At 63.6% G+C, this 190982-nt stretch carries 178 protein-coding genes and 1 riboswitch; of the genes, 90 read left to right on the forward strand and 88 right to left on the reverse strand.

What is annotated here, in order from left to right; genetic code table 11:
- The first annotated feature begins 128 nt into the window (after positions 1-128).
- Positions 129-3251: an efflux RND transporter permease subunit gene (locus AAF358_10415; GenBank protein MEM7705956.1), complete on the forward strand. Its 3123-nt coding sequence runs from the start codon at positions 129-131 to the stop codon at positions 3249-3251.
- A 143-nt stretch (positions 3252-3394) separates the two neighbouring features.
- Here AAF358_10415 and AAF358_10420 read toward each other — a convergent pair whose 3' ends face one another.
- Positions 3395-4534, reverse strand: coding sequence for a fatty acid desaturase (locus AAF358_10420; protein ID MEM7705957.1), 1140 nt, complete (start codon positions 4532-4534; stop codon positions 3395-3397).
- 199 nt (positions 4535-4733) lie between these two features.
- Between AAF358_10420 and AAF358_10425 the strand changes: the two genes are divergently transcribed.
- Positions 4734-6851 (forward strand): tetratricopeptide repeat protein, encoded by a 2118-nt coding sequence (locus AAF358_10425; protein MEM7705958.1) that lies wholly within the window; start codon positions 4734-4736, stop codon positions 6849-6851.
- Here AAF358_10425 and AAF358_10430 read toward each other — a convergent pair.
- From AAF358_10430 to AAF358_10465, 8 genes are read right to left on the reverse strand one after another with little or no spacing between them, the layout of a single operon-like run.
- Positions 6796-8013 (reverse strand): heme biosynthesis HemY N-terminal domain-containing protein, encoded by a 1218-nt coding sequence (locus AAF358_10430; GenBank protein MEM7705959.1) that lies wholly within the window; start codon positions 8011-8013, stop codon positions 6796-6798. The two genes, AAF358_10425 and AAF358_10430, sit on opposite strands and share 56 nt — an antisense overlap.
- Positions 8010-9512 (reverse strand): uroporphyrinogen-III C-methyltransferase, encoded by a 1503-nt coding sequence (locus AAF358_10435; GenBank protein ID MEM7705960.1) that lies wholly within the window; start codon positions 9510-9512, stop codon positions 8010-8012. Before AAF358_10435 ends, AAF358_10430 begins: the two co-directional genes overlap by 4 nt.
- A 51-nt stretch (positions 9513-9563) precedes the next feature.
- Positions 9564-10322, reverse strand: coding sequence for a uroporphyrinogen-III synthase (locus AAF358_10440; protein ID MEM7705961.1), 759 nt, complete (start codon positions 10320-10322; stop codon positions 9564-9566).
- Positions 10319-11398 (reverse strand): alanine racemase, encoded by a 1080-nt coding sequence (alr, locus tag AAF358_10445; GenBank protein ID MEM7705962.1) that lies wholly within the window; start codon positions 11396-11398, stop codon positions 10319-10321. The genes AAF358_10440 and alr overlap by 4 nt, the downstream gene beginning before the upstream one ends.
- On the reverse strand, positions 11395-12309 hold the full coding sequence (gene hemC, locus AAF358_10450) for a hydroxymethylbilane synthase (GenBank protein MEM7705963.1): 915 nt from the start codon (positions 12307-12309) through the stop codon (positions 11395-11397). Before hemC ends, alr begins: the two co-directional genes overlap by 4 nt.
- 49 nt (positions 12310-12358) lie before the next feature.
- Positions 12359-13078: a response regulator gene (locus AAF358_10455; protein ID MEM7705964.1), complete on the reverse strand. Its 720-nt coding sequence runs from the start codon at positions 13076-13078 to the stop codon at positions 12359-12361.
- Positions 13075-14136: a sensor histidine kinase gene (locus AAF358_10460; GenBank protein ID MEM7705965.1), complete on the reverse strand. Its 1062-nt coding sequence runs from the start codon at positions 14134-14136 to the stop codon at positions 13075-13077. The genes AAF358_10455 and AAF358_10460 overlap by 4 nt, the downstream gene beginning before the upstream one ends.
- A 2-nt stretch (positions 14137-14138) precedes the next feature.
- Entirely contained in the window at positions 14139-14807 is a 669-nt protein-coding gene (locus tag AAF358_10465) for an alpha/beta fold hydrolase (protein ID MEM7705966.1), read from the reverse strand.
- Between the two features lie 93 nt (positions 14808-14900).
- Between AAF358_10465 and AAF358_10470 the strand changes: the two genes are divergently transcribed.
- The 11 genes from AAF358_10470 to AAF358_10520 all read left to right on the forward strand — a co-directional run bounded on the left by AAF358_10470 (position 14901) and on the right by AAF358_10520 (position 22799).
- On the forward strand, positions 14901-15134 hold the full coding sequence (locus AAF358_10470) for a lipoprotein (protein ID MEM7705967.1): 234 nt from the start codon (positions 14901-14903) through the stop codon (positions 15132-15134).
- Positions 15134-15976, forward strand: a complete 843-nt coding sequence (gene dapF, locus AAF358_10475; GenBank protein MEM7705968.1) for a diaminopimelate epimerase — start codon at positions 15134-15136, stop codon at positions 15974-15976. Before AAF358_10470 ends, dapF begins: the two co-directional genes overlap by 1 nt.
- Positions 15977-15998: 22 nt before the next feature.
- Positions 15999-16679: a DUF484 family protein gene (locus tag AAF358_10480; protein MEM7705969.1), complete on the forward strand. Its 681-nt coding sequence runs from the start codon at positions 15999-16001 to the stop codon at positions 16677-16679.
- Positions 16679-17599, forward strand: coding sequence for a tyrosine recombinase XerC (gene xerC, locus AAF358_10485; GenBank protein ID MEM7705970.1), 921 nt, complete (start codon positions 16679-16681; stop codon positions 17597-17599). Before AAF358_10480 ends, xerC begins: the two co-directional genes overlap by 1 nt.
- 212 nt (positions 17600-17811) lie before the next feature.
- Entirely contained in the window at positions 17812-18348 is a 537-nt protein-coding gene (hslV, locus tag AAF358_10490; GenBank protein MEM7705971.1) for an ATP-dependent protease subunit HslV, read from the forward strand.
- Positions 18345-19682, forward strand: a complete 1338-nt coding sequence (gene hslU / locus AAF358_10495; GenBank protein MEM7705972.1) for an ATP-dependent protease ATPase subunit HslU — start codon at positions 18345-18347, stop codon at positions 19680-19682. Before hslV ends, hslU begins: the two co-directional genes overlap by 4 nt.
- A gap of 9 nt (positions 19683-19691) precedes the next feature.
- On the forward strand, positions 19692-20900 hold the full coding sequence (locus tag AAF358_10500; protein ID MEM7705973.1) for an acyl-CoA dehydrogenase: 1209 nt from the start codon (positions 19692-19694) through the stop codon (positions 20898-20900).
- Positions 20901-20903: 3 nt separating this feature from the next.
- The gene (locus AAF358_10505) at positions 20904-21173 is read left to right on the forward strand and encodes a DUF5062 family protein (GenBank protein ID MEM7705974.1); all 270 of its coding nucleotides are present in this window, start codon (positions 20904-20906) and stop codon (positions 21171-21173) included.
- Between the two features lie 104 nt (positions 21174-21277).
- On the forward strand, positions 21278-21961 hold the full coding sequence (locus AAF358_10510; protein ID MEM7705975.1) for a hypothetical protein: 684 nt from the start codon (positions 21278-21280) through the stop codon (positions 21959-21961).
- A 12-nt stretch (positions 21962-21973) separates the two neighbouring features.
- Positions 21974-22459, forward strand: coding sequence for a sigma-70 family RNA polymerase sigma factor (locus AAF358_10515; protein ID MEM7705976.1), 486 nt, complete (start codon positions 21974-21976; stop codon positions 22457-22459).
- Positions 22452-22799, forward strand: a complete 348-nt coding sequence (locus AAF358_10520; GenBank protein ID MEM7705977.1) for a hypothetical protein — start codon at positions 22452-22454, stop codon at positions 22797-22799. Before AAF358_10515 ends, AAF358_10520 begins: the two co-directional genes overlap by 8 nt.
- 286 nt (positions 22800-23085) lie before the next feature.
- On the opposite strand, the gene AAF358_10525 is transcribed toward AAF358_10520, so the two are convergent.
- The 3 genes from AAF358_10525 to AAF358_10535 all read right to left on the reverse strand — a co-directional run bounded on the left by AAF358_10525 (position 23086) and on the right by AAF358_10535 (position 26249).
- Positions 23086-23286 (reverse strand): hypothetical protein, encoded by a 201-nt coding sequence (locus tag AAF358_10525; protein ID MEM7705978.1) that lies wholly within the window; start codon positions 23284-23286, stop codon positions 23086-23088.
- Between the two features lie 260 nt (positions 23287-23546).
- A complete protein-coding gene (locus AAF358_10530) occupies positions 23547-24194 on the reverse strand; it encodes a potassium channel family protein (protein MEM7705979.1) in 648 nt (215 codons plus the stop codon).
- Positions 24195-24713: 519 nt separating this feature from the next.
- Complete coding sequence (locus AAF358_10535) at positions 24714-26249, reverse strand: phospholipase D family protein (protein ID MEM7705980.1); 1536 nt, start codon at positions 26247-26249, stop codon at positions 24714-24716.
- A gap of 123 nt (positions 26250-26372) precedes the next feature.
- Between AAF358_10535 and otsB the strand changes: the two genes are divergently transcribed.
- The 5 genes from otsB to AAF358_10560 all read left to right on the forward strand — a co-directional run bounded on the left by otsB (position 26373) and on the right by AAF358_10560 (position 32346).
- Positions 26373-27110: a trehalose-phosphatase gene (gene otsB, locus AAF358_10540; protein ID MEM7705981.1), complete on the forward strand. Its 738-nt coding sequence runs from the start codon at positions 26373-26375 to the stop codon at positions 27108-27110.
- Entirely contained in the window at positions 27107-28891 is a 1785-nt protein-coding gene (locus AAF358_10545) for a glycoside hydrolase family 15 protein (protein ID MEM7705982.1), read from the forward strand. The genes otsB and AAF358_10545 overlap by 4 nt, the downstream gene beginning before the upstream one ends.
- Before the next feature lies 1 nt (position 28892).
- A complete protein-coding gene (otsA, locus tag AAF358_10550) occupies positions 28893-30275 on the forward strand; it encodes an alpha,alpha-trehalose-phosphate synthase (UDP-forming) (GenBank protein MEM7705983.1) in 1383 nt (460 codons plus the stop codon).
- Between the two features lie 113 nt (positions 30276-30388).
- A complete protein-coding gene (locus AAF358_10555; protein ID MEM7705984.1) occupies positions 30389-31099 on the forward strand; it encodes an SDR family oxidoreductase in 711 nt (236 codons plus the stop codon).
- 59 nt (positions 31100-31158) lie between these two features.
- Positions 31159-32346 (forward strand): NAD(P)/FAD-dependent oxidoreductase, encoded by a 1188-nt coding sequence (locus tag AAF358_10560; GenBank protein MEM7705985.1) that lies wholly within the window; start codon positions 31159-31161, stop codon positions 32344-32346.
- 124 nt (positions 32347-32470) lie between these two features.
- Here the strand turns inward: AAF358_10560 and AAF358_10565 are convergent, their stop codons facing one another.
- Positions 32471-32677: a cold-shock protein gene (locus tag AAF358_10565; GenBank protein MEM7705986.1), complete on the reverse strand. Its 207-nt coding sequence runs from the start codon at positions 32675-32677 to the stop codon at positions 32471-32473.
- Positions 32678-32980: 303 nt separating this feature from the next.
- On the opposite strand from AAF358_10565, the gene AAF358_10570 reads away from it, so the two are divergent.
- Genes AAF358_10570 through ubiB form a run of 4 tightly spaced genes read left to right on the forward strand, consistent with a single transcriptional unit; the run spans position 32981 to position 36421 of the window.
- Positions 32981-33340 carry a DUF971 domain-containing protein gene (locus AAF358_10570; GenBank protein ID MEM7705987.1) on the forward strand — a complete coding sequence of 120 codons (360 nt, stop codon included), beginning with the start codon at positions 32981-32983 and terminating at the stop codon, positions 33338-33340.
- Positions 33341-33363: 23 nt separating this feature from the next.
- Complete coding sequence (gene ubiE / locus AAF358_10575) at positions 33364-34137, forward strand: bifunctional demethylmenaquinone methyltransferase/2-methoxy-6-polyprenyl-1,4-benzoquinol methylase UbiE (GenBank protein MEM7705988.1); 774 nt, start codon at positions 33364-33366, stop codon at positions 34135-34137.
- Positions 34134-34763 carry an SCP2 sterol-binding domain-containing protein gene (locus AAF358_10580; protein ID MEM7705989.1) on the forward strand — a complete coding sequence of 210 codons (630 nt, stop codon included), beginning with the start codon at positions 34134-34136 and terminating at the stop codon, positions 34761-34763. The genes ubiE and AAF358_10580 overlap by 4 nt, the downstream gene beginning before the upstream one ends.
- A gap of 2 nt (positions 34764-34765) precedes the next feature.
- Positions 34766-36421, forward strand: coding sequence for a ubiquinone biosynthesis regulatory protein kinase UbiB (gene ubiB, locus AAF358_10585; protein ID MEM7705990.1), 1656 nt, complete (start codon positions 34766-34768; stop codon positions 36419-36421).
- A 7-nt stretch (positions 36422-36428) separates the two neighbouring features.
- Here the strand turns inward: ubiB and AAF358_10590 are convergent, their stop codons facing one another.
- Positions 36429-36914 carry a hypothetical protein gene (locus AAF358_10590; GenBank protein ID MEM7705991.1) on the reverse strand — a complete coding sequence of 162 codons (486 nt, stop codon included), beginning with the start codon at positions 36912-36914 and terminating at the stop codon, positions 36429-36431.
- Positions 36911-37504 carry a carboxymuconolactone decarboxylase family protein gene (locus AAF358_10595; protein MEM7705992.1) on the reverse strand — a complete coding sequence of 198 codons (594 nt, stop codon included), beginning with the start codon at positions 37502-37504 and terminating at the stop codon, positions 36911-36913. The genes AAF358_10590 and AAF358_10595 overlap by 4 nt, the downstream gene beginning before the upstream one ends.
- A 93-nt stretch (positions 37505-37597) precedes the next feature.
- Between AAF358_10595 and AAF358_10600 the strand changes: the two genes are divergently transcribed.
- The 10 genes from AAF358_10600 to AAF358_10645 all read left to right on the forward strand — a co-directional run bounded on the left by AAF358_10600 (position 37598) and on the right by AAF358_10645 (position 46999).
- The gene (locus AAF358_10600) at positions 37598-38338 is read left to right on the forward strand and encodes a sulfotransferase family protein (protein ID MEM7705993.1); all 741 of its coding nucleotides are present in this window, start codon (positions 37598-37600) and stop codon (positions 38336-38338) included.
- Complete coding sequence (locus tag AAF358_10605) at positions 38335-39261, forward strand: aminotransferase class IV (protein MEM7705994.1); 927 nt, start codon at positions 38335-38337, stop codon at positions 39259-39261. The genes AAF358_10600 and AAF358_10605 overlap by 4 nt, the downstream gene beginning before the upstream one ends.
- Before the next feature lie 87 nt (positions 39262-39348).
- Positions 39349-39585, forward strand: a complete 237-nt coding sequence (locus tag AAF358_10610) for a hypothetical protein (protein MEM7705995.1) — start codon at positions 39349-39351, stop codon at positions 39583-39585.
- 8 nt (positions 39586-39593) lie between these two features.
- The gene (locus AAF358_10615; GenBank protein ID MEM7705996.1) at positions 39594-40199 is read left to right on the forward strand and encodes a DUF938 domain-containing protein; all 606 of its coding nucleotides are present in this window, start codon (positions 39594-39596) and stop codon (positions 40197-40199) included.
- Positions 40196-42484 carry a hypothetical protein gene (locus AAF358_10620; protein MEM7705997.1) on the forward strand — a complete coding sequence of 763 codons (2289 nt, stop codon included), beginning with the start codon at positions 40196-40198 and terminating at the stop codon, positions 42482-42484. Before AAF358_10615 ends, AAF358_10620 begins: the two co-directional genes overlap by 4 nt.
- 124 nt (positions 42485-42608) lie before the next feature.
- Positions 42609-43016: a hypothetical protein gene (locus tag AAF358_10625; GenBank protein ID MEM7705998.1), complete on the forward strand. Its 408-nt coding sequence runs from the start codon at positions 42609-42611 to the stop codon at positions 43014-43016.
- Positions 43013-44017: a hypothetical protein gene (locus AAF358_10630; GenBank protein ID MEM7705999.1), complete on the forward strand. Its 1005-nt coding sequence runs from the start codon at positions 43013-43015 to the stop codon at positions 44015-44017. Before AAF358_10625 ends, AAF358_10630 begins: the two co-directional genes overlap by 4 nt.
- Before the next feature lie 157 nt (positions 44018-44174).
- Complete coding sequence (locus AAF358_10635) at positions 44175-45653, forward strand: M12 family metallo-peptidase (GenBank protein MEM7706000.1); 1479 nt, start codon at positions 44175-44177, stop codon at positions 45651-45653.
- 72 nt (positions 45654-45725) lie between these two features.
- A complete protein-coding gene (locus AAF358_10640) occupies positions 45726-46211 on the forward strand; it encodes a GAF domain-containing protein (protein ID MEM7706001.1) in 486 nt (161 codons plus the stop codon).
- Between the two features lie 152 nt (positions 46212-46363).
- Complete coding sequence (locus tag AAF358_10645) at positions 46364-46999, forward strand: hypothetical protein (GenBank protein ID MEM7706002.1); 636 nt, start codon at positions 46364-46366, stop codon at positions 46997-46999.
- On the opposite strand, the gene AAF358_10650 is transcribed toward AAF358_10645, so the two are convergent.
- From AAF358_10650 to AAF358_10660, 3 genes are all read right to left on the reverse strand, one after another.
- A complete protein-coding gene (locus AAF358_10650; protein MEM7706003.1) occupies positions 46996-47505 on the reverse strand; it encodes a histidine phosphatase family protein in 510 nt (169 codons plus the stop codon). The two genes, AAF358_10645 and AAF358_10650, sit on opposite strands and share 4 nt — an antisense overlap.
- Before the next feature lie 21 nt (positions 47506-47526).
- On the reverse strand, positions 47527-51027 hold the full coding sequence (locus tag AAF358_10655; protein MEM7706004.1) for a hypothetical protein: 3501 nt from the start codon (positions 51025-51027) through the stop codon (positions 47527-47529).
- 88 nt (positions 51028-51115) lie between these two features.
- Positions 51116-52840, reverse strand: a complete 1725-nt coding sequence (locus AAF358_10660; protein ID MEM7706005.1) for a serine hydrolase domain-containing protein — start codon at positions 52838-52840, stop codon at positions 51116-51118.
- A 168-nt stretch (positions 52841-53008) separates the two neighbouring features.
- Here AAF358_10660 and AAF358_10665 point away from each other — a divergent pair, with 168 nt between their 5' ends.
- Together AAF358_10665 and AAF358_10670 are read left to right on the forward strand one after the other, a co-directional pair.
- The gene (locus AAF358_10665; GenBank protein MEM7706006.1) at positions 53009-54616 is read left to right on the forward strand and encodes a serine hydrolase; all 1608 of its coding nucleotides are present in this window, start codon (positions 53009-53011) and stop codon (positions 54614-54616) included.
- Positions 54617-54694: 78 nt separating this feature from the next.
- The gene (locus AAF358_10670; GenBank protein ID MEM7706007.1) at positions 54695-56104 is read left to right on the forward strand and encodes an endonuclease/exonuclease/phosphatase family protein; all 1410 of its coding nucleotides are present in this window, start codon (positions 54695-54697) and stop codon (positions 56102-56104) included.
- Here AAF358_10670 and AAF358_10675 read toward each other — a convergent pair.
- Positions 56098-57108, reverse strand: coding sequence for a pyridoxal-phosphate dependent enzyme (locus AAF358_10675; GenBank protein MEM7706008.1), 1011 nt, complete (start codon positions 57106-57108; stop codon positions 56098-56100). The genes AAF358_10670 and AAF358_10675 overlap by 7 nt on opposite strands.
- A gap of 135 nt (positions 57109-57243) precedes the next feature.
- On the opposite strand from AAF358_10675, the gene pepN reads away from it, so the two are divergent.
- Both pepN and AAF358_10685 read left to right on the forward strand, forming a co-directional pair.
- Positions 57244-59850, forward strand: a complete 2607-nt coding sequence (gene pepN, locus AAF358_10680; protein ID MEM7706009.1) for an aminopeptidase N — start codon at positions 57244-57246, stop codon at positions 59848-59850.
- On the forward strand, positions 59847-60305 hold the full coding sequence (locus tag AAF358_10685; protein MEM7706010.1) for a GNAT family N-acetyltransferase: 459 nt from the start codon (positions 59847-59849) through the stop codon (positions 60303-60305). Before pepN ends, AAF358_10685 begins: the two co-directional genes overlap by 4 nt.
- Positions 60306-60569: 264 nt before the next feature.
- On the opposite strand, the gene AAF358_10690 is transcribed toward AAF358_10685, so the two are convergent.
- The 11 genes from AAF358_10690 to AAF358_10740 all read right to left on the reverse strand — a co-directional run bounded on the left by AAF358_10690 (position 60570) and on the right by AAF358_10740 (position 70966).
- Positions 60570-62231: an H-type lectin domain-containing protein gene (locus tag AAF358_10690; GenBank protein ID MEM7706011.1), complete on the reverse strand. Its 1662-nt coding sequence runs from the start codon at positions 62229-62231 to the stop codon at positions 60570-60572.
- Entirely contained in the window at positions 62231-63925 is a 1695-nt protein-coding gene (gene ilvA, locus AAF358_10695) for a threonine ammonia-lyase, biosynthetic (GenBank protein ID MEM7706012.1), read from the reverse strand. Before ilvA ends, AAF358_10690 begins: the two co-directional genes overlap by 1 nt.
- Positions 63918-64979 (reverse strand): 3-isopropylmalate dehydrogenase, encoded by a 1062-nt coding sequence (leuB, locus tag AAF358_10700; GenBank protein MEM7706013.1) that lies wholly within the window; start codon positions 64977-64979, stop codon positions 63918-63920. Before leuB ends, ilvA begins: the two co-directional genes overlap by 8 nt.
- On the reverse strand, positions 64976-65548 hold the full coding sequence (gene leuD, locus AAF358_10705) for a 3-isopropylmalate dehydratase small subunit (protein ID MEM7706014.1): 573 nt from the start codon (positions 65546-65548) through the stop codon (positions 64976-64978). The genes leuB and leuD overlap by 4 nt, the downstream gene beginning before the upstream one ends.
- The gene (gene leuC, locus AAF358_10710) at positions 65548-66957 is read right to left on the reverse strand and encodes a 3-isopropylmalate dehydratase large subunit (protein ID MEM7706015.1); all 1410 of its coding nucleotides are present in this window, start codon (positions 66955-66957) and stop codon (positions 65548-65550) included. Before leuC ends, leuD begins: the two co-directional genes overlap by 1 nt.
- Complete coding sequence (locus tag AAF358_10715) at positions 66932-67903, reverse strand: branched-chain amino acid transaminase (protein MEM7706016.1); 972 nt, start codon at positions 67901-67903, stop codon at positions 66932-66934. The genes leuC and AAF358_10715 overlap by 26 nt, the downstream gene beginning before the upstream one ends.
- A 62-nt stretch (positions 67904-67965) precedes the next feature.
- On the reverse strand, positions 67966-69528 hold the full coding sequence (locus AAF358_10720; GenBank protein ID MEM7706017.1) for a 2-isopropylmalate synthase: 1563 nt from the start codon (positions 69526-69528) through the stop codon (positions 67966-67968).
- The gene (locus AAF358_10725; protein ID MEM7706018.1) at positions 69525-69791 is read right to left on the reverse strand and encodes a hypothetical protein; all 267 of its coding nucleotides are present in this window, start codon (positions 69789-69791) and stop codon (positions 69525-69527) included. Before AAF358_10725 ends, AAF358_10720 begins: the two co-directional genes overlap by 4 nt.
- Positions 69792-69885: 94 nt before the next feature.
- A complete protein-coding gene (locus AAF358_10730; GenBank protein ID MEM7706019.1) occupies positions 69886-70032 on the reverse strand; it encodes a hypothetical protein in 147 nt (48 codons plus the stop codon).
- A 73-nt stretch (positions 70033-70105) separates the two neighbouring features.
- On the reverse strand, positions 70106-70309 hold the full coding sequence (locus AAF358_10735) for a hypothetical protein (GenBank protein MEM7706020.1): 204 nt from the start codon (positions 70307-70309) through the stop codon (positions 70106-70108).
- Positions 70310-70966 (reverse strand): DUF4389 domain-containing protein, encoded by a 657-nt coding sequence (locus tag AAF358_10740; protein MEM7706021.1) that lies wholly within the window; start codon positions 70964-70966, stop codon positions 70310-70312.
- A gap of 109 nt (positions 70967-71075) precedes the next feature.
- Between AAF358_10740 and AAF358_10745 the strand changes: the two genes are divergently transcribed.
- Entirely contained in the window at positions 71076-72737 is a 1662-nt protein-coding gene (locus AAF358_10745) for a hypothetical protein (protein ID MEM7706022.1), read from the forward strand.
- 118 nt (positions 72738-72855) lie between these two features.
- Here the strand turns inward: AAF358_10745 and AAF358_10750 are convergent, their stop codons facing one another.
- Together AAF358_10750 and AAF358_10755 are read right to left on the reverse strand one after the other, a co-directional pair.
- Positions 72856-73029, reverse strand: coding sequence for a hypothetical protein (locus AAF358_10750; protein MEM7706023.1), 174 nt, complete (start codon positions 73027-73029; stop codon positions 72856-72858).
- A gap of 218 nt (positions 73030-73247) precedes the next feature.
- Positions 73248-74012: a M23 family metallopeptidase gene (locus AAF358_10755; protein MEM7706024.1), complete on the reverse strand. Its 765-nt coding sequence runs from the start codon at positions 74010-74012 to the stop codon at positions 73248-73250.
- 125 nt (positions 74013-74137) lie between these two features.
- Between AAF358_10755 and AAF358_10760 the strand changes: the two genes are divergently transcribed.
- Entirely contained in the window at positions 74138-76075 is a 1938-nt protein-coding gene (locus AAF358_10760; GenBank protein ID MEM7706025.1) for a UvrD-helicase domain-containing protein, read from the forward strand.
- Positions 76076-76246: 171 nt separating this feature from the next.
- Here the strand turns inward: AAF358_10760 and AAF358_10765 are convergent, their stop codons facing one another.
- A complete protein-coding gene (locus AAF358_10765) occupies positions 76247-78463 on the reverse strand; it encodes a patatin-like phospholipase family protein (GenBank protein ID MEM7706026.1) in 2217 nt (738 codons plus the stop codon).
- A gap of 142 nt (positions 78464-78605) precedes the next feature.
- On the opposite strand from AAF358_10765, the gene AAF358_10770 reads away from it, so the two are divergent.
- Genes AAF358_10770 through AAF358_10780 form a run of 3 tightly spaced genes read left to right on the forward strand, consistent with a single transcriptional unit; the run spans position 78606 to position 80162 of the window.
- Complete coding sequence (locus AAF358_10770) at positions 78606-79109, forward strand: sigma-70 family RNA polymerase sigma factor (GenBank protein ID MEM7706027.1); 504 nt, start codon at positions 78606-78608, stop codon at positions 79107-79109.
- Positions 79102-79635, forward strand: coding sequence for a hypothetical protein (locus AAF358_10775; protein MEM7706028.1), 534 nt, complete (start codon positions 79102-79104; stop codon positions 79633-79635). Before AAF358_10770 ends, AAF358_10775 begins: the two co-directional genes overlap by 8 nt.
- Entirely contained in the window at positions 79632-80162 is a 531-nt protein-coding gene (locus tag AAF358_10780) for a DUF4252 domain-containing protein (GenBank protein ID MEM7706029.1), read from the forward strand. The genes AAF358_10775 and AAF358_10780 overlap by 4 nt, the downstream gene beginning before the upstream one ends.
- 4 nt (positions 80163-80166) lie before the next feature.
- On the opposite strand, the gene AAF358_10785 is transcribed toward AAF358_10780, so the two are convergent.
- A complete protein-coding gene (locus AAF358_10785) occupies positions 80167-80358 on the reverse strand; it encodes a hypothetical protein (GenBank protein ID MEM7706030.1) in 192 nt (63 codons plus the stop codon).
- A 181-nt stretch (positions 80359-80539) separates the two neighbouring features.
- On the opposite strand from AAF358_10785, the gene hemL reads away from it, so the two are divergent.
- Together hemL and AAF358_10795 are read left to right on the forward strand one after the other, a co-directional pair.
- Positions 80540-81832: a glutamate-1-semialdehyde 2,1-aminomutase gene (gene hemL, locus AAF358_10790; protein MEM7706031.1), complete on the forward strand. Its 1293-nt coding sequence runs from the start codon at positions 80540-80542 to the stop codon at positions 81830-81832.
- Between the two features lie 275 nt (positions 81833-82107).
- The gene (locus AAF358_10795) at positions 82108-84021 is read left to right on the forward strand and encodes a VTT domain-containing protein (GenBank protein MEM7706032.1); all 1914 of its coding nucleotides are present in this window, start codon (positions 82108-82110) and stop codon (positions 84019-84021) included.
- Between the two features lie 54 nt (positions 84022-84075).
- On the opposite strand, the gene AAF358_10800 is transcribed toward AAF358_10795, so the two are convergent.
- Genes AAF358_10800 through AAF358_10810 form a run of 3 tightly spaced genes read right to left on the reverse strand, consistent with a single transcriptional unit; the run spans position 84076 to position 86551 of the window.
- Entirely contained in the window at positions 84076-84687 is a 612-nt protein-coding gene (locus tag AAF358_10800; GenBank protein MEM7706033.1) for an LON peptidase substrate-binding domain-containing protein, read from the reverse strand.
- 8 nt (positions 84688-84695) lie between these two features.
- The gene (gene mpl, locus AAF358_10805) at positions 84696-86048 is read right to left on the reverse strand and encodes a UDP-N-acetylmuramate:L-alanyl-gamma-D-glutamyl-meso-diaminopimelate ligase (protein MEM7706034.1); all 1353 of its coding nucleotides are present in this window, start codon (positions 86046-86048) and stop codon (positions 84696-84698) included.
- On the reverse strand, positions 86045-86551 hold the full coding sequence (locus AAF358_10810; GenBank protein MEM7706035.1) for a hypothetical protein: 507 nt from the start codon (positions 86549-86551) through the stop codon (positions 86045-86047). Before AAF358_10810 ends, mpl begins: the two co-directional genes overlap by 4 nt.
- A 125-nt stretch (positions 86552-86676) precedes the next feature.
- Between AAF358_10810 and AAF358_10815 the strand changes: the two genes are divergently transcribed.
- Positions 86677-86916, forward strand: a complete 240-nt coding sequence (locus tag AAF358_10815; protein MEM7706036.1) for a sulfurtransferase TusA family protein — start codon at positions 86677-86679, stop codon at positions 86914-86916.
- Positions 86917-86923: 7 nt separating this feature from the next.
- Here the strand turns inward: AAF358_10815 and AAF358_10820 are convergent, their stop codons facing one another.
- The gene (locus AAF358_10820) at positions 86924-87490 is read right to left on the reverse strand and encodes an adenylate kinase (protein MEM7706037.1); all 567 of its coding nucleotides are present in this window, start codon (positions 87488-87490) and stop codon (positions 86924-86926) included.
- Positions 87491-87570: 80 nt separating this feature from the next.
- Here AAF358_10820 and AAF358_10825 point away from each other — a divergent pair, with 80 nt between their 5' ends.
- On the forward strand, positions 87571-88830 hold the full coding sequence (locus AAF358_10825) for a 6-phosphofructokinase (protein MEM7706038.1): 1260 nt from the start codon (positions 87571-87573) through the stop codon (positions 88828-88830).
- A gap of 33 nt (positions 88831-88863) precedes the next feature.
- On the opposite strand, the gene AAF358_10830 is transcribed toward AAF358_10825, so the two are convergent.
- On the reverse strand, positions 88864-89889 hold the full coding sequence (locus AAF358_10830; GenBank protein MEM7706039.1) for a DUF2333 family protein: 1026 nt from the start codon (positions 89887-89889) through the stop codon (positions 88864-88866).
- Positions 89890-90035: 146 nt separating this feature from the next.
- Positions 90036-90533, reverse strand: coding sequence for a sigma-70 family RNA polymerase sigma factor (locus AAF358_10835; GenBank protein ID MEM7706040.1), 498 nt, complete (start codon positions 90531-90533; stop codon positions 90036-90038).
- 210 nt (positions 90534-90743) lie between these two features.
- On the opposite strand from AAF358_10835, the gene AAF358_10840 reads away from it, so the two are divergent.
- Both AAF358_10840 and AAF358_10845 read left to right on the forward strand, forming a co-directional pair.
- The gene (locus tag AAF358_10840) at positions 90744-91412 is read left to right on the forward strand and encodes a protein-L-isoaspartate O-methyltransferase (protein ID MEM7706041.1); all 669 of its coding nucleotides are present in this window, start codon (positions 90744-90746) and stop codon (positions 91410-91412) included.
- A gap of 66 nt (positions 91413-91478) precedes the next feature.
- On the forward strand, positions 91479-92798 hold the full coding sequence (locus AAF358_10845; protein ID MEM7706042.1) for a TolC family outer membrane protein: 1320 nt from the start codon (positions 91479-91481) through the stop codon (positions 92796-92798).
- A gap of 38 nt (positions 92799-92836) precedes the next feature.
- Here AAF358_10845 and waaA read toward each other — a convergent pair whose 3' ends face one another.
- On the reverse strand, positions 92837-94159 hold the full coding sequence (waaA, locus tag AAF358_10850) for a lipid IV(A) 3-deoxy-D-manno-octulosonic acid transferase (protein ID MEM7706043.1): 1323 nt from the start codon (positions 94157-94159) through the stop codon (positions 92837-92839).
- A 53-nt stretch (positions 94160-94212) separates the two neighbouring features.
- Between waaA and lpxL the strand changes: the two genes are divergently transcribed.
- A complete protein-coding gene (gene lpxL, locus AAF358_10855) occupies positions 94213-95112 on the forward strand; it encodes an LpxL/LpxP family Kdo(2)-lipid IV(A) lauroyl/palmitoleoyl acyltransferase (protein MEM7706044.1) in 900 nt (299 codons plus the stop codon).
- 50 nt (positions 95113-95162) lie between these two features.
- Here the strand turns inward: lpxL and radC are convergent, their stop codons facing one another.
- Complete coding sequence (radC, locus tag AAF358_10860; GenBank protein ID MEM7706045.1) at positions 95163-95825, reverse strand: DNA repair protein RadC; 663 nt, start codon at positions 95823-95825, stop codon at positions 95163-95165.
- Between the two features lie 132 nt (positions 95826-95957).
- Between radC and coaBC the strand changes: the two genes are divergently transcribed.
- The 3 genes from coaBC to AAF358_10875 are packed head-to-tail and all read left to right on the forward strand — an operon-like array spanning position 95958 to position 100110.
- On the forward strand, positions 95958-97190 hold the full coding sequence (gene coaBC, locus AAF358_10865) for a bifunctional phosphopantothenoylcysteine decarboxylase/phosphopantothenate--cysteine ligase CoaBC (protein ID MEM7706046.1): 1233 nt from the start codon (positions 95958-95960) through the stop codon (positions 97188-97190).
- Positions 97187-97654: a dUTP diphosphatase gene (gene dut / locus AAF358_10870; protein MEM7706047.1), complete on the forward strand. Its 468-nt coding sequence runs from the start codon at positions 97187-97189 to the stop codon at positions 97652-97654. The genes coaBC and dut overlap by 4 nt, the downstream gene beginning before the upstream one ends.
- 47 nt (positions 97655-97701) lie before the next feature.
- Positions 97702-100110, forward strand: coding sequence for a phosphomannomutase/phosphoglucomutase (locus AAF358_10875; protein MEM7706048.1), 2409 nt, complete (start codon positions 97702-97704; stop codon positions 100108-100110).
- An 89-nt stretch (positions 100111-100199) separates the two neighbouring features.
- On the opposite strand, the gene AAF358_10880 is transcribed toward AAF358_10875, so the two are convergent.
- The 5 genes from AAF358_10880 to AAF358_10900 form a co-directional block, all read right to left on the reverse strand.
- Positions 100200-100847: a DUF4124 domain-containing protein gene (locus AAF358_10880; protein MEM7706049.1), complete on the reverse strand. Its 648-nt coding sequence runs from the start codon at positions 100845-100847 to the stop codon at positions 100200-100202.
- A 197-nt stretch (positions 100848-101044) separates the two neighbouring features.
- Positions 101045-101704, reverse strand: a complete 660-nt coding sequence (pyrE, locus tag AAF358_10885) for an orotate phosphoribosyltransferase (GenBank protein ID MEM7706050.1) — start codon at positions 101702-101704, stop codon at positions 101045-101047.
- 176 nt (positions 101705-101880) lie between these two features.
- Positions 101881-103677, reverse strand: coding sequence for a flotillin domain-containing protein (locus tag AAF358_10890; protein ID MEM7706051.1), 1797 nt, complete (start codon positions 103675-103677; stop codon positions 101881-101883).
- 53 nt (positions 103678-103730) lie between these two features.
- Positions 103731-104390: a YqiJ family protein gene (locus AAF358_10895; GenBank protein MEM7706052.1), complete on the reverse strand. Its 660-nt coding sequence runs from the start codon at positions 104388-104390 to the stop codon at positions 103731-103733.
- Positions 104387-104899, reverse strand: a complete 513-nt coding sequence (locus AAF358_10900) for a hypothetical protein (GenBank protein ID MEM7706053.1) — start codon at positions 104897-104899, stop codon at positions 104387-104389. Before AAF358_10900 ends, AAF358_10895 begins: the two co-directional genes overlap by 4 nt.
- 127 nt (positions 104900-105026) lie before the next feature.
- Here AAF358_10900 and AAF358_10905 point away from each other — a divergent pair, with 127 nt between their 5' ends.
- A complete protein-coding gene (locus tag AAF358_10905) occupies positions 105027-105794 on the forward strand; it encodes an exodeoxyribonuclease III (protein ID MEM7706054.1) in 768 nt (255 codons plus the stop codon).
- Positions 105791-107122, forward strand: coding sequence for an MFS transporter (locus AAF358_10910; protein MEM7706055.1), 1332 nt, complete (start codon positions 105791-105793; stop codon positions 107120-107122). The genes AAF358_10905 and AAF358_10910 overlap by 4 nt, the downstream gene beginning before the upstream one ends.
- On the opposite strand, the gene AAF358_10915 is transcribed toward AAF358_10910, so the two are convergent.
- Both AAF358_10915 and AAF358_10920 read right to left on the reverse strand, forming a co-directional pair.
- Entirely contained in the window at positions 107098-108240 is a 1143-nt protein-coding gene (locus AAF358_10915) for an anhydro-N-acetylmuramic acid kinase (protein ID MEM7706056.1), read from the reverse strand. The genes AAF358_10910 and AAF358_10915 overlap by 25 nt on opposite strands.
- 42 nt (positions 108241-108282) lie before the next feature.
- On the reverse strand, positions 108283-109884 hold the full coding sequence (locus AAF358_10920; GenBank protein ID MEM7706057.1) for a peptidoglycan DD-metalloendopeptidase family protein: 1602 nt from the start codon (positions 109882-109884) through the stop codon (positions 108283-108285).
- A 217-nt stretch (positions 109885-110101) separates the two neighbouring features.
- Between AAF358_10920 and gcvPB the strand changes: the two genes are divergently transcribed.
- On the forward strand, positions 110102-111553 hold the full coding sequence (gene gcvPB, locus AAF358_10925; protein ID MEM7706058.1) for an aminomethyl-transferring glycine dehydrogenase subunit GcvPB: 1452 nt from the start codon (positions 110102-110104) through the stop codon (positions 111551-111553).
- Between the two features lie 11 nt (positions 111554-111564).
- Here the strand turns inward: gcvPB and AAF358_10930 are convergent, their stop codons facing one another.
- Both AAF358_10930 and AAF358_10935 read right to left on the reverse strand, forming a co-directional pair.
- Entirely contained in the window at positions 111565-114054 is a 2490-nt protein-coding gene (locus AAF358_10930) for an FtsX-like permease family protein (protein ID MEM7706059.1), read from the reverse strand.
- Positions 114051-114758: an ATP-binding cassette domain-containing protein gene (locus AAF358_10935; GenBank protein MEM7706060.1), complete on the reverse strand. Its 708-nt coding sequence runs from the start codon at positions 114756-114758 to the stop codon at positions 114051-114053. Before AAF358_10935 ends, AAF358_10930 begins: the two co-directional genes overlap by 4 nt.
- Here AAF358_10935 and AAF358_10940 point away from each other — a divergent pair.
- The 4 genes from AAF358_10940 to metB all read left to right on the forward strand — a co-directional run bounded on the left by AAF358_10940 (position 114739) and on the right by metB (position 119174).
- Positions 114739-115428 (forward strand): arylesterase, encoded by a 690-nt coding sequence (locus AAF358_10940; protein MEM7706061.1) that lies wholly within the window; start codon positions 114739-114741, stop codon positions 115426-115428. The genes AAF358_10935 and AAF358_10940 overlap by 20 nt on opposite strands.
- Before the next feature lie 131 nt (positions 115429-115559).
- Entirely contained in the window at positions 115560-116273 is a 714-nt protein-coding gene (locus tag AAF358_10945) for a response regulator transcription factor (protein ID MEM7706062.1), read from the forward strand.
- A 1-nt stretch (position 116274) separates the two neighbouring features.
- Positions 116275-117633 carry a HAMP domain-containing sensor histidine kinase gene (locus AAF358_10950; protein MEM7706063.1) on the forward strand — a complete coding sequence of 453 codons (1359 nt, stop codon included), beginning with the start codon at positions 116275-116277 and terminating at the stop codon, positions 117631-117633.
- A 64-nt stretch (positions 117634-117697) separates the two neighbouring features.
- A riboswitch (SAM riboswitch) is annotated at positions 117698-117810 on the forward strand.
- Positions 117811-117902: 92 nt separating this feature from the next.
- Positions 117903-119174 carry a cystathionine gamma-synthase gene (gene metB / locus AAF358_10955; GenBank protein MEM7706064.1) on the forward strand — a complete coding sequence of 424 codons (1272 nt, stop codon included), beginning with the start codon at positions 117903-117905 and terminating at the stop codon, positions 119172-119174.
- A gap of 66 nt (positions 119175-119240) precedes the next feature.
- Here metB and AAF358_10960 read toward each other — a convergent pair whose 3' ends face one another.
- The 5 genes from AAF358_10960 to AAF358_10980 form a co-directional block, all read right to left on the reverse strand.
- On the reverse strand, positions 119241-120524 hold the full coding sequence (locus AAF358_10960; protein MEM7706065.1) for a DUF1501 domain-containing protein: 1284 nt from the start codon (positions 120522-120524) through the stop codon (positions 119241-119243).
- Between the two features lie 11 nt (positions 120525-120535).
- Complete coding sequence (locus tag AAF358_10965; GenBank protein ID MEM7706066.1) at positions 120536-122518, reverse strand: DUF1800 family protein; 1983 nt, start codon at positions 122516-122518, stop codon at positions 120536-120538.
- A gap of 185 nt (positions 122519-122703) precedes the next feature.
- On the reverse strand, positions 122704-123996 hold the full coding sequence (locus tag AAF358_10970; GenBank protein ID MEM7706067.1) for a GTP-binding protein: 1293 nt from the start codon (positions 123994-123996) through the stop codon (positions 122704-122706).
- Positions 123989-125452, reverse strand: coding sequence for a GTPase (locus AAF358_10975; protein MEM7706068.1), 1464 nt, complete (start codon positions 125450-125452; stop codon positions 123989-123991). Before AAF358_10975 ends, AAF358_10970 begins: the two co-directional genes overlap by 8 nt.
- A gap of 115 nt (positions 125453-125567) precedes the next feature.
- Positions 125568-126926, reverse strand: a complete 1359-nt coding sequence (locus tag AAF358_10980) for an HD domain-containing phosphohydrolase (protein ID MEM7706069.1) — start codon at positions 126924-126926, stop codon at positions 125568-125570.
- Positions 126927-127251: 325 nt separating this feature from the next.
- Here AAF358_10980 and AAF358_10985 point away from each other — a divergent pair, with 325 nt between their 5' ends.
- The gene (locus AAF358_10985) at positions 127252-131649 is read left to right on the forward strand and encodes an ATP-binding protein (GenBank protein ID MEM7706070.1); all 4398 of its coding nucleotides are present in this window, start codon (positions 127252-127254) and stop codon (positions 131647-131649) included.
- Positions 131650-131670: 21 nt separating this feature from the next.
- On the opposite strand, the gene hemE is transcribed toward AAF358_10985, so the two are convergent.
- From hemE to AAF358_11010, 5 genes are all read right to left on the reverse strand, one after another.
- Complete coding sequence (gene hemE, locus AAF358_10990; GenBank protein ID MEM7706071.1) at positions 131671-132729, reverse strand: uroporphyrinogen decarboxylase; 1059 nt, start codon at positions 132727-132729, stop codon at positions 131671-131673.
- Between the two features lie 66 nt (positions 132730-132795).
- Positions 132796-134379, reverse strand: a complete 1584-nt coding sequence (locus AAF358_10995) for a hypothetical protein (GenBank protein MEM7706072.1) — start codon at positions 134377-134379, stop codon at positions 132796-132798.
- Between the two features lie 27 nt (positions 134380-134406).
- Positions 134407-134649 carry a WGR domain-containing protein gene (locus AAF358_11000; protein ID MEM7706073.1) on the reverse strand — a complete coding sequence of 81 codons (243 nt, stop codon included), beginning with the start codon at positions 134647-134649 and terminating at the stop codon, positions 134407-134409.
- A gap of 36 nt (positions 134650-134685) precedes the next feature.
- Positions 134686-135777 (reverse strand): 3-dehydroquinate synthase, encoded by a 1092-nt coding sequence (gene aroB / locus AAF358_11005; protein MEM7706074.1) that lies wholly within the window; start codon positions 135775-135777, stop codon positions 134686-134688.
- The gene (locus AAF358_11010) at positions 135767-136363 is read right to left on the reverse strand and encodes a shikimate kinase (GenBank protein MEM7706075.1); all 597 of its coding nucleotides are present in this window, start codon (positions 136361-136363) and stop codon (positions 135767-135769) included. The genes aroB and AAF358_11010 overlap by 11 nt, the downstream gene beginning before the upstream one ends.
- Before the next feature lie 47 nt (positions 136364-136410).
- Between AAF358_11010 and xrtH the strand changes: the two genes are divergently transcribed.
- The 6 genes from xrtH (at position 136411) to AAF358_11040 (ending at position 139986) form a co-directional block, all read left to right on the forward strand.
- Positions 136411-136935: an exosortase H gene (xrtH, locus tag AAF358_11015; GenBank protein ID MEM7706076.1), complete on the forward strand. Its 525-nt coding sequence runs from the start codon at positions 136411-136413 to the stop codon at positions 136933-136935.
- 26 nt (positions 136936-136961) lie between these two features.
- Positions 136962-137795 (forward strand): NAD-dependent epimerase/dehydratase family protein, encoded by an 834-nt coding sequence (locus tag AAF358_11020; GenBank protein ID MEM7706077.1) that lies wholly within the window; start codon positions 136962-136964, stop codon positions 137793-137795.
- Positions 137796-137867: 72 nt separating this feature from the next.
- On the forward strand, positions 137868-138458 hold the full coding sequence (gene pdxH, locus AAF358_11025; protein MEM7706078.1) for a pyridoxamine 5'-phosphate oxidase: 591 nt from the start codon (positions 137868-137870) through the stop codon (positions 138456-138458).
- Positions 138455-138871 carry a secondary thiamine-phosphate synthase enzyme YjbQ gene (locus AAF358_11030; GenBank protein ID MEM7706079.1) on the forward strand — a complete coding sequence of 139 codons (417 nt, stop codon included), beginning with the start codon at positions 138455-138457 and terminating at the stop codon, positions 138869-138871. Before pdxH ends, AAF358_11030 begins: the two co-directional genes overlap by 4 nt.
- The gene (trmH, locus tag AAF358_11035) at positions 138868-139530 is read left to right on the forward strand and encodes a tRNA (guanosine(18)-2'-O)-methyltransferase TrmH (protein ID MEM7706080.1); all 663 of its coding nucleotides are present in this window, start codon (positions 138868-138870) and stop codon (positions 139528-139530) included. The genes AAF358_11030 and trmH overlap by 4 nt, the downstream gene beginning before the upstream one ends.
- A 12-nt stretch (positions 139531-139542) precedes the next feature.
- Positions 139543-139986, forward strand: a complete 444-nt coding sequence (locus AAF358_11040) for a TerB family tellurite resistance protein (GenBank protein ID MEM7706081.1) — start codon at positions 139543-139545, stop codon at positions 139984-139986.
- 74 nt (positions 139987-140060) lie between these two features.
- Here AAF358_11040 and AAF358_11045 read toward each other — a convergent pair whose 3' ends face one another.
- The 9 genes from AAF358_11045 to cutA all read right to left on the reverse strand — a co-directional run bounded on the left by AAF358_11045 (position 140061) and on the right by cutA (position 148581).
- Positions 140061-140351: a helix-turn-helix domain-containing protein gene (locus AAF358_11045; protein MEM7706082.1), complete on the reverse strand. Its 291-nt coding sequence runs from the start codon at positions 140349-140351 to the stop codon at positions 140061-140063.
- Positions 140352-140601: 250 nt separating this feature from the next.
- Positions 140602-142011 carry a DUF3426 domain-containing protein gene (locus AAF358_11050; protein ID MEM7706083.1) on the reverse strand — a complete coding sequence of 470 codons (1410 nt, stop codon included), beginning with the start codon at positions 142009-142011 and terminating at the stop codon, positions 140602-140604.
- A 1-nt stretch (position 142012) separates the two neighbouring features.
- Positions 142013-142894, reverse strand: coding sequence for a 50S ribosomal protein L11 methyltransferase (gene prmA / locus AAF358_11055; protein MEM7706084.1), 882 nt, complete (start codon positions 142892-142894; stop codon positions 142013-142015).
- Between the two features lie 29 nt (positions 142895-142923).
- Entirely contained in the window at positions 142924-144279 is a 1356-nt protein-coding gene (gene accC, locus AAF358_11060) for an acetyl-CoA carboxylase biotin carboxylase subunit (protein ID MEM7706085.1), read from the reverse strand.
- Positions 144279-144743 (reverse strand): acetyl-CoA carboxylase biotin carboxyl carrier protein, encoded by a 465-nt coding sequence (accB, locus tag AAF358_11065; GenBank protein MEM7706086.1) that lies wholly within the window; start codon positions 144741-144743, stop codon positions 144279-144281. Before accB ends, accC begins: the two co-directional genes overlap by 1 nt.
- Positions 144744-144789: 46 nt before the next feature.
- Positions 144790-145245, reverse strand: a complete 456-nt coding sequence (gene aroQ / locus AAF358_11070) for a type II 3-dehydroquinate dehydratase (protein ID MEM7706087.1) — start codon at positions 145243-145245, stop codon at positions 144790-144792.
- Between the two features lie 133 nt (positions 145246-145378).
- The gene (locus AAF358_11075; protein ID MEM7706088.1) at positions 145379-145945 is read right to left on the reverse strand and encodes a TlpA disulfide reductase family protein; all 567 of its coding nucleotides are present in this window, start codon (positions 145943-145945) and stop codon (positions 145379-145381) included.
- 13 nt (positions 145946-145958) lie between these two features.
- Positions 145959-148229, reverse strand: coding sequence for a protein-disulfide reductase DsbD (gene dsbD / locus AAF358_11080; GenBank protein ID MEM7706089.1), 2271 nt, complete (start codon positions 148227-148229; stop codon positions 145959-145961).
- 16 nt (positions 148230-148245) lie between these two features.
- Positions 148246-148581, reverse strand: coding sequence for a divalent-cation tolerance protein CutA (gene cutA / locus AAF358_11085; GenBank protein ID MEM7706090.1), 336 nt, complete (start codon positions 148579-148581; stop codon positions 148246-148248).
- Between the two features lie 248 nt (positions 148582-148829).
- Here cutA and groES point away from each other — a divergent pair, with 248 nt between their 5' ends.
- Together groES and groL are read left to right on the forward strand one after the other, a co-directional pair.
- Positions 148830-149120, forward strand: a complete 291-nt coding sequence (gene groES, locus AAF358_11090; GenBank protein MEM7706091.1) for a co-chaperone GroES — start codon at positions 148830-148832, stop codon at positions 149118-149120.
- A 54-nt stretch (positions 149121-149174) separates the two neighbouring features.
- Positions 149175-150818, forward strand: coding sequence for a chaperonin GroEL (gene groL / locus AAF358_11095; GenBank protein ID MEM7706092.1), 1644 nt, complete (start codon positions 149175-149177; stop codon positions 150816-150818).
- 83 nt (positions 150819-150901) lie between these two features.
- Here groL and AAF358_11100 read toward each other — a convergent pair whose 3' ends face one another.
- Positions 150902-151363, reverse strand: a complete 462-nt coding sequence (locus AAF358_11100; GenBank protein MEM7706093.1) for a hypothetical protein — start codon at positions 151361-151363, stop codon at positions 150902-150904.
- A complete protein-coding gene (locus AAF358_11105; protein MEM7706094.1) occupies positions 151360-151836 on the reverse strand; it encodes a YiiD C-terminal domain-containing protein in 477 nt (158 codons plus the stop codon). Before AAF358_11105 ends, AAF358_11100 begins: the two co-directional genes overlap by 4 nt.
- 138 nt (positions 151837-151974) lie before the next feature.
- Here AAF358_11105 and AAF358_11110 point away from each other — a divergent pair, with 138 nt between their 5' ends.
- From AAF358_11110 to AAF358_11135, 6 genes are all read left to right on the forward strand, one after another.
- Positions 151975-152418, forward strand: coding sequence for a hypothetical protein (locus tag AAF358_11110; protein MEM7706095.1), 444 nt, complete (start codon positions 151975-151977; stop codon positions 152416-152418).
- A 93-nt stretch (positions 152419-152511) separates the two neighbouring features.
- On the forward strand, positions 152512-154287 hold the full coding sequence (locus AAF358_11115; GenBank protein ID MEM7706096.1) for a DUF885 domain-containing protein: 1776 nt from the start codon (positions 152512-152514) through the stop codon (positions 154285-154287).
- Positions 154284-154508, forward strand: coding sequence for a hypothetical protein (locus tag AAF358_11120; protein ID MEM7706097.1), 225 nt, complete (start codon positions 154284-154286; stop codon positions 154506-154508). The genes AAF358_11115 and AAF358_11120 overlap by 4 nt, the downstream gene beginning before the upstream one ends.
- A 19-nt stretch (positions 154509-154527) precedes the next feature.
- Positions 154528-157287: a bifunctional [glutamate--ammonia ligase]-adenylyl-L-tyrosine phosphorylase/[glutamate--ammonia-ligase] adenylyltransferase gene (glnE, locus tag AAF358_11125; protein ID MEM7706098.1), complete on the forward strand. Its 2760-nt coding sequence runs from the start codon at positions 154528-154530 to the stop codon at positions 157285-157287.
- 373 nt (positions 157288-157660) lie between these two features.
- Complete coding sequence (locus AAF358_11130; GenBank protein ID MEM7706099.1) at positions 157661-158005, forward strand: hypothetical protein; 345 nt, start codon at positions 157661-157663, stop codon at positions 158003-158005.
- A gap of 212 nt (positions 158006-158217) precedes the next feature.
- Entirely contained in the window at positions 158218-159165 is a 948-nt protein-coding gene (locus AAF358_11135; protein MEM7706100.1) for a hypothetical protein, read from the forward strand.
- A 28-nt stretch (positions 159166-159193) separates the two neighbouring features.
- Here the strand turns inward: AAF358_11135 and mnmD are convergent, their stop codons facing one another.
- The 3 genes from mnmD to AAF358_11150 are packed head-to-tail and all read right to left on the reverse strand — an operon-like array spanning position 159194 to position 164037.
- On the reverse strand, positions 159194-161071 hold the full coding sequence (mnmD, locus tag AAF358_11140) for a tRNA (5-methylaminomethyl-2-thiouridine)(34)-methyltransferase MnmD (protein MEM7706101.1): 1878 nt from the start codon (positions 161069-161071) through the stop codon (positions 159194-159196).
- Positions 161072-161104: 33 nt separating this feature from the next.
- On the reverse strand, positions 161105-162943 hold the full coding sequence (locus AAF358_11145; protein MEM7706102.1) for a hypothetical protein: 1839 nt from the start codon (positions 162941-162943) through the stop codon (positions 161105-161107).
- The gene (locus tag AAF358_11150; protein ID MEM7706103.1) at positions 162940-164037 is read right to left on the reverse strand and encodes a mitochondrial fission ELM1 family protein; all 1098 of its coding nucleotides are present in this window, start codon (positions 164035-164037) and stop codon (positions 162940-162942) included. Before AAF358_11150 ends, AAF358_11145 begins: the two co-directional genes overlap by 4 nt.
- A 77-nt stretch (positions 164038-164114) precedes the next feature.
- Here AAF358_11150 and AAF358_11155 point away from each other — a divergent pair, with 77 nt between their 5' ends.
- Positions 164115-164342, forward strand: a complete 228-nt coding sequence (locus AAF358_11155) for a zinc-finger domain-containing protein (GenBank protein ID MEM7706104.1) — start codon at positions 164115-164117, stop codon at positions 164340-164342.
- Positions 164343-164348: 6 nt separating this feature from the next.
- Positions 164349-165461, forward strand: a complete 1113-nt coding sequence (locus AAF358_11160) for a glycosyltransferase family 4 protein (GenBank protein MEM7706105.1) — start codon at positions 164349-164351, stop codon at positions 165459-165461.
- On the opposite strand, the gene AAF358_11165 is transcribed toward AAF358_11160, so the two are convergent.
- The gene (locus AAF358_11165) at positions 165428-166528 is read right to left on the reverse strand and encodes an SGNH/GDSL hydrolase family protein (protein MEM7706106.1); all 1101 of its coding nucleotides are present in this window, start codon (positions 166526-166528) and stop codon (positions 165428-165430) included. The genes AAF358_11160 and AAF358_11165 overlap by 34 nt on opposite strands.
- Before the next feature lie 155 nt (positions 166529-166683).
- Here AAF358_11165 and AAF358_11170 point away from each other — a divergent pair, with 155 nt between their 5' ends.
- Genes AAF358_11170 through AAF358_11180 form a run of 3 tightly spaced genes read left to right on the forward strand, consistent with a single transcriptional unit; the run spans position 166684 to position 169659 of the window.
- Positions 166684-167967, forward strand: coding sequence for an O-antigen ligase family protein (locus AAF358_11170; protein ID MEM7706107.1), 1284 nt, complete (start codon positions 166684-166686; stop codon positions 167965-167967).
- On the forward strand, positions 167960-168718 hold the full coding sequence (locus AAF358_11175) for a glycosyltransferase family 2 protein (GenBank protein MEM7706108.1): 759 nt from the start codon (positions 167960-167962) through the stop codon (positions 168716-168718). The genes AAF358_11170 and AAF358_11175 overlap by 8 nt, the downstream gene beginning before the upstream one ends.
- Positions 168719-168720: 2 nt before the next feature.
- Positions 168721-169659 carry a lipid A biosynthesis acyltransferase gene (locus AAF358_11180; protein MEM7706109.1) on the forward strand — a complete coding sequence of 313 codons (939 nt, stop codon included), beginning with the start codon at positions 168721-168723 and terminating at the stop codon, positions 169657-169659.
- A 45-nt stretch (positions 169660-169704) separates the two neighbouring features.
- Here the strand turns inward: AAF358_11180 and AAF358_11185 are convergent, their stop codons facing one another.
- On the reverse strand, positions 169705-171291 hold the full coding sequence (locus AAF358_11185; protein MEM7706110.1) for an NAD(P)/FAD-dependent oxidoreductase: 1587 nt from the start codon (positions 171289-171291) through the stop codon (positions 169705-169707).
- 109 nt (positions 171292-171400) lie between these two features.
- Between AAF358_11185 and mutM the strand changes: the two genes are divergently transcribed.
- From mutM to rpmG, 3 genes are all read left to right on the forward strand, one after another.
- Positions 171401-172216 (forward strand): bifunctional DNA-formamidopyrimidine glycosylase/DNA-(apurinic or apyrimidinic site) lyase, encoded by an 816-nt coding sequence (gene mutM, locus AAF358_11190; protein MEM7706111.1) that lies wholly within the window; start codon positions 171401-171403, stop codon positions 172214-172216.
- Positions 172217-172313: 97 nt separating this feature from the next.
- Positions 172314-172550, forward strand: coding sequence for a 50S ribosomal protein L28 (rpmB, locus tag AAF358_11195; GenBank protein MEM7706112.1), 237 nt, complete (start codon positions 172314-172316; stop codon positions 172548-172550).
- A gap of 12 nt (positions 172551-172562) precedes the next feature.
- Entirely contained in the window at positions 172563-172718 is a 156-nt protein-coding gene (rpmG, locus tag AAF358_11200; protein MEM7706113.1) for a 50S ribosomal protein L33, read from the forward strand.
- Between the two features lie 130 nt (positions 172719-172848).
- Here rpmG and AAF358_11205 read toward each other — a convergent pair whose 3' ends face one another.
- Complete coding sequence (locus tag AAF358_11205) at positions 172849-173481, reverse strand: thymidine kinase (GenBank protein MEM7706114.1); 633 nt, start codon at positions 173479-173481, stop codon at positions 172849-172851.
- Positions 173482-173615: 134 nt separating this feature from the next.
- On the opposite strand from AAF358_11205, the gene AAF358_11210 reads away from it, so the two are divergent.
- The 3 genes from AAF358_11210 (at position 173616) to AAF358_11220 (ending at position 177070) form a co-directional block, all read left to right on the forward strand.
- Positions 173616-175022: a cytochrome ubiquinol oxidase subunit I gene (locus AAF358_11210; GenBank protein ID MEM7706115.1), complete on the forward strand. Its 1407-nt coding sequence runs from the start codon at positions 173616-173618 to the stop codon at positions 175020-175022.
- Entirely contained in the window at positions 175019-176020 is a 1002-nt protein-coding gene (gene cydB / locus AAF358_11215) for a cytochrome d ubiquinol oxidase subunit II (protein ID MEM7706116.1), read from the forward strand. The genes AAF358_11210 and cydB overlap by 4 nt, the downstream gene beginning before the upstream one ends.
- 147 nt (positions 176021-176167) lie before the next feature.
- Positions 176168-177070: an aldo/keto reductase gene (locus AAF358_11220; GenBank protein ID MEM7706117.1), complete on the forward strand. Its 903-nt coding sequence runs from the start codon at positions 176168-176170 to the stop codon at positions 177068-177070.
- On the opposite strand, the gene purD is transcribed toward AAF358_11220, so the two are convergent.
- Both purD and purH read right to left on the reverse strand, forming a co-directional pair.
- Positions 177067-178344, reverse strand: a complete 1278-nt coding sequence (gene purD / locus AAF358_11225) for a phosphoribosylamine--glycine ligase (GenBank protein ID MEM7706118.1) — start codon at positions 178342-178344, stop codon at positions 177067-177069. The two genes, AAF358_11220 and purD, sit on opposite strands and share 4 nt — an antisense overlap.
- Positions 178344-179909 (reverse strand): bifunctional phosphoribosylaminoimidazolecarboxamide formyltransferase/IMP cyclohydrolase, encoded by a 1566-nt coding sequence (gene purH / locus AAF358_11230; protein ID MEM7706119.1) that lies wholly within the window; start codon positions 179907-179909, stop codon positions 178344-178346. The genes purD and purH overlap by 1 nt, the downstream gene beginning before the upstream one ends.
- Before the next feature lie 149 nt (positions 179910-180058).
- On the opposite strand from purH, the gene AAF358_11235 reads away from it, so the two are divergent.
- The 4 genes from AAF358_11235 to AAF358_11250 are packed head-to-tail and all read left to right on the forward strand — an operon-like array spanning position 180059 to position 182992.
- On the forward strand, positions 180059-181291 hold the full coding sequence (locus tag AAF358_11235; GenBank protein MEM7706120.1) for a molybdopterin molybdotransferase MoeA: 1233 nt from the start codon (positions 180059-180061) through the stop codon (positions 181289-181291).
- On the forward strand, positions 181285-182304 hold the full coding sequence (gene moaA / locus AAF358_11240) for a GTP 3',8-cyclase MoaA (GenBank protein ID MEM7706121.1): 1020 nt from the start codon (positions 181285-181287) through the stop codon (positions 182302-182304). The genes AAF358_11235 and moaA overlap by 7 nt, the downstream gene beginning before the upstream one ends.
- Before the next feature lie 2 nt (positions 182305-182306).
- Positions 182307-182546 carry a MoaD/ThiS family protein gene (locus tag AAF358_11245; protein ID MEM7706122.1) on the forward strand — a complete coding sequence of 80 codons (240 nt, stop codon included), beginning with the start codon at positions 182307-182309 and terminating at the stop codon, positions 182544-182546.
- A 2-nt stretch (positions 182547-182548) separates the two neighbouring features.
- Entirely contained in the window at positions 182549-182992 is a 444-nt protein-coding gene (locus tag AAF358_11250; GenBank protein MEM7706123.1) for a molybdenum cofactor biosynthesis protein MoaE, read from the forward strand.
- Positions 182993-183009: 17 nt separating this feature from the next.
- On the opposite strand, the gene AAF358_11255 is transcribed toward AAF358_11250, so the two are convergent.
- From AAF358_11255 to AAF358_11290, 8 genes are all read right to left on the reverse strand, one after another.
- Positions 183010-183585, reverse strand: a complete 576-nt coding sequence (locus tag AAF358_11255; protein MEM7706124.1) for a nucleotidyltransferase family protein — start codon at positions 183583-183585, stop codon at positions 183010-183012.
- Entirely contained in the window at positions 183575-184309 is a 735-nt protein-coding gene (locus tag AAF358_11260) for a HesA/MoeB/ThiF family protein (GenBank protein ID MEM7706125.1), read from the reverse strand. Before AAF358_11260 ends, AAF358_11255 begins: the two co-directional genes overlap by 11 nt.
- A complete protein-coding gene (locus AAF358_11265) occupies positions 184306-185289 on the reverse strand; it encodes an XdhC family protein (GenBank protein ID MEM7706126.1) in 984 nt (327 codons plus the stop codon). The genes AAF358_11260 and AAF358_11265 overlap by 4 nt, the downstream gene beginning before the upstream one ends.
- Positions 185286-185792, reverse strand: coding sequence for a cyclic pyranopterin monophosphate synthase MoaC (gene moaC, locus AAF358_11270; protein MEM7706127.1), 507 nt, complete (start codon positions 185790-185792; stop codon positions 185286-185288). Before moaC ends, AAF358_11265 begins: the two co-directional genes overlap by 4 nt.
- An 86-nt stretch (positions 185793-185878) precedes the next feature.
- On the reverse strand, positions 185879-186322 hold the full coding sequence (locus AAF358_11275) for a DUF4426 domain-containing protein (protein MEM7706128.1): 444 nt from the start codon (positions 186320-186322) through the stop codon (positions 185879-185881).
- A gap of 74 nt (positions 186323-186396) precedes the next feature.
- The gene (locus tag AAF358_11280; GenBank protein MEM7706129.1) at positions 186397-186966 is read right to left on the reverse strand and encodes a YggT family protein; all 570 of its coding nucleotides are present in this window, start codon (positions 186964-186966) and stop codon (positions 186397-186399) included.
- Between the two features lies 1 nt (position 186967).
- On the reverse strand, positions 186968-187795 hold the full coding sequence (gene proC / locus AAF358_11285) for a pyrroline-5-carboxylate reductase (protein MEM7706130.1): 828 nt from the start codon (positions 187793-187795) through the stop codon (positions 186968-186970).
- 115 nt (positions 187796-187910) lie between these two features.
- The gene (locus tag AAF358_11290) at positions 187911-188603 is read right to left on the reverse strand and encodes a YggS family pyridoxal phosphate-dependent enzyme (protein MEM7706131.1); all 693 of its coding nucleotides are present in this window, start codon (positions 188601-188603) and stop codon (positions 187911-187913) included.
- A gap of 102 nt (positions 188604-188705) precedes the next feature.
- Here AAF358_11290 and AAF358_11295 point away from each other — a divergent pair, with 102 nt between their 5' ends.
- The gene (locus tag AAF358_11295; protein MEM7706132.1) at positions 188706-189743 is read left to right on the forward strand and encodes a type IV pilus twitching motility protein PilT; all 1038 of its coding nucleotides are present in this window, start codon (positions 188706-188708) and stop codon (positions 189741-189743) included.
- A gap of 13 nt (positions 189744-189756) precedes the next feature.
- Positions 189757-190896, forward strand: a complete 1140-nt coding sequence (locus AAF358_11300) for a PilT/PilU family type 4a pilus ATPase (protein ID MEM7706133.1) — start codon at positions 189757-189759, stop codon at positions 190894-190896.
- Positions 190897-190982 lie beyond the last annotated feature (86 nt).

Raw genomic sequence — 190982 nt, forward strand, 5'->3', positions numbered from 1 at the left:
AGACACCGAGGGCGTCGAAAACTGGCGTCACGGAATAAAGGACCCCGTCATGGGGCTGGGCGTGGATGGCCCCCCCGCGGTTGGTGCCGCGGGCGCCACCACCTCCGGGTTCTAGGAGACGAAAGACCATGTGGTTATCCGATACCTCGGTCAAACGACCGGTGTTCGCCACCGTACTGTGCGCGCTGCTCCTGGCGTTCGGCGTCCTGTCATTCCAGCAGCTGCCGCTTCGGGAGTACCCCGACGTGGCGGCCCCGATCGTGTCTGTCTCGACGGGTTATCCCGGCGCCTCAGCAGAAGTGGTTGAAAAACGCGTCACCCAGCTGGTGGAAAGCGAGATCAGCGGCATCGAGGGCATCAAAGCGATCACCTCCCGCTCCCGCGATGAGTTCTCCAACATCAACATCGAGTTCGACCTGGGTCGGGGGATTGAAGACGCAACAAACGACGTGCGGGACCGCGTTTCGCGGATCCTTCGGCGGTTGCCCGACGACGTTGATCCGCCTCGGGTCGAGCGGCAAAACTCAGATGCTCGGCCGATCATGTATGTGACGATCAACAGCTCCGAATTTGGCCTGATGGAGCTGACCGACTACGTCGAACGCTACGTCATCGACCGGTTTTCCAGCATCGCTGGCGTTTCCCAGATCAATGTTAACGGCGGTGGACGGCCGTCGATGCGCATCTGGATCGACCGTCAGGCGCTGGCCGCGCGTGGACTGGCGGTCACCGACGTCGAGGAAGCGCTGCAGGCGGAAAACGTGGAGCTGCCGGCCGGGCGTATCGAAACCCGCGATCTGGAATTCACCGTTCGCATGGGTCGCAACTACGTAACGGCAGACGACTTTCGGCGGCTGGTGCTGGCGACTGGGGATGACGGGCACAACATCCGGCTGGGCGAGGTCGCCCGGGTAGAGGTGGGGCCGCGGGAACAGCGCCGCTTCTTCCGCACCAACGGCCAGGACGCCGTGGGGATGGGCATCATCAAGCAGTCCACCGCCAATACGGTCGAAGTGCTGACGGCGGTCACCGAGATGATGGGGCGGGTCGCCGACGACTTGCCGGACCACATGTCGATCGCACGGAGCCAGGACGATTCGGTCTTTATCCGCGCCGCCATTCGCGCGGTTTTTCTGACCATTGCGGCCACCGTCGGGTTGGTTGGACTGGTGATTCTGCTCTTCCTTGGGAACGTGCGGGCCACCCTGATCCCGGTGTTGACCATCCCGGTCTGTCTGATTGCGGCGTGCATTGCGCTGGCCGCGTTTGACCTGTCGGTCAATCTGATCACGCTGCTGGCGCTGGTGCTGTCCATTGGCCTGGTGGTGGATGACGCCATTGTGGTGCTCGAAAACGTGCATCGGCGTATCGACTCGGGCGAGCCGCCGCTGCTGGCGGCATTTCGCGGATCGCGCCAGGTGGGTTTTGCGGTGATTGCCACCACGGCCGTCCTGGTGGCCGTATTTCTTCCGATTATTTTTCTCGACGACAACATCGGGCGAATCTTTTCCGAGCTGGCGGTGACTATCTCCGCCGCGGTGATTTTCTCCAGCGTGCTGGCGCTGTCGCTGGTGCCGATGCTTTGTTCGAAAATGCTGAAGCCCACCAACGACGGCAATCCGCTGTCGCGCTGGGTGGACGCGCGCTTCGATCGGATGGCGGCGGGCTACCAGCGCGCCGTAGGGTTTGCGCTTCGCCAGTCCTGGGCCTTCGTGGCGGGTTTGCTGGGTGTCGGCGTTGGCCTGTTCTGGCTGTTCCAGACCGTGCCTCAGGAGTACGCGCCGCAGGAAGACCAGGGCATGTTTTACGTCCCGTTCAAGGCCCCGCAGGGCACCAGCATCGGCAAGATGGCTGGCTACATCCCGGAGCTGGAGGGGCCGATGCTGGAGCTGGTCGAGTCCGGCGACGTGCTCCGCGGAGTGACCATCATCCCCGGCTTCGGCGGGACCGCAGCCAATCAGGGTGTGCTGGCTGTGGGCATGCATGAGTTCGAGCCGGACAAGATGAGCACGCAGGAAGCGATGGGCGAGCTGATGGGTCAGTGGCGCAACATTGCCGACCTGCGGATGTTTACCTTTATGCGGTCCGGCTTGTCCCGCAGCGGCGGCGGCCAGCCGGTTCAGTTTGTCATCGGCGGCCCCAGTTACGACGAGCTCGCACGCTGGCGGGACCTTATGCTCGACGCCGTGGCGGAAAACCCGGGCTTCTCGCGGGTTAGCTCTGACCTTGAAGAGACTCAGCCCCAGCTGATGGTGCGGGTCGACAAGGATCGCGCCGCCGCTCTGGGCGTCAGCGTGCGCAACGTTGGGCGCACGCTGCAGGCGATGATGACCGAGCAGGCCGTCACCACGTACGTGGTCGACGGCGAAGAGTATGACGTGGTGATTCAGGCGGTGGCGTCGCAGCGCGCAACGCCGTCAGATCTATCCAACATTTATGTGCGGTCCGACACCTCCGGCGAGCTGGTGTCGCTGAATAACCTGATCCAGGTGGAAGCCGTGGGGGGTGCCAGCAACCTCAACCGCTACAACCGCATTCGAGCATTGACGCTCTCGGCGAGCCTCAAAGAGGGGTATGCCCTGGGCGAGGCGCTCGATTATCTGGTGGAGACGGTGCGGCGCGAGCTGCCCGCGGGTGCCCAGATCGACTACAAAGGCCAGTCGCTCGAATACAAGGAAGCCTCGGGAGCCATTTACTTTTCCCTGGGTATGGCGCTGCTGGTGGTGTTCCTGGTGCTTGCCGCTCAGTTTGAAAGCTTCAGTCAGCCGCTGGTGGTGATGATCACCGTGCCGCTGGCGATCATCGGGGGGCTGCTCGGGCTGCTCGCGTCTGGCCTGACCTTCAACATCTTTAGCCAGATCGGCATTATTCTGCTGGTGGGAATCGCCGCCAAGAACGGCATCCTAATCGTGGAATTTATCAACCAGCTTCGCGACAGCGGGCGCGACTTTGAGGAATCGATCCTCACCGCAGCGCGAATCAGGCTGCGCCCGGTGCTGATGACAACCGTGTCAACCACCATCGGCTCAGTTCCGCTGATCCTGGCCACCGGACCGGGTTCCGAAGGCCGGATTGTCCTGGGGGTTGTGATGTTTTCCGGCGTGGCGGTCGCCACCGTGTTTACGCTGTTTATGGTGCCAGTGTTTTACAAGCTGCTGTCCCGCGGCTCAACCTCGCCCGAGGCGCTGTCCAAAGAGCTGGATGGTCTGCGCGAGGAGATGCCCAACCTCACGGTTGATCGGGGCGCTTAAGGCGCTCCGTCTGCGCTGTAAACCTCATCGGGGGAGTGGTTGTGCGGCCGTTAGCCGGTCGGCTGATGCTCCGCAAGGTCTGGATTCGGCTGTGTGTGGGTGAGCCACCCGCCGGCTTGGCAGGTGGCCGGTAATGCAGTCGGTCAGGTGACCGGGATCGCCGCAACCATGTGCGAGATGCGCTTTCGCTGCATCTTCAGGCTGTACTCGAGCTCCCGCATCCGCGTACTGATAACGGTCTTGCTCCATCGCTCCTGAAGATCGGCTCGCTTCTTCTGAACGCGCTGCACCTGCAGCTCCTGCCAGGCTTTGACGGTTGCCAGAAACTGCTCGTATTCGGCGTCCAGCGTATCGCGGAACGAAGTTTCGCCGGACTCGATACGGCTCAGTCGGGCCTGCGCGCGTTCGAACTGAAGCTTCACCTTAGCGCGCAGGATTTGAATCTTGGGCGTGCGGCGAAAATTCTTTGCCAGGCCGAACCAGCTGCAGACGTTGATAAACCATTTGTTCAGGTCGATCTGCCACCAGCGTACGCCGTTGCGATAGTCGCCTTCGAACATGTGGTGGAAGTTGTGGTAACCCTCCCCGCAGGTCACGAGCGCGATGAGCCAGTTATCGCGGGCCGTGTTTTCTTCGGTGTAGGGCTGCTTGCCCCACATGTGGGCCAGCGAGTTGATCATGAAGGTCACCTGATGATTCAGCACCAGCCGGGCGAAGCCGGCCAGCAGCAGGCAGCCCCAGAGGTCGCCGGCCATCCAGCCGATCAGGGCGGGGACGCCCAGGTTGGCGGCCCAGGTCAGCAGCCAATAGTTGCGATGCTGCCACATGACAATCGGGTCGCGCTTCAGATCGGGCACCTTATCCAAGCCGATTCGCGCCGGTTCATAGTCGCGGATCATCCAGCCCATGTGGGCATACCAGAAGCCGCGTTTGATCGAGTGCGGGTCCTTTTCTTCCTCGTCGACATGGCGATGATGAACCCGATGCCGGGCCGACCACTGAAGGATGCTGTGCTGCAGGGCAAACGCGCCGCCGATGGCAAAAAACAGCCTTAGCAGCCAGTGAGCTTCATAGGTGCGGTGAGACCACAGCCGGTGATAGCCGGAGCCGATGGCGATGCCGCAGTAAACCCACAAGAGCAGGGCGCTGATCCAGGCGGTGGCGGAGAAGTCGTTGAACCATGCGTAGACGGGCACCGCGGTGACCGTTACCACCGTGGTTACGGCAAACATGATGGTGGTGGCCCACTCGATGGGCGCCGCTGTTGTTTCTGAAGAACTCACGATAGAAAAGCCTGAATAGTCAGCCGAAAACGACGGGTTATCATAGCATCGGAGATCGGCGGTTACGTGTTAAATCGTTACATCAGGTATCGTCAGGCCCGTCGATCTCTTGACCTGGGTCAGGATTTGCTTTGAACACCCGCCGTAGTCCCGCAAACTATTGATTAACATAATAATACCTGGCCAGGGTCAGCGTACGATGGCGCCTGAGGATGCGCTGGCGGCGGCGCTGCGCTGGCATCAGGCTGGGCAGACGGCCGCCGCTCGAGCGGCTTATGACGCCATTTTGGCGGCGTTTCCCGAGCAAACCGAGGTGCTGCGGCTTTCGGCGGTGCTGCACCTCCAGCGAGGTGAACCGGCCGCCGCCGCGCAGCAGCTGGCAGACGCCCTGCGGCTGCAGCCCCAGCTCTCCGGTGCGCCGGAGGTCGAGCTGAAGCTCTTGCTAGCGCGGGCTCTCCGTGACAGCGGTAACCTCGTCAGCGCGCTGCAAACGCTGAACGAAACGGCGAGTCGCTATCCGGAAACCGCTCAGGTGTATGAGCAGCTGGGCGCCACTCATCATCTGGCCGGTCGGCTCGACGAGGCGACAAGCGCGTATCGTCGCGCCGTTGCGTTGGAACCCGGCGCGGCGGCGCTGAACGCCAATCTGGCTGCCGTGCTGGCGCAGGCGGGGGACGCTGAGGGTTCTCTTAAACACGCGGATGCGGCGCTGACGCTGGATCCGAGCCTCGGCCCGGCCTACAAGGTAAGAGGCACTGCGCTGGCAACGCTCGGGCGCCCCGAGGAAGGGCGCGCGGCGCTGCAGCGCGCAGTGGAGCTGGCGCCTGAGCCGGACGGCTGGTACCAGCTCGGCGTGATTCTCGACGAGCTGGGGCAGTGGGACGATTCGCTGGCGGCCCAGGCCCAGGCGTTAAAACTTCAGCCAAATTTTGGGCCGGCGCTCAGCGAACATCTATTCCTGCAGCGGAGGCTCTGCCAATGGGCCGGGGCTGAGGCGCTGGCGTTGCGCTTCGAGGACGTCATGGATCAGGGTGCGCCTGGCCTCAAGCCGTTTTCGTACCTTTCTCAGGTGGATGATCCGCCGCGGCACGCGAGCTGCGCCAGGCTCTGGGCGGCCCAGATCCGAGAACGAGCGGCGTTTCTGCCGCGGCATTCACGGCCCGCTGAACCGCTGGCCTGGGACGGAACGCGGCCGCTTACGGTGGGCTACCTTTCTTCGGGATTTCATCGACACCCAACGGCCTGCCTGACGGCTGAGTACTTCGAACGTACCGATCGTCACCGGTTTCGACAGGTTGCGTTTTCGGTGGGGCCGGACGACGGCAGCGGTCTGCGTTGGCGAATCCGAGACGCGATGGACCGGTTTCACGATCTCAACGGACAGCCTCTGGCCCGGATTGGTGAGGCCATCGCCAGTGAACAGGTGGATATCTTGGTGGACCTGCGGGGCTATGGCGGTGGTGCGGTGACCGAGGTGCTCGCGACGCGCCCCGCGCCCCTGCAGGTGAACTGGCTGGCCTATCCGGGAACCATGGGCGCCGATTTCATGGACTATGTGGTGCTGGACCCGTTTGTGGCCACCGAGGAAGTCTTGGCTAACGTCGACGAGGCACCGGTGATTCTGCCGGGCAGCTACCAGCCGAGCGACAGCACACGCCGCTTCGAGGATCGCGTGCCGACCCGCGAAGCGTGCGGGCTGCCGGCGCAGGGAATGGTGTTTGTCAGCTTCAACAACTCGTATAAGTTCTCACCGACCATCTTCGGCGCATGGATGGCGATCCTCAGAGCGGTACCGGACAGCGTGCTGTGGCTGCTGGCGGGCAAAGCGGGCAGCAGCACCGACGCCAACCTGCGGCGCGAAGCGGTCCAGCAAGGTGTCGACCCCTCCCGGCTGGTGATGAGTCCCAAGCTACCGCATCTGGACTACCTGGCGCGGCTTTCGGTGGCTGATCTCTTTCTGGACACGTTGCCGTACAACGCCCACACCACGGCGTCCGATGCGCTGTGGGCCGGCTGTCCGGTGCTGACCTGCGCTGGGCGATCGTTTGCGGCCCGGGTCGCCGGCAGCCTGCTGACCAGCGCTGGGCTCAGCGAGCTTGTGGTAGAAAACCTGGAGGAGTATCAGCAGCTCGCGATCAGCCTGGGTATCAACCCTCAGCAGCTGGCAGCAGTGAAAACCCGGTGCGTGGCGGCCCGCGGCAGCCGGCTGTTCGACACCGCGCGCTTCTGTCGTGACCTGGAGCAGGGTTTTGTCGAGATGGCTAGCCGGGCGGCAGCTGGTCTGACGCCGGGGCCAATTGATCTCCGTCAGCGGTGAGCAGCGCCGGCCCGAGCGGCAGCGCAGATTTCTGGCTGGCCTGGCGGTAGCACGCTAGCGCGCCCTCGGTATCCCCCTGGTGGGCCTTGAGTTCCGCCAGCTCCGCCCAGGCGTCAGCGCTCGGGCTTAGGTTCACGCTGGTCTCCAGGTGCTCCTTCGCCTTGGCGTAACGCTCGCCCAAAACCAGCTGACGCCCCAGGTGACGGTGGAGGCCGGCGCTGTCCGGGTGTTTAGCCAGCCACTTTTCGAGCTGGGTCGTGAGCTTGGGATCCTCGCCGGCGGCGATCACAAAATGATCGAGCAGCTCGTCTGACCACTGTCGACCGAGCGCGGCCCGCAGATCTTTTTCCGCCATATCGGATGCACCCAGCGCCGCGGCGTTAGCCGCATAGGCTTTTAGGAACACCACCTCCTGACGCTGGCCGCGGCTGAGATTCTTCCACGAAGTGGTCAGAGCCGCTGAGTCCTGTGCGCCTTCCAGCGCCGCCAGCAGGGCCTTGTGTTCCAGCCGACTCTGCTGCTCGTCGTCGATGATCTTGGCCTTGGTCAGCGCCGGCGCGATCGCGGCCAGCTCGGTCCAGCGCTCCAGCTGCTCCAGGGCTCTCGCCTTGAGCTCCAGCACCCGCGGGCGGGTTTCTTTGGTTCGGCCGAGCTCGTTCAGCGTCGCCAGCGCTTCATCCGGGTGGTTGGCCGACAGCTGCAGGGACGCTCGGGTGATGAGGACCGAGTCGTGGGCCTTGCTGGACTGATCAGCGTGCTGGAGATATTCGTCGGCGCGTCCCTCGTGTCCGGTCCCGGCGGCCGCCTGGGCGGCGCCGATATAGCTCAGGGCCGACTGGTCGCCTTTGCGCGCCGCCTTGGACAGCGCCTTTTCGGCTTTCTGCCAGTTGCCTTCCGACAGCGCGAGCATGCCGATCTCCAGCTGGGCTGCGGCTCGTCGCTGGAAAAAGCCCCGCACGGCGTTGCCGGGCAGGTACCAAAGCCAGATTCCCAGGCGGATCAGGATATACAGCGAAGCCAGCGACGCGAGCAGCACAAACACGTTCATCTCAATCGCCCAGCCGTCGGCGCGGATCAGAACATACCCCCGCAGTAGCGGCAGGGCCCAAATGGCCAGTAGGGCCAGGCCCACCGCGAGCACCAGCGCCAGCATAATTTTCATCGGCCTTCCGCTCCGCCGGCGGGCGCTGACGCCGCGCGATCCGCCAAGTCTTCGGTGGCGCGGATGCTGCGCAGCTGTCGCAGGGCTCCGGAGATGTCAGGCAGTTCAGGGCTCAGCCGGGTTTCGGCGAGCCTGGCGAGCCTGGTCAGCGCGTCGGCCACCGGTTCAGCGTTGGTCTGGTAATACTCGGTGATCCAGTCACGGACCGCGGCCACCGAAGATTCAAAGAGTGCCTGCTCCCCTCGAGCGGCCGCAAGCTGCGCCACCTGGAGCTGGAGGCGAATGTTTTCCCGCAGCAACCGCTCTTCTTCCAGCGTCAGCAGCACGGTCGCGGTTTCCTTTTCTCGGTGCACCACCACAACGTTGGACAGAACCGACTTAAACCGAGCCCACCAGCCCTCTTCGGTCGTCTCCGGCACCAGCAGATTGGCGCCGCTGGCGTTGAGGCTGCGCCGTGCGTCCAGGGGCCATTCCGCCGAACTCCGGGCCAGTGCCAGCAGTTCGGTAGAGAGCGCCACCCGATCGGGCAGCTGAAGCTGACCCAAAGCCTGGCGGTGCTCAGCCAGGGCCTGCCGAACGGTGCTGTAAATCGGGTCGTCGACGCTGCTGAGCTGCTGGGCCGCCAGCGCCAGCGCGCGGCTGGCGCCGTCAGCGTCGCTAAAGAGACTCAGCCGTTCGGTGGCAGCCCGCAGCAGATATTCGGTTTCCGCCAGCGCGAGCTGGCTCGCCGCATCGCCGCGAGTATCAGCCAGGGCCCCCATGCTGGACTCCACGTGTCCGAGCCGCCTTTCAAACGCGCTAGCCGTGCGCCGGCTCGACTCCTCGATGCCGGCCAGGGTGGCATCGAGCCCCTCCCGGTCGGCCCGCAGCCGCTGATTCTGGCGTTTCACCTCGTCCAGATCCTGCTCCAGCGTGCTGCGCGCCTCGCCCAGACTCTTGCGGATCTCTGACAGGGCCGCATCGACCCGGCTTTCGAGCTCATCACCCTGGCCATCGAGGCGGGTGCCAAGCTGTCGTTCCTGGCTGGCCAGCTGGTTTTCCACCTGCTCGACGCGCGTGGTCAGTCGATTCTCGAGCTCCTGGCTACGCTGCGTGATCAGGCCGCTGTAATCCGGCAGCTCGGGCTGCTCCGTCGGTCCTGCCGCGGAGCGTCCCTCGTACCACTGGTAGCCTGACAGGCCAGCGGCCCCGAGGGCGAGTAGCAGCGCAAGCGAAGCCATGCCGCCGCCTTTCTTGACGACAACCGGCGCCGGTTCGGTGGCGACTTCCCGTGTCGGTTCGCTGTTTTCCTGGGATTCGGCCGCTGCCTCAGCGAGATGGTCAGGCTCGCGCATGGGCTCGGGCTCCGGTTCTGGTTCGAGCTCTCGTTCGAGCTCTGGCGGGAGTTCATCGGGCGCTGAGGCTTCGGCGGAGTCCGAAACCTGCGGCAGCTCCTGGGTGTCCTCGCCGGCGGGCGATGCTTCAGCGGCGTCGTCCGCTTGGGGTTTTTGATCGTCCATGGCGCGATTTTAGCGCAGTCTCGTCACTTCGCGCTTGCCACCGACCACGATTTAGAACGCGTTCCGTTCACGGATCAGGCGCGCGGCCTGGATGATGCTGGGCAAATCCGGGCTCTGGGCGGCGATCACTTCGGCGAACGGAAAGCGCGCCGCCGCCTCGGTGATTCGCGGGCTCAGGCTGATCAGATACTGGTCCTTCAGGGTGTCGCCGAAGAGCGCCAGCAGCCGCTTGAGAATCGCCACGCTGCTGCCGACGACCACAATCGGCGGCTTGGCTTGGGCCAGCGCCTTCGCGGCGTTCGGGTCCATCGGCGCCGGGGAGCGTCGATAGACGTAGACGTCGATCGCTTCAACGCCACGTCGGGCGAGCGTCTCGGCCAGAATCTTTCGCCCGCCTTTCGCGGCAAACAGAAAAACGCGCTGAGCCCCCGGGAACGCCGGATCGGCCAGCAGGGCGTCGGCACCAGCACCGTCAGCCGGTGAGTGAACCGTGCCGGCACCGGCCTCGACCAGCGCCCTCGCGGTTTGCGTCCCAACCGCCCACGAAACGGTGCGCGCCAGCCGATCGCCCATCGCCGGAAGCCTCAGCGCGTGTGTCAGCGCGGGCCTGCTGGAAAACACCGAGCAGTCGGTCGGTCTGACGTCGGTCAGCGCAGCCAGCTCGGCCGCGCCTGGCGTCGCCGAATCCAGCTGCAGCGCGGGCTGATGGATCACTTCCGCACCCAGCTCACGGAAGGCCTGGCACCATGGCTCAGCGAGTTCCGCCGGCCGGCCGAGCAGTAAGGTCAGCCGGTCCAGACTCCCCGTCACGTCAGGTACCGACGTCGGATGCGCGGCCCCAGTCGGGCCAGAAGCTCGTAGCTGATCGTGTCGGCTTCGCTGGCCAGCCGGTCCAGCGCTGTCGCGTCGGCAAACAGATCCACCCAGCGAGCGTCTTCGCGTTGGCGTGCCTCCAGGCCGCTCGCGTCCAGCGTCAGGTAGTCCATGCTCACCCGGCCTACCATGGGTAGCGCCGTACCGTCGAAGGTTGCGCTGCCTCGGTTACCCAGGCGCCGCGGAATTCCGTCGGCGTAGCCCAGCGCGACGGTCAGAAGATGGCAAGCGTCCTCCGCATGCCACGCTGCACCGTAGCCCACGGGTGAGCCGGCCGGAATCGATCGGTGCTGTAGAACCCGCGCGCGCAGCCGGATCGCAGACTTGAGCGTGACCCCGGGTCCTGGATTGCCTGCCGCCGGGTTGACGCCAAACAGACCGATGCCACAGCGGCTGAGGCTGGATCGCCCCGCGGCGCCGAGCTGGATGCCGGCGGTGTTGCCGAGACTCATCGACACGTCCGGGAACGCCGCGCGGAGCTCTGCGATGTGCTTGAGCTGCTGCGTATGGGCGGGTTTGTCGATTTCATCGGCGCAGGAAAAATGGGTAAGCAGCAGGTCCGGCGGGCGGTCTTCGCCAGCCAGCGCCTCCGCCTCCGCCTTTGCCATCCCCAAACGGTTCATGCCGCTGTCGACCTGCCAAACGGTTGGGCCACCACCGGCGGCCTGCCAGCGCTGGTGCTGCCGCGGGGAATTGAGCACGGGAATCAGGCCGGCCTCTTTCACGGCGGGTAAGTCGGTATCGCTGAGACCGTCCAGCAGCATGATCTCGGCGTCATGCATCTCCTGACGAAGCGCTAAGCCCTCGCGGGCGTCAGCCACAAAAAACACTCTGCAGCCTTCCTGACCGAGCGCCCGGGCAACCGAGGCGGCGCCGGCGCCGTAAGCGTCGGCTTTGATTACCGCGGCACAGCGACCGGGAGCTGCATGTTCCTTCAGCGCGCGGTAGTTATGTCGGATCGCCGCCAGATCCACCTCCAGCTCGCCCCGGGTGGTCAGCCCGGTCCCGCTCATCTGGCGGCGTCCAGGATCTCGTCAGCGCCGGCCTTGAGTAGACTCTGGGCCAGTGCGAGGCCCAGCCCCGCCGGATCGGTCATCGGGCCTAGAGTCGTTTCGCGAAGCAGTCGGCTGCCGTCAGCCGTGGCCACCAGACCGTCGAGGTGCAGCTCATCGCCGCTGGCGGTGGCGTTTGCGGCCATCGGCAGCTGACAGCTGCCGGCCAGCGCTTCGCTAAAGCTACGCTCGGCCGTGACCAGACGGTGAGTGGGTGCATGATGCAGGCGCCGCATCACCGCGATGCAGGCGTCGTCATCTTCCCGGCACTCGATCGCCACCACCCCCTGGCCTACTGCGGGAAGCGAGACCTCCACGTTGATCCGCTGGGTGATGCGGTCGGCCATAGCCAGCCGCTCAAGGCCGGCGGTCGCCAGCACAATGGCGTCGTAGTCACCGTCATCGAGTTTTCTGAGCCGGGTGTTCACGTTGCCCCGGAGGCTGCGCACCGTCAGATCGGACCGACGGTTGAGCAGCTGTGCCTGCCGCCGGAGGCTGGAGGTGCCGACCACCGCGCCGGCGGGCAATTCGTCGAGACTGGCGTAGCGTGGGCTGACCAGCGCATCTCTCGGGTCGTGCCGGTCCAGTACCGCAGCCAGCGTAAACCCGTCCGGCAGCTCGTAGGGCACATCCTTGAGCGAGTGCACCGCAAAATCGGCACGACCGTCCGCCATGGCCTGCTCCAGTTCCTTGAGAAACAGGCCTTTGCCGCCGATGGCCGCCAGCGGCTGATTGAGCTGCTGATCACCCTGGGTGGTCATCGGTACCAGTTCGACTTCCACATCCCCGCCGCTTTGTTCGAGCAGCGAGGCGACGTGTCGGGCCTGCCAGAGAGCCAGCGGGCTTTCCCGCGTTGCCAGTCGTAGTTTCACTACAGCTCCTTTCGATTACTTTGTGACCGGACTCGGTCCTTTGAAGACCCTAAAGCCCTTTGATGATTTTCCGCACCTGGGGGAGGTTGCGCCGGCTGACCTCGAGCCGTCGCTCGGTGCCGTGCAGCCGTACCACAATCTGGCCTTCGATCTTCTCCAGGCCGGCGACGGCGGTGAGCGCGACCAGGGCGTTGCGATGAACCCGCATGAAACGATCACCGAATTCATCCTCGAGCGCTTTGAGCGGCTCTTCGATCAGCACCTCACCACCCTGGTAAATCACAGAGACGTACTTGTGCTCCGCATGCAGGCAGATCACGTCGTCCAGCGCGATCAGCTCCAGATTGCCGCGTACCCGAGCACACAGATGGCTGCGGCGCTCCGCCAGGGGCGGGGTGTTGAGGTCTTCGGCCCTGACCTGGCGCGCTTTGGTCAGGGCTTCGGTCAGGCGGTCGGCCCGCACGGGCTTAACGAGGTAGTCGATGGCGTTGGCGTCGAACGCTTCCAGCGCGTGCTGGTCGTACGCGGTGCAAAAGATCAGTCGGGGCGGGGGCTCCAGCATCCGCAGATGATGGGCCGCCTCCAGACCGTCCATCACCGGCATCCGGATATCCATGAACACCAGCTCTGGTGGCGTTTCCCGGATCTTTTCGATGGCTTCACGGCCGTTGCCCGCGGTGGCCATGACTTCGACCCCCTCAGCTTCCTCGAGCAGTGAGGTCAGGCGCTCCCGGGCCAGGGGCTCATCGTCCACCACAATTACTTTCATGACGCGTCTCCCATCGGCACAGCCACCGTGACCCGGAAGCTGTCTGCGTTTTTTTCGATCGCCAGTGTAGCCTCACCGGCGTAGCGGTGCTCCAGTCGCTGCCGGATATTGTTCAGTGCTATCTGATTTCCCTCGGGGCTGCGGTCGGCCGCCGGCCCTCTCGGGTTGGTCACGCTCACCGACCAGCGCCTGCCGTCGCGACTACCGCTGATCGTGACCTCACCACCCTCGGGCAGCGGCTGGATCCCGTGATAGACGGCGTTTTCCACCAGCGGCTGAAGGATCAAGGAGGGGAGCGGCTCGCGCTGAGGCAATTCGTCGATCTGCCAGCTCACCCTTAGGCGATCGCCCAGGCGCAGCTGCTCGATCTCCATGTACCGCTGGCACAGCTTCAGCTCCTGGCCCAGCGTGCTGTCGTCAGCGGCGTCCGATAGTGCCGCGCGGAAAAGATCGCAGAGATTAAGGACGGCCTCCTCGGCAACCTGCGGGCGGCTGCGAATCAGGCTGGCGATGGTATTCATGCTGTTGAACAGGAAATGGGGTCGGATGCGAGCCTGAAGCGCTCGGATCTGGGCCTCCGACTGGGCCTGCACGCCCGCGCGCCACTGCTGCTGGATGTAGTAGTACCGCAGCGCTGCCGCCGCCACCAGCGCGGCGATCAGCACGTTGTTAACGGTGTACTGGCGGATCGCGGGCCCGCCGGTGGTGAGTCCGAAGCTGGCGAATCGATCAGCGCCAACCGCGCTGATGGTCGCCAGGGCCACCAGGGCCAGCACCAGCAGGTAGGCCAGGCTCAGCCCGGTGATCACGGAGCACCGGCCGAGCAGGCTCCGCAGCTTGCAGAGCGATACGGCGCACAGCAGCATGACCCACTGGCCGAAGAGGCTCGCGACCGCAAGCGCCCCCAGTGAATCGTTGGGTCGACCCGGCGCCAGCCACATGACCATCACCACCAGCTGTGCCAGCACCATGAGGCTGAACACCACCGTCGGGCGGCAAAAGTTGGGAAACCAGCGAGCGGCCGTTCGTTCGTTGCCGGACGCGATTGCCGGGCTCAAACTCAAGGGCGGTCCAGGCAGCTTTTCAGCCAGTCGCGCAGGTCGGCAATTTCCTGCGGATGCACGCCGTGGGCCACGGGATAGTCGTGCCAGCCGACCGAGTAGCCCCATTGGCGAAGCCTCGCGGCCGACATTTCGCCCAGGCCATAGGCAACCACCGGGTCGACTCGGCCGTGGCCCCAGAAAATGGGTGTGTTGGCGTTTTCGGTGCTGCGCTCGTCTTCGAGCTGCTCGGTCAGCGGCAGATAAGTCGATAGCGCGATGATGCCCGCTAGCGGTTTGACATAGGTCAGCCCGAGCATCAACGCTACCGCGCCACCCTGCGAGAAGCCCGCAAGCACAATGCGATCGCTGCGGATGCCTTTCTCGATCTGCTCATCGAGGATCGCCTGGACCTGGCCCGCTGACGCCCGAATGCCGCCCTCGTCGACCCGCGACTCCAGATCCAGTCCGAGAATGTCGTACCAGGCTCGCATCTGCATGCCGCCATTGATCGTGACCGGCTGAATGGGCGCGTGTGGAAAGATGTAACGCACGTCCGGCGCCTCCGCCCACTTCAGCTGCGGCACAACCGGTTCGAAATCATGTCCATCGGCGCCGAGGCCGTGGAGCCAGATGACGCAGCAGCTGGGTGCTGCGCCGGTTTCTAGGGTGACGGTTTCTAGTTTCATGATCACATTTTCCGGCATCACCCGGGATGGCGTCCAGCGTGGTGGCGTGAGGCTATAATGTGGGGTGCTCACCAAAGCTCGAGAACGGGTGCCATGACGCTTTTGCGGAACCACTTCAAACCCAGGGTCCAGACCTTCCAATCGAAAGCCCGGCTTGTCCTTAACACGACGCTGGCTGCCGTATTTCTTGCAGCACTGGCGGGCTGCGGCAACAAGGGTGAGCTGTTCCGTCCGGAGGCCAGCGACACCGAGGCCGAAGCTGCGCAGCAAAGCTCCGGCGACAGCGAAGACCTCGAGGATGGAAACGACGGAGACAGCTCGATCTAATGACGGCGCTATCGGATTTGCCATTCACCAAAATGCATGGTCTGGGCAACGACTTTGTGGTGCTGGATGGTCGGGAGGAGACGCTGTCGCTCGATCCGGCGCAGCTGAGGTGGTTGGCCGATCGCCGCATCGGGATCGGCTGCGACCAGGTGCTGGTGCTAGAGAAGTCGCCGGCGCCCGATGCCGCGCGCTATCGAATCTTTAATCCTGACGGTGGTGAGGTCGAACAGTGCGGCAATGGCGTGCGGTGCGTCGCGCGCTGGCTGTATGATCGCGGCGAGCTCGGCGAGCAAAGCTCGCTGCTCAGCGCCGCCGGCCGGATGCAGGTGACGATTCTCGGGTCCGGCCAGGTGACCGTCGGCATGGGTGTGCCCGCGACTGATCCGGCCCTGGTGCCGGTGATCAGCGATGAGCCGGGGCCTGAACATGAGCTGACGGTGGCCGGCGCCGCGCACCGTTTTGTGGTGCTCTCCATGGGCAACCCTCACGCTGTCCTGGAGGTACCCGACGTCGACTCTGCGCCGGTGCTGGAGCTCGGCCAGGCACTGCAACAGCACCCCGCCTTTCCTAGACAGATCAACGTCGGCTTTGTCCAGGTGCTGGACAGCAGCCGGGTGCGGCTGCGAGTGTTCGAACGCGGCGCCGGCGAGACTCAGGCCTGCGGCAGCGGCGCGTGCGCCGCGGCGGCGGCGATGATTTTGCGGGAACGGGTCACAAGCCCGGTAAAGGTCGAGCTGCCCGGCGGCGCGCTGGGGATCGAATGGTCCGGCCCCGGGGCACAGGTTATGATGACGGGGCCCGCTGAGTACGCGTTCAGCGGCAAGATCGATCTCCACAGCTGACGACAACAGGGGCGGCTTACGCATGGCCATAGACGACAGCCAGGTTGCGCAATACCTGGCCGACAACCCAGATTTTTTGACGCGCCATTCGGAGCTGCTTGAGGTGCTTACGGTGCCGCACGACACCAGCGGATCGTCGCTGATCGAACGGCAGGTCGCCATGCTTCAGCAGGAGATCAGGCAGCAGCGGGGTCTGCTGGAGGAATACCGGACGGTTGCGAGCGAAAACCAGCAGATCCTCGAGCGGATGCATCGGGTGCAGCTCGAGATGGTTCAGAGTGAGTCACTGCAGGAGCTGCTGGACCGGGTCAGCCAACGACTCAGCGAGCAGTTTGGCTGTCGCCAGGTTTCGCTGGTGTTGGTCGACGGTGAGGGGTTGCCGGACCATCCGGTGCTGCGGACGCCGCGGGATGAACAGGCCCGCGCCGAACTGGCGGCGCTGACCGCGATCAGCGAGCCGCTTTGCGGACGTTTGAACCGCCGCCGCCGGGAGCTGCTGTTTGGCGATGCGGCGCCCGAGGTTCAGTCGGCCGTCTGCACGCCGCTCGATACTCAGGTAGCCATGGGCGTACTCGCGCTGGGGAGCGACAGCGAGGATCAGTTTCACCCGGGTATGGGAACGCTGTTTCTTAGTCTGATGGCCCAGACGCTCGGGCACTGTCTGGCTCAGCAGATGCCCGAAGCGCTGCAGCAGCAGGCCTGATGGCCACGCCGGCAGACCCTGCCGACAATGCGATCAGCCGTCAGGCGGCGCAGTTTCTGCAGCATCTCACCGACGAGCGTCAACTGTCTCCGCGCACCTGTCAGGCGTACCAGCGCGACCTAACGCGCCTCGCCGCCTTTGCCGACAAGGCGGGCTACGAAGAACCGAGTGAACTCGGTCCGGAGGAGATTCGCCGCTTCGCCGCCGGCATGCGGCGTGAGGGGCTGTCCGGCCGCAGCATCGCTCGCACGCTGTCAGCGCTTCGCAGCTGGTTCGAGTGGCTCATCCGGGAAGATCAGCTGAGCCTCAATCCGGCGCGAGGGGTCCGCGCACCCAAAGCGGCCAAACGGCTCCCCCGATCGCTCGACCCCGACGAAATCGAGCGCCTGCTGAGCTTTCCCGGTGATGATCTCCTGGCGCTTCGTGACCGCGCGCTGCTCGAACTGTTTTATTCCTCCGGCCTGCGTCTGGCGGAACTCGCCGCCCTTCGTTGGTCCAGCTTCACCGCAGACCTGTCGACCGTCAAGGTCACCGGCAAAGGCCGGAAGCAGCGGGTGCTACCGGTGGGCAGCAAGGCCCGCGAGGCGCTGATACGTTGGCGCAATGCTCGCCCGGCGACGGCCACTGACGCCGTGTTTGTCAGCGCGCGGGGCGCTGCGCTCAGCCACCGTGCCATCCAGAGCCGGGTCGCCCTTCGGGCTCGTCAGATGGGGCTGTGGCAGCGCGTTCACCCGCACATGCTGAGGCATTCTTTTGCCTCCCATCTGCTTGAATCGAGCGGTCAGCTGCGGGCGATTCAGGAGCTTCTCGGTCACAGCGATATCAGCACCACGCAGGTGTATACGCACCTGGATTTCCAGCACCTGGCCAAGGTCTACGACGCCGCCCACCCGCGCGCCAGAAGTAAGCCCGAAGGTTAGCGTCGCGCAGGTCGCCGCGGCAGCCAGCCGGCGGCGGCGCGATGTTGAAGCCGCCGCTTTCGGCCCCATCTCTCTCGTGTCACTACATTTCTTCGGGGCTTACACCCCACCCGGTTGTCGTTCTCTTCCACGCTTGCGTTCTTTTCCGACGGTCTGGAAGGGCTCATGGCCCGGGCGGCGAGCCCATAAGTCGAGCGAGGCCAAAAATAACCATGAATACGCGAGGAACAACGATCTGTTCGGTTCGCCGCGGCAATCACGTCGTGATCGGCGGTGACGGCCAGGTCACGCTGGGCAATACGGTGATGAAAGCCAACGCCCGCAAAGTGCGGCGGCTTTACAAAGACCAGGTGCTGGCGGGCTTTGCCGGAGCGACCGCAGACGCCTTTACGCTGTTCGAACGCTTCGAGGGCAAGCTGGAGAAACACTCCGGGCATATGGTGCGCGCGGCGGTGGAGATGGCCAAAGACTGGCGCACCGACCGTATGCTGCGCCGGCTGGAGGCGCTGCTGGCCGTGGCGGACGAGAACACGTCGCTCATCATCAGCGGCACCGGGGACGTCATCGAACCGGAAGACGGCCTGATTGCGATCGGCTCCGGCGGACCGTTCGCGCAGGCTGCGTGCCGCGCTCTGCTGGACGAAACCGAGCTGGCGCCGCGGGAAATTGTCGAGAAAGGCCTGCATATTGCTGCCAACATCTGCATCTACACCAACACCAACCTCACCATCGAGGAGCTGCAGTCATGAGCGCCATGACGCCACGTGAAATTGTCCAGGAACTGGACAAACACATCATTGGCCAGAACGACGCCAAGCGGGCGGTGGCCATTGCGCTGCGCAACCGCTGGCGGCGCATGCAGGTGTCCAAAGACCTGCGCGAAGAAATCACGCCCAAGAACATCCTGATGATCGGCCCCACCGGCGTTGGCAAAACCGAAATTGCCCGACGCCTGGCCGCGCTGGCGGGTTCCCCGTTCGTGAAGGTTGAGGCCACCAAATTCACCGAGGTGGGCTACGTCGGTAAAGACGTCGAATCCATCATCCGCGAGCTCGCGGACGTGGCCTTCAACCTGACCCGGGAGCAGGCCATGGCGAGGGTCCAGAGTCGGGCGGAAGACGCGGCGGAAGACCGCATCCTGGACGCGCTGCTGCCCCGGCGTCAGACGATGGGATTTGCGAACTCACCGACCGAGCCGGTCGGCGACAACGAGACCCGCCAGAAGCTCCGCCGCAAGCTGCGCGACGGCGAGCTGGACGACCGGGAAATCGAGCTGGAGATCGCCGCCAACGTCGGGGTGGAGATCATGGCGCCGCCGGGCATGGAAGAGATGACCAGCCAGCTCAGCGATATGTTCAAAAACATCGGCAACATGCGTACCCAGAGCCGCAAGATGACGGTTAAGGCCGCCCGCCCGGTGCTGATCGAAGAAGAGGCCGGCAAGCTGATCAATCAGGACGAGATCAAGCAGCAGGCGCTCGAGGCGGCGCAGGAAAACGGCATCGTATTCATCGACGAGATGGACAAGGTCTGTAAGCGCTCCGAGTACGGTGACGGCGGCAGCATCTCCCGCGAGGGGGTGCAGCGCGACCTGCTGCCGCTGGTGGAAGGGTCTACCGTCACCACCAAGTACGGCATGCTGCGCACCGACCACATTTTGTTTATCGCCTCGGGCGCTTTTCATCTGGCGCGGCCATCGGATCTCATTCCGGAGCTGCAGGGCCGACTGCCGATTCGGGTAGAGCTGTCGGCTCTGGCGGCTGAGGACTTCGAACGGATTCTGACGGAGCCAGACGCGTCGCTGACGCAGCAGTATGAGGCGCTGCTTGAGACCGAAGGCGTGAATCTCAAGTTTGAGAAAAGTGGGGTCAAGCGGCTGGCTGAGGTGGCGTTCCAGGTCAACGAGCGGACCGAAAACATCGGTGCCCGAAGGCTGCACACCATCATGGAGCGGCTGCTGGACAAGATCTCGTTTGAGGCGCCCGACCGCAGCGGCGACACCTTTTCGGTCAATGCTGGCTACGTCGACGAGCACCTGACCGAGCTGGTCAAAGACGAAGACCTCAGCAGATACATATTGTAAAGTAGGCCCATGAGCGCAATTCCCAAAGACGTGGTCAGCCCACAGCAGGACCAGAAGTTTGACTGGCGCGACCCGCTCGCGCTGGCAGGCCAGCTGGATGAAGAAGAAAACCAGATCGCTGAGGCGGCGCGGCAGTACTGCCAGGCGCGGCTCCAGACTCGGGTCCTGGACGGTTTCCGTAACGAGACCTTCGACCGGGACATCATGACCGAGATGGGCGAGCTGGGGCTGCTCGGCGTCACCGTGGCGCCGGAATACGGCGGTTCGGGCATGAGTCACGTGGCGTACGGTCTGATCGCACGGGAAGTGGAGCGGGTCGACAGCGGCTATCGCTCCGCCATGTCGGTGCAGTCGTCGCTGGTCATGTATCCGATCGAAACGTTTGCCACCGAAGCGATCAAGCAGCGGTGGCTGCCGAAGCTGGCGACCGGCGAAGCGGTTGGGTGTTTTGGTCTCAGCGAGGCAGACGGCGGGTCCGACCCGGGCGCCATGCGCACCAATGCCAAAAAGGTTGACGGCGGCTATCTGCTGAACGGCAGCAAGATGTGGATCACCAACTCACCGATCGCCGACGTGGCGGTGGTGTGGGCCAAGCTGGACGGCAAGATCCGCGGCTTTGTCGTTGAGCGCGGCATGGACGGTTTCACCACGCCGAAGATCGAAGGCAAGGTGTCGCTGCGGGCGTCGGTCACCGGCGAAATTGCCCTCAACGACGTGCTGGTGCCGGAAGAAAATCTGTTTCCTGAAGTCACCGGTCTGCGCGGCCCCTTCTCCTGTCTGAACAAGGCGCGCTACGGCATCTCCTGGGGCGCCATGGGCGCGGCGGAGTTCTGCTGGCAGGCTGCCCGTGACTACGCCATGGACCGGATTGTGTTCGGCAAACCCATCGCTGCAACCCAGCTGGTGCAGAAGAAGCTGGCCGACATGCAGACCGAAATTGCGCTTGGCCTGCAGGGGGCGCTGCAGCTGGGTCGGCTGATCGACAGCGGCGCCTTTGTGCCCGAGGCGATCTCGCTGATGAAGCGCAACAACTGCGGCAAGGCCCTGGCCATCGCTCGAGAGGCTCGCGATATTCACGGTGGCAACGGCATCACCGACGAGTATCACGTGATTCGCCACATGGTGAACCTCGAAACGGTCAATACCTACGAAGGCACCCACGACGTGCACGCACTCATCCTGGGTCGCGCGCAAACGGGCATTCAGGCCTTTTCTTAGCCTTTGGCCAAGAAGCAAAAGCTCAAAAACGAAGCGGAACTGTTTAAGGCGGCCCTGGCCGCCGGCGTGAAATACGCTGAAGACCGCAAGGTTGTGGAGTTTGAGCCCGGCGACTCCATGGCCGACAAAGCCCTCTACGTCTACCGACTCCTGGTGCACGACAAGCTGCTCGCGCCGCTGCCGGAAACCCAGGTTTCCCAGAAAGCCATCCGCCACCGCCTCGCGCTGTGGCATGCGCGCAACCTCCCCAAAGACGACCCTCTGCTGAAGTAGCGGCCGCATCGCTGCGGTCCCGGTAGCGAGGAGATTTCCTTCGACAATGAAGAAAGCCGCCTGTGGTGGGTACTATCCAGCACAACCACACAGGAATTTCTATCATGTCTATTCGAACTGTTGTGCTGCTGGCAGCCGTGCTGCTCGTTGGCGGCTGCGAAGCTGAACAACCGATTTCCACCGACGGCGGTCAACCGCTGTCGGTGATCCAGACTTATGAGGTGGAGGCCGGTACGGCCCGCGAAATCGCCACGGTGCTGCAGGAGCTGATCCACGATTTGGACGCCCGGGCTCGGGCTCTTGGCGACAATCTGGTGGTGGTCAGCGCGCCGGCGTCGCTTCAGCAGGGTGTTAGCAGCCTGATTAAGGAGTTTGAGCGCACGCCAGAAGCCGCGCCGGTGCGGGTGAGGCTGCACTACTGGCTGGTCGGTGGAAAGGCCTCGGATCAAGTTCAGGTTCCCGATACGCTGGGCTCGATCGCGGACGCGTTGACCACGCTCACCGACGCTGCCGGTCCGCTGGCATTTCGGCGGATCGACTATCTACAGCAGGTGCTCGCCAGCGGTCGCGGTGCTGGGTCTGTGCACGGCGCCGTAATGAACGCCGAGAGTCGAGTTGCGGTGTCTGACGGCAACATCGGCGTCGATCTGAATCTGCGGAAAAAGCAGCATCACGTGGGTGCCTACGTCGAGCTGGCCGACGGTGAGACAGTGCTGCTGGCGCAGATGGGCGCAGACGGGGAGGAGGATGAGACCCTGCTGTTTGTGGTGCGCGCGGAAACCTTCTGAACGGACCTTCCGTTGCTCCGGCAAGAGGATCTCGAGGCGCTGTTTGTGAAGCGGGAACGCTCGCTGTTCAACATCGCCCTGCGCTGGACCTTCAACGAAGCCCAGGCTGACGAGCTGGTGCAGGAGGCGTTTCTACGGGTCTGGCAGCAGCGTCGTCGCGTGGTGCCGGAAACCGCCAACGCCTACCTGTACCAGACGCTCAATCGCCTGGCGATGAAACTCGCCCGACGGCGCACCGTATGGCGGCGGGTAAAGACGCTTCTCGGTTCTGGAGACGCCAGCCAGGATTGGCTTTTGCCCGCTGACCAGTACGACCGAATCGAGGTGCAAGAAGCGATTCAGGCGCTGCCGGACGGTCAACGTGCCGTGCTGCTTATGGCGGAGTTTTCTGGGCTGTCTCAGAAGGAAATTGGCCAGGCGCTCAACTTACCGACCGGCACGGTGGGGTCACGCCGCCACGCTGCGCTTGCAAAACTCAAGGAGTTGCTCGATGGATGACAGGTTCGGTCTGAAAAACGTCGCGCCGCCGCCCGGTGGGCTTTCTCGGCTACAGCGCCGGCTAAGCCGCGAAAACCGCGAGCCGGCCAGGCTTGGTTGGATTGGGGTCGCTGCCGCCACGCTGCTCGCCGTATCCCGGGTGCTTCAGCCGCCGGCTTCCGAGGTCCCCGCATGGGCCCGGGATCATCCCAGGCTGAGGATCACCGACGGCGTCCAGTCGTCGCTGACGCTCAAGCAGGGGTCAGCGAAGCGCCTGGCCGCGTCGTCCGGCGTGACGGTCTATCTGGTAGACGTGACCGAACCCCGAGAGCTTGCCTCTACGGCCGGACCACCGGACTAAGCGTGCGTCAGTGTTCCGGCGTATCCCTGCTGCGGGCGTCAGAAATGAGGTGACTGATGATTCGCCAACCGTCGGGCCGCTATTCGAAGAAGCTAGCGAACAGCAGAATCCTGCGTGGGGCCATTGGGTAATCTACGGGTTGCTCTAAGAACTGAACGCGCCTGCTAGACAGACACACTCACGGGATTTTTGCCACATGGCAAGCGGGGCGGAGTTCCTGGCGCCCGGTCGACAACCGATTCAGGCTGAGCAACGTCAACCGCGGTTCCGCCGGCGGCGCTGGGGCTCAGGGCGTTTGGGCTTCGAACCCATCCGACAGAATTTCTTCGGGCAGACATTCGACCTGAACCGCCGCCAGTTCGGTGTCATAGGTGATGGCGGTGTAGCGACAGATCTGCTGGCCGCAGCTGGCAATGCGGCTAAAGGGGTTGACGGTCAGGGCGGGACAGCTCGCTGTGAGCGTGCCGAAAAGAAAAATCACGGTCATGAATGTTGGCCTCAGACAACTTGAGGCAGTCTAGTCAGCGAACCTTAACTTGCCGTTAAGTCGCAGTTAACCGACAAGAAGCGATCCCGAGGATCATTTCCAGATCAGTTCGGCGCTACCCCATGCCACCAGCCAACGTGCTCTCGGAAATGGTGTCGCAAAGTGTGCGGCAATTCGGATCGGCAACGATCGCTTTTTCCTCGCGCCGCAGGGAATCCCTGCCGTCGAACTGAACCGATGGTTGGCTTTTCGGCTGAACGCTACGGACGTTTGCTCGCCAGATGCGTGGCCACCAGCATGGCTAGGAGCACGGCGAGGTACAGCTGACCGATGATCGCCTCAACCGCGGCCAGCATGCGCGCACCGCTGCTGACCGGCGTGATGTCGCCGTAACCCAGGGTCGTTAGGGTGACGAAGCTGAAGTAAAAGGCGTGGTCTACGGACGCGTTGGGCGCGAGACCGTCGATGGCGTCGGGCGCCATGGTCACCAGCGCCCGATAGAGCAGAGCGAACGCCAGTCCAATCGTGAGATAAATGTTGATACCGCCGTAGATCACGTCTTTGCTGATATGTCTCCGCCGCCCAAATACATCTCGCGCCAGGACAAGAGACACAACGGCGAAGCAAGCGGCTCCAGAGAGTTGGGTCAGGGCTGCCGGAAGTCCCGTCAGTTGGAACCACACACCCGCCAGCGTTATCACGGAAAGCGCCCCGACGCTCGCGACCTGAACCAGGCTGTGGCTGACGCTCCAGACGGCTGCCAATATGACGGCGGTGAAGAGCCCTGGCAGCAGTGATCCGAGCTGGACAAACTCGGAGATCAACGGGCCGATCAACAGCATCCCCGCTATCGTTAGCGTGAGGGCCTGATAGCCGCCCTCACCAGGCTGCAAGCGCTTCGCGCTCACGGGTACGATGTCGGCCTGTCGGCGACCCAATGTGCCGCGCGATCAGCAGCAGGCTGAGCAGGAAGCCCGCTGGGTGCGTACCCGCACGCCGCCGAAGAGCTCAGATTCTTGTCGGTGTATTGATTCATGTTCTACTCGTCCTGTGCTGCCGGCGTGCCCGCAGCGGCAGTGTACCTTTTGTGTCATTTTTCCGATTGCGGGATGTTAGGCCCACCGGCGCTATTCGAGACTTCGGCGAGGTCTGCAAGCCGCTTGCGGCCCCCGCCGGTGTAGACGAGGTGGTTATGAGGAGAGGAATCGTTGACCCGTCTTAGGCCTTACCCGACTCGCTAGCGATCAATTGCCGCAGCCGCGCTTTTCTTAGTGCTGTGCTCGGGGCCATCGGGGGCGGAGGACTACAGTCGCCAGAAAAGATAGCCACAGAGAAGGCTGAGCGCGACGGCTGGCTCCGGCAGATGAGCATGGCGTCGAGCGAACTGACACTCGGCATTTTTTGGGTCCTGCACAAACCTGTAGCTGCTAGAGCTGGTTCTCGATCGGCAGCAGAGAGAGGAAAAAGCTGCTGAGGCGGCGTCCAACGCCAGCTTCCGGCTCGCTGCCGCGATGCTCACTGTTCCAGCTCAACCGATCGCGCTCGTCCAGAGTCAGCCGCCAGCTCCGCTCGGCCGCAAGCTGTTCTTCAATGGCGTCCGCAAGCTGGCCGGCGAGCGCCGGACTCTCAATGATGAGAGCCATTTCCGTGTTCAGCGCCGCTGACCGGGGGTCGAGATTGAACGTCCCGACAAAGGCAGTCCGGCGGTCAAAGACCGCCACCTTGCTGTGGATACCCCAGGTGCCGGGTCTTTTTGGCTGGGAGGGCTTCAGCTCATAAAGCTCAAGGCCGTTGCGGAGCAGCGGCTTGCGGTATTTGCCGTAGCCCGAGTGGGCAATCGCATGGTTGTTGGAGGCGAGCGAGTTGGTTGAAATTGTGACCTTCGTGCCGCTTTCGACCAGCTGTCCGAGCCCCTCGACGCCCGCCTTACCGGGAATGAAATAGGCGGACTGAAGAATCACGCTGTCGCTGGTGTCCCGAATCAGATCGCGCAGGGCCGGCAGCACGTTGGACTGGTAGCGCTTCGGATTGTCCACCTTGCCCGGGTCATCGACCACCAGCCTGGCCGGCGCCCAGTGAAACAGCGGCAGCGACTCGGACAGAATTTCTCTCGGGTCATCTTCGGTGACGGCGGCAAAATAGCCCTGGCTGAGCAGATCCTCGTAGCTGGTGACGGCCCTGGACCCTGCCAGTGCGGCGACCGGGTAGGCCGAGGAGCTGTTCCAGTACGCGTCGAAGCTGGCCGACACCTCGGGGACAATGGGGCCCACCGCCACAACCTCGCTGTCAAAAAAGTTGAAGTCCTCATCCTGGTCAAAGTATTCGTCGCCGATATTGCGTCCGCCCAGAATGGCCATCTGATTGTCGACCGCAAAAATCTTGTTGTGCATGCGGCGGTTAATCTGCCCGAAGCGAAACGCCAGCTCGGTCAGCTGGCGAAGCGGCGCAAACCTTTTTCGGGTTTTCTTCGGATTGAAATAACGCACTTCGATGTTGGGGTGCGACGAAAATCGTGCTACCTCGATGTCGCGCCCGGCCTCAAAGATATCGTCGAGCAGGATGCGCACCCGGACGCCCCGGTCGGCCGCGCGTACCAGCTCGGCGGCGAGCTCCCGCCCGGCGCGGTCCCGGTTCCAGAGGTAATACTGGAGGTCGATCGACCGTTCAGCGACACGGCAGAGCTGGATCCGGGCGTCCAGTGCATTCCCACCGTCGAGCAGCAGCAGGAACCCGGACAGGCCGGGATGGGCCGACTGCTGGGGCGCCAGAATTTCAGCTAGCGGCGTGTCTTGTGTGTTCTCCGGGGCATAGCTGGCAGGCCGCTGTGATTCGTCGATTCGCAGCGACGCACAGCCGGTCAACAGCAGCGAAAGTAAGACCAGGGCCAGTGGCCAGGGGGCCCGGTGCTGGTGTCCTGGTGTGGGGTCGCCGAAGGCGTTGAAAGGACGCGTTGCGCTGATCACAGCGCGAGTGTCTCACGCCTATCGGCTGACCTGAAGGCAAGGCCGGCCAGGTTGGGGCCTAGCGAGGTCAAACGATCTTGTGCGCCGCGTCCGGCCGCCTGGCTTTTCCGGCATAATGCGCCAATGGTCCAGCCCCTGCGCGATACAGCGCTGTTTCTCGACGTTGACGGCACGCTGCTGGAAATCCAGGATCAGCCCGATGCGGTGATCAGCAACCCCTCATTGACCGACCTGCTGCTAGCTCTGGCGCAACGTCTCGGCGGCGCACTCGCCCTGGTGAGCGGCCGTCCTATCGACGAAATCGATCGGATTTTTGCACCGCAGGTTTTCTGCGCGGCCGGCGGACACGGCGTTCAGGTAAGGCTACCGGATGGATCGCTCGAAACCCATCCGACCCGTCTTCCGGCTTCGACCGTCCAGCTTCTGCAGGACGGGTTAAAGGGGCATTCCGGTACGTTCCTGGAGCGCAAAAGCCACGGGCTGGCGCTGCATTATCGCGCCAATCCGCAAGCCGGCGAGGCGGTTCGGCGACTCGCTGACGGGGCGCTGGAAGACCTGAGCCGGCGAGGTGAGCAATTTGAACTGCTGTCGGGCAAAATGGTGGTTGAGCTGGTTCCGCATGACGTCAATAAAGGAGGCGCCATCAATCGCCTGATGCAGCACCCCATTTTTGCCGGCAGAGCGCCGGTTTTTGTCGGTGACGACGTCACCGATGAGTATGGATTCAGCGCCGTGAACTCGCTGGGTGGTCAATCGCTCAAAGTCGGGCCGGCGGATACCCCTACAGCGGCGCGCGAACAGCTCGAAGACGTCGCGGCGGTGCACCGCTGGCTGAGCAGCCTGCTGGAGTCGGCCGCATGAGTCATCTGAAGGTTGGAGTCATCGGTAACTGCCAGATCGCCGCGCTGCTCGACGAGACCGGTGACATGGTCTGGTGCTGTATGCCACAGCTCGATGGTGACCCGGTGTTTTGCCGCTTGCTGCGATCCGACGAGCAGGGAGAGCTGCCGGGTTTCTTCCGCGTCGAGCTGATCGACTTCAGCCACAGCGAGCAGGATTACCTGAGCAACACGGCGATCCTGCGCACGACGCTTTACGACACCCACGGAAACGGTGTTGAGCTGACCGACTTCGCGCCCCGGTACGGCTATCTGGGCCGAACCTTTCGGCCGGTGATGCTGCTGCGCCGTTTGCGGCCGCTCGGCCGACCCCGCATCCGGGTGCAGCTTCGGCCGGCCACGAGTTACGGCGCTGCTGCCTGCAAAACCACTCACGGCAGCAACCACATTCGCTATGTGGGAGAGGACCAGGTTTTGCGGCTGACCACCGATCTGTCGCTGACCCACGTGCTGGAAGAAACCCCTTTTGTGCTCGATAAGGCCCAGCACATGGTGCTTGGCCCCGACGAGTCGATTCCGGAGTCCGCGGGCGATACGTTCCACAACCACTACCGGGGCACACGCGACTATTGGCAAACCTGGAGCCGCGGCCTGTCGATACCGTACGAGTGGCAGCAGGCGGTGATCCGCGCGGCGATCAGCCTCAAGCTGTGTACATTCGAGGATACGGGTGCGGTGATCGCGGCGATCACAACCTCGGTTCCGGAGGCGGCCGACAGCGGTCGCAACTGGGACTATCGATTCTGTTGGCTCCGTGACAGCTATTTTGTGGTGCAGGCGCTGAACCGGCTGGGCGCCACCGGCACGATGGAGAGCTACCTGCGCTACATCTTGAACGTGGTTGCCGAAGCGGGGGAAGAGGAGCTGAAGCCGCTGTACGGGATTCGCGGTCACTCCAACACGGACGAACGGATTGTCGAGTCGCTTGACGGCTATCGCGGCATGGGCCCGGTGCGCATCGGAAACCAGGCTTATGAGCAGGTTCAGCACGACGTTTACGGAGCTGCGGTACTTGCAGCGACGCAGTATTTTGTTGACAGCCGGCTGATTAATCCGGGCGGCGAAGAGGAGTTCCGGCGGCTCGAGGCGCTGGGACACTGGGCGGAAAAGAAGTTTGATCAGCCGGACGCAGGCCTCTGGGAGTACCGGGGGCGGCAGCGCGTTCATACCTTTTCCTCCATGATGTGCTGGGCCGCCTGCGACCGGCTGGCCAAGATCGCGAAGCACCTGCAGCTGCCCGATCGTGCCGCTCACTGGCGCCGGTCAGCCGACCACATCCATGACGTGATCCTGACCATGGCCTGGGATGAAAATCAGCAGGCTTTTACCGAAAGCTTTGGGCGCCCGGAGATGGACGCCAGTTTGCTCACGATGCACGATCTGGGATTCCTGGCGGCTGATGACCCGCGTTTTGTGAGCACCGTTGAGCGGATTGGCGAGACGCTCAAACAGGGCAAGCATCTGTTTCGCTATCGCGCGGCTGATGATTTTGGTGAGCCGGAAAACGCTTTCAATATCTGCACCTTCTGGTACATCGACGCGTTGGCGGCCATCGGGCGCCGGGATGAGGCGCGAGAGCTGTTTAAGAACATGCTGGCGTCGCGCAACCCGCTGGGCCTGCTGTCCGAAGATATCGACCCGGTTTCCAACGAACTCTGGGGCAACTTCCCCCAAACCTACAGCATGGCCGGGGTGATCAACGTCGCCGTGAGGCTGAGTAAACCCTGGGACGAGGCCTTGTGAGATGAGTCGACCCGGACGGCTGATCATCGTGTCCAATCGGGTCGCCAAGCCAAAGCGGCGCGGTGCGGCTGCCGGCGGTCTCGCGGTGGGCATCCTCGGCGCGCTCAAGGAAGCTGGCGGCATGTGGTTCGGCTGGAGCGGCAAACTCACCGACCGGGAAACCCGCGACCCGGTCATCAGCCGCAGCGGCAACATCGAGTACGCGACCGTTGATCTCAACGACCGCGACTACGAGCAGTACTACAACGGATTCTCCAACCGGGTGCTCTGGCCGGTCTGCCACTACCTGCTGTCGTTTGTGAAATATGAATCGGCCGACTTCGATGGCTACCGTCGGGTCAACACGGTGCTGGCCCGCAAGCTGGCGGCGCTGGTCCAGCCTGATGACGTGATCTGGGTGCACGACTATCACTTGATACCGCTGGCGGCGGAACTGCGCGCGGCCGGCATCAGCAACCCCATCGGGTTTTTTCTGCACGTGCCTTTTCCGAGCTACGAGGCGTTTCGAGCCGTACCCAACCACGAGTATCTGCTGCGCAGCCTGTGTGCCTACGACGTAGTGGGCTTCCAGACCCAGCGCGACCTGGCCTGCTTCCAGCAGTCGGTGACCCAGCCTGACATCGGCGGCGCGTTGCTGCCCAGCGGCGACATCGAGATCGGGGGCGGCCGACTCAAGGCCGACGTTTTTCCGATCGGCATCGACGTCGACGAACTGCAGGACCTCTCACTCGCTGCGCAGTCAATGAGCCAGGTCCGGAGCCTCGTGCGAAGCCTCGCCGGACGGGACCTGATGATCGGCGTCGACCGGCTGGATTACAGCAAGGCGCTGACCCAGCGCCTGCGGTCTTATGAGCGGCTGCTGGAAAAGTACCCCAACACCCAGTCCAACCTGACCTACCTGCAGATCGCTCCGCCGACTCGCACCGGAGTTCGGGCCTACGAAGAAATTCGGGCTGAGCTGGAGCAGGCTTCGGGCCGCATCAACGGCCGCTTCGCTGAAGCCGACTGGGTGCCGATCCGCTATCTGAACAAAGGCGTGGACCGCAAACGGCTGATGGGCTACTTCCGCAACGCGGCCATCGGCCTGGTGACGCCGATTCGTGACGGCATGAATCTGGTCGCGAAGGAGTACCTTGCGGCTCAGGACCCGGAAGATCCCGGCGTACTGGTGTTGTCAAGTCTGGCCGGGGCCGCCCAGGAGCTCCCCGAAGCGGTATTGATCAATCCATACGACCGCGATGCGGTGGCCGACGGCATAGGGACAGCGCTGAATATGTCGCTTGAGGAGCGCTGCGAACGGCATGACGTCATGCTGCGGACCCTGAGGCGCAATGACATCGTGGCCTGGCGATCACGTTTCGTTGAGGCGCTCCACGGTCGTTAGCGCCTCACCGGCTCCCAGGCCGGAAATCCGCCCCGTCCGGCGTCGGATCGCGCTAGACTTGGCGGATTGGCGGCCCGCAGGCCCACATCACATCTCAGGAGGCTGTTACACCCATGAAACGTATGATCATGATCTGGCTGATCGCGGCCACATGGCTGGGCGGGTATTGCCTGTCCGCTAACGCCGAAGACAACGCGGTGCTCGTGTTTGGCGCCACCGGCGGCACCGGACTGGCGACCGTAGAACGGCTGCGTGAGCGCGGTATTCCGGTGACGGCTTTTGTCCGGCCGACCTCCAATCGCGAGAAACTGACGCCGATGGGCGTTTCCTTTGCCGTCGGCGACGCGTTGTCTGCCGAGGACGTGGAAAAGGCGGTTGCGGACGGCAGCTTTATGGCGATCGTCAGCGCGATCGGGGGCCGACCCGACCAGCCTCGTCCAGATTTCACCGGCGTTCAAAACATGGTGGACGCGGCCAAGAAGCACGGCGTTAAACGAATGGTCCTGGTCAGCTCGATCGGCGCGGGGGATGACGCGCGGGAAAAACCGGCTCCGGACGCCGGCTTCTTCAAGACGATCCTGCACGAAAAAACGTTGGGTGAAGACTATCTGATCGCCAGCGGCATGGATTACACCATCATCCGGCCAGGCGGGCTTCGAAGCGAGCCGGCCACTGGTAACGGGCAGCTCAGCGAAGCACCGACGATGGGCATGATTCACCGCGAAGACGTTGGCGCCCTCATTGTGCAGACGCTGATGGACCCGGCCGCCAATGGCAAGGTTTATCACGCGATCGACCCAAACCTGAAGCGCGAGGAGCGCTAGGCTACCGGGAGACCAGGCGCCAACGCGCGGTCCGGGTGGCCCGGCTCTGAAGGGCGCGGATGCAGTCTTATGACGTAGTCGTTTTGGGGGGCGGCGCGGCTGGATTGATGTGTGCCGTCACCGCCGGCTGTCGCGGCCGCCGGGTGCTGGTGCTGGAGGGGTCTAACCGCATCGGCAAAAAGATTCTGATGTCCGGGGGCGGACGCTGCAACTTTACCAATCTCAATACCCGCCCGGCCCATTTTCTGTCGGCCAATCCACACTTCTGTAAATCGGCCCTGAGCCGCTACAGCCCGGAAGAGTTTGTTGACCTCGTGGAGGCCCATCAGATTGCTTACCATGAGAAAACGGCTGGCCAGCTTTTTTGCGACGAGAGCTCGAAGCAGATTGTGGCGATGCTCAAGGCTGAATGTGACGCCGCTGGCGTCCAGATCGAGACCCAAAGCGCTATTACCGACGTTACGTCGCAAGCGGACGGCTATCAGGTGAGCTGCCGACTTGGGGAGATTCGCTGTGAATCGCTGGTGGTTGCGACCGGAGGGCTTTCCATTCCGCGAATGGGCGCCAGTGATTTTGGGTTCAGGCTGGCGCGTCAGTTTGGTCTCAAAGTCCGGCCAACCCGGGCGGGCCTCGTCCCTTTTACGTTTTCCGGAAAGGTGGGCGAGATGGTGGCCCGGCTGTCGGGCGTTTCCATCGCCAGTTCGCTGTCCTGCGGCCCGGCGGTGTTCGACGAAAACCTGCTGTTTACGCACCGGGGGCTTAGCGGCCCGGCTGCGCTTCAGCTCTCCAGCTATTGGCGGGAAGGACAGCAGGTCTCGGTAAACCTGCTGCCGGACCTCGCACTGCCGGAGGTATTCTTGACGCGTAAGGGTGATGAGCCCAGGCAGCGCTTGCGAACGCTGCTCGGCCGCTGGCTGCCCAAAGCCCTGGTGAACGAGCTGCAGCGCGACTTCTGGCCAGCGCTCGCGGAGTCGCCGCTAGCTGAAATTGCCGACCAGAAGCTTCGAGAGCTTGCTCGAAGGCTCAGTGATTGGCAGCTGCTGCCCTCAGGTACCGAAGGCTACCGAACCGCGGAGGTGACCCTGGGCGGCGTGGATACCGATGAGCTGTCTTCCACCACGATGGAATGCCGGCACCACGCCGGTCTTTTTTTCATCGGTGAAGTGGTCGACGTCACCGGGCATCTCGGGGGATTCAACTTTCAGTGGGCCTGGGCATCAGCCGTCGCAGCGGGCCGGGTTGTTTAGCTAATGTGACAGGGCACTAAACGATTGGGCAGGCCAAAAAAAAAGCAGGGCCGATTGGCCCTGCTTTGCTTAAGCTCTTTCGAGCCGCCCATTACCGCTGCCATGAGGCAGCGGACGGACCGCATTAGATGACGGTGATGTTGTCCGCCTGCAGGCCCTTCTGGCCCTGAGTTACGGTGAACTGCACCTTCTGACCTTCGATCAGGGTGCGATGGCCGTCGCCATTGATCGCTTTGAAGTGGGCAAACACGTCAGGACCGGACTCCTGCTCGATGAAACCATAACCTTTAGCGTCGTTGAACCATTTAACGGTGCCGGTGGTAGTAGACATAAAACTTCCTATTTGGGATTAATCAATAACATGGCCGCCAAAGCGGCCGGAAAACGGCTGGATCTTTTGCTTTTACTTATGACAAACAGGACGAGGTACTACAGAGGTGCCATCGAAATGGAATACATAAATATCGGGCTAAATCTACGAGCCGAGAGCAAAATACACTGCTGCGGGTGAAAGTCAATGAATATCTTCACATTTGTGAAGCCCGAATTGACATTTTGAGCGCGGGCCGAAATTGCGAACTCGCCGTCGCCGGTCAATCTGGCGGCAGGCCCCGCCAGGCCTTATCCTTGCGCCATGGACCAGCCCGTACCGACCGATATCACGCTGCACCAGAGTTCGCGAATGCTGGAGGTGGCGTTTGATGATGGTCAGTGCTTTGAGCTGCCGTGTGAGTATCTGCGCGTGCATTCGCCGTCAGCCGAAGTTCAGGGACATGGACCCGGCCAGCGAGTGCTGCAGACCGGCAAGCGGGATGTCAATATTATGAACGTGGTTCCGGTGGGCAATTACGCGGTGGGTTTACACTTTTCCGACGGCCACTCGACCGGGCTCTACTCCTGGAAAACCCTATACGATCTCGGCACAAACCATGAGCGATACTGGCAGGCCTATCTCGATGAGCTGGCGGCTGCTGGCGCGAGCCGCGAATCCTGACCCAAGGCCCAAAACGCACCCCGATGAATAAACCTCTAGAGCCGTCCGGCGCCGGAACCGAAACCACACACTTCGGTTTCCGCGACGTGCCGGTGGCGGAAAAACAAGCGCTGGTCGGTGAGGTGTTTACCTCTGTTGCATCCCGCTACGACCTCATGAACGATTTGATGTCCCTCGGCATTCATCGTCTGTGGAAGCGCCATTTTGCGACGACGGCTCGGGTGCGGGCTGGCGCCAAGGTGCTCGACCTGGCGGGCGGGACCGGGGATATCGCTTCGCTGCTGTATCCCAAGCTGGGAGAGTCCGGTTCGGTGGTCGTCGCCGACATCAACGCTGCCATGCTCGACTGCGGGCGCGACCGGCTGCTGGACGAAGGCAAGCATCGCCGAAGCCACTTCATCCAGGCGAATGCGCAGGCGCTGCCGTTTGCCGACAAATCGTTTGACCTGGTGACCATGGCGTTCGGGCTGCGTAACGTCACTGACAAGGACGCGGCCCTGCGCAGTATCTATCGGGTCCTCAAACCCGGCGGTCGGATCATGGTGCTGGAGTTTTCGCAGCTGCGCCCGGCGCTGCTGCGGCCCGCCTACGACTGGTACTCTTTTAACGTGCTGCCGGCACTGGGCTCTCGGGTTGCTGGTGACGCGGACAGCTATCGCTATCTGGCTGAGTCGATCCGCAAACACCCCGATCAGGCGACCCTAGACGACATGATTGCGGAGGCAGGATTTGTGCTCGGCGGACACCGCAATCTGAGCGCCGGACTCGTCGCGATTCACCACGGTGTCAGACCATGAGCGAGCTCCGCGAAGCAGCTGCCAGCGATCGCTCACAACGCCTGGCTGATGGCATCAACCGCCTGCTGGCTCGTTTTCTGAAGCTGGACCCGGAAGTGAGCCGAAAGCTACGCTCGCTGGAAGGCCGGTCGCTGGCGGTGACCCTGGACGGACCGGACCTGTCGTTTTACCTGCGCTGCGATGACCGCCAGCTCAGGGCGGTGCCGGGTCTGCCCGATGCGCCGGGCGCGGTGCTGAAGGCGACCCCGGGGGCGTTTATGGCGCTGGCCGCTAGCGGCGGGACCGGGGCCGTCGGCAAGGTTTCGGTTGAGGGAGACGCGGAAACCGCGCGCCGTTTTCAACAGTTTTTCACGGACCTGAGCCCGGATTGGGAGGAGGCGCTGACCTCGCTGTTTGGCGACGTGATGGGCTTCCAGGTTTCCCAGTTTATGGAGCGCGGCTTGTCCTGGCTCAAGTCCGCCGGTCGGGGACTTTCCGAAACGGGCAGTGAGTACCTGCGCGAAGAAAGCCGACAGCTGGTCACCCGGCCTGAGATGGAGCTGTTTTTGGATGCGGTGGACGACCTGCGGGAAGACGTCGACCGACTGGAGGCCAGGATTCGGGCCCGGCGTCGCCGGGCGGACTGAACGTGATTCGCTTCAGGCAGATTCGTCGGCTGGCCGGCATAGCGTCGGTGCTGGCAAAGTACCGGCTGGAAGACGTGCTGGCGAAAACGAGTCTCGCCCGGCTGGCGAGACTTATCGCCTTGGTACAGCCGTGGCGCGCCAAGGCCACCGATGAGCCGCTCTGGCGCCGGCTGCGGATGGCGCTGGACGACCTGGGCCCGATCTTCGTCAAGCTTGGGCAGATGCTCTCCACGCGCCGCGACCTCCTCCCGAAAGACATCGCCGACGAGCTGGCTCTCCTGCAGGACCGCGTCGCCCCGTTTCCCGGTGACCAAGCCCGAGCCGCGGTGGAAAAGGCCCTGGGCCAGCCAATCAGTGAAGTGTTTTCCGAATTCCAGGACGAGGCGCTGGCTTCAGCATCCGTGGCCCAGGTGCACGCCGCGGTGCTGGCCAATGGCGACGAAGTTGTCGTTAAGGTGCTTCGGCCGGGCATCGCCGCGCGGGTCCGGCGAGATCTTGAGCTGATCAATATCCTCGCCATGATGGTGGATCGTTTCTGGACCGGGGCGGCCAACGTTCGTCCCGTGGAGCTGGTGGCGGAACTGGCCGGAACCCTGCACAACGAGCTGGATCTGCAGCGTGAGGCAGCCAACGCGTCGCAGCTGAAGCGCAACTTCACCGGCGACCGGGAACTCTACGTCCCATCCATTTACTGGGACTATACGTTTCGTCAGGCGATGGTGATGGAGCGGGTCTACGGTATTCCTATCGACAACGTTGAGGCCCTGCGCGAGGCCGGCGTCAATATGAAGCTCCTGGCTGAACGGGGCAACCGCATTTTTTACACCCAGGTCTTCCGGGATAACTTTTTTCACGCTGATATGCACCCCGGGAATATCCTGGTGGACGCAACCGACCCGGCGGATCCGACCTACATCGCCCTCGACTTTGGGATCGTCGGCAGCATGCCGTCCGAACACCTCTACTACCTTGCGGAAAACTTTCTGGCGTTTTTCAACCAGGACTATCGCCGTGTCGCCGTGCTCCACATGGAGGCGGGCTGGATTCCAGCCGATTCACGCATCGACCAGGTCGAGTCGGCGGTGCGCGCGGTGTGCGAGCCGCAGCTCTCTAAGCCGCTGGCCGAAATCTCCATAGCGCAGGTGCTGTTCCAGCTCTTCGACGTGGCGCGGCAATTCCAGCTGACCGCACAGCCGGAGCTGATCCTGCTGCAAAAGACGCTGCTCAACATCGAAGGCGTCGGGCGCCAGGTCTACCCCGAGCTGGATATCTGGACCACGTCGAAGCCGGTGTTGGAAAAGATCATGGCCGACCGGTTGGGCGTTGATGCGGCCACCAAGGATCTGCAGGAACACCTGCCCGCCTGGCTGGCGCGGGCCCCTAGGGTCCCCGGCATGCTGTTTGATTCGCTGGAGAAGATCAGTGCCGGCAAGCTCGAGACGCGGCTCAAAAGTGACGATCTCAAGGCCATCAGCAACCTGATTCAGCAGCGGAGCAACAACACGGCGTGGGCGGTGTTTGCGGCGGGCTTTGCCATGATCGCGACCCTTCTGGGGCTGTTTGGGCAGCCGCACACCCAGGTCCTGGGCATGTCGCTTTGGCCGACGCTGTCCGGCCTGGCGGCCGTTTGGTGCGGCTGGCGCGCGATCCGCAGCTAGCCTTCCGCTACTCCAGATTTTGGATAACGGTGAGCACCGCTTGACGACAACGGTTCAGCGTTTCGTTCAGCGCCTGATCGGCCTGCTCCGCCGCCGTTCGGTTTTCACCGCGCAACGTGTCGACCGACGTTGACCAATCATCCAACAGGGCTTGCATCGTCTGCGGCACCGGCTCAGGCAGCAGCATGCTCAGCGTATGGCCTGCCTTCAGCTCACCCCAGCCGTCCACCCACAGCTCGGTGCGCCTGTCGGTGGGATAGACCATCGCGTTGACCACCGACTGGAACTGCTCGAGATGGTTGATGACCTCGAAGGCCGCATGTCGCAGGTTGCGCTGCTGCTCGGTGGTCTCGTTGCGCCAGGTGTTGTAGCTGAGGCTGCAAACGGCAATCGCCAGGCTGATCAGCGCCACGGCGTTGCGCTGGAGCTGGGCGGCGAAGGACGACCGCGGCGCCGCGTCCGCGTCCGTCGGCGTCTCTCCGGCGCTGCTCATGGCCGGTGTTTGCCGCCGTCCCAGCCGCCGGACGCGAGCACGCGATCGCCCATGCGGGTTGGCGACTCTTCGATTTCGGTTGCCATGGAGTCATTCCAGCGATTGAGAAATCCATAGAGGCAAACGGCGCCCAGAATTTCGCAGATCTGATTGTCGGTCCAGTGCTCGCGCATGCGCTCCATCAGAGGCTCGTCGACCGCGTTGGGCACAGAACCCGCCGCCAGCGCGTAGTCCAGCGCAACCCGCTCAGCCTCGGTGTAATGATCGCTGGTCTGGTAGTCCCAGATTGCGTCGATTTTGGCCTGACTGATCCCGTGGATTTCAGCCGCCACCAGCGAGTGAGCTTCGCAATACTGACAGCCCGCCGCCCGGCTGGCGAAGTGAGCGATCAGCCGCATGAAGCCCAGATCGACCTCACCGTCAGGGTCCATCACGGCGTTGGTCAGCGCCCCGAATCCTTCGACCATCTTCGGCTTCCGCTGCATGGTCTTAAGGCTGTTGGGCACAAATCCCAGAATGCGTTCAAAGGTCTCAAAGGTGTCGGCAAGCTCCGGCGTGGTCGACGTCGGCAGAGGGGTCATATGAGCCATGGGAAGGGTTCTCCAGTTGAACAGATTGGGGGTTTTCGGGGCCCTTGGCGCGAGTTCGGCAGGCCGATATGATGCGCCAATTTGGGGGCAGCGATGAACAGCGGGCATTGTAAGCGAATCTGTTTGTGGTCGGGGCCCCGCAACGTGTCGACGGCTGTGCTTTACGCCTTTGACCAGCGCCAGGACACGGTGGCGGTGGATGAGCCGCTTTACGGCCACTACCTGAGCACCTCCGGGGCCGATCACCCCGGGGCGGAGAAGATTCTGCCGCTGCTTGAGCACGATGGGGAAAAGGTGATTCGGGAAACGGTGCTGGGTCCCTGCGAGAAGCCGGTCCTATTTCTTAAGCTGATGGCTCACCACCTGCCGGGCCTGGACCGCGCCTTTATGGATCACACCAGCAACGTGATCTTGACGCGAAACCCGCGAGAGGTGCTGGCGACGCTTCGCTTCCAGGTGAAACATCCCACCATGGCCGACGCGGGCTATGACCAGCAGGTGGCGCTGCTGGAGCGCTATCCCGGGATGCCGGTGCTGGACGCCAAGCAGCTGCTGCTCAATCCGGCAGCGGTGCTTCGCGAGCTGTGCGACCGGCTGAGCCTGCGCTTTAATGAGGCCATGCTGAGCTGGCCCGAGGGCCCCAAAGCCTGCGACGGACCCTGGGCACCGTATTGGTATCACAACGTCCACAAGTCCCGGGGCTTTGCGCCCTTCCAGCCGTCCGCCAAGATTATGCCGGCTGAGCTGGAACCGCTGCTCAAGGAATGCCAGCCGCTATACGAAACGCTGCTCGAGCGGGCGATCCGCGCCCCCGATCTGGAGTCCACGAAATGATTGAAAGAGAACAGCTTCTACCCGAGCTGAGCGACCCGCGCAACGCCGATATCCTGGTTCACGTGGCGGGCCGGCTGCTGTCCAGGCAGGAGGCCCGCGTATCGGTTTTCGATTCGGTGGTGCAGGGCGGGGATGCGGTTTGGGAAGGCCTGCGGGTCTATGACGGCCGGATCTTCATGCTCGATCCGCACCTCGATCGCCTGATCGATTCGGCGAAAGCGCTCGCCTTCGCGGGTGTGCCCGGTCGGGACGAGATCAAGCAGGCCATCTTCGAGACGCTCGAGGCCAACGGCATGCGCGACGGGGCGCATATCCGGCTGACGCTGACTCGGGGGGAGAAGATCACCTCCGGCATGAGTCCCGCCTTCAACCGCTTTGGCCCAACGCTGATCGTTCTGGCGGAGTGGAAGCCGCCGGTCTACGACAACGCGGCGGGTATTCGCCTGATCACCTCAGCGATCCGGCGCAACACCAGCCAGTGCCTGGACTCCAAGATTCACCACAACAACCTGCTCAATAACATCCTGGCCAAAATTCAGGCCAACGTGGCTGGCGTCGACGATGCGCTGATGCTGGACGTGGCGGGATTTCTGTCTGAGACCAATGCCACCAACGTGTTTGTGGTGCACGGGGACAAGCTGCTGACACCGCACGCAGACTCCTGTGTTCCCGGTGTAACCCGGGCGACTGTGCTCGAGCTAGCCGGCGAACTGGGAATCCCGACCGAGGAGCGCAACGTGTCGCTCACCGAAGCGCATGCCGCTCAGGAGATGTTCACCACCGGCACCATGGGCGAGCTGTCGCCGGTGATCGAGCTCGACGGTCGGCAAATCGGCGACGGCGGCTGCGGGGCCGTTACGCGCCAGCTGCAGGACGAATACGCAAGCCGGACCCGTTCGCTGGGCGAACCACTCCCGTTCTGATGGGTCCGGCAAAAACCAGGACCTGGCGCACCGATTGAGCGGATGCCGTGGGCTATACTCGACGCTGACTTGAACGAGGCACAGGTCATGAAAAGAACCCTGACGCGCGCCGCGGTACTGCTGGTCCCGATGGTGCTGGTTGCGGGCTGCTTTAAGCAGCCGACCAAAGAAGAGCTGTGGGAGGCCGACACGGCGCGGCGCGAGCAGTGTGACGAGATGTTAAAGGAACTGCAGAACGCCAAAGATCGACCGCTGATCCGGCTGACGCTCCAGGAAAACTACAACCAAACCTGCGTTAACAACTACCCGGATCCACCAGGCTGACGACCCCCTTGGAGCTGCCTTTTGCCCCAGCCTGCGAGCGAAACCAGGAGCCAATCCGGCAGGCGTTGAGCAAGGTCTTTCCCCGGACGGCGCACATCCTGGAGCTGGCGTCCGGCACGGGTCAGCACGGGGTCTACTTCGCTCGCCACCTTGCCCATCTCACCTGGCAGTGCACAGATCTTCAGTCCGTGCTGCCCGGCCTTGGCGCCCGGATTAAGCAGGCGGGGCTGCCCAACCTGCCGCCGCCGCTGGCGGTCGACGTGAGTTGCCCGGACTGGCCTCAGACCTCGCCTGAGCTGGCGGCGGACGGGATCTTCGCCTGCAATATCCTGCATATCGCTAGCTGGCAGGCAGCGGTAACCCTGTTTGCGGGGTGCGCACGGCTGCTGGACGCCGGGTCCACCCTGGCCATCTACGGGCCTTTCAATGAGAACGGTTTCACCTCTGAGGGCAACGCCTCGCTGGATGCGTGGGCCCGCGAATCATTTCCCGGCGGCGGGCTGCGGGAACTGGCAGATGTTGCCCGTCTGGCGACGGACAGCGGCTTTTCTGAACCCGAGGTGACGCAGATGCCCGCCAACAACCTCGTGCTGACGCTGGTGCGCGCCGCTTGATCACCCAGACCGCCCTGGCGCTGTTGCTGCTGCCGGGACAAAGCATCTGGCAGCCGCAGGGGCCCGCACCGATCAGCGGCGGTCAGATCGAAAACGTGGCCGGCTCGCCGGTGGCCGGTGCGGTCAACGCGCTGGCACCGCACCCCGAAAACCCGGACGTGCTGCTTATCGGGAGCGTCAATGGCGGCATCTGGCGCACGACGAGCGCCACCGCTTTAGTTCCGCAGTGGGAGCCATTGACGGACGACCAGCCTTCCCAGTCCATCGGGGCGATCAGGTTCGACCCCACCGACAGCACGCGTCAAACCCTGGTGGCAAGCTTTGCCCGTACGTCGGCCTTCAACACCGAAGGCGGCAGCCGCAGCGGCGCGCTGCGCACCACCGACGGCGGCGATACCTGGGTTTTGCTGGACGGTTTGGCGGGACGCAACCTGGTGGCGGTGGAGGCTAGCGGTGACGTGCTGCTGGCCGCCAGCGACGGCGGGGATAGCGGCACCTGTGAGGATCTGGGGCTCTTCCGCAGCGTTGATGCGGGGCTTAGCTGGGACGTGGTCGACAATGGCCTGCCCGTCGCGGTGATCGAAGCGCTCGGTCGTGACCCGGTCAACCCGGACGTGCTTTACGCCGCGGTCCTGCTGGCATCACTCTGCCAGCCTGAGGGCCAAAACGGCCTTTACCGGAGCGAAGACTTTGGCCAGAGCTGGGTCAAGGTCAGTCCACCAGCGGCCGTATCAGCGATCGATACGCTGCTTGAAGACGTGCCGGGCAGCCACGCGGAGCTGGCCGTCGGCCAGGCAGGCAACGTGTTTGTGGCGCTGGTCCCCGGCAGCACGCGCCGCCTGGAAGGCGTGTTCTTCAGCGGTGACGGAGGCGACACCTGGCTAACGCTCGACCTGCCGGGAAGCTTTGAGCCCAGCTTCCGAGGCGTTAACCCGGGTCGTCAGGGTTTCATTCACCTGTCGCTAACGGCAGATCCGCAAAGTGCCAACATCGTCTATATCGGTGGCGACCGTCAGCCGCAGAGTGATGCCGGCGAGTTTCCCAACTCGATTGGCGCCACCGATTTCTCCGGGCGCCTGTTTCGAGGGGACGTCAGTCAGCCGGCCGGCTTTCAGTGGACCGCGCTGACCCATGCGGGGACGTTTGCCGGCTCTTCGCCGCACGCCGACTCACGGGAGATGGCGTTTGACGCCGCCGGCTCGCTGCTGCAGGTCGATGACGGAGGCGTTTACCGCCAGTCGGCGCCTCGAGGATTTTTTGGCGACTGGTTCTCGCTGAACGGTAACCTGCAGATCACCGAGACACATGACGGCGCGCTCGACGTCCTGGCCAACGTTGCGCTGGGCGGCAATCAGGACAACGGCTCCACGCAGCAGGTGATGGCGGGGCAGCTCGAGTGGGAAACGGTCAATGCGGGAGACGGCGGTGATGTGGCTGTAGCCGTGATGGGTCCGGAGTCAATCCGTTTTCACAGCTTTGCCTTTTTCGGCAGGCCAACTCGCAGCGTCTACCTCGCCGACAATTCGCTCCAGTCCCGGACCGAACTGGCCCTGGTGCCGGTCAGTAAGAGTCCGGCATTGGTAGGGCAGTTCAACACCCCGGTGGCGGTAAATCGCGATAATCCGATGGCCCTTCTGATCGGTGCCGATAACGGCCTGTTTGAATCGCTGGATCAAGGTGACACGGTCCGCCAGCTGGTGGAGGAGGTAGTTCCGACCGGACTGCTGGGCAATCCGCTGATCTTCGGCGCGCCGGGTGCTCCTGACCTGATCTACGCCGCGGGCTGCAATGGACCTTGCGGGGCGAGCCAGCTCGGCCAGCTGTGGCTGCGCCGGCCCGGCGACGAGGAGTTCCACAGCATATACACGGGGCAGGACGCGGGCGGGATCACCGCAATTGCCGCGGGGCCAGATGCCGAGACTGTCTTTGTGATGGAACGCAGCCGCATCGTTCAGCTGCGGGCGTTCGGCGACACCGCCTTTGACGTGAGCGGCGATTTAGCCAACCTCGACCCGGGCCGGTTTCGCAGCCTGCTCTGGGTACCGGGTGACGCGGACGCCGCCCTGCTGGCGGGTACCGATCGCGGCGTCTACGTGGCGTTTGACTCCGGCGATTACGAGGCCTGGTCCCGGGTTGGCGATGGGTTTCCCCAGACGCTGGTCTTCGATCTGGACGTGGATGCAGCGCGCGATCGCGTGCTCGCATCAACGATGGGCCGGGGGAGCTATTCGCTGGACGGTCTGCTCCAGCGGCTGCCGCGGGTTTTTGCCAGCGGCTTCGAATAGTGGCGTACTCAGGCCATAGATCTCGCATTATTTAGTGGGTCTTGCGGAATTTTCTGTCCCGCCAGCGAGCATGACAGGCTCACCACACGGCCCACCAGACCAATGAGAGAAAGGAGAATCTGTCATGAAAACCTGTCGATGCATGGTGCCGGGGGCGCCAGCCAACGCTGACCGAAAGATTGGAGACTCAGCGAAGCTGCTGGCGACGCTACTGACGGCAGGCGCACTGTGGGCTGGCCGGCCCGCTGCGGCGCAGGACGTTGGGCCCACCCAGCATGTCAATGACAAATCGAAGGCGTTCGAACCGTTTGTCCCCGACGCCAAAACGCTCGCGCTGCTCGATCGCTCGAGCACCTACCTGAGCCAGCCCGGCTTCGACGGGCGGCGGCGCCTCGTGACCAATGGCGGTCACCAGCACGTGCTGATGGCGCGCGTGGGGCCGGACGGCAAAATTGAAATGTTCTGCGCGGCCAGTGCTCACGCCGCCCAGACCTGGGGGTCCGCTCCACGGCTGCCGGAGCAGGAGCGATGAGTATCCGCAACACGTGGGTCAGCGTGCTGCTGCTGGCTGGGATATTGAGCAGCCTGCCTTCGTGGGGCGCAGATATTCAGTTCCAGTTCAACGCCGGGTTCAGCGATCCTCGACCCGCGACGCCGCAGCCCGGCAATCCCGGGACTACCCTGGGGGAGCAGCGCCGAAATCTCTTTGAAGCCGCAGGACAGGTGTGGGGCGGCATCATCAACAGCCAGGTGACCATCGTTGTTGAGGCGGAGTTTGCGGACCTACAGTGTGGTCCGGGTGGCGCGGTCCTCGGCTCAGCGGGGAGCGGCTTTTCCAGCAATTCCAATCTAATGGGCGGCCTGGTGCTGTATCCGCCTGCGCTGGAGAACGCTTTGCTCGGCTCGGATCAGGACCCCGGCCAGGCTGATATCCAGGCGCGCTTTAACGAAAACCTCGACGACGGTAATTGCCCTGGCTTTGGCGGTTTCTATTACGGCCTGGACAACAACGCCGGGCCCGGTGAGTCGGCGCTTTTCTCAACGGTACTGCATGAAATCGCCCACGGCCTCGGCTTCAGCTCGCTGATCGGATCCGACGGGACGCTCCCGATGTCCGGGGCAACGGAATTCCCGGGGATCTTTGACCTGTTTCTTTTCGACGCCAATGACGGTCCGAACGGCACGCTGCTGGTCGATCTGAGCGTGGTCGATCGTGCGGCATCGGTTCTCGATGATCCAAACCTGGTCTGGGACGGCCCCAACGTGAATGGGGCGCTGGCCGGACAGATCACCGGCGGTATCAACGGCGGGCGGCTGCGTATGTATGCGCCGGCAGCATTCCAGGGCGGGTCGTCGGTTTCTCACTTCAGCACGGACGTGACGCCAAACCTCCTGATGGAGCCGTTTCTAACGCCGGATCTGACCCCAGGCGCAACCGACCTGACGCCTCTGTTGTTTCGGGATCTGGGCTATACCGTTTCGGTGCCCGCAGCGGACCTGGTTTTTGCTTCGGGCTTTGAAGGCGGGCCCTGAGACTCAGGGCTCTTCACCGATAAGCCGCTTCGAGTGTGACAGGGTACTCACTTCTCGTCATCGATTTGTAAGGCAGTGCGAAGCTGAGGCGTAAGTCACGGTTTCTACAGGTTTTCTATAGCAGCTTCACCCCATTGTCGGCCGCAGGATGCGCCCCATGGGGAAACCAACAGGGAAATACCGTTTTAGACGAGAGCGGGGGGGCTTCGCCGGCTTCGCGCTGCTCCTTTCTCTGTCGTCATTGCCGGCGTTCGGCCAGGATCAGGCGTTTGGCCATCAGCCAAAGTTTCTGGAGGCGTTGCAGGCTCCGGAAAGTCCGACCATCTCGCAGACCGTCTCGCTGAGCCGCGCGGACGTTGCGAAGCTGACGTCCGCGGTGATCGGCGATCCGGTGTCCGTCGCTGCGCTCAGCCTCGGACTTGCCAAAGGCGCCGCCATGGAGTTCAAGCGGATTGCGATCCGCGCTCCCGGCGCCAGGGTTGTGGTGGATGATGGCGTCAGCGCCCGGGAGCTTCCGCCGACGCGGCGCCGGTTTTTTCTCGCCCACAGCGCAACCGGCGGGGCGAGTTTCTCGCTGGATCCTGAGAGCGGCCGGGTTCACGGCCTGCTGGTGGATGGCGGCCACAGCTATCAAATCGACGGGGGCGCTGACGGCAGCGGCGGCCTGACGATGAATCTCAAGAGCCTGCGCGAAGGACGCAGCCGGGCAGGCTTCTCGTGCGGCCAGAACCACACACATAAGGCCGAGTATCGAGCGCCCGCGATCGGTCGAGCCCTGGCGGCGGGCCGAACGCCCGGCGTAAGGCCGATGGCTCCGAGCATGCGGCTGGGCCTCAAGGGCAGCGGTCAGGTGCTGTATCAGGCGGTGATTGCTGTAGACACGGACAACGAGTTTCTCTTTGATAAGTTTGCCAACAACACCGGCAACGCCCAGGACTGGGTTGAAGATGTTTTTGTTGCCATGAACGCCTTTTATGAGCCCGACCTGGGGCTGCGGCTGCTGCTGGGTGACCTGATTCTCCGCATCGACAACACGCCGGCCAACGACCCGGACTACAACGCTGATCCCGAAGACTTCAACACCGGTCTGTCCCAGTTTCGCAGCTATTTCCAGAACAATGAGAACGGTCGGGCACGGAGCTTTACGGCACTGTTTTCGGGCCGAGATATTTCTTCCCGATCGTTCAGCGGCGTGGCGTATGTGGGGGCCTACTGCAACAGCTTCAGCTATTCGCTCAACCGCATCGGCAGCCGCTCGAGTCCAGCATTTATCGCTGGTGGCGTCGGTCACGAGATTGGCCACAACCTCGGCTCATCGCATACCCACTGTGAGGCGCTGCGTCCGAACGGCGGTTTTGTCGACCAGTGCTACTCCCGCCAGCGCAACGGCTGCTACGAAGGCCCAACCTCATGCCCGTCCGGCGTCGATGGCAGCCTGATGAGCTACTGTCACGCCGGCGCGTCCGGCTTTGACGGGAGCGGCCCGGCTGAGGGCACCAGCGAGCGCTGCAGCGTCAGCGACTACTTTCACCCGTTGATTATCGGCAAGCTCGATAGCCGCATCGCCAGCAACAACCCCTCGTGCATCGCCGATTTCGATGATCTGGACCTGCTTCTCCGCGACGGGTTCGAGTAGCCTCTTAGGCGTTGCGTTAATCGGCATTGCTGAGCTGCTAGCATAGGCGCCCGCCTAAGCTGTTGCCCCGCTATGACCTTTGCGTTTGCGATCGACCCCAAGCTCCCTTCAGAACAATTCTATGAGGCGCTGCTCAGCGCTGCCGAAAGCCTGCTGCGTGGTGAGCCGGATCGGGTGGCCAATGCCGCCAACCTGAGTGCGCTGATTTACTCGCAGCTGTCCGACCTCAACTGGGCGGGATTTTATCTGTTTGACGGCCGCGAGCTTGTGGTGGGTCCGTTTCAGGGGTTGCCGGCCTGCGTGCGTATCCCGCTGGGCAAAGGCGTCTGCGGGACCGCCGCGGCCGAACGACGCACGCTACGGGTTGACGACGTGGATCAGTTTCCCGGACACATCGCCTGCGACAGCGCGAGTCGGTCCGAGTTGGTCATTCCCCTGATCAAAGATGACGAGCTGCTCGGCGTGCTGGATCTCGACAGCCCAAAGCGTTCCCGCTTCATGGACGAGGACGCGCGGGGGCTCGGCAGACTGGCCGAGCTTTGGGTTGCCGCCAGCTGACGGTCGAACAAAGGTCATAAAATTGTAATAATTTGGTTAAGAGGCCGGTCCTGTTGGATGTGGGACCGAACCTAAGGGGGCCGACTATGACAACATGCAAAACGCCCAGCGCTGCTTTAATCCCGCAACGCCAAAGCCGGAAAGGCTGGTGGATGGGCATCCGACTGACCACCTATTTTATCCTGCTGGGCCTGCTGGCGCTGGTGCCGGTGCTGGATCTGGATCGGCCCAATCTACTGCTGGAGAATCAGCTGTTCACCGAATCTTCGTTTGTTGAGCTGACGCAGCTGGTATTGCTGGCAGCGTCGCTGATCGCCGTCAGTTCTCTGTGGCGCTGTGCGCAATATGGCCCTTTTGGAGCCTTTCTGGGGTTCCTGCTCGCCGGCGCCATGGTCCGGGAAATGGACTTTTTTCTCGATCGATGGTTCTTTGACGGCGCGTGGCAGGTGCTGCTGTCCGTGCTGCTCGGCGCTACCGTGGTTTACCTGTGGCCTCGGCGTAGCGTTCTGTGGCAGCGCTTGGGTGAGTTTACCCAGACGGTTGGGTTCGGCATGATGTTCAGCGGTTTTGCCGTCGTCATGGCCTTTTCCCGCCTGTTTGGTCGCGACAGCTTTTGGCGGCAGGTGATGGGCAGTGGCTACGACCGGTCGGTTAAAAACCTGGCGGAAGAAAGCGTGGAGCTGTTGGGCTACGCCATTCTTACGGTCGGCGTTGTCGAGTGCGTGCTGGCGCTTCGCGCCGCTGCGCAGCGAGAAGCGCTCTGTGGCCAAGCCAGCAGTCCGAGCTAAATTTCGACCAGTCTTTCCAAAACGGCGGCGCTGGATGGCTGCAGCGGCCCCGCGTCAGGGTCCGTCACGCTGAGAATCAACGCGTCACCCGGCGCCAGCGATTCGCGCTGACCGGTGAGAACGCTGGCGAGGTCGGAGAGCCCGGGATTGTGCCCCACAAGCATGGTGCAGCCAGCGCCTGATGCCTCAAGGACGCGGATCAGGTCACCCGCACTCGCCTCGTAGATACCCTCCAGAAAAGTTGGATCCGGCCCGTCCGGCATGGCCATCGCGGCCGTCTGGCGTGTCCTGACGGCCGGGGAAACCAGCAGCCGATCGACGGCGGTCAACGCTTGCCCCAGCTGACGACCTCGGGCCAGCGCCGTGTGTTCCCCGTCCAGCGTCAGCGGCCGCTCTCGGTCAGGCCCGTCGAAATGATAGTCAGCCGCGGCATGGCGCAGGACCACAAGCCGGTGGATCGGACTCGCCGTTCCATCGGGCATCGAGTCTGGCGCAGCCGCCGTCACCGCCGAACTCTCGGGCGCCAATCAGTTTGGCGGCGTGATCTGCTGGAGCGGGAGATTGCTTCGCTGCCACTGGATCTCGACGTCACCGCCAACCTGCACATCCATGCTGTCGAGCTGCTGGCTGCTGTCGCCGTTGATCGTACGCTCCATGGTCCCGCCGGTGAGAATACTTGGCGTGGTCCAGGTGCAGCCTGGACAGTGGGCCTTGAAGCTCGCGAGATCCGCTGATCCCTGGCTGTTGAGCACGGTGCCGTCGGAGGCCACCACAACCCAGCGCGGCTGTCCCTGCGTGTCGTAGAAATAGACCGCGCTGAACTCCTGATCGCCCTGGCGATGGGTTCCGATCCCCCAGCCGCCTTCATCACCGTTAAAGTACTGATCGGTGGTTACCGGATCGACGTCAGCGGTTGAGCTCAGGTCGAAGAAACTCAGCAGCTCACCGCTGGATTCGCCGTCGATCTCGAACGTCATCACCGCTTCAGACTCGTTCAGAAAGCTGATGCGCGCCTGGCCGACCACCTGACCCACCGGGGTATTCTGGCGGATGTCGCCGCTGAGCTGGAAGCGGAAGATGTCGGCGGTCACCGTATCGTTGACCAGCGACTGGTCGCCGATGGACTGCACGTAGTACCAAAGCGGCAGGCGGTTTTTCTCCGCGGTGTACCACGCGGAATAGAGCTGATCGCCGGCAAAATGCACCTCGATACCGTTGCCGGGCCGCAGGGCGTTGAACCAGAAGCCCTGTCTCGGCGCCACCGTCGGGCCGCTGTCACCCTGACAGCTGGTGATCACGTCACAGTTCTGGGCCACCTGGCCGGAAATGACGGACGCTGAGCCGGTGCTCGAAAAGCCGCCGGCGTGCACGCTGCCAAGGTAGTCGACGGAAAAGCTGTCGCCGCAGGCAAACGATTCGTTGAGCTGCACCGTCACGTCCACCTGGGAGGAACCGCCGCTGCCCACGGCGCCGACGGCCAGGGCGCTCCTCTCCAGTTGAATATCGCCGGACAGGCCGGGGCTGTCGGCGCTCGGGTGGAAGATACATACGGCGCTGTTGTCCGGGACGGAATTGGGCTCATTGCAGGCGTAGGTCAAGCCGTCGAACGGCGGGTTAGCCTGACTCTGGATGCCGATCGTCTGTGAATCACCCTGGCGGCCGTTGCCGGGGCCGTACTGATAGACGATCTGGTTCGTGCCGTCGTAAAGAATCGCCTGGAAGTCGAAATTGGGAGAGCTGGGGCCGCCGAAAAAGCCATCGACATTCCATTGGAAGATGTTGCAGCCGGCGGAACCTGCAGATTCGCCGGGTCTTGGGCAGTTCTCAAAGTACTGGTGGTAGGCCGTTTGGATCACCACGTCGTCGTGCAGCGGATAGATGCGACCGCCGGTGCCCGAGCTGACCGCCGTCGGCAAGGGGCAGTCGTTACTGACATCGCCGCCGATGTCCTGCTGACTGGTGGAGATGTAGCCGTTGGTCGACACGGTTACACCGGTCAGATTGGTGCCGTAGAAGTCAAAGCCGGTGCCACCCAGCGTGACGTCAGCCCAGCCGTCGTCTTCAGCCGCTGCCTGATTACCGTCGGTGGCGGTGAAATTAAGCTGGGTGCCGGTGCCTGCGATGTCCTGAAAGCTGAAGCTGCATGAGGGCTCCTGGCTGTCGGCAAACGTGTACCCAAAGCTGTCGGGGCCGCCAAAGCGCTTTGCCGCGCCGCTGGCGCCGCCGGCCGGCGCAAACGCGGCGAAGGTGTCCACCGCGGACGCGCTGCCGCTGTTGCGGAGTGTAACCGGATAGGACCAGGACTCGCCCGGTTCAATTTGGCTGTCGCCGTCGCCGCACACTTCAGCCGGTTGGCCCACCTGGGAGAGGTCCAGCGCCGGCGCTTCCACCACAGCCCCGAGACTGGCGCTGCTGCGGCAGCCGGCGCCGTCGATGATCCCGACTGTGACAGTGCCGGAAAACGGCTCGTGATAGATCGCCGAGACGTTGGCGTCCGTGGAATCGGTCAGGCCGTCACCGTCGACATCCCAGCTGAAGGTGTAGGGAGCCTGGCCACCGCTGACCGCAGCGCTGAAGTCCGCCGATTCGCCGACCGAGAAAACGCCGCCCTTGGTGCTGGACATCTGGACCTGAGGCGCGTCACAGCCGGAGCGCCCGTTGAAGGTCATGGCGCCGGTGTTGGTCGGATCAAGCCAGTCGGACATCCGGCCGCTGGGGGTGCCGTTACCGGTCCACGATACGTCCATCCGCCCGTACCAGTCGGGCTGATCGTTGTCCTGCGCGGTGCCGCCGCTGCACGCGGCAAAGCCGCCTTCCAGCTGGCCGACAAACAGGCCGTTGTTGTTCCAGATGCCTGAACCCGACGAGCCGCCTTCGGTGGTGCCCGTATCCCAGGCCGCGATCCGCCAGTGGGTGCTGGAGCCGTCGCAGCCGCCGAGATACGGTGACTTGCAGAGTTCGTCGAAGTCGAAGCTGATACGCTTGGCGTGGCCCGCCGGATGGTGGATGCCGGCGACGCCGGCCACACCATTGCCGGTGTGATCCCAGCCCGAATAGAACACGTTGTAGGACGCCGGTGGCGTCTGGTTCAGGCGCAGCAGCGTGAAGTCAGACGGTGCGTAGGTCGACAGCAGCGAGGTGCCTTCGATAGTGTCGGTGAAGCCGCCGCGTGAGATGGCCTGGCCGCTGCTGACGCTGCCCGGCGCCCGGCACTGGTCGCTTTCGTAGTTGAAATACACAACAACCGAGTTCGCTTCTGCCTCCGTAGACAAGCAGTGGTTGGCAGAGCTGAAAATGCGGTCGTCATTGCTGGTCGTGTTGAGCATCTGGCCGCTGCAGACAAACGAGCTGCCCCCGCTCTGGAAGGTGAAGTGCCCGACCGATGCAATCTGATCCTCCCAGGTACTGCGATCAGGGCAAGCCACATCCACGTTACAGGCGCCGGATTTCTGCAGCTCCCCGGGCTTCCAAAATTCCCGGTAACCTGATGAGACCTGACCGACTTTGAGCTTCGCGTGGGCCAACGCTGCGGGGTCTCCCGTGACCTCGATCGTGAGCGAGTCGCCGGGTACAAACGGCATCGGTAGAACGTTCTGTGCGTTGTTGTGCTGATCCGTGTAGGGTCCTCGAACCCATTCCCGAGAGCTGTCGTAAACGTAGACCGACACGCCGCGGGGAAGCCAGAAGTGGCTGAAAACCAGGTCGAGCGACGTAGCGCCTGGCGAACTGATATTCCAGGCGAAGCTGCCGGCGCTGTCGCCAGCGGCCGCCGGCTCCAGCCACTGCTGCACGGGCTGGCTCAGCGCGTAGCGTACTCGGCCGCTGACATAACCCCCGTCAGCAAATTTTTGGGCGTCGTCAGCCCGTTCGGCGGCGGCGTCAACGCCGGCCACTTTGAGTTCGCCAAGCACGCGAGCTGCGCCAAATTTGGGCTCCGGCGCGCTGGGGCCTGGGACGGCAGTCTGGGCGTACGCCTGACCTGCGCCAACTAGAAAAAAGAAAGCTGTGGCAACTAGGGTGTGCTTCATCGATTTTACATCCAAATCGGTCATGCCTGAATGATATACCGTCTACATCAAAAAACCGTTGTTCGATTTGGAGCTCAATCGGTGATCTTCATCGCACTTTGGCGAACCGATAGCCCGCAAACTGAAATTCCTGGCTTTTGGGGTCAAAAACCAGCCTTTCCCCGAGCCCTGTGCCCAGACCTGGAATAAAAAACTGATTGGGGCCCGGGCCCGGGACGAAAGGGACTTTGGGCTTTAGGGAGATAAACACCGGGAGCTTGTACTCGCCGAACAGGCGGCCGTTCTCGACCTCCAGCTGCACCGTTTTGAGCTTGAGGCGGTCGCTGAAAAAGTCTGGGTTGACGATCTCGTATCGTCCGGAGGGCGGCAGGTACGCCCCGGAGGTGGTTTTGACCTCGGGCGGCAAAGCCGTGCCCAGCAGGAAACTCTGGCCCTGATAGCGGGCCAGCAGCGCCTCACGGCCCGCCAGCTGCACCGGCCTCACCAAAATCTCCTCCATGATGCTGAACTGGATATCCATCACGCCCAGAAGCCGATAGGCCAGCTCGTACCAGCCGTCGTCGCGCGCTGTGGCGCGAAAATTGCGGCCCATCATGGTCATCTTGTAGCGCTCCGGCTTGCCGTCGAATTCCAGCAGGCCCACCGGACTTACGTAGCCCAAGGCCATCGTCGAAGGCAGCGCATTGCCGGGCAGCGGTATCCGATCGGGCAGCGCCTTCTGTTCCCGGTCCGGCGGCGCAATGCCGGCGCTCTCCTCGAGCCAGCGGTCCAGAATATTCCGGGATTCGTCCACAATAAAATCGATGCCGTTGGCTGAGTTGGCCACCAGGGCTAGGCCCAGCCCCTGGTCCGGCAGGAGAATAATGTTCTCGCGGAAGTTCAGCGTATTGGCGTTGACCCGCCAAACGTTGTCGACCGCAAACCCTTCGGTGTTGGTCAGCTGCCAGCCGAGGCCTGACCGATTGTCCAGGTCCAGCGGCACGTCGAGATTCTGCGGGGTGCCCATCTGTTTGCGCGCCGCCAGTGAGAGCACCGACGACTCACGCTCATTCAGGAAGAAGGTCAGCAGCCGGCCGACGTCGACAATCGAGCCCCGCAGACCCAGGGCCGCAAGGTTGCTGGCATAGACGTCCGGCTCAACCCGACGCCGCTTGTCGTGGCCGCGCGAGTCGTCCGGGTGGGGTGCAAAGCCGGTCTGATTCATTTCCAGGGGCATCAGGATCCGCTGCTGAACGTAGTCCTGGTAAGCGAGCCCGCTGCGTTGCTGCACCACGTGCCCCAGTACCCCGTAGGCGAGATTGGAGTAGCCGTAGATCTGCCCGGGTGGGCTCGCCAGGTACAGCTCCGGCAGGGGCGCGAGCGCTGCCGGCGGCTCTGCCTGGTAGTAGCCGGCCAGCACGTTGCTCGGCAGGCCGCTGTGATGGCTGAGCAGCTGCTGCAGCTTGGGGATAGCGCCCGATTCGAAGCGACTGGAAAAGCGGGCTTCTGGCAAGACCTCGGTCAGCGGGTCGGTCAGGGCCACGCGGTCGTCTTCGACCAGCTGCATCGTCGCCACTGCGGTGACGAGATGGGTCAGATTAGCGAAGGGGAAACGGGTTGACCGGGTAAAAGGCCTCTTGGCCTTGCGGTCAGCGTAGCCCATGGTCAGCGTCAGCACCGGACCGTTCCGATCCACCAGGACCAGCGCAGCGCCGGCAATTTTTTCCTTGCGGGCCGCTTGCTGAAGGTCCTGTTTGAGCTCCTCCAGCCAGACGCCTTCCTGGGCTATGACGCTTTCCGCGGGAGGCAGTCCAAGCCACAGCGCTCCCAGCAAGATCAACCTCCGCATGGCTTCATCATAGTGCAAGCGGGGTAGGAGGTCTCCCCGGGCATCATTCACGGGATCTTAGGCCTGGATCGATGCCATGCCGTCCAGCAGATGTCGCTGGTGCGCGATAGCCGATACACTGCTGCCCGGTTCGGATCGGGAGAAAACACGCTGATGTTGACGCACATCATGGCCTTTGGAATGGGCATCTGGACAGCTGCCGTACCGCCGACCTTAGACAGCGTGACCGCTGGCATCGAAAAACGCATCGAGCGCGAGGAAATCCGCGGTGCGGTGCTCGGGGTGCAGCAGGGGGCGGATAATCGGATCACCGGTTTTGGTCGCACGGGCCCGCAAAACCCGGACTCGCCGGGTCCGGCGACGCTGTTTGAGATCGGCTCGATCAGCAAAGTGTTTACGGCACTGCTGGCGCAGCGGCAGGTCCAGGCCGGCCGTGCCTCCTGGGATGAACCGATCAGCCAGCGAATCAGCGGCACATTTGCCGACCCACGGGTCGGCGCCATCACCTGGCGTGAGCTGGCAAGCCATAGCTCCGGACTGCCCCGGCTGCCCGACAATATGCCGATGGAAAACGCGCTCGATCCCTATGCCGGCTTTGACCGTGCGCTGCTGGACGCTTATCTGCTGAGCTACCGCCCAGCGTCGCTGGAGAAGCAATACGCCTACTCCAACCTGGGGATGGGGCTCCTAGGGGAGCTCGCGGCCAACGCCGCAGGCCTGCCGTACGCTGAGGCGCTGCAGCGCGACGTGTTCGAGCCACTCGGCATGAACGATACGGCCGTGGCGCCGGCACCGCAGAAGCTAAAGCGGATGGCGACCGGCTTTAGTCAGGGGGCGGACATGCCGCGCTGGGGCGGGTTTGACGCGCTGGCAGGCGCTGGCGCGATCGTCTCAACCGCCTCGGACCTCCTCCGGTTTGCGCACCTGAATGCCAATCCCGCCGAAGCCGGGGCGATGGCGGCATCACTGGCGGCAATTCGTGAGGTTCAGGGTTCGGGTGAAACCGCGCTTGGGTGGCACATTGAGAAAAGCGCTGGTGACAGCCCAGTGTTCTGGCACAACGGAGGCACCGGGGGCTTTGCGAGTGCGCTGGCTGTGGACCCTTCGAAGGGGCTTTCGGTGGTGCTGCTCGCGGCGTCAACCGACTACAACGGCATCACCGAACTGGCGCTGGCACAGCTTGCCGGCGAGGTTGAGGCGCCGGCAGACGGTCCGGATCTGTCGCCTTACGTGGGGACCTTCCAGGTGTCGCCGGCGATGGTACTGACGTTTTTCCTCGACGACGGCCAGCTCTTTGGCCAGGCCACCGGTCAGGGCGCTTTTCCGCTCGCGGTAGCGGGAGAGCACGCGTTTTCCTTTGAGCCCGCAGGCATCACGCTGAGCTTTGAAGATTTTGCGGACAGTCGAGCACAGACCATGGTGATGGTGCAGGCGGGCCGGACGACGCGAGCGCCTCGCGTAGCCGACGATAAAGGTATCCAGCGCATGACCGAGATCGAGATCGATGCGGCGTCGCTGGCGCCGCTGGCCGGTGTCTACGCATTGACCCCCGCGGTGAAAATTACGGTTGAAGCGCGCGATGGCCAGCTCTTTGCCCAGCTGACGGGCCAGCCGGCGTTTCCGGTGTTCCCGTTCGAGCCTGATAAATTCTTTTACAAGGTGGTAGACGCGCAGCTCCACTTTGAGCGCGACGATTCAGGTGCCGTGAGTGGCTTGACGCTCGTCCAGGGAGGGCGACAATACGCGCCAAAACAGCCATAGCCGGGGGCGTGACCATGGAATTCATCGACGTAAGGCCAGGCGCGGTTTCACACCATTGGTTGGGCGTGTAGCGTGAGTATGCTGGCCGGCTCCTGGCTGCTTGGGGCGCTCCTGGCGGGTCCGTCAGTGGACGGCAATTTTGCCGATTGGCGTGACGAACCCGTGCTGGATGAGCGGTTTGGCGATGCGGCGGACCCCGTGGACCTGGGCCCGCTGCAGTGGCGGCTGGATGATCACGGCTTATGGCTGCGCATCCGCGCGGCGGTGCCGGCGAACATCGCTCAGTCGGAGCGTACGCTCACGCTTGCGATCGATCACCAGGCCGGCGGCGGCGTCTATCGCGGCAGCGCAGGGGTCGATCGGGTCATCGAATACTCACCCCCGCAGGAAGATGATCGCTACGGTTTTCGTATGCTGGTGCCAACCGCCAATACCTGGCGGCCGCTGGAGACCACGGAGGACTACCTTCGCAGCGCGCCAACGGTCACCTCTGACAGCTACGAGATTCTGCTGCGGTCCGACGACGTGGCTGCCGGCACCCGCGTTCAGGTGATGCTCTGGAACGACCAGGCGCAGGACGCGACCGACTGGATCACCCTGTCGGATCAGCCGACGGAGCCTGTCATGCGGCCGTCGCTCAATCGACATCCGGAGGCGGATCTGCGGGTGATGGTCTGGAATACCGGCGGGGAACGCACCGCCCGCCAGCTCAAGCGTTTTGCCCGGCTTATCGAGGCGATTGATCCGGACGTTGCGCTCCTCGATGAGGTGGCGCCAAACCAACGCTCCGACCATCTAAAACAGCTGAAGCATCAGAGTCTCGGAGGCAGCGGTGGTCGCCAGCGGGGTCTGATCCTTTCTCGCTGGCCGCTGACGCGCGTCGAGTCGTTCCGATTTCTTGACTATCCCCCGACGGTTGCAGAGCTCGTCCGCGCCGAGGGTTCAGATTTTATGCGTCGGGATCTCAAAAACGCAGCGTCGGACGGCGTCCCGGCTAACGGGGCGCTGGTCACACATGCGGGCCGGCGAATCCTGCTCGTGGCGCTCGATCTCCAGTGCTGCGGCGACGGCGACGACAGCGTACAGGATCGGCTCAGGGTCATTCAGGCAACGCGGATTGCCGCGGCGATTGACCAGGCGCGCGAGGATCATGGTTTTGACGAGCTGATCGTCGGGGGCGACTTCAACCTCGTTGGCTCTGCTCAACCGCTGACGATTCTGCGCGGATCGGGCGCCACCGATCTGAACATCGCGAACGCGCTCCAGCCCGACGGTTTGTCCAACGTGACCTGGATTCGTCGGGGCGATCTGTTTCCGCCGGGGCGGCTAGATTACGCGCTGCACAGCCCAACGCTGCGGCAACTCGCCGGCGTGGTTTTCAATCCGGGGGTGATGGATGAACGGCAGCTCTCGGCAACCGGCCTTGCGCCGGATACCACCGACCGCATGTCCGGGCATCAGCCGCTGGTGATCGATCTGGCCTACTGATTAACGGCGCGCTTCAATGGATCCGGAATGCCGCCGCTGGCCCAGGGGAGCAGGTCCAGGTCCACATTCCCGCCGCTGAGCACGACCCCGACGCGTTTGTCGGCAAACTTGTCAGGATTACCTAGCACCGCGGCCAGCCCGATTCCGCAGGACGGCTCAACCATCTGCTTGAGCGTCTGCATCACCAGGCGCATCGCGTCGATCGAGCTTTGGTCTGCCACCCGTAAGATGCCCTTAACGTGGCGCCGGATCAGGGCGAACGGCAGCACGCCGACCTTCGCCCGCAGCCCGTCGCAGATGGTGTTTGGGTGGTGATCATCGACGATGCGGCCTTCGGCCAGCGATCGGTACGTATCGTCAGCGCCCAGAGGCTCCGCGCCGTAGATCTCGATGCCGGGCTTTTTGTGTGTCGCCCAAAGCGCGCAGCCGGAAAGCATGCCCCCGCCGCCCACCGGAATCACGATGGCGTCGAGTTCGGGCACCTGCTCGAGCAGCTCAAGCGCGATCGTGCCCTGGCCGGCGATGACCCGGGGATCGTCGTAGGGCGGTACCGGCGTTGCGCCGGTTTGGCTGACCACTTCAGCCAGCGCTTCTTCCCGCGCCGTCTGGTTGGGTTCGCATTCCACCAGCTGGCCGCCATAGCGCCGGATATTCTCCAGCTTGCTGCTCACGGCGCCGGTGGGCACCACCACATGGCAGTTGATGCCCCGCGAAGCGGCGGCACAGGACAGGGCTGCACCGTGGTTGCCTGAGGAGTGGGTTGCCACGCCGAGCGGCGCTTTGCTGACGGGTAGCGTGGCCACCGCATTGGCGGCGCCGCGAATCTTAAAGGCGCCGGTCTGCTGCAGGTGTTCGCACTTGAAGTAGAGCTTTACGCCGGAGAGATTGTTTAGCACCGTGCTGGTCATCACCGGCGTCCGGCGCGCAAGTCGAGTAATTCGGCCCGCGGCCCTGGCGACTGCCATTGCGTCCAGCCCAAATTCGGTTCCGCCCTGATCAGTCATGGCAGGACCATAACCCGCTTTGGCTGGGGACTCAAAACCGTGGTCAGAGAAATGATTGCCTGGCACTGCCGGCGGCCAAATGAGGGTAGAATAGCGGCCGTAAAAGACGTCACCTGCCGACCGGAATTCCTTGTTATGCCGCAGCAAAACGCTATCTATCGCGTGGACTACACGCCGCCCGCCTATCTGATTGAGTCGGTTGACCTGACGATCAGCATCGACGCTGAACGCACCCGGGTGCGGACCACGTTGACGTTACGCCGCAACGGTGCCGGAACCACGCTGGAGCTGTTCGGCGTGGATTTGGAGACCCTGGGTATTTGGTTAAACCAGCGTGAGCTGCCCCCGTCCGCTTATCGCATCGAAGGCGAACGCCTGGTCCTGGGGCAGGTGCCCGAACGCTGTGAGCTGACCACCGAGGTACTCATCGCGCCGGCGGCGAACACGGCGCTGGAGGGGTTCTATCAGTCGGGGGAGTTTCTGCTGACCCAGTGTGAGGCGGAAGGGTTTCGCAAAATCACCTGGTTTCTCGACCGCCCTGACGTCATGGCCCGCTTCCGGGTTCGCATGGAGGCTGACGCCGCCCGTTATCCCGTCCTGCTCAGCAACGGTAATCTGACCGCCGCGGGCAAGCTCCCGGACGGCCGTCACTTTGCGGTCTGGGACGATCCGTTTCCCAAGCCCAGCTATCTTTTTGCGATGGTGGCTGGAGATCTTGCGTGTCGTGAGGCGAGCTACCAAACCGCCGGCGGTCGCCAGGTGACCCTCAAGCTTTACACCGAAGCCCCGTTTCTGGATCAGGTGGACTACGCGCTTGAGTCGCTGAAGCGGGCCATGGCCTGGGACGAGAAGCGCTTTGGCTTGGAGTACGACCTCGACGTCTATCACGTGGTCGCCACCAGCGACTTCAACATGGGCGCGATGGAGAACAAGTCGCTCAATATCTTCAACACCAAGTTTGTGCTGGCGGCCCCGGAGACCGCCACCGACCACGACTTCCAGGACGTGGAGAGCGTGATCGGCCACGAGTACTTTCACAACTGGAGCGGCAACCGGGTCACCTGCCGGGACTGGTTTCAGCTGAGCCTGAAAGAGGGCCTCACGGTTTTTCGTGATCAGGAGTTCAGCGCTGATCTCAACTCGCGAGCGTTGAAGCGGATCGAGGATGTTCGTCTGCTGCGCTCTATGCAGTTCGCCGAGGATGCCGGCCCCATGTCTCACCCGGTGCGTCCCGACAGCTATATCGAGATCAACAACTTCTACACCATGACCGTCTACCAAAAAGGGGCGGAGGTTGTGCGCATGTACCACACGCTGCTCGGTGAGGAAGGCTTTCAGCGGGGTATGAAAACCTATTTCGAGCGTCACGATGGACAGGCCGTAACCTGCGATGATTTTCGCAGCGCCATGGCGGACGCCAACGAGCGCAGCCTGGAGCAATTTGAGCGGTGGTACTCGCAGGCCGGCACCCCGATCGTGACGGCCAGCGGCCACTTTGACGGGGCGCACTACACCCTGACGCTGTCCCAGCACACGCCGCCGACGGCGGGTCAGCCCGACAAGCAGCCGTTCCATATGCCGATCCGGTTTGGGCTGCTGGGCCGCGATGGGTCAGAACTCCAGCCGCGGCTGATCAGCGGCGAATGCGCCGGGGCGGTCCTGGAGCTACGGGAGCCACAGCAGACCTGGGTGTTTGGTGGCCTGGACCAGGCGCCCCAGCCGTCGCTGCTGCGGGATTTTTCCGCGCCGGTGACGCTCCGGTGGGAGAGTGGGCGACCGGATCCGGCGTTTCTGATGGCGCACGACAGCGACCCGTTCAATCGCTGGGACGCGTCCCAGACGCTGGCCAGCGAGGTGATCTTCGCGGCTATCGACGGCGATTCCGGTCCGCTCGAAGGCTATCTCGCCGCCGCGGGCCGCCTCCTGGCAGACCACACGCTCGATCCGGCGCTGACCGCGGAGGCGCTCCGTCTGCCGGATCTATCCTACCTGGCGGAAAGCCTCAAGCCGCTGCCCGTGGAGGCGCTTCAGCAAACCTGGAATTCGCTGAAGCAAACCGTCGGCGCCCGCTACGCGCAGGAGCTGAGGCATCGCTATGATGACGAGGTACCCCGGCTGACCTATCAGCCCAGCGCTGAGATGGCGGCCCGGCGGGCGCTCAACGGTCGGTGTCTGGATCTGATGGTCGCCAGCGGCGACTGTGAGCTGGCGCTGGCCCAGTATCAGGCCGCCGGCAACATGACGGACCGCCTGTCAGCGCTGACCCCCCTGGTGCTGCAGAGCACCGAGCAGGCTGACGCGCTGCTGGAAGACTTCTTTGCTCGCTTCAGCCACCATCCGCTGGTGATGGATAAGTGGCTTGCCCTGCAGGCGTCGGTGCCGGATGGCGCCACTACGGAGCGCGTGAAAGGGCTGTTAAACAATCCGGTCTTTTCCCTGCGAAACCCCAATAAGGTCCGAGCCCTGCTCGGATCCTTTTCGCGCAATCTCTCGGCATTCAATCAGGCCGGCGGCGCCGGCTATGAGTTTGTCGCTGACCAGGTGCTGAAGCTCGACCGGATCAACCCCCAGGTGACCGCTCGGCTGGTCAGTGCTTTCAACGGCTGGCGCCGGCTGGACGCGGAACGCGCGGCGCAGGCTCAGGCGCAGCTGGAGCGGATTGTGAGTGCATCAGAGCTGAGCCCCGACGTCTATGAGATCGTCTCCAAAGCGTTGGCAGCTCCCGTGGAGGAAGCGGCATGAAGGTTAAGGTTCGGGAAGCGGTTCCGGAAGATACCGGTACCATCGCGGAATACAATCTGGCCATGGCTCGGGAAACCGAGGACAAGGAGCTGGACAGCGATACGCTGTTTGAGGGGGTTGCCGCCGGGATCGCCGACCCGGCTCGGGGTACTTACTACGTGGCGGAAGTCGACGGCAAGCTGGCCGCCTGCCTCCTGGTCACCCACGAATGGAGCGACTGGCGCAACGGCTGGTTCTGGTGGATTCAGAGCGTCTATGTGACGCCCGACTACCGCCGCCGGGGCCTCTACTCACGGATGTACAAAGCGGTCAAAAGCTACGCCAAGGAAGCCGATCGAGTGGTCGGATTCCGGCTGTACGTGGAGCGTGAGAACCGCCGCGCCCAGCAGACCTACGAGAGCCTAGGCATGAGTGAATCCGGTTACCTGATGTTCGAGGAGTTCGTTTCGAGTTAGTGTCCTGTTGGAAAAGTTCGTTGTATTTCAGCGCGTGTCCACAAGGCCCTGGAGTTAGGCGCGAGCCGCCGGCCAGGGTGGTTCCCTGGCCAAGGCTCGCAACGCCGCTCCAGGCCTTGTGGTGCGCGCCCGAAGGGAGCCTCCTTGGGCGCCAATAACGGCGTTGCATCGCTTGCCAAGGGCTACGGCCATGGTTGGCGCGATGCGCCTTGTTCTTGGCGCCCAACGGGGCTCTGAAACGCAACGAACTTTTCCAACAGGACACTAGGGCTGTTCGACGACCGCGAGCCAGTGGACCAGCTCAGCGGCGGCCGATTCAAGCCGGTAGTCAAAGCCGCTGGCGCTGGCGTTGAGCACGCGCGCCCAGGTTGGCCCGCTGTTGTCCACGTCGTTGATCTGCAGCAGCACTGTGGGCGTGCCGGAAAGATCCGAGCCAAACGTCACGCTGCACGGATTGGTGCAGCCGCCGGGAACGTGGGTGCCGGCGCGCCAGGTATAGCGACCGTGGTTGTAGTCTCCCGCCTCCATCGCCACCCAGTTAACGCCGTCTGCCGCCGCGTCGAGCCAGATTTGGAAGCCGCCGGTACCCACGTTGCCGATCACGCGGCTGCGAAACGCGCCCGAATCATCGACCGATTCGTCGACCGTCAGAAATACGACCGGTGGCGCGTCGAATAGCTGAGAGAAAAAGATCGTCTGATTGTTTGCCGCCGGCGACGCTTTGCCAGCCTGCACCAGCTTCTCATCGACGGTGAACACGCCTTCATCCATGGCAAACCAATGGAGGCCGTCCACCGTGGCCTCCGCCCGAACGCCGGCCCGCCGCCGTGCCTCGCGGCGAAGGCGAACCCAGGTGGCGCCGTTGTCGTTGAGGCTTTCATCGATCGTTAGCAGCGTAATCGGCCGGCTGGAGAACCCGGTTAAAAACGGCACCCAGCCGTAGTTGCCGCCGCTGTCAGCGGCCAGGCGAACGTTGGCGAAGCCGCTCTGTACCAGCGGGTCTCGCCGCAGCGAGGTGTCCGCCGCGGCGCAAACCACGGTTCCATCTTCGTTGACGGCGGTGATAAAACTGCCGGCGCTGCACGTGCCGGTCACCCGCGTCTGTGCAACGGTGGGGTCCACGGCAAACTGATCGTCGCTGAGCGTGAGGCCCGTACCCGCTGTGTATTGGGTATCGGTATCTGTGTCCGTGTCAGCCTGGCACACCACGCTGCCGTCATCCGCTATCGTGCGGATGGACGAGCCTTCCGGACACACGCCCGCGACCCGCAGCTGCGTCTCCAGCGGGTTGATCGCAAACTCGCCGGCGCTCAGCTGAAGCCCCGAGCCGGCGGTGTACTGGGTGTCGGTATCGGTGTCGATATCCGGCTGGCAGAACACGCTGCCGTCGCCGCCGATCTGGCGAACGTAGGACCCCGGTGGGCAGCTGGCGGTGACCCGCAGCTGAATCTGGCTGGCGTCGACGTCGGCGGCCGCAACGCCAGCGTCAGCCAGCTCGCGGGTGCCGACTGCGCCCGCCACCAGCTGGGCGGAATCCACGACGCCCGCCTCCACGCCGGCCGCCTGCTGGGCTAGCGGCACCGTAGCAACCAGCGGCCGCGGCAGCAGCGTCTGCAGGTTATTGCCCGCGCTGGCCACGCGGATCTCCAGCCACTGGTCAAAACCCCCGAACGCGCCCGCCCCGAAGTCGAGCTCAACCGAGAAGATGCCATTGCGGACCGGCACCTGAAGAATCGAGAGCGGCCCGGCTGTCAGCAGGCCAGTACTCGGATCCGGCGAGTCAAACAGAGCAAACTCAAAATCAAAGCTGCCGTTGGCCAGCTCGCCTTCGAGCTCGAGCTGTCCCTGATAGGAGAAGGTCGAAGTCACCTGGCCATAGGCTAGCGCCGGCAGGATCAGCGCGAGGGCCAAAACGAGGCGGATCACTAGTGTCCAGTCGCTCGAAGGTCGGTGGCGGACACGGCAAGAGGGGTGTCCGCGGCGACGGTCTTGCTGCTGCGGTCCGCGATCGCGGGCGCGAGAAACTCGCGGTACGCCGGATTGTCCGTTTCGTCCGTAAAGCCGTAGCCGGTAGCAACGAGGAACTCGCCGAAAGCGTCCTGCTCCCGTTCTTCGACAAAAAAACCGGCCAAGACCCGGCCGTAAGCGGCACCGTGATTACGATAGTGGAACAGGCTGATCGACCAGCGGCCCGCGAGCTTGCCCAGGAAATCGAGCAGGGCGCCGGGTCGTTCGGGAAACTCAAAGCGAACGACTCGCTCGCTGGCGACCCGGCGTTCCAGCGGCGGTTCAGACGACGAGTTATCGGCAGCGTCATGATCGGCAGCGGAGGGGGGTCTACCGCCCACCATGTGGCGGAGGTGCAAGCGGGCCAGCTCGTTGTGGCTCAGGTCTCTTACCGGATAGCCCGCCTCGCTAAGCCGCTGCACGGTGCCGTCGGGTTCATCGCGGGTGCCGTCCAGCGACAGCCCAATAAAGACTCGCGCTTGCTCCGGGTCGCTGTAGCGGTAGTTGAATTCGGTCACCGCCGGTGAACCGAGTACCTTCAAAAACGCCAGGTAGCTGCCGCGTTCCTCCGGGATCATCACGGAGAGAAGCGCCTCCTCGCCGCGCCCCATGGCCGCTCGCTCGACGACGTGACCCATCCGCGAGAAGTTGATGTTGGCGCCGCTGTTAATCGCGATGGTATCGCCGGTCAGCTCACCGCCGTCTTCCAGGTAGCGTTTGATGCCGGCCACCGCCATGGCGCCGGCGGGCTCCACCAGTGAGCGGGTATCCTCGAAAATGTCCCGCATGGCCGCACAGATCTCGTCGGAGCCCACGGTCACCAGCTCGTCGACCAGGCCTTGCGCTACCGCAAACGTGTTGTCGCCCACCCGTCGCACCGCGGCACCGTCCGCGAAGATGCCGACCCGGTCCAGCGTCACCGGGTGCCCTGCAGCCAGCGCTGCCTTGAGGCAGGCGGCGTCCTCGGGTTCCACGGCAATGATCCGCGTTTCCGGGCTCAGTGCGCGAATAACCGCCCCCGCGCCGGCGAGCAGCCCGCCGCCGCCGACCGGCATAAACACGGCTCCGGGCGGGCCCGCGGACTGGTTGAGAAGCTCCAGCCCGATGGTGCCCTGGCCGGCGATGACGTCGGGGTTGTCGAAGGGGTGGACAAAAGGCCGGCCACGTTCTTCGGATAGCGTCTGTGCATGGCTGCACGCCTCGTCGTAGTTGTCTCCGACGAGATGAACCCGGGCGCCCAGCTGGCGGACCGCTTCGACCTTGATACTCGGGGTGGTCCGAGGCATGACAATGTCCGCCTCGAGGTCGAGGCGAGCGGCGGCGCGAGCGACGCCCTGCGCGTGGTTGCCGGCCGACGCGGCGATGACGCCGCTGCGCAGGCCCTGCTCGCTGACCAGTCGATGAATGCACGTATAGGCGCCGCGAACCTTAAACGAGAAGCTGGGCTGCAGGTCCTCCCGTTTCAGCCAGATGGCTTTACCGAGGCGCCGGGTGAGGTTTTCGGCGGGCTCGAGGGGTGTTCGTTTGGCGATGTCATAGACGGGCGCTGAGACCGATCGGCGGAGGTAGTCCAGCAGCGGGTCGGTCTCCGGAAGGGGCCCGTTGTCAGCCACCGGACTGACCAAGCTGCTGGCGGACTGCGCTCGCGACCTCGCTGGTGCTGAGCGTGCCGCCAACGTCCGCGGTGGTTTGCTTCGCGGCGATACAGCGGCTGACGGCCGCGCGGAGCTCGTCCGCGAGGTCGGCCCGCTGAACGTCGCGCTCGAGCCACAGCGCGGCGCTGAGCATGGTGCCCATCGGGTTGGCTTTGCCAAGACCTGCGATGTCCGGCGCTGAACCGTGGATGGGTTCGTACAGGCCAGGGCCATCAGCCGCCAGCGATGCAGAGGGCAATACGCCGAGGGAGCCCGCCACCGCGGCGGTCTCGTCGGTCAGGATGTCGCCGAACATGTTCTCCGTGACCATCACGTCAAAAAACGCAGGGCGGGTCACCAGCGTCATGGCGGCCGCGTCGACGAGCATGGTGTCAAACGTGAGGTCCGGATACTCGTCGCCAACGATGGCGGTCGTCAGCGAGCGCCAGAGTCGGGAGGTTGCCAGCACGTTGGCCTTGTCGACCAAAGTCAGGTGGCCGCGGCGCTGACGCGCCAGGTCACCGGCCAGGCGAACAACCCGCTCGATCTCGCCGGCGTGATAGCTGCAGAGGTCCGAGGCAGACTGGCTGCCCTCCGTTTTCTCGCCGAAGTAGATGCCGCCGGTCAGCTCGCGCACGACCAGCAGGTCGACGCCCTCAAGCCGATCTGGCTTGAGCGGACTGGCGTCAGCCAGAGCGGGCTCCATGCGGGTGGGTCTTAGGTTCGCGAAAACCTCCATCCCCTGGCGCAGCCGCAGCAGACCCTGCTCAGGCCTGACGCTGGCGGTGGGGTCGTCCCACTTCGGTCCGCCCACCGCGCCGAGAAGGACACCGTGGCTTTCGATGCAGGCCTTAAGCGTTGCCGCCGGCAGGGGATCGCCCGTTTCGTCGATCGCCGCGCCGCCGATCAGATGGCGGTCCACCGCCAGCTCCAGCCCGTTGCCGTCAGCCAGCGCGCTTAACACCTCGATGGTCGCATCGACGACCTCCGGCCCGATACCGTCACCCGGCAGCGCAACCAGCCTGACGGTCATGCGCGCTCGCTCTCGAAACGGCTGATGGCGGCGTCCTGCTCCAGCAGAAAGCCAAGCGCGTCGACGCCGTTCAAAAAGCAGTGCTGCGCAAAACCGTCCAGCGGGAACGTTTCGACGTGAGGGCCAGCCTCGATCCGTCGCCGCTCGACGTCGATCATCACCTCTGCACCCGGGTTGGCCAGCAGCCACCGGTGCAGCTCTTCGGATACCACCACCGGCAGCAGACCGCACTTCTGGGAGTTAGAGGAAAAGATATCAGCGAGCTTGCTGGAAACCACAGCCTTGAAGCCGAAGTCGCGAATGGCCCAGGGCGCGTGTTCTCGCGACGAGCCACAGCCGAAGTTGCGCCCGCCGACTAAGATCCCAGCGGTCCGTGCGGCCGGCTGGTTCAGCACAAAATCTTTGCGAGGCTGATCGTTTTCATCGAAGCGCCAATCCCGGAAAAGGGCGTCGCCAAAACCTTCGGAAGAGGTGGTGGTCAGAAAGCGCCCGGGAATGATTTGGTCGGTGTCGACATTATCCTGAGGAATCACGACGGTGGTCTCCGCCAGATGGGTGATTTTCTGCATCAGGCCGCCTCGCTGGTGTTGATCCGCGGATCGGCGACACAGCCGGCGACCGCTGCCGCCGCCGCCGCCGCGGGGCTGGCGAGCAGGGTTCGGGAGCCAGGACCTTGGCGCCCCTCAAAATTGCGGTTGCTGGTGCTGATCGCGAGCGCGCCATCCGGCACGATGTCGCCGTTCATGGACAGGCACATGGAGCAGCCGGGTAAGCGCCACTGAGCGCCGGCATCGATGAATATCTGATGCAGGCCCTCCTTCTCGGCGGCCCGATACACCTGTTCCGAACCCGGCACCACCAGCATGGTGACTTCGGGATGGACCTTGCGTCCCTTCAGCTGCGCTGCGGCTGCCCGCAGATCGGAGATCCGGGAATTGGTGCAGCTCCCGACAAAGACCACGTTGACCTTGGTACCGATCATCGACTGGCCGGCGTCCAGCCCCATGTACTCCAGCGCCTTCTCCTCCGACGCGTCGGCCGGCGAGGGGATTGCTTCGGTGATGGGGACCACCATCCCGGGGTGTGTGCCGTAGGTGATGGTCGGCGCGATATCGGCAGCATCGATCTTCACCTCGCGGTCGAACGTCGCGCCCTCGTCGCTGCGCAGGGTTTGCCAGTCTTTCACCGCTGCATCAAACGCCTCACCCTCGGGGCTCAGCGGCCGACCGCGCAGGTAATCGAAGGTTTTCTGGTCGGGCGCGATCATGCCGGCCCGCGCACCGGCTTCGATGCTCATGTTGCAGACGGTCATGCGCTGCTCCATGTCCAGGCCCTCGATGGTGCTGCCGGCATACTCGATGACGTGACCGGTACCACCGCTGACGCCGATGGTGCCGATGATATGGAGGATCAGATCTTTGGCCGTCACGCCGGCGCCGAGCTCGCCGTCGATGGTGATCCGCATCGACTTGGGCTTGCGCTGCAGCACGCACTGGGTTGCCAGGACATGGCCAACCTCGGTGGCACCGATGCCGAAGGCCAGTGCCCCGAACGCGCCGTGTGTGCTGGTGTGGCTGTCGCCGCAGACAATGGTTTTTCCCGGACTCGTGGCACCCAGCTCCGGCCCGATCACGTGCACGATGCCGCGATAGTCGCTGTCCCAGTCGTGAAGGGTGATCCCGAAGTCGCGGCAGTTTTCGCGCAGCGTGGCGACCTGGGTCCGAGCCTGCTCGGTCACGTAGGGGCGCCGCCCGTCCCGGGCCGGCAGCGTTGGGGTCGAGTGATCGATGGTGGCGAGCGTCAAGTCCGGTCGACGCACTTTCAGGCCACGTTCGCGCAGCATGGCGAAGGCCTGCGGGGAAGTCACCTCATGGGTCAGGTGCAGATCGATAAAGAGCACCCCCGGGGTCGCCGGCGTCTCGCTGACAACCTCATGGGCTGCCCAGATCTTTTCAAACAGAGACTGCGGACTGGCCATGAACGGCGGACTCCTTGGTGGGCAGGGTTTCAAGCCAGCCGTGCTGGTCAGAGGTTTGTCCGGTGAACAGGCCGAAGAAGAGTTCCTGGAGGCGTTTTGTGATCGGTCCGCGCCCTTCGCTGCGCACGTTGATCCGGTCGACGGAGCGCACCGGCGTAATCTCGGCGGCGGTCCCGGTGAAAAAGATCTCGTCAGCCAGGTAGAGGAGTTCCCGAGGCATATCCTGCTCGATCACCTCGATGCCTTCATCAGCCGCGAGCTTGAACACCGTGTCACGGGTGATACCGTAGAGGATCGACGCGCCGGCCGGCGGCGTATAGATCTTGCCGTCGCGAACGACAAACAGATTTTCGCCGGAACCCTCGCTCAGCATGCCGTTGCTGCTGAGCGCAATGCCTTCGCTGAAGCCGAGGCGATGAGCCTCTTCGGCGATCAGCTGGCCCGACAGGTAGTTGCCGCCGGCCTTCGCCATGGCCGGCAGCGTGTTGGGGGCATAGCGCTGCCAGCTGGACATGCAGACGTCCACGCCGTTGGCCATCGCCTCCTCCCCGAGATAGGCGCCCCACTTAACCGCCGCAACCGCCACCTCAACCGGCGTTTCCGGCGTGGGCGCCACTCCGAGGGTCCCGGCGCCGCGGAACACGATCGGCCGGATGTAGGCTGCCGGCAGCTCGTTGGCCGCCACGAGGCCACCGCAGGCGGTCAGCAGCTCATCGACCGTGTACGGCACTGGCATGCGGTAAATCTTTGCCGAATCATGCAGCCGCTTGAGGTGGTCGGTGATGCGAAAGCCCCTCGGGCCATCCGGCGTCTCGTAGACCCGAATACCCTCAAAGACACTCGACCCGTAATGCAACGCGTGGGTCATTACGTGCACCCGCGCATCGTCCCACGGCATCGTGCTGCCGTTGAACCAGATGAAGGGTGGGGGGGTCATTTTTGGCATGCTACTGTCCTGTTATGTCAACTGATAGTCGGGAGCGGGCCCACGATGGGTGAATCAGCCCGCTAGACGGAGTTTCTCGCGGGCGCGTCTTCTCTCGGGGTGGTCTGGCGATTCACCTGGCGGCTGGCCGCATTGATGATCTCCAGCAGGCCCTGCGTGGAGGCCGCAATGATATCAGTGCTGACGCCGGTGCCTTTGAGCTCACTTTCGCCCCACTGCGCCCGAACCTCGGCTTCGCCTTGCGCATCCTCACCCTGCGTCACGCTCCGAACGGCCAGGCCGCTGACCCTCAGAGCCAGGCCGGTGGCGCGGATCATCGCCTTGAAGGCCGCGTCCAGCGGACCGTCGCCATGGCTCTCCTCGCTGTGGACTTCGCCCGACTCGTGGGTCAGCGACACGCTGGCTGACGCCTCCTCTTCGCCGCTGCCGCTCACCACCCGCAGCGCGCTCAGCTGCCAGGGGCCGCTGCGCGCTGCCTGGCCGGTCACGAGGGCCTCCAGATCGGCATCGTAGATCCGCTTCTTGCGGTCCGCCAGCGACTTAAACGATTTGAAGACGCTCGCCATGTCGACGTTTTCCACGTCAAAGCCCAACGCCTTGATACGATCGGACACCGCGTGGCGGCCGCTGTGTTTGCCCAGCACGAGGTCAGACTTCTGCACGCCGACGTCTTCGGGCTTCATGATCTCGTAGGTTTCAGCGTGCTCCAGCACGCCGTGCTGGTGAATGCCGGCTTCGTGCGCGAAGGCGTTGTCTCCGACAATAGCCTTGTTGCGCGCCACGAAGGTGCCGGTAATCCCCGCCAGCAGGCGGCTGGCCGGATGGAGTTTGGTGGTGTCGATGTTCGTCTGGCGCCCATAGTGGTCCGCGCGGGTTCGCAGGGCCATGACGATCTCCTCCAGTGAGGCGTTGCCGGCGCGCTCCCCGATGCCGTTGATCGTGCACTCGATCTGCCCGGCGCCGGCCTCCACCGCCGCCAGGGAGTTGGCCACCGCCATTCCGAGGTCGTTGTGGCAGTGGGTGCTGATCACGGCCTGGTCGACATTGGAAACCCCTTGGCGGATCTGGCTGACCAGCCGACCCATTTCCCCGGGCGTGGTATAGCCTACGGTGTCGGGGATGTTGATTGTGCCCGCACCCGCGGCGATCACCGCCTCGAAGACTTCAATCAGGAATTCCGGTTCGGTGCGGATGGCGTCCTCGGCCGAAAACTCCACGTCCTCCACCATCTCGCGGGCCATTTTGACCCCGCCAACCGCCTGCGCCAGCACCTGTTCGCGGCTCATCTTCAGCTTGTGCTCGCGATGGATGGGGCTGGTGGCGATAAACACGTGGATGCGCTTCGCCGGGGCTGGCTCGAGCGCACGCCCGCTGGCTTCGATGTCGCCGGGATTGCAGCGCGACAGTGAACAGATCGTTGGCCCCTCAATTTCGCTGGCGATCGACCGCACGCAATTGAAGTCGCCGTCGGAGGCTGCGGCAAAACCCGCTTCGATTACGTCCACCTTCAGCGCGGCGAGCATCTGAGCCATCCGCAGCTTCTGCGGCTGGGTCATCGAAAAGCCAGGGCTTTGTTCGCCGTCGCGAAGCGTGGTGTCGAAGATTCGGACAGGATGACTACTCATGATGCAATCGCCTCAATCGATGTTGGTTGCCGGGTCTCTGGACCGTTTGTGATGTCGATAACGTCCCGCAGCTGGCGCAGTGCCTGTGTCAGCGCATTGACCGAGCGGCCCTGGCCGCGAAGCTCGACACTGAGCAGCTGGCCGTCTGTCGCCGGCTCAAGCACCATTCGCTCGAGGCCGAACCCGTGCCGCTCGATCAGCCAGATCGCCTGTACCGCGCTGCCGCTGATCGATGCCAGGCGCAATTGTAATGCGTGATTCATAGTCAGTCTCCAGTCATCCGTCGTTTCCCGTGAGCGGCGCAAAAAAAAAGCCCCGCTTCGGCGGGGCTTTTGCTGTTTGAACCGTGTTTGCTGCTCAAAAGCCCCCGCTACCGCTTCGCGCGATAATAAGGAGAGCAAGTACAAGCAGCGCGCCGACGACAGCCGGCACCAGATTGGTGGGGCGGGAGGCGGCTTTTGCCACCAGCTTTCGGCGCTGTTTTGCGGGTCGTCGCTGTTTCATCCCTCGATCCTCTGCCATGCTTTCTTTGGTGTCAAGCCCAAAACCCGGGTTTTTTGTTTCAAACTGTGGCGGTTTATTCGCTCAGCGCCTTAATGAGCAGGTCGCGCTCCAGCGTCGCCGCGGCCCGGTCGGGAAACTTGAGCTGCAGCTTCGAGTCCCCCAACAGCTGGATATTGAACTGAGCACCCTCTTCGTTCTTCGCTTCGAAGACCCGCGTGATGTGGATGATCTTGTCGAGCACCACCACATACCCTTTTACTTCGTGAATCCTGGCCATCTATCGGTTGTCATCCCCTGTTTGGTTTTCGTCATCGACTGGCTCTGGATCAACGGCGCCCTCCGGTTGGGGGGCCTCACCCTCGAACGAGCTCTCCGCCGGCGCTGCGGTTTCAGCTTCGGGCTGCCCGGCGTCGTCTTCTGCCGCAGTGCTCGCCGCCTCAGGCTTTGAGACCCGCTTGCCGGTTTTCTTCTTTCGTTTCTTTCGCGTTCCAGGCTTCTTGCTGCGTTTCTTTTTGCTCGGCGAGGGGCTCTTAGCCGCAGCGGGTTCCGGCCCGTTGGCGGGGGACTCAGCAGCTATGTCTGATGCCGGCGCCGCTTGGGCGTCATCGTCGGGATTAGGCTGCTGGGGCGGCAGCGGTTCGCCGAAGGGAAACGGCCGGCGGCTGGTGGCCTGGCTGGCGAAGAGCGCCATTTCGCGCTGATAGTCGATAAGCTGGCGCGTAAACCCCGTAATCCCTTCGTTGCGGCTTCCGGTGAAGATCAGAGCGCCCAGATTGATGACCACCGCCAGCCCAAGTAGCCACAGCGACAGCCAGAAAATGACCAGGTAAACGGCGGTGAGCAGCAGCCTGAGCCAGGAGTCGGTGTTGGACCAGGGGTCAGGGCTTGGCGCGGTTGAGGTCTGCTCGGCGCCAGAATCGGGGTTTTCAGCCATTGGGGATCCTCATTGGTTGAATTGCCGGGAAAAAAACCATATATCTCGTTCAGGCTCGATTCACGATCAGTGCTTATACTGAGCCTGCTAACTAGCGGGAGACCGTAACATGATCCGACACATATCCATCGTCCTGATGGTCACAGCGCTGCTCGGCGGCTGCGCCAGCTATTCCGACCGCTATGACGAGCTGGATGTTTACGGGTACGGCAACAGCTACGGTTATGACGACAGCTATGTGGTGGACGAGGTGGTTTACGGCGGCCACAGCTACGGCGGGTTTGGCGGCTTCGGCGCCCCCCTGGCTGGCGGCTTTGTCGGAGGAGCTGGGTTAGGTCCCGGATTTGGCCCAGGTTTTGGGCCTGGCTTTGGGTCCGGCTTCGGTTTTGGCTATGCCCACGATCCGTACTGGCGCAGCAGCGCCTTCGGCCTGTTCTATCAGGATTTCCCCAGCTACTTCGTTTGGTCGCCGTACCGCCGTTTTTATCCGGGCTTTGGCCACAACTTCGGCTTTGGTTTCGGCAGCACGTTTTTCGGCCCCTACCGCTACGCCGACTTTGGGTTTGGGCACTTTTCGCCCTTCTTTGGCTACACCTACCGGCCGCGGTTCAGCTACTTTGGCTTCCACAGTCCGACGTACTACAGCCCGTCCTATTTCTATGACTATGGACGTCGCGATCGGCGCTTTGCGGTCCGGACACCCCGGGCCGGGGCTGCACGGAATGAAGCTCGCCGGCTCGCCGGTGGCGCGCGCCCGGGTGTCTTCGCCAATCGCGCACAGACCGGTCGAGCCAAGCAGGAATTCCCGGTCAACGCCCGCAACAGCCGGACCTTCAGCAACGGCCGCACCGTTGGCGCCGCTGGATCCTTTAATACTCGCGGGGCGGCGAGCGGCAGCAGCCGTACGTTCACTGACCGAGGTCAGGGGTTAAGCCGAACACAGAGCGCCAGCCGAGCCACTACCGGCGGCCGCTCGCAGCGCGTTAACCGGGCTGGCAACGCCTTTAGCGGCACACGCAGCGCCGCTGGCGACCGCCAGCGAATTAATCGAAGCGCCAGCCGTTCGAACGCCGTCCGCCAGCCGGCGGCCGCGGCCTCGCGATCGACGCGGTCCTTAAGCCCCAGCGCACGGAGCACGGCGAGAACGTCAGCGACCTCGCGCCAGCGGTCGGCCGCCGCCAATCGACCGGTGAAGATAGAGCAGAACGGACGCTCGTTGGTGACGCGCCCGTCAGCCAGCCGCCAGGGAAGCTTCCGCACCCTCAACAGCCGGCCGCAGTCGCGGACCCGTCCCCAGGCGCGCACGTTTGGGACGACAACCCAGCGGAACGCCGGTTTTGCGTCGCGCACGCCGGCGAGATCCCAGGCCAGCTCTCAGCCTCGAACGCAGGCCAGAACACAGACCAGGTCTCAGCCCAGGACGTCCCAGCGAAATTCAACGAATCGTCGCAGCACGGTGCCGGTCAACCGAACGCCGGTGGTGCGCTCTTCCGCCGGACGAGTGCCTACCCGGTCGACCACTCGATCGACCAATCGCAGCAGCGGCGCCCGGAAGCCGGGCGCGGTGAACCGCCCGGCCGCACGGTCCCCCGTCCGCTCGGCCCCGCAGAGCCGCAGCTACCGGCAGTCGACGCCGCGTCAGCCCGTGCGCCAGCCGGCACCTCGCACGCAGCAGCGTGCACCGGCTCCGCGTCAGTCAGCGCGTTCCGCGCCGCCCCGGCGCAGCTCTGGCGGCCGCAGTCGCTCAGGCAGCCGAGGCGGCCGCAACTAGGGTACCTGGCGGGGCGTCTAGCGAAAGCGCGTTAGGAAATTACTGGCTTCAAGGACAATCCCTCCACCCGGCCTGAGGCCGGGCGGAGGGCGCCTTTGAGGGAGGAAGAATCGCAGTCTCAGCGGGACAGCTGATCCAGTTCGCAGCGCAGCTCCGACCTTCTTGTCTTGAGCGCATCCACATCTGGCTTGCCGCTGGGCATCCGTTCCAGCTCAAGCTCAATCTTTCCCAGTTCGACCATCAGGTCGTGTAGCGTGGCGACGCGCTGGGTCCGATTGCCTGCTTGAGTCACGGCTAACATCCTGTGTAGCTACCCATCCGATCCTGCGGTGATAACAAAGCAATTGCTGTGCCAATCTGAAGTATTGCCGACAAACGTGGCAGTCGAGGCGCTCAGCGACAACATTGGGGTGGTTTGGCGCCCAAATAGTGACGCGTCACGTCAGTTTTTGCCCCACTTAAACCGGCTACCGCGTCCATAAATGCAGGAGTGAACGGCCTTGCTGGACGTCAGGGTGTCGGCTGCTTTTCCAGCCGCTGCCCGCTGCGGGGTTTCCGAAGCACCTTGCCGCCATTGCCGAAACGAAAGGGCAGGGATCGGGTTCGACCCCAGGTATCGGCCCGATAGACCGCAAAGTGAAGATGGGGCATCGTGCTGTGGCCGGTGTTGCCCGACAGGGCGATGGGCTGACCGGCGCTGATCCGGTCCCCGACATCCACCAGCGCCCCGTCTTTTTTCAGGTGGTAATACTCGCCGGTAGTGCCGTCGTCGTGCAGGATCACCACAAAATTGGCGTAGCGGCCGCAGCCTTTCTCCCAGCAAGCCTTGTTGTGGCGCTCGCGGACCCTCACTACGACGCCCCCGCGCGCCGCGTTGATCTGACTGCCGACGGGCATATCAAAATCCACCGCGTAGTGCTCCCGGCCGGTATGAGAAAAGCGGGATCCGAATCCCTGCACAATCCGCCAGCGCTCGCCGACGGGAAACGGCAGCTGGTAAAGAAATTGGTCGTCGTGATCGACGGTTTGCAGGCCCACCGTCCAATCGAACCAATACTGGTAGCGGTAACGCTTACCTTCCTGCTGGCGGGTGTAGGCGGCCAGCTTGCTGCGCTCCTCACCCTGTAGCGACACCGTGACGCTACCGTTCGGCCCTTTCAGGTTGCTGGTCTCAGCGCGGAAGCTCAGGGTCAAAGGCCAGGGCTTTAAGTTTCGCGCAAAGAAGTTGATGCCGTCAGCGTGTTCCTCCGGCTCGACGCAAACCCAATCGTCCATGCAGGAGGGATCCGCGGCGTTCGCGCCCCAGCTGAGCAGGAGGAGAAGAAAAACCGCCAGGGAAGCGTGGCGATAAGCTGAATGACTGATAGCATGCACCGCGTTCTTCTGACACCACCGCTATCGTGAAGTTTCAGCTCAACCCTCAACAGCAGGCCGCCGTCGACTGTTGCGACAAGCCGCTGCTGGTGCTGGCCGGTGCCGGCAGCGGCAAGACCGGCGTGATCACCCGTAAGGTTGTCCACCTGGTCCGCGGGCAGGCGCTGCTGCCTGAAAAGATCGCTGCGATCACGTTCACTCGCAAAGCCGCCCGTGAGATGCGTCAGCGCGTCGCTCGACAGCTCGGCGACCAGGCTGCCCAGGTCTGGATCTCGACCTTTCACGCGCTGGGCCTGCGGATTTTGCGGGAGGAGGCTGAACGCCTCGGCTATCGGCCGGGTTTCAGTATCTTCGATCCGCAGGACAGCCTCACGCTGCTGCGGGAGATCCTGCCCGACAGCGCCAGCCGGGATGATCTGGAGCGCATCCGCTGGCAGATCAGCGCCTGGAAAAACGAGGGGCTCGGGCCGGACGACGCACCCGGCGAGCCGAATACGCTCGAGGTATTTCGTGGCTATCAGGAGCGGTTGAAACACTACAACGCGTTTGACTTTGACGATCTCGTGGCGCAGCCCGGGGCTCTGCTGGCGAGCGATGCCGACTGCCGCGAGCGCTGGCAGTGGCAGTTTCGCCACGTGCTCGTCGACGAATGTCAGGACACGAACAGCTGCCAGTATCGGCTGCTGCGGCTTTTGATCGGCGCGCGCACGGGCCTGACTGCGGTGGGTGACGACGACCAGTCTATCTACGGCTGGCGGGGCGCCCGGCCGGACAACCTCGAGCAGCTGCAGCGCGATTTTCCTGAACTGTCGATCATCAAGCTGGAGCAGAATTACCGGTCGAGCGGGACTATTCTCAAGGCCGCCAACGCGCTGATCGCACACAACCCTCACACCCTTAGCAAGGCGCTGTGGAGCGAACTCGGCGTCGGTGATCCGGTGGCGCTGCGCCCCTGTCAGGACCCGGCTGACGAGGCTGATCAGGTGGTGGCCGCCATTCTCGAACGAAAGTTTGCCCGCAAGGCGCAGCCTGGCGACTTCGCCATCCTCTATCGATCCAACCATCAGGCGCGAGCGCTGGAGCAGGCGCTGCGCGGCCACCGGCTGCCCTATCGGGTATCAGGCGGCCCCTCGTGGTTTGAGCGTGGCGAGATCAAAGATCTGATCTGCTACCTGCGGCTGCTCGCCAACGAGCGGGATGACGCGGCGTTCCTGCGCGTGATTAATCGTCCGCGACGGGAAATCGGTGCGGGTACGGTCGACAAGATCGCCGAGGCTGCAGCCCGTCGGGGCGGCGCTCTACTTGCCGCGAGCCGTCACCTGCCGGCCAGGGTAGCCGCTCGTCCCGCCGCCCGCGTGCGTGATTTTGTCGAGTGGCTCGACGAGCTCAAGGAGAGTTCCCTGACACCCGGCCAGATGCTGGAGCGCGTTGTCGATGAAACCGGCTTTCGCGATTTTGTTGCCCGCGAGGCCGGTGATGAAGCGACCGGACGATCTCGAGCCCGCTCGGTGGACGAGTTTGTTAAGTGGGTTTCGGGGATGGAGGGCGGCCTGACCGAGGTCATCCAGCAGCTCTCCCTGGGTGATGAAGATTCCTCGGACGATAACGACGATCGCGTGCGGCTGATGACGCTCCATGCCGCCAAGGGTCTGGAGTTTCCTCACGTCTTTATGGTCGGCGTGGAGGAGGGGGTGTTACCGCATCGAAACTCGCTGGACGATGGCCAGCTCGAGGAAGAGCGTCGGCTGATGTACGTCGGTATCACGCGGGCCCAGCAGAGCCTGACGATCAGCTGGTGTCAGGCGCGCCGGCGTTTCGGCGAGGTGTCCGACGAGGGCGTCAGTCGATTTGTGGCGGAGATTCCCGAAGAGCTGGTGCACCGTCACGGCGCACAGGACGTCAGCAGCCCGCAGACCGCCAAAGCTCACCTGGCCGGACTGCGGGACATGCTCGGAGACCTTTAATCAACCGTTGAAAAAAGCCATCCATGGCCCATGCTCATAACGATGGCAACGACGCCAAGTGAAAAATGTGATTTTCACTTGGCTCACATTTTCAATGGCTCTTAGCCATCGAAAATGCCGGCACATCCCTGTGCCGCTGTAGCGCGCCGAAGAACTCGGTTCTTCGGCTCGCTAATTGGAAAAGACGTCGCCCAGTCGGATGAAAAAGGTGCCGTCCCCTTCCTCGCCCATACCGACACCTATGTACAGCGGTCCCAGCGGCGATCGGTAGCCAAAGTACAGGCTGCCGTGGAGCAGGGCGGAGTCGAAGCTGATGTCGGAGCGATCGTCCCAGACGTTGCCGAGCTCCACCGTGCCACCCAGGTAGGCGGGGAACAGGCCGCCGCTGTTGAGGGCGTAGCGATAGCCGGCGATGCCCAATGCCAGGTGCTGGCCAGACAGCTCGTTGAATTCCAAACCCGACAGGTTGCCGAATCCGCCGGCGCGGAACTCACCGTAGATCGGCGCGTTGCTGTCGATGGTGGTGTTGAAGGTGCCCCCCAGCAGGAGATGGTGACGATCGCGCAGGAGCCAGTTGTAGAAATAGGTGGAGGTGACCTGGCGGAAGTTGGTGTCCGCACCGAGGGCACCGGATTCGCCGAGCATCTCGATCTCTCCAAAGCCCCCCGTGTCGGGAAAAAACAGATCGTTCAGATGGTCGTAGCGAAAGCGGGCAAACCACTCACCCAGGTCGAAATCCACGTTGGGGATTCCGAGGTCGCCCACGCTGACCTCGCTGTCTCCGGTGCCGAGCCTCAGACCCACGCTGAAGTCGGCTGAGTTGCCGAACTCTTTGCCCGCGCTGAATTCCAGCTGAGCCTGATCGACCAGGATTTCAGCCTGCCGCTCGCCGTCTTCAAAGACGCGAAACTGGTCGCGCCGGATTTCCGCCCGTGCCGTCAGATACCAGGGCGCGCGAGCCTGGAAGGGTTTGTACAGCTCGGTGAACAGCGCCGGCTCCTCGCCGATCTGGACGACAGTCCGCCAGTCCCCGCCGAGCTCGTCAATATCGGTCTTCAGTAGGCCGAACCGAAGATTGAACGCATTGTCGTTGGCGTCAGAAATAAAGGTGAGGCCGTATTCGATGAAATTCGGCGCGCGCGGGTCTGGCAGAACGTCGAGCACTACGCCGAGCTCGCCGTTCTCCTCGGTGAGGCGGTAGCGGACCTCGCGGAGAAATCCCAGTCCATAGATCTGCGCCAGCTCACGATCGAGCTCGTCAAAATTCAGTGGCTCTCCCGTGGCGATGCCCAGCCGACTGAGAATCATGTCGTCGGAGTACACCGACTGATTGTTCAGACGAACCCACTGGATAACGCCGGCTGGATTTCGGCAGTCGAGCAGTGCTCGCCGGTAGGCCCGGTAGTCGGCTTCGCTGAGGCTGTAGGGGCGCAGGCGATCAGCCTGCGCCAAGGCGGTCGCTTCGCCGACGGGGATCGCATCGCGAAATTTCTCGAAATCCACCGAGGTCAGCGTGTCTGACAGATCGGGAACCAGCAGCGTGTCTTCCGCCCGCAGCAGCCGGGTCTGCGCGGCGGCACCCTGCACGACCAGCAGGTTGGTCAGCTGCTCGACCATGTCAAACAGGTTGCCGAGCTCGTCGCGCCCGAACAGCGGCGTACCCACGTCGACGGCGATAATCACATCCGCCCCCATATCCCGCGCAATGCCCACGGGCAGGTTGTTGACAATCCCACCATCCACCAGCAGCTGGTTGCCGCGGGGAACGGGTGAAAACGCGCCGGGAATTGACATGCTGGCCCGCATAGCTGCGGCCAGATCGCCCTCCTTCAGCACCACCTCCCGGCCGGTGATAATGTCCGCCGCCACGGCGCGAAAGGGGATGGGGAGGCGGTCAAATTCTTCCTGCTGAGTTTGTCCCAGGGTGATCCGCTTGAGCAGCAGGTTGACCTTTTGGCCGGCCAGCACACCGCCTGGCAGGACCAGCTCTCCCTCCCGGTAGCCGAGTTTTGGTCCGAACAGGTCCAGGTCGTCGTCCCGCTTGCGTCGAAAGCGGCGCTCGATACGGCTCGGCTGGTCGACAAAGAGGTCGTTCCAGTTGAGCTGGTTCATCTGCTGTTCGATCTGCGCGCTGGTCATGCCGGTCGCGTAGAGCCCCCCGATAACCGATCCCATCGAAGTGCCGGTGATGAAGTCGATGGGGACGCGCATGGCCTCCAGCTGTTTCAGCACCCCGATGTGGGCCGCGCCGCGGGCGCCGCCCCCGCCGAGGACCAGCCCGATCCGAGGCCGCTCATCGCTGGTCAGCCGGCAGAAACCGGGTGATGGCTCAGGCGTCTCGGCCCCGCTGACTGGGCTGAGCCAGGTCAGCAGCAAGGTGAGCCACAAAACGAATTTTCGGAAAAAAATACGCACAACTGTTTCTCGCTGGCAGGTTAAGGGGGCATGTTAGCGGGGCAAATCCAGGCGAACGAGCCTAAATATGACCACAGGCTGTAACCTCAGCTTCGCTGGTCCGTATGATGGGGTAATGAAACGACGTTTCCGCCGCCTGGTGAAAGAACACCAGGGCCAGCTCTTTTCGCTGGCTTACCATTTGCTGGGCAATTCGGCCGAAGCCGAAGACGTGGCGCAGGACGTGCTCGTCAAGCTTTGGCAGCACCTGGCTGGGCTCGAAGCCGAGCGGGTAAAACCCTGGCTGCTGCGGGTCACCCGCAACGCCTGCCTGGACCTGCTGCGCCGGCGCCGCTACAGCCAGGCTTACGTTGCCGAAACCGTGGGTGGTGAGCCCCTGGCGGTCACCGAGACCCCGCTGGATCGACTGTCAAGCAGCGATCTCGGGCAGCGGCTGGCCCAGGCGATCCGGGAGCTGGACGAGCCGTTCCGGTCGCTGGTGGTTTTGCGCGACGTCGAAGAACTGAACTATCAGGAAATTGGTCAAACGCTGGATCTGAGCGACAGCCAGGTCAAGGTTTACCTTCACCGAGCGCGTCGCAAGCTGCGCAAGCGCCTTGGGAGTGAATTGGATGACTGACAAACAACTGCCGACGTGGTTTGACGAACGGATTGAAGCCTGGCTCGACGACGAGCTGAGCGGCAGCGAGGCGGCGCTGTTCGAGGCCCGGCTCGCCACCGATCCACTGCTCGAGCGTGAGGTTGAACGCGCGACTCGGCTCGGCGCTCAGCTCCAAGACCTGCCTGCTCTTCAGGCGCCCAGCTCGCTGAGCCGGAACGTCATGGAGATCACCGGCAACACGTTTGCGCTGCCCAAGCTCGCGTTCCCTGCCTGGGGCTGGTCGCTCGGCGGTGCCTGCGCTGCGGCGCTGGCACTGATGGTCACGCTGGGCCCCGGGGTTCTCCCCGGGGGTGAGCCGGAGCTTCAGCCGACGGCACAGGAGCTGGCCAAGGCCCGAGCGGATCTGGCGCTGGCGCTGGGCTATGTGGATCAGGCTGGAGACATGGCGGCCCGTCAGCTGGGCGGCCAGGCGGGCGCGCTGACGGTGCGGGGTCTGCTGGAGCCGGCCCGGCGACTGAACAGTGACGGTGCCGACACGATATGAGGCGACTGGCCAAACTACTGCTGACGGCCCTGCTGCTCGCGCCGCTGGCCGCGGTTGCCCAGGGCTTGACCGACCATCCGGGATTTGTCGACTTTGGTGACCTCGACGGGATCGCCGACGTTGAGCCCACGGTCGAGGTGTCGCTCGGGCCTGCGCTGCTCGGGTTTCTGCGCAAAACGGTTGCCAACGAGGACCCGGAACTCTCCAGCACGCTGGGCAAGCTTCGCGGTATCGAGCTCCGGGTCTTCGAACTGCGCGCCGACCAGCTCGACAACGCCCGCGATCAGGCGCTGTCGATTTCCAAACGTCTGAAGTCGGCAGACTGGGAGCCGGCGCTCCGCGTTCGCGGCGGCGATGGGACGGTCCACATGTTTATGAAAACCCGCGACGAGATCGTAGAGGGCATGGTGGTGATGATCGTGGAATCAGGCGGCGACGCGGTGTTTCTGAACATTGTCGGTGAGATCGATCCGGAGCAGCTCGGCAGCGTTGCCAGTCGCTTCGGCGTTGACCTGGACGACCTATAACGCACTACTCCGGCGTCTTGCCTCGTCGCGCTGGCCGACTGGGCTGCCGGCTGCGGTCCGAAACCCCTGGTCGAGGCGATTCGCAGAGAGACCAGCGAAAGCACGGGTGGTCCACCTGGTAGGGGACAAGCTGCCAGTGATTCGGCAGATTCGGGCTCTCGATCAGATCGTCCGTAGCGGGTACAAACTGCAGCATCAGCAAATCCTCCTTGATGAATGAGCCTCCGTTTTACCGGGGCGCAATGGCCGGCTCGTAACGTCGTTCTGACATTTTTCTGGCAACAGATATCGCTGCAGCTCCGGGTTCTGCTAATCTCGCCGCTGGGCGCGCGCTCCGGCGCGCGCAGTCTCCAGAATTTCGAATACTGAGGTAGCTAATGCAATCCAGCGTCGACCTTTTCGCTGCGGCCTGTGAACGGATCCCCGGCGGCGTCAATTCGCCCGTGAGGGCCTTCAAAGGTGTGGGCGGGGACCCAATTTTTATGCGCCGCGCCGAGGGCTGCCGGCTTTACGACGAGGACGGCAAGGAATACATCGATTACGTGGGTTCCTGGGGTCCGATGCTGGCTGGCCACAACCATCCGAAGGTTCGTGAGGCGGTGGTGGACGCGGCGCAGCAGGGTCTGAGCTTCGGGACCCCGTGCGCCCGTGAGGTCGTGATGGCTGAGCTTCTGTGCCAGCGAGTGCCGGGGCTGGAACTCGTCCGCATGGTGAACTCGGGCACTGAAGCGTGCATGAGCGCGCTGCGTCTGGCCCGCGGGTTCACGGGCCGGGATCGGCTGATCAAGTTTGAGGGTTGCTATCACGGCCACGCGGACTCGTTTCTGGTTAAGGCCGGCAGCGGCGCGCTGACCCTCGGGCAGCCCAATTCCCCCGGCGTGCCCGCCAGCCTCGCCGATCTGACGCTGACGCTGAACTACAACGACATCGATCAGGTACGCGAGGTGATGGCGGAAGTCGGTGACCAGGTCGCCTGCATCATCGTTGAGCCGGTGGCGGGCAATATGAACTGTATTCCGCCGCAGCCCGGCTTTCTTGAGGGCCTGAAAGAAGTCTGCGAGGAGCACGGCTCGGTGCTGATCTTCGATGAGGTCATGACCGGCTTTCGGGTGGCCAAAGGCGGCTGTCAGGAGCGCTTCGGTGTCACCGCCGATCTCTGTACCTTTGGCAAGGTGATCGGCGGCGGCATGCCCGTCGGGGCTTTTGGTGGCCGTCGGGACATTATGGAGCACATTGCGCCGACCGGACCGGTCTACCAGGCCGGCACCCTGTCCGGGAACCCGGTGGCCATGGCGGCCGGCATCGCCAATCTAGAGGTGCTGGCGGAACCGGCGTTCTACGAGCGGCTTGAAGACAAGATCAACTATCTCACCAAGGGCCTGAATGAGGCGGCCGCGGCTGCGGGCATCCCGTTCATGACCCAGCAGGTGGGCTCAATGTTCGGCATGTTCTTCACCGACCAGCCAGCGGTGACTACGTTCGCTGACGTTGAGCGATGTGACGGCGAACGGTTCAAGCGTTTTTTCCATCTCATGCTTGAGCAGGGGGTTTACCTCGCGCCTTCAGCGTTCGAAGCTGGGTTTCTATCGCAGGCCCATGATCATGCGGCCCTCGATCAAACGATCAAGGCTGCGGCGGGAGCGTTTTCCACGCTGGCTGACGGGGCCTGATTAACGAGCGTCCTGGCACGGTAATTCGTTGAGTTTCAGCGCGCGTCCACAAGGCCTGGGGCAAGGCGCGAGCCGCCGGCCAGGGTGGTTCCCTGGCCAAGGTTCGCAACGCCGCCCCAGGCCTTGTGGTGCGCGCCCGAAGGGAGCCCCCTTGCCAACCATAACCGCGTTGCACCGCTTGCCAAGGGCGACGGCCATGGTTGGCACGATGCGCCTTGTTCTTGGCGGCAAGGGGGCTCTGAAATGCAACGAATTACCGTGACAGGACCCTAGCCATGCCGGATTGGCTGTCGGCGATCCTGGAATGGCTGCGGCTTAATCCTCAGCTAGCCGGTCTTGTCATCGGCGCGGTCGCTTTCTTAGAGGGGCTGGCGGTGGTCGGGATTATCGTTCCCGGCATTGTCATTCTCTTTGGGTTCGGGGCGCTCGTGGGCTACGGCGTCCTTGAACTCTGGTCGGTGTGGCTGTGGTGCAGCGCTGGTGCGATCGCCGGCGACGGGTTGAGCTTCTGGCTCGGCCATCACTTCAAAGACCGGGTCCGCGACGTGTGGCCGTTCACCCGCTACCCGAGCCTGCTGCGTCAGGGTGAAATGTACTTTCGACGTCACGGCCTGAAGAGCGTGGTGATCGGTCGATTTATCGGACCTATCCGGCCGATCATCCCGGTGGTTGCCGGGATGCTCCACATGCCGATCAAACACTACCTGCCGGCCAATATTGTGGCTGGCCTTCTCTGGGCGCCGGCCTACCTGCTGCCCGGCCTGATTTTTGGCGCGTCGGTTGAGCTGGCCCAGGCGGTCGCCTGGCGGCTTGCGCTGCTGCTGCTGCTCGTCGGTGGCGCCGTCTGGCTGTTGTCAGCCCTGATCAGCGGTCTTCACTTGGTGGCGGCGCCGTTCACGCGCCGCTGGACAGCCGGTCTGCTGGCCTGGTCGGTCAATCATCCGCGGCTGGCGGTGGTCGGCCGCAACCTGGTCGACCCGAAGCGTCCGGAATCAGGGTCGCTCGTGATGCTGGCTGTGGTGCTGCTGCTGGCCGCCGCCGGCAGTCTGTGGCTCTTGATCACGGTCCCCCTTCGCTTTCATGCAGGCGTCGATCTCAGCGTGGCCGCGGCCGTGGAGCAGCTCAGATCACCCTGGACCGACTACTGGATGGCGATGTTTGCGGGACTGAGCTCGCTGCGGGTGGTCGGGCCCTCATGTGTTGCGGTGCTGCTGTGGCTCCTGCTGCGTCGGCAGCGGCTGGCTGCCGGCCACCTCGTTGTGGCCTTTGGCTTCGGCGTTCTGCTGGCGGGGGCGATGGTGCTGATTGATGCGCTGCTGCGGGACCAGCAGAATTTTGTGGTTAGCGCCTCCGTAGGACACGTTGCGTTAGCGGTTTCGGGCTACGGCTTTCTGAGCATCCTGCTGACCCGTCAGCTCCCGCTGCGTGGTCGAGTCTGGCCCTACGTGGCGTGCGCCATGCTCGTACTGCTTGCCTCAGCCGGACATGTGTATCTGGGTATCTATGAGGTCAGTGAGGTCCTGCTGGGGATCAGCCTGGGCGCCGTCTGGGTGCTCGCGGTTGGGATCGCCTATCGGCGTCGGGCCCGGCGTCATTTTCTGCTGAGCCCGGCCGCGGGAATCTTTTTTGCTGCGCTGCTGGCGGCGCTGGTCCTGGAGGGCCGGACCCGGAGTGGCTCCATTGTCGCCGCCTCTTTCCCGCCATCTCCGCCCGATCTGCTGACCCCGAGTCAGTGGGTCACCGAGGACCGCTACAATGCGGATGAACCGGTGAGCTTCTGGTATCGGGGGCCGGTAGGACTGCTGCTGGAGCGCCTCGAGCGTGACGGCTGGTCTGAACCGCCTGCCGCGAGCTGGCAGACGCCCATCGCTATGCTGCAGCCGGATCCGAGCATCGAGACCCTGCCGCTGCTGCCTGCTACCGTCGGCAACTACCAGGACTTTACGGCCCGTGTACTGGCCCCCGATGGCGCTGAGGAGCTCGTCGCGCTCCGTCTTTGGCCAACGCACCTCGTCTACCTGGGTGATGGTCGGGCGCCGCAGCCGATCTGGGCGGGCAGCGTCGCCCGTTACCGGGTTCAGCGTGTGTTGTACTTCTTTCATTTCTGGCGCTGGGAGGCGTTTCAACCGCTGCCGCCGGCGCTGCTGCCCCTGGAACGCGCCGGCGAGCTCAGGTCTTTCGACCGCTGAGTCGGGAGGGAGCGTCGCGGCGGATCGCGTCGCGAGAGACACTCGAGTACGGCGTCAGTCGGAACCCTGGTCGGACTGTAGCTGCGGCACAATTTCCAGCAGACGATCGAGCCGACGACCGGGATCATCGAGTTCCAGCAGCATCTGCCGGGTCGTGCCGTCGAGCGGCAGCAGTTCCGACAGCCGGCTGCCGACCCAGTCGGCGTCCTCGATCAGGACGGGTTGCGGGTTGTAGTGCTCGCTGACGCTGTCGAGCAGGCGTTCCAGCAGCGTGCGGAGCAGCAGATGCTCCGTTTTGAGGGACTGAGCGGGGGCGGGCGCCACCAGCGCAACCTCGGCGGTAAGCAGGCCGTTGTCCCGCAAAGCGGTCTTGAGAATCCGGTACCGCTGCACCCCAACCGCGGTGATCCCGAGCAGCCCATCGTCCATCGTGTAGAAGTCCTGGATTCGGGCCGTTGTGCCCATGACCACCGTCGACGGGGTCTCTCCCGCCTCTTTGCCGTCAACGATGAGGTTGACGCCGAACTCCCCGTCCTGTGCCGCGCAATCGCGAACCATGTCCAGATAACGTGGCTCAAAAATCCGAAGGCTCAGCGGGCCGCCCGGAAAGAGCACCGTGTTGAGCGGAAAGATGGGGATCTGCTGGGTAGGCTGGTCGATGCTCATGGTGTGACTCAGGTGGCTGTCCAGAGGCGGGCCGTCTCTCTGGCAACGCCGCCGAACCCGCCGTTACTCATGAATACTAACTGATCGCCCGGTTCGAGGTGTGCTGCCAGCGTTTCGGGCAGCTTGTTAAGTTCACTGACAATACTCGATCGACCGTGAAGGGCCTGTTCAAAGGTCTCGGTATCCCACTGAAGATCGGGCGCCGCGTAAAGCCAGACGCGGTCGGCCAGCTTCAGCGCGGCCGGCAGACGGTCGACGTGAATGCCGAGCTTCATCGTGTTGCTGCGGGGCTCCAGGACCACAATCAGTCGACTCTGCGGCCGCGCTGCCGCAAGTCCTTCCAGCGTGGCGGCGATGGCGGTGGGGTGATGGGCAAAATCGTCGATGATTCGCACGCCTTTGTGTTCAGCAAGCAGCTGCTGACGTCGCTTGGGGAGCTCGAAGGTGTCGAGCGCCGCAGCGGCCTGCTTCACGCTGAAACCCGCCGCATCGCAGCTGCAAAGCGCCGCCAGAGCGTTTTGCAGGTTGTGCTGACCCGACAGAGACCAGCGGCCCTCGACCCGAGTATCGGGCGTCTCGAGCGCAAAGCTGCTTTGATCAGGTGCGGTAAACGCGGCTTGCCAGGCGGTGCCCTGGCCGATGCGAATTGCGTGACACCAGAGGCCGCGTTCGAGCACCTCGTTGAGCGCTTGGCTGTCCTCGGGCGCAATCACCACGCCGGACCGCGGCACCAGCCGCAGCAGGTGGTGAAACTGGGTCTGGATGGCCGCGAGATCGGGAAAAATATCGGCGTGATCAAACTCCAGGTTGTTTAGCAGCGCAATGGTTGGGTGGTAGTGCACAAACTTTGAACGCTTATCGAAGAACGCGGTGTCGTATTCGTCGGCCTCCACCACAAACCAGTCGCCCTCGCCGAGTCGGGCGGAACGGTCGAAGTTGCCGGGGACGCCGCCAATCAAAAAGCCCGGGCTGGCGCCGCAGCTTTCGAGCAGGTGAGCGACCATGCAGGCTGTCGTGGTTTTGCCGTGGGTTCCGGCAACCGCAATAACCTTGCGTTCGCGCAGGACCTCATCCCCGAGCCACTGCGGGCCAGAGCAGTAGCGAAGCCCCGACTCCAGCACATGTTCAACGGCCGAATTGCCGCGCGACAGCGCGTTGCCGATGATGACCAGGTCGCAGTCGTCCGGCAGTCCCGCCGGATCCCAGCCGCTGGTCAGCTCGATACCGGCGTCGCTCAGCTGGGTGCTCATGGGTGGATAAACGTTTTGATCCGATCCGCTGACGTGATGCCCCATCTCTCTAGCCAGGAGCGCTAGTGATCCCATAAAGGTTCCGCAGATGCCGAGGATGTGCAGCTTCATGGAAAGATCAGTGCCCGGATGACGGCCAGCAAGGCAAAGGTCAGGGTCGTCAGGGCGAAGCCCGCCGTAAAGGTGACATTCAGCGCGTGGCGAAAAATGTGGGCATCGACCACAAAGCTCCATGCCAGCAGAAACAAAAAGGCAATTCCGGTAAGCGGATCAACCGGTCCCGCCTCTGTGGTCTTAGGAATCGACAGATGCAGGGGTAAGACCACGAGGTAGATCAGCGCGCCGCAGCCGGTAAAGGCGGTCCAGGTTTGGGTGAAGCGCGCTCCCATGCCCGCCAGCCGGAGAATGATCGCCAGCGCCAGCAGCGACAGCAGCAGGCTGACCAGTGACTGAGTCGGGAAATGGGCGGGGCTGACGATCCGGCCGGCGATCAGGTCCAGCAGCAGGTAGACGCCGGTGGTCACGACCGCCAGGCCCTGGGAAGCGGGGAGGTCAGCCGGCGACCTGCGCAGCAAACAAATATCGACAAACCCGTTGATCAGAGGCCAGATCATCAGCGGCGCCGGGTGGCGGGATCCCGGGTATGATGACGCGATGCAGCACCGTACCGCGTCCGAACGCTCGCTCGGAAGCCATCAAGTGGGGGGCGGCGCAGCGACAGCGCGGGCGCGGCAGACCGGTGACTAGTTCCTTGACTCGGGTCGACGCGAGAGGCCTCTGGTGTCCGGAGCCCGTTGTTCGCGCTCGCATCGCGCTGCAAGCGCTGGCGCCCGGCGACCGCATCGAGCTCGTTGCCACCGACCCTCACGCAGAGCTGGATATCGAGGTATTTTGTGCAACCAGCGGTCATCAGCTGCTACAAGTTGAGCGTCGCGATGACGAGTGGCGCTTTGAGATAGCCCGGGCGGCAAGCCCCTGACGGGCAGCTAACGGTCGGCCAGCACACCCACGATCCGCGCGTTCACTTCCTCTACCGTGCCGACACCAAAGACCTGAGACAGCTTCTCCTGGTCGGCGTAGAAACCGACCACCGGTGCGGTCTGCTCTTCGTAAACGCGAATCCGATTGCGAACGGTTTCTTCGGTGTCGTCGCTGCGACCCTCTTCTTCGGCCCGCTTCGCAAGCCTTCCGACAATAACCTCGGGATCGATTTCGATCTGGACCGCTTCTTCCACCGGCTGGTTCATGTCCGCCAGCAGCGCGTCGAGCGCTTCAGCCTGAACGAGATTGCGCGGGAAGCCGTCGAGGATGAAGCCGCCGTCGACGTCGTCATGCTGCAGACGCTCCCGCAGCATGCCGAGGACCAGTTCGTCCGACACCAGCTCGCCGGCATCCATCACCGATTTCGCTTTCAGGCCAAGTTCGGTTTGCGCCTTTACAGCGGCTCGAAGCAGGTCTCCGGTAGAGATATGGGGGATGTTAAAACGCTCAGCCAAAATTGTTGCCTGAGTCCCTTTGCCAGACCCGGGCGCGCCCAGGAGCACAATGCGCATTAGCGTCTTCCCGCCATGAATAAAGGCCGGTAAGCTACCAGCCTTCCCGCCGTGACGTCAATGAAGGAGCCCGCCTGTCCATGTCCCGGAAAAACGCGCTGTATGCTCAGTCCGGCGGCGTGACCGCCGTCATCAACGCGACCGCCGCTGGCGTGATCAGTGAATGCCGTTTGAACCCGGACCGGATCGGTACGGTCTTCGCTGCACGCAACGGAATTCTCGGCGCGCTGCGCGAGGAGCTGGTGGATACCGCAGCGTATGCCGACGAGCAGATTGAGGCGCTGCGCCACACCCCCGGAGGGGCTTTCGGCTCTTGCCGATTCAAGCTCAAGGGGCTGGAGGAGAATCAGGCCGAGTATCGCCGCCTGATCGAAGTGCTGGCAGCGCACGATATTGGCTACCTCTTTTACAACGGTGGCGGGGACTCGGCAGATACGGCCTACAAGGTTTCGAAGATCGGCGACGAGCTCGGTTACCCCGTGGTCTGCGTTGGTGTCCCGAAGACGATCGACAACGATCTGCCCGTCACCGACTGTTGCCCGGGCTTCGGCTCGGTCGCCAAGTACGTGGCCGTTTCGATGATGGAGGCCAGCCTGGACGTGGAGTCCATGGCGGAGACATCCACCAAGGTTTTTGTCATGGAAGTGATGGGCCGGCATGCCGGGTGGATTGCTGCCGCCGGCGGCCTGGCCGGGCAAGGGCCGGATGAGCCGCCGCAGATCATCCTGTTTCCGGAGATCCCGTTTGACCAGGAGGCGTTTCTCACTAGGGTGCGCCAATCGGTTGAGCAGACCGGCTATTGCTCGATTGTGGTTTCGGAAGGGGTGCGATGGCCCGACGGCAGGTTCCTGGCAGATTCTGGCGTGAAAGACGCTTTTGGTCATGCCCAGCTCGGCGGTTGTGCGCCGGTCGTGGCCGGGATGGTCAAGGCGGAGCTCGGCTACAAGTACCACTGGGCGGTGCTGGACTACCTTCAGCGCTCGGCGCGTCATCTGGCGTCAGCGGTAGATCTGGAGCAGGCCACGGCGGTTGGCCAGGAAGCGGTGCGCCTGGCCCTGGCCGGCAAGAATTCGGTGATACCGGTCATCGAACGACTCGCTGATGAGCCCTACCGCTGGCAGGTTGTCGAAGCACAGCTCGCGGACATGGCCAACGTAGAGAAAATGATGCCGCGGTCGTTCATCACCGAGAATGGTTTTGGTATCACCGACGAGTGCCGGCGCTACCTGGCGCCGCTGATCGAGGGGGAAGCCTATCCGCCCTACGAACGCGGGCTGCCGCAGTACATTCGACTGCCGCTGACGATCGTCGACCAGAAGCTGGGCGCTTTCGAACCCTGACGTTGTGCTGCCCGCAGCCCGAACGCGGGCAGCTCAGCCCTGCTGCAGCAGATTCCGCAGGTCGATGATCGCCGCGTTGGCCTGCGAGATATAGGAAGCCATGACCAGCGAGTGGTTGGCCGTGAAGCCAAAGCCACCACCGTTAAGAACCATGGGGCTCCACATCATGCCCTGTGTCGCCTCCAGGTCGCGAATGATCTGCCGCAGGCTGGCGGTGGCGTTTTTCTTTTCCAGCACCGACGCAAAGTCGACCTGCACCGCTTTCAGCAGATGTATGAGTGCCCAGCAAGAGCCGCGCGCCTCGTAGAACACGTCGTCGATCTCCAGCCAGGGCGTCTGCACCCGGACTTCGCTGGGCGCATTGGTGGCCTGCTGGGCTGCGGCGTCGCCACTCAGATCCGTGTTGACACGTTTTGCACCGACGCTGGCATTGAGTCGCGTGGCGAGGGAACCCAGCTGCTTTTCCACCACGGCCAACCATTCCCGTAGGTTGTCGGCGCGGGCGTAAAACTGCGCGTCGCTCTGCTGCGGATCAACCAGGCGTTCCAGATAGCGGTCCAGCGCCTCCACGGCCTCGCCGTACTCGGTCTCCGCCCGGGGCAGCAGCCACTTTTCGGAATCGATGTTGAGCTTCGGCTGCGCAAGCTGCAGATCGGTGTCTTCCAACGACTGACTCTGCGAGCGGCTGAGGTCGTAGCGGAGGATCAGCGCGAGATCTCGGGCCTGCCGCAAGACGCCCCATTCCCAGTTGGGCACGTTGTCCATAAAAATGCTCGGCGGGGTCACGTCGTTGGATAGATAACCCCCACGCTTCTCCCATAGGCTGCGGGTGACCCGCTGGAGCGTAGCGACCGTGACATAGCCCGTGACCGGCGTGTGTCCTCGCTCTGCGGCCTGGGCGGCGGCGCTGCGCTCGACGTCGAAAAGGTCGGGCGTGCTGTCGTAATAGAACATCAGCACAACCATCAGCACAGCCAGCACCGCCGGCAGGATCACCAGAAATGACTTCTTCAGATCCGCAAGCAGAAAAAATTCGCGAATGCGCTGGCTGATGCTCATGCGTTGAGTCCCGGCTTTTGTGGGGGTTGGCGACGGCGGTAGGCACGCGGATGCAGACCGAGCGCCCGACGGTTGCGAGTCGCTATTTTACCAGCTCTGTGAGGTGAAGCTATGGGCCATCAGGCAGGTGCGGTCCTTGGCGTGAGTCAGGCCTTGGAGGCATCCACCAGTGCGCCTTTAAGTTTCTCGCGTGCCCGGAACAGCTGGGTCATGACCGCGCTGCGGGTCAGCCCCAGCTCGGTCGCAATCTCCTCGCAGCTCATGCCGACGACAACCTGCAGGACGATCGGCTCTCGGTATTTGGCGTCCAGTTCCAGCATCGCGGTACGCAGGAGTCGCATCTCTGAGTCGTCCTCCGGTGTTCCCGTGCCGGTATCGGGGATTTCTAGACCATCGATGTCGGTCAGGTCCGGCACCTTTCTCTCAAAGGTGCGGGCGAACTCTCGCCGAAGGATGGTGATCAGCCAGCTCTTCGCGGCCTTTTGGTCGCGGAGCTTGTCGAAAGACCGCCACGCGCGCAGGTAGGTCTCCTGGACCAGGTCGTTGGCCAGCGTTGGGTCCTTACAGAGCCAAATGGAGTAACGTTTGAGGTCATCGGCATACTCGCGAACGAGCGCTTCAAATTTGGACGGGGTCGAGGCCATAGAGTCGTAGGGTGGCAGTGCCGAGATTTAAGTCCAGCGGGGGGACCTGCGTCAAGTCGGGCCGCTGCAGCGCGGCGGGTGGATGACCTATGGCACTCGCTGCCGAAATGCACCTGGCAGACCATACTCCTGGCTTGTTTCACCCCTGCATTGTGCTTACCCTCTTGCCTCCTTAACTAGACTTGGCCCCTGACGGTGGCGTTTATGGGAATGAATTACGAGGTAGCGCGGCGCAACATGGTAGAGCAGCAGGTGCGGACCTGGGAAGTGCTCGAGCCTAGGGTGCTTGACGTGCTGGGGGCGGTTCCCCGAGAAGATTTTGTCAATCCACGGTATCGCAAAATGGCGTATGCGGACACCGCGCTGCCGCTGGACCACGATCAGCGGATGATGAAGCCGGTGGTTGAAGCGCGGTTGATGCAGGCGCTGAATCCTCAGCCGTCGGAGACGGTGCTGGAGATTGGCACCGGAAGCGGCTACCTGGCGGCCTGCCTGTCCCGGCTGGCTGGACAGGTAACTTCCATCGACTGTGTGGAGGCGTTTGTCAATTCCGCGCGCCGACGTCTTGAGAGTGTTGAGGCTGACAACGTAGGCGTCCATCACCTGGATGTGTTTAGTCAGGAGGCGGTCGCGCAGCAGCTGGCGGGCCAGACATTCGATGCGATTGCGGTGACGGGCTCGGCGCGGACGCTGCCGGAACAGTTCCATCACCTGCTGCATGCAGAGGGTCGGTTATTTATGGTTGTTGGAGATGAGCCGGCGATGGAGGCCTGCCTTTTCCGGCGCGTGGGAACCGGCGGTTGGGCGGTGGAGAGTTTATTCGAGACCGACCTCGGCCGCCTGATCGGCGCTGAAGATCAGCCCACGTTTGAGTGGTAGCCCGGCGTCGCCGGCCAAGACAGCCGAAACCGGACGAATCAGAAAAAATAGATAAGGTTGAGCGGGATGAAAAATACCATACGGATGATGGCAGCTTGCCTCGGGCTTGGCACCGCGGCGGTGCAGGCCGAGGACCTGATGGAAGTTTACCGGCTGGCGGTGCAGAGCGACCCCCAGCTGGCGGCCGCGGGAGCGCGTCTTCGAAGTACTGGAGAGGTAAAGCGCCAGGCGTGGGCAAGCTTTTTGCCGAGCCTCACCGCTAGCGCGAGCTACAACGACACACAAGGTAGCTTCACCTTGGTCGACGGTCGGGGCGACGATATCGACCAGTCTCAGGAGCAGCTCCGGGTGCAGCTCAGTCAGCCCATTTATCAGCGCGAAAACTATACGCGGCTGGACGCCTCCCGTGCGCAGCTGGCGCAATCTGAAGCGGACTACGAGCTGGCGCTCGACAACCTGATGATTCGGGTCTCGGAGGCATACTTTAACGTGCTGACCGCGGAAGACGCGCTGCGCTTTGCGACCGCGGAAGAAACCGCCAACGCGCGTCAGCTTGAACAGGCGGAGCAGCGTTATGAGGTCGGCCTGACGGCCATCACCGACGTCCACGAAGCCCAGGCGGCGTACGACCGGGCTCGGGCCAACGTCATTGTGGCGCAAAACAGCCTCGACGATTCCAAAGAAGCCTTGCGCGAGCTCACCGGTGTCGAAATCTCCGCCGTACAGCCGCTGCGCGACGATTACGCGATCAAGCCGCCGCCGGCAGACCCGATGTCCGTGTGGGTGGACTCGGCAACGATGGGCAACCCCAGCGTGCTCAGCCGGAAATTTGCTGCTGACGCTGCGTATCACAACATTCGCACGCAGCGCGCCGGGCACTACCCATCCGTAGATTTGAGCGTCACTTATCAAGACAGCACGAACAGCGGTGACCTCGGCGCATTCGCCACCGAAACCCAGGATTTCACCACGCTAGGCGTCACCCTGACGGTGCCGGTGTATGCCGGCGGGGCCGTCGCCTCACGCGGTCGCCAGGCCGCCGCGGACTACGACGCCGCGCTCGACCAGCTGGAGCAAGAAAAGCGTGGGGTAACGCGCACCACCCGCAACAGCTATCGAGCGGTGCTTGCGGGCATCAGCCAGGTGGAAGCGTTTCGCCAGGCGGTGGTCTCCGCCCAGAGTGCGCTCGAGGCCACCGAAGCCGGCTTTGAGGTTGGGACCCGGACCATTGTGGATGTCCTGCTGGCGCAGCGGACCTTGTTTCAGGCGCAGCGCGACTTTTCCCAGTCGCGGCACGACCTGGTCGTCAACCGGCTACGCCTGCGCGCTGGTGCCGGGACGATCGAGGTCACCGACCTCGAAACGGTGAATCAGTTTCTGAAATAGCGGTCGTGTCGGCCGCGGTGAACGCGGCCGCCAGGACACTACGTCCGCGCTGAGGCTGGCGGTTCGACGCTACGGGCGGTTGACCGGAGCGGTTGTAGATCCTGAACCGCCGTTTCGACCAGTTCGAGCGTTCGCGTCAGGGCGCCCCGATTCTCCTGCACCAGCTCAAAGCCACAGCGTCCCATCTGCTGCCTCTGCGCCGGATTCTCAGCGAGCTCGAGCAGGCGCCGAGCCAGCGTCGCCTGATCCTCCACTCGCAGAGCACCGTTGCGGCTGAGCAGCATCTCAGTGATCTCCGCAAAATTGAATGTGTGAGGCCCAACCAGCACCGGTACGCCCAGCGCAGCGGGCTCGAGCACGTTGTGGCCGCCAACCTGCGCGATGCTGCCGCCGACAAACGCGAGGTCAGCGGCGGCAAAGTAGTTCAGCAGCTCCCCCATGGTGTCCAGCACAAACACTTCCGTCGTCGTGCTGGCCGCCAGATCCTCGCTGCGGCTGGCGGTGGCAAGACCCAGCGCCCGGCAGCGAGTGATCACGCGGCCGAATCGCTCCGGATGTCTAGGGGCGATGATCAGCAGCGCGTCGGGATGGCGCCGCAGCAGATCCATGAAGGCCGGCAATAGCGCCTCCTCGTCATCTTCGTGGGTACTGGCCGCCACAACCACGAGGCGCTCAGGCCCCCAGTCGCTGCGGATTTCTCGCCCAAACTGCTCCAGGCCGGGCGGCAGCTGCAGGTCAAATTTCAGACTGCCCACCACGTGAAGCAGTTCGGGGCGTCCGCCGAGCTTGGCGAGACGCTGACGGTCCGTTTCGGTCTGCGCCGCCACCGCGGCCGCGCAGTTCAGCGCATTCGCGACCAGCGGTCGAACCGGCCGATAGCCCTGCAGCGACCGCTCGGACAATCGCGCGTTCGCCACCACCAGCGGAATCCCCCGTTCCTTGCAGACAAAAAACAGGTTGGGCCAGATCTCCGTTTCCATCACGACCGCAAACAATGGATTGGTTCGTTTCAAAAATCGGCTGATAGCCGCCGGCAGGTCATAAGGCAGGTAGACGTGAAAGACGTCGTCTCCCAGGTTCCGCAAGACCTGTTCTGATCCGGTTGGCGTGACCGTGGTGACTACCAGCGCATGATCAGGATAGCGGGTTATCAGCTGACGGATCAGCGGCAGCGCGGCGTTGAATTCCCCGACCGACACCGCGTGCACCCAGATGCTGCTCTTGAATGGTGGTGCCGGGAAAAAACCGAAGCGCTCACGCCACCGCCAGAAGTATGCTCTGGCCCTGAAACCCCGAATCACCAGTCGGTAAAGGATGACCGGCGTCAGCAGGTACATCACCAGGGTGTAGAGTCGAGTCACGTCGTTTGGGGCGAGGGCCGATATCAGCCGGCGTTTGAGTATATCATCGCGCCATGCAGCCGCTCTGGCACCCTCGATTCTGGCCGACCTGGTTCGGCTTTGGCTTACTCTACCTCTGGCAGCTGCTGCCCTGGCGCTGGTCAATGTGGCTGGGTGCGCGGCTCGGTGGGCTCCTGAGACGGGTCCTGAAGTCGCGGGTCAAGATCACGCGCCGAAATCTCGAGCTGTGTTTCCCCGAGCTGGATCCGGCCGCCCGCGAGACGATGCTGCGGGGCAGCTTTGCATCGGCGGGTTGTATGGTGCCCGAGGCGGGGCTGGCCTGGTATGGGTCCGCGGCGCGGATCGCACGACTGTCGACGTTGAGCGGCACCAAACACCTGGATGAGGCGCTGGAGGCTGGGCAGGGTGTGCTGCTGCTGGCCGCACACTTCACCACGCTGGAGATTGTGGGCCGGATCGTTTGCCAGCATCACCGGGAAAGCAAAGGCGTACTCTATCGAGAGCACCGCAATGCAGCGCTGGAATATCTGGTGCGTCGTGGCCGCGGGGGTTATTCCGGCGCCAGCTTCAATCGTCAGCAAACCCGGGGAGCCGTGCGTCACCTGCGCAAAGGCGGCCTGCTTTGGTACGCCCCGGACCAGGATTACGAGCGTGGTCAGAGTGTTTTTGCTCCGTTTTTTGGTCGCCAGGCTTCTACCTCCGTGTCCGCGCACCAGCTGGCAGCCATGGGGCGTGCCCGCGTCTTGACGCTGCGTCAGCGTCGTCACAAAAACGGTTACGAGGTGGTGCTGGAGCCCGCGCTGGAGGGGGTGCCCAGCGACGACGCGCTTGCTGATATGACTCGCATCAACGCCGAAATGGAGCGGATCATCCGGGAATGCCCGGAGCAATATATGTGGCTTCACCGTCGCTTCAAAAATCGACCGCCCGGTGAGGCGTCCGTTTACGATTGACGGGTCCCCGGCGACAAGCCATCCCGCTATGTCTCGATCCCGTAGTGCGGCTAGAGCCGGCCGTGCTCAGCGAACGAGAAACATCGCTGGCCTGCCACGATCAGGTGATCGAGCAGCCGGATGTCCAGCAGGTCCAGGGCATCCTTGAGGCGGCGGGTCAAGGAGAGGTCCGCATGGCTTGGAGCCGGATCACCCGATGGGTGGTTATGGCCCACGATCACCGCGCTGGCGTCTCGTTCCACGCATTGCCTAAGGATTTCTCTGGGGTACACCGCGGCGCTGTCGATCGTACCTTCAAAAAGGATCTGGAAATCGACCGGGCGGTGTCGGGTATCCAGGTACAAACAGCCGAAACACTCGCGTCGTCGGTGACCCAGCCGGGCGCCAAAGTAGCGGCGGCTGTCCGCCGGGCTGGCGACGGTGTCCGGCGGCCGCAGCGGCGCCGCCAGGCGAGCCGCAAGCTCGGTGACGCAGAGCACGCGAGTCGCGCGTGCCTCGCCGATCCCGCGCAGGCGTCGCAGGTCCCAGCCGCTGGATCGGGCGACTCCAGCGAGGCCGCCGAGACGGTATAGCAGGTCTTCCGCCAGGCCCAGTGGATCGCCACCAGGCCCCAGGAGCAGCGCCAGGAGTTCGGCGGTCGACATCGAATGTGCACCGCGGTGCAGCAGCAGCCGACGCAGTCGGTGCAGGGAACGATCGGCGGCTGCCGTCAAGAGCGCGATCTCAAAAGCGCTAAGGATACGAAGAACATCCGCTGATCCTAGGGGGATGGGCGTGGCCGGGGAACGGACAACCGACCCAATTGCCTGTAAGCTTAGAGCCAGACAGATCAAGGCCTTAGACGCTTGGAACTTACCCTGGAAGGGCGCCGCATCGTGCTGGGAATCGGCGCGGGCATCGCGGCCTACAAAGCGCCGCAGCTGGTGCGACGGCTGACCGAACGGGGCGCCTCCGTGCGGGTTGTGCTGAGTTCCTCGGCAGCGCAGTTTGTCACTCCGCTGAGCCTTCAGGCGGTGTCGGGTCTGCCGGTGGCCAGCGATCTGCTGGATCCTGCCGCTGAAGCCGCCATGGGCCACATCGAGCTCGCCCGCTGGGCTGATCTGATCCTCATTGCGCCCGCAACGGCCAACCTTATGGCCCGGTTGCGCGGCGGCATGGCCGACGACCTGCTGACCACCCTCGTGCTGGCCGGCGCGGCTACGGTGGCGGTAGCGCCGGCCATGAATCAACAGATGTGGGCTCATCCGGCCACGGCGGAGAACGCCAGAGCGCTGGTCGGCCGGGGCGTGCGCGTACTAGGTCCGGCTGCTGGCCAGCAGGCCTGTGGCGATGAGGGCCCAGGACGCATGCTGGAGCCGGAGCAGCTGGCCGACTGTGTCGAACACCTCCTTTACGGCAGCGAGCCGCGGCTCAGCGGACTGCGGGTGGTCATCTCAGCAGGGCCCACCTTCGAAGATCTCGACCCCGTCCGGTTTCTCGGCAACCGCAGCTCGGGAAAGATGGGTTTTGCCCTGGCGGGTGCGGCGGTTGCCCACGGTGCTTCGGTCACGCTGGTGGCCGGACCGGTGACGCTCAGCACACCTGCGGGCGTTGATCGCATCGACGTTCGCAGCGCAACGCAGATGCACGATGCGGTGCATGAGGCGGTGGCGAGAGGCTGTGATCTGTATGTCGGAGCCGCCGCGGTCGCTGACTTTCGGCCGTCTGAATATGCGCTCAACAAGCTCAAGAAATCCGGCGACGAAGGCATGGCGCTGGCGCTGGCGCAAAATCCAGACATACTTGCCAGTGTGGCGGCGCTGGATGGCGGCCCATTTACGGTTGGCTTCGCCGCCGAGACCGAAGCCCTCGAGCAACATGCGCAGAGCAAGCTCGAGCGCAAGAAAGTCGACCTGCTGGCCGCCAATCGGGTGGGGCGACCAGGGTGTGGTTTCGACGCCGACTGCAACGCGCTGACGGTGTTTAGCCAATGCGGGCAGACCACCTTGGAGCAGCAGTCAAAAGTCAGCCTTGCCCACCGGCTGCTGGGGCTCATCGCGGACGCAATGGGTGGGGCGACGGAGAGCAACCAGCGTTGAGAGAAGGGTTACGAACCATCCAGCTGAAGGTGCTGGATCCACGGATCGGGGACAGCATCGCGCTGCCCGAATACGCCACCGACGGTTCCGCCGGGATGGATCTGCGCGTGGTGCTGGATGAGCCCCTGGAAATCGAGCCGGGTGCAACGCACCTGCTGAATACCGGCATCGCCATTCATTTGGGTGATCCGGCGCTGGCGGCGGTGCTCCTTCCGCGGTCTGGCCTCGGGCACAAGCACGGTATCGTGCTGGGCAATCTGGTGGGTCTGATCGACGCCGATTATCAGGGGCCGTTGATGATTTCCTGCTGGAATCGTTCGGCGGAAACCTTTACCGTTAACCCGGGAGAACGGATCGCACAGCTGGTGATCGTGCCGGTCGTGCAGGCTCAGTTTGAGCTGGTGACAGATTTTGAAGAGAGCTCAAGAGGCGCGGGAGGTTTTGGCCACTCGGGGCGTGGATGAGCTGTGGGAGACTTTTTTGCTGAAACGGCACCCATTGGGGGGGCGTCATGGCGGGTAAGATGACCGCTCTGGAGCGGGCGCAGCGCGAGCGTGAGCGCAGTGCTAAGCCGACGCTGGACTGGCGGTTGCTCATGTTTCCGGCGATCCTTACGCTGCTTGCCGCGGCGACGCTCTGGTGGCTTTACCAGGCCGCCAGCCACCTGTGGTTTGACCGGCAAACTGAGAACCTCAAGAGCCAGGCCACGGAGATCCGTGCGGCCATGGTCAGGGATTTCCGCGAAAAGGAGTCACAGATTCTGCTCGCGGCAGAGTCGGAGCAGGCGCTGCTGGCCGCCGAGGATGGCAGCAGCGGCATCATGGCGTCTGCGGCCCTGGATCTGCGCGGACGCCTCGACGGCGCCGAGTGGGTTCGCATTTTTTCGCCGGCCGTTGAGGGGCTGCAGCCCGAACCGCATCCGGGGCTTGGCTGGGCCGGGATCTATCTGCTGCTCCGGGCCAAAGATTCGGGTTTCCCCGCTGGCCCGGGCGGCGGTCTGGTGCGAACCGAAAACGCCCACTACAGCTGGGCTGCACCGATCACCCAACGGGTCTCAAACAACGACCGGCGCCTGTTCGGCTTCCTGCTGGTGCGCTATCCCATGACCGACAGCAAGGCCATGGTCGAGGCCACGGACGTCGGTGGCGGGTATCTGGATTTGCGGGTTTACTCGCAGCTGGGTTCCGGTCTGATCGCGGCCGCCAGCGGTCGTCAGCGGACCACCAACGAGTTTCTCGAGCTGGTGGACGTCGGAGATAGCGAGTTTAAGCTGGCGTACCACTATCCTGAGCTGCCCCTGCAGAATCGCTTCAGCTGGTGGATCAACCTGGTGGCGGCAGTGGTGACCGCTCTCTTGCTGGCCTGGACCCTGCGCCAGCGCAGTAAGGTGATCAAGGGGATGGCCGAGGCCGCAGGCACGCTGGAGCCGATTATCCTCGACGATCTGGACGACGAGCCAACCGAGGGCGCCGAGGACGGTCTGGGTGAGGCCATGGCGTTCGCGGACTCAGGAGCCGCCGGTGGCGGTGAGGCCGTCGGCACGGCCGATCACCCGCCGGCCAGCATCTTTCGCACCTACGACATTCGAGGGGTTGTCGGCGACACGCTGACGCCCGCTTATGCCTCCATGATCGGCCGCGCCATCGGCAGCGAGGCTTTGGCGCGTGGCCAGTCGCAGCTGGTGGTTGCCCGCGACGGCCGGCTGTCAGGGCCGGAAATGACCGAGTCGCTGATCGCGGGCCTCACCCGCTCCGGCATTGACGTCATCGATATCGGCGCCGTGCCGACCGGCGTGCTCTACTACGCCACCCACAGCCTGGAAACCGGCACCGGCGTGATGGTGACCGGCAGCCACAACCCGCGCGACTATAACGGTTTTAAGATCATGATCGGCGGCGACACGCTGTCGGGGAGTGATATCAAGCTGCTGCATCAGCGGATTGTCGACGGAGATCTCAGCGAAGGCGAAGGCGGTGTCCAGGAAATGGACCTGCTGGATGACTACGTCGATCGCATCGCCTCGGACGTCCAGATGGAAGAGCCGCTCAAGGTGGTGGTCGACTGCGGCAACGGTATCGCCGGACGGGTGGCGCCCTGGGTGCTGGAGGAGATCGGCTGTGAGGTGATCCCGCTGTACTGCGAGGTCGACGGCGAGTTTCCGAATCACCACCCCGATCCGTCGGAGCTGAAGAACCTTCAGGATCTGATTTTGACGGTCGAGCGGCTCGACGCTGATCTAGGCGTGGCGTTTGACGGCGACGGCGATCGCCTGGGCGTCGTCACGCGGGATGGGGAGGTGGTTTTTCCGGACCGGCTTATGATGCTGTTTGCCGAGGATGTGCTGACCCGCAACCCCGGCGCGGCGATCATCTATGACGTCAAGTGCACCGGCCATCTGGCTAAGGTGATTCTGGCGCACGGCGGCAGCCCGATCATGTGGAAAACGGGCCATTCGCTGATCAAGGCCAAGATGAAGGAAACCAGCGCAGCGCTGGCGGGCGAGATGAGCGGGCACTTCTTCTTCCAGGAGCGCTGGTACGGTTTTGACGACGGTATTTACGCCTGCGCGCGGCTGCTGGAGATTCTGGCGGCCAATCCCGACGGCGCCAGCGCGATGCTCGACGCGCTGCCAAGCTCGGTGAGCACGCCCGAGATCAAGGTCGAGATGGCCGAAGGTGAGCACTACGCGTTTGTGGAGCAGTTCGTTGAAAAGGCCAGCTTTGAGGGCGCTCGGCTGACCACAATCGACGGTATCCGGGCGGACTATGACGACGGCTGGGGCCTGGTGCGGTGCTCAAACACCACACCCTGTCTGGTGATGCGATTCGACGCTCAGTCTGAAGGGGCGCTGGCCCGAATCCAGGGCACCTTCAAAGAGCAGCTGCTCAAGGTACGCAGCGATCTGGAGCTGCCCTTCTAGCGGAAAGGTTTGCCAGTGGTATGGGCCAGCTTGGCTGACCACTAAAGCTCGCGAGAAGGATGCAACCACCGGGTGGCGTGAACGCCGCCTTAACCGTTGCCGCCGCGACCCTGCATCACCCGACGAAATCTAGCGAGTTCCTCGTCAAACTCGGCTTTCAGCAGCAGCTTTTCCGCCTCGCGGTCCATGATCTTCTGCTCCTGCTGGGCAATCTGCTCCTGCAGCAGCGCGATCGTTGCCCGGAGATCGTCGCTCACCTCCAGGCCCTGGCTCTCCTGCTCGGAGGCCCGCTTGGTCAGGCCCTCCAGTGAGCCGGTATGGCTGTCGATGACCGTTTGCGCTGACTGGATCTGTCGGTTCATGGCGTCGATACGCTGATCGCGCATCGCGATGATGTCGTCTTCCGAGTTGTACTGGGACTTTAACTTTCGCTCCTCGCGAAGTCTCGCTTCCTCAGCTTCCTCCATGGCCTGCTTCTCAGCCAGCAGCTTGGCCTCCTCAGCGAGCTCCTGAGGGGTTTTGGCTCGATCGACCTTGTCAATCACCACACCCTGATCGTTGAGCTCCTCACGGCCGCGTTTGACCTGCGCGGGCGGCACCTGGTCGCTGTAGTAAACGTTGCCGTCTGCGTCCACCCACTTATAAAGCTTCTGGGCGGCGGCGGGCATCGACACAGCGGCCACCAGGGTCGTTGCGAGCAGGCCGCGGAGCAATTGAGTGGAACAGCGTTCGGTCATGGCAGATCTCTACGTGAATAGGTGGGCCGGGAGCACGCACAGCCCCCCAGCCGCATACATTAATAACCTCGAAGCGCCTCAGCTCCCAGACACAGATTGTTAATTTTTGTGTAACGCCTGGGCAAGCTCACACTTTTTTTGACGCGGTGAGCGCCGGAGGGTTCCCCCAGCGGCGCGGCAGCCCGACCGGCGGTTCATCAGCCCGGGTCAGCGTTGGTGCCGTAGAGCGCCCGGTACTGAACAATCTGCTTGCGGCGTTTCTCCGCGCCCCGCGTGCGTCCAAGGTATTCGATAAGCGTATCGAGACTCAGGATGCTGATCACCGGCACCTCATAACGACGCACGATCTCCGCGCTGGCTGACTCTTCGGTCAGGCCTCGCTCCTGCCGGTCCAGCGCGAGCGCCACGCCTGCCAGCGTGGCACCGGCAGCATCGATCTGTTCCGCCGCCAGGCGGATGGAGGTGCCGGAGGAGATCACGTCGTCGATGATCACCACCCGCTTGCCGGCCAGCGGGGCGCCGACCATTTGACCGCCTTCGCCGTGATCCTTGACCTCTTTCCGGTCGTAGGCAATCGGGACGTCCATGCCGAAATGTCGGGAACACGCGATCGCGGTGGCGCAGGCCAGCGTGATGCCTTTATACGCTGGCCCGAAAAGCAGATCGAAATCCAGCTCGGAATCCGCCAGCGTATGCGCATAGGCGTTGCCCAGCGCGTCCAGCGAAAGGCCCGTATAAAACAGGCCAGCGTTAAAGAAGTAGGGGCTCTCGCGGCCGGATTTGAGCGTGAACTGGCCAAATTTCAAAATCTCCAGCTCGACACAAAGCTCCAGAAAAGCTGCCTGATAGTTTTTCAAGGCTGCGCTCCTGTGGATAAAGCGCCTATTCTAACCGGTTGCCATGACCTTGCTGCCGGTTTAGCGCTGCCGCCACGCTGGCGAACGGCCAAAGGGTGCCAGGCCAAATGTGCCAAACCGGCGGCGGGGAGACCCCGTCGCCGGTTCAGCGGAGCGGTTACCGCAGATGGGTAAGCTTAGCTGGAGGGGCTGGCCTTCGGCGCCTTGCCGTTCGGAGTCAGATCCCTCACCTGCGCCAGGCCGTCCAGAGATTCGCCGGACAGGCCCACCTCACCGAGGATCGACTCGATCAGCGGCGCCTGGGCCCGGTAGCGCAGCGCGCTGTTCACCACCTGATCGGCCAGGCCGGCCCGCGTGCCGTTCGCGGGCGCAGCGCCGTTGGCTGCGGTCTCACCATCACCTCCGCCGTGCTCGCCGGCACCGTTGAGGCCGGCAACCTGGACGATCTTGATGCCGTCGATCTGCTCCATCGGCTTGACGCTCTGCCGGATGATCTCCGGGAGCTGCTCGACGATCGACAGCTTGACCTGCATCGCAATCTGCTCCGGCGACAGCACGTTGGCCGATTCGTTAATCGCCCGCTTGCCATCCGCGTCGACCCGATACCGTTCGGCGGCACCTTCCGCCCGGAGCCGCTCAGACTCGGCCGCCGCTGTTGCCTCGATGCGGATCCGGTCGGCTTCCGCCTCAGCGCGCGTCCGTACCGCCGCCGCTTCATCGTCAGCGGCTTCGCTGACGGCCTGCGCCTTAACGGTTACGTCGATCTTGTCACGCTCGGCTTCTTTGGTTGCCTCGACCAGTTCGATCGACTTCAGACGCTCAGCCACCTCTACCTCGCGTACGGTGGTCACCTGCTCAGCGGCCCGCACGGCTTCAGCGCGCGCTTCGTCTGCCAGCTTCTCCGCCAGCGACTGATCGCGAGACTTCTCCGCCACCGCAATTTCGCGGTCCTGCTCGGACAGCTCGATGGCCCGCTGGCGCTCGATGTCCGCCGTCTGAACGGCCTTTTCCCGGGAGAGGTCGCGTTCGCGGATCTCCTGCTCTTTGGCGATGCGCTGCTGTTCGACGGCGCGCTCCGACTCGATGCGGGATTGTTCCACCTGCTGCTGCGCAACGATGTCGGCCCGCTCGGCTTCCTGGCGTTTGGCGGCTCGCTCGAGCGCAATCTCGGCCTGCTGGCTGGCGCGCCTCACTTCCACCTCACGCTCCTGCGCCAGCTTGGCGTACTCCTCTTCCCGGTCGATTTCCAGCTGCTGCTGGGCCGCCTCGAGGTTTTTGCGCTGAATCAGTACCTGGGTCTCCTGCTCGATGTCATTGCGCTTCTTACGCCGCGCCTCGATGGCCTCGGTCAACTTGGTCAGACCCTCCGCGTCGAACGCGTTGTCCGGGTTGAAAAACTCTTTGCCGGTCTGGTCCAGGCCCGTCAGGGAGACAGTTTCCAGCTCCAAACCGTTTTTCAGCAGGTCTTCGGAAACCACCTGTTGCACCTTCTGCACGAAGTCGGTGCGCTGCTCGTGGAGCTCCTCCATCGCCATTTCGGCGGCCACGGATCGCAGCGCGTCGACAAACTTGCCTTCGACCAGCTGCTTCAGGGCGTCCGGCTGCATGGTTCGCTGACCGAGCGTCTGGGCGGCATTGGCAATCGCGTCAGCGGTCGGCTGCACCCGAACGTAAAACTCGGCCGCCACGTCGACACGCATCCGGTCCTTGGTAATCAGCGCCTGGTCGTCGTTGCGGTGCACGTCTAGACGCAGCGTGTTCATGTTGACCGGGATCACCTCGTGAAAAACCGGCAGCACCAGCGCACCGCCGTTCATGATCACCTTCTGTCCACCGGCACCGGTCCGGACAAAAGAGATTTCTTTTGACGCCCGCGTGTAGAGTCGGGCGATGACTAATACCAGCAGGATGACGGCAACCAAAATGGTGCCTGCCACCAGCAGAATGTCGAGATAGGTTGTGAATTGAGACATAAAAATTCCTCCTAAAGGGTTGGCAAAATGTGGGGGTTAAAGGGGTTTAAGAGTCAGGGCCGGGCGGCCCTGACGACAAAGCTGTTGCCCACGAGCTCGACGATGACCACCTCGCTGCCACTGGCGAGCTCAGGCCCGCCGGCCTCCGGCTCCACCATCACGTAGTGAGTCTGGCCGTGCACGTCGGTGAGCCGCGCCTGCGCCGGCGAGCCGGGGCGGGCCGTGCCCAGGGTGATGACGGCGTTGGTGCCGACGAAGCTGGAACGATCCACCGCCTCGGTTTCGTCCCTCGGCATCACCTTGGCGATTCCGCTCAGCAGCGGCCGCATCACCGGCAGCGTCAGCGGCAGGGTGATGATGGCCGCCAGCGAGGCACGCATCGGTTCACCAACCTGGCTCGCGATCACGCTCTGCAGGGTTAAACCCAGCAGGCCAAAGCTGGCCAGGAAGACAATCAACACGACCAGCGCCGGCAGCTGGTCCAGCTTGAGCCAGCTGAGAAAAGCCGCCAGCGACAGCTGGCTGCCCAGCTCGGCGTCCATCTCCACGTCAAGCTCAGCGCCGGTCGCCAGATCCGGCAGCGCGCCGTCGACCAGCGACGATAGGGCGGTCCCGAAGGCCATCGTGATCAATTCCATGATCAGCAGCAGCGCCATCAGCGCCAGCGAAACGGCAAACGGAAACGCTTTTTCGTGAGTCAGTAGTTCGATCATTGTTTTCCTCCTTGTTCGGCCAGCAGCTTCGCGAGCGCCAGCGTCGGGCCCAGCCTGCGGCTCACCGCATTGGGCTCGTAGCACGGGTTCGGTTCGGTCAGCGCCAGGCGCAGCACCGCTTCGATCAGACGGAACACCCGTTCCGAGATGCCCGCCTCGAGCTGCGACAGTTCGATAACTTCTTCTGAGTCCGGCTCCTGGTCGATGCCCGCCAGCAGATAACCCAGCATGTCGGGCAGCCACTCGTACACCCGGGCGAGAAGCTCGGAGTGCACCTGTTCGCGCCGCTCCTGATCGAGCAGGCCGAGGCGCACCGGATCCAGCAGCTCGTCGACCATCCGCAGCGCCGCGGGGTAGCTGTGCGTTCCCTCTTCCCGACGCCGCGCCCGATCGATGATGTGGCGCAGCTTTTCGCTCACCGTATCAGCGCCCGGAAGGCTCAGATGTTTGAGGAAGCGCGCCTCATCGCTGCTTAGACGAACGCTCAGGTTGACGCTTTTTTCTGACATGTCGTGACTTCCCCAAAGTTGATGCACAATAGTTTACAGATGTAATACAAATGTAATGCAGTGCTGGAAGTCATGGTCGCGACGGACCCTGCTAAGATGCGCCGCTCACCGACTGGGATCGAAGATCGTGCGAATCATCTCGCTGAACGCTAACGGCATTCGCGCCGCGGAAAAGAAAGGCGTTTTCAACTGGCTGCGGCGGCAAAAGGCTGACGTGGTTTGCATCCAGGAAACCAAGGCCCAGGAGCATCAGCTCGAGGGGAACAAAGCCTTTTTTCCCACGCCGTATACCTACTATCACGACGCCGAAAAAAAGGGCTACAGCGGCGTTGCGCTCTACTGTGCGCGCGAGCCGGATCGGGTCCGCAGTGGTCTCGGCGTTGCGTCTTTTGACGCGGAAGGGCGCTGGATTCAGGCGGATTTCGACAACCTCTCGGTCGTTTCGCTGTATTTACCGTCGGGGTCCTCCAGCGAAGAACGTCAGCAGGTAAAGTTTTCCGTCATGGACTGGCTGCTGCCGAAGCTGCGAAAGATGGCTGGGGATGGTCGCGAGTACATCATCTGTGGCGATTGGAACATCGCTCACACGCAGCAGGATCTCAAAAACTGGCGCGGCAACCGAAAGAACTCCGGGTTCCTGCCGGAGGAACGCGCGTGGATGGACGAGCTGTTCGGCGACGCCGGCTGGGTCGACACCTTTCGTCAGCTCGACCAGCGCGATGAGCAGTACACCTGGTGGTCCAACCGCGGCCAGGCGTGGGCCAAAAACGTGGGCTGGCGGATCGACTATCAGGTGGCGACACCCAAGGTCGCCGCTACGGCCCAGAGCACCAGCATCTACAAGCGCAAGCGATTCTCTGACCACGCCCCGCTGGTCATCGACTACGACTGGTGAGTCGTTGGCGCAGCAAGCTGCCCGTCGGCGTCAGGCCTTACCTTGAAGGCGCGCCGCTGGCCGCCTTCTTTCTCGGCGTTTCCTCCGGCTTTCCCTACGCGATGATCGGCGCCACCCTGACCACCCGGCTGGCTCAGGATGGCATCGATAAACGTTCCGTCACGGCGTTCTCCCTGGCGTTCCTGGTCTACAACTTCAAATGGATCTGGGCGTTTGCGGTCGACACGGTGAGGCTTCCCCTCCTGGGGCGCCTGGGCCAGCGGGTCTCCTGGCTCATCGCCTCGGGGCTGGCCGTGATCGCTGCCGTGGTCAATCTGGCGCTGGTCGATCCCGCGGCGAGCCTGCTGACCACCGCTTACGCCGCGGTGGCGGTCGGCGTTGCCGGAGCCACCTTTGACATCGTGATCGACGGCTATCGGATCGAACTCCTGTCTCCTCGCCAGCTCGGCGCCGGGTCCGGCATGTCTCAATACGGCTGGCGCATCGGATCGGCCGGTGCAGGCGCCTTGGCGCTGCTGCTGGCGGCGCCGCTCGGCTGGGAAATCGCCTATCTCGCCTGCGCGGCGCTGGCGCTGCCCGCCATGCTTACAGGCCTCGTTATGGGAGAACCCACGAGGCGCGAACGGGTCGAGCAGCGTCAGGGCCTGGCGCACATGGCCAACGCCGTGGTCGCACCCATCGCGGAGTTTCTTAAGCGCCGCGGGGCCTGGCTCATCCTGGCGTTTATCCTGCTGCACAAAATCGGCGACACCCTGGCCAACCTAACCTTTCGGCTGCTGTTCGACGACCTCGGCTTCAGCAATGCGGAAATTGCTGTCTATGACGTGGCCGTCGGTTTCTGGGCGTATCTGATCGGCATCTTTGCCGGCGGCATTCTCTACACGCGGCTGGGCATGCAGCGTTCGGTGTTGATCAGCCTGGTACTGATGGCGGTGTCCAATTTCAGCTTTGCCGCCCTGGCTGCGGCAGGTGACAGCAATCTCGGTATGGCGGCGGCCATCGGTTTCGAGAACGCCGCCAGCGGCATCGGCGGTGTGGTGGTGGTGGCCTATTTCTCCGCCCTGTGTGACCTGCGGTTCACCGCCTCGCAATATGCGCTGATCTCAGCGGCGGCCAGCATTGTGGGGCGCGTCCTGACCGGCACGACGGCCGGTGGTCTGATTCAGTCGATGGGATACGTGAATTTTTATCTGCTCACAACGCTGGCGGCGGTGCCGGGGATTGTACTTTTCCTGCTGATGATGCGCGCGGGCATGATGGGGACCACCGAACACTCGGCCGGGACCGCCTCCGCGGACCCCGTTCAGGGAGAGAACCGCACGCCATAAATGTGGGCGGGCGCACCGGTCACCGCCTCCAGATCGGTCAAGCCGCCGCGCAGCGCCTCCCGGGCCAGCCAGGCGAACAGGACCGCTTCCACCCAGTCCGCCGGCAGCCCGTAGCGGTCGGTGGGCTCAACCACCATCGGCGCCAGCAGATCATCGAGACGCTCCATCAGGTGGGTGTTGTGGACCCCACCCCCGCAAACCATGAGCCTTGCGCAGCCGGGGAGCTCGCGCCTGAGCGCGTCGGCCACGCTCCGGGCCGACAGCTCGGCGAGGGTCGCCTGAACGTCCTGCGCGGAAAGCTCAGCGGCGCCGGCCGCCTTGATGCCGGCTTCCAGCCAGCCCAGCTCGAAGTATTCGCGGCCGGTGCTTTTCGGCGGCTGTCGCCCAAAGTAGGCATCCGCCAGCAGCAGCTCCAGCAGCGACTCCTTGGGCGTCCCGCCCGCGGCCCAGGCGCCTTCGGCATCAAACGCCTGTCCGCGGTGACGCTGAACCCACTCGTCCATCAGACAGCTCGCGGGGCCGGTATCGAAGCCGGTCACCGGCGCCACCGGGCCAGCCGGCAGCAGCGTCAGGTTCGCAATGCCGCCGAGGTTCAGCACCGCGCGGTGTTCTCCGGCATGGGAAAACAGCCGCCGATGCAGCGCGGGGGCGAGCGGCGCCCCCTGGCCGCCGAGCGCCACATCACGTCGTCGAAAGTCGGCGACGGTGGCGATCCCGGTGCGTGCTGCGATGACGTGGGGGTTGCCCAGCTGCAGGGTGCTCGGCGCATCGGCGAGCGCCGCACCGATCGGGCCGTGGAAAATGTTTTGGCCGTGGCTGCCCAGCCCCGCGATAACCTGAGGGTCGGTGCCGTGCTTATCCAGCAGAGCCAAGGCTGCCGCAGCGAACGCCTCACCGATCTGCGTATCGAGCGTCGCCAGGTCTCCCGGCGTGCAGTGTGTTCCTGAACACGCTGCCGCGATGGCGTCTCGCAGCGTCGGCTCATAGCGATAGGTTTCGCCGCCCAGCAGCCGAGGTTCGGAACCGGAAAAACCGACCAGGGCGGCGTCGATGCCGTCCATGCTGGTGCCGGAAATCAGGCCGAGAAACAGGTTGGGAGGATCAGACGCTGGCGCCATGACAAACGTCCGCTGCGAACCGCGGCGTGCCGACCTCCCCCATCAGTCTTTGGCGGCAAGCAGGGTTCGACCCTGGATCAGCTCGAGCTGATTGAGGAGCGGCGTGGCAACCTGCTGGAACGCGGCCAGCTCCGCTTTCGGCAGCGGGTCGGCCTTGGGCAGATCGACGGTCCGCGGATTGCGGTGCACGCCGTTGACAAGAAACTCGTAGTGGAGGTGCGGCGCCTGAGCCAAACCCGTCATCCCGACGTAGCCGATGACCTGGCCTTGCTTCACCCGCTGGCCTTTGCGAACGGCGCGTTTGGTGAAATGCAGGTACTTGGTGACGATGTTGTTGCCGTGTTGGATAAAGACGTAGTGACCGTTGTACTTGTTGCGCGCTGAGGCGACCACCTTTCCATGGCCTGCGGCAAATACCGGTGTACCGGTGGGGGCACGATAATCGGTGCCGTTGTGCGCTTTCACCCGCTGAAGGATCGGATGGAAGCGGCTGGGGTTGAAGTTAGAGCTGATGTAAGAAAAGTTCAGCGGCGCCCGGAGAAACGCTTTGCGCATGTTGCGGCCGTCCGGTGAAAAGTATTCCTCACCATTTTCCGTCGTGAAGCGAACGGCCTGAAAGTTCTCGCCTTGGTTGATAAAAGTGGCGGCGACGATGTCCCCGGCCCGCAGAAACTCGCCGTTGCGATACAGCTCCTCATAGATCAGGTGAAACTCATCACCGCGGCGGATATCCAGCACAAAATCGATGTCCCAGCCAAACAGACCGGCCATGTCCATGATCAGCCTATCGCTCAGGCCCGCCTCGCGGCCGGCGCGAAACAGGGAGCCACGGATCACGCCGCCGGTGTGTCTCAGCTGCGTCACCAGGTTCTCTTGCTGAATTTCGCTGGTCAGCTTGCCGTCGACGCGATGGATTCGCAGGCGCTGGTCCTCGCTGAGCTGATACTCCAGCGCCGCCAGCTCGCCGCTGTCATTCAGCTGAAATGCCAGCTCGTCACCGGGATAGATTCGCGTCAGGCGTTCGGTCGTCTCATTTAAATGCACGACCCGATGCACAACCCCGGGACCCAGGCCCAGCCGCTGAAAAACCGCAGCGAGCGTATCGCCTTTGCCGACGCGCTGGATGTCCCAGGTCGCCTCCGTAGATTCGGTCCCTGAGGGTAATGCTGGTGTCTGCTGGTCGGGAAGCGCCAGCGTTTGGGTTATCTTGAGTTCCGCTGCTTTGGCGGCTGACCGATTGCCCAGGCCCTCGAGCGCCAGGGACAGCAGCGGAAGCACCAGTAAGAGCACTCCGGTCGCCAGCCACTGCCGGCGCGATCCGGGGACGCCGGGAAAGGCGCGCTCCGAGCTCGGTTGGCCGGTGATCAGGGCAGACGTTGTTCGATGGGTGAATTGAGCAATCCGCCGGGCGGCGCCTTTCAGCGCCGTCGCGGCGCGCGTTCTGATATCGGTGAGAATCGCCCGCGACGACCGGACGGTTAGGCTCTTGGTGGATTCACTCGCTCTGGACGCCGCGCCGTGCTTAATCCGACCCAGCCGCCCACGGTTGGCCTTGGGCTGGCGCCGGCGAGCACCGGCAATCCGAGGACGCCGGCTGGGTGCCGAGTGTTTGTGATCTCGCGGCAGCTTGTGTCTCGACGGCACAGAAAAATCCAGGCGGGGCAGGCATTTGTTGGTCGCTAAGATAACGGTGCGGCCGCTGAGCGTCAATTTTGACCAGCCGCCTCAAGAAAGCAGGAATCTGTCTAAAAACTGGTCGTGGTCCCGTGCCACCGTTATTCGGTATCATGCGCGGCGCCCGCTGGCATCAGCGAGCGTCTTGCACGAAGCCGCCCGACCTGCAACAGGAAACGAATGAGCCATGCTGATATTTGACCAGTCCGCCAGCGGCCGCCAGGCCGCCGCCCAGCATCCGGAGCCAGTGGCGCTCGGTGACGCCATCCCCCAGCATCTGCGTCGCGCCGGGTCGGCCCGGCTGCCCGAGGTCTCCGAACTGCAGGTGGTTCGCCACTACACCCGCCTGTCGCAAAAGAATTTTGCCATCGACACGCACTTCTATCCGCTGGGTTCCTGCACCATGAAATACAACCCGCGCGCGTGTAACAAGCTGGCGATGCTCGATGGATTCCTGGGCCGCCACCCCGCAGCGCCAGACTCGCTGTCTCAGGGATTTCTTGGGGCCATGCACAACCTGCAGCAGATCCTGGCCGAGGTCACCGGAATGCGAGGTATCTCGCTGACCCCGATGGCTGGGGCGCAGGGCGAGTTCACGGGGGTTGCGATGATTCGTGCCTATCACGCGGCTCGCGGCGACCTGGACCAGCGCACAGAGATTATTGTTCCCGACGCCGCACACGGTACCAACCCGGCCACGGCCATCATGTGCGGCTTCAAGGTCCGGGAAATACCGACCGCCGCTGACGGCGACGTCGACTTTGCGGCGCTCGAAGAAGCGGTGGGCCCGCAGACGGCCGGCATCATGCTCACCAATCCCTCCACGCTGGGTGTCTTTGAGCGACGCATCACCGAAATCGCGGACCTCGTCCACGATGCGGGGGGGCTGCTTTACTATGACGGTGCCAATCTCAACGCGATCCTGGGCAAGGCGCGCCCGGGTGATATGGGTTTTGACGCGATCCATATGAATCTGCACAAGACCTTTTCCACACCCCACGGCGGGGGTGGACCCGGGGCCGGTGCGGTTGGGGTGTCTGAGCGTCTGCTGCCGTTCCTGCCAATTCCCATGGTCGGTCAGAATGACGACGGCGGCTTTCGCTGGCTGACCGAGGAAGATCGGCCGCAGTCGATCGGTCGGCTGTCCGGCTTCGCCGGCAACGCCGGCGTGCTTTTGCGAGCGCTGATCTATGCGCTGATGCTCGGTCGACAGGGGATGCCCAGAGTTGCCGAATACGCCACGCTCAATGCCAACTACCTGGCGAAGCGGCTGGCGGCCGAGGGTTTTGACCTGGCGTTTCCCACCCGGCGAGCCAGTCACGAGTTTATTGTGACGCTCAAGCGGGAGGCGAAAGCGTTTGGTCTGACCGCCACCGATCTGTCAAAGATGCTGCTGGACCGGGACTTCCACGCGCCGACCAACTACTTCCCGCTGCTGGTGCCCGAGTGCCAGCTGATCGAGCCGACCGAGACCGAAAGCAAAGAGGTGCTGGACCGGTTTGTCGAGGCGATGGTCGAGATCCGCCGTAGCGCGGAGGAAGACCCCGAGCAGGCGAAGGCGGCCCCGTTCACCATGCCCGTGCGGCGCCTGGACGACGTGAAAGCGGCGCGCCAGCTCGACCTGGCCTTTTCTGACTGAGAGCAGGCGCGTCAGGCGCCGTGCCGAAGCGTGACCATCGGAGGCGTGCGTAGCACGCTGCGTGAGCCGACCAGCCCCGTAAGCCCGATGGCGAGGGCGCCGCTGGCAAGACCAACCGCCGGCAGCCACCAGCTGGGCTGGTAGGCGATGTTGAACACCTGGGTTGCCAGCACGCCGCCGGCGACGACCGCTGCGGCTGCGGCCAGTACGCCGGCAACCGCCCCGATGACCGCAAACTCGGAAAAGATGGCTGCCCGCAGCTGGCGACCCGATCCGCCAAGCGTCCGCATCACCGCCCCTTCGTGCTGTCGCTGCGCAAGCCCCGCGCCGAGCGCCGCCAGCAGCACAACGACCCCCGCCAGCAGCGTGAACACAAACACCACCTGCACCGCCAGGGAGACCCGCTGAATCATGGTTCGCACCCGCTCCATAATGGTACCGATGTCCAGCACAGACACGTTGGGCGTTTGCCTGACCAGATCCGCGACGACGTCGAACCGTCCGCCGGGCAGGTACAGGCTGCTGATATAGGTGTGCGGAAAACCGCCGCCCAGCGTGCTGTTGAAGACGATAAAAAAGTTGGGCTGGAAGGAGTCCCAGTCCACTTCGCGAATGGAGGTGATCGTGCCGCTGATCGTTTGACCGCCAGCCGTGAACGTCAGCTCGTCCATCAGCTGGAAACCCATCGATTCAGCCCAGGACTGCGCCAGGGAAATCTGCAGACCGTTCACGTCAGGATCGCGCCACTTTCCTTGGATAATTGTGTTGCCGACCGACAGTTCGTCCGACCAGGAAATGTTGATGTTGCCGTCCACGCGGCGCCGGGCTCGATTGCTCGGCAGACTGGCGAGGTCGGGCGCTGCCCCGTTGATTTCCGACAGGCGACTGACAGCCAGCGGGAACAACCCCTGGCTGGCGACGCCGTTGGCCGCAAAGTGCTGATCGACCGTCGCCACCTGGTCGGGCTGGATGTTGATCAAGAAGTAGTTCGGCGCATCAGCCGGCAGGGTGTCGCGCCAGCCGCTCAAAAGATCGCGCTGAATCACGCCGAGCAGAAAGATGGCCGTGAGGCCGAGACCCAGGCCGGCCACCTGCATCAGAACCCCGCGGTTTTGCCGGGCGAGATTGGCCACCCCGTAACGCCAGCCCAGCGTGCGGCCGCGGGCCAGGCGCCGAGCCAGGCGAATCAATAGGAACGCGCCGCCGGCCAGTGCGAGGCCGGCACCCAGGGAGGCGCCGGCCATCACCGCGCCAAGCTTGATGTCTGCCGAAAGCCACCAGATCAGGGCGAGCGAAAAGACGAGCGCAAGTCCGTCGCCGACAAACTGGCTCGCGGGCGCGTCGCCCAGCTGGCGGTTGAGTACCCGGACCGGCGGCACGTGACGGAGGCGCAGCAGCGGCGGCACGCCGTAGCCCAGCAGGGTCAGCAGGCCAATACCCATGGCCACCAGCACCGGCTGCAGGCCCGCGCTTGGAATGGTTCCCGGCAGCAGGTCTCCGAGGGCCAGTACCAGCAGGTGCTGACTCAGGTAGCCAAGGCCGGCGCCCAGCAGCAGGGCGGGCAGCGCGGTCCACAGCAAAACCAGCGCAAAAGCGAGAATGATCGCATTCTGGCGACTGCCCAGGCAGCGCAGGATGGCGACGGTATCGAGGTGACGCTCCACAAACTGCCGTGCGGCGATCACGATGGCGATGCCGGCCAGCAGCACGGCGGTAAGCGCTGCCAGCATCAGGAACTGCTGCGCCCGATCCAGAGCCCGGCCGATCTGCTGCTGCGATTCAGCGATGGTCTGGATGGATTCGCCGGGCTTCAGGTTCGGCACCAGCCAGTCCTTAAACGCGGCCATAGCCTCCGGCTCACCAGCTACGAGGGCCCGATATTGAACTCTCGCGCCGGGGCCCAGCAGGCCGGCGGACTCGATGGCGGCAAACGGCAGCATGACGCGCGGCGCCAGGTTGAAAACGCCGCCACCCGCGTCGGGTTCCAACGCGATGGTCTCCGTCACCACAAACGACTGGTCGCCAAGCTCCAGCGCCCCGCCGACCGCCAGGTTGAGCTCGGCGACCACCCGCGGGTCGACCCAGGCCTGGCCTGGCTGCGGAACGCCCGTCGCGGTGCGGGCGGGTCCATAGAGTTCGCTGGCAACCTCCAGTCTTCCACGCAGCGGATAACCGTCGCTGACGCCTTTGACCTGAACCAGCAGCGACTGATCGCCGGCGAACGCCACGGTAGGAAACTCGATGGTCCGGGCCGTCTGCAGCCCTCGATCGCGCGCTTCTTCGAGCCAGGCGGTGCTGACCACCTGGCGAGACTGAATGACCAGATCGGCCGCGAGCAGCTCGTTGGCCCCCATCGTTAAGGCTTTGCTAACCCGCTCGGAGAAAGCACCAACCGAGGTTAAGGCCGCTGCGGATACCGCGAGCGCCAGGGCCAGCGCCCGAAGCTCGCCCGCCCGCCACTCTCGGCGAACCTGACGCAGCGAGAAGCTGATCACCTTCACGATTCAGCCACCAGGCGTGGCTGGGATTCCGACTGAATTTGTCCTGCCTCCAGCCGGATGACCCGGGCGCAGCGGTCTGCGAGGCGCTGTTCGTGGGTCACGAGCACCAGCGCCGTCCCGGCCTGCTGATTGAGGTCGAAAAGCAGATTGATGATCTCCTGACCCGTCGCGCTGTCCAGGTTGCCCGTCGGTTCGTCGGCGAACAGGATCTGCGGCTCACCAGCGTATGCGCGGGCGATCGCGACCCGCTGCTTTTCGCCGCCGGAAAGCTGGTTGGGATAGTGATCGAGGCGGTCGCCAAGGCCGACGCGGGTAAGAATGTCTCGCGCCTGCGAAACGACGCTCGCGGCGCCGGCGAGCTCGAGCGGCAGCATGACGTTTTCTTCGGCGGTGAGGCTGTCCAGAAGGTGGAACGACTGAAAAACGAAGCCCACGCCCTGGCCCCGCAGCACGGCGCGTTCGTCCTCGCTCATCGCGCCCAGGTTGTTGTCCAGCAGCTCAACCGATCCGGCGCTGGGCTGATCGAGGCCGGCCAGCAGGCCCAGGAGAGTGGTCTTGCCCGAGCCCGAAGGCCCGACGATCGCTAGCGAGTCGCCCTGCGCCACGGCCAGGCTGGTGGGCTTGAGGATCGTGAGTTCGCCACCTGGCCCGCTGACCGCTTTGCTTATATCCTTGGCATTGAGTATGAAGCGTTTATTCAACATCGAGTCTTCCTGGCTCCTAGCCCTTGGTTTGGTGAGTGCGCTGTTCTGCGCGTCTGCCTCGGCAGATAGCTCGGGCGCTGCGCCGGGACCGGTATTGGTACTGGGTGACAGCCTTGGCGCCGCCTACAACCTGCCGCTTGGGAGCGGCTGGGTCGATCTGCTGGAGCAAACGCTGACCGAGTGCCAGGTGGGTGTCGTGAACGCCAGCATCAGCGGCGACACCTCAGCCGGTGGCCTGGCCAGACTACCCGACCTGCTGGAGACCTACCAACCGTCAATCGTCCTGGTTGAGCTCGGCGGAAACGATGGCCTGCGTGGTCTCCCCACCTCAAAACTCTATGAAAATTTGCGTGAGATCGCGGTGAAGTCGGAGCGGACAGGCGCCCGCGTGGTGCTGGCGGGAATGCAGATTCCCGGCAACTATGGTGCTCGCTACCGCCAGGCGTTCAGCGACGTCTATCCCGAGCTCGCAGCGGAACTGGAGATTGCCCTGATCCCGTTTCTGCTCGAAGGGGTCGCCCTCCAGCCCGGCATGATCCAGGGCGACGGTATCCACCCCACGGGTGCGGCACAGCCGGTGATTCTCGAAAATGTGCTTCCCTATGTGTCATCTCAGCTTGACAGCTGCGCCGTCGGCGAGGCGAAAAAGGCGGGAATGACAGCCCAGTAATCGCCTCGCGGTCGGGCGTTTTTGGCGCTGACTGTCAACGCAAAATGACGACCTGAACTTCACACCGACGTCATTAAAAGGCCTAATATACTTGCCGGCTGATTGCACCAGTCTCCAACGGAGTCAATATTATGGGAGCAGATGACCAAGGCTTGATCCTCATGATTGAGGACAACCACGACATCGCAGAGATGGCCTCCGAGTACCTCGAGCGCCGCGGCTATCGCATGGACTTTGCCGCTGATGGCTTGACGGGCCTGCATCTCGCGGTCACCAACACCTACGACTGCATCGTACTCGACCTTATGCTGCCCGGCATGGACGGCCTCGCGTTGTGCCGACGCCTGCGGCAGGACGGCAAGAGCTCGACGCCGGTCATTATGCTCACCGCGCGAGACACCCTCGACGATAAGGTTCAAGGTCTGGACGCTGGCGCGGACGACTACCTGATCAAGCCGTTTGAAATCCGCGAGCTGGCAGCGCGGGTCAGCGCGCTGATCCGCCGCTCACGCCGGCAGGTCAGCCACGAGGTGCTGACGGTGGGTGACATGACGCTCGACACCTCCACGCTGCAGCTCAAGCGCGGCGGCAAAGACCTTTCGGTTTCCCCGATCGCCCTGAAGCTGCTCACCATTTTGATGCGTGAGTCGCCGAAGGTAGTATCGCGCCGCGACATCGAGCACGAGGTATGGGGTGACGTGCTGCCCGACAGCGACACCCTCCGGAGCCACCTCTACAACCTGCGGAAGGTAATCGACAAGCCGTTTGACCGGCCGTTGCTGCACACGATTCACAGCGCCGGTTACCGCCTGGCCGACCTGGAAGTCGAGGCCGCCGAGAGCTAAGGTGGCGTCCCGCGACGTCCAGCGCCGCGGCGTTCGCCGCCGCCTATTCTTCAGCTTTGCGCTGCAGGCCGGGGCTATCTCGCTGGCAGTGATTCTCGGCGTGGCCGGGACTTCCTGGGTGCTGCAGGAGTCGCTGGTCGAGCGCGCCATGTTTGAAGAGGCTGACACCCTGACGGAACGGCTTCGCGCGGATCCACTGGCCTCGATGCCCCACACCACTAATCTACGCGGCTACGTCAAGCGCTCGGGCGGTGACCAGCTGCCGAGTTATCTCGCGGCGCTGGGCGAGGGGTTCCACAGCCTCGATCCAGCGGTTCCGGGGGCCATCGCGTTTGTCACTCGCCGCGACGTCGGAACCCTCTACCTGGTCTTTCAGCAGCAAAACGTCCTGTCCCTGTCGCTGCTGTTTGGCGTGGTGCCCCTCGGGTTGGTGCTGCTGACCATCTACCTGATTACCTGGTGGACGTACCGCATGTCGCACAGTGCCGTATCGCCGCTGGTGCAGCTGGCACGGCGGGTTGAGAATCTCAATCTCAACCGTCTCGATGAGGCGGAGTTCCAGCCCGAACAGTTCGCCAACAGCGACGACGAGGTGTATGTGCTGACCAGTGCCCTCAATCAGCTTGGCGGGCGGATTCAGCGTTTTGTAGAGCGCGAGCGCAATTTCACGCGCGACGCGAGCCACGAGCTCCGAAGCCCGGTCACGGTGATCCAGATGGCGGCTGACATGCTGCTGGAGGAGGGCGATCTCGCGCCTTATCAGGAGCGGACCGTTCGGCGCATCCAAAACGTCGCGCGGGATATGCAGGCGCTGATCGAAGCGCTGCTGATGCTGGCGCGCGAGAGCGGTGAGGGGCTGGCCGTCAAAGAATTTAAGGTGAATACCATCGTCGCTGACGAGCTCGACCGCTATGGTTTCCTGGTCCGCAACAAGGCGGTACAACTGACCCAGAGTGATCGCGTTCAGCTTCATGTGGTCGGGCCGCCGAGCGTGCTGGCCGTCATGGTGGGCAACCTGATTCGCAACGCCTGTGCCTACACCAGCGACGGGGAGGTCAAGGTGATCGTGGGCCGCGGCTTTGTCTCGGTCGATGATTCGGGTGTGGGCATGTCGGAGGACGCGATTGCCCGCGTGTTTGAGCCGTTTTATCGCGCCGGGCGAAACGGCAAGGGCGGCCACGGGGTGGGTCTGACCATCGTCAAGCGCTTGGCCGACCGGTTTGGCTGGCCGGTGGAAATCCAGTCTGAGCTCGGAGTCGGCACCTGCGCCACAATCTATTTCCCGGAGTTCACGGTGGATGACGAAGCCGAGAAAGCCGCACTTGCCGCATCGCAGTCCGAGGCCGCCACGGGAACGTGACGCATCTCTCTATTGAGATAAAAAGATATTGACATTCGGTTTGGCAACGGTTTCAATAAGTGAGTACTCATTGAGACCGGCTGAGGGAAAGGCCCTTTGAAGCCGGGGCAACCTACGAACCTAACCCGTTCGGAAAGGTGCCAAATCCTGCGGAACCTAAGTTCCGGGAAATGAGTGTCGGTAAAAGCGGTAGTGCTAAGGACCCGACGCCCACCTGAAGCCTGACGGCCCAGGACCAATGAGTCACCGACTAACGGAGAACATTGGAAATGAGCCAGCAACCGAATCAACCCGCCACCGTCTCGGCAACGCCGATCAGCGCCCTGCAGGACCGTCAGTCAGGGCCCAAACGCCGTTCTGCCGCCACCACCGCTGTGCGCACCGGCATCGAGTGTGATCAGGAGCACGGCGCGGTTGTACCGCCGCTTTATCTGTCGAGCAACTTTGCTTTCAAGGGCTTCGACGACAAGCGTCCCTATGACTACACCCGTTCGGGTAACCCGACTCGCGATCTGCTCGGCGAGGCGATCAGCGAGCTTGAGGGTGGGGCGGGCGCCGTGATCACCTCGTCCGGCATGTCGGCGGTTTACCTGGTCACGCACCTGCTGGCGGCGGACGACCTGGTTTTGGCGCCGCACGATTGCTACGGCGGTTGCTACCGGCTGCTGGAAAATCTTGCCAAGCAGAAGAAGCTGCGCCTCAAGTTTTGCGACTTCTCCGATACCGCTGCGGCCCGGGAGGAGATTCTCCGTTCCAAGCCTCAGCTCGTCTGGCTCGAAACGCCCAGTAATCCGCTTCTGCGAGTCAGCGATATCAGCGCCTTGAGTGAAGCGGCCCGGGAGGTGGACGCGCTGGTGGTGGCGGACAACACCTTTCTGTCGCCCGCGCTGCAGCAGCCGCTGGCGCTTGGCGCAGACATTGTGGTCCACTCGACTACCAAGTATCTCAACGGTCACAGCGATGTTGTCGGTGGGGCGGTGGTTGCGAAGACGTCCGAGCTGCATGAGCAGCTGACCTGGTGGGCCAACTGCATCGGCGTGACCGGCGCTCCGTTTGACAGCTTCCTGACTCTGCGCGGTATCCGTACGCTGAAGGTTCGTGTAGCCCAGCACGAGAGCAACGCGCGGCGGCTCGTTGACCTGCTGACCTCACACGCCGCCGTGTCGCGGGTCTACTACCCGGGGCTGAACAACCATCCGGGCCACGCTGTCGCTCGCCGCCAGCAGTCCGGCTTCGGGGGCATGATCAGCTTTGAACTTCGCGGCGACGTTGGTGAAGTGACCGAATTCCTGCGCAGCCTGGAGCTGTTTTCGCTGGCGGAATCACTCGGTGGCGTCGAGTCGCTGGTGGCCCACCCGGCGACCATGACCCACGCCGCCATGAGCAAAGCGGCGCAGCGCGAGGCGGGTATCGAGCCGACGTTGGTCCGGCTGTCGGTCGGCATCGAGGACGCCGACGACCTGGTGTCGGACGTTCAGGCTGCGCTGGATGCAGCGCTGGAGATCTCGCTGGAGAATGAAGCTCAGGCCGTCGGCGGCTGAGCTGAGCTTCAAACAAAAAAATGCCCCCAAAACGGCTTGCGCCGCCGGGGGCCCCGGTTTCTGCGCCTAAAGCAGATTGATGGGTGAGTAGTTGTAGCCGGGGAATACGCTGCCGACCACCCCACTGCCGTTGCCCAGAATCACGTCCATGACGGTGCCGTGAACCTGGCGGAAATCGGTGGTTGGGATCACCCCGTCGCCCTCCCGGTCGACCGCCGCGATGCTCGGGAACGTGCCGTAGAGTCCACCGGCGACCCGCCCGCTGATCACGGTCATCGGATCCCCGTAGCCGTGGTCGGTCCCGTTATTGCCATTTTCACTGACCTGACGTCCAAATTCGCTCTGGATTACCAGACACATATCGTTGGCGCTCTTGTTCGGGTCGTTCGCAATATCGAGGTAGAAGGCCGTGACGGCCTCGCTCACTTCCCGTATGTTCCGCCCGAAGCCAGTATTGGGGTTCACCGGCTGCTGGTTGTTGTGTGTGTCCCAGCCGCCTTTGTTCAGCGCCGCTGCCGCAATTCCCAGGTCCAGCTTCCAAAGCTGGGCAATGAGCGCGAGGTCTTCGCCGATGCCCGTATCGGGGTAGGTGACACCGCCAGCCGGCACGTAGTTGTCCAGATCGAAAGAATCGATGAGTTCGACCGCGTCTACGGCCGCCTGTCCTGCCAGATCGAGTGTCCCGGAGCCGTTGCCGTACATATCGGCAAGGCCGGCGAGGTGAGTGTCCTCATATCGACCGGTGTTGGGGCTGAAGCCGCCGGCCGAGTCCAACGTTGCTACATCGGCGTAGCCCGAAAGACTGACGGGCGTATTTGAGTCAGACGCTAGTCCTGTGAAGACCGCGTCGCTGCTGTGTGGGATAGCGGCGAGGTACCGACCAAGAAAGCCGCCGCCGGCGGCGGACTGGCTGCCGGGTGTTCCCAGCTCGATCTCTTCCTGCGCGTCGAAGTGACTCCGGGTGAGGGCGTCCAGGGGATGACCGCAGGAGTGAACGAACGCCACGTTGTTGCGGATGCTATGCAGGTCTGGGCACAGCGGGTTAAGCCCCCAGCCGCTGCCCCCTGGCATATCCACCATGCTCAGCGTAGTGCCGGGATCGATAAACGTATTTCCCCGGTCCTGGGCATAGTTTGTCAGGTTGGCACCGCTCGTGGGCACCAGATAGCTCAGACCGTCCATCCCCCCTCTGAGAAACAGATAAACCAGCAGTTTTGTCGGCGCGGTGCCGACACTCCCGGCGGTCACGCGTTGGGTGAAACCCAGCCCCAAAGTTCCGGTACCCAGGGCTCCCGCCCCGGCGCCCATGCCGGCCAGCAGGCGACGGCGATTACGATTAATCTTATCCATTGTCCGTCTCCTTATCGCTGCATGAACTGAGGTGACCAGAGGATCAGCTTGACCAGTCCGGTCAGCCTCGAGCGCCAGCGGTCGTTGCCGCTGTCCTGGGTCAGACGATTGCGCTGGATGGGCTCGTCGGCGCCCCAGCCGTTTGCGTCAGCGAGGTCACCCGGGTAGTCCTGGGTCATGAACTGCAGCGCCGCCCGACCGACGGCGGTGGGTGCCGACTGGTAGTCACCATTCCCGGCCCAGCCGCCGGCTGGAGTGAAGCCCAAGGCCCAATTGCACCAGAACTCCACCAGCTGCCTCGGCGTCGGGTCGCCGGACAGACTATTCAGGGTAATGTCGATGGCCCGCATCGTCCGCGTTGCAGAATTCGACGCGTTACGATCCAGAAGAAAGTCGATGGTTCGCCAGGCCTGAACCAGCGAATTGGAACCCTCCCAGTGGGATCGCTCATCCGGAAACCCGTCTGGAGTGCGCCAGTCGAACAGCCTTTGGCCGGCGGCATTGAAGGCGCGAAGCATATTACTGGTGGTGTTGTCACTCATGCGCCAGGTGTGGTCACATCCGGCGGCGCGCATTGCGGCCACCACATAATCGAAGGGGCGCCGCACCTTTTCACCCCAGTAGCTGGGGCTTTTGAATTCCGAGGACAGCAGAATTGTCCGCAGCGTTCGAGCGATCTGATCCGGGCTTTTGCGATGCGCGTAGAACGTCGCCGCTGCTGCGTCGACCACCGACTGCGGCGGCTCGTCCGCGATCAGGCGTTGGCAGAGTTTGCGGGCAATGTGCCGAGCCGTCGCGGGATGGTAAGCGGCGAGCTTCACGATCAGTCGGCCTTCGGTTTCGGCATCCAGCCCCGAGGGGATCGCCGCAACCCCGAGCGTCAGCACCGCTTTGGTAGAGTCCTTGTTGTGCTCGTCCTCGCGTGTAAAAAACAGCCCCGTACCGCAGCTGGTGTCCGTATCCTGGTCACCGTAGCGCCAGCCGGTCATGCTCTGGGCGGCGGTGAGCACATCGTCGTCGGTGTAAACCGCGGCGATCGGCAGTGACGGGTCGGCGAGGAAACCCAGGTTCTGGCTGTCCAGCTCTGGATCGTTGAGCGCGGTGTAGGGGTTTTCGGGGAGTGCTTCGACAAAGCGCGGGTTCGCGTTGCCGGCGTAGTCTTCTGAGCCGATGCAGTGCAGCTCAAAAAGCTCGCGACAGTAGTTTTCGTTGATCGCGCCGTCACGACCGTTAACGTAATTGTCTAGGTACCGCAGCATGGCCGAGTGCTGGCTGGAGGCGTAGATCAGCTCATAGAAATTGCCGAAGACGTTGCTGCGAATCACGTCGCGGTCCCAGCCAACCCAGGACACATAGACGTCTCGGTTGAGGCGCGCAAATACGTTGAGGTGGTTGTGCCAGAAATCCACCACCAGCTCGCGAAGCTGCCAGCGACTGTAGCACGCGGCGTTAAAGGTGAACTTTTCCACCTCGGCGTAGGGGCGTGAGTACTCGCTGAACGAACCACATTCATACTGTGAAAACAGGGCAGTGTGCGACTGATCCAGCTGAGTGAAGTCCGCAGCGTGCTCGGCCATGCGCGCGTCCAGCTCGGGGTCTTCGCTGCTCGGCGCCAGCTGTTCCTCGACGTAAGCGGCCAGGCGCGCGTCGTCCGTATTGCCCAGTGATTCAAAGTAGGCGAGGTCGCCCGTGGCGGCAAAGTTGGTATTTACCGACTCAAAGCCGTTGGCCAGAATCGTGTCTGGGTTGGCGCCGCTGGAGCCGGTAATGCCCCGATTGATGCCGAAGCCCATTTTGCTCAGAACCCGCACGGCAAAAGGCGGCGTCAGCGTGGAATCTGAACCCGATTTGCTGGCGCTGCGGCGCTCGCCGACGGCGGTTTCGGGCGGCTTGGTTTCGGCGTTGACTTGCGTTGTGGCGAGCCCGGCGAGCGATCCTGCTCCGGTCGCCTTGAGAAAGGCGCGACGTCCTGTCTGAGGTTCATGAAGTGGCATGGCAAAAATCCTTACATCTCAGACAATGTTGAAATGTACGCGGTGGTGCGCGGTCAAAGTGTGACTTAGATCATGCTTTGGTTACGGCGTTTCCCGTCATGAGTGCCGACGGCGCCAAGCACCTGCCATCTCGTCAAAAGCGCACCGGAATGGTGCAAAAATCAGAGGGTTACGCTAGGGGAGAACTAGCGGGAAGCTGACTTGAGCCGGCTGCTGATCTGGTCTCGGGCGTCAGCCAGGATCGAGGTGCGGTCGAGTGAATCAAGGATCGCGCGCACCGTCTGCTTGGGGCCGTTGGTGCCCCACGATTTGCCGTTCACCAGATAAGCCTCCGCGGACCGCCCCACGAGGTAGGTGGCGTAGTAAGCGAGCGCGCCCTGCGCCGCGCCCGTGACGGCAACCGACAGTCCGACGCTAACCGTTTTCAGCGCTGAAGAAACCAGGTTGACGCCCCATACGGCGCCCATCAATGCCGCGAGCTGGGCCATGATGGTGGCCAGCAGCTTGCCGCTCTCATGGCGCCCCATGGGCAAGCCGTAAACCCGGCTGAGCTGCACCACCAGGGCCACGTCCAGAGCGGCGGCAGCCAGCAGATCCGCGACCGGCACCGGATTGAGCGCCACGGCGACACCCTTGGTCAAGCTGTAGCTGCGCAGCACCTTCTCCGCGATCTGGCGCCTCGCCTTGACCATGCGGGCAGCCACCTGGTCGGTGAGCTTGCCGGCAAACAGGGCCGCGTTGAGCGCCGCCAGGGTTTTGCCTTCCGCTTCGAGCACGCGCCAGATCCGCTCCTTGAGTTCCTGGATCTGCGGTTCGCGCTGCCGCTGGCTCTCCGTTTCCCGCCCGTTCTCGTCGACCGTAACCACCAGCTGTGGGCGCGGGCTGGCCGCAATGGGCACGATGTTCTCCGGCTTGACGAGGTCCTGGCAGCGTTCGCGCAGCGCGCTGAGCAGCTGGGCCTGCTCTTCGGGGGTGTATCGATCGGTTTTGTTCAGCGCGGCGATCACGGGCCGGTGGGCGGCGGTCACAATGCGCATGGCGTTGATTTCGGATTCGGAGATATCGCCATCGAGCACAAAGATCACCAGATCGGAACGCTCGGCGACCTCGAAGGCCAGCTTTTCTCGCTGCTCGCCGTCCAGTTCATTGATGCCCGGCGTATCGATGAGATGCACGCCCCCCGCGTGGCCTTCATCCCATCGCGCGGTCTGCGCCTGCCGCGTCTCGCCGTGCAGCGGACTGACCGAGAAAACTTCCCGTCCGACCAGCGCATTCAGTAGCGACGACTTGCCGGCGCTGACCTTGCCGAACACGGCGAGATGGATCTCGCCCCGCGCAAGCTTTTCGGTCATGGCTTCCACCTGGTGGTAGTCAGCCTCCAGCTCCTCCCGAACGTCCTGGGGAATCGAGCTGTCGGCGAGCAGGTCACGGAGGTTTCGTGAGGCGCTGAGCAGGTGCTCCTGGCCGTCTTCAGTCATTGCGATCTTCAGCCTTCCAGCGGGTCAGCGCCAGGCGGGCATAGCCCAGCGCTTTCTCTTCGACGGATTCGTCCAGTTGTTTCTCAAACCGATCTGCGGCCCACACGGGGTCCAGCGACTTTCGCTCCTCCAGCGAGGCGCAGATCGACCGGCCCAGGCTGTCGAAGATCATGCCGTAGGCCGCTGCATGGATCACACCGCCGGTGAGGGTGCCGATGCCTGGAAAAGCCTTGAAGGCATTGCCGGTCACCGCGAGGACCAGGGCGGTGGTCTTTTTGAGCCGGTCGCCGGCGAGGGTGAGAAAACGGTCGATCTCGATTTCCCGCACGGGGATTTCGTACAGCTCCCCAAGCTCTCGCAGAAAGCGCGTGGCGAGGGCAGCCTGAATCACCAGGTCGGATCCGGGAGTGATGGCGGCCAAAGCTCCGATCACGGCCCGGCGCGCATATTTTTCGGTGAGGGCCTGGCCCGCCTCGCTGCGCTGGTCAGCTTCGGCGCGCTGGAGTTTTTCGCTGGCCAGCTTCAGCGAGCTGCGCTCGCGCTCACCCTCAAGCTCCTGACGCGCAAGCTGGCGGTCGACGGCCTGCCACAGGGTATCAACCTGGGCTGGTCGCTCCCGGGTGGTGAGCTTCTCGTTCCCACTCTCCTGCAGGACGACCTGCTCTTCGCCGCCGGCACTGACGGTGACGACCGACGCAACGTCGGCACCGCTGCGTTCGGCCAGCCGCTCGGACAACGCCGCCAGTTCCTCGGCGGTGTACCGATCGGATTTGTTGAGTGCAACAATCACGGGCTTGCCATAGCCGGCCAGGCGTTTGAGCTCAACCCCATCATTGCGGTCGAGGTCGCCGTCAGCCACGTAGATCACCAGGTGCGCCCGAATCGCCTCATCCCGGGCCGCGTCCATCAACTCCTCCGTCGCCGCGTGGCCAAACCCGGGAACATCAGCCAGCTGCACCGGCCGGCCTGCGCGGTCGCCCGCGTAGTGGGCAATGCGGCGGGTCGTACCCAGGGTCACGCCGGCGGTCAATTGATGCTGTGGGAGCAGGGCTTCAATCAGCGAGCTTTTGCCGGCTGACGCGCCGCCGAACATGGCCAGATACACCTCGCCACTGTCCTTGCGCTGATCCAGGCGACGAAGCTCTGCCTGAGCCGTGCCGATCGCGACACCTCGCTGGTCCGCGTGGTCGATTCGCTCGCGCAGCGTTTCGGCATCCACCACCGAGGGCGAGGGAGGTTGAGAGTGCGCCGGGCCGCGCAGCAGCCGGATTCCGACCAGCGTGCCAGCACCGGCAAAGAGCACCATGACTGCAGCAAAGGCCGGCGGTGCCCAGGGCCCTACCTCACGCAGCCGCTCCCACACCGACAGCAGGAGATCGGCCGACATCATCAGCGCGATCATGAGCAGCAGCACCAACAGGCCAACGAGAATGGCTGCCAGGGAACGAACGGTCATGGCCCATTATCGCATGAGCCGGCGGCACATCGGGTTTGCGGGTAGCAAGCGTGTCAACCGCGGGCGGCACAACCTGGCCGAGGAAACACGGGGCAGGGCCGGACGGCCCGTGGGATCAGCCGAAGGCGAGCTTTCGCCAGGTCGGCCGCTGAGCCTCGTAGGCCTCCATAATCACGTTGGGGTCGAGGCCAAACTCGCCCGAGGCAAGGCCGCGGTTGATGCTGACCGGCTTGTCCTCGTGGGTGCTGTTGTAGTTTCGCAGATCGACTCGCTCCAGCTTGTCCAGCGGCCGCTTGTCGCTTCCCAGCACCATCAGAACCACCGGCTGAATTCGCTGTGACACGTTTTGCTCTTTGATCAAAGCAACCTCGCCGGTGCACAGCTCGACCAGCGTGCCGGTCGGGTAGATGCCTAGGGCCTGAATAAACTCCTCGACCAGCTGGCCCTGAAACAGCACTTCCCGATGGTCATAAAGGAAGTCGGTCGCCTCAGCCGCGGTATAGACCTTGTCGGTGTGAGGTCGCAGGCTGGTCATCGCGTCGTAGGTATCCGTCAGACCGGCGATACGACCGAGCAGCGGGATCTGATCCCCGAACTTACCTTCAGGATAGCCGGACCCGTCGAAACGCTCGTGGTGGTTTTCCACCACTTCGATGACGTCATCACCGATGCCGACACAGCGATCCAGGATTTCAACGCCGTCGGTCACGTGGGCACGCAGCCGCGCGATTTCTTCGTCGGCCAAGGTGCCCTTTTTGTCGAGCAGCCGACGCGGAACCTTCGCCTTGCCAACCTCGCAAAGCAGGGCGCCGAGCGCCAGCCGGTCCAGCTGATGTTCCGACAGCCCAAGATGCCGCCCGAGGACCGCCGACAAGACGGCCATGCGCACGGAGTGGCCATAGGAGTAGGCGTCACGGTCACGCAGCTTGATCATCCAGACAAACGCGTCCGGGTGGCGGATCACGCTTTGCACCATTTCCTGGGTGGTGCGACGAACCCCTCGGACACTCAAGGCGCGGCCGACGCGAATATCGTCCACCACGCCCGCCACTTCGCGAGACAGGTCTAGGTGGAACTGTTGCGCGCGCTTCATTTCGCGGCGGAAGCGGCGGGGCGAACGATAGAAGTCTGGCCGGACCTTGATCGGCACCGAGCTGATGCCATAGAGATCCTGGTCTTTACCCAGCCGGCGATTCGGCGTGGGGATGTTCAGCAGCTCTGCGCTGGTGTCTTCAACCTCGGTGGCCTGGCGCCAAGGCCGGTTGAGCGCCGAACCGGCTTTCGGCGGCACGCCACGTAGGACGTCAACGTAGACAAACTGGCAATATTTACGCAGGGCGGCGATATCACGTTCGCCGCGGACGACAAAACCCTGGAAGGGAAACGGTGTGGACAGCCATGGCCGATCAAGCTGGCACACATACATGCCTTTGATCAGGTTTTCGACTTCAACTTGGACCTGTTCTGTCCGCACTGCTTCCTTACTCTCCCTTTGCTAGCGGCGTGTCCCTCGACGATCGCCAATTCGCCGACACCTTCGCCTCCCTACCATAGGATCGAACGGGTGTTCGGTTCTGCGAACTGGATCACAACCGCGCCGCCCTCAAGCGGCAATTCTGCTCTCGGCTCCCTGCCGAGCGCACGGCCGACGCCCTCACTGGCTGGCCACGAAAGAGCGGTTATCGACATCTTCCATGTCTGCCTTTACCGCATCTCCCGGGAAAAAGGTAACCTATCTATCCGTGCTCGTCTATCGACGGGAGCGCCCAAGTTGCTGAATTAACATTGGTTTAACGATCTTGAAACACGCTTTTGCTTTCGCGGCCGCCGTATTGGTCGCCGTACTCACGCTCGTTGCCCCGGCAGGCCTGCTGGCAAGCCAGGTGGTCGACGTGCTGACCGTTGAGGATGGCCTGCCCGCCAACGCGGTCACCGCGCTGGCCCAAGACGCAGAAGGGTTCCTGTGGATCGGCAGCAGCGACGGGCTGGCACGCTTTGACGGGACGGACTTCACCCTGTTTCGTAACGATCCGTCCGACCCCGGTTCGCTGCCGGGCAACGGGGTGCAGGCGCTGCTCGTAGACCGCAGCAATCAGCTCTGGGTCGCCCTGGAGGGAGCCGGTCTGGCGGTGCTGAGCCCCGGACAACGCCGGGTGAGCAAACTCGAGCTCGACGTACCCGAGGGATCCGGCAGCTTCGACGTTTTTGCGCTTGCCGACGATCAGGCGGGAGACGTCTGGGTTGGGCTCTACAAGGCAGGCCTGCGCCGTTTTCGGGGCACGCCGCCACAGCCTGAGTCGTTTGCCGCCGCCGGGCAGCTGAGGAGTCAGACCGTCTTCGCGCTAGCCCCCGACGCTGTCGGCGGCATCTATCTCGGCACGATCGGCGACGGTCTTCAGCGCCTCGATGCGGACGGGTCACGGCTGCGACCGAGCCGCCTGGCGGCAAAGAATATCTGGGCGCTGGCGACTCAAGGTGGGCTGCTCCGGGTGGCGCCTGAAGGGCAGGCGGGCACCTTCGACTTTGAGGGCGGACAGTTTGCCGCGCTGCCACCGTTGGCCAATCAGGTCACCACGATCGCACCGCTGGCTGACGGCCGCGCCTGGCTGGGGAGTTACGCCGGTCTGGCGCTGGTGGACCCCGACTGGCAGTCGATCAGCCGAACGCTGTCCGCGCAGCCCGCGCTGCGCGACGCGCTGCCCAGCAACCAGGTCAATGCTTTACTGCTCGATCGGGAAGGCTCCCTGTGGATCGGCACCAGCGACGGTTTGGCCCGGCTGCCCGCGGGCTGGGACAACTTCACGCTGTATCGCCATGACCCGTTGGCGGATCAATCCATCAGCGCCAGCCCGAGGGTGGCGGTAGGGACGGCGACATCGATCTGGGTCGGCGGGGTGTCCGGCTGGCTGGATCGCATCGATCGCGCGAGCGGTCTGGCGCAGCGGCTCGCGAGGCCTGAACGCGAGGGGATGCCGACCACCGGCGGCGTATGGTCGATTCTCGCGGAAAGTGACGAGCGGCTGTGGCTCGGTCTGACCGGCGGCGTGGCGCGCTTTGAGCCGTCAACCTCGGCACTGCGGTTTGTGCCGGTTGCGCCTCGGGAAAACGCCAGCGGACCGGTGCGCGTTGAACACATTGCGCGCGACCGCCGCGGCAACCTCTGGCTCGGCGCGACCGAACGCGGGCTGCTGCGGCTCGATGCCGAATCGCTGACGCTGGAGGATTTCAGCGACCGCATCAGCGGCGCTTTTGTAGAGCAGCTCTCACTGGCGCCGGACGGCACGCTCTGGATTGCCAGCGACGGGGGACTCGATCAGCTGGATCCGCAGCGCGGGACGGTGGCCGCGATGCTGCCGAGCGGTGAATACACCCTGAGCTTGGCACACGGTCTGAATCAGGACCTCTGGGTGGGTCACCTGGACGGGCTCGTGCATTATCAGAAAACCGCCGGCGGGCTCGAACGCGTCAGGCAATTCACCGAGGCGCAGGGTATACCTCAGATCCGCTTCGGAGGGATTGCCGTTGATACCAGCGGGGACGTTTGGCTGACCAGCCAGCGGGGCCTGTTTCGCTACCGGCCGGCGAGTGGCCTGACGCAGTCCTTTGGCCGCCCAGACGGGCTCGTCAGCAATGAGTTTCGCGAGCGCCCGCTGTCCCGGATGGCCGGTGGTGAGCTGCTCGCCACCAGCGCGCGGGGCATCCTGGCCTTTGATCCGCTGCAGGTGTCGGTGACCGGGTCACCGCCGCCGGTGGTCATCACCGAGGTACGGGTAGCCAATCAGCCCGTCATGCGGCTTGAAGAGGCATGGCAGACCATCGCGCTGGAACATTCGGGCGGCGATATATCGTTTCATTTCGCGGGCCTGTCGCTGGTCAATCCGGCGGCCAACCAGTACGCCTATCAACTGGAGGGGCTCGACGAAAACTGGATCTACGCGGGAAATGCTCGCTCCAGGACCTATAACAATCTAGCGCCGGGAAACTATCGGTTTATGGTTAAGGCGGCGGACGCCCGCGGTTTTTGGAACGAAACGCCGGCGACGCTCGCGCTGAGTGTTCCCTATCCGCCGTGGCGGACCGGCTGGGCTTATCTTGGTTACGTGCTCGGTGGATTGGGGCTGCTGGCCTGGTCCGGCCTGGGTTTTCGCCAGCGGCTTCGGCGTGGCCACGAGCTCGATCGCGCCCGCGAGCGCCAAACCTGGGCGGAAACCCAGCGCGACATGACGCTGTCGCTCACCTCTTCGCTGGAGGTGACAGAAATCCTCAAGCGACTGCTGCGTGGACTGTCGGAGGTGGTCAAATCCGACCGCGCTGTGGTCAGCGTCGACTGCGCTGGGCTGCCCCGAGCGCAGGTACACGACGGTTACCGCGCCGCGGACCTGCCAAACTTTCGGGACATCCGAAACACGATCCTTCAGCTGTCCCAGCCCGCCGTCGACGAGCCGACCACGCTTTCGGCGATGGGGCAGCTCGGCGGCAGCATCACGGTGCCGGTGGCGGCGGGTGATCGGGTCATGGGTGTGGTCACGCTGAACCGGGAAGATGCTCAGGGCTACGTCGAGCGCGACCGAATGATGGCCGCCACCTACGCTCGTCAGGCGGGCGTCGCGCTGGAGAATGCCCGGCTCTTTCGCGAGGTCAAGAAGCTCGCCGATGAGGCCGAATCAGCCAACCAGGCGAAGTCTGATTTTCTCGCCAAGATGAGCCACGAGATTCGCACGCCGATGAATGGTGTCCTGGGCATGACCGAGATGCTGCTGGAAACATCACTGAGCGGCGATCAGCGGAACTACGCCCAGGCGGTGCAGGATTCGGGCAACGTGCTGCTCAACATCATCAACGACATATTGGATCTATCCAAGATCGAGGCGGGTCGCCTCGAGCTTGAGACCATCGACGTTCACCTGGGGCAGCTAGTCGAGCAAACGGTCAAGCTGTTCAGCGGCGCGGCGGCCAAAAAGGGGATCGAGCTCGGCTACCTGATCGATCCCAACCTGAATCGCCACTTTCTCGGCGATCCGGTGCGGATTCGGCAGGTGTTGATGAACCTTCTGAACAACGCGCTAAAGTTTACCGAACGTGGACGGGTCCGGGTCGACGTAAGCCCGGGTGCCGACAACACCGTACGGTTTGTCGTCAAGGACACGGGTATCGGGATGGACACCGGCGCCTACCGACAGCTTTTCCAGCCGTTTACGCAGGCTGATCAGTCGACCAGCCGGCGCTATGGCGGCACGGGGCTAGGGCTGGCGATCTGCCGGCAGCTGGTCGACAAGATGGGCGGCTCGATCGACGCGGTGACCAAACCGGGTCACGGGAGCCTGTTTTGGTTCGAGCTGCCGCTGGCGCAGGTTCGCGAGGCGGTTGAGCCGCGTCTGCCCGGCACGGACTGGCTGGAGCAGGGTTACTGCCTGCTGCTCATGCGTCCCAGCATCGCGCGCGAGGCGATTTTGGCTTTTCTGACCCACCAGCGAATTAAGGTTGAGGTCAGCACGGGTTCACCCGCCGAACCGCTGCCTGCGTCCCCGCCGGTACTCATCATCGCCCAGGCGGCGGCGTGGTCAGCGGAGCTCGCCCGGCAGCTCGCCAAGCCGCACCAGCCGATCGGCGTGTTGTGGGTGGTGGACGACGGTCAGGCACCCTCGTTGCCCGCCGGTCTCAAGCTCGCCGGCAACCCGCTTCGGCCGCCAGTCTTTGAGTCGGAGCTGATGCTGCGGCTGATGGAAGCCTCGACGGACTCAGCGCCGCCGGCGGCAGCCAGCGAGACGCCCGTTGCCAGCGGCAAACACCTGCTGGTGGTGGAAGACAACCCGATGAACCAGGCGGTCGTGCTGGAGATGCTCGACGGGCTGGGGCACACGGTGGACGTGGTGGACAGCGCTCCCGAGTGCCTGTCACAGCTCGCTTCGACGCGCTACGACCTCATCTTGATGGACTGCGAGCTGCCGGGTCAGGACGGCATCGAACTGACCCGGACCCTGCGTCGGGATACACGTCCCCACGTGGCGCGGCTACCCATTGTCGCGCTGACGGCTCACGCCGGGGCCGATTACCACCGTCGCTGTATGGACGCCGGCATGGATGCCTTTCTGGACAAGCCGATCAGCAAAGCGCGCTTACGCGATGCCCTGGAGGCCGCGCTTGGCGGCACCCGCCGGCCGGACGCCGAAACCGGCTCAGCGCCTGATACCGCTTAGGCGCGCCGCACCCGGCGTCGATCAGGTGCGTTGGCTTGCCTGGTGGACGTGCTCGACTAAAACGCCCAGGTGTTCGGGATTGATGTCCGGCGTGATGCCATGCCCGAGGTTGAAGACGTGGCCGGGGCCGTCGCCGTAGCTCCTTAGCACCTTTTCCGCTTCGGCTTTGATCACCTCCGGGCCGGCCGCCAGCAGCGCTGGATCAAGATTGCCCTGCAGCGCCACCCGGTCACCCGTATACAGCCGCGCATCCTGCAGATCGGTGGTCCAATCCACGCCCAGCGCGTCGCAGCCGCTGTCGGCCAATTGCGCCAACCGCGGCCCGGCGTTCTTGGTGAAGAGCACAATCGGCACCTCGCGACCCTCCGCCTCGCGGGTCAGGTTATCCACGATCCGCGTCATGTAGTTCAGCGAAAACTCCTGGTAAAGCGCGGGGCTCAGCGCACCGCCCCAGGTGTCGAACACCATCAGCGCCTGGGCGCCGGCGGCAATCTGCGCGTTCAGGTACTCAACCACCGAGTCGGCCAGCACGGAGAGCAGCTGGTGGGCCGCGGCGGTTTCTTCGACCAGCATCGCTTTGGTGCGAGAAAAGTTTTTGCTGCTACCGCCCTCCACCATGTACGTCGCGAGTGTCCAGGGGCTGCCGGAAAACCCGATCAGCGGCACCTTGCCGTCCAGCTCCCGGCGGATCAGGCTGACCGCGTCGGTTACATAACGCAGATCCGAGCCCATATCCGGAACCGCCAGCGTCGCGATGTCGGCCGGCGACCTGACCGGCCGCTCGAAGCGCGGGCCTTCGCCTTCGGAGAAATAGAGGCCGCGACCCATGGCGTCCGGGATGGTCAGAATGTCGCTGAACAAGATCGCGGCGTCGAGCGCAAAGCGTCGCAGGGGCTGAAGCGTTACTTCGCAGGCGAGGTCGGGGTTCTGGCATAAACTCATGAAGTCGCCGGCCTGCGCTCGTACCTTGCGATACTCGGGCAGATAGCGCCCGGCCTGGCGCATGATCCAGATCGGCGTGTAGTTGGTCGGCTGACGCAGCAGCGCTCGCAGCAGCGTGTCGTTTCTCAATTCGGTCAACGTTGTGGTTCCTTCAGCTTCCGCGGTCTTGCTGCCATCGGCCTGGCCGGGCAGCGGTTGCTTTTCTCAGGGTTGATTCAGTGCCTTTTGCAGCGGCGCCACCGTGCGAATCCAGGGTGATCGAATGCTAGCCGGCAGCTCGGTCAACGCGGCTTCCGCGCTGGCCAGCGAATTGTACCCGCCTTTCAGCAGCAGGACGCGGGTCCCGGCCCCTTCGTCCAGCGAAATCGCGATGAGCTGCTGGGCCGAGAGTTCATGGCGCCGCAGGTACAGTCCCAGCAGCTCGGGTTTTGACAGGCTGGTGAGCTGGATGACGAAGGCGCCTGGTTCCAGGGTCGACAGCGCGTCGGCGCCCGCAAGCTTGGGGGCTGGCGGGGCCGTCACCGCGGCGGCGGGCGGGCGGGCGGACTGTTCGCGGGCTGCGGTCTCCCGGAGGACGTTTGCCCGGGACGAGCGACTGGGTACCGAATCGGCGCGGGTCGGTTGCGGTGCGGGCTGCGGCCGTTTCTCGACGGCTGGCTCGGCGGCCGCCCTCGTGGCTGGCGCTGAGGTGCCGCTAGGCTCAATGGGCGCCGGCGGTTCCTCAGCGCGGGTAGACTCCGCGATCGATGGCTGCGTCACCGGCGCCGGCCGGGCGCCGGCTGCCGCCGCGGCTTTCGGCTCGGTCGCTGTCGGGGTTTGAGGCTCAGTCGCTGCAGCACCTAGCGTCGTCGGCGGCGCCGGGTCAGCGGGCTCCGCCGGGGCCATGGTCGGCGCCTCGGCGAGCGCCGGCGCAGGGTTCGTCGCGAGAGCGGGTTCGCTTTCGTCAGCGGCGGTGGTTTTCCCCGGGACGTCCGCCACCAACCGGTCGGCGTTCTCTTCGTTGGTCACCGGCGACACCTCAGCGATCGGCTCCCGCGTTACGGGCGGGTTCTCCACGGGTGCCCTGGTCGGTGCAGGGCGTTCTGCCGGACCGGCTGTGGGACTGGCTGTCGCACCAGCCGCCGGGCGTGGCGGAGCGGTGGCGGCGACCAGCGGCTCGATCGGTGTTTCCCCGGCCGCGAGCGAGCCATAGTCGTACAGCTGCCCGGTCAGCTTTGCGACCTCGGCGATTTGGGGGCGCATCGCCTGCACCGCATTAGGCATGGCCACAACCGCCCTCGACGCCTGTGCCGGCGTCACGAAGCTGCCCCAAAGGATGAGCTGGCGCGCCTTGTCGCCCTCGATCACCGCCATATAACGAACGAGTGCCGGATCGAGGCCGAAGCTATCCACGAAGCCAGGGATTTCGTCCACCTCGGAGACGCTGGCGATCTTGAGCGTAAAGACATCGCGCGCGCGTTGATTGGCGGGTGTGACCACAGGTGCCGCGGGCATCGGCATGAGTGCGTCGATCGGCGAAACGGTCTGCGTGGGATCGTCCGCGGGGTCAGGGAGCCGAAAAACGTCCGGAGTGGGGACGGCGGCCTGGGTAGGTTTCAGCTCGGGCAGCGGGGCCGCCTCGGGTGCGGTGCCGTCCCGGCTGCAGCGCCAGGCCTTTTGGTCGCCTGCAACGCAGGTGACCGTACCGTCCGTCTGGGCCGCGGCGCCGGCCGCCGTCAGCAGCAGCAGCGCGGCGGCGATGAGGAGGCCCGGTTGGCTGGCGGCCGCAGGTTTATCCGTCGGGTTCACAGGTTTGTCCCTAGGGTTCATATGACACTAATCCCCCTGGATGAACATGACCTGGTAGCCCCGTCCCAGCTGGCGATCGCGCTGCCAGATCAGCGCCGCCTGGGCTTCGTCCATCGACTGAAAATGCTCTTTTCGCAGGGTCCCGCGGCTACCCAGTGGACCCCACTGGCGCACCAGCGACCAGCCGCCCAGAAGATCTTCCTGGAGAAGAAGCTGGTAATAGCGCAAAGCCTGGTCCGGCTGCGGTCGGGTTTGCATATAGATACGCATGGTAACCCTCGATTCTATCGCAGCGCTGCGGTGGGCCTAAAGCTTCCGCAGATCGCTCAGGGTCTTCAGGACCTGCGACCTGGCCACGTCATCGCGCAGCCGCGCGTCCCCAAGCTGGTTCAACAGCACCAGCCTCAGGCGCCCCGCCAGGTTTTTCTTGTCGAGCGCCATAATCTTGAGCAGGGCCTCCGGTTCGCTGTCGCGCGGAAGCCGGGTTGGCAGTTCGGCTCGATCGATGAGCCTTTCCACGCGATCTACGTCGGCGGCGGTCAGGTCTCCGAGGTCTGCCGACAGTGACGCGGCGCACACCATTCCCATCGCTACCGCTTCACCGTGCAGCACCTCGCCATAGCCGCTGCTCGCCTCCACGGCGTGTCCGAAGGTGTGTCCGAGGTTGAGAAGCGCCCGGCTGCCCTGTTCGGTCTCGTCCCGGGCCACCACCTGCGCTTTGTGCTCGACGGAAACCTGAACCGCATGCAGGAGCGCGGCGGGCTCAAGCGCGAGCAGATCCGCAACGTGCTGTTCCAGCCAGGCAATAAAATCTCGATCGCCGATGAGTCCGTACTTGATGACCTCAGCCAGACCGGCTCGCAGTTCCCTGGCCGGCAGCGTACGCAGCGTATCCAGGTCGATCAGGACACCGCGCGGCTGATAAAAAGCACCAACCAGATTCTTGCCCGCCGGCAGATTGATGCCGGTCTTGCCGCCCACCGAGGAATCCACCTGTGCCAGCAGGCTCGTCGGTATCTGCACAAAACTCACGCCGCGCATATAGGTGGCTGCCGCGAACCCGGCCAGATCACCGACCACTCCGCCTCCCAGCGCAATGACCGTGGCGTCGCGCTGCGCCCCGGCGTCCACCAGCGCCTGGTGGACCCGCTGCCAGCCGTCGACACACTTTTGAGCCTCGCCGGCGGGGATCACAAGATGATGTGTTGGTCCAGCGTCAAGCGCGCTGCGCACCGCGTCGAGATAGAGCGGACCGACATTCTCGTCGGTCACAATCAGGCTGACCCCGGTACTCAGCCAGGACTGCAGCAGGTCGTGCCGCTGCAGCAGGCCGCTGCCGATGTGGATCGGGTAGCTGCGCGCCCCCAGCTCGATGTCGACGTGAGACTCAGCGGACATAATCGGACTGCTCAATCTGATCCAGCACCCGCCGCGCCATCTGACTGACGCTGATCGCCTCGGACTGCACCGTCAGGTCGGCCAGGTCTTCGTAGATCGGGTTTCGGTCGCGGGCCATGTCAGCCAGCACCTGATCCCGATTGGGCGCGCTGAGCAGCGGTCGGCGTTTGTCCTGTCGCAGGCGCTGCAGCTGGCGTTCGACCGGCGTTGCGAGGTAGACGATAAAGCCGCTGCTCCTCATGATCTGCCGGTTGTCCTCCGCCACCACCGCGCCGCCACCGGTGGCCAGCAGCACGCCGCCCCGGCTGCCGAGCGATTTCAGCATGTTGGTCTCCCTGCGTCGAAAACCCGCCTCGCCCTCGATATCAAAGATCAGCGGAATGTCGGCGCCGGTCTGGCTCTCAATCTCGTGATCCAGGTCCAGAAACAGCAGCCCAAAATGCTGCGCGACCCGCTTGCCCACGGTGGTTTTGCCGGCTCCGGTCGGGCCGATAAAAATGAGGTTCCTCGCAAGCGCCATGCGCCGATGGTACCAGCGTTGGGGGCCTGACGCGGCGCCGGTCGAACGACTGGGGGAAAGGCTCACTTTGACGCATAATATGGCGGTTACCCGAATGTCGGATTAGCCGTTTCATGACCCGATTTCTGATCCTGTTTTTGGTCCTGCTCAGCACCCTGTTTTCGGTGCAGATTATTCAGAGCGTGCAGGACGCCGTGATCTTGCCGTTTACCGCGGTGATTGCTGATGTAAGCGTGGCGATCGTCCGTGCGTTCGACCCGGATGTGGCTGCGTCCGGCAAGATCATTCGCAGTCTGTCGAACAACTTCGCCGTTTCGATCGAGCCCGGCTGCAACGGCGTGGAGGCGCTGATCGTCCTGTTTTCGGCGATCTTCGCCTTTCCTGCCCCGATCAAACACAAGCTGGTTGGCTTTGCGATTGGGTTTTTTGCCATCCAGGGCCTCAATCTGGTACGCATCATTTCCCTGTTTTATCTGGGACAGTGGAGCCTGAGCGCGTTCAACTTCTTCCACCTTTATCTCTGGCAGGCGCTGATTATTCTCGACGCGCTGGTCGTGTGGCTGATCTGGCTGCGGTACCTGCCGCCGGCGCCCGGTCCTGACGATCCCGACCAGCCGCCGGCGCCGGTGGCCGCCTGAGTCCTGCTGGGCTCAGCAACTTAACGATGGCAAACCCCAGGACGCTCATCGCCGGCATGGGGCGGCTCGGTGAGGCGGCGGCGAGCCAGCTCTTGGCGGCCGGTCATGAGGTCATAGGGATTAACCGCCGCGGCACCTGCGAGCTGTCGCTGGTCCGCATGCTGGCGCTGGATTTGACGCAGCCGATCCGTGAGCCTCTGCCCGCAATCGATAACGTGGTCATTGCACTGGCGCCCGGCGCGCGTGACCCAGAGACCTATCGTGAAACCTACCTGGGTGGCGTCACCCATCTGCTGACGGGTCTGGCGCCGGCCAGCGGCAGACTGCTGTATGTTTCCAGCACGGTGGTCTATCCCCAGGATGACGGCGGCTGGATCGATGAGGAGAGCCCGGTTGCCGCACATAACGCCCGCGCCGAGGTTCAGCTCGCGGCCGAGGCGATGGTCCGCGAGGCTGGTAACCGGTTTGCCGCCGGCGCCGTGTTGCTGCGGTTGGGTGGCATCTATGGTCCCGATCGCCTCGGGCTCCTGCGCCGGGTACGCAGCGGTGAGCCGCTGCCGGCCGCAGCGACGGCCTACAGCAACCGGATCAGCGAGCACGACGCGGCGCGCCTGCTGGTCCATCTGCTGGACCCCAAACTGGCAGCGGGCTGCTATCTGGGAGTGGATCAGGAACCGGCCCTCATGCAGGACGTGGTCGGTTGGCTGGCGCGCGAGCTGGGTGTACCCGAACCGGGACCGTCGGACGCGGCGCCGCGGGGAAAACGCATCAGCAGCCAGCGGGTGCAGGCGTCAGGTTTTCGCTTCACCTATCCGACCTACCGAGAAGGCTATCGAGAGCTGTTTCCGCTGCTGACGTGAGCCAAAATTTTCCGCGGACCGTAACCCGATTGAGCAGGTTTCCCGGGCGCGGTTCCTGCTAGACTCCCGCCCATGCAGGACAATCTCTATCTGGAAGCGATCGATACCCTGAGACAGTGGGTGGAAGAAGCCCGCGAAGCGGGTGAGGTGGAGCCGACGGCGATGACGCTGGCCACCGTTAACGAGGCTGGGCAGCCTAGCGCCCGGGTGGTGCTTTTGAAGGCGCTCGATGCCGAAGGACCGGTGTTTTACACCAACCTCCACAGCCGCAAGGGTGGCGAACTAAGAGGACAGCCGAAGGTAGCGCTGTGCTTTTATTTTACCCGTCTCGACCGGCAGGTTCGCGTCGAGGGGACGGCGTCGATTGTCACCGACGAACAGGCGGACGCCTACTTCGCCAGCCGGGATCGGGGCAGCCAGCTCGGCGCCTGGGCGTCTCAGCAGTCGCAGCCGCTGGCCTCTCGGCAGGAGCTGGAGGATCGTATCGCGTCGCTCGATCAGCAATACGAGGGCCAGCCGGTGCCTCGACCGCCCCACTGGAGCGGTGTGCGGGTGACGCCGGTCGCCATGGAGGTCTGGCAGGGTCGCGCGCATCGGGTCCACGAGCGATGGCGCTATGAGGCCGGCTCTGACGGCTGGCGAAAGTCGCTCCTGCAGCCATGACGGTGCGGCATCACCAGCTGCTGGTAGCTACAGCCGGCAGGGGTTTTACCGAGATCAGCGCCGATCTCCGGGACGCGGTGGCCGAAGCGGGCGAGCGCGAGGCGCTCTGCCATTGTTTCCTCCACCATACGAGCGCGTCGCTGATCGTGATGGAAAATGCTGACCCCGACGTGCTCCACGACCTCGAAGGATTTATGGGCCGGCTGGTCATCGACGGTGACCCCCACTTTAAGCACGTGGCGGAAGGTGATGATGACATGTCGGCTCATATCCGCATGGCCCTGACCCATACCTCACTGACGATTCCCGTTCGGGAAGGCAAGCTGGACCTGGGCACCTGGCAAGGGGTCTATCTTTGGGAGCATCGGGAAGCGGGCCATCGACGGCGCATTACCGTGACGATCAGCGCATGACGCCGGAACGCTTTGCGCTGGTGCAGCAAAAGCTCGCGCTGCGCCAGCCTGACCTGACCGTGCTCCTGGAGCAGGTTCACAAGTCGCACAACTTTTCGGCCATCCTGCGAAGCTGTGATGCGGTCGGCGTCTTCGAGGCCAACGTGGTCCCTCCGGAAGGCGGAACGCCGCTGTCAAACCATACCGCGCAGGGGGCGGAAAAGTGGGTGCAGGTTCGGCGCTTTCCGGCCATGGAAAGCGCACAGGATCAGCTCAGGTCTGAGGGGTTTCAGCTCCTGGCGGCGCACCTGGACCACCGCGCGGTCGACTATCGCGACGTCGACTATACGCGGCCCACGGCCGTGGTCCTGGGGGCTGAACGGGACGGTGTCAGCGAGGGGACGCTCGAACGCTGTGACGCCACCATTTTTATCCCCATGCAGGGTATGGTGCAGTCGCTGAACGTGTCGGTAGCCTGTGCGCTGATTTTGTTTGAAGCGCAGCGTCAACGCATGGCTAGCGGGCATTATGAGTCTCGACGATTGACCGGCCTGCGTTACGACAAAACGCGATTTGAATGGCTGCACCCGACCATCGCCCGCTATTGCCGACAGCAGGGACGCCGCTACCCGCCGCTGGATGAAAATGGCGAGCTCTTAGAACACCCGGTAAAAACCTGAAGAAAGCCTGGCATGAAAAAAGTCTGGAAAGAAATCAAAAACGCCTTCAAAACCGAAGTGGCCGACGAAGACGAAGAGGTCGCCCACGTCGCCGCCGCGGCGCTGATGATCGAAATGTGTGAGGCGGATCTTGAGACCACCCCCGAAGAGCTAGAGGCTGTCGCGCGGGTGCTTGGTGAAGTGTTCAAGCTGGATCAGGCCGTGGTGGCCGATCTGGTTGCGCAAGCGCGCAGCAATAACGATCAGGAGATCTCCTATTTCCCGCACGTTGAGATCGTCAACCGCGTTTGCGGCGCGGCGGAAAAGGCCGAGATTGTCCGCAGCCTGTGGGAGGTTGCAGCGGCTGACGGCAAGGTTGACCGCTACGAGGAGCACTACCTGCGGCGACTGTGCGAACTCATCCACGTACCGCATCGGGTTTTTGTCAAAACCCGCAACGAGATTCTTCGGCTGTAGCTGACGGTCCAGCGAAAACGCCGTTCTATGACAGCCTGCTACCCCGCGAGGCTGCCACCAGCTTGGCGGCCGGGCTACTGGAGCCCGTAGTGTTGGATGCGCTTGCGGAGCGTCCCTCGGCTGACCCCCAGGATCTCGGCGCTACGGCACTGGTTGCCGCCGGTGAATCGCAGCACTTCCTCAAGCAGAGGCTTCTCAACCTCCTCCAGCACCAGCTTGCGCAGATCTTCGGGCTGGTTGTCCCCATAGCGTTTGAGGAACGTCTTAACAGAATTTCTCACCGTCTTGCGGATGTCGTCGTGGCTTGGATTGTCGTCGTTTGGACGATCGGGATTGTTGTTATCTGATGTATCGCGGAACGTCATAGCTGTGTCGCCTGCCCCTGCCCGGCGGCTCCCTCTTTCCCCTTTATTTTATGACCGGCGGTGCCGGCGCGTTTGTAAGCAGGGCAACCACTATACGCCTGGGGTTTACTTTTGCCAGATGCGACTTTGTACAGTAGTTATGAGATTTTGCTATCTGCCCCGGCAGCTTGCGTGCGCTTTCTCATCGACCGCCGGACTTTGCGCCTGTAAGTGAGCTTAGTGTCCTGCGGCGTTAATTCGCCGCAGGACACTAGCGAAAGTCGAACTCGAACGCGACGGCACTGCTACCCGGATCGATCACCTCAAACACCAGCGGGAGCAAATGGCCCGGCACCATGCCCGCCGGGTCGGGGTTTTCCAGATACTCGACGGGCGTAAAGCGCCGCATGGCCACCGCCCGCCCTGACAGATCGGCCATCGTGATTTCGACCACTGGATGAGGCTGATTGAACTCCGCCTGGTTCTGAAGCGTGGCGCTGATCAGCAGCGCGCCCTCCACCGATGGGTGCGGCTCGATGCTGCGACTCGTGAGCTGGATCCGCGCCAGATCGCTGGGCAGCTCAAGCTGGCACCTAAGGAACTCGCAGGCTTTGCTGACCCAGGGCCTTAGCGTTGCGTCGCGGGCCAGCCGATCGTGTTCCAGTGCAAACCACTGGCCGCCCAGCGCCAGCAGCGCAAAGCCGCTCCAGAGTCCCCAGAGCCAGGTGCTGCGCGTTCGGTTACGCGCCGCGCGGTCCGCGGCAAGTTCCATCGCCACACCCGACAGCGGCATTGCGACGTCAGGTGGTTCCGTCGGTGCGTCATCGTCGTCGCTCGGATCCTCGCTCGGCGACTTGGCCCGGGTAAACACTTCAGGCAGCGGTTCGTTCGGATCGGGCTCTTGCGGCGTCGCCTTTGGTCCGATGGGCTCGATCGCTTCCAGCGTATCGACTTCATCGCTAAGCGAAATCGCGTGGTCCTTTTCGGTTTCGTCGGTGCTCGATTCCTGGGGTTCGATCGAGGGTGCAGGAGGCGCCGCCTCCGTCACGGGTGCCTCGTCGGCTTCCTCGCTCGACGCCAGGGGGCGGCTTGCTTCGGTCGGCGGTCCGTAGCGATGGGCGACCCAGGCTTCCCCGTCCGCTGCCACCTCGCTGTCCGGCCCCGGTTTGCCGGACGGATCACCGGCTGGCGTCGGCCCGGGCGTATCGTTATGCGCCGCAGGCTGTGGACTGTCCTCGGGAGTGTCCGGCTCGTTGATCAGCCGATCAAATTCGCGCTCCAAGGCTTCGTCATCCGAGAGGTCGAGCGGTGGCGGATTGTCGTCCGTCGCCGCCGGCTCGGCGGCAGCGGGCGTTGGATCCGCAGGGTTGGGTTCGTTGGGCGGTGGCCGGGCTGGCGTCTCGGCATGCTCGGAGCCCTGCGGCTCTCGTGATGGCGGCGGCGCGGGCCAGAAGAGGTCGTCGATGGGCGGCGCGTCGGAGCCCGGGTCACTGAGTGTCGGCGGATGATCGCTATGAAAACAGGTGGGGATCTGGCCATCTTCGTCCAGCGAATCGGACAAGGACTGAACCGCAAAAAACACCGCGCCGCAGGCGCCGCAGCGGACATTGCCCCCCGAAATGGACAGCGCGTCGGCGCTGACCGGGAAAACCGTGGCGCATTCCGGGCATTGGGTAAACATGTCAGCTTCGTGCGGCCGCCAGCAGGAGCACCCAGCCGTCGCGCCCCTGAACCGCAAAGTCGGAGAAGGCGTCGGCATAGGCAGCGGTGACCGACTCCGCCTGTGCTTCGAGAATGCCGGACAGCATCAGCCGCGTACCGGGCCTGGCAAGCTTGCCCAAAATGTCGGCGTAGTCGATCAGCGTCCCGGAGAGGATGTTCGCGACAATCAGATCAAAGGGCCCTGCCGCTTGCTCGAGGGACGGCGCAACCGTCACCGCCAGGCCGTTGCGACGGGCGTTTTCGCCGGTCGCCAGCAGCGCCTGCGGGTCGTTGTCGACGGCGACCACTGACGCTGCTCCGCGCAGCGCGGCGGCCAGCGCAAGGATGCCCGACCCGCAGCCGAGGTCGAGGACAGCCTGGTCTTCGAGCTTCAGGTCCGCCAGCTGATCCAGGCACAGGGCCGTGGTGGCGTGGCTCCCGGTGCCGAAGGCCAGTCCTGGGTCCATAAACAGGACGTCACCCGCCGGCGTTGGCTCGTAGTGCCAGGGGCAGATACAAAGGTTGTCGGCAGCACCAAAGTGCACCGGTTCGAAATGGTCTAGCCAGACCCGTTCCCAGGGCTGATCGGCGAGCGCCGTGAGGGCCATGCTGCGCGCCTCGTCCGGCTGTAGCTGTGGTCCCAGGGCCAGCCGGAGCAAAGCGCCATCCAGGTCGGCGGCAAAGAGTCCGCGCGCGATGAGTGTCTCCCAGAGCGGCGTGGCGGCCGGGGCCGGCTCCAGCACCGGCGCCGCCTGTTCGTTGGGGACCAGCGTGACCGCCTGCGCGCCCGCTTCCATCATCAGCATTTCGACCGCCTCAGCTCGCTCCGGCGCCACTGATATCGACAGCTCTTGCCAGCTCACTCAGGTTGCGCTCTTATGGCTGCGGCCCACTAGCTCGCTTCGCGGATTTCCGCCAGCCGCTTTTCGAGGTAGTGAATGTTACAGCCGCCGCCTTGGAACCCCTTATCGGCCATGATGCGCTGCAGCAGCGGTATGTTGGTATTCACGCCGGTAACCAGCGTCTCGGCCAATGCCCCGCGCATGCGGGCGATCGCAATCTCCCGGTCTTCGCCGTAGGAGATAAGCTTGCCGATCATCGAATCATAGTTCGGAGGAACGCGGTAGCCGTCATACAGGTGCGAATCGACGCGGATTCCCGGTCCGCCGGGCGGATGGAACTGCTCGACGAGCCCCGGACTCGGCATGAAGTTGACCGAGTCCTCGGCGTTGACCCGACATTCGACAGCGTGTCCGCGCCAGCTGATATCGTCCTGGGTAAACCGCAGCTTCTCGCCCGCGGCCACCCGGATCTGCTGGCTGATCAGGTCGATGCCGGTCACCCGCTCGGTCACCGGATGCTCAACCTGGATCCGTGTGTTCATCTCGATGAAGTAAAACTCACCTTCGTCGTACAGGAACTCGAACGTCCCGACACCACGGTAGTCAATCCGGTGGCAGGCGGCCACGCAGGCTTCGCCGATCGCCTGGCGCTGCTCCGGCGTGATGCCGGGTGCTGGCGCCTCCTCCACCACTTTCTGGTGTCGCCGCTGCATGGAGCAATCGCGTTCCCCGAGGTGGATGGCGTTACCGTGTTGATCTGCCAGCACCTGGATTTCGATATGACGCGGGTTGGTCAGAAACTTCTCCATATAGACCACCTCGTTGCCGAAGGCCGCCCGGGCTTCGGACTGGGTCATGGCGATGGAGTTGTGGAGCGCCGCTTCGGTATGGACCACGCGCATCCCCCGACCGCCGCCGCCGCCGGCGGCTTTGACGATAATCGGGTAACCGATGCGCTTGGCGGTAGCAGCGTTTTTCTCCCGATCGTTGCCGAGCGGGCCGTCCGAGCCCGGCACGGTCGGCACGCCGGCCTCGCGCATGGCGGCGATGGCGGCCACTTTGTCACCCATCAGCCGAATCGTATCGGGCTGTGGGCCGATAAAAATAAACCCACTCTCTTCAACTCGCTCGGCGAAGTCGGCGTTTTCCGATAGGAAGCCGTAGCCCGGATGAATGGCCGAGGCGTCCGTGACCTCTGCGGCGGCGATGAGTGCCGGAACATTCAGATAGCTTTCACCCGGGGGGGCCGCTCCGATGCAGACCGATTCGTCCGCCATAGCAACATGCTTCAGGTTTCGATCCACGGTGGAATGAGCGGCAACCGTCTTGATACCTAGGGCGTTACAGGCACGCAGCACCCGCAGCGCAATCTCGCCGCGGTTGGCGATCAGAATTTTCTCAATCATCAGCGCACAATCATCAGAGGTTGATCGAATTCCACCGGCTGGCCGGTTTCCACGAGCATCGAAATGACTTTGCCGTCGACGTCCGATTCGATCTGGTTGAACATCTTCATCGCCTCGACGATACAAACCACGTCACCGGCTCGGATTTCCTGTCCCACCCGCACAAACGGGTCCGACTCAGGGTTGGGTGAAGCGTAAAACGTACCGACCATCGGCGATCGGATGACGTGTCCTTCGGGTTCCGGCTCGACGTCACCGCCGGCCGGTGCTGCGCTCTCTGCGGGCGCCGGGGCCGCTGGCGCCACTGCCGCCGGCGCTACCGGCGGCGGGGCGTAGGCAGGGACGGGCATGTTGGCCGGCAGCCGGCTTAGACGAACCGATTCATCGTTCTCCGATATCTCGATTTCCGCCAGGTCCGAATCCTCCAGCAGTTCGACCAGCTTTTTTATTTTTCTGATGTCCATCGTTTGCTCCCCTCTGTCGTCGCAATCAGGACGGCCGCTGTTGTCGTCAGGCGTTGGCGGCCGAAGTCTCTATGAGTCCAGCAATGGCGCGGAGTCCCAGCTCATAGCCGAGGGCCCCAAAGCCACAGATCCGGCCGCTGGCCAGGTCGCTGAAAAGGTTGGTTTTTCGGAATGGTTCCCGGCTGTCCGGGTTGGAAAGATGAATCTCGACAAATCGCAGCGCGCTGGCGCTCAGCGCGTCCCGCAACGCGACGCTGGTGTGCGTGAAGGCGGCAGGGTTGATCAGCAGCCAGGCAACCCCGCTGTCGCCCGCCTGGTGCACCCGGTCGACCAGCTCGTGTTCCGCATTACTCTGATAGTGCTCTAACGCCAGGCCGAGCTGTCTGGCGAGGTCATCCAATGTCGCTGTGATGGCAGCCAGTGTGGTGTGACCATAGATTTCCGGCTCCCGGCTACCCAGCCGGTCCAGGTTCGGGCCATGCATCACCAGGACCCGAGTCACGGAAAAACCTTTGCGCAGCGGCCAGCCATGGGCGAAGTGTGCCTAAGCCAGGTCACCCTGTCCAGTTTCGCGCTTTTTTTCGGGGGATAACGGGAGATCGCGGCGATTTCGCCGCGACTTTCTGGTGGCCTCGTTAGCCGCTGGCCTCTGAGAGCGCCGCCGCTCGGCGACGGATTTCGCTTTCTTCCATGACCCCGACTTTGACCTGCCGGATCACCCCCGCCGCATCGACAAACAGGGTGTACGGCAGGACGCCCTGACGATTGCCCATGTCGCGGGCGAGGCGCATCCCCTCCGCGGTTTCGGTGATGGCGATCGGGTACACCACGGGTGTGTCGGCCAGAAACTCGGCGACGCGTCCGGGTTGATCGAGCGCAATCCCCAAAACCTGGAGTCCTTCCGGCGCCAGCTCTTCAGCCAGCAGGCTCAGATCCGGCATCTCCTTCCGGCACGGCTCACACCAGGTCGCCCAGAGGTTCACGATCAGCGGCCGACCGGCAAACCGCTCGCGGCTGAGCGTGTCGCCGGCCAGCGATATCAGCGCGAAGTCCGGCAGCGGCTGGCCGATGACCGATGTCGGCGTCAGCGCGCCGGCTGGTGCCGGTTCGTCGGAACTGAGCCAGCGTTGGACGCCGAAGCCGCCGGCCCCGGCCAGTGCCGAAACGGCGAGGATCAGCAGAAAAGACTGAAAGCGGCTCATCTTGGGTGACTCGTCAGCGGGGGCCGAAGGCCGCCTCAACGTGGCGCGCGAAGGTCGCTGGACGCTGATAGCCCACGACGCGGTACTGCGGCAGCTCCTGCCCGTCCGCGTCAAAAAACAGGATGGCGGGCGGGCCGATGATGTTGAAAGCGCGCATGAGCTCCTGATCGACATCGTCGTTGGCCGTAACGTCCGCCTTGAGGGCCTGGCCAGCGACGAGCGCCCGCTGCACCTCCGGGGTCGGGAAGCTGTACTTGTCCATGCGTTTGCAGTCGACGCACCAGTCGGCGTAGAAATCCAGCAGCACCGGCTTATCGCTGGAAGCCAGCGTCTGCTTAAGTTCGGCGAGGGATTTGATCCGCGCGAACTTCACCGGCTGACTGCCGGGCGCGGGGGCTCCACTGGCGAACACGCCTTTCAGTGGCTGCATCCAGTCCTGGCCGCCGGCGGCGGCACCGATCAGCTGCATGCCGCCGAACATGACCAGCAGCACGCCCAGCGACTTCCACAGTCGAGGCCAGCCGGTCTGCTCGTCTTTCAGCCGCTCAAATGCACCGAGGTAGACCCCGCTGGACACCGCGAGCGCGCCCCAGGCAAGCATGATCCACCCCGGAGCCAGCACCCGCTCGAGCATCCAGATGGCCAGCGCGAGCAGCGCAACGCCAAAGACGGCTTTGACGGCATTCATCCACGGTCCCGCGTGCGGCAGGAGCTTGCCGGCTGAGGTGCCGATAACCAGCAACGGCACGCCCATGCCGAGCGCCAGCGCAAACAGCGCCAGGCCGCCCAGGAGCGCGTCGCCCGTCTGGCCGATGTAGATCAGCGCAGCGGCGAGCGGCGGCGCCACGCACGGGCCAACAATCAGCGCAGAAAGAACGCCCATAACGCCGGTGCCGAGGGCAGTGCCGCCCTCCTGGCGGTTGCTCATCTGATTGAGTCGGGACTGCAGCGCGTTGGGCAGCTGCAGCTCGTAAAACCCGAACATCGACAGCGACAGGAGCACAAACAGGCCGGCAAAAGACACCAGCACCCAGCTTTTCTGGAACCAGGCCTGCAGATTCTCCCCGAACAGTCCGGCGACGACGCCGGCTGCCGTGTAGGTGAGCGCCATGGCGAGCACGTAGATCAGCGACAGCGTGAAGGCGCGGCGGGTGGTGATGCTGTCGCCCTGGCCAGCGATGATCCCGGAGAGAATGGGGATCATCGGAAACACGCAGGGCGTAAAGGCGAGCAGCAGGCCGAAACCAAAAAACGTGGCCAGCGTCAGCAGCTTGTCCGTGCTGAGCGCCGCGGCGAGACGATCCTGTTCCGGCAGCAGCGGGGTATCGCTGGCGTTTGCGGACCCGTCAGCCTGGCCCGCCAGAGTGCCGGCAAGCCCACCGACCGCCTGCGGGAGCGCTACGGCCAGCGTGCGGCTCACCGGGGGGTAGCAGATGCCTGCCTCCTTGCAGCCCTGGTAGCTGGCCTCGACGTTGAGCACCCCGGCAGCGGCCCCGGTCCGTGCGAGCTGGATCGGCACCTCGACCTGTCCGTAATACACGAAGGTATCGCCGAAATGCTCGTCACGCTTGGCCTGCCCGGGGGGTAGCTCGACATCGCGCCGGGTGGCCCGCTCGTTGGTCTGGATGTCGAGATTGATCTGGTCCCGATAGAGATAGTAGCCGTCAGCGATTGTCCAGCGTGCCAGCAGCTTGTCGGCGCTGACGGCGATGGTCTCAAAGCGAAACGCCTGGTCGACCGGCAGCGCGTCGTCCTGACCGAGGAAGCTTGGCGTGGGGGTGCTCGACGCGTCGCCGAAGAGCGACACACCCGCGCTGCCCGCCAGCCCGGGCTCTGCCGGCGGCGCGGTCAGCGTCAGCGTCTGTCGGTGGGGTGGATAGCAGACCCCGAGGTCCGCACAGCCTTGGGACCGGAGCTGGAGGTCAAGCTGCGCACCGGCAGGTGCGGTGATTGGAACAAAAGCCTCAACCGTGCCGCGGTAGGTCTCCTGGAGACCAAAAAACTCGTCGTCCTTTTCCTTGCCTTTGGGCAGCAAGGGCTCGCCAAGGATCACGCCGGGCGTTTCGCTCGAAAAGCCCAGGCGACTCTTATATAGGTAGTAGCCCTCAGCCACCTCCCAGCGCACCAGCAGTTCGTCGGGGCCCGCGAAGCTGGCGGAGACGGCGAAAGCCTCCTCCACCGGCAGCAGCTCGTCTTCGTCGACAGCGTGAGCCAGCGCAGGCGCAAGCAGGGCTGTAAGCAGCAGCGTGGCGAGGGCCGGAAATCTGTTCGTTTTTGTCGTCATGGGGTTAGGGACCGGGTTAAGCGCCCGGCGCTTGCGCGGTTTGCTGCAAAACCCAGTTCAGATAACCTTCAGCGGTCTTTCCGGCTTCCAGCGCGATGAGCTCAGGAACGTCGTATGGGTGGTGTTCGGACATCCATTCGGCCAGCGCGTTCCAGCGGTTGGCCGTGGTTTTGATCATTAGCACCATTTCGTGGTCATGCTGCACGTCATCGTCCCACCGGTAGATCGACTGAACGGGGCCCAGAAGCTTGACGCACGCCGCGAGGCGCTGCTCCACCAGCTTCGTGGCCAACGATTCGGCGTGGGCCGGAGGGCAGGAGCTCAGAATCACCTGCATCTTGCGGGAAGACAACCGATTTTCATGGCGCGAATGTTAGCACCGCGCACGAGACGAATTCGTGGAGATTTTTTTGCCCTCAGGCCTTGAATTGAGGTGGGCAGCCCTCATTTAGCACTCCCGTATGGAGAGTGCCAAGGCGCCGTCAGCCTTGGGAGGGGTCCGGCTCAAGCGATTTGGGGGCTAAAGGACTTGTCTCGGTCAGCGTCGGCGATTCGGCCCAAATTGTTTGTTGCAACACCATTTTTGGAGGAAAACCATTCATGAATATCCGTCCGCTGCATGATCGCGTGATCGTCAGACGCATGGAAGAGGAGCGCACCTCTCCCGGCGGCATCGTAATCCCAGACAACGCCACCGAAAAGCCGATCAAAGGGGAAGTCCTGGCTGTCGGCAACGGCAAAATCCTGGAAAACGGCGAAGTCCGTTCCCTGGACCTCAAGTCTGGTGACAAGGTGCTTTTCGGGAAATATTCCGGTACCGAAGTCAAGGTTGACGGTGAAGAGCTGCTGGTGATGCGTGAAGACGACATCATGGCGGTCATCGAAGGCTAATCGGCCTGCTCGCAACCTGTCCCACCAAATATCTTAATTAAGGAATAGATCAACATGAGTGCTAAAGAAGTCCGCTTTTCCGAGGACGCACGCAAGCGCATGGTGGCCGGTGTCAACACCCTGGCCAACGCGGTGAAGGTCACCCTCGGACCGAAAGGTCGAAACGTTGTGCTCGACAAGAGCTTCGGCGCCCCGACCGTCACCAAAGACGGTGTGTCTGTCGCTAAAGAAATTGAGCTGACCGACAAGTTTGAAAATATGGGCGCACAGATGGTTAAGGAAGTTGCTTCCCAGACCTCTGACGTTGCCGGTGACGGCACCACCACCGCGACGGTTCTGGCTCAGGCCATGCTGCGCGAAGGCCTCAAGGCTGTGGCCGCCGGTATGAACCCCATGGACCTCAAGCGCGGTATCGACAAGGCGGTTATCGCTGCTGTTGATTCGCTGAAAGGTCTGTCCAAGCCCTGCGACAACGACACCGCCATCGCCCAGGTGGGCACAATCTCCGCCAACTCTGATGCTGACGTCGGCAACATCATCGCCGAAGCCATGCAGAAGGTCGGCAAGGAAGGTGTCATCACTGTCGAAGAAGGCTCCACGCTCGAGAATGAGCTGGACGTTGTCGAAGGTATGCAGTTCGACCGCGGCTACCTCTCTCCCTACTTTGTGACCGACCAGCAGAACATGACCGCTGAGCTGGAGAGCCCGTTTGTGCTGCTGCACGACAAAAAAATCTCCAACGTTCGTGATCTGCTTCCCGTGCTGGAAGGCGTCGCCAAGGCCGGCAAGTCGCTGCTGATCGTTTCTGAAGACGTTGAGGGCGAAGCGCTGGCAACCCTGGTGGTGAACAACATCCGCGGAATCGTGAAAGTGGCTGCAGTGAAGGCACCGGGCTTCGGCGATCGTCGCAAGGCCATGCTGGAGGACATCGCCGTCCTGACCGGTGGCACCGTGATCTCTGAAGAAGTTGGCCTTTCGCTCGAGAAGGCGACCCTGGAAGACCTGGGTTCTGCCAAGAAAGTTCAGATCAGCAAGGAAAACACCACGATCATCGACGGCGCTGGTGCCGCCGACAGCATCAAGGGCCGCGTCGAGCAGATCCGTGCGCAGATCGAAGACGCCACCTCTGACTACGATCGCGAAAAGCTGCAAGAGCGTGTGGCCAAGCTGGCCGGCGGTGTTGCGGTGATCAAGGTGGGTGCTGCTACCGAGATGGAGATGAAAGAGAAGAAGGCCCGTGTCGAAGACGCCCTGCACGCCACGCGTGCGGCGGTGGAAGAAGGTGTGGTCCCCGGCGGTGGCGTTGCGCTGATCCGCGCTCTGGACGGCCTGACCGATCTGAAAGGCGACAACGCCGATCAGGACACCGGGATCTCGATCGCCCGCCGCGCGATGGAAGAGCCGCTGCGTCAGATTGTGACCAACTCCGGTGCTGAAGCTTCTGTGATCGTCAATCAGGTGGCCGGCGAGACCGGCAACAACGGCTATAACGCCGCTACCGGTGAGTTCACCGATCTCGTGGCCGCAGGCATCCTGGATCCGACCAAGGTGACCCGTTCTGCGCTGCAGAACGCCGCTTCCGTGTCCGGTCTGATGATCACGACCGAAGCGATGATCGCCGAGGCGCCGAAGGAAGAAGCGCCGGCAGCCCCGATGCCCGACATGGGCGGCATGGGCGGCATGGGCGGCATGATGTAAGACAGCGCCCTAGCTGTTAGTAGAAAGCCCCGGCTTGCCGGGGCTTTTTTTTGGGTGCAGGAATTTGGGATCGCGTACGTCAGTCAGCGCGCTTTCGCGGGATCCGGGAGACCAGAGGTTAACCACCAGCGCTCCCGCTCTTCATCCCAGCGCCAGACCTGCCGATCCTGCAGGACCTTTTCGCGCATCGTGTGCCGATTGATCAGATTGATCTGAATCGTCTGCACGAAGTCACCGTCAGCCGAAAAGCTGCCTGGCCCCATCGCCTGATAGATGGTGACCTGAAACTGTTCCAGGCGATTGATCTGAAACCCAAGCTGCCGCTCAGCGGGGCGTTCCTCCGGGTGCAGAAACTGAGCGGCCGTTAGCGGCGCTTCCCAGCGTATCGTTTTGCGGTAAGCATCTAGCGTGTCGTTGAGCGCCATGGCGCGACCGTCGGTTGCGCAGCCGCCGACGAGGAGGACGGTGAGCAGAATCGATGCGCCGGTGGCCAGCGTGCCGACTGACCGCCGCCGGTCCACAGCGGCGAAGATGCAGAATCTCATGCTGAGGCTTCCTCCATTTTTGCGACAAATCGTCCGGTCATCCGGACGTTGGGTTCACTCGCCTGGCCGATCCAGCTGCTGAGCGTTATTCTCGCGACGCGCTTTTGCTCAAGCCGATCCAAAAACGTTTCGTAGTCCTGAGCCGGGGGCTTTTCGCAGCAGGCAAACAGATCGCCGGTGGATGGCCGGTGGTAGCGAATTTCGCTGTCCTGAACCACGATGTCCGCGTTGAGCTCCGCTCGTCGGAGGGCGTTGAACAGCCAGCCCCAGCCCGCCATAAAGAGCAGGCTAGCCAAGCTGCCGCCGAAACCCGTGTTTTTGTCATTCTTGTTGGGCGGCAGGGGCGCGCGCAGCAGAACCTGCTGCGCGCTGACCTCAGCGACGCTCACCTCCATGAAGCGGGAAATCGGCAGCTCGCGATGCAGATAGGTTTCGAAGTACTCCTGCTCGGACTGAGCGTCGTTGGCATTCATGCAGCTATTGTAGCGGTCTACCCACCTGCTGCCACGTCACCGGCGTACGACTAGTGAGGCGCCTGCCTCTGGGCGAGGCGCCGGTGGTCGAGGAGTATGAGTCCAGCCTGTTTGTTCGAGCCAGCGAGGATGCTGACGATGAAACTCTGTCTTTTTTTTCTGCTGCTAACCGGCTCCGTTGTTCTGTCGGCCGCCACTGCCGCTGAACGGCAGCCGGTCTATCGCGGCGTCGCCCCCGACGGAACGGTGCTGTTTGCGGATCGCCCTTCCAGCGCATCCTCGCGCGGGTCGTCGGGCTCCGGCCGTGTGTGGCTCCCACCGGCGAACGTCATGCCGCCTACGTCCATGATGCCAGCGGCGGAGGTCGCTGAGCCGCCCACCGGCGAGGAGCCGGTTTCGACCGAAGTCCTGGCCGCGCCTGAGGAGGGTGAGCGTGAGACCTGCCGGCAGCTGCGGACCGCGCTCGCCGCGCTGTGGCAGGAACGGCGCCACGGCTATGCAGCGGATCGGGGGCCGGAGCTCAAGGCCCGCATTCGAGACCTGCAGACGCGTCGGAAAGAGGCCTGCGGGCACTGGCGCTAGTCACTTTTTTGAGGTGCTGCTTCCGGAGTCCATCGATCGGGACACGGCTGTCGGTCGTCGGCCGTATAATGTCGCGGTCAGTGGAGAGAAGCTATGCAGCGAAGGCAGAATTTGCGCGCCGTCACGTTATTTGTCATCTGCCTGTGCCCGCTAGGTATCTGGGCTCAGGAGCAAGCCCGCCCCGCGGCTGAGCGCTTTCGTGAGCTCTACGAGGCCGAGTGGGAATTCCGTCTCACCGAGAGTCCGCTGCTGGCGAGCTGGGTAGGAGACAAACGCTTCAATAACCGCCTCGCCCGGCAAACCCCGGTCGATATTCAGCGCCGGCATCGGTACTGGCAGGGGGTGCTGAAGCAGCTCGAGGAGATTGATCGAGCCGAGCTGGACCGCGAAGGGCAGGTCAACTATGCCATCTTTGAGCGTCAGATTCGCAGCTTTGTCGACGGCGTCGACAACCTGGGTTATCTGATGCCGTTTAACAGCGACTCGGGTTTTTACTCGAGTCTGGCGCGGTTGCCGAAGACCACCGCCTTTGCCACACCCGCCGACTACAACAACTATCTGGATCGTCTGGCGCTGGTGCCGGCGGTCGTCGACGACAATATCGCGCTGATGAAAGAGGGGCTCCGGGTTGGCATGACTCAGCCGGCGGTGGTGCTGGAAGGGCGCGATAAGGCCATCCTTGCCCACATTGTCGAGCGGGCGGAGGACAGTGTCTTCTACCAACCGCTGATCGATCCGTCTCCGACCCTCAGCGAGACGGCGCGCACCCAGGTTCAGGCACGAGGTCGCGAGCTGGTGGAAACCGGTATTGTGCCGGCCTACCAGCGACTGCTCACCTTCTTCAACGGCGCATATGCTGAGGGCGCCCGTGAGAGCATCGGTGCACATCAACTGCCCGGCGGCGAGCGGTTTTACGACGATCAGATTCGCTACTACACCACGCTGGACCTCAGCGCCCGGGAAATCCACGACGTGGGCCTGAGTGAGGTGGCCAGAATTCGGGCGGCGATGGAGCTGATCATCGAGGAGCTGGAATTTGAGGGTAGCTTTGCCGACTTCATCGAGTACCTGCGCTCGGACTCTGCATTTTATGCGGAGTCGCCCCGCGAGCTGCTGATGGTGGCCAGCTACTACGCCAAAAAGATGGACGGTGCGCTGCCTCGCTTTTTTGCCCGACTGCCTCGGCAGTCGTACGGCGTGGAGCCGGTGCCGGCAGACCTGGCGCCGTTTTACACCAGCGGCCGGTACGCCGGCGCGCCGGTCGAATCCACGCGACCCGGGCTCTACTGGGTCAATACCTACAATCTGGCGAGCCGCCCGCTTTACGCGATTCCGGCCCTGACGCTGCACGAGGCGGTGCCGGGTCATCATCTTCAGGGTGCCCTGGCCAAGGAGCTTGGAGAGCAGCCGCCGTTCCGGCGTCACGATTACATCTCCGCCTACGGTGAAGGTTGGGGACTGTATGCGGAGTATCTGGGTGTTGAGGCGGGCATCTACGAAACCCCTTACGACCATTTCGGTCGGCTGACCTACGAAATGTGGCGTGCCTGCCGGCTGGTGGTGGACACCGGGATGCACGCGTTTGGGTGGAGCCGCGAGCGGGCGCTGGACTATCTGGCGGACAACACGGCCCTGTCGATGCACGAGATCACGACAGAAATCGATCGCTACATCTCCTGGCCCGGCCAGGCGCTGTCTTACAAGCTGGGTGAGCTGAAGATCAAAGAGCTACGGCAGCGCGCTGAGGAGAACCTGGGTGAGCGGTTCGATCTGCGCGCCTTTCATGACGTGCTGCTGGCTCAGGGCTCCGTGCCGCTGGCAGTGCTCGAACAGGCCGTCGACCGATACCTCGAGGAACAGCAACTATGAACAAGCTTGTGCTGGGCGTTTTGATCGTGACCCTTGGCGGGTGCCAGGTCTATCAGACTCGCGGTCCTGCTAATCCTACGCGGGTCAAAGACTTTACGCCGGTGTGCTACGAGGGCAGGACCTTGCGACTCGAACGCGACGAACAGGTTCGCAAGCACCTGGCCAACGGGGCCACGCTGGGCCAGTGCCCGCGTCCCGAAGACGATTCGAGCGACGGCTAGTCGCAGCAGTCGTCCGCTGATGGACGTCGCCCGTGATTTGCCGCAGGAGCTTGGCGACCTGGCGGCGGCTGATTCCGCGTTTGCTGAGCGTCTAAATCCGCTTCTCGCCTACAGCAGTTACGCCCTGAGGGTTCTCGAAACGGAGGGCGCCTGGGTCCGGTCTCAGTGGTTAGGCGATGGGCTCGAGCAGCCGCTCGACATTCGGGCACTCCAGGTCCAGCTGAGCCTGCATGCGCCGGCAGCCGAGTTGGTAGAGCTTCCGGACACGGACTTTATGCATTCACTGCGCCGGCTCCGCCATCGCGCCCTGTTTTCGATTCTCTGGCGGGATTTCTCGGGGGAGGACCCGGTTGCGCACACCCTGGCGGGCCTGTCGGAAACGGCCCGCGTCCTGATTGGCCTGGCGGTTGATCGGGCCGCGGGTGAACTCGCGAAAAAGCACGGAACACCGCGAAACCAGGAAGGCGCAGCGCAGGACCTGGTGGTGCTTGCCCTGGGGAAGTTGGGTGGCGGCGAACTCAACTTTTCGTCGGACGTCGATCTCATGTTTGCGTTCGGCGAAGCTGGCGAAAGCGACGGCCGACGAGCCTTGAGCAACGAAGACTTTTTTGCCCGGGTGGTTCGGCGGACGCTGAAGCTGCTCGAAGCGGTGACGGAGCTCGGCTTCGTATACCGCGTGGACCTCCGACTGCGTCCTTTCGGCGATGCGGGGCGCCTGGCGCTGAGCTTTGCCGCCACCGAGCAGTATTACCTTCGTGAAGGTCGTGACTGGGAGCGCTATGCGCTCCAGAAAGCTACCCCCATTGCCGGCAACCTGAGCCTAGGCCGGGAGCTACTTCGCTCCCTGAGCCCCTTTATCTATCGCCGCTATGTGGACTACGGCGTGTTCGATTCCCTGCGGGATATCAAGACGCTGATCCGGGAAAGCGGTCGGGAGCAGCAGGCCAACCTGAAGCTCGGGCCCGGTGGCATTCGGGAGATCGAGTTTCTAACGCAGGCGTTTCAGCTGGTGCGCGGGGGCCGGGAAGCGACGCTTCGCGAACCCAGTCTGATAGCTGCACTAAGGGCCGTAGGCCAGCTCGGGCTGCTGCCTGCGGCGGAAGTGGCGGAGCTACAGGACGCCTATTTCCTGCTGCGTCGGGTCGAAAATCGGCTGCAGCAGAAAGCTGATCAGCAGGTGCACAGTTTGCCCGACGCGCCGGATGCGCTGCGGTCGCTGGCCGCCAGCTGCGGGTTTTCGGGCGAGCGGGAGCTGGGAGAGCAGCTACAAACCGTTCGTGACCGGGTCCACCAGATCTTCAGCCGGACGTTCGCGCCGGCTCAATCAGCGGCGGCGGATCAGTGGGAATGGCAGGCTTGGCAGTTCCGCCATAGCGAAACGAAGGCGATCCAAGCGCTCGCCGAGCTTGGCTATCCGGAACCGGAGGCCGCCAGCGACGTGCTGCAGCGCTTCCAGCATCACTCGGCCGTGCACGCCGCCGGCGTCCGGGGCCGCGCACTGGTGGACCAGCTGCTGCCCCTGCTGCTCAAGCAGGTGGCGGAAGTGGGAGGGCGGCCGCAGCTCCTCGACAGCGTCCTGAAGATCATCGCTGGCATCTGCCGCCGAACCGCCTACCTGGCGCTGCTGGTGGAGCAGCCGCAGGTCCGTGAACGACTCATCTGGGTTTGCGGCCATAGTCGCTGGCTCACGGAACGCTTAAGTGAGCACGCGGCGCTATTGGACGATCTCATCGCGCCAGCCCCAATCGAGGACTCGGCGGACCTCGACCGTCAGCTGCAGCTGGTATTGCGGTCTGCCGAAGGTGATCCCGAACAGGAGCTGCTGGCGCTTTGCCAGTTTCAGCAGCGCGAAATGGTCACGCTGGCGATGGCGTTTCTGAGCGGCAGCCTGGACGCGCTGACGGCTGGGCGGCTTCTCACTCAGCTGGCGGAAGGCCTTTTGGGCCGAGTGCTTCAGCTTACGGTGTCCGAGCTTGCCGGTCGCTTCGGAAGCCCCGGTCCTATTCCGTTTGGTGTGATTGGCTACGGCACGCTCGGTACCCGGGAGATGCGCTTCGATTCGGACCTGGATCTCGTATTCCTGACCGGATCACTCGACGAGAGCGCGGAGACCGATGGACCCAAGCCGCTTCCTGTGCGGCAGTACTACACGAGGTTGGTCCGCAGGCTGATCAGTCTGCTAACCCTCCGAACGCCGTTTGGCAGACTCTATGAAGTGGACACGCGATTGCGGCCCAACGGAGGAGCAGGCTTTCTAGTTTCAACGCTTGCGGCCTATGAGACCTATCAAAACAAGAGCGCCTGGGTTTGGGAATGGCAGGCCCTGGTCCGGGCGCGCCCGGTATCTGGCAGTCGCGAAGTAGGTCGAGAATTCTCCCGTATCCGGCACGCGGCGCTGGCGCGTCCGCGCGAAGTCAATCCGTTGCGGCTGGATATCCTGAACATGCGGGAAAAGATGCAGCAGGAGGCTGCAACAGCGGGCGAACGCTTCAAGTTCCGCCCCGGCGCCCGGCTGGACATCGAGTTTTTGAGCCAATATTTATGTTTGGCGTATGCTGAGGCCCATCCGGCCCTGCTGAACGTTGTGGGGACGCCCGAGCTGCTACGGGTCATGGCGTCGGCGGGTCTGCTGTCGGACAGGCAGGCCGACACGCTGGTGGCCGGCTATCGGTCGTCGGCTGATTCTGAGCTTCGCCTATCGCTGGGCGCAAAGCTGGAGCCAGACGCGTCAGTTCATGAAGCGGCCGTGCGAGAGCTATGGCGGGAGATGATGGAATAGATTCCACCGCTGGCGTGGGTCAGCGGGTGAAATCGGCAGAAACAACGACGGGAGACACGCCCGAAGAACAGGCAAAAAGAAGGGGAGCCGAGGCTCCCCTTCCGAGAAGTTGTGCTAGTTCCTGCTCGTCCACGCCCTGCAGTGCGCTTCCCGTCGAGCTTTTCCTAACTTTGCGGGGCTTCGCTCCCAGCTATTGATAAATGGCTGCTCGCGTCTTCCTCGCTTCGGACCGCTTCGCGTCCGCCTTTCTTTTTCGACGTCGCCGGCGCTTTCGCGTCGCCTGGCGTCTATCTCAGAGGAGAGCTACTCCTCCTCGCACCTGCCGCGGTGGTTGTCGGTCGGTCGCCTTCCCGGTTTCCCGCTGGGCGCCGCCTTGCGGCAGAACGTCTCCTTACCACCTGAGACGCCTCGCTTTGGCTGGTTTCCTGACCCTGAATTCCTGGTGGGGCTTTCAGCGCCGGGCCTGACCGTTGCGTTGGAATTAAAGCTACTCCTGTGCCCCCGATTCGGTCAACGCTCACGGCGGCTCCGTCAAAATATCAGAGAAAATGTCGATATTCTGGATTTAGGGGTCGGGTTTGTGGTTTGTGCATATTCTGATGAATCTTACGTATTAGCAGGCCTTCATCACAAGAGTTTCACGCATATGGGGCCAGGTTTGTTGTTATTGTTCAAAAAAGGTACAAACGAAATTGTTGTTGAAGCTGCTTGTCGGTGACGCTCAAATAATATGATTAGATTCAGTGATCTATAAGAATAATTCGGGATTTTTCTTTTTGTCATTCATGCAGCAGTATTTTGCGAAAAGCACCATAGTGACGCTGCTTTCCTCAGGTTCGTGATCTAAGTGATGGAAAAATCGATAAATCTGCGTTTGTTCGGTCCTCGCCAAAAATTGGTGTAGGCTCGAACCGGCGCTGGAGGAAAGATTTGGCTAGATCGAACCGAGTAGAAACCGCGGGTGGTTGGTACCACGTCTCCAATCGCGGTGCGGGAAGGCAGCGAATTTTTCGCAACGATGAGCACCGGGTGAGCTTTCTGGAGCTGCTCGGCAGCCTGCGGGAGCAGCACCGGGTGGAAGTTCACGCGTACTGCATGATGACCAACCGGTACGATCTGATTCTCAGAACCCTTCGCGCCAACCTTTCGATGGCGATGCGCCACCTCGGCGGGGTTTACACGCAGCGCTATAACCGTATGACCGGACGCGATGGTCCGCTGTTTCGCGGGCGATATCGCGCGGTGCTCTTTGAGCCGGAGACGACACTCCTGGCGGTTTCCCGGCACCTTCATCGGCGGCCGTTGGTCACCGGCACCGTCCAGCGACTGGATCGATACCGCTGGTCCAGCTATCCGAGCTACGTCACTACACGACGACAGCCACTATGGCTCCAGCGGTCCGCCATCCTCGAAATGACGGATGGGAACGCCCGCAGCTACCGGCAGTACGTTGAACGCGAAGGAGAGAGCAACGAGCTGGTCCGACGCTTTTATCGCCAAAGTCGACCGGGGTCGATACTCGGCAGCGACGCCTTCAAGCGCCAGATGGTCCAGGCGGGGGAGCCGGCAGGCGGCGGAACGTCGGAGGTCGTCGATGCCCCGATACCTCCCCGCAGAATTATCCGGCTGACGGCGGACTACTTTGACGTCACGCGTCGCAGTCTGCTCACCTCAACCCGCGGTCGACTGAACCGCCCCCGAATGGCGGCACTGTGGCTTTGCCGGCGCCACAGCCGCCAAACGCTGGAGCAGCTCGCCGAGCTCTTCCGGGTAAGCAGCTTCGGCACCGTGTCAGCCGCGCTGCATCGGGCCAAAGCCGCGATGGGTGATGAGTTCTGGCGAGACGTCCGCGCCATTGAGCGACAGCTCCAGTCGTAGACGCCGGGCGGTGAAGACTGGTCCAGGACTACGCTCTCCTACCTGGTGCTGGCACCGTGTGTCCCCGCCGCAGCTCGCGCAGCAGAAAGCGGCTGGTCGATACCGCCAGCGCCAGGTCCCGCGGCAGGGGCCAGGGGTCACCCACCAGCATGCTGGCAAGCCATTCTCCCAGCAGCGGCCCGGTGGTAAAGCCACGGGCGCCGAGGCCAGCCACGACATACAGACCGGGTAGCCACGGCGCAGCGTCGCCGACGCGCCCTCCTCGCACCCAGCGCAGCTTTTCTGCCGCGGTCGTCATATCCAGCACCGGGCCCGCCGCCGGAAGCCGATCCGGCGTCGCAAGTCGCCAGCCGGACCATTCACCGGACGCCTCTGTCGACAAACTGAGGCTCGGAAAGGCGCTGAGCACCGGGGGCGTCAGCGGCGCTGGCGGTGTCGCGTCGTCCCGCTCAAAGCTGGCGCCGGCCCAGTGGCGCCCGCCGCTGGGTGGATGCAAATATTTGGCGGCGAAGATGGCGCAGCGGAGCGACCGGGAGGCTCCCGTTGCCGGAAGGCTGATCGCCCGGCCTCGCCATCGCTCCACGGGGAGACCGGTAGCGGGGCCAAGCGCATCAGCGCCGGTCGCCAAGACCACCGTTGGGTGATCGGTCATGCCGCTGCTGGTCGCCACCCGCCAACCGGTTTCATGACGGTCCACCGCATGGACATGCCGCTGAGCGACCGCGCCCCGCGCATAGTCCCGCACGATACCTGCCTCGGGAAACCACAAACCTCCCGGCGCGTCGAGGCTTAAGAGGCCGCTTGCGGCGCGGACACCCTGGGTGTCCAGCAGAGTGAGGTGACCGTCACCCGCGCGCCACAGGTCGACGACACGCTGAAAGCGGGTGAGGTCATGGCCGGAACCAGCCAGGAGCAGGGCCCCACAGGGGTGAAACTCAGCGCGTTGCCCCCAGTAGGAAAGGGCATAGCGGTAGGCGTGCCAGAAAAACCGCCCGGCGGGACCGCTGCCGGCCTCCAGCCTCGGCATCACCGAGACCGACGGGTTGCTGGACGCCGCCGGCCCTGCGTCGAGGATTTCGACCGAGCGCTGTCGGCGCCGCAGCGCGGAGGCCAGGCACTGTCCCCCCACGCCGCCGCCAACGATGGTTACCGGACCGTCCGGCACCGGGAGCGGCGGCGCAAACCAGCCCGGGCACGCTGATGCGGGCTGACCGACGTATACCCCCATCAGCCGTTCACGTTTGCTGCCGAAGCCCGGCGCGCGGTTGAGTGAAAAGCCCACCCGGGCCAGGTCTTCGCGGACCTGCGTAGCCGTGGTGAAGGTGGCCAGCCGGCCGTCCGTCGCGGTTAAACGCGCGACTTGGGTCAGCACTTCCGAGCGCCACATCTGAGGGTTGCGCGAGGGAGAGAAGCCGTCAAGAAACCAGGAGTCCACGACCGCTTCGAGCTGCGTCAGCTGCTCCAGCACCTCACCGAGCATCAGCGTCAGCGTCACGTTGTCGGGTAGGTGCACGCGGTGGTAGCCCGGCGTCAAAGCCGGGTAGTGGCGCAGCAGCTCGGCGCTGTACACCTGAAGCGCGGGCCAGCGCTGATGAATGTCCCTGAGCTGTTCCGCCGTGGCGGGATGGGCCTCGACCGCAAGATAGTGCAAATGCTGGTGAGGCCGGCGATGCCGCCGCCACAGGCGCCAGGTCTCCAGAAAGGTGAGTCCGGTGCCGAAACCGGTCTCACCCACCGTATGGCGCCGCTGCCCCCGCCAGCGCTCCGGCAACGAGCAGCCGGTAAGGAACACCAGCCGCTTTTCGTCCGGCGCCCCTCGTCGTTGAAAGTAGATGTCGCCGTAGCGGTCTGAGCGCACGGCGCCGTCAGCGTCTGGCGCGAGCTTCGGGTCGGTTAGCTCAAACATGGTTCTTGGTGTACGGGCGACTTGGGCGCCTCGCTAAAACCCGAACAGGTGATCGATGCTGAAGCGGGTTTCTGCGCCGGTACCGGTGGTCAGGCCGTGATAGCCAAACAGGCGGCAGCGCGTATCGCGAATCAACAGCTGGTGGGGTTCGGCGAGCAGATGCGGGTCAAAAAACTGGTCGAGCGAGAACTGGGCTGAACCGTTTTCCGCGATCGGCACCTGCGATTCCGCCAGCGGCTGTCCGCGCCCGTCCAGCAGGTGAAGCTGGGTGTCCGACTGCGGGTGCCAGGCGCGGGAGCTTGGGTAGATCAGGCTGAAGAACCCGCGGGTTCCGGGCAGGGCGGGGCGACCAAAAAGGCGTGTAGTGAGCCCGGGCGGCGGACCGCTGTAGCTCTGCGGTTCAGATCGATAGGTGTTGAGCAAATTGAACATGTGGCTACCGAAACTGGTTTCGCTGCGGTGGCCGGAGCGGCGATGGTGGTAACGGAAAATGGCGTGCAGCCAGCCGTCAACCGGTCCTGCTCGTTCGGCGTCATAGCTCAGCTCCAGGTGCCCCGGCGCCGTATGGCTAACCGTGTGCCACGACCGGACCCCGTCCACCGCATCCGGCAGGGTTTCGCTGCTGCCAATTCGGCCATTTAGATCGTAAGTCTGCAGCGTCAGGCGCGCCTCATCGCCGAGACTGGACATGGGCGTGATCAGCAGCTGACAGTCGTAGTTTTCCGGCGGCAGCAGCGGCGCGACCAGCAGGTAGCCGCGACCCAGGTGCTCGCCGGCTTGCCAGTAGTCCGGATCGGCGGTGAGGTCCTCGCGAACAACGTTGGCGTGGGCCACGTGGGTCCGACCTGCGCGCACCACCTGGTAGCGGGGTCGCAGCAGCTGAAAGGCGCTGTGCAGGGTGCCCTGCGTTGCGCCGTCCCGGCTCGGCAACCGCCAGCGCCGCGTTGCGAGTGGCGGCACGTCAAACGGCAGGGGCAGCTGGTCTCGCGAGGGGATCTCCAGGGTCAGCGCGCCAGCCGGAATCGTCCGGTGATGCGGGTTTTGGATGAGAAGCTCAACCTGTTCAGAGTCGTTTTGCGGCAGCGGGATTCCGCCGTAGCGCGCCGCGGGCCACGTGTTGGCGTCATGGGTGGTGGTGAGATCGCCGCTGGTGTCTGCATAGTCGCAGACGTATTTCAGCACGTCATGACCGGCCGCTCCCACCGCGTGCATCAGCAGCTGCCCGGTGAATGAGGGGAGCCCCAGCGCATCGGCGATCGCATGACTGGTGATCTCGATCAGCTGCCCCGGATCGGTGAGGGGATAGTCCAACGTGCCAAGCTGCATGCCGTCAGCGTCCAGCGCGACACAGCGAAGCGCACCGCCGCTTGCGCCATAACGCGCCCAGTAGTTTGCGGTTGTGATCCGGCTGGTCACCCCGTCGCCGTGGTTGAACAGGGCCAGATCAAAGACAAAATTGAAGGGTGATAGATAGCGGTCCGGGCGCGTCAGCCAATCCGGCGGCAGCTTGAGTGCCTCCAGCCCAAACGCTTCGCCGGTTGTGCTCGCCGCCAGCTGGTTCAGATGCGCCAGCTGCGGCGAATCGAAATCGAGTAGCAGCAGCGGGCCGCCCGTATAGGTGGAGATGGCCTGCTCGTCGGGCCCAAGCCGGCGTACGTCGCTCGCCAGGCGCTGCATGCCCGGCAGCGCGCTGAGCCCCAGAAAAGCATCGCAGGTGTCAAACTGGCCGTGGGGGTCATAAACCCGGAGACCCGCCAGGTCCGCTAGCTGCGCCCTAAAAGTCGCGAGCTTCGGCGCGACAAGCGGGTGGGCCAGCGCTTTATACATCACGTTGCCGCGGCCGTCGGCGTAGGTTTTTGGGCTGAAGGTCACGTCGGTCCGTCTGTTAGCGTTGCGCCGATGCGCTCGGCCACCGCTGCGGTCTCACGCAGCGGCTCGTAGCTTGGCTGGCTCGTGTCGTCGAGCGACAGCAGCCGCCCGCTGCTGACCAGGCGCTCGGCAAAGCGGGCGAAGCGCTCGTTCTTGGTTTCGGTCTGCAGACTGTGGACCGGGCACCCGGTGCCGAGTGCCTCGCTCACCATGTTGACGCTGTCCGAGCTGACAACAATGCGGTCAGCGTACGCCAGCAGGCCCGGATAGGGATTGCGTTCGCCCGGTTCGTCCGAGAAGAAAAAGTGCCGCTCCGGGCTTTGCTCGGCCAACCAGGCGGCGGCAAAGCGGCGCAGCTCGAGCGGCGTGCGGCGGGAGGTCGTCACCAGCAGCGAGCCCGCTTCAGCCAGCTTTGCTGCGCCTGCCAAGAGCCGATTCAGGTAGGCTTGATCAATGGTGTAAGCACCGTTGCTGGCGCCGATGAGCACGGCGACCCGCGGCGTGGCCAGGGATTCAAACTGCGGCCAGTCCTCCCGAGCCGTTGACAGATAGGCGTCATCCACCTCGTGGAGCGCGCCTTCGGTGCGGAGCACGTTGGCTCCCGTTAGCCGGTCGTGGTGTGGGCACACCACCCAGCTGAAGGCGGCGGGATCTACGCGGGGATTTAAGATCTGCACGGTGCAGAGCCTGCCGCGACTGCGGGCCCGGAGCATCCGTGACGCCAGCGCGGCCCGCCGGCCGCAGCTCAGCACAACACGCGGCAGAGGGTTTTGGAGTAAAGCACGCAGATCCTTCTGCCAGCGATCCGGCTCGACGGTGGTGGCAGGCTTGAGCCCGTGCTTCACACCCCCAAGGAGCCGCGGCGCGAGCGCGTCCCAAGGCTGGCGCAGGGCGATACGAAATCGGCGGGGGGCCGGCGCCTGCAGCGGTCCGGCGGAGCGGAGGTAATGGGCCAGCGCAAGGCACTGCTTCTCGTTGCCGCGGGCGCCGTCGGTGACAATCCAGCAATCAGCCTGCATGGGCGGCAAGCCTAGCAGATTTCCGCCGTCCCACCCGCTCGGATTCGCCGCTGCCGTGAGCCACTTTTCCCCGTGCATAGTTCCTCCCCCGAGGGTCGATGTCCCTGCTATGATTCGCATCGGCGTGGCGCCACAACAACGTAAAGAGGTTAGCCATGAGTCATCCAACCGACGCAGACAACCCGGAGCTTGAGCTCGCAAACGCCAAGCGCGAGTACACGGTGTCGCGTAACGACCTGCCGCTGTCCTGCCCGACGCCAGGCATGGCGCTGTGGAATTCGCACCCGCGGGTCTATCTGCCGATCGAAAAAACCGGCCGGGCGGTTTGCCCATACTGTGGTGCGGTTTACGTGCTGGAAGAACTGGCCAAAACCGGAACCTGATTCTTCGTGTCCCGTCTGACGGTGATGCAGCTGCTGCCGGCGCTGGACTCCGGCGGCGTGGAGCGAGGCACCTTCGAGGTCGCCGAGGCGCTGGTCAAGGCCGGGCATCGATCGCTCGTGGTGTCCGCTGGCGGCATGCTGGTCGCGCCGCTGGAGGCGACCGGCAGCCAGCATTTCAAGCTGGCGCTGGGAAGCAAGTCGTTGCGGGTACTCGGAACGGTCCGGGCGCTGCGCGACCTCATCGCCCGCAACCGCGTCGATATCGTGCACGCGCGGTCCCGGCTCCCGGCGTGGGTTGCACTGGGCGCGCTGAAAAAGCTCGATCCGCGCCCCCGTTTTGTGACCACGCTGCATGGCCTCAACTCGGTTTCCCGCTACAGCGCCGTCATGACCCGCGGCGACCGGGTGATTGCGGTGTCGGAAAGTGCCCGCCGCTATTGGCTGGATCACTATGCCGATCTGTCGCCCTCCCGCGTCAAGCTGATTCATCGGGGTATCGATCCCGAGGTTTTCCGCTACGGTTTTCAACCGGAGAAGGAGAAGCGTGAGCGGTTTCTGAGCCAGGCCGGCATTCCCAAAGAGCGGCGGCTGCTGATGCTCCCGGGCCGGATCACCGAAACCAAAGGTTTTGGCGGCTTTGTAAATCTCATCGCCCGGCTGGCGGTCCTCGGCCCCGACTGCCACGGCGTCATCGTTGGGGACTTCAAGCCCGGCGGAACCTATCAGGAGCGTTTGACCGAACGTATCCGGCGGCTGAACGTTGCCGATCGCATCACCTTTACCGGCCAGCGGCAGGACATCCGGGACCTGCTGGCGATGGCCGATATCGTGTATTCACTGTCGACCAAGCCAGAATCGTTCGGTCGAACGGCCGCCGAGGGTCTTGCGCTCGGTCGTCCGGTTATCGGGTACGATCACGGCGGCGTCGGCGAAGTCCTCGGGGAGATCTTTCCCGAGGGCTTGGTGCCGCTCGACGATGAGGCGGCGGTCCTGGAAAAGACTCAGCAATTTCTGGAACGAGCGCCCGAGGTGCCAAACCGCCAGCCGTTTCTCAAGAGCCAGATGCAGGACGAGACGCTGGCGCTCTACCAGTCATTGGCCAGCAGCGTCAGCACCTGAGGCGCCAGGCGCTCGGCAATCACCCGGTTGCCAGCCTCTGACAGATGACAAAAATCCAGGAGCAGCGCCTCGGGATGGTCATCCAGCGAGCCGGTCATGTCGAAGAAAAATTCGGTTCCGCTGAGCCGCTGCGCCACCGCCTGATCGCTCGCCAGCTGGAGCTCGCGGTGGCGCGCCAGGCTGGCGTTCTCGATCCGCACCTCCACCGGCGCCTTAGCCGCTTTGCTAAACACGCTGGGCTGCCAGATAAAGGTGGTCTTGACGCCCGCGGCCGCCGCCGCGGCCGCCGTCAGCTCAACCCGAAAGGCATAGCGCTTAGCAACCTCAGCCGCCAGGGGCGCCACCGCCGGCATGGCGGGTTTAGCGTTGCGGGCCAGCAGCCGCTGGATGCCCTCCAGCACGCGCGGCGCGGCTTGCAGGTAATTGTCCAGCCCGTCGGTTACCCGGAAATCCGCCCGTCGATGGGCCTCGTTTTGGGATAACCCGGCCTCCCCGGCCTGCAGCGCCGCATAAACATCGTTCACGCCGTCGTAGAAGACGACCAGATCGGGTGCCGGTTCGGACTCGAGACGACGCAGGACCCGAAGCTGCGACTGGCCGCTGACATACCCGCTTTCCCCGAGATTCAGCACGCGAGCCTTTATTCCTCGCTGGGCGAGCGAGCGCGCCAGTGCGGAGGGCAGCGTGTGGTCGTCGCGGGCGCCGGTGCCCCAGACGGTGGATCCGCCCGCCATCCAGATGGTGTGGGTTGGCTCGTCCGGGCTCCAGGACCTGCGCAGCCCCGAGCCATCGATATTGATGTATTCACCTGAGAACGGCTTTCGTCGCCAATATTCCCATGCGGACCACTCGGTCCGCCGCGCCTGTCTCAGCTCCCTGAAGTAAGCGCTGGCCCACGTGGCGTCGCCGAGCGCGGGGGAGTTCTCCTGGTTCGGTGCCGTGGCCCCGGGGAGGACCAGAGGCAGCTGAGTCTCCTCCAGCAGGCTCTTAAGCGCCGCATCGACCACCAGTAAGAGTAAGAGGCTGATGCCGGCGATCAGCCAGCTGTCCTTCAGGAACTTGAGCATCGGGGCTTCTCGGGAGCGGTTCAGCCGGGGTTCACGCCGGCGGGTTCACAGTGACGCGAATGTTACAATTTAGCGGTCCAAACGCACACCGTCTCATCCCATCCGATTCCCAACCAGCCCATGTCCGATCCGCGTTGAACGCCAATGAACCCGCCTTGACCCGGCCCGATGAGGCGGAGGTCCCATCATCCTCCGGCGGGCTGCTGTCACTGTGGCCAGCGGGCCTGATGTTCCTGGTGCTTGCCCTGCTGCCTTTTTCCCGGCTCTCGGCGCTGCCGATGCTGTGCATGCTGATCGGTGGGATTGTTGTCATGGTCAATCCGGCGGCGGGCTTTTATCGCCGCCGATCGACCCGACTGTTTCTTGGCCTTTTTGCCGCGTACTGGCTACCCGCGCTGCTCGCCAGCGTCGACGCCGTGGAGCCATCGCGTTCCTGGCAGTCGGTGCTGGCATTCCTGCGGTTCCTGCCGGTGGGTCTGTTTGTTATCCATCACCTCGCGGATGAACGGCAGCGGCGGCTGCTGTGGGCCGCCAGCGCAGCACTCGTCATGATGTGGTGTGTCGATGCGCTGATTCAGGTCGGGTTCGGCGTCAATCTGCTGGGCATGCCCATGAGCAGCGATCGGCTCAACGGCGTGTTTGGCGAGACCAACATCAAGCTGGGCCACGTGCTGGCGGTCCTGAGTCCGCTCCCGCTGGAATACGCCCGCCGCTTTCTGCCCAAACCGTTTTTTTTGGCGACGATGCTGCTGCTGCTTGCGGTCATCGTGATCGTGAGCACCCGGGCCGCATGGCTGATGTTCGGGCTGGTGCTGCTCGCCTATGTTTATCTCTACGCGCGCGGCCGGCCGCGGCGCTGGCTCAAGGCGAGCGTGGTTCTGCTGACCGCCGCGTCGCTGGCAATGGCGGCGGGTTACCAGCTTTCCCCGGCGCTGGCCGAGCGCCTGGATCGCTCCCTGCTGCTGCTGGAGGGTGACGCAGAGTCGGTCGACCGAGCGCTCGGCTGGAGGCTGCCGATCTGGCGGACAGCGCTGAAGATGGCGGCGGACCATCCGGTGAACGGGGTCGGGCCTCGAGGCTTTCGCTATGCCTACCCCGATTACGCCGGCACCGACGACCGCTGGCTCCGCGGCGGTCAGGAAACCGGCGCGGCTCATGCCCACCAGGTGATTTTAGAGGTGGTGACGGAAACCGGGCTGCTGGGTCTGGCAGGCCTTGCCGCGGCGCTGGTGCTGGCCTGGCGACACTGGCGCTCCCTCCCGGTCCGGCGGAAGCACAACGTGCTGCCGTTTGCGCTGGCGCTCGGTGTGATGCTGTTTCCGGTCAACACCCACCTGGCCTTTTACTCCACCTTCTGGTCTCTGCTTTGCTGGTGGCTGGTCATGGTCTACTGTGGTTTTTCCCAGTCTGACGCTGAACCGGACTCGCGCCATGCCTGAACTGTCGGTGTTCATCACCACCTTTAACAACGACCGGACCCTGAAGCAGCTGCTCGACAGCGTGGCGTTTGCTGACGAGATTGTGGTGCTGGATTCATTCAGCACGGACGGCACGGTTGCGCTGGCTGAGGCAGCCGGCTGTGTCGTGTCGCAGGCCCCCTTCGCGGGCTACGGCCCGCAGAAGCAGGCGGCGCTGGAGCTGACGAGCCATCGGTGGGTCCTGCTGATGGATGCCGATGAAATGCTCACAGCGACGGGGGCTGAGACCATTCAGGCGCTCCTGCAAAGTGAACCGGCCTGCTCCGGCTACCGCCTGCCCAGAATCGAGCAGATGTTTTGGCGGCTGCAGAGTCCGAGGTCCCGGCTCAACAACTTTCTGCGGCTGTTTGATAAAACGCGCGGGCGGGTCAGCGACATGCCGATCCATGCGGCACCCGAGGTCGATGGGCCGGTCGCGAGACTGGACGCGCCGTTCATTCACTACGGTGAGATCAACATCCACACGAAAGTCGACAAGATCAACCATTACTCCACCGGCCTGGTCGAGGATAAGCAGCGTCGCGGTCAGCGGTTTACCCGAGCGCGTATGTTGCTCTATCCACCCTGGTTTTTTCTCCGCGGCTACGTGTTCAAGCGACAGTTTCTTAACGGCTGGGCGGGGCTGATCAGCAGCGTTGTCGGCGCGTTCTACGTCTTTCTGAAGTACGCCAAGCTTTACGAGTCCCGACAGCCCCGGGACGAAGGCCTGTAGCCTTGGCGTCAGCCCGAAGCGGGTCTGCCTGGCATCCCGCCAACTGGACGATGGCAGCTGGCCTCGCGTTGATGAAGCTATCGGTCCTGCTGCCGCAGCGTTTGCGGCTCTGGCTGGGCGCGCGGCTGGGCGACCTCGCCTGGCTGGTGCTGCCCCAGCGTCGGCTGGTGGTGAAGACCAATCTTGCGGCGTGTTTTCCGGAGCTTCAGCCGGCGGCCCGGGCGGCACTGGAGCGAGAGCATTTTCGTGAGGTCGGGCGAGGTGTGCTGGAAACGCCGCTCGCGCTTTGGGGCTCCCGGGATCGGCTGGCTGGCCTGGTGGAGTTTGAGGGTGTCGAACACCTCGAGCGGGCGCGCGCGGAAGGGGCCTGCCTGCTGTTGATCGCCCACGTCACGATGGTCGAGCTCATCGGTGCGATGGTGCATTTGATCAGTGCGCCAGCGCCAGCCTCAATCACCCGGGATCACAAGAACGCTCTGCTGGACCGGGAAATGCGCCGCGGCCGCGGGCGCTACGTCGGTCAGACGCTGGAAAAGAAAGATACTCGCGGCATGATCCGCTGGCTTCGCGGCGGCGGCGCCTTGTTTTACGCGCCCGATCAGGATTTCAGCTTCGGTGCCGAGTTTGTGCCGTTTTTCGGCGTCCCGGCGGCCACCACCACGGCCACCGTCAGGCTGCTATCCAAGCTTGACTGTTCGCTGCTGCCGATCTGGCTGCGTCGGACGCGCCAAGGCCGCTACCAGCTCAAGGTTTTTCCGCCGCCGCCGGGCCTGCCTTCCGGCGACGTGTCGGCCGACACGGCCTGGATCAATCGCTGGATCGAGGAGCAGGTCCGTGAAGCGCCGGCGCAGTACCTGTGGATGCACCGACGGTTCCGCAACCGCCCGCCGGGTGAGCCGCCGTTTTATCCGCCCAAAGCGCGCCGGCGTAAGCACCGCTAAAGCTCGAACGGCCGCAGCGTGCCGACTTGACGGGGCCGCGGGCGATCAGCGCAGATCGCGGACAATCTCCCGCGCCGCGTTATGGCCCGGCGCGCCGGTCACGCCGCCGCCCGGGTGCGCGCCCGAGCCGCAGTGGTACAAGCCCGCCAGCGGGCCGCGGTAGGCGCCGTGTCCAAGCAGCGGCCGAGCGCTGTAGAGCTGATCGAGCCCCAGCGCCCCGTGAAAGATATCGCCGCCGATGAGTCCGAAACGTTCCTCCAGGTCCGCCGGTGACAGCACCTGTCGTCCGACAATGGAGGCCTTGAAGTTGGGGGCCCAGCGATCGACGGTGTCGATGATGTGATCGGCTGCCGCCAGCCGTTCCTCCGGCCAGGTGCGCGGCGCCGGAAGCTCCGGCGAAAAGTGCTGGCAAAAAAGGCTGGCAACGTGCTGGCCCGGCGGTGCCAGCGAGTCGTCGACCGTTGAGGGAATCAGCATCTCGACCACGGGCTCGCGAGACCAACCGTCGGTTCGCGCGTCGAGATAAGCTCGCTCCAGGTATTCCATCGTCGGACCCATCACAATGCCCGCCTGGTGATGAAGCTGCAGCTCCGAACCCGGGCGGCAGGTAAAGGCGGGAAGCTCGCGCAAGGCAACGTTCATACGGAACGTTCCGGAGCCGCAGCGGTAGCCGTTGATGGCCCGGAGGAAGTCCGGGTCCAGGTGTTCCGGGCTGATCAGTTGCTGATAGAGCAGGCGGGGATTGACGTTGGCCGCTACGGCTCGAGCCGTGATCTCCTCGCCGCTGGCCAGCACCACGCCGGCGCAGCGGTCGGGGCTGCTGATGACCGATCCAACGGCCGCCTCCGTGCGGATCGTGACGCCCAGCTCTCGGGCTCGGGCCGCCATGGCCTGCGTGATGGCCCCCATGCCGCCGACCGCATGGCCCCACGCGCCGCTGCGGCCATCGACCTCACCAAAAACGTGATGCAGCAGCACATAGGCGCTCCCCGGCGTTGAGGGGGCGGCGAAGTTGCCTACCACGGCGTCAAAGGCAAACGCCGCTTTGATCCGCGAGTCTTGAAACCACTGGTCGAGCACCTCGGCCGCGCTTTTGCTGAACAGCCCCATGAGGTCGCGCTGTCGCTGGGGGCTGAGCTTGCCGAAGCGGCGGGACAGGCCAAGCACGTCCAGCCACTGACGCAGCGGCCCGCCCGGTGTCGGCGGCGTCTTGAGCACCAGCTCCCGCAGCACCTGGGCCACGTCCTCGAGCATTTCGTAGTAGGCCGGGAGTGTCGCGGCGTCCGCGGCATTAATCCGGGCAAATTCGGCTTGGGTCTGCTCGAGGCTATTGTGGATGAGCAGGCCTGACCCCTCGGGGTGGGGTAGAAAGTTCGAGGCGGGCCGGGGCTTGATGACCAGCCCATGGTCCGCGAGCTTGAGGTCTCGGATGACCTTGGGATTCAGCAGGCTGACGGTGTAGCTGGCCACCGAATTCCGAAAACCGGGATGAAACTCTTCGGTCACCGCGGCGCCGCCGACGACCGGCAGGCGCTCGAGGACCGTCACCTTCAGGCCGGCCTCAGCCAGATAGCACGCGCAGGTCAGGCCGTTGTGGCCCGCGCCGATGATGACAACATCAGGGTTTCTCATAGCGGGGGCACGTTACTACAGCCCGCGGCCATGAGATACCGGTTCGAGTAGAGAAAAGTTAGACGCCGCCGGCACGCCGCGCTGCTGGCGAATTCGGTAGTATGGCCAAATGCCTGAGCTACCCGAAGTTGAGACGACCCGCCGCGGCATAGCGCCCTACATCGAGGGTCAGATGGTGTCCTCGGTGGTGGTCCGGCAGCCGCAGCTGCGCTGGCCGATTCCCCACGATCTGGCCCAGCGCTGGGTGGGTCAGCGCGTAAGCAGCGTCGGGCGACGAGCCAAATATCTGCTGCTGCGCAGCGGTACCGGCACGGCGCTGATCCACCTGGGGATGTCCGGCAGTCTACGGGTGCTGTCTGAACAACGATCGCCCGGCACGCACGACCACGTCGATGTGGGCTTCGCCAATGGCATCACCCTGCGGCTCAATGACCCTCGACGCTTCGGGGCGGTGTTATGGGCTGAACCGAACCCCTTTAACCATCCGTTGCTGGCGGGGCTGGGACCTGAACCGCTCGCCGACGACTTTGCGTCCGGCCATCTCTATCGACTGTCCCGAGGACGACGCGGAGCCGTGAAGAACTTCATTATGGATGGCCGGGTGGTCGTGGGAGTTGGCAACATCTACGCCAGTGAAGCGTTGTTTCGGGCGGGTATTCATCCGCTGCGAGCCGCCGGGCGCATCTCGGCAAAACGGTACAAGCTGCTGCAAGAGAGCATCCGTGCCACCCTGGGCGCGGCGATTAAGGCCGGTGGCACCACGCTGCGAGATTTTGTCGACGGCAGCGGGCAGCCCGGCTACTTTGGCCAGTCGCTTACGGTATACGGTCGAGCGGGCGAGGTCTGCGTACGCTGTGGCGATACCGTCAAGCAGCGAGTGATCGGACAGCGGGCGAGCTACTATTGCAGTGGGTGTCAGCACTGATGCCGAGGGGGCTTTGCATTTTGCCCTAGGGCCGCTACAATGCGCGGCTGTTTTTCGCCCGGCACGCCTGGGCGCTGTTTATTTGGAGTTTTTCGACATGTCCAGAGTATGTCAGGTGACCGGGGTGGGCCCCGCCGTTGGCAACAACGTCTCCCACGCCAACAACAAAACGCGGCGTCGGTTTCTGCCAAACCTGCAGAGCCACCGCTTCTGGGTGGAAAGCGAAAACCGCTTTGTCCGTCTGAAAGTCTCCAGCAAAGGCATGCGCATTATCGACAAGCGCGGTATCGATGCCGTGCTGGCCGACATTCGCGGCCGCGGCGAAAAAGTTTAGGGAGGCCGGTAGATGAGAGACAAAATCAAATTAGTGTCCAGCGCCGGTACAGGTCACTATTACACTACGGACAAAAATAAGAAAAACACGCCGGATAAGATCGAAATAAAAAAGTACGACCCGGTTGTCCGCAAGCACGTGATCTACAAGGAAGCGAAAATCAAGTAAAGCAACAACAAAGATTTTCGCAAATGCCCGTTAAAAGCCCGCGCTCTGCGCGGGCTTTTTTATGTCCGAGCGGGCCGGGCGGGTCATTCTATTTCCCAGCAAACATGTCGGGCGATAGGCCCGCAAACCCTCAGTCCAGACCCGGTTTCAGCGGCAGCGGCACCTGCGCCGGCTTAACGTTGCTCTGGTCGTTAAAGACGCGTTTGAACTCCCGCCGGCTGACCGACAAATAGCGGTTATTTCCGCCGATCTCCACCTGGGCACCGGACGTCACGGCGCGCCCCTGATCATCGACTCGAACCACCATTGTGGCTTTCCGACCCGTGTGGCAGATGGTCTTAAGCTCCCGAAGCTCGTCTGCCCAAGCCAGGAGGTGCTGGCTCCCGGCAAACAGCTCGCCGCGAAAGTCGGTTCGAAGCCCATAAGCCAGCACCGAAATGTCAAGCTGGTCCACCACGTCGGTCAGCTGGTAGACCTGGCTGCGGGTGAGAAACTGCGCCTCGTCGACCAGCACACAGGAGAGCGGCGCCTGCTCGTGGTTGTCGGCGACCAGGGCCAGCAGGTCTTCTTCGTCCGAGAACGCCAGCGCCGGCGAGCTGACGCCAATCCGAGAAGAAACCCGGTCCACGCCGTCCCGGTCGTCGATCTTCGGGGTCAGGATCAGCGTGTTCATGCCGCGTTCCCGGTAGTTGTAGCTGGACTGCAGCAGGTGGGTGGACTTTCCGGCGTTCATCGCCGAATAGTAGAAGTAAAGTTTGGCCATTCCCTATCGTAACGCCGGAAACCCGGCTCGGGGTGTTCCTCTTGAAATTTCTTTGGGGAGACCCATCTATGCCCTAGGGAGTGGGTGCGTTTGGCCGGCGCATACTGGATACCGGCCGAGGTGACAGCTACACCATGGATTTCCTGGATGCCACCCTGCTGGCCCGGATACAGTTCGCGTTCACCATCGCGTTTCACATCATTTTTCCCGCGTTTTCCATTGGTTTGGCCAGCTACCTGGCGGTCCTGGAAGGCCTGCATCTCAAAACGGGTCGACAGGTCTATCTTAGGCTCTTTAAATACTGGATGAAGGTCTTTGCCGTCGTGTTTGGCATGGGCGTTGTTTCCGGCATTGTGATGAGCTACCAGTTCGGCACGAACTGGAGCGTGTTCTCCGATCGCACCGGACCGATCCTTGGGCCCTTGATGGGCTACGAGGTGTTGACCGCATTTTTTCTCGAGGCTGGATTCCTGGGCGTCATGCTTTTTGGCATGGGCCGGGTTGGCCCGCGGCTTCACTATATGGCCACACTGATGGTTGCCATCGGCACGCTGATCTCGGCGTTCTGGATCCTGTCGGTCAACAGCTGGATGCACACCCCCGCGGGCTTCAGCGTCAACGAGGCCGGCCAGTACGTGCCCGAAAACTGGTTCGAAGTGGTTTTCAATCCGTCCTTTCCCTATCGGCTGGTGCACATGGTGCTGGCGGCGTACCTCACCACCGCTTTTGCGGTGGGTGCGGCGGGCGCCTACCACCTGCTCCGAGATAAAAGGAATGCGGCGGCCCGGGTGATGTTCTCGATGGCGCTGTGGATGGCGGCGCTGGTCACGCCGCTGCAGATTGCCGCTGGCGACCTGCACGGCCTGAATACCTTCGAGTATCAGCCGGCCAAAATCGCCGCCATGGAAGGGCACTTTGCGACGCAGCGGGGCGCGCCGCTGATCCTTTTTGGTGTCCCGGATACCGAGGCGGGGGAAACCAAACTGGCGCTCGAGATCCCCAGACTCGGCAGCCTCATCCTCACGCATGAGCTCGACGGCGAAGTCAGGGGTCTCGATGCGTTTCCGCGTGAGGACTGGCCGAATGTGCCCATTGTCTTCTACAGCTTTCGGATCATGATCGGGATTGGGATGCTGATGCTGCTGGTTGGCGTGGTCAGCCTCTGGCTGCGTTACCGCAAATTGCTCTATGACACTCGTGCCTTCCAGCGCATGGTGCTTTGGATGGGGCCGTCCGGATTTATCGCCGTGCTGGCCGGCTGGATCACCACAGAAGTCGGCCGTCAGCCCTACACGGTCTATGGTCTGCTGAGGACCGCGGACTCGGTGTCGCCGATCGGAGCCCCGGCAACGATGGCCTCGCTGCTGGCGTTTGTGGTGGTCTATCTGCTCGTGTTCGGGATGGGGACCTGGTACGTCCTCCGTATGCTGCGCCGCCCGCCGCTGCCAGGCGAGGAGCCGGTGGCGTCCCACGAGCCCACCCGCGTTGCGCCGGCGGCGGCCACCGCACGGGAATTTGACGGCGGGGCGGTCGCGCAGTGACCGATCTGGCACTGATCTGGGCCGGTGTGCTGACGCTAGCCGTCCTGCTGTACGTGATCATGGACGGGTTCGACCTGGGTATCGGTATCGTGTTTCCGATGCTCGACGTTGGGGACGACCGTGATCGCGCGATGAACTCCATCGCCCCGGTGTGGGACGGCAACGAAACCTGGCTGGTGCTGGGCGGCGGCGGCCTGTTTGCCGCGTTCCCGCTGGCCTACGGCGTGCTGATGACCGCTTTTTATGCGCCGCTGACGGCGATGCTGCTGGGGCTGGTCTTCCGCGGTGTGGCGTTTGAGTTTCGCTGGCGTGACCCCGACCACCGGGCGCTCTGGGACTTCAGCTTTACCGCGGGGTCCCTGCTGGCAGCCTTTTGTCAGGGACTGATCCTGGGCGCTTTTGTGCAGGGCATCGAGGTGGATAACCGATCTTACGGCGGCGGCTGGTTTGACTGGCTGACACCTTTTAGCGTGATGACCGGGGTAGCCGTGAGCGTTGGGTATGCGCTGCTCGGGTCGGGCTGGCTGATCATGAAATCTGACGGAGCGCTTCGCCAGCGCGCCTACCAGATGGCGCTGCCGCTGGCGGTGGGCATGCTGGCGCTGATCGGCACGGTGAGCCTGTGGACGCCGATGCAGAGTCAGGAAATCGCCGACCGGTGGTTCAGCTCGGAAAACCTGCTGCACCTGTGGCCGATTCCGCTCCTGGTCGCGGTCCTGGCGATCCTGCTGCTCGAAGGCTTGCGCAAGCAGCGCGATTGGTGGCCGTTCAGCGCAACGCTGGGACTGTTTCTCGCCAGCTACGCCGGCCTGGCGGTCAGCCTCTTTCCCTACGTGGTGCCCCGCTCGCTGACGATCTGGGACGCGGCTGCACCCGACTCGTCGCTGCGGTTTCTGCTGATCGGGACCGTGATCCTGCTGCCGATGATCCTCGCCTACACGGGCTACGCCTACTGGGTGTTCCGAGGCAAACTCAAAGCTGGCGAGGGGTATCACTGATGAGCGGTCGGGGCACCCGGCTAGCCTGGTTCGCCGGACTCTGGCTCGCCGGCGTGCTGGTGCTCAGTGCGGTGGCCGCCTTTCTGCGTTGGCTCATGGGGATATAATGTGCCGTTCCTCAAGTAAAAACGTTAGGGGAGATCCAACATGTTCACCCGTAGACAGCTCCTGGCAGCGGGCGGCGCCGCCGCGAGCCTGAGCCTCAGCTCGTCTGGCTTTGCTTCAGACGGCCTGATTTCACGAACGATCCCGGCCAGCGGCGAGCAGCTGGTGGCCATGGGGATTGGCACCAACCGCTACGGCGTCACCGGCGCGGAGGCCAAAGCGCCGCTCAAGGCCACGTTGGCCGAGTTCGTCCGGCTGGGCGGGCAGCTGATCGATACCGCGCCGTCCTACGGCAAAGGGGTCTCCGAATCGGTCCTCGGCGAACTGACCGACGAGCTGGGCATCCGGGACGAGCTGTTCTTTGCCACCAAGGTTGACGGCCGTATGGACGGGCCCCGCCAAATGGCCACCTCGCTGGAAAAGCTCAAGACCGATCAGGCCGAGCTGATCCAGGTCCACAACCTGCGCGCGCTGGATACGCTGCTGCCGGCGCTGCGGGAGGCGCAGACCGACGGATTGATCAAGTACGTCGGCGTCACCACCTCGCGGCACGAGCAGTTCGAACAGCTGGAAAACGTGTTGCGTAGCGAGCCGCTGGACTTTGTCCAGCTAAACTATTCGCTGGACGATCGCCAGGCCGCCGATCGGCTTCTCCCGATGGCTCAGGAACGGGGCATCGCGGTCTTGGTGAACCTGCCGTTCGGTCGAGGCCGCCTGTTTGAAAAAACCGCTGGTCAGGCGTTGCCCGAGTGGGCCGCCGAGTTTGATTGCCAGACCTGGGGCCAGTTTTTCCTGAAGTACCTGCTAGGCCACCCCGCGGTGACCTGCCCAATTCCGGGCACACGAAAAACCAAGCACGTCGTCGACAACATGGGTGCAGCCATGGGCGCGGTGCCTGACGAGGCGATGCGCAAGCGCCAGGAGGCGTTGATCGACGCTCTTTAAGAGGCGTTCAACGCTCGGTGGCCGATGTCGCTGCGATACTGGCAGTCGGTCCAGCGGATGGCGTCTACGGCGCCGTAGGCGGCGTCTCGCGCTTCAGCGACCGACCCGCCCAGGCCACAGACGCACAGCACCCGCCCGCCCGCCGTGACGGTTTGCTCACCCTGCCGGCTCGTGCCGGCGTGGAAGACCTTGGTCGGTAGCTGGACGTCATCCAGCCCGTGGATAACCTGGCCGGTCGGGTAGCTCCCGGGATAGCCGCTAGCTGCCATTACCACACCGAGACAGGTCTGCGGGGCCCACTGGATGGGCGTGTTCTGCAGGTCGCCGTCCAGGGCGTCATTGCAGTGGGCGGCGAGGCTGGACTGAAGCCGCATCATGACCGGCTGGGTTTCTGGGTCGCCGAAGCGGACATTAAACTCCAGCACCCGCAGCTCGCCGGCGGGCGTGATCATCACGCCGGCGTAGAGGAAGCCGACAAACGGCTGGCCTTCCTCAGCCATGCCCTTCAGCGTCGGGGTGATCACCTCATCCATAATCTTGTGATGCAGCGCCGCGGTGACCACCGGCGCGGGGGAGTAGGCGCCCATGCCGCCGGTGTTGGGGCCGGTGTCGCCGTCGAAGGCCGCTTTGTGATCCTGTGAGGTGGCGAGCGGCAGGGCGTTGCTGCCGTCACAAAGGGCGATGAAGCTGGCCTCCTCACCCTGGACAAACTCCTCGATCACCACACGGTGGCCGGCGGCGCCGAAGCGATTTCCAGCGAGCATGTCGCGGACCGCCGTCTCGGCCTGCTCGAGCGATTGGGCAACGACCACCCCCTTACCCGCCGCCAGCCCGTCCGCTTTCACCACAACCGGCGCGCCGACCGCTTCGAGATAGGCCAACGCCGGCTCCAGCGCTTCGAAGGTCTGGAATGCGGCCGTCGGGATGTGGTGGCGCTGCATAAAGGCTTTGCTAAAGGCTTTGGAGCCTTCGAGCTTTGCTGCAGCGGCGCTGGGTCCAAAGCAGCGTAGCCCAGCGTCCTGGAAGGCATCGACGACACCGGCGACCAGCGGTTGCTCCGGCCCAATGATCGTGAGATCAACCAGTTCTCGGCTGGCCAGCGCAATCAGGCCTGCTATATCGTCGCTGGCGACGTCCACGTTCCGAATTTTGGGCTCCCCCTCGGTGCCCGCGTTCCCGGGCGCAACGAGTACGCGATCGACCGATTCATCCTGCGCGCAACGCCAGGCCAGCGCGTGCTCCCTTCCTCCGCTGCCGACAACCAGAACCTTCATCAGTGGCGAAAATGACGCATGCCGGTGAAGACCATCGCGAGGCCGTGCTCGTTGGCCGCATCGATCACTTCGGTGTCCCTCATCGAGCCACCCGGCTGGATCACGGCGCTGATGCCCGCTGTCGCCGCTGCGTCGATGCCGTCACGGAAGGGAAAAAAGGCGTCTGACGCCATCACGGCGCCGGGCACTTCCAGGCCCTCCTGCTCGGCCTTCAGCCCGGCGATCTTGGCGCTGATGACCCGGCTCATCTGACCGGCACCCACGCCGACAGTCTGCAGATCCCGCGCATAAACGATGGCGTTCGATTTGACAAATTTGCCGACCCGCCAGGCGAACAGCAAATCTCCCAGCTGGGCCGCCGTCGGGGCCTTTTCCGTGACAACCTTGAGCTCAGCCTCTGAGACCTGCCCGGCGTCCACGTCCTGTATGATCAGCCCGCCGCCGACCGGGCGGAAATCGTAGCCGGCTGGCGGCGAGTCCGGCCATCGTCCGGTCGCAAGAACCCGAACGTTTGGCTTGCGTTTGAGGGCTTCCTCCGCACCTTCGCTAAAGGCGGGCGCAATGATGACTTCCACAAACTGCTGGTCCAGGATTTCTTCGACCAGCGGCTGTTCGACGGTCTGATTGAAGGCGATGATTCCCCCAAACGCCGACGTCGGGTCCGTGGCAAACGCGCGCCCGTAGGCGGTCGACAGGTCCTCTGCGACCGCCACACCGCACGGGTTGGCGTGTTTCACGATGACGCAGACGGCCGGTGCCTCGACGAACGCCTGGGCGCACTGGAGCGCCGCGTCAGCGTCACCCAGATTGTTGTACGAAAGGGCTTTGCCCTGGATCAGTTCCGCCGCGGCCAGGCTGCCGGCCGGCGGGTGGTTCTGCCGATAGAAGGCCCCCTGCTGATGGGGATTCTCGCCGTAACGCAGGATTTCACCGTGACGGTAGCCCAGGGTCAGAGTCGAGGGAAACCGCTGGCCACTTTCACCGTTCAGCCAGCCGGCGATGGCGCTGTCGTAGGCGGCCGTATGCGCGTAGGCGGTGGCGGCCAGCCGGCGCCGCAGGGTTTCGCTGGTGGCGCCATGCTCCTTGAGCTCGGTGACCACGTCACCATAGTCGGCCGGGTCGACGACAATGCTCACGGCCGCGTGGTTTTTGGCCGCCGCCCGGACCATGGCCGGTCCACCGATATCGATCTGTTCCACCGCTTCTGCGTAATCCGCACCCGCGGCGATGGTTGCTTCGAACGGGTAAAGGTTGACCACCACAACGTCGATCGGGTCGATCTCCATATCGGCCATCACCTGTGCATCCTGCTCGCGCCGCCCCAGGATGCCGCCATGAATCTTCGGGTGCAGCGTCTTGACGCGCCCTCCCATAATCTCCGGAAAGCCGGTGTGGTCACCCACCTGAGTGACGGGAATGCCTGCGTCCGCCAAGGTCCGGGCGGTGCCGCCGGTGGACAGAATCGACAGGCCCAGGTCGCTGAGCTCCCGGGCCAGGTCGACGATGCCGGTTTTGTCAGAGACGCTGATGAGTGCGCGACGGGTGGATGTAGAGGCTGAGGTCATGACGGCTCGCTGACGCAAAGCGCGGCAGTATACCAGCGCGGTCGGGTCAGCTGCGGACGTCGGGCGGTGCTGAGCCCAGACAGGGCCGGTGGCTGGCGAAGATCCGCGCGACTCCCGGTTCTCATACTCTCCGCAACTGCGTAAAATTAATGCACCGGACGTTTTCGACACGCCCCCCCGAGATGCCCAATACGTTGATTACCCCTGACGAAGTCACCCGAATTATCGCCGCTGCCATGCCCCAGGGACGGGTGGCTCAGGTACCCCTGGAGCGGGCCTACGGGCGCCGCCTGGCCGAAACGGTGGCGGCTGACCGCGATCAGCCGCCTTTCGACCGCGTCACGATGGACGGCATTGCGCTGCGCTCGGAGGCGGTGGCGGCGGGACAGGTGAGTTTTCCGGTCGGCGGCGTCCATGGCGCCGGGCAGCCGCAGCCCGAGCTGACGGCACCCGACCATTGCCTCGAGGTGATGACCGGTTCTGTCATGCCGCGGGGCTGCGACAGCGTGGTACCGGTTGAAGACATCACGCTGAAAGATGGTGTTGCCACGCTGGGCAGTCCGGAGGACATTTCGCCCTGGCGCTTTGTCCACCGCCGCGGCACCGATTACCCCATCGGACAGGTTCTCCTGCAGCCCGGCACGCTCATCCGGGGGCCAGAGCTCGCGGTGCTGGCGTCCGTGGGTCGCGGCGAGGTCAGCGTTCGGCGCTGGCCCAGCGCGCTGGTGGTGGCCACCGGCGACGAGCTGGTCGAACCCGGAAACCCCGTGGCGGCACATCAGATCCGCATGGCGAACGATTACGCGATCGCCGGCCGGCTCACGGGTATGGGCCTGACCGAAGTGTCCCGCGTCCACCTGCGCGACGACCCTGAGTTGATCGCCGCCGAGCTGGCGCGCGGTCTCGAAGACTTTGACCTGATCATCCTGACCGGCGGCGTATCCCGGGGGCGTTTTGACCATGTGCCGGGGGTGCTGGAAAACCTGGGCGTCAAAAAGCAGTTCCACCGCGTCAACCAGAAGCCGGGCAAACCGATGTGGTTTGGTGTGGGTCCCACGGGTCAGCCGGTCTTTGCGCTTCCGGGCAATCCGGTGTCGGCGCTCGTCTGCTTTCACCGCTACGTCGAGCCCGCGCTGCGGGCCATGAGCGATGAGGTGATGCCGCCGCGCCGGGTGGAGCTGGCTTCCAGTCTCAGCTTCAGCAACGATATGACGCGTTTTGTGCCAGTCAACCTGCTGCCTGGGAGCGCCCAGGCCAAGCCCCTCGAACTCAACACCTCGGGAGACTTTTTTGCGCTCGCGGGCAGCTCTGGGTTCTGCGAACTACCGTCTGAACAGCGGGTGTTTAAGGCCGGCGTCGAGCTCGCCTTTTTTCCATGGTAGTGCACGACACGCGGCGTCGCCCGCTGCGGGATTTACGCATCTCACTGATCGACCGCTGTAACTTTCGCTGCCCCTACTGCATGCCGGCGGAGCTGTTTACCGAGGACTACCGGTTCATCGACCGAAGTCTGCGGCTGACGGCCGAGGAGATTACCCGCGTTGCGCGGGTGATGGTGGACCTGGGCGTGGAAAAGATCCGCCTCACCGGCGGCGAGCCGCTCCTGCGGCGGGACCTGGAGGAGATCATCCGGGGCGTGAGCGCGATCGATGAGCTCGCGGACTTGGCGCTCACCACCAACGGGGTGCTGCTGGCGGCGCGCGCCCAGGCGCTTAAGGAGGCGGGCCTCCGGCGGATTACGGTGAGCCTGGACAGCGTCGACCCGGAGGTGTTCACCAGCATGTCGGGCGGTCGCGGGGACCTCGAGAAGGCGCTGGCTGGAATCCGCGCGGCGCTGGCGGTGGGCCTGGCGCCGGTCAAGGTCAACGCGGTTGTGCAGAAAGGCGTGAACGATCACGGCGTGCTGGATCTGCTGGATCATTTTCGAGGCACCGGCGTCGTGGTCCGGATGATCGAATACATGGACGTTGGGACCCGCAACGGCTGGGTGAAAGACGAGGTGGTCTCCAGTGCCGAACTGCTCGAGCAAATTGCTGAGCGGTGGCCGGTCGAGGCGCTGGACGCCCGGTATCGTGGCGAGGTCGCGCGGCGTTTCCGTTACGCCGACGGGGCCGGCGAATTTGGCCTGATCAGTTCGGTCAGCCAGCCCTTCTGCGGCGACTGCAACCGGGCTCGTCTGTCGTCGGATGGTGGGCTTTACACCTGCCTTTTTGCCACCCACGGGGCACCGCTGCGACCGATGCTGCGCAACGGTGTCAGCGACGACGAGCTGCGTGAAGCCATCAGCGTTATCTGGCGTCGCCGGGCCGATCGCTACAGCGAGATTCGCAGCGCCCAGGCGGAGCCGGAACTTGAGGGTGACGGCAAAGTGGAAATGTACCGAATCGGAGGATAACGATGGAGCTCTCTGTCAGCTATTTTGCGCTGTACCGTGACGTCACGGGCAGCGACACCGAGGCGGTCAGCACCGAAGCGTCCAGTCCCGCCGAGCTGTTTGCCGAGTGTCAGGCGCGCTATCCGGGCCTGGAGCGGTTTGAGGCGTCGCTGGTGGCCATCAACGACGAGATGGCGAGCTGGGAGGCGCCGCTAAGCCGTGGCGATAGGGTGCTGTTTTTTCCACCGGTTGCGGGAGGCTGAGCATGTTTGAGATCGCTGAAGGCCCGCTGCAACCGCAGGAGCTCGCCGCGCGGCTGGCGAATCCGACCTGCGGCGGCTATGTGTCGTTTGAGGGCTGGGTGCGCAACCATCAGGACGGCCGCCAGGTGCAGGCGCTCGAATACGAGGTCTATCGCCCGCTGGCGCAAAGTGAGGGCGAGAAGGTGCTGGCCGAGGCCCGGGAACGATTCGAGGTGGTCGACGTGGCGGCGGTGCATGCGGCCGGCCATCTCGCCATCGGCGGCCTGGCGGTCTGGGTCGGCGCCGTGGCGCATCATCGAGCCGCGGCCTTCGACGCCTGCCGCTACGCCATCGACCAGATCAAGGTGCGCCTGCCGATCTGGAAAAAGGAGTTCTATCAGGAAGGCGATTCCGGCTGGGTCAACTGCGAACAGAGCGCGGCAGACGGCCCACCAGACCCAAGCTGATCCGCTCACCGAGCCGGCTACGCGTCGCCGGTCAGTCGCGCCCAGTCTCCGGGTGTATCGATGTCCAGCAGCGCTTCGGGCATCGGGATTCGGAGCTGCGTCAGCGTCGCATCGCTTAGCAAATCCCGCGCGCCGCGGTCGCCGCTCAAGCTCAAAAGCCGTTCTCGCAGATGCGCCGGAAAGACCGCCGGGACGCCAGCTCGATCGCCGTAGTCGGCGGCGACAATGCTTGCCGGCTGACGCCGGTGCGCCCTCAATAACTTCTCCAGCTGCTCAGCGCCGACGGCCGGCTGGTCGCACAGGGTGATCAGCGTGCTGGCCGCTGACGGTACCTCCTGCAGTCCGGCCACGAGCGAGCTGGCCATGCCGTCCCGCCACCGCTCGTGGAGCACCGTGAGGCAGGGCAGGGGCGTCGGCGGCTGCCAGGCGCCAAGGACGCAGACGACTCGGTCTCCGACCACCTCCTGCGCGGCCGTCACGGCTCGCTCCAGGAGGGTCAGTCCATTCAGCTCCAGCGCCTGCTTGGGTCTACCCAGCCGGTTGGAGCCACCAGCCGCCACCACAACCGCCCAGAGTTCGGATTCAGCAGACACGGCAATCGGGATCGCGCGCCAGCGCCACCCCACGCCAGCGCAGCGAGTTGCCGTCGAACAGCTGAAGCCCTCGCGGCGTCGGCGCCCCGATCAGATGATTGATGGCAAGCTGCGCGGCCGCCAGGCCCACACTGCCCGCGACGGTCGACAGCACACCCGCACCGGCACAATCGTCCATCGTGTTGGCCGCCCTGCCATAGATGCAGGCGTAGCAGGCCTCGTTGGGTCCCAGGTCCGGTCGAAACAGCGCCAGCTGACCCTCCCGGCGGACGGCTGCGGCCATCACCCAGGGAGTCCGACAGCGCAGCGCGGCTTCATTGATGGCCATTCGGGTTGCCCAGCTGTCGCTGGTATCCAGCCAAAGGGTACAGTCGCCACCGATGTCGGCGGCCTTGTCCGTGTCGATACGTTGTCGGGTTGTGGTGATCTTGATCGTTGGATTGAGCGCCTTGAGCGCTTCGCTCGCCGCTTCGGTTTTGGGCCGGTCCACGTCCTGCTGACGGTAGAGGAGCTGGCGACTGAGATTGCTTTCGCTGACCCGATCAAAATCGCAGATTCGCAGCTCGCCGATCCCCGCTGCCGCTAGGTACTGCACGGCGGGGCTACCCACGCCGCCCAGTCCCACCAGCAGCACCCGAGCCTGGCTAAGGCGTTCCTGCGACCTTTCGTCAAAGCCGTCGAGAGCCAGGTGGCCGTGATAGCGGGTGGTCCCGTCGGATGTCACCCGCCGGGACCGCTGTCGGCGCCGCCCGCCAGCGACTGGCCGCTGCGGCTCAGCCGGAATGCCTGCAGCTGGCTCACCACCGAAAGGGCAATTTCTTCGGGCAGATCACCCCCGAGATCGAGGCCTACCGGGCCGACAAGCCGCGCCGCGAAGCCGTCCGGCACGCTGGTCATTTCTTCCAGCAGCCGCTCGCGCCGCGCCGCCGGACCCAAGGAACCGATAAACGGAACGCCGAGCTCGGCCACCGCGTTGAGAAAGCGGCGATCGGCGTCAAAGTTGTGGCTCATCACCAGCAGCGCCTGACAGCGGGACGCGTCCTCCACCTCGAAATCTTCGAAGGGGGCGACCTTGGCGGCCAGCGGAAATCGTTCGGGCTTCGCTTTGCCGGGACGGTGATCCCAAAGCGTCACGTGCCAGTCCAGCTGGTCTGCCAGCTGGACGAGAGGAATGACGTCTGATCCGGTGCCAAAAATCCCCAGCCGAAAACGCGGCGGGATGTGCGCGGTGTAGATCTCGCGATCGTCCTGATGTGATAACCCCGGCGTAGCCTCCGCGGAGTCTTCCCAGCAGTCGCCGCTCTCAAGGCAGGTGCTCACCACGCCCCCGGGTTCGGCCAGCCGGGTGAGCAGCTCGATGATCGGGTGATCGGTGCGCACCGGCTGCAGGAATACGCGAACCGCCCCGTTGCAGCCCATGCCGAGGCCCCAGAGCACGTCGTCGTCGGCGCGCATGTCGTAGAACGCTACCTTGCACTGACCGCTGCCGGCCACCTCGCGGGCGTGCTCGATCAGATCGTCATCAAAACAACCGCCGCCGACAATGCCGGTCAGGCGGTGCTCGGCCAGATCGATGAGCATACGGGCGCCCGGCTTGCGGTAGCTCGACCCCTGGGTGTCGATGACCGTCGCCAGCACCACCTCGCGGTCTGGCGGCAGCTGGTCCAGCGCCGCCAGGAGGGCGCTGAGCCCGTGGGTGGTCATTTCGCCTGCTCGAGCATCTGGCGAGCGAAGTCGTCCAGGCCGTCGGGATGAATCCATTCCCCTGACTTACCGCCGGACTTGTAGCGCAGGGTGACGGCCTCGATCCCAAGCGCCGGCTCCAGCGGTTTGGCCAGGTCCCACACGGTCAGAAGCGCCACGCTGGCGCCGGTGAGCGCTTCCATTTCAACGCCGGTCCGCTCGGCGATTTCCGCCAGGCAGTAGATACCTACCGCTTTTTCGTCGGGCAGGGCCCGGTGCCGAACGATCACGCGATTGAGGTTGATCGGATGGCAGAGTGGAATCAGGGAAGGCGTCTGCTTGGCCCCCTGAATACCGGCAATTTCTGCCAGCGTGAGCGCGTCTCCCTTGGGCAGCGTCCGGCTCACCACCGGCTCGTAGGCATGGGGGCCGAGCACAATTCGGCCCATGGCCAGCGCCCGGCGGGTGGTGACGGCCTTGCCGCTAACGTCCGCCATGGCGAAATCCCCGGTGCGTTCAGCCACTGAGTACCTCCACAAAGTTGCAGGGCCGGCTACCGCTGTCCGGCTGTTGTTTCAAGATCAGGTTCCAGACGGTTGCTAGCTTGGGATCAGTCAACGAAAAACTGCTGGCTGAACGCCACCGCAACCGGCTCGCTGCTGCCCTCCGGCCGAACGTCGAGGGAAAAGTCCAGCGTATCGCGGTCCGCGACACGAACGATGCCAACATAGGAGACGGTGCCCGCGTCGGCCATGCGGCGCATTGCGATGTTCTGCCGAGCTCCGGTGGAGTTGATGGCGCTCGCTTTGACCTGGCCTTCGATTGCCTGGCCCAGCCCGGAGTCCGCATCCATCCGCAACACCGACACATGCAGGAGCGCCTGATTTTTGGCGCGCTTGAGTCCAAGCGAGCTGGCCATGGCGGCGGGAAGATTGGCGGCGCTCACGGCGCTGTAGTGAACCTGGATCCCGTCCGCTGCGACAAACTGTTCGGACTTAACGGGCTGCAGAAAACACACGCCAAGCGCGGCGAGGAGCAGAAAAACGGTTCTCACGATAATCTCCGCTGAAATCGGACGAAGATATTACTCCGCCCCTCGACCGGGCGCCACGGCCCGCAACTCGCCTCTCACAGGGCTCTTGCCAGATCCATCAGCGGCGCCACCACCAGCATGCGGGCGAGCTGCAGCACCACAATCGCTAGGACTGGAGAAAGATCGAGGCCGCCGATCAGCGGAACGATGCGCCTGGCAGGGTTCAGAATCGGCGCGGAAAGCTGGTAGAGCAGCGGCAGGACCGGGTTGTCCCCTTGAGGCGCGACCCAGCTCAGGATCACCCGAATAAAAATAACGACGAGAAAAATGGTGATGACGAGGTCCAGCAGCTCGACAGCGGCGATGGCCACGATGTTCAGCGCGGGAGCTGATGAGCCCAAGATGCCCAGCACGATGACCGTTTGCAGCGATTTCAGCAGCCAGGCCAGCAGGATGGCGGACAGCTCTACCCGCCCCCAGTTCGGAATGATGCGGCGCAGCGGCATCAGCACCGGATTGGTGATCTTGACCAGAAACTGGCAAACCGGATTAAAAAAGTTGGCGCGGACCAGCTGCAGCAACACCCGCAGCAGCAGCACCGCGATAAAAAAACCGAACACGATGTTGACCAGGAACACCCCAGCGTTGCCGAAGTAACCACCCATGTCAGTCTTCCATGTCTTCGGCAAGCTCGCGGCCGCGAATAGCCGCGCCGACCACAGCCTCCTGGAACAGGCTCTCAAAACCCCCGTGACGCAGGATGTCCAGCGCTCGCTCCGTGGTGCCGCCCGGCGAGGTGACCCGCTCACGCAGGATCGCAGGAGACTGGCCGGTCTGGTCGATCATCCGGGCGGCGCCAAGCGCCGTGGCGCTGGCCAGGCGCGCCGCGGTGTTGGGATCAAGCCCAAGCTCCTGTGCCGTTCGCTGGAGAACTTCGGTCAAAAGAAAGTAGTAGGCCGGCCCGCTGCCGGAGACCGCGGTCACCACGTCCATCAGCGCGTCCTCGGGAATCCACACGGCGTCCCCGGCCGCCATGCCAAAATCGTAGGCCACCTGACGCTGCTGTTCGCTAGCGTCGGGAGTGACGAACACGCCCGAGATACCTGCGCCGAGCTGCGCCGGCGTGTTGGGCATCACGCGGGCCACCGACCACTGCTCGCCGAGCAGCTTCTTAAGAGTGCTCGTACGCACCCCCGCGGCCACCGAAATGACGAGCGGCGGACTTGCCATGTCGGTGGTTTCAAGTTCCTCTAAAACCTCTTCGAGCATTTGGGGTTTCACCGCCAGCACCACCGCATCCACGGCTTGGAGCAACGTTTGGTTGCTGTCAGCCACGGAGACGCCGAGTATGTCGCGCAAAGCCCCGCAGCGGTCAGCATCCGGGTCAAAGACGGCCGCGCGGGTTGCGGGGTAGCCGCCCCGGGCGAGTCCCTGCAGCATAAATTCTGCCGCCGTGCCGGCGCCGATAAAGCCCAGCCTGATGGAATGGTCCATGAATCTCCCGAAAGCGGTGAATCAGAGGGTTCAGTCTATGTGTTTCACCGCAGGCAAAAAAGACCTGCGAACCGCGGGTTGGGGCGGTCTCCCGGCCAAACCTTAGCTCCCATGGTCAGGTTCTCGGTCCGAACAGCGCCGTGCCGATGCGGACCATGGTGGCGCCTTCGGCGATGGCCGCTTCCAGATCGCCGCTCATGCCCATCGACAGCACCGGGAGTTCAACGCCCGTGCCCCGAAGCGAGTCGCGCAGCTCCCGCAGGCGGCGAAACACCGCCCGCTGCTCGTCAGCATCGCTGCTGAGACGAGGAATACACATCAGGCCTTGAAGCGCGATCTGCGGGAGTGCTGTGGCTAGCTCGACCAGCTCGCCGACGTTTTCTACGGCTGCGCCGCTCTTGCTCGACTCCGCTTCAAGGTTGACCTGCAGGCAGCAGTTCAGCGGGGGTTGATCAGAGGTGCGGGCCTCAGCGAGGCGACGCAGAATCTTGGGCCGATCGACGCTGTGCACCCAGCTGAAATGCTGGGCAATCAAGCGCGTTTTGTTGGACTGGATCGGACCGATGAAGTGCCACTGCAGCGCCCGTTCGGCCAGCCGTTCGATCTTGTCGACGGCCTCGGACACGTAGTTTTCGCCGAAAGCGCGCTGACCCGCGTCAGCCAGCGAGGCAATCGCAGAGCTTGGGTGGCGTTTGCTGACCGCCAGCAGGGTGATTTCGTCAGGGGCCCGGCCGGCGGCACGGGCCGCTTCAGCAATTCGCTTTTTCACCGAAATAAGAGGTTGTGAAGGTGTGTCAAATGTTGTCAATGTTTTTTTGCATCCACCTGTTTGATCACGTATTTTACGAAATCGACTGCCTTTGGGAGGAGGCACTGATGCCGACCGGCATCATCGGCCCTGGAGATTTGAATGGATATCGCTGAACTACTGGCCTTTTCGGTAAAAAACAACGCCTCGGACCTTCACCTGTCCGCGGGCCTGCCGCCTATGATCCGGGTGGATGGGGACATCCGCCGCATCAACGTGCCGGCGCTTGATCAAAAAACCCTCCATGCGCTCATTTACGACATCATGAGCGACAAGCAGCGCAAGGACTACGAAGAGTTTCTCGAAGTGGATTTCTCCTTCGAGATTCCCGGCCTGGCCCGCTTCCGCGTGAACGCGTTCAATCACAACCGCGGATCCGGCGCCGTGTTCCGGACGATTCCCAGCGAAATCAAGTCGCTTGAGGACCTCAACTGTCCCGCGATCTTTCGCGACATCATCTCCGTGCCCCGCGGCCTGGTGCTCGTGACCGGACCGACCGGCTCGGGCAAGTCCACAACGCTGGCGGCGATGGTCGACCATCTCAACAAGACCGACCACGGTCACATTCTAACGATCGAAGACCCGATAGAATTTGTGCACCAGTCGAACAAGTGCCTGGTCAACCAGCGGGAGGTCCATCGGGACACCCATGGCTTCAACGAGGCGCTGCGTTCGGCGCTGCGGGAAGACCCTGACTTTGTGCTGGTGGGGGAGCTGCGAGACCTGGAGACAATCCGCCTCGCGCTGACCGCAGCGGAAACCGGTCACCTGGTGTTCGGCACGCTGCACACGTCGTCCGCGGCAAAAACCATCGACCGGATCATCGACGTGTTCCCGGCGGGCGAAAAGCCGATGGTTCGCTCGATGCTGTCCGAGTCGCTGCGGGCGGTAGTCGCGCAGACGCTGCTCAAGCGCAACGGCGGCGGCCGGGTTGCGGCACATGAGATCATGATCGGCATTCCAGCGATCAGAAACCTGATCCGGGAAGACAAGGTGGCGCAGATGTACTCCGCCATCCAGACCGGTCAAAACGTCGGGATGCAGACGCTGGATCAGTGTCTGCTCGACCTGGTGAACAAAGGCCTGGTGTCGCGCAAGATCGCCGGCTCACGCGCCGCCGACAAAAAACTGTTCCAGTAAGTAGGAGACGGTCATGGAGTTCAATTCGTTCCTCAAGCTGATGGCGCACAAAAAGGCGTCTGACCTGTTTATCACTGTAGGCATGCCGGTGGCGATGAAGGTGCATGGTCGTATCAGTCCGATCTCACAGAACCCGCTGACTGCCGGCCAGTCCCGCGACCTTGTGCTGGGCATCATGACCCCCAGTCAGAAGGAGCAGTTTGAGCGCCATCACGAGTGCAACTTCGCGATCGGCGTGCAGGGAGTCGGGCGTTTCCGGGTCAGCGCGTTCTACCAGCGCAACCATGTCGGCATGGTGCTGCGCCGGATTGAAACCAAGATTCCCACGATTGAAAGCCTGAATCTTCCGCCGATTCTGAAGAATCTGTCCATGACGAAGCGGGGCCTGATCATCTTTGTCGGCGCAACCGGCACCGGTAAGTCCACCTCGCTGGCCTCGATGCTCGGCTACCGAAACCTCAACTCCACGGGTCATATCATCACCATCGAAGACCCCATCGAATTTGTGCACAAGCACGAAGGCTGCATCATCACGCAGCGTGAGGTGGGCATCGATACCGAAACCTTTGAGATCGCGCTGAAGAACACCCTGCGCCAGGCGCCGGACGTCATTCTGATCGGTGAGGTTCGAGCTCGGGAGACAATGGAACACGCCATCGCGTTCGCCGAAACCGGCCATCTTTGCCTGTGCACGCTGCACGCCAACAACGCTAACCAGGCCATGGATCGGATCATTCACTTCTTCCCGGAAGACCGCCGGCCCCAGCTCTATATGGATCTGTCGCTGAACCTGAAAGCGGTGGTCGCTCAGCAGCTGATTCCGACGCCGGACGGCAAAGGGCGGCGCGCAGCGGTCGAAATCCTGATCAATACGCCGCTGATGGCTGAGCTCATCCGCAAAGGTGAGATCCACAAGATGAAGGATCTCATGAAAGAGTCGGTCAACCAGGGTATGAAGACCTTCGACCAGGCGCTGTTCGAACTGTATCAGGCCGGCGAGATCTCCTACGAAGACGCGCTGCGCCACGCAGACTCGGCGAACGAGGTGCGTCTGCGCATCAAGCTGTCGCAGGGTGGCGACGCGAAGACGCTCGCTCAAGGCCTCGACGGCATCGGCCTCGTCGACTCCGAAGAAGAGTCTGGGATGCTGTAGTGCCAATAATCCACCCAAGGAGTTCATCAAAAACAGCGTCATCAAGAGGTAGCCAGCCAACAGCATAGCAGTGACCCGTTTGCGCG

The organism is Pseudomonadota bacterium (assembly GCA_039033415.1).
Classification (GTDB): domain Bacteria; phylum Pseudomonadota; class Gammaproteobacteria; order Xanthomonadales; family SZUA-38; genus JANQOZ01.

Coding starts and splice junctions, on each gene's coding strand:
- AAF358_11165 (MEM7706106.1), bottom strand. CDS start 166,528: ATGCTCAAGTTCCTGAAGGACAGCTGGCTGATCGCCGGCATCAGCCTC.
- AAF358_10940 (MEM7706061.1), top strand. CDS start 114,739: ATGAAGCGTTTATTCAACATCGAGTCTTCCTGGCTCCTAGCCCTTGGT.
- AAF358_11040 (MEM7706081.1), top strand. CDS start 139,543: ATGAAAAAAGTCTGGAAAGAAATCAAAAACGCCTTCAAAACCGAAGTG.
- AAF358_11105 (MEM7706094.1), bottom strand. CDS start 151,836: ATGAATGCCAACGACGCTCAGTCCGAGCAGGAGTACTTCGAAACCTAT.
- AAF358_10545 (MEM7705982.1), top strand. CDS start 27,107: ATGAGTCATCTGAAGGTTGGAGTCATCGGTAACTGCCAGATCGCCGCG.
- AAF358_10670 (MEM7706007.1), top strand. CDS start 54,695: ATGCTGGCCGGCTCCTGGCTGCTTGGGGCGCTCCTGGCGGGTCCGTCA.
- AAF358_10715 (MEM7706016.1), bottom strand. CDS start 67,903: ATGCCAAAAATGACCCCCCCACCCTTCATCTGGTTCAACGGCAGCACG.
- AAF358_11045 (MEM7706082.1), bottom strand. CDS start 140,351: ATGACGTTCCGCGATACATCAGATAACAACAATCCCGATCGTCCAAAC.
- leuB (MEM7706013.1), bottom strand. CDS start 64,979: ATGACCGTCAGGCTGGTTGCGCTGCCGGGTGACGGTATCGGGCCGGAG.
- AAF358_10610 (MEM7705995.1), top strand. CDS start 39,349: ATGAAAAGAACCCTGACGCGCGCCGCGGTACTGCTGGTCCCGATGGTG.
- AAF358_10825 (MEM7706038.1), top strand. CDS start 87,571: ATGTCCCGGAAAAACGCGCTGTATGCTCAGTCCGGCGGCGTGACCGCC.
- AAF358_11175 (MEM7706108.1), top strand. CDS start 167,960: ATGCCTGAACTGTCGGTGTTCATCACCACCTTTAACAACGACCGGACC.
- AAF358_10730 (MEM7706019.1), bottom strand. CDS start 70,032: ATGAAACAGCGACGACCCGCAAAACAGCGCCGAAAGCTGGTGGCAAAA.
- pdxH (MEM7706078.1), top strand. CDS start 137,868: ATGCAGGACAATCTCTATCTGGAAGCGATCGATACCCTGAGACAGTGG.
- rpmG (MEM7706113.1), top strand. CDS start 172,563: ATGAGAGACAAAATCAAATTAGTGTCCAGCGCCGGTACAGGTCACTAT.
- AAF358_11155 (MEM7706104.1), top strand. CDS start 164,115: ATGAGTCATCCAACCGACGCAGACAACCCGGAGCTTGAGCTCGCAAAC.
- AAF358_10735 (MEM7706020.1), bottom strand. CDS start 70,309: ATGGCCAGGATTCACGAAGTAAAAGGGTATGTGGTGGTGCTCGACAAG.
- alr (MEM7705962.1), bottom strand. CDS start 11,398: ATGAGCGGGACCGGGCTGACCACCCGGGGCGAGCTGGAGGTGGATCTG.
- AAF358_10520 (MEM7705977.1), top strand. CDS start 22,452: ATGGATGACAGGTTCGGTCTGAAAAACGTCGCGCCGCCGCCCGGTGGG.
- AAF358_10840 (MEM7706041.1), top strand. CDS start 90,744: ATGAATTACGAGGTAGCGCGGCGCAACATGGTAGAGCAGCAGGTGCGG.
- AAF358_10580 (MEM7705989.1), top strand. CDS start 34,134: ATGAGCGAGCTCCGCGAAGCAGCTGCCAGCGATCGCTCACAACGCCTG.
- AAF358_10770 (MEM7706027.1), top strand. CDS start 78,606: ATGAAACGACGTTTCCGCCGCCTGGTGAAAGAACACCAGGGCCAGCTC.
- glnE (MEM7706098.1), top strand. CDS start 154,528: ATGGACGTCGCCCGTGATTTGCCGCAGGAGCTTGGCGACCTGGCGGCG.
- otsB (MEM7705981.1), top strand. CDS start 26,373: ATGGTCCAGCCCCTGCGCGATACAGCGCTGTTTCTCGACGTTGACGGC.
- AAF358_10605 (MEM7705994.1), top strand. CDS start 38,335: ATGATTGAAAGAGAACAGCTTCTACCCGAGCTGAGCGACCCGCGCAAC.
- leuC (MEM7706015.1), bottom strand. CDS start 66,957: ATGGCCAGTCCGCAGTCTCTGTTTGAAAAGATCTGGGCAGCCCATGAG.
- AAF358_11050 (MEM7706083.1), bottom strand. CDS start 142,011: ATGTTTACCCAATGCCCGGAATGCGCCACGGTTTTCCCGGTCAGCGCC.
- moaA (MEM7706121.1), top strand. CDS start 181,285: ATGGTAGTGCACGACACGCGGCGTCGCCCGCTGCGGGATTTACGCATC.
- AAF358_10630 (MEM7705999.1), top strand. CDS start 43,013: ATGAGTATCCGCAACACGTGGGTCAGCGTGCTGCTGCTGGCTGGGATA.
- AAF358_11000 (MEM7706073.1), bottom strand. CDS start 134,649: ATGCGTATCTATATGCAAACCCGACCGCAGCCGGACCAGGCTTTGCGC.
- purD (MEM7706118.1), bottom strand. CDS start 178,344: ATGAAGGTTCTGGTTGTCGGCAGCGGAGGAAGGGAGCACGCGCTGGCC.
- AAF358_10975 (MEM7706068.1), bottom strand. CDS start 125,452: ATGACCGTTCGTTCCCTGGCAGCCATTCTCGTTGGCCTGTTGGTGCTG.
- AAF358_10655 (MEM7706004.1), bottom strand. CDS start 51,027: ATGAAGCACACCCTAGTTGCCACAGCTTTCTTTTTTCTAGTTGGCGCA.
- AAF358_10455 (MEM7705964.1), bottom strand. CDS start 13,078: ATGAAAGTAATTGTGGTGGACGATGAGCCCCTGGCCCGGGAGCGCCTG.
- AAF358_10570 (MEM7705987.1), top strand. CDS start 32,981: ATGGACCAGCCCGTACCGACCGATATCACGCTGCACCAGAGTTCGCGA.
- AAF358_10775 (MEM7706028.1), top strand. CDS start 79,102: ATGACTGACAAACAACTGCCGACGTGGTTTGACGAACGGATTGAAGCC.
- AAF358_10685 (MEM7706010.1), top strand. CDS start 59,847: ATGAAGGTTAAGGTTCGGGAAGCGGTTCCGGAAGATACCGGTACCATC.
- AAF358_10555 (MEM7705984.1), top strand. CDS start 30,389: ATGAAACGTATGATCATGATCTGGCTGATCGCGGCCACATGGCTGGGC.
- mpl (MEM7706034.1), bottom strand. CDS start 86,048: ATGAAGCTGCACATCCTCGGCATCTGCGGAACCTTTATGGGATCACTA.
- AAF358_10830 (MEM7706039.1), bottom strand. CDS start 89,889: ATGAGCATCAGCCAGCGCATTCGCGAATTTTTTCTGCTTGCGGATCTG.
- accC (MEM7706085.1), bottom strand. CDS start 144,279: ATGATTGAGAAAATTCTGATCGCCAACCGCGGCGAGATTGCGCTGCGG.
- AAF358_10720 (MEM7706017.1), bottom strand. CDS start 69,528: ATGAGTAGTCATCCTGTCCGAATCTTCGACACCACGCTTCGCGACGGC.
- AAF358_11120 (MEM7706097.1), top strand. CDS start 154,284: ATGAACAAGCTTGTGCTGGGCGTTTTGATCGTGACCCTTGGCGGGTGC.
- AAF358_10665 (MEM7706006.1), top strand. CDS start 53,009: ATGTTGACGCACATCATGGCCTTTGGAATGGGCATCTGGACAGCTGCC.
- AAF358_11205 (MEM7706114.1), bottom strand. CDS start 173,481: ATGGCCAAACTTTACTTCTACTATTCGGCGATGAACGCCGGAAAGTCC.
- pepN (MEM7706009.1), top strand. CDS start 57,244: ATGCCGCAGCAAAACGCTATCTATCGCGTGGACTACACGCCGCCCGCC.
- AAF358_10745 (MEM7706022.1), top strand. CDS start 71,076: ATGATCCGACACATATCCATCGTCCTGATGGTCACAGCGCTGCTCGGC.
- lpxL (MEM7706044.1), top strand. CDS start 94,213: ATGCAGCCGCTCTGGCACCCTCGATTCTGGCCGACCTGGTTCGGCTTT.
- AAF358_10500 (MEM7705973.1), top strand. CDS start 19,692: ATGAGCGCAATTCCCAAAGACGTGGTCAGCCCACAGCAGGACCAGAAG.
- AAF358_11300 (MEM7706133.1), top strand. CDS start 189,757: ATGGAGTTCAATTCGTTCCTCAAGCTGATGGCGCACAAAAAGGCGTCT.
- AAF358_10510 (MEM7705975.1), top strand. CDS start 21,278: ATGTCTATTCGAACTGTTGTGCTGCTGGCAGCCGTGCTGCTCGTTGGC.
- AAF358_10880 (MEM7706049.1), bottom strand. CDS start 100,847: ATGACCGAACGCTGTTCCACTCAATTGCTCCGCGGCCTGCTCGCAACG.
- groL (MEM7706092.1), top strand. CDS start 149,175: ATGAGTGCTAAAGAAGTCCGCTTTTCCGAGGACGCACGCAAGCGCATG.
- AAF358_11220 (MEM7706117.1), top strand. CDS start 176,168: ATGTTCACCCGTAGACAGCTCCTGGCAGCGGGCGGCGCCGCCGCGAGC.
- AAF358_11280 (MEM7706129.1), bottom strand. CDS start 186,966: ATGGGTGGTTACTTCGGCAACGCTGGGGTGTTCCTGGTCAACATCGTG.
- AAF358_11185 (MEM7706110.1), bottom strand. CDS start 171,291: ATGAGAAACCCTGATGTTGTCATCATCGGCGCGGGCCACAACGGCCTG.
- otsA (MEM7705983.1), top strand. CDS start 28,893: ATGAGTCGACCCGGACGGCTGATCATCGTGTCCAATCGGGTCGCCAAG.
- AAF358_10820 (MEM7706037.1), bottom strand. CDS start 87,490: ATGCGCATTGTGCTCCTGGGCGCGCCCGGGTCTGGCAAAGGGACTCAG.
- AAF358_10845 (MEM7706042.1), top strand. CDS start 91,479: ATGAAAAATACCATACGGATGATGGCAGCTTGCCTCGGGCTTGGCACC.
- AAF358_11245 (MEM7706122.1), top strand. CDS start 182,307: ATGGAGCTCTCTGTCAGCTATTTTGCGCTGTACCGTGACGTCACGGGC.
- AAF358_10600 (MEM7705993.1), top strand. CDS start 37,598: ATGAACAGCGGGCATTGTAAGCGAATCTGTTTGTGGTCGGGGCCCCGC.
- AAF358_10645 (MEM7706002.1), top strand. CDS start 46,364: ATGGGCATCCGACTGACCACCTATTTTATCCTGCTGGGCCTGCTGGCG.
- AAF358_10895 (MEM7706052.1), bottom strand. CDS start 104,390: ATGATCGAACTACTGACTCACGAAAAAGCGTTTCCGTTTGCCGTTTCG.
- AAF358_10565 (MEM7705986.1), bottom strand. CDS start 32,677: ATGTCTACTACCACCGGCACCGTTAAATGGTTCAACGACGCTAAAGGT.
- AAF358_10725 (MEM7706018.1), bottom strand. CDS start 69,791: ATGAATCACGCATTACAATTGCGCCTGGCATCGATCAGCGGCAGCGCG.
- dsbD (MEM7706089.1), bottom strand. CDS start 148,229: ATGACGACAAAAACGAACAGATTTCCGGCCCTCGCCACGCTGCTGCTT.
- AAF358_10595 (MEM7705992.1), bottom strand. CDS start 37,504: ATGGCTCATATGACCCCTCTGCCGACGTCGACCACGCCGGAGCTTGCC.
- mnmD (MEM7706101.1), bottom strand. CDS start 161,071: ATGTTTGAGCTAACCGACCCGAAGCTCGCGCCAGACGCTGACGGCGCC.
- AAF358_11295 (MEM7706132.1), top strand. CDS start 188,706: ATGGATATCGCTGAACTACTGGCCTTTTCGGTAAAAAACAACGCCTCG.
- proC (MEM7706130.1), bottom strand. CDS start 187,795: ATGGACCATTCCATCAGGCTGGGCTTTATCGGCGCCGGCACGGCGGCA.
- accB (MEM7706086.1), bottom strand. CDS start 144,743: ATGGACATCAGAAAAATAAAAAAGCTGGTCGAACTGCTGGAGGATTCG.
- AAF358_11020 (MEM7706077.1), top strand. CDS start 136,962: ATGGCAAACCCCAGGACGCTCATCGCCGGCATGGGGCGGCTCGGTGAG.
- AAF358_11110 (MEM7706095.1), top strand. CDS start 151,975: ATGAAACTCTGTCTTTTTTTTCTGCTGCTAACCGGCTCCGTTGTTCTG.
- AAF358_10425 (MEM7705958.1), top strand. CDS start 4,734: ATGGCGCCTGAGGATGCGCTGGCGGCGGCGCTGCGCTGGCATCAGGCT.
- gcvPB (MEM7706058.1), top strand. CDS start 110,102: ATGCTGATATTTGACCAGTCCGCCAGCGGCCGCCAGGCCGCCGCCCAG.
- AAF358_10970 (MEM7706067.1), bottom strand. CDS start 123,996: ATGACTGAAGACGGCCAGGAGCACCTGCTCAGCGCCTCACGAAACCTC.
- mutM (MEM7706111.1), top strand. CDS start 171,401: ATGCCTGAGCTACCCGAAGTTGAGACGACCCGCCGCGGCATAGCGCCC.
- AAF358_10935 (MEM7706060.1), bottom strand. CDS start 114,758: ATGTTGAATAAACGCTTCATACTCAATGCCAAGGATATAAGCAAAGCG.
- AAF358_10965 (MEM7706066.1), bottom strand. CDS start 122,518: ATGCCACTTCATGAACCTCAGACAGGACGTCGCGCCTTTCTCAAGGCG.
- xrtH (MEM7706076.1), top strand. CDS start 136,411: ATGACCCGATTTCTGATCCTGTTTTTGGTCCTGCTCAGCACCCTGTTT.
- AAF358_10810 (MEM7706035.1), bottom strand. CDS start 86,551: ATGATCTGGCCTCTGATCAACGGGTTTGTCGATATTTGTTTGCTGCGC.
- hemL (MEM7706031.1), top strand. CDS start 80,540: ATGCAATCCAGCGTCGACCTTTTCGCTGCGGCCTGTGAACGGATCCCC.
- AAF358_10960 (MEM7706065.1), bottom strand. CDS start 120,524: ATGGATAAGATTAATCGTAATCGCCGTCGCCTGCTGGCCGGCATGGGC.
- hslV (MEM7705971.1), top strand. CDS start 17,812: ATGAATACGCGAGGAACAACGATCTGTTCGGTTCGCCGCGGCAATCAC.
- AAF358_10875 (MEM7706048.1), top strand. CDS start 97,702: ATGGCGGGTAAGATGACCGCTCTGGAGCGGGCGCAGCGCGAGCGTGAG.
- AAF358_11250 (MEM7706123.1), top strand. CDS start 182,549: ATGTTTGAGATCGCTGAAGGCCCGCTGCAACCGCAGGAGCTCGCCGCG.
- AAF358_10915 (MEM7706056.1), bottom strand. CDS start 108,240: ATGGCGCCAGCGTCTGATCCTCCCAACCTGTTTCTCGGCCTGATTTCC.
- AAF358_10435 (MEM7705960.1), bottom strand. CDS start 9,512: ATGGACGATCAAAAACCCCAAGCGGACGACGCCGCTGAAGCATCGCCC.
- trmH (MEM7706080.1), top strand. CDS start 138,868: ATGACGCCGGAACGCTTTGCGCTGGTGCAGCAAAAGCTCGCGCTGCGC.
- AAF358_10785 (MEM7706030.1), bottom strand. CDS start 80,358: ATGCTGCAGTTTGTACCCGCTACGGACGATCTGATCGAGAGCCCGAAT.
- AAF358_11235 (MEM7706120.1), top strand. CDS start 180,059: ATGCACCGGACGTTTTCGACACGCCCCCCCGAGATGCCCAATACGTTG.
- AAF358_10560 (MEM7705985.1), top strand. CDS start 31,159: ATGCAGTCTTATGACGTAGTCGTTTTGGGGGGCGGCGCGGCTGGATTG.
- AAF358_11100 (MEM7706093.1), bottom strand. CDS start 151,363: ATGAGATTCTGCATCTTCGCCGCTGTGGACCGGCGGCGGTCAGTCGGC.
- AAF358_10800 (MEM7706033.1), bottom strand. CDS start 84,687: ATGAGCATCGACCAGCCTACCCAGCAGATCCCCATCTTTCCGCTCAAC.
- AAF358_11150 (MEM7706103.1), bottom strand. CDS start 164,037: ATGCACGGGGAAAAGTGGCTCACGGCAGCGGCGAATCCGAGCGGGTGG.
- AAF358_10740 (MEM7706021.1), bottom strand. CDS start 70,966: ATGGCTGAAAACCCCGATTCTGGCGCCGAGCAGACCTCAACCGCGCCA.
- AAF358_11265 (MEM7706126.1), bottom strand. CDS start 185,289: ATGACCACCCACGGGCTCAGCGCCCTCCTGGCGGCGCTGGACCAGCTG.
- AAF358_10890 (MEM7706051.1), bottom strand. CDS start 103,677: ATGTCTCAATTCACAACCTATCTCGACATTCTGCTGGTGGCAGGCACC.
- AAF358_10525 (MEM7705978.1), bottom strand. CDS start 23,286: ATGACCGTGATTTTTCTTTTCGGCACGCTCACAGCGAGCTGTCCCGCC.
- AAF358_10430 (MEM7705959.1), bottom strand. CDS start 8,013: ATGAAAATTATGCTGGCGCTGGTGCTCGCGGTGGGCCTGGCCCTACTG.
- aroB (MEM7706074.1), bottom strand. CDS start 135,777: ATGTCCGCTGAGTCTCACGTCGACATCGAGCTGGGGGCGCGCAGCTAC.
- AAF358_10635 (MEM7706000.1), top strand. CDS start 44,175: ATGGGGAAACCAACAGGGAAATACCGTTTTAGACGAGAGCGGGGGGGC.
- AAF358_10465 (MEM7705966.1), bottom strand. CDS start 14,807: ATGAAACTAGAAACCGTCACCCTAGAAACCGGCGCAGCACCCAGCTGC.
- AAF358_10480 (MEM7705969.1), top strand. CDS start 15,999: ATGGCCATAGACGACAGCCAGGTTGCGCAATACCTGGCCGACAACCCA.
- rpmB (MEM7706112.1), top strand. CDS start 172,314: ATGTCCAGAGTATGTCAGGTGACCGGGGTGGGCCCCGCCGTTGGCAAC.
- AAF358_11115 (MEM7706096.1), top strand. CDS start 152,512: ATGCAGCGAAGGCAGAATTTGCGCGCCGTCACGTTATTTGTCATCTGC.
- ubiE (MEM7705988.1), top strand. CDS start 33,364: ATGAATAAACCTCTAGAGCCGTCCGGCGCCGGAACCGAAACCACACAC.
- AAF358_10945 (MEM7706062.1), top strand. CDS start 115,560: ATGGGAGCAGATGACCAAGGCTTGATCCTCATGATTGAGGACAACCAC.
- xerC (MEM7705970.1), top strand. CDS start 16,679: ATGGCCACGCCGGCAGACCCTGCCGACAATGCGATCAGCCGTCAGGCG.
- groES (MEM7706091.1), top strand. CDS start 148,830: ATGAATATCCGTCCGCTGCATGATCGCGTGATCGTCAGACGCATGGAA.
- AAF358_10640 (MEM7706001.1), top strand. CDS start 45,726: ATGACCTTTGCGTTTGCGATCGACCCCAAGCTCCCTTCAGAACAATTC.
- AAF358_10780 (MEM7706029.1), top strand. CDS start 79,632: ATGAGGCGACTGGCCAAACTACTGCTGACGGCCCTGCTGCTCGCGCCG.
- AAF358_10590 (MEM7705991.1), bottom strand. CDS start 36,914: ATGAGCAGCGCCGGAGAGACGCCGACGGACGCGGACGCGGCGCCGCGG.
- purH (MEM7706119.1), bottom strand. CDS start 179,909: ATGACCTCAGCCTCTACATCCACCCGTCGCGCACTCATCAGCGTCTCT.
- dapF (MEM7705968.1), top strand. CDS start 15,134: ATGACGGCGCTATCGGATTTGCCATTCACCAAAATGCATGGTCTGGGC.
- AAF358_10900 (MEM7706053.1), bottom strand. CDS start 104,899: ATGTCAGAAAAAAGCGTCAACCTGAGCGTTCGTCTAAGCAGCGATGAG.
- metB (MEM7706064.1), top strand. CDS start 117,903: ATGAGCCAGCAACCGAATCAACCCGCCACCGTCTCGGCAACGCCGATC.
- AAF358_10415 (MEM7705956.1), top strand. CDS start 129: ATGTGGTTATCCGATACCTCGGTCAAACGACCGGTGTTCGCCACCGTA.
- AAF358_10470 (MEM7705967.1), top strand. CDS start 14,901: ATGACGCTTTTGCGGAACCACTTCAAACCCAGGGTCCAGACCTTCCAA.
- AAF358_10625 (MEM7705998.1), top strand. CDS start 42,609: ATGAAAACCTGTCGATGCATGGTGCCGGGGGCGCCAGCCAACGCTGAC.
- AAF358_10675 (MEM7706008.1), bottom strand. CDS start 57,108: ATGACTGATCAGGGCGGAACCGAATTTGGGCTGGACGCAATGGCAGTC.
- AAF358_11075 (MEM7706088.1), bottom strand. CDS start 145,945: ATGAGCCGCTTTCAGTCTTTTCTGCTGATCCTCGCCGTTTCGGCACTG.
- AAF358_11030 (MEM7706079.1), top strand. CDS start 138,455: ATGACGGTGCGGCATCACCAGCTGCTGGTAGCTACAGCCGGCAGGGGT.
- leuD (MEM7706014.1), bottom strand. CDS start 65,548: ATGCAGAAAATCACCCATCTGGCGGAGACCACCGTCGTGATTCCTCAG.
- AAF358_10835 (MEM7706040.1), bottom strand. CDS start 90,533: ATGGCCTCGACCCCGTCCAAATTTGAAGCGCTCGTTCGCGAGTATGCC.
- hslU (MEM7705972.1), top strand. CDS start 18,345: ATGAGCGCCATGACGCCACGTGAAATTGTCCAGGAACTGGACAAACAC.
- AAF358_10795 (MEM7706032.1), top strand. CDS start 82,108: ATGCCGGATTGGCTGTCGGCGATCCTGGAATGGCTGCGGCTTAATCCT.
- AAF358_10755 (MEM7706024.1), bottom strand. CDS start 74,012: ATGGACGATTGGGTTTGCGTCGAGCCGGAGGAACACGCTGACGGCATC.
- AAF358_11210 (MEM7706115.1), top strand. CDS start 173,616: ATGGATTTCCTGGATGCCACCCTGCTGGCCCGGATACAGTTCGCGTTC.